We start from the raw sequence: 226808 nt of genomic DNA on the forward strand, positions 1-226808 counted from the left end.
GCGTGGGCCTCGGCGCACCGGTCCGCAGCCGCGCGCACGCCGGACCCCGGTGAGGACGTCGTCGTCCCCGCCGGGGCGCGGTCGCTCGAGGGTCACCTGACGCTGCCCACCGGGTCGACCGCCGTCGTCGTCTTCGCCCACGGGAGCGGGAGCAGCCGCCACAGCCCGCGAAACCAGGACGTCGCTCGCGTGCTCGAGGACGCCGGCCTCGGCACCCTGCTGATGGACCTGCTCACCCCCGAGGAGGAGTTCGACCGCGCCAACGTCTTCGACATCGAGCTGCTCGCGGGGCGCCTCACCGCGGCCACCCGGTGGCTCACCGGGCGGCCCGACACCGCGGAGGCACGCATCGGCTACTTCGGTGCGAGCACCGGCGCCGGAGCGGCCCTGTGGGCGGCCGGAGCGCCCGACTCGCAGGTCGCGGCCGTCGTGTCCCGCGGTGGACGACCGGACCTGGCGGCTCGCCGACTCGGTTCCGTGCGCGCCCCGACCCTGCTCATCGTGGGTGATCGCGACGACGTGGTGGTCGAGCTCAACCGCGAGGCGCAGGCCCTGATGACGCAGTGCGAGAGCCGGCTCGTCCTCGTGCACGGGGCCACGCACCTGTTCGAGGAGTCCGGCACGCTCACCGAGGCCGCGGGCCACGCCAGCGACTGGTTCGTCCGGCACCTGCTCCGACCCGGACCGGCCGCACCGCCGTGAGGACGGGAGGACGGGAGGAGACGGAGGGAACCTCTGGCTGGGAGGAGCTCAGCGGCATACGGGACAAGGGTCGACCCTGACCCGACGTGAGGCACCACCATCAACCCCATGACCGCGGGGAGGCAGCAGCAGATGACGACGTGGACCGTGGGGCAGGTGGCCCAGCTGACCGCTCCCGCGCCTCCACATCCACCGCCGCTTCTACGACCTGACCCACGAGTTCCGCCGACCGCCACGCGGAGTGAACCGCGGTTCGAGGTGGCCCGCGACTCCTGGTCGTCGGGAACCACCTCGAACCACCGGTCACCAGTTGGACGGAGCGCCGTGGCCGCTCGCCCCGGCGCGTAGCCTTGCCCCATGCGAGTGGGTGTCTTCGGAGCAACGGGCCAGGTCGGCGGGGTCATGCGGACCCTCCTCGAGGAGCGTGACTTCCCGGTCGACGACGTGCGGTTCTTCGCGTCGGCCCGGTCAGCCGGCACGACGCTGCCCTTCAAGGGACGCGACGTCGTCGTCGAGGACTCCGCGACGGCCGACTTCGCCGGGATCGACATCGCCCTCTTCTCCAACGGGGGGGCCGCCTCGCGCGAGCTCGCACCGAAGGTGGCGGCCGCGGGCGCGACGGTCATCGACAACTCGAGTGCGTGGCGCAAGGACCCCGAGGTGCCCCTCGTCGTCTCCGAGGTCAACGCGGACGACCTGAGCGACATGCCCAAGGGCATCGTCGCCAACCCGAACTGCACGACGATGGCCGCGATGCCCGTGCTCAAGCCGCTCCACGCGAAGGCCGGTCTCGTCCGGCTCCACGTCTCCAGCTACCAGGCCGTGAGCGGCTCCGGTGGCAAGGGGGTCCAGGAGCTCGACCGACAGCTGCGCGGCGCGTACGCAGCCGGTGACCCCACGGGCCTGGCCCTCGACGGACGGGCGGTCGACGTGCCGGAGGCGTCGATCTATGCCGTGCCGGTCGGCTTCAACGTCGTGCCGCTCGCCGGGTCCCTCGTCGACGACGGGTCGCTCGAGACCGACGAGGAGCAGAAGCTGCGCAACGAGTCGCGCAAGATCCTCCACATCCCCGACCTCCGCGTGAGCGGGACGTGTGTCCGCGTGCCGGTCTTCACCGGCCACAGCCTCGCGATCCACGCCGAGTTCGCCGACGACATCACCCCGGACGAGGCGCTCGACCTGCTCAAGAGCGCTCCCGGCGTCGTCGTCACCGACGTCCCGAACCCGCTCGAGGCCGCGGGCCGCGACGAGGTCTTCGTCGGGCGGGTCCGGGCCGACCAGGCCGCCCCCGAGGGCAAGGGCCTCGTGCTCTTCGTCGTCGGCGACAACCTCCGCAAGGGGGCTGCGCTCAATGCGGTGCAGATCGCCGAGGAGCTCGTCGCACGCCGCTGACTCGCAGCAGGCCGGCGTCCAGAGGGTGGCGTCTCACAGGTTGAGGTCGCGCGGCACCCGGAGCTGGAGGGCCATCGCCTCGAGGGCGAGGAGCGGCGGGACGTTCGCGTTGATCCGCTCGCGCGCCTCGGTGATCGCGTCGAGGCATCGAAGCAGCTGCTCTGCCGAGAACACGGCCCCCAAGCTGCGGACCCGGTCGATGGCGTCCGGGTTGATGAGGTCGACGTTCGAGCCGAGACGCAGGACGAGGGCGTCCCGGTAGACCGACATCAGGTCGACGAGCGACCGGTCGACCATGTCGCGCGCGTGCCGGGTGGCCCGCGTCCTCTGCTCCTTCTCGAGCGCAACCAGCTGGGACCGGATGTGCGGCGGCTGGGTGCGCGCCGTCGGGTCGGCGCCCAGCGTCTCGAGCAGCCGGGACCGCTCGGCCGCGTCGCGCTCAGCCGTGCTCGCGGTGGACTCCTCGTCAGCGATCTGGGCGAGGTCGGCGGCCGCGTCGACCGCATCACCGACGCCGACGATCTTCGTCGCCATCGCGATGACGTCCCGGCGGCGGATCCGCGCACCCTCGTCCCGGGCGAGCCGGCGGGCCAGGCCGATGTGGGACTGCGCGGCGCGGGCGGCGTGGAGGGCCATCGGCGCGTCCACCCCGTCGCGCCGCTCGAGCAGCTCGGCCACGGCGTGGACCGGGGGTGTCCGGAGCCGGACGTGCCGCGAACGGGAGCGGATCGTGATGATGACGTCCTCGAGGCTCGGGGCGCACAGCATCCACACGGTGCGCGGCGTCGGCTCCTCGAGCGCCTTGAGCAGGGCGTCCGCGGCGCGCTCGGTGAGCCGGTCCGCGTCCTCGATGATGATCACCCGCCACCGGCCCACCGACGGGCGCAGCGCCGACTCCTGGACGAGGTCCCGCGTGTCGCGGACCTGGATCGACAGCCCCTCGGTCGCGACGACCTTGACGTCGGCGTGCGACCCGTCGAGGGCGGTCCGGCACTCACGGCACTCCCCGCAGCCGCCCTCGGGACACTGCAGCGCGGCGGCGAAGGCCCGGGCCGCCGTGGAGCGACCCGAGCCGGGCGGGCCGGTGAAGAGCCAGGCATGTGTCATGGACGCCTCGGCCCGGACGGCGCGGGACAGCGTCTCGACGGTGGGCTCCTGGCCGACGAGGTCGCGCCAGACAGTCATGCGGAGGCCCCCAGGATCGGGCCGAGCCGGGCCAGCACCCGGCGGTGGATCTGGTCCGCCGGCAGTCCCGCGTCGACGACGAGGTAGCGGTCCGGCTCCCGCGCCGCGAGGTCGAGGAACCCCTGGCGCACCGCCGCGTGGAAGTCGTCCGCCTCGGACTCGAGGCGGTCGTGGACCTCGCCGCGTCGGCTCCGGCCGACGTCGGGGCTCACGTCGAGCAGCACGGTCAGGTCGGGGAAGAGGCCCCCGACCGCCCAGTGCTGCAGCTGGCGGATCTCGTCGGCTCCGAGGTCGCGCCCCGCCCCCTGGTAGGCGATCGAGCTGTCCGTGTAGCGGTCGGTGATGACGACGCGGCCCCCGGCGAGCGCCGGCCGGATCAGCTCGTCGACGTGGTGCGCCTTGTCGGCGGCGAAGAGGAGGGCCTCGGCCCTCGGCGAGACGTGGTCGCCGTGCAGGACCAGCTCGCGGATCTGCGCGCCGAGCGGCGTGCCGCCGGGTTGGCGCGTGACCAGCACCTGGCGGCCGGCCCGCTCCAGCGCTGCCGCGAGCAGGCGCACCTGCGTCGACTTGCCCGCCCCGTCGCCGCCCTCGAAGCACACGAAGAGCCTTGGCCCGGTGCCGACCTCGCCGGCACTGGGCGGCGGCGGCGCGGGAGGGGTCTCGGTCACGGGGCGAGCCTATGCGACCAGGGCGACACCGGCGGGAGGAGCGGCGCGGAGGCCGTCCCCCGAAGCGAGCCCAGCGGCATCCGGACACGGCGTGCCCCGGCCGGTCAGGTTACGGTTTCGGGCATGACGTCTCGCCCCGCCGCCACCACTCGTGCCCGACGGAGCGGGCTGCGCCTCGCTGCTGCAGCGGCCGCCCTCGCGACCGTGGCGGCGTGCACGACGCCCGACCCCCCCGGCGTCCCCGTCACCGGCCCGGCGGACGGGGCGACGTCAGCCCCCGACCCGGCGCTCGCGAGCTACTACGACCAGGAGCTCGCCTGGGCCACCTGCGACGCGTACCAGTGCGCCGACCTCACCGTGCCCATCGACTACGCCGACCCGACCGGCGGGGAGATCACCATCAAGGTCCTCCGCGTCCCCGCCCGCAGCCAGGGCAAGCGACTCGGCTCACTCGTCGTCAACCCGGGGGGCCCGGGCGCCTCGGGCGTCGACTACGCGACCGCAGCGGACAGCATCGTCGGGCCCTCGGTCCGCTCCTCCTTCGACGTCGTCGGCTTCGACCCGCGTGGCGTGGGTCGGTCCGCGCCGATCGACTGCCTCGACGACACGGCCCTCGACGCGTTCCTCGGGACCGACCCGACCCCCGACGACGCGGCCGAGGAGCGCGGGCTGCTCAAGGCGGCCGAGACCATGGCGGCCGGCTGCCAGAGCCGCAACCGCGACCTCATCGCGCACGTGGGCACCGCCGACGCGGCCAAGGACATGGACGTGCTCCGCGCGGCGCTCGGCGAGGCGCACCTCAACTACCTCGGCAAGTCGTACGGCACCTTCCTCGGGGCGACCTACGCCGACCTCTTCCCGGCCCGGGTGGGTCGATTCGTCCTCGACGGCGTCGTGCCGCCCGACCTGACGAGCGCCCAGCTGGCCGAGGGCCAGGCGCGCGGTTTCGAGCTCGCGACCCGCGCGTACGTCGAGGACTGCGTCACCGAGGGCGACTGCCCCTTGGGGACGTCGGTCGACGAGGGCATGCGCTGGATCCGCGGCTTCCTCGCCGAGCTCGACCGCACCCCGCTGCCGACCGGCGACCCCGCCGTGCCCCGGCTCACCGAGGCCTGGGGCTCCCTCGGGCTCGCCGTCGCGATGTACGACCAGGGCGCCTGGGGCATCCTCACGGACGCGATCCGGGAGGCCGAGACCGGCAGCGGGGCCTCCCTCATGGCGCTGGCCAACGCCTATGCCGACCGCGCGCCGGGCGGCTCCTACAGCGGGAACATGATGGAGGCCATCTGGGCCGTCAACTGCCTCGACCGTCCGGACAGCCCGGAGCTGTCGACCTACGAGGGGTACGAGAACCACTTCACCGAGGTCGCCCCCACGTGGGGGCCCTTCCTCGCGTGGGGCTCGCTCGCGTGCGGCGTCTGGCCGGTGCAGGGCGACAACCCGCCGCACCGGATCTCGGCCGAGGGGAGCAACCCCATCGTCGTCGTCGGGACGACCCGCGACCCGGCCACGATCTACGAGTGGTCGAAGCAGCTGCGTGACCAGCTCGCCAACGCGGTCCTCGTCTCGCTCGACGGCGACGGCCACACCGCGTACACGCGCGGCAGCTCGTGCATCGACGACGCCCTCGACGCGTACTTCGTCAAGGGGACCGTCCCGCAGGACGGGCTCACGTGCTGAACGACGAGTCGCGCCGGCCCGAGGACCTCCCCGAGACCGACGAGACCACCACCCTGCCGTATGCCGCTGGGCTCGCTCCCGACGAGCCGCCCGGACCGGGCGGGGCCGGGCCGGGTCGCTCTGGCCGGGGCCGTGCGATCGTGGCCGCCCTGGTCGTGGTGGTCGTGGTGGTCGCCCTCGCGCTCGTCGCTGCAGTCGGACTCCTCGCGGGGCGCGCGACCCGTCCCGCCCCGCCGGCCGCCGCTCCGGGCACCACGCCGGTCACCACGCCGGTCACCACGCCGGTCACCACGACCGGTCCGGGCGCCACGGCGACGGCCGGGGCCGGCACGGACCACCCAGCAGGGCTGGCCGCCTTCTACACCCAGCAGGTCGACTGGCGGACCTGCCCGGGCAGCCAGGCCCACCAGTGCGCGAGCATCGAGGTCCCGGTGGACTATGCCGAGCCGGAGGGGGACACGTTCGAGCTGGCGCTGCGCAAGGTCCCGGCGCTCGAACCGGAACGCAAGGTCGGCACGCTCCTGATCAACCCCGGGGGGCCGGGTGGCTCCGGGCTCGAGTACGCGCAGTTCTCGAGCTTCGTCTTCAGCAGGCAGCTCCGCGAGTCATACGACATCCTCGGCTTCGACCCGCGCGGGGTGGGGGCCTCCGACCCGGTCGCGTGCCTCTCCGACGAGGACATGGACCTCCTCTTCGCGAACGACCCCACGCCCGACGACGAGGCCGAGCGGGACACGCTGATCCGCGACACCGACGCCATCACCGAGCGGTGCGCGCGCCGGGGCGGGGACCGTGCACTGCACATGAGCACCACCGAGGTCGCGCGTGACCTCGACGTGATGCGGGGGCTCGTCGGCGACGCCCGGCTCAACTACTTCGGCGTGTCGTACGGCACGGTCCTCGGCGCCCTCTACGCGGACCTGTTCCCCGAGTGGGTGGGCCGCTTCGTCCTCGACTCAGCCGTGTCACCGAACCAGACCGACGAGCAGCAGCTCGACCATGACATCCAGGGCTTCGAGGCGTCGATCGACGCCTTCATCAACTGGTGCGTCGACCGCGACGACTGTGCCCTCGGGGCCGAGGCGACCGGCGCGCGGGACCGGATCTCCGACCTGCTCGACGACGTGGAGCGGCGACCCCTCGAGACCTCCCGGGGCGACCTCGACTCGATCGGCGAGGGGTGGGTCGGCTTTGCCATCTTCATGTGCCTCTACTCGGAGCAGTCCTGGCCGATCCTCAACGAGGGTCTCGCCGAGGCGTTCGACGGCCGGGGCGACGTCCTCCTCGACCACGCGATGGGCGTCGTGGGTCGCAGCGCCTCCGGGGAGTACGACGCGGCGTCCTATCTCCACGCGATGATCCCGGTCCGGTGCGCCGACTGGCCCCGGAGTGACGACGCCGCCCTCGCCGCCGCGGAGGAGCGGGCGCGTCGGGAACACCCCTTGTGGTCCCGTCTCGCCGGCGTGCTCCACGACAACTGCGCGGCCTGGCCGGCGCAGCCCCGACAGCCGTCCGGCGCCACCCTCGCTCGGGGCGCTGCCCCGATCCTCGTCATCGGCAACCTGCGCGACCCGGCCACCCCGATCGGCGGCACGAAGCAGCTGGCCGGCGACCTGGCCTCCGCCGTCCTCGTGACCAGTGACCACGACGGGCACGGGACTTACTACGCTGGCAACTCGTGCGTGGACTCCATCGTCGACGGTTACCTCATCAAGGGGACCGTGCCCTCGTCGGACCGGGCCTGTTGAGCGCGCTCCGCAACGGAGCCGTGGCCCTCGGGCTGCTCCTGGTCCTCCTCACCTTCGCGACCATGCAGCCCGCCGACCCGGGTGGGACCTCGGCCGCCCAGCCGGCCCAGCGGCATACGAGCACACCGGCCAAGCCGACCCCAGCGCCCGCAGCGACGACGTCGGGGACGGCGGGAGCAGCCCCCGGCGAGATCCGCTTCACCGGGGCGCCACAGCCGAATCCCGCCGCTCTCCGACGTTTCTACGCGCAACAGGTCGAGTGGACCCGGTGCGCGGACGACCGTGACTTCGACTGCGCCCGGGTGGCGGTCCCCGTCGACCACGAGCGGCCGTCCGGTGCGACGATCGCCATCGCGCTGCGCCGGCTCCCCGCCACCTCGGAGCATCCTCGCGGCACCCTCTTCGTCAACCCGGGCGGACCCGGCGGGTCGGGCACCGACTTCGTCCGCGAGCCGGACCTCTTCGGCGACGACCTCCGGGCGGCCTGGGACATCGTCGGCTTCGACCCGAGAGGCATCGGCGACTCGGCCGGCTTCGACTGCCTCACCGACGAGGAGCTCGACGCGATGTACGCCGCCGACCCGACACCCGCGTCCGCGCAGGGAATGGAGTTCCTCGAGGAGGCCGCCGCGGCCCGCGCAGCGAGCTGCCTGCAGCGGGGCGGTGCCCTCGCGGCGAAGATGGGCAGCGAGGCGGTCGCCGCCGACCTCGACATCCTCCGCGAGGCGGTCGGCGACGAACGGCTCAACTACTACGGCGTCAGCTACGGCACCCTCATCGGCGCCATCTACGCCGACCGCTTCACCTCGCGGGTCGGGCTGATGGTCCTCGACTCGGCCGTGTCACCGGATGGCCTCGACACCGCGTCCGTCACGCAGCGCGACGTGGATGCCAACGCACGCCACTGGGGCACGGAGTTCGACGCACTCTTCGCCGACTTCGTCGAGGAGTGCGGCGACCGCTGCCCCCTTGGCACTGATCCCGGCTCGGCCGGCGCTGCGCTCGTCGCGCTGCTCGACTCCCTCGAAGCCGTGCCCCTGCCGACGGACTTCGACTCGCTGCCCCAGGTCACCGAGGGATGGGCCGTCACCGCCATCGGGGAGGGGCTGCTCGACCCGGCCTCCTGGCCCTACCTCGTCGACGCCCTGGAGGCCGCGATCGAGGGCGACGGCACCGAGCTCGCGTGGTTCGCCATGGTCGCGGTCGGGCGCGACGTCGACGGGAGCTACCCCGGAGCGACCTTCGGCAAGAGCCACCTTCCGGTGACGTGCGCCGACTGGCCGGCCCGGACGTGGGCCGAGCTCACCCCGAGCCGCGCGGTCCTCGAGGAGCACCCCCTCTTCGGCCGGATCCAGCCGCCGCTGCCGTCGGAATGCGCCGGCTGGACCGGCACGATGCGCAGCAACCTGCTCGTCGGCGCCGAGCCGGCCACCCCGATCCTCGTCATCGGCAACGAGGACGACCCCGTGACACCGATCGAGGACACCGAGTACCTCGCCGAGATGCTCGTCGGGTCCCGGCTCGTCACCGTCGACGCTGCACGCCACGGCGCCTACGCGATGGGCAACGCGTGCGTCGACGAGGTGGTCGAGGACTACCTCGCCCGCGGCCTCGCACCCCGCGACGGCCTCGGGTGTCCCGCCGACTGAGCGGCCGGCCACGCTCCCTGGGTTGAGGTCGGATCGGCAACCCCGGGGGTGCCGAACTGGCCTCAACCCACTCGGCCGCGGCTGCACCGGGGCGATTTCGTGAGCGGCAGAGGCCGTGCGTATACTCATCAACCGTGCTCCGGCACGTGCCGCCTTAGCTCAGTCGGCCAGAGCGATTCACTCGTAATGAATAGGTCATCGGTTCGATTCCGATAGGCGGCTCCAGGTGTGACAGCGACGCCCTCGACTCCGGTCGGGGGCGTCGCTGCTGTTGGAGCAGATCCGGCGGCACGCCCATCGGAGCGGCTCGATTCGACGGGACCTCGGACCGTAGGACCGGCGTTCCGGTGGCCGTCCGACGCCCGGCTGTCGCAGCGGGACCCGGGCGGTCGTGCGCTAGGCCGCTGCCGCGAAGAGACGGCCGTACCGGGCCAGGTACAGGGGCCAGCCCTGGTCGTCGCCGATCCCTTCGGCGAGCGAGGGCCAACCGGGGCCGTGCCGGTCGAGGTTGCGGTGCTCGAGCTCGACCCGGGTCCGCTCAGGCGTCTCGGCGATGAACCGGACCTCGACCTCGCTCGCGTTCTCGGGGTCGCTCTCGAGCTGCCAGGTCGGGCCGATGTCCCAGCTGAACACCAGCCGGCGCGGCGGCTCGAAGACGAGGATCCGAGCCCAGCGGCACTCGGTGCCGTCGATGGCCCGGTCGTAGATGTGGCCCCCGACGCGAGGCTCGAGGACGGTCTGCTCGATGGGTGCGCCGAGCAGGTTGTGCTCCGGCGGCTTGATCTCCCCGAACCGTTCGGTGAACACGGCGAACGCCTGCTCCACCGAGGCCGGGACCACGATGTCCCTGCGGACCATCGCGCTCATCGTCTCTGTCATGGTGACTCCTCTGGTTGTCCTTCGGCCGCGAGCTGTCCCACGGCCTCTCCGTAGTTGGTCAGGGCCCGGCTCCAGAAGGTGTCGAGCTGGTCCCGCAGCGCTGCGACGGCAACGGGGTTGAGGCGGTAGATCCGGCGCGTGCCGGCCACCCGTTCGGTGACGAGACCCGCATCCCTGAGCACCTTGAGCGCCTGGCTCACCGCTGGACGGCTCACCGGGAGCTCTGCCGCGAGCTCTCCGACGGCGCGGGGCCGTTCGGCCAGGAACTCGACGATGGCCCGTCGAGTGGGATCGCCCAGTGCCGTCCACCCGTCGCCCCTTTGGTTAGTGTTCACAAACGGTAAGCATTCTCTTACCAAACGGCGGGTGTCAACCCCTGTTCTCGTCGGGCTGGGACGGCGGGAGGGCTGGGACCGCGGCGCGCACGGAACTGGGCCCAGCGGCATACGGGGAGGGTTTGTCCCAATCTTGACGCCTCCTTAACGCCTCCGCTGCTGAGGTGGTGCGGGTGCCGGATAGCGTTCAGGCCATGGCCTCGATGGAGGCGCCGGTCGGCGCGTGGTCCCGAGTGGCGCAAGCCCTCAGCCACCCCATCCGCGTCGTCGTCGTCGCGTTCCTCGCCGCCATCCTCGCCGGCACCGCCCTCCTGATGACCCCGTTGGCCGCTGCGAGCGGCGATGAGACCGGGATCGTGACGGCCCTCTTCACGGCGACCTCGGCGGTCTGCGTCACCGGTCTCGTCCTCGTCGACACCGGGACATACTGGTCCGGGTTCGGGCAGGGCGTCATCCTCCTGCTCATCCAGATCGGCGGGCTCGGCATCATGACCCTCGCCTCGGTCCTCGCCGTGATGATCGGGCGGCGCATCGGGGTCCGCGCCAGCCTGCTCTCCGGCGCCGAGGCGCGACGTGGTCACGGCGCCGGCATGAGCGCTCGTGACATCGTGGTCGGCGTCGTCCGGACCAGCCTGCTCTTCGAGGCGGTCTTGGCCCTGGTCCTCATCCTCCGCTTCAGCCTGAGCTACGACGAACCCCCTGCCCGAGCGGCCTACCTCGGTGTCTTCCACGCCGTCTCCGCGTTCAACAATGCAGGCTTCGCCCTCTGGGCCGATAACCTCGAGAGGTTCGCCCTCGACCCCGTGGTCTCCCTGGTCATCGCCGGTGCAATCATCTGCGGGGGCCTCGGGTTCCCGGTGCTGTGGGAGCTGCGCCGGGAGTGGCGACGTCCCCGCGACTGGTCGCTGCACACCCGGATCACCATGACCGCGACGGTGGCCATTCTCGTCGTCAGCACCGTCGTCATCACGCTCGCCGAATGGGGCAACGACGCGACGATCGGCAGCTTTCCCACGCCGGGGAAGCTCTTGGCGGGCTTCTTCCACGCCGTCAACACCCGGACGGCAGGGTTCAACAGCGTGCCGATCGGGGACCTGCGCTCCGAGAGCCTCCTCGCGAGCGACCTCTTCATGTTCATCGGCGCCGGGAGTGCGGGCACCGCCGGCGGGATCAAGGTCACGACGTTCGTGCTGATGGGCTACATCATGTGGGCCGAGCTCCGCGGGGAGCGCCACGTCATCGCGTCGCGGCGGACCGTCCCCGCCGACGTGCAGCGGCAGGCCCTCACCGTCGCCTTCTTCGCCGTCACCGCGATCATCGTCTCCACCTGGGTGCTGCTGGCCACCTCGGCGTTCTCGCTCGACGTCGTCCTCTTCGAGGTGGTGTCCGCGTTCGGCACCGTCGGACTGTCCACCGGGATCACGGCGAGCCTGCCGACCCACGGACAGCTCCTGCTCACCGTCCTGATGTTCGTCGGCCGGCTGGGGCCGCTGACCGTGGGGGCCTCGCTCGCCCTCCGGACGCGGCCCCGCCGGTTCGAGTACCCAGAGGAGAGGACCATTGTCGGCTGAGAGACCTCGGGTCGTCGTGCTCGGGCTGGGGCGGATGGGCGCCGCGCTGGCCACCGCCCTCGTGCGCCGGGAGGTGGAGGTGCTCGCCATCGATGTCCGTCCCGACGTCGTCCAGACCTACTCCGAGACCATCCCCAACATCGTCGTCGCGGACGCTGCGGACCCCGAGGCCCTGAGCCAGCTCGAGCTGCAGTCGTACGACCGGGCTGTCGTCGCCATCGGCGAGGCCCTCGAGGCCAGCGTGCTCGCCACGTCGCTGCTCTCGGAGCTCGGGGTCCAGGAGATCTGGGCCAAGGCCTCCTCGGAACAGCACGCGCGGATCCTCAAGCGTATGGGCGCCCACCACGTCGTTCTCCCGGAGCACGAGGCCGGGGCACGGCTCGCGCACCTCGTCACCGGGCACATGCTCGACTTCCTCGCCGTCGACGACGACTTCGCCTTCATCAAGACGGCGGTGCCGAAGACGCTGGCCGGACAGGTGCTCGGGGAGTCCGGAGTGCGGTCGCGGTTCGGGGTCACCGTGGTCGCGGTCAAACCCGCCGGCGGGGACTTCTGCTATGCCACCGCCGAGACCCGGCTCGGGCCGGACGACGTCATCGTCGTCTCCGGCGCCTCGAAGGACGTCACCCGGTTCGCGGACCTCGCCTGAGCGCCCGGCCCGGCCACCGTTGACCCGGCGGCCCCGGCGGCCCCGGCGTCCCGGCGTCCCGGCCGAGATTGGTTGGTCACACTGGTTGATGCCCCCGCGCCTCCCATGCAGACTGAGGCTTGGCGACGACCACTCGGACCTCGAGGTGGAGGTCCATGACCTCAGGAGGAGCGACGTGTCCGAACACGGCAGCGAGAGCGAGAACCCGGTCATCGAGGCGCCGACCCCGACGCCGCACCGGCCCCGCACCAACCAGGACTGGTGGCCCAACCAGCTCAACCTCCAGGTGCTCCACCAGCACACGCCGGTGTCGAACCCGATGGGCCCGGAGTACCGCTACCCGGAGGCCTTCCAGCGCCTCGACGTCGAGGCGCTGAAGCGGGACGTCTTCGAGGTCATGACCACCTCGCAGGACTGGTGGCCAGCGGACTACGGGCACTACGGGCCGCTCTTCATCCGGATGAGCTGGCACGCGGCGGGCACCTACCGGATCGAGGACGGGCGCGGCGGCGCGGGAGACGGGTCGCAACGGTTCGCCCCGCTCAACAGCTGGCCGGACAACGCGAACCTCGACAAGGCCCGACGCATCCTCTGGCCCGTGAAGAAGAAGTACGGCAGCGCCCTCTCGTGGGCGGACCTGCTGGTCTTCGCCGGCAACTGTGCCCTGGAGTCGATGGGCTTCACGACGTTCGGCTTCGGCTTCGGTCGCGAGGACATCTGGGAGCCCGAGGAGATCTTCTGGGGTCCGGAGGACACGTGGCTCGGTGACGAGCGCTACGCCGGTGACCGGGAGCTGACCGGGCCCTTCGGGGCCGTGCAGATGGGCCTCATCTACGTCAACCCCGAGGGGCCCAACGGCAACCCCGACCCGCTCGCCTCCGCGCGCGACATCCGCGAGACCTTCCGCCGGATGGCGATGAACGACGAGGAGACGGTCGCGCTGATCGCCGGCGGCCACACGTTCGGCAAGACGCACGGTGCGGCCCCCGCCGACGACAACATCGGGCCGGAGCCCGAGGGCGCCCCCATCGAGGACCTCGGCCTCGGGTGGAAGAACGGCTACGGCACCGGCAAGGGCGCCGACACGATCACCTCCGGCCTCGAGGTCACCTGGACCTACCACCCGATCCGCTGGGACAACGAGTTCTTCCACATCCTCTTCGCCTACGAGTGGGAGCTGATGGAGTCGCCTGCCGGCGCGCACCAGTGGCGACCCACGTCCGGCGCCGGCTCGGACATGGTGCCGCCAGCCGTGGAGGGGGCGCCGCGGCGCGAGCCCCGCATGCTGACCTCCGACCTGGCGCTGCGCGTCGACCCGGCCTACGAGAAGATCTCCCGGCGGTTCCTCGAGCACCCCGAGGAGTTCCAGCTCGCCTTCGCCAAGGCCTGGTACAAGCTGCTGCACCGCGACATGGGGCCCGTGACCCGCTACCTCGGTCCCTGGGTCCCGGAGCCGCAGCTGTGGCAGGACCCCGTGCCCCCGGTGGACCACGAGCTCGTCTCCGCCGACGACATCGCCGGCCTCAAGGCGACGCTCCTCGACGCAGGGCTGTCGATCCCCCAGCTGGTCCTGACGGCCTGGGCGGCCGCGGCGAGCTTCCGCGACACCGACAAGCGCGGCGGGGCGAACGGCGCTCGCATCCGCCTCGAGCCGCAGCGCAGCTGGGAGGCCAACCAGCCCGCCGAGCTCGCCACCGTCCTCCCGGCTCTCGAGCGGATCCAGGGCGAGTTCAACGACGCCCAGTCAGGCGGCAAGCGGGTCTCGCTCGCCGACCTCATCGTCCTCGGTGGTTGTGCGGCGGTGGAGCGGGCGGCCCGGAACGCCGGACATGACATCACCGTCCCGTTCACGCCGGGACGCACCGACGCCTCGCAGGAGCAGACCGACGTCGAGTCGTTCGCCGTTCTCGAGCCGAAGGCCGACGGGTTCCGCAGCTACCTGCGGGCGGGGGAGAAGCTCCCGCCCGAGACCCTCCTGCTCGACCGGGCCAACCTGCTGCGACTCACGGCCCCCGAGATGACGGTCCTCGTCGGCGGCCTGCGGGCTCTCGGAGCGAACGTCGGCGGCACCTCGCACGGCGTCCTCACCGACCGTCCCGGCACGTTGACCAACGACTTCTTCGTCAACCTGCTCGACATGGGCACCGAGTGGCACACGTCCGCGTCGGCCGAGAACGTCTACGACGGACGAGACCGTGCGACTGGCGGGACCCGGTGGACGGCGACGGCCGCGGACCTCGTCTTCGGCTCCCACTCGCAGCTGCGGGCGATCTGCGAGGTCTATGGCGCGGACGACGCCAGCGAGAAGTTCGTGCGTGACTTCGTGGCCGCCTGGGACAAGGTGATGAACCTGGACCGCTTCGACCTGCGCTGAGCGGGCTGAGCCGGCGCCAGTCACCTCGATGCCTTCCCCGGCGTAGGTGCCCAATGGTCGAGTGCCCCTGACTCACCGTGACGTGCCATCAAACGAGTCGTATGCCGCTGGGCTGCCTTGCGCTGCAAGGCAACCCAGCGCGCTTTCGCCGGGCCCCAGCTGCTGTCACCACGGCCGCTGCCCCAGGGTCTCGCGGCCCACACCTTGGCGGGTGAGCGATGGGGTCGCTCCGGTACGAGCACCTCGGACTCGCGGTGACCTCCTGGTCGGCGATGCGGATGCGGCTGCTGCGGACGACCGAGGTCCACGGGTCGGACCGCGCCTGTCCCGCCGATCTGTGGACGTCCTACGATCGACGGGCGTGGTCGTCGTCGACGACGCGCGGGAAGGGGCTGGGGACGATGAGTGAGACCAGGCCGACCGAGCCACGCGGGGTCCGCTACGAGCGGTCCGCCAAGGTGGGGCGGATCGTGCTCGCGCGGCCCGAGGCCTCGAACGCGTTCGACCTGCCCGCCGCTCACGCGCTGGGGGAGGCGATCGGGGCCGCCGAGGCCGACGCCGAACGGTCCGACATCGCGGCCGTCCTCCTCACCGGGGACGGGCCACGCTTCTGCGCGGGTGGCGACGTGCGGTCGTTCGTCGCGGCGGACGACCAGCCCGGCTACCTGCGTGAGCTCGCGACGGTCCTCGAAGCGCAGCTGCGACGCCTGTCCGAGCTCCCGCTCCCCGTCGTCGCCGGCGTGCAGGGGAGCGTGGCGGGCGCGGGCCTGGCGTTCCTGCTCAACTCCGACATCGTGGTGGCGGCCCGGTCGACCCGTCTGACCATGGCCTACGCAGGTATCGGCCTCACCCCTGACTGCGGCGTCTCCTACCTCCTGCCGCGGGCGGTCGGCCAGCAGCGAGCGCTGGAGCTCGCCCTCACCGGGCGGGTCCTCACCGCTGACGAGGCGGCCGAGTGGGGGCTCGTGACCGAGGTCGTCGACGACGAGGCTCTCGCTGACCGGGCCGCCGTGCTGGCCGAAGCGTTGGCCAGCGGCGCCGCCGGCGGGCGGGCTGCCCTGGGACAGGCGAAGCTGCTCCTCCGGGGCGCCTGGGCGGTCACGCGCGCCGACAGCGCCGCCGACGAGGTCGACACCATCGCCGCCGTGGTCGTGTCCCCCGAAGCCCAGGAGCGCATCGCGCGCTTCGTGAACCGCTGACCCACCGAGGCACAAGGAGAAGGCATGTCGCTCATGACGCGCAGCAGCACCGTCGACGGGATGATCCGCCGCAGCGCGCGGACCTTCCGGGACCGACCGGCCACCGTCTTCGCGGACCGCACCCTGAGCTATGCCGAGCTCGACGACGCCGTCTCCCGGGCTGCCGCCCACCTGATCGGGCTCGGGCTGACCAAGGGTGACCGGGTCGCCGCCTACGGCAAGAACTCCGACGCCTATCTCATCGGCTTCCTCGCGTGCGCGCGGGCGGGGCTCGTCCATGTCCCGCTCAACTACAACCTCACCGGTCCGGAGCTGAGCTACCTGATCACCCAGTCGGGCAGTCGCACGATCCTTCACGACCCGGCCCTGGCGGGGCACCTGGACCTGCTCGACCCTGAGGCCCTGGCCCAGCTGGAGCACCGGGTCCCGCTGCGGGACGCAGCCGGCTCTCTCGTTGACGTCGCTCTCACGGGTGCGGTCCCGGAGATCGACGTCGAGGTCGCCGACAGCGATACGGCGCAGTTCCTCTACACGTCCGGGACGACGTCGCGGCCCAAGGCGGCGATCATGAGCCACCGCGCGCTCGTGCACGAGTACGTCTCGTGCCTCGTCGCGCTCGACCTCGCCGCTGACGACAACCCGCTCCACGTCATGCCGCTCTACCACTCCGCCCAGATGCACGTCTTCCTCGTGCCGTGGCTCGCCGTGGGAGCGACGAACACCATCCTCGAGGTCCCCGACGCGGGCGACGTCCTCCGACGCATCGAGCAGGACGACCACCGCGCCTTCTTCGCCGCCCCGACCCTCTGGGTCGCGATGGCCAACCACGCGGACTTCGACGGTCGCGACCTCAGTGGCCTGGGCAAGGCGTACTACGGTGCGTCGATCATGCCGGTGCCGGTCCTCAAGCGGATCCAGGCGAAGGCCCCGTCGCTCGGCTTCTACAACTGCTTCGGCCAGTCCGAGGTCGCGCCGCTCGCGACCGTGCTCCGCCCGGAGGAGCACGCGGACCGTCCCGACTCCGCTGGGCGACCGGTCCTCTTCGTCGAGGCCCGAGTCATCGACCCCGAGGGAAACGACGTCGCGCCCGGCGAGACGGGCGAGGTCGTCTACCGATCCCCGCAGCTCTGCGACGGCTACTGGAACAACCGCGAGGCCACCCAGGAGGCCTTCACGGGCGACTGGTTCCACTCCGGAGACCTCGTCCGCATCGACGCCGAGGGCTACCTCTTCGTCGTCGACCGGATCAAGGACGTCATCAACACCGGAGGAGTGCTCGTGGCGTCGCGTGAGGTCGAGGACGCCCTCTACACCCACCCGGCCGTGGCCGAGGTCGCCGTCGTGGGCGCACCCGACGAGAAGTGGGTGGAGGCCGTGACGGCCTTCGTCGTCCCCAAGGCCGAGGTCACCGAAGCGGACCTCATCGACCACGTGCGGGGCACCCTCGCGTCGTTCAAGATCCCGAAGCGGATCACCTTCGTCGAGTCCCTCCCGCGCAACGCGTCGGGCAAGATCCTCAAGCGCGAGCTTCGGGGGAGCGAGGGCTCAGTCACGCGCGGGTGAACCTCCCGGATGCCGCTGAGCCGGCTCGCGCGTGCCGCGCAGGGCGCGGGCCAGCGTTCCGTGACCGGCCCAGGACAGCAGGACGGCGAGCGCTCCGGCGGCGAGCGTGACGGCGTAGGCGGGGGTGTGGCCGCCCCAGTCCGCGAGACGGCCCGCGACCGCTGCCCCGACCGCGTAGCCGAGCCCGGTCGCGGCGGCCAGCAGCGTCATGGCGGCGCCCGTGCGGGAGGGCGGCGTGATGCGCTCTCCCACGGTGAACGTCGTGATCATGTAGGGCGCGATGGTGAGGCCGAGCACGAGCAGGACGGGGGCGAGGAGCCCGAGGGAGTCGACGAGCAGGAGGGGAAGGCCGAGCAGGAGAAGGGCGACGGCGAACCAGCCCAGTCGGCTGGGCAGCGGCCAGGTGGGCGGTAGGCCGGTCATCCCGAGACCGGCGACGACGCTGCCGACACCGAGGAGCGCGTGGAAATACCCCGTGAGCCCCGGTGCTCCCACATTCGTGGCGAGCACGGTGGTCCCGGTCTGGACGGAGCCGAAGACGGTACCGATGACGAACTGGCTGGCGCACAGCACGAGGAGAGCCCCGGTGAGGAGGTGGCTCGGCCCGACCGTGGCGCGGCGCGTCACGGCATGGGCCAGCGCGGCGGTGCCATGCAGGGCGAACCACGTGCCGAAGATGGCGAGGAGGACAGCAGCAGCGGCGAGCGCCGTCGTCGGGCTGGCGATCGACACGCCCAGCCCGATCAGGGCCGGGCCGAGGACGAAGGACGCCTCGTCGGCCGCACCCTCGTAGGAGAACGCCGTCTCGACGAGCCCCGGCTGGGGGCGGCCGGTCCGTTCGGTGATGGGTCGCCACCGTACCCGGGCCAGCGGGCCGACCTGCGGCAGGAAGAGACCGGCGACGGCGCTCGCGACGGCGGACCAGCCCCAGGGCAGCGACGAGTGGACGACGAGCAGCAGCGCCACGAGGCCACCAGCGCCGGCGAGCGACTGGATGACGACGACGCGGCGCTGGCCGAACCGGTCGGCCCAACCGCCCCAGACCGGCGCCCCCATCGCGTTGGCCACGGCGAGTGCCCCGGCCGACGCTCCTCCGGCGCCGTAGCTGCCCGTGGTGCCGGCGACGAGCAGGAGGGCGCCGAGCTGGCTCATCGCGAGCGGGAGCCGGGCGACGAAGGCGACGACGACGTAGGCGGGACCGGTGAGGCCGAACAGGCGACGATAGGAATGAAGGGGCGACACAGGCAGCTCCTGGGGTACGCGAAAGAGCGCGCACCTTCCCGCCCAACAGGTACGCCAGGGCCCTTTGCTGCGGTCATCCTACGCCGGGGCCGGGTCAGCCCCCGGACGTCTGGGGGGCCGCGACCGACCGGCCCAGCGATGCAGGACCTCGATGAGGACGGCGCCCACGAGTCCGGTCAGCAGGGACTGCCACACCAGGGTCCACGGCGCGTGGAAGCCGAAGAAGCCGTTCGCTGCTGGAAGGGCGAAGGCGAGGACGGCGAGGACGGCCATCGCCGCGATGAGCCCGACCTTCCACCACCGGAACGGGCGGGCGAGGACGACGAGGATCCAGAAGAAGACGACGAGCAGCGTGATCGTCGCCCCGGTGCTCGGCTGGACGCAGGCGAGGTCGAGCGCGGCACCCGGCCGGGCGATCTCGCAGCGCGCGGAGAACTCCCCCGGCGGCACCCCGTGGCCCCGGCCACTCAGGACGTACGAGGCGATGACCGCGAGACCGGCGATGCCGCCGGCCGGCACGGCGAACCGCAGGATGCGTGCGAGGAACCCGGGCAGGTAGCGCTGCCGGTTCGGCCCGAGCGCGAGGAACAGGGCAGGAGTGCCGATGGTGAGCGTGGACACGAGGGTCAGGTGGCGGGGGAGGAACGGGAAGGGAAGCGAGGCCAGCGCGGCGGCGAGGATGGCGACCAGGCTCATCGCGTTCTTCGCGACGAAGAGGTTGGCGACCCGCTCGACGTTGCCGATGACGCGGCGGCCCTCGGCGAGGACCTTCGGGAGGTGGGCGAAGCGGCCGTCGAGCAGGACGAGCTCGGCGACCGCCTTGGTCGCCTGCGCCCCGTTGCCCATCGCGACACCGATGTCGGCGTCCTTGAGCGCGAGGGCGTCGTTGACCCCGTCCCCGGTCATCGCCACGACGTGCCCGTCGGCCTGGAGCGCGTGGACGAAGGCGCGCTTCTGCTCCGGGGTGACCCGTCCGAAGACCACGCTGCGGCGCAGCACCTCACGCAGCTCCTCGGGGTCGTCGGAGAGGCCTCGGGCATCCACCGGCTCACCGGGGTCGAGCCCGACCTCGCGGGCAACCGCGGCCACGGTCTCGGGGTTGTCGCCGGAGATGATCTTGATCTCGACGCCCTCGTCCGCGAAGAAGGCGAGCGTCTCGCGCGCGTCGGGACGGATCTGCTCCGTGAGCGTGACCACGGCGGCCGGGGTGAGGTCGGCGGGAAGCTCGGGGCCGGCGAGCTGCTCGGCGCTGCGGGCGAGCAGGACGACGCGGCGGCCCCGTCGGGCCAGGTCGGCCACCTCCGCGCGCAGGGGGTCTCCGTCGCTGAGGAGGACCTCGGGGGCGCCGAGCACCCACGTCTCGTGGTCGTCGAAGCAGGCCGCGCTCCACTTCCGCTGGGAGTTGAACGGCACCGTGGCGGTCCGGTGCCAGCCCGGCGGGTCCACTGCGTGTCCGACTGCGGCCAGGGTGCCGTTGGCGTTCGGGTCGTCGGCGAGGGCACCGAGGGCGCAGCGGACCTCGTCGACGTCGGCGCCGGCGACCGGTCGGACGTCCTCGAGGGCGATCTCACCCACCGTCAGCGTGCCGGTCTTGTCGAGGCACACGACGTCGACGCGGGCCAGGCCCTCGACGGCAGGGAGCTGCTGGACGAGGACCTGGTCTCGGGTCAGCTGGACCGCGGCGAGGAGGAACGCGACGGACGTCAGCAGGACCAGCCCCTCCGGGACCAGCCCGACCACGCCGGCCGAGGACCGGAGGACGACGGACTGCCAGCCCTGGTCGCCGACGACCGTCCACTGCGACCAGACCTGCAGCGGTAGCGCGACGACGATGACCCACGTGATGTAGCGGAGCAGGGTGTTGATCGAGGCCTGGATCTCCGAGTGGGTCCGGGTGAACCTCCGCGCCTCCTCGGCGATCCGGTTGACGTAGGCGTCGCGCCCGACGGCCTTCGCGTGATAGCGGCCGGACCCTGCGACGACGCTCGTGCCGGAGCGGATCTCGTCACCAGCGGGGTGCTGCACCGGGTCCGACTCGCCGGTCAGGTTGGCCTCGCCGAGCTCCAGTCCCTCCGACGTCAGGAGGACCCCGTCGGCCGGGACCTCGTCACCGGCTCGCAGGTCGATGAGGTCGTCGAGGACCACCTCGCGGGTCGGGACCTCCGTGGTCCGGCGGTCCCGCACCACCCTCGTCGTGGGGGCATGGAGCAGCGCGAGCCGGTCGAGCTTGCGCTTGGCGAGGTACTCCTGGGTGATGCCGATCGCCGAGTTGAGGACGAGGATGATGCCGAAGAGGCCGTCGGCGACGGACCCGGTCGTCATGACCAGGACGAAGAGGGCACCGAGGATCGCGTTGAAGCGGGTCAGCACGTTGGCCCGGACGATCTCGCCGATCGAGCGCGAGGTCCGCTCGCCGACGTCGTTGACCTCGCCGCGCGAGACCCGCTCCGCCACCTGCTCGCGGGTCAGCCCGGTCTGGTGGTCGGTGTGCGCCTGCCCGGTGGTCGTCACCGCCTCATTGTCGTATGCCGCTGGGCTCGCTTCCCCGGAACCCCCGGACCCGGCGTGGCTGGGAGGTCGCCGGACCGCCCCCCGAGCCCAGCGGCATACGGCATCGGGGGGCTGGGGACCCGCCCGACGGGGACGGCCGCTCCTCGGACGGACCGGGGGCGGGCCCTCGCGGACATGGGACGATGAACGAGTGACTGAGTCGATCCAGCGAGCCCGAGCCACCACCGCGTCCTACTCGATCACGATGCGACTCCACACGGGCACCGACCCGGCCGTCATCGGCGAGCTCGCGACGAAGGTCGCCGAGAGCGGCGGGATCACCACGGCCCTGGACGTGGTCGACTCCCACCCTGACTCGCTCGTCATCGACCTCACCGCCTCCGCCTCGGACGGCGACCACGCGAGCGAGCTCGTCGCCGCCGTCGAGACCCTCGACGGCGTCCACGTCCACAAGGTGTCCGACCTCGTGTTCCTCCTCCACCTCGGTGGCAAGATCAGCGTCGAGTCGAAGGTCAACCTGCGCAACCGCCAGGACCTCGCGATGGCCTACACGCCCGGGGTGGGCCGGGTCAGCATGGCCATCGCCGAGCACCCCGAGGACGCGCGACGACTGACGATCAAGGGCAACTCCGTGGCCGTCGTCACCGACGGCACCGCCGTGCTCGGGCTCGGCGACATCGGCCCCATGGCCGCGCTGCCCGTGATGGAGGGCAAGGCGGCCCTGTTCAAGCGGTTCGCCGGCATCGACGCGTGGCCGATCTGCCTCGACACCACCGACGTCGACGAGATCGTCCGGACCGTCGAGCTCATCGCCCCCGGGTTCGGCGGCATCAACCTCGAGGACATCGCCGCCCCGAAGTGCTTCGAGATCGAGGCCAAGCTCCGCGAGCGCCTCGACATCCCGGTCTTCCACGACGACCAGCACGGGACGGCGATCGTCGTGCTCGCCGCGCTGACCAACGCCCTGCGCTGCATCGACAAGAAGCTGCCCGACGCACGGATCCTCGTCTCGGGCGGCGGGGCGGCCGGGTCGGCGATCGTGCAGCTGCTCCTCGCCGCAGGGGCCGTCGACGTCACGGTCTACGACCGGATCGGCCTGCTCCACCGCGACGACGAGCGCCTCACGCCGGCGTGGCGCAGCCTCGCCGAGAAGACGAACCCCCGCGGTCTCACCGGTGACCTGCGCGCCGGCCTCCAGGGCGCCGACGTCTTCATCGGGGTCAGCGCCCCACGGATCCTGGACCCCCTGTGGATCGACGAGATGGCGCCGAAGCGGGTCGTGTTCGCGCTCGCCAACCCCGATCCCGAGGTCGACATCCACGAGGCGACGAAGCACGCCACCGTCGTCGCCTCCGGCCGTAGCGACTACCCGAACCAGATCAACAACGTGCTCGCCTTCCCGGGGGTCTTCCGGGGCCTGCTCGACGCGAGGGCGAGCGACGTGACGACGGAGATGCTCATCAAGGCCGCCGAGGCGATCGCCTCGGTCGTCACCGACGAGCAGCTCAACCCGAACTACATCATCCCGAGCGTGTTCCACCCCGACATGAGCAAGACGGTCGCCAAGGCGATCGTCGACTGCGTGGCGAAGGCACCCGACGCGGAGGGATGAGCCGAGGTGAGACGGTGAGCGGCGCGGGCGCGCCCGGCCCGGCGAAGCCGGCGCTGAACTTCGCCCTCGACGGGCGGCGCGCCTGGGCGGTCTGGCTCGCCGCGATCACGGTGTACGTCCTCGCGGTGTTCCACCGGACCTCGCTCGGCGTCGCCGGACTGCAGGCCGCGGAGCGCTTCGGGATCAGCTCCGCGGAGCTGTCGACGTTCACCATCGTCCAGGTCTTCGTCTATGCGGCGATGCAGCTGCCGGTCGGTGCGCTGCTCGACCGGTTCGGCTCGAAACGGCTCCTCGGGGTCGGGCTCACTCTCGTCACCGTGGCGCAGCTCGCCTTCGCGTTCGTCGACTCGTTCGCCGCGGCGCTGGCCTGCCGGGTCCTGCTCGGCATGGGCGACTCGATGGTCTTCATTGCCGTGCTGCGCCTGGCCGCGCTCTGGTTCTCGCCGCGACGAACCCCGATGGTGACCCAGCTGACCGGGCTGCTCGGGCAGCTGGGGGCGCTCGCCGCGGCCGGTCCGCTCGCAGCCGCACTCGACACCTTCGGCTGGACCCCGTCCTACGCCGTGGCGGCGTCGCTCGGCGTGGTGACCGGTGTCATCCTCGTGGCGATCGTCAAGGACAGCCCGTACGCCGACCACCACCGCGACGAGCTGCGGCTCGCCGCCCTCGCTCGGACCCTGCGACAGGCCTGGCTCGTGCCGGGCACGCGGCTCGGGCTGTGGACCCACTTCACGTCGCAGTTCGCGGCCAACATGTTCACCATGCTGTGGGGCTTCCCGTTCCTCGTGTCCGGGCAGGGCCTCTCGGCGCAGACGGCGAGCATCCTGCTCATGGTCATGACGGCCACGTCGATGGCGACGAGCCCCGTCGTCGGGACCCTCGTCATGCGCTACCCCTTCTCGCGCAGCACGCTCGTCATGTGGATCGTCGTCGCGGGCATGGTGGCGTGGGCGGCCGTCCTCCTCTGGCCGGGTCGTGCGCCGCTCTGGCTGCTCGCCGTCCTCGTCGTCACGATCGCCGTCGGCGGGCCCGGCTCGATGATCGGCTTCGACATGGCCCGGACGTTCAACCCGCCCACCCGGCTCGGCAGCGCCTCGGGCATCGTCAACACGGGCGGGTTCATCGCGACCCTGACGGCGGTGGCCCTCGTCGGCGTCGTCCTCGACCGGGTCGCGCCGGCGGGACCCTCGACGTGGGACACTGATGCCTTCCGGGCCGCCATGGCGATCCAGTTCCCGGTCTGGGGGCTGGGACTGGCCCAGATCTGGCGGTACAGGCGGAAGACCCGCCGGGCCGCGCTGGAGTCGGACCCGGAGGCGTATGCCGCGATGCAGGCCGGCCAGAACGTCACCTTCCACTGACCGGTCGTCCTCCGTCAAAGGTCGGTCCTGGTGGCGGAGACGTCGTCGTCGCCGCCGGGTTGGCGCTCAGAGCTGGGTCTGGACCCGGTGGGCGATCTCCTCGAGGTGATCGAGGTCGGACAGGTCGAGCACCTGCAGGTAGAGGCGCGACGCCCCGACCTCAGCGAACGCGCCGATCCGGTCGACGATCTCGTCGGCCGACCCGGCCAGGCCGTTCGTGCGCAGCTCATCGACCTCACGGCCGATCGCGGCCGAGCGTCGCCGAAGGGTCGCGGCGTCCTCGCCCAGCACGACCACCTGGGCGGCCGAGTACACGGGAGCGTCACCGTCGCGGCCGATCGCGGCGCACGCGGCGCGGACTCGCTCGAAGAGCTCGCCAGAGGCTGAAGCCGACTGGAAAGCGGCATTGAACTCAGCGGCATACCGCGCCGCGAGGGCCGGGGTGCGTCGCTTCCCCGCCCCTCCGACGATGATCGGCACCCCTCCGTCCTGGACCGGCTTGGCCAGCGCCGGCGAGTCGACGACGGGGTAGTGGGATCCCTGGTGCGAGAAGGTCTCGCCGGGCGGGGTGCTCCACAGCCCCGTGATGACGGCGAGCTGCTCCTCGAGCCGGTCGAACCGCTCGCCGAGCGCCGGGAACGGGATGCCGTAGGCGCGGTGCTCCTGCTCGAACCACCCGGCTCCGAGCCCCAGCTCGACGCGACCGCCACTCATCTGGTCCACCCCGGCCACCTGGACGGCCAGGGGGCCGGGCAGGCGGAAGGTCGCCGAGGTGACGAGGGTCCCGAGCCGGATCGTCGAGGTGTCCCGGGCCAGGCCGGCGAGCGTCGTCCAGGCGTCGGTCGGCCCGGAACCGCCGTCCCCGCTCATGTGGAGGTAGTGGTCCGAGCGGAAGAACCCGCCGAACCCGAGATCCTCGGCGGCGCGGGCCACCCGGAGCAGGTCGTCGTAGGTGGCGCCCTGTTGGGGCTCGGTGAAGATGCGCAGGTCGATGGTCACGTCACGGACCAACAACGAGCCGCGGTCGCCCGATTCCCGGACCCTCGCCCGCGGCCCCTGCCTCACCCCCGCGTTCGGAGGCGGACGTTCGGCAGCGCAGGCGCGGGCAACGTGTCCGGCCAGCTGTCCGGGAACGCCCCGAACTGCACCCCGCCGTGGGTCTCCCGTTCGCGGTGCCACCCCTCACGGAAGCGGACCACCTCGTCGTGCGTGCGGCCGATGAAGTTCCACCACATGACGATCTGCTCCCCGAGGGGCTCCCCACCGAGGAGGAGCACGCGGGTCGGCTCCGACGGGTCGCCCTCGATCGCCAGGTGGTCGGTGCCCGTTGGGTGAAAAATGATCTCCCCCGGCTTCGCAACCGCGCCCGCCGAGATGAGCATTCCCGTGTCGCAGAGGAACCCGTGCTCGTGCTCGGCGCTGACGCTCATCTCCAGCTGCTGCCCCGGCCGGAGGTTGATCTCCGCACCCACGAGGTCGGTGTACATCGACACGGGGGACGTCTCACCGAAGAGGGTCCCGAGGAAGACGAGCACCCGCGCGCCCTCGACGTCGGTGGCCGGTGGCGCGTAGTGCTCGAACGCCGGCGACACGAACCGGTGCTCGTCGGGCAGGGCGACCCACAGCTGCGCCCCGTGCAGCACCGTCGTGCTGTCGGTCGAGTACTCCGAGTGAGCGATGCCCGAGCCGGCGGTCATGATGTTGAGCTCGCCCGGACGGACCAGGGCGTGGGCGCCCGTCGTGTCCCGGTGCTCGATCTCACCGGTGAAGAGCCAGGACACCGTCTGCAGGCCGGTGTGTGGGTGGCCCGGAACCTTCATGCCGCCCGTCTCCGAGACGTCGTCCGGTCCGTAGTGGTCGACGAAGCACCAGGCCCCGATCAGCGAGCGCCCGCGTTGCGGCAGGCTGCGGCGCACCGGCATCGCCCGCGGGCCGCCGAGGGGCACGTCTCGGTAGGCCAGGACGACCGGCCTCCCCGCCGGGCCGACCCCGCGACCGTCACACACCAGCTCGGCGGGATCCTTCTCCGGGTTGCTCACCTCGACCACGCTAGCCCGGTCAGGCAGACTCAGGCCATGGCAAGAGACGCACAGGCCACAACAGACATGACCGATCCGAGCCGCCCTGAGGCGGACCCAGCGGTCTCAAAGAGCGGCCGGACCGCCCCGGTGGTCACTCACAACCGCGCGCGGAGCCGCTTCGAGGTCGCGGTGGCAGGTACGCGAGCCGGGGCGGCCGAGTACACGGACGAGGCCGGCCGGCGGATCTTCTTCCACACGGAGGTCGACGACGCCTACGCGGGGCAGGGACTGGCCGGCGTGCTCGTCCGTCAGGCCCTGGACACGACCCGCGCCGACGGGCTGCGCGTGGTTCCGGTCTGTCCGTACGTGGCGCGGTATGTGCAGCGCCACCATGACTGGGCAGACCTCGTGGACCCGGTCGACGCCCGGGCCGTGGACGCGGTCCGGCAGGCGACGCGGTGACGGGGCGGCCGTGAGCGACAGCAACGCACCGGACCGTCGCTGGCCGCGGTCCGTCTACGGGGCGGGCGACGAGCCGGACCCCCGTTTCAGCCTCGCCAACGAGCGGACCTTCCTCGCCTGGATCCGGACCACCCTGGCGCTGCTCGCCGGTGCGGCGGCACTCGATGCACTCGACCTGCCCATGCCTGATCCGCTGCAACGGGTGATCGCGATGCTGCTCGCCCTGGTCGCGCTCCTGGCAGCGGTCCAGGCGTGGCGCGGCTGGGTGCGCACCGAACGCGCCATGCGGACGGGGGCGCCGCTGCCCAGCGCACCCGTCGCGGCCGTCGTCGCCTTCGCCGTGGCCAGCGTCGCCGTCGGACTCGTCGTCGCTGCACTGGTCGTCTGAGTGGTGCCCGACCAGCCGCCCTCGGGCGACCCTCTGCCCCCCGACGGGCCGAGGGATCCGGGACTCGCGACGGAGCGGACTGCGCTCGCCTGGCTGCGGACCGGTCTGGCGATCACCGTCGCCGCCCTTTTCGTCGGACGAATGGCCTTCACCGGAGTGGGCCTCGGCGCGATGTTACCCACGGTCCTCGCGGCCGGCGCCGGGATGTGGGTGGTCCTCCACGCCCTGCGCGAGCGCCACAGCCGCAGACATTCTCGTCCGACCCTGCACGACGGGGTCATCCCGGCTGTCGTCGCCACCGCCGTGATGCTGGTGGCGTTCGTCGAGATCGTGTCCGCCATCGTGACCTGAGTCACCGGTCGCCACGCCGACTCGATGCCCTAGAGTACGCAGCGTCACGTCGGTCAACCGACGACAATCGCGTTCGGCCATGCCGGTCCGCAAGGGTGTCGACCGGTCCCAGAAATATGCAGGCTGCATGGATCAGGAGTTCGATGTCTTCCCTAACAGCGGCGGAGATTGCCGTCACCGGTAGTGACCGAGGAATCGTCATAGCCGTAGCCGTGGTGGCGCTCGTCGCCCTCGTCATCGCCTTCGTGCTGCGGGCCGGTGTGCTCGCCGCCGGCCAGGGCACGCCCAAGATGCAGGAGATCTCGGCAGCGGTGCAGGAGGGGGCGGCGGCCTATCTGGCTCGCCAGTTCCGCACCTTGGGCATCTTCGCCGTCATCGTCTTCTTCCTGCTCTTCCTGCTCCCCGGAGAGTCGGGCGAGCGGATCGGCCGCTCGGTGTTCTTCCTCCTCGGTGCGGCTTTCTCCGCGTCGATCGGCTACTTCGGGATGTGGCTCGCGACGCGCGCCAACGTCCGGGTCGCGGCGGCCGCCAACGGGGACGGCGGACGCGAGAAGGCGATGGAGGTGGCCTTCCGCACCGGTGGCGCTGTGGGCATGGCCACGACGGGCCTGGGTCTCCTCGGCGCGTCGGTCGTCGTCCTCGTCTACGCGGGCGAGGCACCCAAGGTCCTCGAGGGCTTCGGGTTCGGCGCCGCGATGCTCGCGATGTTCATGCGCGTCGGCGGCGGCATCTTCACGAAGGCCGCCGACGTCGGCGCCGACCTCGTCGGCAAGGTCGAGCAGGGCATCCCCGAGGACGACCCGCGCAACGCCGCGACGATCGCGGACAACGTCGGTGACAACGTCGGCGACTGCGCCGGCATGGCCGCCGACCTCTTCGAGTCGTATGCCGTCACGCTGGTGGCGTCGCTCATCCTCGGCAGCTCGGCCTTCGGTACCAAGGGCCTCATCTTCCCCCTGATCGTCCCGGCCATCGGCGTCCTCACCGCCATCATCGGCGTCTACATCACCAAGGCGAAGATCGGCGAGCCCGGTCTGGTCACGATCAACCGGTCCTTCTACATCTCCGCGCTGATCTCGGCGGTCCTCTCCGGTCTCGCCGCGTTCGTCTACCTGCCCACCTCCTTCGCGGACCTGGGTGTCGACGCCGTGGCCGGCCAGGAGGGCAACCCGGCCCTCATCGCGACGGTCGCCGTCATCATCGGCATCGTGCTCGCGGCGATCATCCTGTGGCTCACGGGCTACTTCACCGGCACCGAGACGAAGCCGACGAACGACGTCGCCCGCGCCTCGCTCACGGGGGCGGCCACGGTCATCCTCGGCGGCATGTCGGTCGGCTTCGAGTCCGCCGTCTACACGGCACTCGTCATCGCCGGCGCGGTCTACGGTGCGTTCCTCCTGTCTGGCTCGATCATCGTCTCGCTCTTCATGGTCGCCCTCGCCGGCTGCGGCCTGCTCACCACGGTTGGGGTCATCGTCGCGATGGACACCTTCGGCCCGGTCTCCGACAACGCCCAGGGTGTTGCCGAGATGAGCGGCGAGGTCTCCGCCGAGGGCGCCCAGATCCTCACCGAGCTCGACGCGGTCGGCAACACGACCAAGGCCATCACCAAGGGCATCGCGATCGCGACAGCAGTCCTGGCCGCGACCGCCCTGTTCGGCTCCTACTCCGATGCCATCGGACAGGCGCTGCGCGAGGCCGGCGAGGCGTCTGCCGACTTCTTCGTCGCCAACGTCGTCTCCCCGGGCACGCTCGTGGGCATGCTGATGGGCGCCTCGGTCGTCTTCCTCTTCTCGGGTCTGGCCATCAACGCGGTCGCCCGTGCGGCGGGCGCCGTGGTGATGGAGGTGCGGCGCCAGTTCCGCGACATCCCCGGCATCATGGATGGCACGGGCAAGCCTGAGTACGGCAAGGTCGTCGACATCGTCACGCGTGACTCCCTCCGGGAGCTCGCCACGCCGGGTCTGCTGGCCGTGTTCGCGCCCATCGCCGTCGGCTTCGGCCTCGGCGTGGGGCCGCTGGCCGGCTACCTCGCCGGCACCATCGCCACGGGCACCCTGATGGCTGTCTTCCTGGCCAACTCGGGCGGGTCATGGGACAACGCGAAGAAGATCGTCGAGGACGGCAAGTTCGGCGGCAAGGGCTCCCCGGCGCACGAGGCGACCGTCATCGGCGACACCGTGGGTGACCCGTTCAAGGACACGGCCGGTCCCGCCATCAACCCGCTGCTCAAGGTGATGAACCTCGTCTCGCTGCTCATCGCCCCGGCGGTCGTCACGCTGTCGGTCGGCGACTCGGCGAACGGCCCGATCCGCTATGCCATCGCGCTCGCCGCGGTCGCGGTCATCGTCGTGGCGGTCCTCGTCTCCAAGCGGCGCGAGTCGTCCCTGCACAGCGAGCCGGTCCCGATGGAGAAGCAGCCCGTCTGACCCCTCTCTGCACGGCACACGGGAATGCCGCCCACTCCGACGGAGTGGGCGGCATCTCCTTGGACCGCGGGGCGCCTGCCGGTCAGTGTGAGCTGTGCGGCGCCCACCGGTGGGTCGTGGTGCCCTCGTCTGTCGCCCGCTGGATCGCCTCTCGGACGACCCGCTCGGCGGTGGCCCGGTCGCTCCAGTCGGCCGCTGCGACGTGCTTGCCGGCCTCGAGGTCCTTGTACCGCTCGAAGAAGTGCTTGATCTCGTCGAGCTTGTGCGGCTGCACGTCGCGGACGTCCTGCATGTTGTCCATCCGCGGGTCGACGGGAACGCAGAGGACCTTGTCGTCACCGCCGGCCTCGTCCTCCATGTGGAAGACGCCGATGGGCCGGGCGTGGATGAGGACGCCGGGGAAGGTCGGCTCGGGAAGCAGCACGATCGCGTCGAGCGGGTCGCCGTCCTCGCCGAGGCTCCCCTCGATGTAGCCGTAGTCGCCGGGGTAGGCCATCGACGTGTAGAGGAAGCGGTCGAGCCGGATCCGCCCCGTCTCGTGGTCGACCTCGTACTTGTTGCGTGATCCCTTGGGGATCTCGATGGTGACGTCGAAGTCCACGACTGTGCCCTTTCCTGGCTCACCCCGGGATGGTCCCCGGGGCCCTTCCTGACAGAATTCTGAGGAACAGTGTCGCGTAGGTGGCACCAATCCGGAAAAGCGCAGCCATCCGGCGGACACGAAAGGGGCGTCGTCGTGAGGCGGTTGACCGCGGCACTGACGGCTGGAGCCGTCCTCGCGGTGGGCTACCTCGGCCTCGACACGGCCGATCTCGTGCCGGGCCTGCTGACGACCCGGCCGCTCCCGCCGCCACCTCCGACCGAGACGCCGGGCATCCGGACGCTGCCGGTCGTGCCGCAACCCTCGCCGTCGACATCAGTCCGGATGCCGCTGGGCTCGCTCGCCGGGGAGGGCGCGGCTCCCAGCCCGGCGGGCCTCCGGAAGGCCCTCGCGGGCGTCGTGACGCTGCCCGCCCTCGCCGACGCGTCGCTCGTCGTCCGAGACGGCCAGTCGGGGGGCATCCTCTACGACCGTGGTGGCTCCCAGCGCCGGATTCCCGCCTCGACGACCAAGCTGCTCACCGCGGCCGCGGTCGGGCAGGTGTTCGGCGGCGACGAGACATTGCGGACCGAGGTGCACGAAGGGGCGTCCGCCGACCAGGTCGTCCTCGTCGCCGGCGGGGACAGCCTGCTGGCCCCCGGTGAAGGAGATCCGGGGGCCGTGGCCGGCCGTGCCGGGCTCGCCGACCTCGCCGACCAGGTTGCGCTGGCGTTGACCGACTCTGGCACCGAGCGGGTCGTGCTCCAGGTCGACGAGTCGTACGCCCCCGGCCCGGCGCGTGCTTCGACGTGGGGGGAGGACTTCCACCGTCTCGGCATCGTCGGGTCCGTCGCGATGCTCGGACTGAGCACTCAGCGCGCCGGTCTGAACCGCCCCGGGCCACTGGATCCGGTGGGAGCGACGGCGGCCACCTTCGCGGCCCTGCTCGAGGACCGCGGGGTCCGTGTGAGCCAGGTGGAGCGGCTTCGCCCCGGCATCTCGACAGGCACGGCGACAGGCACGGCGACAGGCACGGCGACAGGCACGGCGACAGGCACGGCGACAGGCACGGCGACAGGCACACCAGGTCCCGGACCCCGCGTGCTCGGCTCCGTGGAGTCGGCACCGGTCCGCGACCAGCTCGCTCTCGCCCTGACGGACTCCGACAACACCCTGACGGAGATCCTCGCCCGGCAGGCGGCTTTCCGCGCCGCACCTCCCGGTTCGGCGAGAACGGACTTCGGCACGGTGGGCGCCTGGGTCGTCGAGCAGGTCGCCGCACTCGGCATCGAGACCACGGGCGTCGCCCTCGCCGACGCCAGCGGGCTGTCCCGCGAGAACCGGGTCACGGCTCGCCTCCTGACCGACGTGCTGGCCCTCGGGTACGACGGCTCGCACCCCGTCCTGCGCACGGCTCTCGAGGGCATGCCGATTGCCGGACTGAGTGGCACGTTGGCCGGTCGGTACATCAAGGACGGAGAGCCGGAGGCGGCGGCGGGACGAGCCCGGGCCAAGACCGGCACCCTCACCGGAGCCAACGCACTCGCTGGTTCCGTGGTCGATGACGACGGCCGACTTCTCGTCTTTGCCGGACTCGTGTCTGGTGCGCCCACCGAAGCAGCCAGGGCCGCGCTCGATGACGTCGTCTCCGCCATCGCCGCGTGCGGCTGCCGGTGACCGGTCCGAGTCAGGCCGCCGTCGGGGTCGCAGGCGCGGTCGCCTGTCGAGGTGGGAGGTCCACGGTGGCGAAGTGCGCGGCCACCCCGGGGACGTCGAAGAAGAAGTCTCTCGTCCGGACCGTCTTCCAGTGGCGTAGCTCCGCGACACTGACGAGACGGACGTCGAGCGTGTGGCCGTCCCTTCCCCTCTCGACTGCGGACCACTCGACGAGGGCCGTGCACGTGCCCGTGGGCGACCACGGGCGTTGCACGGCAACGTGGTGCAAGGTGGCCCGGAGTGACACGTTCTGGGCGAAGAGGGCCCGGAAGAGTGCGGTCACCTCGGCCCGGCCCCGCCACTCACCCGCCATCGGCGTGCCGGGTTGGAACTCGACGACGACGTCGTCGGGCCAGAACTGCACCAGACGATCCGCGTCCAACGCCTCGAAGGCGGCGTGCACCTTCGCGACCTGCCTTCGCCAGACCCAGTCTGCCAACATGGCGAGCTCCTCTCTCGATCACCGGGCGTGGCTCGCACCGGGTCACCCTCGTTCGCGGCACTCCCGACGGTCGCGCCCAGACTGGCCGGGTTCCAGAGTCCGAAGTCCCGAGAACCCGACCAGTCCGGCGGGTACTGGAGGGGGGAACGTTCCGGACAGAGCGGGCGTTGGCTGGGGCAGTGGCCCCGTCCTCGATGAAAGGCCAGGCATGACCGACAGCGCCAAGGACACCACCCGGGACTCCGACCGAGATCCAGCCAGCGACCCAGCCAGCGACCCAGCCAGCGACCCAGCCCGGGACACGGGGCGTGAACCCGTCGCCGACCGCGGGGACGCCCAGCCGCCCACCACAGCGAGCCATCCCCCGGGAGCGAGCTCAGCGGCATACGTCGACTACGACTTCGCCAAGTGGACCGGGCGCACCGTCGTCAAACCCGGCCCCCAGGTGACCAGGGACGAGGCGGACGCCATCGTGGCCGACCTCCGCGCCGCGGCAGCCGAGGCGCGCGAGCCGGTGGCCACGACGAGTCGGCTCCACGCACCCGATGACGCGCCGCCGCCGCTCATCGTCGACCGGGTGGGCTGGATCAGTGCCAACGTCGACTCGTTCAAGGCGATGCTCGACCCGGTCGTCGACAAGCTCGTCGCGACGCGCAAGGGCGCCGACAGCCCGGCCGTCCAGGCGATCGGCGGCAAGGTGACGGGCGCCGAGATGGGCGGCCTGCTCGCCTACCTGTCGAGCAAGATCCTCGGCCAGTACGACCTGGCCCCCGGAGGGACCCCCCGGCTCCTTCTCGTCGCCCCCAACGTCGTCGAGGTCGAACGCAAGCTCGGGGTCAGCCCCCGCGACTTCCGGCGCTGGGTCGCCATGCACGAGGAGACGCACCGCGTGCAGTTCACCGCCGTGCCGTGGCTGCGGGACCACCTCATCGCCAGGTCCCAGTCGCTCGCGGTGGACCTGGCGCCCACAGCCGAGGAGGTCGGACAGCGGCTCGACCAGCTGGCCCGGAACCTGCCGGGGGTGATCTCCTCGGGTGAGGGCCTCGGTCAGCTCTTCGCCACACCGGAGCAGAAGGCCCGGATCGCCGAGCTCACCGCCGTGATGTCCCTCCTCGAGGGGCACGCCGATGTCGTGATGGACGATGTCGGCCCGAGCGTCATCCCCACGGTCGATGACATCCGTCGCAAGTTCAACGCCCGGCGCAGCGGAGCCGTGGGCATCGACCGGTTGCTGCGCAAGCTCCTCGGCATCGAGGCGAAGATGCGCCAGTACCGGGATGGGGCTGTCTTCGTCCGGGCCGTCACTGACGAGGTCGGCCGGGAGGGGTTCAATGCGGTGTGGTCCTCGCCCGATACCCTGCCCAAGGCCACCGAGATCCTCGACCCCGGCGCCTGGGTGCGCCGGGTCCACGGCTGAGCAGGAGGCTCTGACCGACATGACCGGACCCGACCCAGCGGTCGCAGCCACCCGGCTCGCCGTCCGACAGCACTTCGCCGACGTCCCCGAGGGCGGGCTCGTGCTCGTCGCCTGCTCCGGCGGCACCGACTCGCTCGCCCTCGCCGCAGCGCTCGCCTTCGAGGCGCCACGATCTGGCCTGCGGGGTGGCGCGGTGGTCGTCGACCACGGGCTGCAGGAAGGGTCCGGCGCGGTCGCGGAACAGGCGGCGCAGACCTGTCGCGAGCTGGGACTCTCGCCGGTCGAGGTGATGGTGGCTGAGGTGCGGATCACCGGGTCCGGCCTCGAGGCGGATGCCCGCGCAGCACGCTACAAGGCGATCGACGCCGTGGCTGACCGCGTCGGCGCCAGCCAGGTGCTGCTCGGCCACACGCGGGACGACCAGGCCGAGCAGGTGCTGCTGGGGCTGTCGCGGGGCTCCGGTGCGCGCTCGCTGAGCGGCATGCCGCTGCGCCGTGGCCGCTTCGTCCGTCCACTGCTCGCCCTCCCGCGGGCCACGACGACGGCGGCCTGCGAGGCCCTGGGGGTCCAGCCCTGGCACGACCCCCACAACGAGGACCCCTCGTTCCGCCGGGTCCGGGCGCGCCGGCTGCTCGGGGCCCTCGAGGGCGACCTCGGGCCAGGGTTCGCCGCAGCGCTGGCTCGCTCGGCCGACCTCCTTCGTGAGGACGCGGACTACCTCGAGAGCCTCGCCATCCGGGCCAGGGAGGAGCTGCCGGCAACGGCGGGCGACCCGGGCGTGGACCTGCAGGCCCTCGCGGCGCTGCCCCGTGCCATCCGCACTCGGGTGTGGCGCATCCTCGCCGCCGAGGCGGGGGCGCCGATCTCCGATGTCACCGCGGCGCACGTGGAGTCGCTCGATGCACTGCTCACCTCATGGCACGGGCAGGGGCCGCTCCACGTGCCCGGTGGCATCGCCGTGGCTCGGACGGGCGACGCCATCCGCTTCAGCCCGATCCGCGAGACGGCCGACGCCCACTGACCCACACTCACCCGCACTCACCTCACTGACCGGCCCGGCTGCCCTCGCGGGCGCCACCAGGCGTCGCCGACGACGCAGGGGGTTCGACGGTGGGGTTGAATGGGGGCGCACAGCGAACTGCACGTCCCCCTCACGCAGCAAGGAGCCTTCGTGGACCGCGAGCACATGGCAGCTGACCTGGCCAAGGTCCTCCTCACCGAGGAGCAGATCCAGACTCGCCTCGGCGAGCTCGCGGTGGACATCTGGAGGGACTACGAGGGCAAGGACCTGCTCCTCGTCGGCGTCCTCAAGGGCGCCGTCGTCGTCATGGCGGACCTGATGCGGGCGCTGCCCGGCACCGCGCCGATGGACTGGATGGCCGTCTCCTCCTACGGCTCCGGCACCAAGAGCTCCGGCGTCGTGCGGATCCTCAAGGACCTCGACGTGGACATCACCGGCAAGGACGTCCTCATCGTCGAGGACATCATCGACTCCGGCCTGACGCTGTCCTGGATCAAGGCCAACCTCGAGTCGCGCAAGCCGGCCTCGGTCGAGATCTGCACGCTGTTGCGCAAGCCGGACGTCGTCAAGGTGGACATCCCGGTCAAGTACGTCGGCTTCGACATCCCCAACGAGTTCGTCGTGGGCTACGGGCTCGACTACGACGAGCGTTACCGCAACCTGCGCTGCGTGGGGACGCTCGCGCCGCACGTCTACGAGTGACGCGACGACCGCCTGAGGCAGCGGGCCGTATGCCGCTGGGCTGGCTCAGCGGGCCACGCGGCAGGATGTGCCCATGACGTTCTCCATCGTGGCCCGTGAGGGCGAGGCCTACGGCGTCGCCGTGGCGAGCAAGTTCCTCGCCGTCGGCGCCGTCGTCCCGGGCGCCCGGGTCGGTGTCGGCGCGGTGGCCACCCAGTCGTGGGCGCGGGTCGCCTACATCCCGGAGCTGCTCGGACGGCTGGAGGCGGGCGAGCCGGCGGACTCGGCGCTCGACTCGGTGACGGCGATGGACCCGGGCGGCGCGACCAGGCAGGTCGGTGTCGTAGGCCGGGAGTCGGCGGCGACGGTCACGGGCGACGAGTGCACCCCGTGGTGCGGTGGTGTCGCCCGAGTCGGCGACGGGGACTCCGCGTACGCCATCCAGGGCAACATCCTCGTCGGCCCCGAGGTCGTCGCCGCGATGGAGCGCGCGTGGCTCGATTCGGCAGGGGTCACCCTGCCCCAGCGACTGCTCGCAGCCCTGGTCGCCGGTGACGCTGCCGGCGGGGACGCCCGCGGTCGCCAGAGCGCCGCGATCTACGTGGTCGAGCCCGGTGCGGGCTACGACCGGAGCGGCGTCGCCGCCGACCTTCGGGTCGACGACCATGCCGACCCGGTCACCGAGCTGCGGCGGCTGCTGGACGAGTGGGAGATGTACTTCGGGCGGCCTGAGGACGTCCGCCCGCTCGAGGGCGACCTGGCCGCCGAGGTGGGTCACCTGCTCGAACGGGTCGGGCGCAGCCCGGGTGAGCACGGGGTGGAGGCAGCGCTGGTGGCCTGGGCCGGCGAGGTGAACTACGAGTCGCGACTGGCGCCCGGAGGCATCGACCGCCGCGTCCTGGAGGCACTTCGCGCCAGCGCGGCCGCCGGCCCCGCGGCTGACCGATGACGCCGGTCGCCTCCGTCGACCTTCCGTCGGTCCGGGAGAGCCCGTCGGGACGCGCGGCAGGATCGGCGGTGGGCTGGTTGGTCGTGGCGGCCCGGGATGCGGAACACTGGGAGTTCGCCGAACGTTGATCCCGTGCACACCACGGTGCACTCACACTGACGAGCAGGAGGACCGGGGCCTTCGCGCCCCGCACGTACATGGACGCAAAGCGGATTCTGCGCACCCCCTTGGTGTGGATCATGGTCCTCATCAGCGCGCTCGTCTTCGGCATGATGTTCTCGGATGCTGGTGCGCCCCGCATCGACACGTCCGAGGCGATGAAGCAGATCACCTCCGGCAACGTCGAGTCGGCCAAGCTGCTCAACAACGAGCGCATGGAGCTGACCCTCAAGCAGCCCTACACCTCGGCCGACAAGACGGTGAAGGACGCGAAGACGGTCTTCGCCTTCTACGTCGAGGCCCGTGGCGATGATGTCGTGGCCGCGCTCAACGAGCACCTCCCGCCGAAGAACTACACCGACTTCATCGAGGAGCCGAGCTGGATCGGCACGCTCCTCGTCTCGATCCTGCCGATCATCATCATCCTGGGTCTCTTCTGGTTCCTCATGGGGCAGATGCAGGGCGGCGGCAACCGGGTCATGCAGTTCGGCAAGTCGCGCGCCAAGCTGGCCACCAAGGACACCCCGAAGGTGACGTTCGCCGACGTCGCCGGCTGTGACGAGGCGATCGAGGAGCTGCAGGAGATCAAGGAGTTCCTCCAGGAGCCGTCGAAGTTCCTCGCCGTCGGGGCCAAGATCCCCAAGGGCGTGCTGCTCTACGGACAGCCCGGCACGGGCAAGACGCTGCTGGCCCGCGCAGTCGCCGGGGAGGCCGGCGTGCCCTTCTACTCGATCTCCGGCTCGGACTTCGTCGAGATGTTCGTCGGCGTCGGCGCCAGCCGCGTCCGCGACCTCTTCGAGCAGGCCAAGGCCAACGCCCCGGCCATCGTCTTCGTCGACGAGATCGACGCCGTGGGCCGCCACCGTGGCGCCGGCCTCGGCGGCGGGCACGACGAGCGCGAGCAGACCCTGAACCAGCTGCTCGTCGAGATGGACGGCTTCGACGTCAAGACCAACGTCATCCTCATCGCCGCGACGAACCGCCCCGACATCCTCGACCCGGCGCTGCTGCGGCCCGGCCGGTTCGACCGGCAGATCGCGGTCGAGGCGCCGGACATGATCGGTCGGCACCGCATCCTCGAGGTCCACAGCCAGGGCAAGCCGATGGCCGACGACGTCGACCTGCTCGCCGTCGCGCGACGCACCCCCGGGTTCACCGGCGCGGACCTCGCCAACGTCCTCAACGAGGCGGCGCTCCTCACCGCTCGGGGCGACCGCAAGATCATCGACAACCGCGCCCTCGACGAGGCGATCGACCGGGTCATCGCGGGCCCGCAGAAGCGCAGTCGGATCATGTCGGCCAAGGAGCGCAAGATCACCGCCTACCACGAGGGCGGTCACGCCCTCGTCGCGGCAGCGTTGAACCACACGGACCCCGTGACCAAGGTGACGATCCTGCCGCGCGGCCGCGCCCTGGGATACACGATGGTCATGCCGGTTGACGACAAGTACTCCACGACCCGCAACGAGATCCTCGACCAGCTCTCCTACGCCCTGGGTGGCCGTGTCGCGGAGGAGATCGTCTTCCACGAGCCGACGACCGGCGCGTCGAACGACATCGAGAAGGCCACCGGCATGGCCCGCAAGATGGTGACCGAGTTCGGCATGAGCGAGCGGATCGGCGCGATCAAGCTCGGCCAGAGCCAGGGCGAGGTCTTCCTGGGCCGTGACTACGGGCACCAGCGCGACTACTCCGAGGAGATCGCCGGCGTCGTCGACGAGGAGGTCCGCAAGCTCATCGAAGGTGCGCACGACGAGGCCTACGAGGCGATCAACTCCAACCGCGACGTGCTCGACCGCCTCGTCCTCGAGCTGCTCGAGAAGGAGACGCTCAACCAGGCCGAGATCGCCAAGGTGTTCCACGACATCGTCAAGCTCCCGATGCGGCCGACCTGGCTGTCATCCCAGGCGCGCGTCCCCGGCGACCGACCCCCGGTCCTCACGCCTGCGGAGGCCGCGGCGCAGCAGAACGGCCACCTGGCCCCTCCCGTGCCGCCCGACCCCGAGCTCGAGGAGAAGATCGACGAGGCGGCGTCCGTGGGTGCCCACCCGCTCGCGGAGGAGCACCCGCCGGTCGCGGTAGTCGAGGTCCCCGACGACCGTCCGGTGAACCCGGACGAGAAGGCGTGATCGATGGCGATCGACGTGGCGAGGGCTGAGGCCGCCGTCCGAGAGCTCCTCATCGCCATCGGCGAGGACCCCGAGCGGGACGGGCTCGTCGACACCCCGGCCCGCGTCGCCCGCTCCTACGCAGAGATCTTTGCCGGCCTCGACATGGAGGCCGGCGACGTGCTGGACAAGACCTTCGAGATCGAGCACGACGAGCTCATCATCCTGCGCGACATCGAGCTCTACTCGACCTGCGAGCACCATCTGGTGCCCTTCCACGGCGTTGCCCACGTCGGCTACATCCCGGGCCGGGACGGCAGGGTCACCGGCCTCTCCAAGCTGGCTCGGCTCGTCGAGGTCTACGCCCGCCGACCCCAGGTCCAGGAGCGCCTCACCAGCCAGATCGCCGACGCACTCGTCGAGCATCTCGGGGTCCAAGGGGTCATCGTCGTCATCCAGGCGGAACACCTGTGCATGTCGATGCGCGGCATCCGCAAGCCGGGCGCCTCCACCATCACGTCTGCGGTGCGTGGCCAGCTGCGCGACCCGGCCACCCGGGCCGAAGCCATGGCTCTCATGCTCGAGGGCAACAAGTGACCCACCGGGCCGTCCCGACGACGGAATGGCGGCCATGAGCGCCTCAGACGCCGCGGCGCTCGCGGCCGCCGCTCTCGTCGCCGAACGCGACCGCACGCTCGTCATGGGCGTGGTCAACGTGACGCCGGACTCGTTCTCCGACGGTGGCGTCTGGTTCGAGCCCGAGGCGGCGCTCGCGCACGGGCGCGAGGTGCTCGCTGCCGGGGCCGACATCGTCGACGTCGGCGGGGAGTCGACCCGGCCAGGCGCCGACCGGCCCTCGGTGGAGGAGGAGCTGCGCCGCGTGCTGCCCGTCATCCGCGACCTGGCCGAGCGCGGCGCGGTCGTGTCCATCGACACGATGCGGGCCGAGGTGGCCGCCGCGGCGCTCGACGCCGGGGCGGGAATCGTCAACGATGTCTCGGGCGGCCTCGCCGACCCCGAGATGGTTCCCCTCGTCGCTAGGGCCGGCGTCCCCTACATCGCGATGCACTGGCGCGGCCACAGCGCCGACATGCAGGCGCTCGCCGCCTACGACGACGTCGTGGCAGACGTGTGCCGGGAGCTCGGGTCGAGACGCGACGAGCTGCTCGAGGCCGGGGTCAACGAGGACCTGCTGGTGCTCGACCCGGGTCTCGGCTTCTCCAAGACGGCCGAGCACAACTGGGCCCTGATGGCCGCGTTGCCGGAGCTGCACGAGCTCGGGCACCCCGTTCTCCTCGGGGCCTCGCGCAAGACGTTCCTGGGCCGGCTGCGTCAGTCGCCAGGCGAGCCGCCTCGTCCGCCCGCAGACCGCGACCTCGAGACGACCGCGACCTCGGTGATGGCAGCCATGGCCGGCCTGTGGTGCGTCCGGGTCCACGACGTCGCGTCAACGGTGCGCGTGCTCTCGGTCGTCAGCGCCGCGCTGGCCCACCTGCCTTCGACCCCGGGCGGGGCCCAGGGGCAGGAGGGCGGCGACACCCTCGCTGAGGCGTTCCGTGACTGACGAGATCGTCCTCAGGGGGGTGACCGCCCGCGGCCACCACGGGGTCCTGGACGCGGAGAAGCGGGACGGTCAGACCTTCGTCGTCGACGTCCACCTGTCGCTCGACCTGTCCCGGGCCGGGCAGACCGACGACCTGTCCGCCACCGTCAACTATGCCGAGGTGGCGTCGCTCATCGTGGCCCGCATCACGGGGCCCTCGTTCGACCTGGTCGAACGGTTGGCCGAGGTCATCGCCGACGACGTGCTCGACTTCGGGCTCGTCGACTCGGTCGAGGTCGTGGTCCACAAGCCGGAGGCACCCGTGGGTCACCCCTTCACGGACGTCGAGGTGCGGGTTCGCCGCAGCCGAGGCCCACGTGCGGTCATCGCGCTGGGTTCGAACCTCGGCGACCGGGGTCGCACGCTGTCGCTCGCGGTCGACGCACTGCGTTCGCTGCCGGGTTTCACCGTGACCTCCGTGTCGCCCATCGTCGAGTCCGAGCCCGTGGGGGGACCGGACCAGCCGCCCTACCTGAACGCCGTCGTCGTGGGACGGACGACCCTGGTGGCCGCCGACCTGCTCGACGCGCTCCACCGCATCGAGGCCGCCCACGGCCGGACGCGCGACGTGAGATGGGACGCCCGCACCCTGGACCTCGACCTCATCCAGGTCGGCACTCCGGGATCGGCGGAGGAGGTGGTGAGCGACGACGAAACCCTCACCCTCCCGCACCCTCGCGCCGGAGAGCGTGCCTTCGTGCTCGTGCCCTGGGCTGCTGCGGACCCTGATGCGCGTCTCCGGCTCGGCTCCGCGGACCAGGAGATCCGTCCCGTCCGGCAGATCCTCGGCGGTCTGGACCAGTCGGGCGTCCGCCCGGGCCCCGAGTGGGGCCAGTCGTGAAGCGACACCCGGGCATCCGAGTCACCACCCTGGTTCTCACCGGGCTCGCGGTCCTCGTCCTGGCGTGGCTCGTCATGCGCTGGGTCGAGGCGTCGAGGGGCACCATCCCGCATCCGGGCTGGGTGGGCGCCGCCGCGATACTGTTCCTCGGGGGAGGTGTCCTCGTTGCCGGTTGGCAGGTGCGCACCTTTCGTGACGGGGCTCCCTCGCCCTCGATGACTGCCCTCCGCGCCGCGCGCACGCTGGTGCTCGGTCAGGCGGCCGCCCTGACGGGGGCCGCCCTGACGGGCTGGTACGCCGCGATCGTGCTGGTGCTGCTGCCCGACGCCGACGTCGAGTCGCAGCGGGGCCGCATCTGGCCGTTCGCCCTGCATGTCGTGGTGGCCCTGGCCCTGGCGATCGCCGGCATGGTGGTACAGCGGTGGTGCCGGGTGCGCCCGCGGGACGAGGGGGACGACGACGAGCTGCGCCACCTGAACGGCCACGCCGAGGACCGTTGATGCAACGATCGGAGATCTTCGGGGGTCTCCATGTCATGGCGCTCCCGACGCGCGGCCGCGGGCTGCGAACTCTCGTGCTGGTTCTCCTGGTCCCGCTCGGCCTGACACTCGGCGGTTGCGGCGAGGTGGTCCGTCCCCTCCCCGGCTCGACCGGCGCGACGGCTCCCCGATCGGGGGAAGCGTCCGACGGGCGGCAACCGCTGACCGGTGCCCCGAGCGACCTGCCGGCCGGGTCGACCACTGCTCCGTCGGAGCCGGCCCCCGAGTCCTTCGTCGAGAGGGCGAAAGCGGTGGCGGCCGCGGTCCGGAAGGCGGGCCTCCCCGAGCAGCCGGCCGGGCCGACCCTGCTGGGGCCCTGGGCGGTCGACCTGTCCTTCGAGACGGACGCCCAGAAGGTCGCCTGGTCCGCAGGACGGGTCACGCTCGGGGCCCGCATCCCGAAGGACGAGATCGGCGTCTCGTCGATGAGGCTCCCGGACGGCACGGAGCGACCGGTCGACGTGCTCTCGCCGCGGGACGCGATGACCCGCGCGCTCGAGGGCGCCGAAGGTGACTGCAGTGGCATCCCTCCGAGCGAATGTCAGCTCACGCTGACGGGCGCCACCCTGACGACGGCCCGCGTCCCGACCACGGCGGGCGAGGCCACCGTTCCCGCGTGGTCGTTCACGGCCACGGGGCTCGCCCGACCGCTGGTCGTCGTCGCCACCGCACAAGGGGTCCTCGAGCCGCCGCAACCGTCGGCCACCCCGCCCGCGCTGCCCCCGGCGTCGCCGGGGCTGAGCTCCGCCGACGCCCTCGCGGACATCTCCGGCGAGACCATCACCGTCCAGCTCGGCCACGGTGCCTGCGACCGTGACCTCGCCGGCCACGCGGTCGAGTTCCCCGACCTCGTGGTCGTCGGAGGCACGTTCACCCCGCCCGACCCGGGCACCATGTGCACGATGCAGTATCTCCTCACCCCGACCGTCCTGCACCTGGCCAAGCCACTGGGCGACCGGTTGGTCATCGACATCGCGTCCGGGTCGCCGCGATACCTCGGCGTCCCCGCCTCCTGAGCGGCCCGCCTGCTCACCGACCCCGGGGTCGGAAGCGCGCGGCTACTGCGTCGTCACCGCACCTTGGGCCGTGGTCGGGGCCCCGGTCGTCCGCGCGGTCGGGCGGGTCGTCGTCTCCGTCGTCCCGCTCCTGACGTCGGCCGTCCTCGAGACCGGGGCCGACGACAGGGTGGACGTCGCCGGTGACGCCCCGGGCGGGCCCGTGACGACCGAGGTGGTCCGGTTCGGTCGCGGCGGGGGGATCGTGTCGACGAGGTCCTCGTCCGAGCACGCCGAGGTGCTCCACACCAGAGCCACGACGATCCCCACGGTGCCGGCGCGGACCGCTCGGACGCGCCCGAGCCAGCCCAGCGGCATACGGAGAATCACTTGTCGACGTCGCCGACCACGAAGAACATCGAGCCGAGGATCGAGACCATGTCCGAGATGAGCTGGCCGGGGAGCATCTCGGTGAGCACGGCGACGTTGTTGAAGGACGCGGAGCGCAGCTTGAGCCGCCACGGAGTCTTGTCGCCGCGGGAGACGAGGAAGTACCCGTTGAACCCGAGCGGGTTCTCGGTCGCGCAGTAGATCTCGCCCTCCGGAACCTTGAGGACCTTGGGCAGCTTCACATTGATGGGGCCAGGCTGCAGCTGGATGAGCCGGTCGAGGCAGGCCTCGGCGATGTCGAGGCTGACCCGGGTCTGCTCGAGGAGCACCTCGAGGCGGGCCAGCGAGTCACCGGACTCACGGGTGACGACGCGACCCGGTCCGTTGGGCCCGAACAGCTCGCCGTAGGCGAGGTACGGAGTGTCGCGGCGCAGGTCCACGTCGATCCCGCTGGCGCGGGCGATCGGGCCGGACACCCCGTACGCGAGGGCGGTCTCTCGCGGCAGGACACCCACTCCCTTGGTCCGGGCCTCGAGGATCTCGTTGCCCACCAGGAGGTGCTCGAGCGAGGGGAGGCGCTTGCGGACGTTGACGATCGCCTTGTCGACCCGACCGAGCCACCCGGCCGGAAGATCCTCCTTGAGCCCGCCCACCCGGTTGAACATGTAGTGCATCCGACCGCCGGAGATCTCCTCGAGGACGGACTGGAGCTCCTCGCGTTCCCGGAAGGCGTAGAAGACCGGGGTGATGGCTCCGAGCTCGAGGGGATAGCTGCCGAGGAACATCAGGTGGCTGAGGACCCGGTTCAGCTCCGCGAGGGCGGTGCGCACCCACACGGCCCGCTCAGGGACCTCCATGCCGAGCATCTGCTCGACGCCGAGCACCACCCCGAGCTCGTTGGAGAAGGCGCTCAGCCAGTCGTGCCGGTTGGCCAGGACGACGATCTGGCGGTAGTCGCGCACCTCGAAGAGCTTCTCGGCACCCCGGTGCATGTAGCCGATGATCGGCTCCGCCGTGACGATCCGCTCACCGTCGACGACGATCCGCAGCCGGAGGACGCCGTGGGTGGCGGGGTGCTGCGGTCCGATGTTGAGGACCATGTCCGCCGTCGCCAGACCTCCGGCACCCACCCCGACGGTGAGGGCGCGTGGACGCGAGGAACGGTGCGACACGGTCGTCTCGGTCATGGGTCGAGTATGCCGTGTCCCCACTCGGTCGGTGCGACCGGTGTTGGCCGAGTCTCAGTGATCCTCGTCGCCCGTTCCACCGAGCTCGTCAGACGGCCTGCGTCGGAGCCTGACCGTCATGAAGGCGATGAGGCCGAGCGCGACGACGGTGCCGGCAGCGGTGAGGAGCACCGGCACGAGCTGTGAGTCCTTGGCGGCCTCGTCGTCGGGTTCGGCTGGGGCGGCGACGAGGGCCGTGGGGCCAGCGGTCGCCGTCGACCCGTCGAGCCCCTTCAGGGCGAAGAACTGGTAGGACCCGGTGAGGGGATGTCCGTCCTCCGAGGTCACCCGGTAGGCCACGGTGTACCCGCCCGCGGCCGCCGCGGACGAGAGCGCCTGACGAACCTCGCGTCCCTCGACCACGGCTGCTCCCTCCGCCACGTTGCCGGACGGACCCGTGACGATCACCTGGAGGCCGATCTCGAGGGGCTCCTGGCTGAACACCAGCACCACCTCGGCCGGGAGCTGCTCCACGGAGGTTCCGTCCGCCGGCGTCGTCTTCTCGAGGACGTCGTGGGCGCTCGCCGTCCTCGGAGTCATCACGACGATGGCTCCGATGCTCCCGAGGACGGAGCCGAGAGCAAGGAGCAGGAGGACGAGCCGACGCATGGGGTCAGGGTACGTCGGGGGTGCCCACGCGCTTCATCGCCCACCAGAAGTCACCGAACCCCCCGACCCGGATGAGCTCTGCCTCGGCCGACGCCCGTTCGAGGGCGCGAAGGTAGGCCATCGGGTCCCGCTGGGCCAAGGCGTGCTCCGGCGTGGCTCCGCGCACGCCGAGCGACCGCAGCACGTCCCGTTGGGTGGCTAGCAGGTCGGCAGCCAGGCTGTCCATGGCGACGTGGGCCGTGATGTCGCAGCTCCCGTCCGGGACCGGCTCCGTCTGGGTGCCGGACCGGTAGGCCGTGAGGGTTCCCTGCGATGGCCGGCCGCCGACGAGGTGCCCGTAGTCGATGGCAACGACGAGGCCGCGCTCGACGCGGCGGACCAGGTCGGCCCACGCCGTGTCCCGTGCCCTGCCGACCTCCACGCGGTCACCCGGACTCGCGTCCGGCCAGTGCGCCTCCACCCACGCCGCGTCCAGCGGCTCCAGTGGGCCGCCCAGCCGCTCGGCGCCCGTGTCCGGGGCGACGAGGACCTCACGCAGGTGACCTTCCTGGTCCATCTCGGCGATGACGCACGGGACGACGTCGAGCCACTCGTGCCCGATCACGAGAGCATCGTCGAGTCGGTCCAGGTCCTCCGGAAGCGCTGCGCCCCCGGGCGACTCGACCCAGCTGATCCGCGCGTCCAGGCCCTCGGGCCGCGGGACCACGTCGACGGCGACGACGCTCGTCCGCGGGTCCACGGCGCCGACCAGGTGCGACGCGAGCTCACCGCGGCCGGCCCCGACGTCGACGACCACAGCCGGCGGCGACTCACCCCGTTCCCGGTGCCACAGGCGCAGCAGCGCTCGCGCGAGGACGGCGCCCGGCACGCCGTGGGTCGCCGTGGTGAAGTGGGCTGACGGCCCGCCGCGCGTGACATAGAACCCCAGGTCGGGGGCGTACAGCGCTGCCTGCCACGCCTGGTGCCAGGGAACGGGATCCACGCTCAGGGACTCTAGGCGATACCGTGCCGTGGGTGAGCACTCCCCAGGACCGTCCGGCGCGATTCGACGTCGGGATCGTGGGCGCCGGTCGAGTCGGCGCCGTTCTCGGAGCGGCTCTGGCGCGAGCGGGACACCACGTCACCGGGGTCTCCGCGGTGAGCGAGGCGAGTCGTGCGCGCGCCGCCGCCCTCCTCCCCGGGGTGCCGGTCAAGCCCATCCCGGACGTCGTCGCCGATGCGCATCTCGTCGTCCTCGCCATCCCGGACGACGCGCTCGCCGACCTCGTCGCCGGCCTCGCCGCGACGGCGACCTTCACTCCCGGCCAGCTCGTCCTGCACACCTCGGGGGCCCACGGGATCGCCGTCTTCGAGGCGGCAGCCGGGCGGGACATCGTGCCGCTGGCGCTGCACCCGGCGATGACGTTCACCGGGACCTCGGTCGACCTCGACCGCCTCCACGACTGCTGCTTCGGGGTCACCACGGTGGACCTGGCACGTCCGCTCGCGGAGGCCCTCGCCATCGAGATGGGCGGCGACCCCGTGTGGGTGCCCGAGGCGGAACGGCTCGCCTACCACACGGCGCTCGCCCACGGCGCGAACCACCTGGTGACCCTCGTCAACCAAGCCATGGACCTGCTGCGGTCCACCGGCATCGAGCAACCGGCGCGCGTCCTCGAGCCCCTGCTGTCCGCGGCGCTGTCCAACACCCTGCAGCAGGGTGACGCGGCCCTCACCGGCCCGGTCGCGCGGGGAGATGCCGGTACCGTTGCCGCCCACGTGGCCCTCCTCGCGGAGGTCGCGCCGGACATCCGGCCGACCTACGTGGCGCTCGCGCGCGCCACCGCACAGCGGGCCCTGCTCAGCGGGCGGCTCAAACCGGCCGCCGCCGACCCGCTGCTCGAACTGCTCGCCGACGAGGAGGACCACTCATGACCACGGAGCGAACGGATGTGACCGGCACCGGCGCAGGTGCCGAACCTGCCGTCGCAGGTCCTGGCTCGCCGATGGTTGCCCGCACCCGCGCGGAGCTGCGAACGGCTCGGGCCGCCCTGGACGACGGCGACGTCGCCGTCGTCATGACCATGGGGGCACTCCATGACGGCCACGCGACGCTCATCCGACGGGCCCGGGAGACCCACGCCCACGTCGTCGTGACGATCTTCCTCAACCCGCTCCAGTTCGGGCCGAAGGAGGACCTCTCGCGCTACCCGCGCACCTTCGACGCCGACCTCGAGATCTGCTCCGCCGCGGGTGTCGACCTCGTCTTCGCGCCCACCCCCGATGTCATCTACCCCGACGGCGACCCGGGTGTCCGGCTCTCGGCCGGGCCGCTGGGCGACGTCCTCGAGGGGCAGTCGAGACCGGGCCACTTCGACGGCATGCTGACCGTCGTCGCCAAGCTCATGCACCTGACGCGCTGCACCTCGGCCTACTTCGGCCAGAAGGACGCCCAACAGCTCCTGCTCATCCGCCGGATGGTCCGGGACCTCGACTTCCCCGTTCGGGTCGTCTCCGTGCCGACGGTGCGGGAGCCCGACGGCCTGGCCATGTCGAGCCGCAACACCTACCTCACGGCGTCCGACCGTGAGACCGCCCTGTGCCTCTCCTCGGCGCTGCGGGCCGGAGCGGCGGCGGCCGTCGAGGGACCGTCGGCGATCCGGCGAGCCGCTCGCGAGGTCCTCGTCCACGAGCCGCTGGCCCTGATCGACTACCTCGTGCTCGTCCACCCCGAGACGCTCCAGGACGTGCCCGAGTGGTATCGGGGGGAGGCGCTCCTCGCGGTGGCGGGCCGGGTCGGCACCACCCGGCTCATCGACAACCTCCCCGTCATGGTCGGACCCGGTGGCGGGCCCCTCGACGTCTTCACCCACGACTGACCACGACTCATCCCGCCGGTGTCCCCCCGGCACGAACCAAGGACTGGTCCCACCGTGCAGCGATTCATGCTCCACTCCAAGATCCACCGGGCGACCGTGACGCAGGCCGACCTGCACTACGTCGGCTCACTCACCGTGGACCGCGACCTCATGGACGCGGCCGACCTGTGGCCCGGTCAGCAGGTCGACGTCGTCGACGTCGACAACGGCAGCCGGCTCACGACGTATGCAATCGAGGGGGAGCGCGGCTCGGGCATCGTCTGCATCAACGGCGCCGCCGCCCGGCTCATCTCGCCCGGCGACACGGTGATCATCATCGCCTACGCCTGCATGGACGACGAGGAGGCGCGGTCGCACGAGGCGCAGGTCGTCTTCGTCGACCGGCAGAACCGGATCGTCGAGGTGGGCCATGACGCCGGTGACGTGCCGGACGGGTTCGGGCTGAAGACGTCGGCGGTGACTGAGCGACACCACGACTACCAGGAGTAGCGCGACGACCAGCACTCGCGCGAGACGCGCTGGTCAGGTGTCGGTGGGGCACCACGGGCGCTCCCAGCGATGGGCGAACGCTGACTCGTACAGGGGCAGGTAGGCCTTCCGGTACGAGCTGTCACCGGCCCAGGCCCGCGCCTGCCTCGACAGCAGGCACCGGTGCGCGACCGCGTCCGGTGTGCTGCTGCCCGAGATCAACTGCGCCTGGGCGCTCTCCCAGATCACGTAGTCCACGGACCCGCGTTGGGTCTCGATCGCCGCGACCGTGTACGGCCAGACGATCGCCCCGGCCACGAGGGCTCCCGCCACGGGCACGATGACGAGGGCTCGGCCGCGAGCGCGGCCATCCCGTCCCAGCCCGAGAAGCACCACGACGACGATCCCGGCGAGGCACACCCAGATCCACGGCGTGCCGCGGTACGTGTCGCCCGGGTGCGTGACGATCTGGTGGGACTGCGCGGACACGGAGAGGACGACGGCGGCACTGAGCGCACTGACGGCGAGCGCCCCGCCGAGCGCCCGCAGCGTCGCCCGGTCCGCTGTGGCGGCAGCGGGTTCCGGCAGCCCGTCCCGGCGAAGGAGCAGGACGAGCAGGCCGAGGGCGAGCGTGAGGCCCCAGAACCACCCGAAGCCTCCGAAGGGACGGGGCGTGGGTTGGGCGGTGGTGAGGTCGTACAGCGTCCTGGGGATACCGGTGCCGGGGAGAGCATTGACCAGCTGCAGGGCCGTCGTCCGCAGGACTGGCAGGGCGTCGAGGTCGAGCTCGACCCCGGTGTAGCGGTCCCGCACGTTGGCGCTGATGACCGCGCGGGTCCACAGCGTCGCGACGACGAATCCGGTGAGGAGGCTGCTGACTGCGGCCCACCGCGCCGCATCGCCGGGCTGTCGACGCACGGACCGGAATGACGCTCGGCCCGAGAGCACCAGCAGGCAGCCAGCGAAGACGACCGCGGCCCAGTGCAGCTCATAGCTCAGCACGAGGGCGGCGCCGGTCACCGAAAGTCCGAGGAGCCCGAGTGCTCGGCCGAGCCAGCCCCAGCGAGCCCACCTGTTCAGCACCCACAGTGACAGCGCCCCGGTGAGGAACATCAACACGACGCCCCCGATGCAGAGCACCACGAAGGTGGTCCACCCGTTGCGCGACGGGGACGCAGTCGTCACGCCGATCACGGTGGCCGCGCCGAGGAGCAGCACCGCGGTCCGGATGGTCCCGGGGTCGAGCCGACCGCCGTCGGACCTCCGCAGCTGACGGAGCAGCAGCCAGAAGGCGACGACCACCGCGGCGAGGAGCAACGACTTGACGAGGCCGTGCACGACGTAGAGCGGCACCCCCGTCGCGTGCGCGAGCTGCATGCCCAGGAGGTAGACCACCTGCTGCATGAAGACACCGATCGGGGCGATGCGACCGCCCCGCAAGCGCCAGGCCATGTCGTCCCTGGTCCACGGCAGCACGTTGAGGACGTTGTCATCCATTCGCTCAGGCGCGGCCACGTAGTGGTAGCGCTCGTCGGAGGCGACCGGGGAGAGCAGCCACGGCAACAGCAGGCCGACCGCGCCGACGGCGATGAGCACCCACGGCAGCGACCGCGCGACCGAACCGCCGGCACCGTCAGTCGAGTGCCTGCTCCACGCGACCCCTTGGTGCGTCACCCCGGGAGCGTATCCTCCGGGCCGAGCCAGTCCCAGCCCCGCTCTGGAGGTCGTGGCGCGAGACGGACGGTGCAGGCGCGAGCGAGCCCAGCGGCATACGGTATGGGTCGTGACTTCCCACCCGAGGGGCCCGCGATGAACGCGAGCGACATCACGATCCCGCGGCTCCTGCGCGCCGCCGCGCCCGGTTGGACCGCCACGGCGGACGTCATCGTCGTCGGTTCGGGAATCGCCGGCCTGACCACCGCCCTGCGCCTGCGGCGGCGCGTCGACCGCGTCCTCCTCGTCACGAAGACCGTCCTCGACGAGGGCTCGACGGCGTGGGCCCAGGGCGGCATCGCCGCTGTCATGTCCCCCGACGACAGCCCGGAGGAGCACATCCATGACACGTTGCTCGCGGGCGTCGGCCTCTGCGACGTCGACGCCGTCCGCGCTCTCGTCAACGAGGGGACCGACGCCGTCTGGGACCTCATCGCCATCGGGGCGGACTTCGACCGGGGCGAGACCGGCGCGATCTCCCTCACCCGTGAGGGCGGTCACCACCGGGACCGGATCCTCCACGCCGGCGGGGACGCCACGGGCCGCGAGATCAGCCGGGCCCTCATCGCGGCCCTCGACCGGGTGCGGGACGACCCGGGCATCGAGGTGATCGAGCACGCCCTCGTCGTCGACCTGCTCTCCGACGAGGGCGGTCGGGTCTCTGGCGTGACGCTCCACGTCATCGGGGAGGGCCAGGTCGACGGGGTCGGCGCCGCCCACGCCCGCGCGGTGGTCCTCGCGACGGGCGGGCTCGGTCAGATCTACGCGTCGACGACGAACCCCGCGGTCGCCACGGGGGACGGGATGGCCGCCGCCCTGCGCGCCGGCGCCGAGCTCGCCGACCTCGAGTTCGTCCAGTTCCACCCGACCGTCCTCTACCTCGGCGAGGGCTCGACCGGACAGCAGCCGCTCATCTCCGAGGCGGTGCGCGGGGAGGGTGCCTTCCTCGTCGACGCGGAAGGGAAGCGCTTCATGCAGGGCCTGCATCCCCTCGCTGATCTCGCGCCACGTGACGTGGTCGCGCGGGCAATCATCGCGAAGATGCGGGCCACCGGCACCGACCACGTCCACCTCGACTGCCGGCACCTGGGCGCCGCCTTCCTCGAGCAGCGCTTCCCGTCGATCGTCGAGCGATGCCGCGAGCTGGGTTTCGACCCGGCCACCCAGCTGCTGCCGGTCGCGCCGGCCCAGCACTACGCCAGTGGTGGCGTCCGCACCGACCTCGTCGGCCGCAGCAGCCTCGAGGGGCTGTACGCCTGTGGCGAGACCTCGTGCACGGGGGTTCACGGCGCCAACCGCCTGGCGAGCAACTCCCTCCTCGAGGGCCTGGTCTTCGGGCGTCGGATCGCGGACGACCTGACCCGGCGCCTCGCGGCGGGCGAGCTGCCCCAGCCGACATCCGTGGGGCAGGTCCCCTCGACCGCGGACCGGCCGGCTCTGGTCCGGGGCAAGCGGCGCCTGGCGGTCCAGCGCGCCATGACCGCCGGAGCCGGCTCCGTGCGGTCGAGGACCTCGCTCGCGGCGACCCAGCGCCGGCTGGCTGAGGTCGCGGCTGCCGACGATGGCAAGAAGGGCAGCCCCAAGAGCTGGGAGACGACGAACCTCGTCCACCTCGGTCAGGCTCTGGCCCTGGCTGCGTCGCTGCGCGAGGAGACTCGCGGCGGCCATGTGCGGGAGGACTTTCCGGAGCGTGATGATGCCCATTTCCTGCACCACACGGTGATTCGTCGCGGACCTGACGGGGAGCTCACGGTCACGGTGGAGCCCGTGCCGCCCGAGAACCTCACGGGCCTCGACCTCGACCAGACCCCTCCCGAGGAGCAGCATGAACGACTTCCCTGAGGCCGCGGCCCGCGCTCTCGTCGCGACGGCGCTGCGTGAGGACCTCGGTCCCGAGGGGCTCGACGTGACGACGCTGGCGACGATCCCGGCGGGCCAGGTCCGGGTCGGCCGGGTCGTGGCGCGTGAGCCGGGGGTCACCGCCGGCGGCCCGGTCATCGAGATCGTGCTGCAGGCGGTCGCCGAGCTCTTCGGGACCGAGGTGCCCCGGGTCGAGGTGGTCACACCGGACGGCACCCGCATCGAGCCCGGAGACGTCATTGCCCGCCTCGAGGGCTCGACGCGGGTCATCCTCACCGCGGAGCGGACCATCCTCAACATCATGAGCCGGCTCACCGGCGTCGCCACGCACACGCGCCGCTGGGCGGACGCGCTCGAGGGCACCAGCACGAGGGTGCTCGACACGCGCAAGACCACACCCGGCCTGCGACTGCTCGAGAAGTACGCCGTCCGCGCCGGCGGTGGCACCAACAAGCGGATGGGCCTCTACGACGTCGCCATGGTCAAGGACAACCACAAGCTTGCGGCCGGCTCAGTGGCAGCGGCCTACCGGTTGGTCCGCGAGACGTTCCCACAGGTACGGATCGAGGTGGAGGTGGAGACTCCGGCGGAGGCGCAGGAGTCCTATGACGCCGGTGCCCGCTTCATCATGTGCGACAACATGGCGGTGCCGGTGCTGCGCGAGACGGTCGAGCTTCTCCGGGCGGCAGGCGAACCCGTCGAGATCGAGGCAACGGGCGGGTTGACGCTGGAGAGCGTCGCGGAGTGTGCGGCGACGGGTGTCGACTTCGTCTCGGTGGGTGCCCTGACGCACAGCTCGCCGATCGTCGACCTCGCGCTCGACCTCGACGAGTGACCAGCCCCCCCGACGATGCCGTATGCCGCTGGGCTGGGTCGCGCGGTCACGCTGCGAGAGCGACCGCGCGGGGCGCACGGAGGGCACGGAGGGCACGGAGGGCGAGGTGCGCGAGGTCGTCAGTAGCGGCGCCACCAGAGGTTGACTGCGTAGTCGACGCCCGTGGCGTCCGGCTGCTCCGCGAGGATGAGGTCGGCGTGGTCGGGAGCGAACTCGATGCGGAGGACCGCCTCGAACTCGTCCCGCGTGTCGAACTCCCAGCGGATGTCGAGCCGCTCGCGGGACCAGCCCTGACGCGACCAGAACCGCTCGACGGCTCGCGGGTCGTACGCCGGAAGCGCGCGTCGGAACCAGCTGCCGAACGTCGAGCGAGACGCGTCGTTGTCGATGACGAACGCGGCGCCGCCGGGGCGCATGACGCGGTCCAGCTCGGCCAGCCCGGGCTCGCAGCCAGGACCGAAGAAGTAGGCCCAGCGTGCGTGGGCGACGTCGAACGAGGCATCCGCGACGCCGATGGCCGCCGCTCCCTCCTCGCGGACGGAGCAGTGCGGGATCGCGGAAACCCGTTGTGCGGCAAGGGCGGCCAGCGGAGGATGCGGCTCGACGCCCAGCACCGAGCGAGCGGTCTGGGCGAACATCGGCAGGTGGTAGCCCGTGCCGCAGCCGATGTCGACGACGTCGCGCCCGGCCCAGTCCTGGACGGCGCGCATCGCGGTCTCGATGACGCCGGCACGGTCGACGCCTCGGTTCTCGGTCTCGTAGACGTCCGGCGTGTCCCAGATGTTCGGCGAGGGGATGATGTCGCTCATGCCGTGGACCTCCTGCCGCGGGGGGCCTCGATCGTGGCGGGGTGAACGATGAGCGGGAGCAGCTGGTGGGCTCCGCGCGCCCGGACGGCGCGGACCTGGGTGAGGTGCCCCTCGGCGCGGATCGCGAGCTCCTCGTAGGCAGGCCTGCCCATCAGCTCGATCAGCTCCGGGGCGTTCGAGCGGTAGACCGGCTCCCGGCCCACGTGGGCCTCGGGGTTGCCGGAGCAGTACCAGTCGAGGTCGTGACCGCCGGGGCCCCAGCCGCGCCGGTCGTACTCCGTGATGGTGACCTCGAGGTAGCTCGTGTCGTCGGGCAGCTCGACCGTGCGGTAGGAGCGGCGGATCGGCAGCTGCCAGCAGACGTCGGGCTTCGCGGTGTGGGGTTGGACCCCGGTCAGCACGGCGTGCTGGTGCAGGGCGCAGCCGGCGCCGGCCGGGAAGCCGGGGCGGTTGAGGAAGATGCACGCCCCGTCGACCACCCGGGTCTTGCGGGCGCCGTCCTCCTTCTCGACCCAGTCCGCCCGGCGTCCGGTCGCGGTGCCGACGTCCCGGAACTGCCACTCGTCGTCGCCGAGCTCGGCCGCGACGGCAGCCACCCGGTCGAGGTCGTCCTTGTCGGTGAAGTGGGCCCCGAGCGTGCAGCACCCGTCATCTGGGCGGTCGGCATAGATCCCGTGGCAGCCGTTGCCGAAGATGCACGTCCACGAGCTCGTCAGCCAGGTGAGGTCGCAGCGAAACCGTTGGTTCGCATCGGCGGGGTCGGTGAACTCGACCCAGACGCGGGGGAGATCGAGGGGTGCTTCGGCCACCGCCTCACCCTACGTGGTGGACCCGACCAGGGGCCGGACGAGTCCGGGTGGTCGCGGGTGGCGAGGTGGGGCCCGCGGCGGACCTGCGCCGCGGGCCCCGTTGTCGGTCTGCTGGCCGTCAGTGCTGCGCGGCCATCGTGTCGCGGTGGTGGACCCTGGTCAGCTGGACGTCGGCCGCTCCGACGAGGAACGTCACGGCGCCGATGATCCAGGCGGTCCAGGCCATCGGGGCGGTTGCGCTGAAGCCCATGACCCACGGCGAGACGAAGAACGCCACGCCGAGCAGGACCAGAAGGCCTTCGAGCGGAATGGCATCAGGCCGCACGAGCTCCGCGATGGCGGCGAGTGCGGTGATGATGCCGAGGACGACCATGGTCATGGTCGCTCGGTCGGTCGTCGTCGTCCAGATCGGCGACAGGAAGGCGTAGACGCCAGCGACGAGCGGCAGCAGATCCTGGAGCTGCATCCCTCGCTTCATGGTGGGATCGACCCTCTTTCAGATGCGGGTCCGTCGATCCGAGGCGGACCGGACACTTCGATTGTCGATCCGCACGGGGGGCCCGTCAACGGATCCGCGCGGACGCTAGATTCGGGGGCATGACCAAGACCGAGGGAGGGCCGGCGGTCGTCATCCGTGGGCTCAACGTCGTCCGCGGGAAGCGGCGCGTCCTGCCGGACCTCTCCCTCGTGGTGCCACCCGGGCAGGTGGTGGGCCTGCTGGGTCCGTCCGGCTCGGGGAAGACGACGTTGATGCGGGCCATCGTCGGGGTCCAGATCATCGAGTCGGGCACGGTCACGGTGCTCGGGCACGCGGCCGGGTCGCCAGCGGTCCGGGACCGGGTCGGCTACGTCACGCAGGACCCCAGCGTCTACCTCGACCTGACCATCCGCGAGAACATCGCCTACTTCGGCCGGGCTGTCGGGCTCCGCGGGGGGGACCTGCGGTCGGCCGTGGACCGGACGCTGGTCGAGGTCGACCTGGTCTCCCACGCCGACGACCTGGTCCGCGACCTGTCGGGTGGCCAGGAGTCCCGCGTGTCCCTGGCCTGCGCCCTCGTCGCCAGACCGACCCTGCTCGTCCTCGACGAGCCGACGGTCGGGCTCGACCCCGTGCTGCGCCGAGACCTCTGGAACCTCTTCGGCGACCTCGCCACGCAGGGCTACTCGCTCATCGTCTCCAGCCACGTGATGGACGAGGCGACCCGCTGCGACCGGCTGGTGTTGCTGCGAGAGGGGCGGGTCCTGGCCGATGTGACACCGGCCGAGCTGCTTGCCATGACCGGCACGACGGATGCGGACACCGCCTTTCTGGCCCTGGTCGAGGCCACCGACGAAAGGGACGTGCGGTGAACCCCGGGCTGACTCTCGCCACCACCGCGCGCGTCCTCCGACAGGTCCGCACCGACCATCGCACCATCGCCCTGATCATGGTGGTCCCGATGGTCCTCATCGGCCTGCTGGCCTGGATCTACGACAACACGCCCGTCTTCGACCAGGTCGGCCCCGCCCTGCTCGGCGTCTTTCCCATGGTGGTCATGTTCGTCGTCACGTCCGTCGCAACCCTGCGCGAGCGGCAGTCGGGCACCCTCGAGCGACTGCTGACGACCCCGATGGGCAAGGCGGACTTCATGCTGGGGTATGCCCTCGGCTTCGGCGCCCTGGCCACGGTCCAGGCGCTCCTCGTCACGGCCTTCGCCACCTGGGTCTGTGACCTCGACGTCGCAGGCCCGGTCTGGCTCCTCGTCCTCGTCGCCGTCCTCGATGCCGTCCTGGGGACCTCGCTCGGGCTGCTGGCGAGCGGCTTCGCCCGCACCGAGTTCCAAGCCGTCCAGTTCATGCCCGCCTTCCTCCTTCCCCAGTTCCTGCTGTGCGGCCTCCTCGTCCCGCGTGACCAGCTGCCGGACCTGCTGCGCTGGGTCTCTGACCTCCTGCCCCTGTCCTACGCCGTGGACGCGATGAAGGGCATCACCGCCCTCACGGACCCGGTGGCCGAAGTCGCCTCCGACCTCGGAGTCGTGGCGGGCTTCATCGCGCTGGCCCTGGCCCTGGCCTCGCTGACCCTGAGCCGCCGCACTCCCTGAGCCCTCGACTCCTGGAAGCCGTGGGTGGCCGGTCCTCCCGGGTAGGGTCGGGCCATGCGCCTTGGCGTCATCGACATCGGGTCCAACACCGTCCACCTGCTCGTCGTGGACGCACACCCGGGCGCCCATCCGCTGCCGGCGTTCTCCCACAAGATCGACCTGCGCCTCTCGGAGCACATCACTCCGGAGGGGCTCATCAGCGAGACCACCGTGGAGCGGCTGGTCGAGTTCATGCGTGAGTGCCTGGGCATCGCCGAGGACCACGGCGTCCAGGACCTCTTCGCCTTCGCGACCTCGGCGCTGCGGGAGGCCCCCAACGGCGAGGCCGTGATCGCCCGGGTCCGCGAGCAGACCGGTGTCGCCCTCGAGGTGCTCAGTGGCGTCGACGAGTCACGGGTGACCTTCCTGGCGGTGCGCCGCTGGTTCGGCTGGTCGAGTGGTCGGCTGCTCGTCATCGACATCGGTGGGGGGTCTCTCGAGCTCGCGACCGGGATCGACGAGGAGCCCGACGCCGCGATCAGCCTGCCGCTCGGCGCTGGCCGCCTGACGCGCGAACGGCTGCCCGGGGACCCCCCGAGCCCGGTCGAGACGAGGGCCGTCCGCGCCTACATCCGCACCTCGCTGGCCCAACAGGTCCGACCGCTGCTGACCGCAGGCCACCCAGACCGCGCGGTGGGCACCTCCAAGACGATGCGCTCGCTGGCCCGGATCGCGGGGGCCGCGCCCCGGGACGACGGACCCTTCGTCCCACGGGCGCTGCGCCGGGCCGACCTCGCGACGATCGTGGACCGGCTCAAGGGCCTTGACGCGGCGGAGCGGGCCGCGCTTCCGGGGGTCTCGGCAGCGCGGGCCCAGCAGCTGCTCGCCGGTGCGCTCGTCGCCGAGGCGGCCATGGACCTCCTGGGTGTCGACCGGCTCGACATCTGCCCCTGGGCCCTTCGGGAGGGGCTCATCCTGCGCCGCCTGGACCCCCTCAGCGCCGGGTAGGACGCCCACCCCTGCCCTCGTCCCGTGGGCCTGCGGGTCGTGCCGCAGAATGGTCCCCATGACCATCCGCATCGGGCTCTCCACGGCCGCGATGTACCCCGACAACGCGGCGACAGCCTTCGCGATGGCCGCGCGGCTCGGTTACGAGGCCGTCGAGGTGATGGTGTGGACCGACCCGGTGACGCAGGAGCCGGGCGCCTTGCGGGCGCTGAGCGAGCACCACGGCGTGCCGATCGCCTCGGTGCATGCACCGACGCTCCTGCTCACCCAACGAGTCTGGGGCACCGACCCGTGGGACAAGGTCGACCGCTCCATCGACCTCGCGCTCGAGGTGGGCGCCCCGACGGTCGTGCTGCACCCGCCGTTCCGGTGGCAGCGGGAGTACGCCGCGGGCTTCGTCGACGGCATCGCCCTTCGAGAGCACGACACCGGTGTCCGGCTGGCGGTGGAGAACATGTTCCCGTGGCGGACGGCTCGACGGGAGATGCTCGCCTACCTCCCGCACTGGGACCCCGTCGACCAGCCCTACGACAACGTGACGATCGACCTGTCGCACACGGCGACAGCAGGTTCGGATGCGCTGCACATGGTCCGTGAGCTCGGCGCCAGGCTGGCGCACGTGCACCTGGCCGACGGGCTCGGCTCCTTCAAGGACGAGCACCTCGTCCCGGGCCGCGGCACGCAGCCGTGCGGGGAGGTGCTCGAGCACCTCACGGCGACGGGCTGGTCGGGCGACGTCATCGTCGAGGTGGGCACGCGCAAGATGGCTCCGGACCAACGCGAGGCGGCGTTGGTCGAGGCGCTCGCGTTCGCCCAGTTCGCCATCGTCCCGACCCGCGGGGCCAGCCGCATCTGAAGCACCGCAGCGACCGTTGTGGTCGTGATGGTCAGCCGCGGAACCCGCGCGGTCGGACGCTCACCATGTCGATGGAGGCCTCGGGTGTCGCGTCCACGGCGAGCCGGACCGCACGGACGACCGAGTCGACGCGGAGGTACACCTCCGGCCGATACGGTCCACCCTCGAAGTCGATCATCTCGTGCTGCATGTCGGTGTCGACGCGCCCCGGGTAGATGGAGGTGACGCGCACGCCGTTGTCCCGTTCCTCCTCGCGCAACGCATCGGTGAAGGCGCGGAGCGCGAACTTCGATGCGGAGTACGGCCCCATCGTCGGCCCGGACGTGAGCCCGGCTCCCGAGTTGATGGCCACGACCAGCCCGTGCGCCGCGCGCAGGCCGGGCAGCAGGGCGCGGGTGATGCCTGCTGCCGCAACGAGGTTCACGCGCATCGCAGCGTCCCAGTCCGCGAGGGACAGGTCGGCGATCCGCCCCCGGTGGAGCACCCCGGCGGAGTGGACGAGCACGTCGACCCTCGGGAGGCGCGGCACCAGGGCGGCGAGAGCCGCCTCCAGCGCCCCACCGGGCGCACAGTCGAGCAGGTCCACGACGAAACCCTCCGCAGAGGGGAGCGACGTGACGACGTCGCGGACCGACTCCTCGCTGCGCCCACCGACCACGACGTGGTGGTCAACCGCGAGGTCCTCGGCGATGGCCCGTCCGATCCCCCGGGTCGCGCCGGTCACCACCGCCACCGGTCGTTCCGCAGTCGTCATGCGCACAGGCTACGACTCAGCCCCGCACGAACGGTCCCGTATGCCGCTGAGCCGGCTCAGCGGCATACGGAACCATTCGACGGGGTTGGCGCTCAAGCGAGCCCGAGCTCTGCCGCTTCCTCCCAGAGCTCGTCCCGAACGCGTGGGTGGGCGCACTCCTCGATGAGGTCACGGCACTGCTCCCGCTCGTCGTGCCCCCACAGTCGGGCGACGCCGTTCTCGGTGACGATCGCGCTCTGCTGGAAGCTCGTGACCGGCTCGTCGACGAGCGGCACGATCGTCGAGACGTCCGCCTTCGGGTGCCAGGAGCGAAGGGCGATGAACGACTGGCCACCGGGGGAGTGGAGGGCGCCCACGATGAAGTCGGTCTGGCCCCCGAAGCCAGAGTGGATCCGCGCGTTGATGCGGGAGGCGTTGGCCTGGCCGAAGAGGTCCACCTCGAGGGCGGTGTTGACCGAGGTCATCCGCCGCTGCTGGGCGATGAGGCCGGGGTCGTTCGTCTTCTCGGTGCGCAGCATCCGCACCCACGGGTTGCCGTCGACCCAGTCGTACAGCTCCTGGCTGCCGAAGACGAACGACGTGACGAGGGGGTGGTCCCGGTCCAGCGCCCCGGCCGCGTCGAGGGCCAGGACCCCGTCGGAGAACATCTCGGTCCAGACGCGGAGCTCCTTGCGGCCGATGATCGCGTTGAGGGTCGCGTCCGGCACGGCGCCGATGCCGAGCTGCATGGTCGCGCCGTCGAGGACCATCGAGGCCACCCGCTCGCCGATCGCGGCGCTCTCGTCGTCGGGGGTGCCCGGGGTGTGGGCCGCCAGCGGGGTGTCGATCTCGAGCGCCACGTCGACGTGGTCCACCGGCACCTGGGCGTCGCCGAAGGTATAGGGCATCCGCTCGTTGACGACCGCGATGACGAGGCCGCCGCGGGCCCGGCACGCCTCGATGGCGGCGGGCAGGACGTTGACCTCGACACCGAGGCTGAGCTGTCCGTCGCGGGGTGGAGCGCAGTGGATGAGCACGGCGTCGGGCAGCAGGGTCCGGGTGAAGAGGAGCGGGACCAGCGAGAGTCGGGACGGGACGTAACGCAGGCCCGGGTGGCGGCGCATGCCCGCCCCGACGAAACAGGTCTCGACGGTGACGCCGTCGCGCTCAGGCAGGCCGGGTGGCGCATTGAGGGCGTTCAGGACGTACGACGGCAGCGCCTGGTCGACGACGCTGACGCCCTCCCACGGGATGGCCATGTTGCCGCTGCAGACGATGCGCGGGTTGGGCGGCAGTGACTGGAGTCTCGAGCTCAGTTCCTCGACGGAGACGGTCTGCATGGGCCCATCCTTGCCGACCGTCGTCGGGCGGTGGCGGGGGACCCCCGAGCCCCGCCCCGGTCGGTCGGGTGCGCGTCAGGGGCAGGTCTGGGGCAGGTCTGGGGCGGGTCTGGCGGGTCAGGTGGTGGTCGGTCAGCTGGCCTTGCGTTTCGTGGCGGCCTTCTTCGTGGCGGCCTTCTTCGTGGCGGCCTTCTTCGTGGTCGACTTCTTGGCCGGGGTCTGCTTCGCCGTGGTCTGCGTGGAGGCGGCCTTCTTGGGCGCGCCCGTTGAGCTCCCCTTCTGTGCGGCGGCCTGCCGGGCAGCCGGCTGGGCCGGCTGCTCCTCAGCCTCGTCCTGCCGGATCTCGCTCGTCGAGGCGCCGCCGGACTTCGCCGCCTTGGCCTTGTCGACGCTGCGCTGCAGGGCCGCGAGGAGGTCGACGACCTCGGTCTCCTCGGGGCGGGCAGCGGGGGTCTCCTTGACCTCGCCACCCTCGATCTTGCTCGACACGAGCGCCTCGACCGCCTCGGAGTAGTCGTCCTCGAACTCGTCCGGCTCGTAGTCGCCGGCGAGCGAGTCGACGAGGGACGAGGCCATCGCCAGCTCCTTGTCGGTGGCGTGCGTGTCCTCGGAGAGGTAGTCGAACTCCGGCCTGCGGATCTCGTCCGACCAGAGGAGGGTCTGCAGGACGATGACCCCCTCTCGGACCCGGAGCACCGCGAGCGTCATGCGGGTCCTGATGGAGACGGTGACCAAGGCCATGCGGTCTGCCTTCGCCAGGGCATCGCGGAGCAGCACGTAGGGCTTGAGACCGGTCTTGTCCGGCTCCAGGTAGTACGAGCGGTCGAAGAGGAGGGGGTCGATCTGGTCCGACGGAACGAACTTCTCGATGGAGATCTCCTTGGACGACCGTGATGGCAGGGACTTCATCTCCTCGTCGGTGAGGACGACCATCTGGCCGTCGGCCGTCTCGTAACCCTTGGCGATGTCGGAATAGGGCACCTCCTCGCCGTCGATCGAGCACACCCGTTGATACTTGATGCGACCTCCGTCCTTCACGTGGACCTGCCTGAACTGCACGTCGTGATTCTCGGTCGCGGAGAAGAGGCGGACCGGGACGTTGACGAGTCCGAAGGAGACTGCGCCTTTCCAGATGGCTCGCATGAGAACAAGAATGCACCCATGCGCCCCATGCTCGCGACGCCAGCGCCGACGATTCCTGCCGGCCACGCGTGGATTCACGAGGTGAAATGGGACGGCATGCGCATCCTTGCGGATGTCAGCGAGGGGAGCGTGCGCCTCACGTCACGAACCGAGCGCGACGTCACGGTGGCCTTTCCGGAGATGTCGGGGCTCGCCGGTGAGTATGCCGACATGCTGCTCGACGGGGAGATCGTCTGTTTCGATGCGGGGAAGCCGTCCTTCGGCCTCCTCGCCGAGCGGTTCCATGTGACGAACGCGAGGCGAGCGATGCTCCTGGCGGAACGCAGCCCGGTGACGCTGATGACGTTCGACCTGCTCCGGCTCTACGGCGTCGAGCTCCTCGGCCGCGCCTGGTCCGACCGACGCGCCACCCTGGAGCGCCTCGAGCTGGATGGGGCGCGCTGGCAGACGCCGCCGATCTTCGAGGACGGACACCTCCTGCACGCCGCCACCCGGGAGCAGGGCCTGGAGGGGATCGTCAGCAAGCGCACCAGCTCCGTCTACCGGCCGGGTGTCCGATCGCCCGACTGGCTCAAGTCGCCGCACCGGGGAAGCGCGTCCGTCGTGATCGGCGGGTGGCGGCCCGAGTCCACCGGAACGGTCCCGGACCGCCTCGGCGCCGTCCTCGTCGGCACGCCCGGCCCGGACGGCCTGCGCTTCGTCGGCCGGGTCGGGGCCGGCCTCGCCGGGCGAGCGGGGGACGCACTGCGTCAGGCCCTGGCCCCGCTGGAGCGTGCGGCCTCGCCCTTCGCCGCCGCGCTCCCCGCCGAGGACTCGGTCGGGGCGCACTGGGTGCACCCCGTCCTCATCGCGGACGTCGAGTCGCTCGGCCTCGGGCACCAGGGACGCCTTCGGCAGCCCGCCTTCAAGCGGCTGCGGGAGGACCTCACGCCCGAGGACGTCGAGGACCTCCTCGACGGAGGTGTCTGATGCCGGGCCGGCAGCGGAACGAGAACGGCGAGAAGGTGGCCGTCGAGGTCGAGGGCCGGCGGATGCGGCTGAGCAGCCTGGAAAAGGTGATGTTTCCAGCGACCGGGACGACAAAGGCGCAGGTCATCGACTATTACGCGCGGATCGCCCCGGTGCTGTTGCCCCACTTGGCCGACCGGCCGGTGACCCGAATTCGGTATCCGCACGGGGTCGGCGACCTCCAGTTCTTCGAGAAGAACGTGCCGGCAGGGGTCCCCGAGTGGATTCGGCGGGCCGGGCGAGACCCGGTGTTCCCCTTCATCGACGACCTGGCGGGGCTCACCTTCTTCGCGAATCTCAACTCGCTCGAGCTCCACGTGCCGCAATGGCGTTTCGAAGGTGAAGGCCCTGACGCCGTTCCCCGCAACCCCGACCGGCTCGTGATCGACCTGGATCCGGGGCCCGGGACCGGGCTGCGGGAGGTCTCGGGGGTCGCTGTGATCGTCCGGGACCGGCTGGCGGACATCGGTCTGGCGACCGTGCCCGTGACGAGCGGGAGCAAGGGCATGCAACTGTACGCACGGCTGCCCGGGGGCGCCCACTCGAGCGACCAGATCCGGGACACCGTGCAGCAGCTGGCTCAGGAGCTGACCAAGCGGCATCCGGACCGCATCGTCTGGAAGATGGCCAAGGACCTGCGGCCCGGCAAGATCTTCCTCGACTGGAGCCAGAACGTGGCGGCGAAGACGACGGTCTGCCCGTACTCGCTCCGAGGGCGCGAGGCCCCCACGGTCGCCGCCCCGCGGACCTGGGCGGAGGTCGAGGCGGGCGCCGCGGGTGAGGAGCTGCGACAGCTGTGGTTCAACGAGGTGCTCGACCGGGTCGCGGCGCACGGGGACCTGGCGGTGGAGATCGCCGCGCCGGCCACCTGACGGCTGGCCTCCGAGCCTCCGCCCGCCGGTCACCGAACTGCCTTGGACGAGCTCGAGGGGCCACCATCCTCGGAAGGTGGCCCCTCGAACGGCGCGCCGTCAGTGCGCCTTGTCGTAGGCCGCCTGGATCTCGGCGGAGATCCGGCCGCGGTCAGAGACCTGGTGCCCGTTGGCCCGGGCCCACTCGCGGACCGACGCGAGGTCGTTCCGCTTTGCCCCGCCCCCGGCGGAGCCACGGCGGCGTCCGCCGCGCGAGCCGCCGCTGCGGCGCGCGTGGCCGGTCCAGGACGCCAGCTCGTCACGCAGCCTCGCCGCGTTCTTGTCACTGAGGTCGATCTCGTACGAGACCCCGTCGATCGCAAAGCTGACGGTTTCGTCGGCGGGACCGCCGTCAACATCGTCGATGAGGACGACTTCGACTCGCTGAGCCATGTTTCTCCATCTGGTGTCGTGATGGTAATTGACGTGGCGTGAATGCGGCGCATTCGCGTCGCGAGCCAATTTACACGTAATTGGCATTGTCGTCGAAGTCGGGATGGCAATTGTGGATGAAGCGGCCGGGGCGGCAAATGCGGTACGCTGCTACGTTTTGGCGCCGCTATTGCGATCATTATCCGCCGCGCGCTCGGCCTCCCACTTGGCCACGGCAATTCTCTCTCGTCGGTCACCTTCGAGAATGTTGCGGATGATGATGAAGAAGAGCCAGGTGACGCCCACCGTCGGAAGGAGCGCGAGCACGTAGGGCAGGAGCGATTCCATGCCTGCATGATCCCACGGTCGGCGTTGCTCTCCGACGCTGTCGTCGGGCACCTCTACGGTTGCGGCCATGGCCACCAAGTCGACGAGCCGTCAGTCACCTCGCTTCCGATGCGCGGAATGCGGCTGGACGACCGCCAAGTGGGTCGGTCGGTGCGGCGAGTGCCAGGCGTGGGGGACGGTGGCCGAGACGGCAGGCGGGACGGCGCCGCGCACCGTCCCGGCTCAGGTGCTGCGACCGGCCACGCCCATCGCGGAGGTGGACCTGACGAGCGCGGCCGCCCGCCCGACCGGCGTTGCGGAGTTCGACCGGGTTCTCGGCGGCGGCCTCGTCCCCGGCGCGGTCGTCCTCGTGGCTGGGGAGCCCGGCATCGGCAAGTCCACCCTCCTGCTCGACGTGGCGGCGCGCGCGGCGCGGCAGGGTGCTCAGACGCTCTACGTCAGCGGTGAGGAGAGCGCCGCGCAGGTCCGAGCCCGAGCCGACCGGATCGACGCCCTTGCCGACCGGCTCTACCTCGCCGCCGAGACCGACCTCGCGACCGTCCTCGGCCACGTCGAGGCGAGCTCACCCCAGCTGCTCGTCGTGGACTCGGTCCAGACGATCGCCAGCGCGGACGTCGAGGGGCAGGCCGGCAACGTCTCCCAGGTCCGTGAGGTGGCCGCGAGCCTCATCCGGATGGCCAAGGACCGCGGGATGTCGGTGCTGCTCGTCGGGCACGTCACGAAGGACGGATCGATCGCGGGCCCGAGGGTGCTGGAGCACCTCGTCGACGTCGTCGTGCAGTTCGAGGGCGACCGCCATTCGCGGCTGCGGCTCGTGCGCGCGGTGAAGAACCGCTACGGGCCCACGGACGAGGTCGGGTGCTTCGACCTCTCCGAGACGGGGATCATCGGTCTGCCCGACCCGAGCGGGCTCTTCCTGTCCCACCGCCTCACCGCGGTCGCCGGCACGTGCGTCACCGTCACGCTCGAGGGTCGTCGTCCGCTCGTCACCGAGGTCCAGGCCCTCGTCGCTCCCTCGACCCTCCCCTCGCCGCGGCGGACGTCGAGCGGTCTGGATGCCTCCCGGCTGGCCATGGTGATCGCCGTCCTCGACAAGCGAGCCGGTGCACCCGTCGGCGCGCAGGACATCTTCGCCGCCACGGTCGGTGGGGTGCGCGTGACGGAGCCGGCAGCCGACTTGGCGCTGGTCTGCGCCCTCGCCTCGTCGGTGCTCGACCGGCCACTGCCCGTCGACGCGATCGCCATCGGTGAGGTCGGGCTCGCCGGGGAGGTCCGCAGGGCAACGGGAATCGGTCGCCGGCTCACTGAAGCGGCTCGGCTGGGATTTCGGCACGCCGTCGTCCCACGAGGGAGCCGGGACGACTCACCGATGCCTGATGGGATCAACGTCATCGAGGTGAGCAACGTCGCCGAGGCGATCGAGACCATGCGCCGCCTCGCCGTCGCGCAGCCGACGCCCGCATTGGCGCGCGACACCGCCTAGACTGCGGACCACCGACCTCTACACCCCTGGACACACCGGCGCGGACTCAGCTCCCACCGACGTCGACAGGGACCGGCCCACGCGCCGCACGAGGCGCCCACCAGCTGAACGGGATGTGATGGACAGGAACGACGACGAGCTGCTGCTCCGCGCGGCCCTCGCCGCGGTCGCTCCCGGCACGGAGCTGCGCGACGGGTTGGAGCGGATCCTCCGCGGCCGGACCGGCGCCCTCATCGTGCTCGGCTTCGACCGGGTCGTCGACGCGATCTGCACCGGAGGGTTCCAGCTCGACGTGGAGTTCTCCGCGACCCGGGTGCGCGAGCTGTGCAAGATGGACGGCGCGGTCGTGCTCGACCGCGAGGGCACCCGCATCCTGCGCGCGGCGACCCAGCTCGTGCCCGACTCGAGCATCGAGACCTCCGAGTCGGGAACGCGGCACCGGACCGCCGAGCGCGTGGCGAAGCAGACCGGCTTCCCCGTCATCTCGGTGAGCCAGTCGATGGGCGTCGTGGCGCTCTACGTGCGCAACAAACGCCACGTCGTCGAGGGCTCTCCGACGACCTTGTCGCGTGCGGACCAGGCCCTGCAGACCCTCGAGCGCTACAAGTCCAGACTGGACGAGGTGACCGGCACCCTGTCCGCGCTCGAGATCGAGGACCTCGTCACGATCCGCGACGTGACGTCGGTGCTCCAGCGGCTGGAGATGGTCCGGCGCATCTCAGCCGAGATCCAGGACTACGTCGTCGAGCTCGGGACTGACGGTCGGCTGCTCAGCCTCCAGCTCGAGGAGCTCATCGGGGGACTGGGCAATGACCGCGAGCTGGTCATCCGCGACTACCTCCCCTCGACGAAGTCCGACCTCACCGCCGAGGACGCTCTCGCCAACCTCGAGGCCCTCAACTCCGTCGAGCTGCTCGACCTCTCCGCGGGAGCCCGGGCGGTCGGCTTCTCCATCGTCGGCGACAGCCTCGACGCACCGGTCAGCCCGCAGGGCTACCGCCTGCTCACCAAGGTGCCGCGCCTGCCCACCGCGATCGTCGAGCGCCTCGTCAACCACTTCGAGTCGCTCCAGCGGCTCCTCGCCGCCGGGATCGAGGACCTCATGCTCGTCGACGGCGTCGGTGAGGGCCGGGCTCGCGCCGTCCGCGAGGGTCTCTCCCGCCTCGCGGAGTCGTCGATCCTCGAGCGGTACGTCTGACCCTGCGCATGGTGTCCGAGCCGGCGGGAGGTGCCCAGGGGGCCGCCCACGGCGGGGTGCCTGACCCAGTGACGATGGAGCGGCTACGCCGGCGCGTCAACGGCTGGTACGCCCAAGCGGGCCGGGCGCTGCCATGGCGTGAGCAGGACTGCAGCCCGTGGGGCGTGCTTCTCTCGGAGGTCATGGCGCAGCAGACCCCGCTCTCGCGCGTCGAGCCCGTCTGGCGCGACTGGATGGAGCACTGGCCCACGCCCAGCTCCCTGGCCGCAGCCGCCCCGGGAGAGGCCGTGCGTGCCTGGGGGCGGCTCGGCTACCCACGCCGAGCGCTCCGCCTGCACGAGGCAGCGACCGTGATGGTCGAGCGTCATCGCGGTGAGGTGCCGAACACCCCAGCTGAGCTGCTCGCGCTTCCGGGCGTCGGGGCCTACACGGCCGCAGCGGTCGCCTCCTTCGCCTTCCGGATCCCCGAGGTCGTCGTCGACACGAACGTCCGGCGCGTCCTCGCTCGAACCGTGGAAGGCAAGGCACTCCCGCACGTGACCCTCACCCGCGCGGAGTCCGACCTCGCCCTGCGCGCGATGCCGGCCCAGCGGCATACGGCACCGTCAGCGCGAGCGGAGGCCAACGTCTGGAACGTCGCCGTCATGGAGCTCGGCGCCCTGGTCTGCGTCGCTCGCGGACCGCGCTGTGCGGACTGTCCCGTCGCCGACCTCTGCGCCTGGAACACTGCGGGCCGCCCGGCCTACGACGGTCCACCGCGCCGCGGGCAGGCCTGGCACGGCACGGATCGTCAAGTCCGCGGCGAGATTCTCCGTCGTCTCCGCGAGCAGCACCGACCCGTTCACCGATCGCACCTGGACGGAGCCGGGCCCGACCCCGTCCAGGTGCTGCGGTGCCTCGACTCGCTCGTCGCGGACGGCTTGGTGGAGCCGTTGTCCCACAACCGGTTTCGCCTGCCCGCCTGAGCCTTCGGTGGTGCTGGCGCGGAGCTAGCTGCGATCGTCTGCGTACAGCTCGAGGTGGTTGCAGTGGGTGCACCGGATCGCGTCGACGATCCAACGGGGCGCGCCGAACCGGAACGCTCCGCCGAAGGGGCCGCGCTGCAGCGGTCCCGAGATCCACCTGGCGTACCCCTGTGAGCCCTGACCGTTGTCCTCGATGAAACCGTCCTCGAACTCCACACCACCGCACTGAGAGCAGTTGGCTTCGATCCTCGCCATCGGCACGCCTCCTCGGGCTCTGAGCGACACGGCGACCGTCCGCCTCCGCTGGTCCTGTGACGCAGGGGTCTCGCGGACGGCTCCGTTGTCCGCTCCGGTGTCGGTCGACATCATGCACGTGGGCGCCCGTCAGGTCTACGTACCCCCTCCCCCAGATGGCGCTGCGACGGGTTGAGAAGGGAGTATGCCGCTGAGCTGGCTTGCGCTGGAAGCGAGCTCAGCGGCATACGGGCTATTCGAGCGTTCGCAGCATCCGGGTGTTGCCCAGGGTGTTCGGCTTGACCCGCTCGAGGTCGAGGAACTCGGCCACTCCCTCGTCGTAGGAGCGCAGCAGCTCGGCGTAGACCTCCGCGGACACGGCCTGCCCCTCGATCGGGGCGAAGCCGTGTCGGGTGAAGAACGGCACCTCGAAGGTGAGGCAGAAGAGGCGCCGCACGCCCAGCTCACGAGCGTCGTCCGTGAGCACCTCGAGGAGGCCGGCACCCAACCCGGTGCCCAGCATGCTGTCCGCGACGGCGAGCGTGCGGATCTCGGCGAGGTCCTCCCACATGACGTGGAGGGCGCCGCATCCGACGAGCACGCCATCAAGCTCGGCCACCCGGAACTCCTGCACCGCCTCGTAGTAGGTCACCGCCTCCTTGCTGACGAGGACGCGACGCTCGGCGAGGGGGGCGACCAGCGCACGGATGCCGCGGATGTCGGAGGTCCGCGCCCGGCGGATCACGAGATCCGGGGAAGAGGGCATCATGAGAGGTTGCCGTCGTCGAAGGACGCGAAGAGCCGCCGGGCCTGGTCGCCGAGCACGACGATGGACTGCGAGCCGGCCCAGCCGAACGGGCCGCCCGCGACGTCGCGGCCGACCTTCGTCGGGTTGACCCGGTGGAGCGCGGCCGCGAAGGTCAGCATCTCCTCGGCCGACAGGTCGCTGGCGCCGACCTTGGAGAAGCTGGTCAGGGCAGCCGGGATCGCGCCCGGGCCGGCGAGCTTGGCCTGCACGGCGGCGGCGAGGAGCACCTCTCCCTGGTGCCGCGACCGGCCGAGGTCGCCGTCCGGGAGTGTCTTGCGCTCGCGAGCATAGGCGAGGGCCTCCTTGCCGCTGAGGGTCTGGGCACCCTTCTGGATCACCAGGTGAGCGTGTGACGCGTCCACCGTCTGGGGGACGACGATCTTGAGGCCGCCCTGGTCGTCGACGAGCTGGATGAACCCGGCGAAACCGATGACGGCGTAGCCCTCGATGGGCAGTCCGGTCGCGGCGCGGACCGTCGCCAGCTGTCCCTCGGGTCCGCCGACGGGCATGGCCGAGTTGATCTTGCCCTTCCCGCCGGTGCTCAGCGGCACCCACAGGTCCCGGGCGATGCCCATGACGCCACCGCCGCCCTTGCCGTCCACTCCGATGACCTGCAGGGTGTCGGCTCGCGACCGCTCGAGCGGCTGACCGCGGCGGGCGTCCGACCCGACGGCCAGCACCCACCTCGGGCCGCCCCCCGTGACCGCGGCAGCGACGCCGAGCGAGGGCCACCACCCGCCGACGAGCCGCCAGGCCGGACCCACCGCCAGGGTGACGTCCTCGCCCGCCGTGACGACGGCGACCGGTGTCCCGAACCAGGAGCCGACCTTCGCCTCGGCGCCGGTGGGGATCGCTGCGCCACCGGGTCGGCGCCCCTCGAGTGCCTTCCTCGTCGCGGCGGTGGCGGACCTGCCCAGCTCCGCGCCGGAGTAGAGGCGCTCGACGAGGGCGGTCAGCGCAGCTGGAGCACCCGCGACGGCAGGCGCCGGAGTCGGCGCCGACGGGACCCTGGGTGCCGCGCCGGACGATGGAGGGGCGCCCGCTGTCGAGGGCTGCCGAGCCGCGGGGTCGCCACCCGTACAGGCGGCGAGGGCAACTGCGACGGCGAGCGAAGCCGCCGCGGCGTTGACGGCGAGCGGCCGGGGGCGGGCACGTCCGAGGATCACAGGGCCACCGTAGACGACCACTTCAGGGGGCGGACCACGGTGGCCCCGACGCCGCGCCGGTGTTGCGGAGCGGTCCGACCCGGGTAAGGCAGGCGTGGAGGAGTGGTCAGGGGAGGCACCAGGGGAGGCAGCAGGGGAGGCACCAGGGGAGGCACCAGGGGAAACGAAGGGGCCGAGGAGTTTCCTCGGCCCCTTCGTCCATGGGTGGTCCGGCTGTCCGGTCGCGGACTCAGGCCGTCTCAGTGCCGGACGCCGCGGACGGTCCCGCGCTGCCGGTGACGTCCCGAGTGGGGTCGGGGACGGCCACGAACTCGGCCCCCAGTGCCTCGTCCAGCGCCGGTCCCTCGGGCAGCTCCGGCAGGTCGTCGGCCGGACGGTGCCCGGGGTGGGCCATGTCGGAGAAGGTGAACTTCTCGTCCTTGCCCTCGCCCTCGGTGTCGACCTTGATGTACTGCCCCGACGTGAACTCCGCGTAGAGGATCTTCTCCGAGAGGGCGTCCTCGATCTCGCGCTGGATGGTGCGACGCAGCGGTCGCGCACCGAGCACGTGGTCGTAACCCTTCTTGGCGAGCAGGTCCTTCGCCGCCTGCGTGAGGTCGATCCCCATGTCCTTGTCCTTGAGTCGCTTGTCGAGCTTGGCGATCTCGAGGTCGACGATCTGGATGATCTCGTCCCTGGACAGGTGCGGGAAGACGATGGTGTCGTCGACCCGGTTGAGGAACTCCGGCCGGAAGTGCTGCTTCAGCTCGTCGATGACCTTCGCCTTCATCCGCTCGTAGTCCGAGCGGGTGTCAGGTCCGGCGCTGAAGCCCATGGAGGCCTTCGAGATGTCCCTGGTGCCGAGGTTGGTCGTCATGATGATGACGGTGTTCTTGAAGTCGACCATCCGGCCCTGGGAGTCGGTGAGTCGGCCGTCCTCGAGGACCTGGAGGAGTGAGTTGAAGATCTCCGGGTGGGCCTTCTCGACCTCGTCGAAGAGCACGACCGAGAACGGCTTGCGGCGGACCTTCTCGGTCAGCTGGCCGCCCTCCTCGTAGCCGACGTAGCCGGGAGGGGACCCGAAGAGTCGGCTGACCGTGTGCTTCTCGGAGAACTCCGACATGTCCAGCTGGATCAAGGCGTCCTCGCTGCCGAAGAGGAACTCGGCGAGCGTCTTGGCCAGCTCGGTCTTACCGACACCGGTCGGCCCGGCGAAGATGAACGAACCTCCGGGGCGGCGGGGGTCCTTGAGGCCGGCCCTGGTGCGCCGGATGGCCTGGGACAGCGCCTTGACGGCGTCGTTCATGCCGACGATCCGCTTGTGCAGCTCGTCCTCCATGTGGAGCAGGCGGCTCGACTCCTCCTCGGTCAGCTTGAAGACCGGGATGCCGGTGCTGGCGGCCAGGACCTCGGCGATGAGCTCCTCATCGACCTCGGCCACGACGTCCATGTCGCCCGACTTCCACTGGGCCTCGCGCTCGGCCTTCTCGGCGCGCAGCTTCTTCTCCTCGTCCCGCACACGGGCGGCCCGTTCGAAGTCCTGGCCGTCTATGGCCGACTCCTTCTCACGGACGAGGTGCGCGATCTTCTCGTCGAACTCGCGCAGGTCCGGCGGGGCCGTCATGCGGCGGATCCGCAGTCGCGCGCCCGCCTCGTCGATGAGGTCGATCGCCTTGTCGGGCAGGAAGCGGTCGTTGACGTAGCGGTCCGCCATGTTGGCGGCTGCGACGAGCGCGCCGTCGGTGATCGTCACACGGTGGTGCGCCTCGTACCGGTCCCGCAGGCCCTTGAGGATCTCGATCGTGTGCGGGAGCGTCGGCTCCTGAACCTGGATCGGCTGGAAGCGGCGCTCGAGGGCCGAGTCCTTCTCGATGTGCTTGCGGTACTCGTCGAGGGTGGTCGCGCCGATGGTCTGCAGCTCACCACGGGCCAGCATCGGCTTGAGGATGCTCGCGGCGTCGATGGCACCCTCGGCGGCACCCGCACCGACGAGGGTGTGGATCTCGTCGATGAAGATGATGATGTCGCCGCGGGTGCGGATCTCCTTGAGGACCTTCTTGAGGCGCTCCTCGAAGTCACCGCGGTAGCGGCTGCCCGCCACGAGCGACCCGAGGTCGAGGGTGTAGAGCTGCTTGTCCTTGAGGGTCTCGGGCACCTCGCCCTTGACGATGTCCTGGGCGAGACCCTCGACAACGGCGGTCTTGCCGACGCCGGGCTCGCCGATGAGGACGGGGTTGTTCTTCGTGCGGCGGGACAGCACCTGCATGACCCGCTCGATCTCCTTCTCGCGCCCGATGACCGGGTCGAGCTTGCCCTCACGGGCGGCCTGCGTCAGGTTGCGGCCGAACTGGTCGAGGACGAGGGAGCCCGCCGGGGTCCCCTCGCCGGTCGCCTGGCCCACACCAGCGCCGGTCTTCTCCCCTTGGCCGCCCTGGCCCTGGTAGCCGGAGAGCAGCTGGATGACCTGCTGGCGCACCTTGTTCAGCTCCGCGCCGAGCTTGACGAGGACCTGGGCGGCGACGCCCTCGCCCTCGCGGATCAGGCCGAGGAGGATGTGCTCGGTGCCGATGTAGCTGTGGCCGAGCTGGAGCGCCTCGCGGAGCGAGTACTCGAGGACCTTCTTCGCGCGCGGCGTGAAGGGGATGTGGCCAGTCGGGGCCTGCTGCCCCTGGCCGATGATCTCCTGGACCTGGGCGCGGACCGCTTCGAGCGAGATGTCGAGGCTCTCGAGAGCCTTGGCGGCCACGCCTTCGCCTTCGTGGATCAGACCCAGGAGGATGTGCTCGGTGCCGATGTAGTTGTGGTTGAGCAGGCGCGCTTCCTCCTGCGCCAGGACCACCACCCGTCGGGCCCGATCGGTGAACCGTTCAAACATGTCTTCTCCTGCCTGATCGAGATACCTCGATGTTATCCGCGCCCGCTGTCAGCAGGCACCTCGCACAACGCGAGCCTGTGCGTGGGTGTTCCCATCCTGTGCCTGCCCGGCGCAGGTTCCCGCTCCTGTTCGCCCTGAGCGGAACGCCCCCTCGCGCGCCGTCCCCGCCAGGACCCCACCGCTGCCGTATGCCGCTGAGCTCCGTCCCCGGGTCATCCAGCCTGCCGCTCCTCCCGCCCTCGCCACCGCCGGCGAGCAACTGCGCCGGGGCGAAGTTGCGGCGGCCGGCCGACTGGGGGACCCGCCCCACATTCGCCGGGGCGAAGTTGCGGCGGCGGAACGGGCGCCGGACCCGCCCCACATTCGCCGGGGCGAAGTTGCGGCGGCTGGCCGACTGGGCGGTCAGGCCGGCACGTCAACGTCCCACGGGCGGCTGGGAAAGTGCCGACGCCACTCGTCCGATAGCGGGGGAACGGTCATCCCGCGCTCTCGCATCGCCTTGGTGATCCGCGCGAGCGTCTTGCCCGGGGTGTTGAAGATGCCGCTCGACACCACCACGAGACGCCGGATGTGCCAGTCGTCGAGCTGCTCGTCGCGGTCCAGGTCGCCGTGCCACTGTTCCGTCGACTCGGCATGCTGCCTGCCGTCGTACTCGATGATCAGGCCGTACTTCAGGTAGCTCAGGTCGAACCGGTACCGCAGGTCACCATCAGCGTCGTGGATCCGGTGGTCGACCGTTGGCTCCGGCAGGCCGGCGAAGACGATGAGGAGCCTGAGGCGTGTTTCCATCGGAGAGTCGACCCCTCGACGAACCAGCCCGGCAGCCCGCTTGGCCTTGCGATGATGCGGGCCGGTGGCCTCCATCACGAATGCCACCAGCTCCCGTGGCGTGAAGCGCTTCTTCTTCACCAAGGAGTCGCCCAGCACGACGAGGTCGACGAGCGACAGGACTTGCGCCATGTCGAGGAAGGTCTGGAGTGAGCTCGTCGTCCGGATCCCGCGCCAGGTTGCGACGCGCTGGTTCTTCTTCGGGCGGTGAGCGGCAATCCCGAAGCAACGCGCACGGGGACCGCGATACGTCACATGGACGTCGGGGTCATCAGGAACGACCCCACCCCACAGGAGCGCAGCCGTGTGGTGCGAGACGTAACAGCCCTGACCAGCAAGCAGTAGCGCAGCCTCAGCCATGAGGTTCGATGTCACCTCGATGTCCTTGGGCAGGTAGACACCGCGAAACAGACGTCGGTACTGGGATCTCAGCGTCCAAGAAGTCTGTGCTGTCGCGTCGAAATCCACCCGAACGAAGGGACGCCCTTGCTCAATCGGGACGGCGACTCGGGCTGGTCTCCATCGTTTGCGAGCCTGCTCTGGGTCCGCCTCGCTATCTGCCATGCATCAGAGGTGGCGTCCTGCCGCCTTGCGCGGGCGACGTCATCCACAGGCTCCGCGTCAGGTTCGCCGGGGCGAAGTTGTGGCGGTCGGGCGGGAGTCAGGCTCCGCGTCAGGTTCGCCGGGGCGAAGTTGTGGCGGTCGGGCGGGAGTCGGGCCCGCGTCAGGTTCGCCGGGGCGAAGTTGTGGCGGTCGCGCGGGGGAGGGGCCAGGGCCGCGCGGGCTGGGGCGGGTCAGCGGCGACGGGCGAAGGCTTCGTGCAGCGCCCGCACCTCGTCCTCGAGCTCAGGCGCGGGCCCGTCCACGACTGCACCGGGCACCACTTCGCGGATGGGCAGGGCCCGAACCGGCCCGTCCGGCAGGCCCCAAGCTGCACGCCAGGCACCGAGCTGGGCCGAGCTGGCGGCATAGGCGATCCGCCCCAGACCGACCCAGCCGTGGGCGGCCGAGCACATCGGGCAGTGTTCGCCGGAGGTGTAGACGGTGGCGACAGCGCGTTCGGAAGGCGACAGGTGCGACCCGGCCCAGCGAGCGATGGCGAACTCCGGGTGCTGGGTCCCATCGATGGCAACCACGCGGTTGTGGTCCTCGAAGAGCACGTCCCCCTCGCTCGAGACGAGCACCGACCCGAACGGCTCGTCCCCACGCGCGAGCGCGAGCCGAGCCAGACCCACCGCTCGCCGCAGGAACGCCAGGTCCCGCGCGTCGAGGCTCACGCAACTCGCCCGGTGACGATCGCGAACGTCACGAAGGCGCCGCCGTCGGCCTCGAGCATCTGTTGCACGGGTGAGCTCATCCGGCCCTTGAGCTCCATCACGGCCCGCTCCCACAGGAGCCAGTTGGCGCAGGCGTCGACCTGCTCGCGCGCGGTGACCGAGGCGAAGGCCCGGGAGAACTCCCACTGGCTGCGAAGCCACTCGGCCGTGTGCCACGCGGCGGTCTCGGCGCCGACGACCTTGTCGATGTGCTCGGGGATCTCGCCGAGCTCGCGCACCTCGGTCGTCAGTGCCGGTGTGGCGACACCGAGCTGCCCGCCGGGCTTGAGGAATCGGGCCAGATAGGGCGGGTAGTGGTCCCCGGTCCCGAAGTACTCCCAGGCGTCGATGCTGATGATCGCGTCGAACGACCGGGCGCCGAAGGGCAGCTGGCCGGCGTCGACGCGCATGGCGAGCACGCGGTCGTCGACCCCTTCCTTGCGGAACACCTCACCGGCCTCAGTGGGGTCGACCCACAGGTCGGCCGCGATGACGCGCACGCCGTACTCCTTGGCGAGGAAGACGGAGGTTGCCCCGAGACCGGACCCGAGGTCGAGGACGCGCATCCCGGGCCTTAGGTCGAGGTCGCCGGCGAGGTCCTCGAGCAGCCAGAGCGGGTGTGGTCCCATGTCGAGGTCGACGAGCCAGGTGGCGTCGTACTTCGTCGAGCGCGGGTAGGCGTCCTTGACGAGGTGGTCCAGGGCTGGCATGGCAGCTCACTTCCAGGTGATGGTGACCAGGTCGTGCCACCACGGGTCCAGGTCGGCGCTCCGGTTCCACAGCTGGAGGTAGAGGTCGACGGGGTGCCCGGTCAGGGCGCGGTCGACGGGGCCGTATGCCGCTGGGCTCGCTCCGTCCACGACGGTCACGTCGACGGGGTGGTCGGGTCCCATGGCGAGCAGCCAGGCGATCGGGGAGTCGTCGGGCCGCACGAGGACGACCGTCTCGTCCGGCGGGTGGATGCCCTGGCTCCGACGTGGGACGAAGCCGGCGAGCAGCTCGTCGATGCCGTCGAGCGCGAGGGGTGGGCGGATCCAGGTCTCGGACCGGCGTGGTGGGCGGCCGAGGCGGGCCGCGAGGGCGTCGACGGCGTGGATGGTGGTCTCGTGGCACTGCCGGCGAGTCCAGAACACCTTCGCGGGCGGCGCGTTCTTGAGGAAGACGAAGGCAGTGAGGTCGTCGGGCGCGTCCACGATGGCCTGCAGCAGGGCGGTGGCCCCGTCGTCGAACCAGCCGAGCAGGTCCGGCTCCGAGAGCGCCGCCCGCTCCATGCCCTCGGGGTCGTCGGCGGGGGAGCCGTTGACATGGCTGGCAGCCCACCGGTGGGCCATGCCCACGTGGGCGACGAGCCGCGAGACGCTCCAGCCCGGGCACGTGGGCACCGGGGCGTCGAGCCCCGCTGCCATGGCGTTCGCTCGCAGGACCGTCGCAGCCTCGCCGAGGCCGGCGCCGAGGTCGTCAAGGGGAAGCCGTACGTCCATGCGGTGAGTCTGCCGCACGGCGGTAGATTTGCGGCAGCCACCATCGTGACGACGACCGGGAGGTCCCTGTGGACGCCAGCGACCTGCTGCGCAACTCACTTCTTCAGCTGTCCAAGCAGGAGGCGGTTCGTGACGTCATCCAGAAGGCGCCGGTCTCCCGATCGGTGGTCAAACGTTTCGTCCCGGGTGCTGCACATGCCGATGCGGTGCGGGCGGCGGCCGAGATGGCGGCGACGGGCCGGATGGCCACCATCGACTACCTCGGCGAGGACACGACCGACGTCGCTCGGGCCAAGCAGACCAAGGACGCCTACCTCCAGCTGCTGACCGCCCTGCGTGACGAGGGCCTCACCGAGACCGGCACCGCGGAGGTGTCCCTCAAGCTGAGCGCCCTCGGTCAGGCTTTGCCCGGCGACGGAAACAGCATCGCGCTCGAGCATGCGCGCGAGATCTGCACCCTGGCGGACCTCGCCGGCACGACGGTGACGCTTGACATGGAGGACCACACGACGACGGACCTCACGCTCGAGGCCTTGCGCGAGCTCCGCTCGGACTTCCCGAGTGTCGGCGCGGTGCTCCAGTCCTACCTCCGTCGCACCGAGGCGGACTGCCGCGACCTGGCCACGGCCGGTTCCCGGGTGCGTCTCTGCAAGGGTGCCTACAAGGAGCCGGAGTCGGTCGCGTTCCAGTCCGGCGCCGACGTCGACAAGTCCTATGTCCGCTGTCTCAAGATCCTCATGCAGGGTGAGGGCTACCCGATGGTGGCCACCCACGACCCTCGGCTCGTCGAGATCGCCGGGGCGCTGGCGGCCCAGGCGGGGCGGGCGGCGACCTCGTTCGAGTACCAGATGCTCTACGGCATCCGGCCTGACGAGCAGCGCCGGATCTCGGACCGGGGCGACCGGATGCGGGTCTACATCCCGTACGGCCAGGAGTGGTACGGCTACCTCATGCGCCGGATGGCGGAGAAGCCGGCCAACGTCATGTTCTTCGTCCGCGGTCTGGCGACGAGAGGCTGAGCCATGGGAACCACTGCGATCTTCGGTGCCGGCGTGATGGGGGAGACGCTGCTCTCCGGACTGCTGCGGTCCGGCCGGGCGGCTGCCGACCTCATCATCACCGAGCGCAACGCCGAGCGCGCCGCCCAGCTGGCGGAGAAGTACGACGTCCGCGTGCTCCCGAACACCGAGGCCGCGGACCTCGCGGACACCCTGGTCCTCGTCGTCAAGCCGCAGGACATGGAGGGGCTCCTCGCCGAGATCCGGGACCACGTGCGTGACGGCAACACCGTGGTCTCGTTGGCGGCCGGCATCACGACGGAGTTCCTCGAGTCGCACCTGCCGGAGGGCTCCTCGGTGGTCCGGGTCATGCCGAACACCCCGGCCCTCGTCGACCAGGGCATGGCTGGGGTCTCACCGGGACGGCACTGCACCGAGGACCACCTCCTCGAGGCGGAGGCCCTGCTCTCGTCCTGCGGCAAGGTCGTGCGTCTCGAGGAGAAGCACCTCGACGCCGTCACGGCCATCTCCGGCAGCGGACCGGCGTACATCTTCTACGTCGTCGAGGCGATGATCGAGGCGGGCGTGGTGCTGGGCCTGCCCCGGGCGACGGCGACCGAGCTCGTCGTCCAGACGCTCTACGGCGCAGCCACGATGCTCAAGGAGACCCACGAGCACCCGACGGTGCTGCGCGAGCAGGTCAGCTCCCCCGGAGGCACCACGGTCGCCGCGCTGCGCCAGCTCGACGACCACAAGGTCCGGGCGGCGTTCGTCAACGCGATGGAGGCGGCCGCAGCCCGCTCGAAGCAGCTGGCCTCCGGTCACGCCTGAAACCTCGAGTGTGCAGTTCCTGCCGCACTCGAGCGAGGGGGTGGGCTACGGGACGGGTATGGGAGCTTCGGACTCGCCGGTGCATGAGGCGACCGGTCAGGGCGACCCGACCGCGAACCTAGTGGCCCCTTGTGACCTCCGCCACTCGCAACGAGCGTGGCAGGCTGGACCCCATGACTGAGCCGCCACGAATGCACCTGCACGTCGTCGCCCCGGACGACTGGGAGAGCCACCGTGGCGTCCGGCTCGAGATGCTCCAGGATGCACCCGACGCGTTCTGGTTCACCTACGCGGACGAAGCGGTCTACGAGGAAGCCGACTGGCGGCAGCGGATCGAGGGGGCCTGGCTCGTGCAGGCCCGTGATGCAGAGGGCGTCATCGGCAGCGCGGGGCTCGGGTCCCACTGGGAGCCGGACCGGGCGGCGGAGGCCACGCTCTTCGGTCTCTACGTCGCACCCCGCGCTCGCGGCCGGGGTGTCGGGGCGGCCTTGGTCGGTGCGGTGCTGGGTGAGGCGAGGCGCCTCGGCAAGAGCCAGGTCGTCCTCGAGGTCGGCAGTCACAACGACTCCGCCCTGGCGCTCTACGAGCGATGCGGCTTCGTGCGGACCGGTGTCACGCATCCCCATCCTCGTCGCGACGAGCTCCATGAGATCGAGATGGTGCGTCCTCTCTGATCCGGCCACTGGGACCGTCCGGGAGCGGCCGGGGCGGCCCGTGGAGGGGCACCGTGATGTCGACGTGACTTCCCCGACCCTCGGGTGCAGCGGGAGGTGCAGCATGCAAAGGTGGTCGCCATGAGCGAGATCACCGTGCGCCCGCTGGGCGAGGACGAGTGGCAGGACTACCGGGCAGTTCGGCTTGAGGCCCTGCGCGAATCTCCTGAGGCCTTCGCGGCGACCGTCGACGAGGAGGAGGCCTTCGACGAGGCGTCCTGGCGCGAGCGGATGAAGCGCTCGGCGCGGCTCATCGCGGAGCAGGACGGGCAGGCCGTCGGGGTCGTCAGTGTCGGAACGGCGGCGACGGACGACGGGGCCGACGCGGGCGAGCTCTTCGGGCTGTGGGTCAAGCCGGATCTGCGCGGCACCGATGTCGCGACCAAGCTCGTCACGAGCGGTGCTGTCGTGGCCCGCCGTCGCGGCGAGAGCCACCTCTACTACTGGGTCGGCACCGACAACGGTCGAGCGGTCGCGTTCGCGAGCGGGATGGGGTTCCGGCCGACCGATGAGCGACGGCCGATGGGGGTCGCCTCGGAGGATGACGGCGATGAGGAGATCGCGATGGTTCTGCCACTCGGGCACGACCCGGGCGTCATCGGGGGTTGAGCCGGACCGAGCCGCCTCTCCTGGACCGAGCCCCGATATCGGGGCGGCGACCTGCTCAGGGCCGGGCGGCGAACCGCTCGATCAGCTCGGTCGGGCCGCTGACGATGAGCATGTGGTGCGCGGAGACCTTCGTCTGTGGGACGGCGTAGGTGAAGTCCTCGCCGGGAGCCTTGACCCCCACCACGGTCACGCCGTACTTGCGGCGGATCTGGCTCTGCTCGAGTGTGAAACCGATGGTCTCCGACGGCGGCTTGATCTTGACGATCGCGAAGCCGTCGTCGAACTCGATGTAGTCGAGCAGTCGCCCGTTGACGAGGTGGGCCACCCTGCGGCCCGCGTCCGACTCCGGGGAGATGACGTGGTGCACCCCGATCCGGTCGAGGATCCGCTTGTGCTCCTGCGAGAGGGCCTTGGCCCAGATGGACGGCACCCCCGCGTCGACGAGGTTGGCGGAGGCGAGGACGGACGACTCGACCGACGAGCCGATGCCCACGACGGCGATCTTCGGTTCGGCGGCGCGGATCATGTCGATGGCCGAGGCCTGGGCCATGTCGGCGTGCACGACCTTGGCGAACTTGTTGACGTAGGACTCAGCCAGCGCGTTGTTCCGCTCGACGGCGATGACCCGGTGGCCGAGCTTCGTCAGCTCCATGGCGACGGCGGAGCCGAAACGTCCGAGGCCGATGACGAGCACGTCGTCCTCGAACAGCTTGTTCCGCGCCATGGGATTCCCTTCGTCAGGAGTTCACGTCCAGCATGGACGCGATAGCGTCCAATCATGCCAAGCCAGGCCCGTGTCGTTTGGGACCCCTCGTTCACGAAGTACAACTTCGGTCCGACTCACCCCATGGCTCCCATCCGCCTGGACCTGACGGCCCGCCTCTGCGAGGCCATGGGCGTGTTCGACGCCCCGGGCGTCGACGTCTGTGGCGCCGAGCCCGCCAGCGACGAGCTCCTCGAGACCATCCATGAGCCCGAGTATGTCGCCGCGGTCAAGGCAGCCTCGGCGGACCCCTACGACGCCGACCCCAGCCGTGGCATCGGCACCGACGACGACCCCGCCTTCGAGGGGATGCACGAGTCGAGTGCGCGGATCGTGACCGGCACCGTCGACTCGGTCCGGGCCGTGTGGGAGGGGGAGGCGAGCCACGCCGTCAACTTCACCGGAGGTCTGCACCACGCCATGCCCGACCGCGCCAGCGGTTTCTGCATCTACAACGACATCGCGGTCGGCATCCGGTGGCTCCTGGACCACGGCGCGGAGCGGGTCGCTTACGTCGACGTCGACGTCCACCACGGGGACGGCGTCGAGCGGATCTTCTGGGATGACCCGAGGGTCCTGACGATCTCGCTGCACGAGAGCGGGCGGGCGCTGTTCCCGGGCACGGGCTGGCCGACGGACATCGGCGGCCCGAACGCCGAGGGTTCGGCCGTGAACGTCTCACTGCCTCCGGGTCTCTCCGACGCGGGCTGGCTCCGGGCCATCCACGCCACCGCGATGCCCATCGTCCGCTCCTTCCGGCCCGAGATGCTCATCACGCAGCACGGCTGTGACACGCATGCCGAGGACCCGTTGGCGCACTTCGCGATGACGGTTGACGCCCAGCGGTCGGCGGCCGACTCGCTCCACCGGCTGTCACACGAGGTGTGCGGCGGAAAGTGGGTCGCCCTGGGCGGGGGTGGCTACGAGGTCGTCGGCGTCGTCCCACGCGCATGGACCCACCTCACGGCGATCGCTGCGCACCAGCCGATCCCGGCGAGCACCCCGGTTCCAGAGGTGTGGCGTGAGCACGTCGAACGGGTGACGGGTCGGCCGGCCCCCCGGCGCATGGGTGACCTGACGACGCAGGACGGCCCGCTGTGGTGGCGGTCGTGGGATCTCGGGTACGACCCGGGGAGCGACGTGGACCGGGCCATCATGGCGACGCGGTCGGCGGTATTCCCGCACCACGGGCTCGACGTCCACTTCGACTGACGGGCCTCGACCGGCCCTCCACCTCCGCGTGCGACGAGTCCTGCCGCACGGTCTCCTCGGCGACGAGGAGGACGAGGAGGACGAGGAGGACGAGGAGGAAGGCGGGGAGGAAAAGGAGGAGCCGCTGCTCTGTCGATCTGGCAGCATGGCGGCACGGCGTCGACGGGCCTGACGATCCTGAGCCGAGCGTGACCAGAGGCCGACCGCAAGCTCGCGGCGGCGAAGGTGTGGTGGCACAGCGACTCTCCCCATCGCCCGCACCTCCGGGGCACCATCCCAGGAGGTGAAGGAATGTCGACCACACCACACCCATCCACCGGCGCCGTTTCACGGGTGCTCGCCCGTGACCTCGCGGCGCTTCCGGACGGCTCGCCGGCCGTGCTGGCCGGCTGGGTCCACCGGCGTCGCTCGCTGGCCAGCGTCACCTTCGTCATCGTCAGGGACCGGTCCGGGCTGGCCCAGGTCGTCGTCAAGGACTCCGACGTCCTGGTGGGGCTCGCGAACGTTCCGGAGGAGACCGTCGTCGAGGTGAGCGGCCGGGTGGTGCACAACCCGGCCGCGCCGGGCGGGGCCGAGCTGGTCGACCCGACCATCGTGCCGCTCACCGAGCCTGCGGCCCCTCCGCCGGTGGAGCTGTGGCGGCCGACCTTCGGCGCTGGACTGCCGACGCATCTGGACCATGCGGCAGTGACCCTCCGGCACCCCCGACATCGGGCGGCGTGGGAGGTCGCGAGCGCGTCGATGCGCGGGTTCCGGTCCGCCCTCACCGGGCTGGACTTCACCGAGATCGCCACTCCGAAGCTCGTGGGCACGGCGACCGAGTCAGGTGCGAACGTCTTCGAGGTCGACTACTTCGGGCGTCCCGCGTATCTCGCGCAGTCACCGCAGCTGTACAAGCAGATGCTGGTCGGGGTGTTCGAGCGGGTCTTCGAGGTGGGGCCGGTCTTTCGTGCGGAGCCGCACGACACGGTTCGTCACCTGGCGCAGTACACGTCCCTGGACGCGGAGCTCGGGTTCATCCGCGACCACCGCGACGTGCTGGCCGTGCTGCGGGCTGCCCTCGCCGGGATGGTGGAGGCAGTCGGGACGTATGCCGCTGAGGCCGCTTCGCTCCTTTCGCTCCACCTCCCCCAGGTGCCGGCGAAGCTCCCCGTGATCCACTTCAGGGACGCACTCGCCCTGGTGGGTGCGGACCCTGCAGAACCAGACCTCAGCCCGGCGCACGAGCGGGCGCTGAGTGCGTGGGCCTGCACTGTCCACGACTCGGAGTTTCTTGCAGTGGAGGGGTTTCCGATGGCGAAGCGTCCGTTCTACACAGCCCCGGAGGGGTACGGGCGGGCTGGAGGCGCCGGGTCCGAACCGGCGCCAGGTCAGGCGTCGAACAGCTTCGACGTGCTCTTCCGGGGCCTCGAGCTGACGACCGGCGGTCAGCGGCTCCACCGTCCGAGCGACTACCGGGCTGCGCTCGAGCGGGCGGGACAGGACCCGGCTCCGCTGGCCGGGTACCTCGCCGCCTTCGACCATGGCATGCCGCCGCACGGCGGGTTCGCGATCGGCCTGGAGCGGTGGGTGGCTCGGCTCAACGGTGCCGAGAACGTCCGTGAGGTCGCCCTCTTTCCCCGGGACCTGCACCGGCTGCTGCCCTGATGCCTGGTGCGGCCCTCGGGGAGCCAGCCCAGCGGCATACGACCGCATTTCCTCCGGGCTGGGACGGCGTGTCGCCTTGCGCTCACAGGGATTCGTGCTTCGCGCCCTTCCCCTCCAGTCACATCAGCCCCTAAGGTTGCCTTCTGCACCCGTGTGACGTTTCGCCGGAGGGGAAGCCGGCGACGCGCGGGAACTGGAGAGATCGAGGTTCACATGTCGAATGAGCGCCAGCTCGCCGAGGTCCGGTTCCTGACCGTGGCCGAGGTCGCCTCGATCATGCGTGTGTCGAAGATGACGGTGTATCGACTGGTCCATGGCGGCGAGCTGCCGGCTGTCCGGGTCGGGCGCTCCTTCCGGGTTCCGGAGGACGCCGTGCACAAGTACCTGCAGACGTCATACATCGACACCGCGTGACAGATCGAAGGAGCAGCTTCTCCCCGGCAGGCTCGAGGTGACTCGGGCTCGAAGGGGGAGAAACTGCTCCTTCGATCACCGGGCTCCTTTTGGGGTCCGACGCGCGGACACGGTACGCTTGCCACTCGGCTCGGCTCGAAGAGTCGACTCTCCCGATTGACGGGCGGTCGGCGCAGGTCGGCACACAGCACCGTCAACGGATCAAGGACAACCATGGGCTCTGTCATCAAGAAGCGCCGGAAGCGGATGGCGAAGAAGAAGCACCGCAAGCTTCTGCGCAAGACGCGTCACCAGCGTCGTAACAAGAAGTGATCTGACACGCACGGGTGGCGGGCTCTGCTCCCACCTCTCGACCCTCGCCTTCCGGGCGGGGGTCGACTGCTGTCCGGGCCTGGTCGGGCCGGCCTCCGTCGACGTGGTGAGTGCGACGTCGAGAACATCACCTCCGCACCTCGCGCAGTGGTACCCCGGCCTCGCTAGGGTGGTGGGCAAGCCCACGCAACGACCGCCGGGGGGCTGGTCGCCCCTTCCGCCGGGACGTGCCGAGTCAGGAGGAGCCGATGGCAAAGGTCGCGCTCGTCACCGGGGTGTCCCGGTACCTCGGGGGGCTGTACGCGCGCCGACTCAGCGCCGAGCCCGGGATCGAGCGGATTCTCGGCGTCGACGTCGTCCCCCCCAGGCACTCGATCGGTCGAGCCGAGTTCGTCCGCGCTGACATCCGCAACCCGATGATCGGGCGGATCATGAACCAGGCGCAGGTCGACACGGTCGTCCACATGAACGTCATCGCCACCCCGAAGGACACGGGCGGCCGGGTGGCCCAGAAGGAGATCAACGTCATCGGGACGATGCAGCTGCTCGCTGCGTGTCAGAAGGCGTCGACCGTCGAGCGCCTCGTCGTCAAGTCGTCCGCCGCCGTCTACGGCTCCTCCCCCCGCGATCCGGCCATGTTCGCCGAGGACATGAACGCCAAGTCGACGCCGCGGACTGGCTTCGGGAAGGACTCGATCGAGGTGGAGGGATACGTCCGCGGGTTCTCCAGGCGGCGTCCTGACGTCGAGATCACGATGCTCCGCCTGGCCAACGTGGTCGGACCGCAGATCCGTACGGCCGTCACCGACTACTTCGGTCTCGCGTTGATCCCGGTGCCCCTGGGCTACGACGCCCGGATGCAGTTCCTCCACGAGGACGACGCGGTGGCGGCCCTCGTCACGGCGACGACGGGACCGTCCGTGGGCATCGTCAACGTCGCCGGGGAGGGGTTCCTGACCCTGCTGCAGTGCCTGGCCATCGTGCGGAGGCCGGTCCTGCCGGTCCCCCTGATGACGGCCGGGGTCATCGGCAACATCGTCAAACGCAGCGGGCTGGCGGACTTCTCGCCCGACCAGGTGGCCTTCCTCGCCTTCGGTCGGGGGCTGGACACGACTCGCATGCACAAGGTCCTGTCCTTCGAGCCGCGCTACACGACTCGAGCGGCGTTCGAGAGTTTCGCCCGCGGCCTCCGTCCCGTCGTCCCGGGCGTCGAAGAGGTCGGGGACGCGGTCAGCGGGGCGGTCAGTGGCGCGGTGAGTGGTGCCGAGAGCGGCGCCGCGGCGGTGGCTCGGGTCTTCGAGAGGCTCTACCCGTGACAGCGCACGACGACGAGGCCACGCCCCGCCGAAGGCGCGCCGGCTCGGACCCGACGGACGCCCGCGCCGCCCGGAGCGCTGCAGGGCCGTCTGCCCGGCGAGCCGAGACCAACCGAGCCGCGCAGCGGGCCGACGCCAAGAAGCCGAGCACCACGAAGCCGAGCACCACGAAGCCGAGCACCACGGCGACCGGACCGGGCCCCGATGTCGTGCGGCCGGTCCCGGCGGCCCGGACCGCCTTCGCCGCCGGCGCCGCGCGGGCGTCCGGCGAGCGTCGCCGCCGCTCCGGCACCCCGTTGCTCCCCGGTGCGGAACCGGTCGAGGTGACGGTTGCACGACGGGACGCGACCGCGGCTCGCCCGGAGGCCGCGGGTGGCGGCGCCGCGGCCCCCACCTCCTCGGCGGCGGACGCGACGACTGGTGGGCCGGCGCGGAAGCGCCCGCCACGCCAGGCGATCCGCGAGCGGCGAGAGCAGCGGGCCCGCGAGCGCGCGCTGCGCCCGGTCCCGTCGTTGCCGACACCCGACGAGGACCTCGCGCTGCCCGCGGAGCCGGCCCAGCGGCATACGGAGGAATCGGCGAAGCCGGCCACGGAGACCGCTGGGGTGGTCGGGGGACTCCAGGCCACGGCTGAGCGGATCGTCGGGGCGGTCCTCGAGGCGGCGGAGTTCTCGTCCGAGGCGCGGCCCGGCCCGGCAGAGCTCGTCGAGCTGGCCGTCAACCTCCTGCGCTCGGCAGCCGCCGCCGCGGGTGTGCCCGCGGAGGAGGTCGAGCGGCACGTGGCTGAGACGCTCGCCTACGTGCGCCGGCGGCTCACGGGTGACTACGAGGTCGACGAGTTCGGCTTCGACGAGGACTACACGACGCACATCCACCTGCCCCTGCTCCGCCCGCTGTACAAGTCGTGGTTCCGGGTCGAGGTGAAGGGCATCGAGAACATCCCCGCCACAGGGGGAGCGCTCGTCGTGGCGAACCATTCCGGCACGGTGGCGATGGACTCGCTGATGACGCAGGTCGCGGTCTACGACGAGCACCCGAACCGCCGTCACCTTCGGATGCTCGGGGCCGACCTGGTCTTCCAGACGCCGTTCGTCGGGCCGATGGCGCGCCGCTCCGGCTCGACGCTGGCGGCCAACACCGACGCAGAGCGACTCCTCTCGAGCGGCCACCTCGTCGGGGTGTGGCCGGAGGGCTTCAAGGGGGTGGGCAAGCCGTTCAGCGAGAGGTACAAGCTCCAGCGGTTCGGCCGAGGGGGCTTCGTCGCCGCAGCCCTGCGTGCGGGTGTGCCGATCGTGCCGTGCTCGATCATCGGAGCGGAGGAGATCTACCCGATGATCGGCAACATGCCGACGGTCGCCCGGCTCCTCGGCCTCCCCTACGTGCCGATCACCCCGACCTTCCCGTGGCTCGGACCGCTGGGGGCGATCCCGCTCCCGAGCAAGTGGCTCATCGAGTTCGGCCCACCGATCGAGACGACGACTCTCGGGCCGGACGCCGCGGACGACCCGATGCTCGTCTTCGACCTCACCGACCAGGTCCGCGAGACGATCCAGCAGACGCTGTACAGCCTGCTCATGCAGCGGCGGTCGGTCTTCACCTGACGCAGCTCGGGATACGAGCTGCCCGAGCAGCCAGCTCGACACGCCGCTGAGCGGCGGAGCGTCGGGCCTGATCGCGTCAGGGCATCATCAGGGCATCAGGGCAGCGTCGGCGCGAGGGTGACCGAGAGCGTCGGCCCGGTCACCGTCACGCCCGGCAGCGTCGCCCCGCCACCGCCGACGACCACGGTCGAGGACACCACGAGGGTCGGCAGGCTGACGGTCGCGCTCGGCAGCGTCACCCCGCCGCCACCGACGCTCCCGCTGCTGGTGGTGACGCCGGCTCCGGGCAGGCCGACGGTCGCTGAGGCGATCGTGGCGGGGGGCGGCGCAACCGTGATGCCGGGCAGGCCCTCGCCCACGGTCGGGAGGGACGGAGCCACGCCTGCACCGGACGTCGTGCCGACCGGGCTGCCGAGCAGCAGCTCGAGCCGGGCCAGGTTGGCGGCCGACGATTCGCCGCACGCCGAGCAGGAGGCCAGCTCGCGCAGCGCCTCCTGACCGCCGTGCGTGAGCAGGCTTCGCAGCCGCTCCCAGGCGGGCATCGCCCCGGGCGGGACGTCGACCCGCATCGCCTCGACCTGGGGGAGCGCCCGCGCGACGAAGTCGGCGAACTCCGTCAGCGCCTCCGGCCGACCCTCGCCGCGGTAGACCTCCAGCAGCACCGACTGCGCCGAAGCCGTCGACTCCGCCGCCGCGTCGAACGCCACAGTGAGGTCCTCCGCCGCCGGGTCACCGCGGTCGATCAGCTCGCGGGCCTCGCTGACGTGCTGCTCCGCCTGCGCCACGTGGGTCAGGCCGACGTCCAGCCGCCCTGCGGCGAGCTGCACGGCAGCGCGGTCCAGGACCTGCTTGATCGGGTAGAGCAGGTCGCCGGGCGCGGCCTGCCGGGAGACGACCCCCAGCCCACCGGCGAGGAGGACGACGGCGGCCGCTGCGGCCGCGAGCCGGCGGACCGGTCGGGACACGTGCAGGACCGAGACAGGACGCGAGTCACCATCCTCGGTCGACCCGGTGTCGCTCTCCACCGACGCGGCGGCGGCGGAGTCGGCGATGGGGTGTGCCTCCGAGAGGAGGCGGGTCCTGAGGTCAGCGACGAACTCGTCGCGCGGCGCGAGCCGCGCCTGGTCGAGCGCGGCGACCGCGTGGAGGACGGTGACCAGCTCGATCACGCCCGGCCGGTCGACCGCTTCGCCGTCGAGGGCGCGCTGGAGGAGGTCGGCGTCCGTGCCGGGGCCGAGGTCCATTCGCTGCTCCAGGTCTCGTGGTCAGGGGGTCAGGGGGTCAGGGGGTCAGGGGGTGGTCAGGGGCGAGGGGGTGGGGGGTCAGACGTGAGCAGGGCCCGGTGGCTCGGGTCGCTCGTCGCCGGTGGGTCCGGCGCTCGGGAAACGAGGCGGGGTGGGTGGGGGTTACGGCCGCGGCTCTTGCTCACAGCTCGACTCCCTCCAGGGACGCGCGCAGGGCTCTCGTGGCCCGCAGCTGCAGCTGCTTGATGGCTCCCTCGGACTTGCCGAGCACCGCCGCGGTCTCGGCGAGGCTGAGGCCCTGGAGGAACCGCAGGGTGATGCACTCGGCCTGCTCGGGACTCAGCTGTCGGATGGCGGTGACGAGCCGCTCGTCGCGCAGCCGGGCCAGCACCTCGGCCTCCGGTGCGTCGACCTGCTCGTCCGCGTCGCGCATGTCCGCCGTGGTCACCTCGAAGCGGAACCGGGCGGACTTGACGTGGTCGGCGATGAGGTTGCGGGCGATCGTGACGAACCAGGCGGCGATGTCGCGCCCCTGCCAGGTGAAGCTGTCGATCCGTCGCATCGCCCGGATGAAGGTCTCGGACGTGAGGTCCTCCGCAAGGGGGCGGTTGCCGACGCGGACGAGGACGTAACGGAAGACGGTGTCGACGTAGGCGTCGTAGAGCTGGGCGAAGGCCTCCCGGTCGCCGTCCTGTGCGAGGCGGACGAGCGCCTCGATCCGGGCCTGGGCCGCCTCGTCGCGGGCGGTGCGCCCCTGGCTGCCGACGCCCCGCTGACCCGGGACCGAACTGGACCCGGCGACCGGCGCGGCCCGGGGGGCACCGCTCCATCCGGCGCCGAGCGGCGCACCCCCCGACCCGCTGCCGTCGACGGCAGCCCAGAGGGCGTCGAGGGCGCCGCGCCACGACGGCACCGCCATCGCGGCAAGCACGGGGCCGTGGGCGGGCATGGGTCCGGGCGCAGCGAGCAGCGCCGCCGGACGCCCGGCGGCCGCTGCGCTCGGACGGCGTGGCTGCGCCGTCAAGGGGCCGTGCATCCCGACAGTGTCGCTGACGTGTCAACCCCGGGGGGTGTTCGTGGCGCCTCGGACCGTGCTGCGGCGCCGGTGCGGCGGCAGGAGCAGCCCGAGGGCGGTCAGGCCGACACCGAGGGCCAGGTGGAGCCAGTCGTCGGCGGCGTTGAGCGGGACGAAGTTCGCCGCGGAGTCCCGGTCGACGAGCCAGCCGTACACGGTCAGGACGAGGTAGACGATGCCGCCGCCGACGAGGAAGGCTCGGGCACCCGGCGCCGTCCGGGACAGGGCCCAGCCGACGACGCCGAAGAGGAGATGGACGACGTTGTGCAGGATGGACACCTGGAAGAGGCCGAGCAGCAGGGCCTCGGACTCGGGCCCGGCCAGGGCAAGGGCGTCGTAGCTGGTCGTGAGGCCGGGGACGAAGCCGAGCACCCCCACGACGACGAAGACGACGGCCACGGCCAGCGCGACCCTCTGCACGGGCGTCCGGGCCTCGACCGCCCGATGGGCTCCGACGGGGCGCCGCCGCCCCTCGCCTGACGTGCTGGTCATGGTTCCTCCCTGGAGCGAGCTGTCATGACGCACCTGCCCGCGCGTGAGCCACTCAAAACACGAGGTGTATGCCGGTGAGCCGGCTCTCCGTCGTCGGTTCGGACGGTGGTCGGCTGGGCCCATGGCGGGCCGGCGGGCGGGCCGGCCGGTGGGCCGGCCGGGCGCGGCGCCGGCCTGTCGGGGGACGGGCAGGAGGGGTAGCGTTTCGAGGAGACCCACCGAGACCACTCTTGACGACTTGTGACCACTCGTGGAGGCACCGATGCAGCTCGACTGGCTCAAACCGCTGGCGGACCTCGAGGGGCCGTTCGCCTGCGCGACCCTCGACGCGAGCAACCTCGACCCGACGAGCCGGAGTCATCGGCTCGCCTCGTGGGGCTCGGCTCGCCGAGAGCTCGAACGGGCGGGTGCGGACGAGGCCACCCTGGCGGTCCTCGAGGACGCGTTGACCGGCGACGCGAACGGCGTGGGTGAGCGGACCCACGTCGTCTGCGCCAGCAACGGCGACCTCGTCCTCGACATCGGCCTCGAGGGACGACCGCGACGGGAGGGGGCGTCGTTCGGTCCCGTGCCGAGGCTCATGGACGTCGTCCGGGGCCTCGACGGGAGGGAGACGTACGCCGTGGTGAAGCTGGACCGCGAAGGCGCGGACATCGAGGTGATCGACCCGACGGGCGCGCTGGTCGCGGCGACCGACGTGACGGGCGAGCACGACGAGCTCCGCAAGGTGGCGGCCGGCGGCGCGTCACAGCGCCGGTTCCAGGCTCGGGCCGAGGACTCGTGGAGACACAACGCGACACAGGTCGCGGCGGAGCTGGACCGGCTGGTCCGGAGGGTCCGGCCCGGGGTGGTCTTCCTCGAGGGCGAGGAGCACACGACCTCCTACCTCGTGGAACAGGCCCCCGGGGACCTCGCCGACCGCATCGTCCGGCTCGAGACCGGCGGCCGGGCCGCAGGCACGTCGGCGGCCGCCGAGGCCACGGCGCGGGACCGTGAGCTGGCCCGGCTCCGCGCCGGACGGGACGCGCTGCTCGTCGAGCGGTTCGGCGACGCCACCGGCGCCGGGGCTGCTGTCGAGGGCTGGGACGCCGTGCAGGCGGCGCTGGGGAAGGCCCAGATCGCCCAGGTGCTGCTCCACCCGGACGTCTGGGACCGTGACCGCCCCGAGGCGGGTGCGGGCGCGGACCACGACCTGGACGCGCTGCTCTGGTCCCTCGCCGCGGTCGGTGCGGAGCTCAGCCTGGTCGCGCAGCCCTTCGAGGCCACGGACGGGATCGGGGGCATCCTGCGCTGGAGCGACCCGTCGACGACGTCGGCCTAGCATGGTCGACATGCCTGCACCCGAGCCCCGCGTCACCCTGGTCGGCCGAGCCGGCTGCCACCTGTGCGACGAGGCCAAGCTCGTCATCGAGCGGGTGACGGCCGAGCTCGGGGTCGCGTGGGCGGAGCGCTCTATCGACGACGACGCCGACCTGCGCGCCAGATACGCCGACCAGATCCCGGTGACCCTCGTCGACGGCCGGCGCCACGACTTCTGGCGGGTTGACGAGGACCGGCTGCGGGCCGCCCTCGGGGCCCCGCCCCGCTGAGCCGAGCGGACGGCGGCCCGCGCCGAGGGGCCTCGTGACGAGGCACCATCGGGGCGTTCTGTCCATGTGGCGGAGGTAATGGTCCTTCACTTTGTGCATGGGTTCACAAACGTCTAGCCTGAATGGGTACCCACGTGCTCCGCGTTCGTGGCCTTCCGGGCAGTACCGCGAGGTCCGACCGCCTCAGTGAGAGGAGCCGGTGACCAAGCGTGTCGGCCGACCCAGCAGTGCGTCGCGAGATCCCCGACGCGACCGTCGCACGGCTTCCTGAGTACCTCCGTTCCCTCTCTCGGCTCGCAGAGCAGGGTGTCCTGTCGGTCTCCTCCGAGGAGCTGGCGGCGGCGGTGGGGGTGCGTTCGGCCCAGCTGCGCAAGGACCTCAGCCACCTCGGGTCGTACGGCGTGCGGGGCGTCGGCTACGAGGTGGACACGCTCGCTCTCGAGATCTCCCGGGCCCTGGGGCTCACCCAGGACTGGCCCGTCGCGATCGTCGGGATGGGCAACCTCGGCCACGCGCTCGCGTCCTACTCCGGCTTCGTGACCAAGGGGTTCCGCATCGTGGCGCTCTTCGACGACGAGCCCGGTCTGCGGGGCGAGGTGGTCCAGGGCGTGGCCATCCAGCCCTTCCGCGAGCTGCCCGCGCGCCATGCCCTCGACCCGATCTCGATCGGGGTCATCGCCACCCCCGCCGTCGCGGCTCAGACGGTCTGTGACCGTCTGGTCGAGGTGGGCGTGCGCTCCATCCTCAACTTCGCACCCGCCGTGCTGTCGGTGCCCGACGACGTCGACGTCCGTCGCGTCGACCTGTCCACCGAGCTGCAGATCCTCGCCTTCCACGCCCAGCAGAAGGCGCTCGGTGCGCTGGAGCCGGTCGCGGCGGCGCGAGGGATCGACGGTCGGACTCCTTCGGAAGCGGTGGCGACATGAGCCTCCTGGTCATCGGGCTGTCCCACCACACGGCACCCCTGTCCGTGCTCGAGGGGCTGGCCGAGTCCCCCGACCGGGCGGCCCGGATCGCCACTGCGGTGCTCTCCTCGGCCACGGCCTCCGAGGTCGTCGTCGTCTCGACGTGCAACCGGCTCGAGGTCTACGCCGAGGTGCCCGCCTTCCACCCCGCGGTCGCGGCCATCGGTGAGGCCCTGGCCACCGCGGCCGGGACCCGGCCCGAGGGCCTGCCCTGTGGCCGGGTCGTGCATCCGACGGACCCGGCCGACGAGCTGGCCGTGCGGGCCGAGGGCATCGCCGAGCACCTCTACGTCCGTTACGACGACGGAGCGGTCGCGCACACCTTCACCGTCGCGTGCGGGCTCGACTCCATGGCCGTCGGCGAGGCGCAGATCCTCGGCCAGATGCGCGACGCCCTGGCCGCGGCCCAGCAGACCGGGCGGGCCGGTGAGTCGCTCAACGCGCTCTTCCAGCACGCGCTGCGGGTCGGCAAGCGGGCGCACTCCGAGACGGACATCGACCAGCACTCGCTGTCCCTGGTGCAGATGGGCCTCGAGGAGGCCGCGAAGGTCCTCGGCGACCTGTCGGGCATCCGCGCCGCCATCGTCGGCGCCGGCGCGATGAGCGGTCTCGCGGTCGCCACCGCCTCGCGGTCCGGCATCAGCGACCTCACCGTCGTCAACCGGACCCCCTCACGCGCAGAGCGCCTCGCCGACTCGGTCGGCGGGACCGCTCGCCCCTGGGCCGAGCTCGAGGACGTCGTCGCGGCGAGCGACCTCGTGATCACCTGCACCGGCGCGGTGGGACACGTGGTCAGCGAGGACCTGTTGGCGCGGTGCGTCACGGCTCGTGGGGGCCGTCCCCAGGTCCTCATCGACCTGGCCCTCCCGCGGGACGTCGCGCCGACGGGCACCTGGGCCGACCCGCTCCCGAGCGTCCGGGTCATCGACCTCGAGGAGCTCGGCGTCCTCCTCTCCGGCCGCGCCGACCTCCAGCAGGTCGACCGCGTCGGCGCGCTCGTCACCGCCGAGGTCGCCGACTACCTGACCCGCCGGCTGGAGAAGAAGGTCGCGCCGACCGTCGCCGCCCTCCGCTCCCGGGCTGCGTCCGTCGTCACGAGCGAGCTCGACCGGCTCCACCAGCGCGTGCCCGACCTCGACGAGGCGACCCGGGCCGAGGTCGGACGGGCGGTGCACCGCATCGTCGAGAAGCTGCTCCACACGCCGACCGCCCGGATCAAGGAGTTCGCCGTGGACGCCAACGGCCCCGACTACGCAGCGGCGCTGCGTGAGCTGTTCGATCTCGAGCCCAAGGATGTGGCCAACGTGTCCTCCCCACCCATGCGAGGAGTCTCATGACGGCCCTGCGTCTCGGCACCCGGCGCTCCGCGCTCGCCACCACCCAGTCCGGCTGGGTCGCCGACCAGCTGCGTGCCGCCGGCCACGACGTCGAGCTCGTCGAGATCACGACCGAGGGCGATGTCTCCGGAGGCCTGCTCACCGCCATCGGCGGCACCGGGGTCTTCGCGGCGGCGATCCGCAAGGCACTCACCGATGGCCGAGTCGACGTCGCCGTCCACTCGCTCAAGGACCTGCCCACGGCGCCTGAGCCCGGGCTCGTCGTGGCCGCGGTCCCAGCTCGGGAGGACAGCCGCGACGTCCTCGTCGCGCGGGACGGGCTCACCCTCGGCGAGCTGCCGATCGGCTCGGTCGTCGGCACCGGGTCCCCCCGCCGCACCGCCCAGCTGGCCGCCCTCGGCCTGGGCCTCGAGATCCGCCCGATCCGTGGCAACGTCGACACGCGCCTGCGCCTCGTCAGCTCCGGTGAGGTCGATGCGGTCATCCTCGCGCGGGCCGGTCTGGCCCGCCTCGGCAGGCTCGACGTCGTGACAGAGGTGCTCGACCCGATCCAGGTCCTGCCCGCCCCCGGCCAGGGTGCGCTCGCCGTCGAGTGCCGTGCCGATCGGCCCGACGTCCTCGAGGCCGTCAGCGTCCTCGAGGACGCCGACACCCGCGCGAGCATCACGGCCGAGCGCGCTCTGCTCGCCGCGCTCGAGGCCGGCTGCACGGCGCCCGTCGGGGCGCTCGCCGAGGTCGTCGACGGCGAGGAGGGGCTCGAGCTGTCGCTCCGCGCCTTCGCCGGCACCGAGGACGGCCGAATCGACTTGCGTCGGTCCCTCACGGGTCGGTATGACGATCCTGAGTCGCTCGGCCGACGGCTCGCGCAGATCCTGCTCGAGGACGGCGCTGCCGACCTCGACCGTCCCTCCACCATCGCATCCCGACCCCCGGAGCCAGTTTCGTGACTCGCACACGCCAGCCGTCAGAGCAGACGGCGACGATCCCCACGGTCCCGACCATGCCGGCGCGCGTCGCCTTCGTCGGGTCCGGGCCAGGCGACCCAGGGCTGCTGACGGTCCGCGCCCGCGACCTCCTCGCCGCGGCCGACGTCGTCGTGCTCGACGGCCTGATGCGCGAGGAGGCGGTCCTCGGGCACGCCCGCGAGGACGTGCAGATCATCGACGCCGCACACGGCGAGAACGGTCAGGAGCTGACGCACGCGGTCCGGGCCAAGCTCGTCGTCAAGGCCGCCAAGTCGGTCTCCAACGGCGGCCTCGTGGTGCGCCTCATGGACGGTGACCCGGCGACGTTCAACGGCCTCGTCGAGGAGGCGCGCGCCTGTCGCAAGGCCGGCATCACGTTCGACGTCGTCCCCGGTGTCTCGGCCGCGACCGCCGTGGCGACCTACGCCGGGGTGCCGCTCACCTCCAAGGGCACCTCGTCGGTCCACGTCCTCAACGCGGACCAGTCCGGGCACGACCTGACCCGCTACTGCACCGACGACGACACCCTCGTCATCCTCGGCTCGCCGCGGTCGATCGGCCTGGCCCTGACCGGCCTGCTCGAGTGTGGTCGCCCCGCAGAGGCGCAGGTGGCGCTCGTCGAGCAGGGCACCACCGTTCGCCAGACCTCCTTCACCACCACGCTCGGCGCCGCCGAGGCGGCGCTCGACCGCTTGACCGGTCAGATCTCGGCCGCCGTCGTGTCCCCGAACGTCGCGATGCGTGACGAGTTCTCCTGGTTCGAGACGAAGCCGCTCTTCGGGTGGAAGGTCCTGGTTCCCCGCACCCAGGCCCAGGCCGGGTCGATGATCGACCGGCTCGCCGCCTACGGCGCGGTCGCGGACGTCGTGCCGACGATCTCGGTCGAGCCGCCCCGGACGCCTCAGCAGATGGAGAAGGCCGTCCGCGGCCTCGTCACCGGACGTTACGAGTGGATCGGCTTCACCTCGACGAACGCCGTTCGTGCCGTGCGTGAGCGGTTCGAGGAGCTCGGGCTCGACGCCCGTGCCTTCGCCGGGCTCAAGGTCGCCGCCGTCGGTGGCGTCACCGCCGACGCCCTGCGCGAGTGGGGCATCAACCCCGACCTCGTGCCGAGCGGCGAGCAGTCGGCTGCCGGCCTCCTCGAGGTGTGGCCGGAGTTCGACGAGGTGCTCGACCCGATCAACCGGGTGCTCCTGCCGCGGGCCGACATCGCCACCGAGACGCTCGTCGCCGGCCTGCGGGACATCGGCTGGGAGGTCGACGACGTCACCGCCTACCGGACCGTCCGTGCGGCGCCGCCCGCCCAGCACGTGCGCGACGCGATCAAGGGCGGCGACTACGACGCGGTGCTCTTCACCTCGAGCTCCACGGTCCGCAACCTCGTCGGCATCGCCGGCAAGCCGCACCCCGCCACCGTCGTCGCGTGCATCGGCCCGGCCACGGCCAAGACCGCGGAGGAGCACGGCCTGCGGGTCGACGTCCTCGCCCCCGAGGCATCGGCCCTCAGCCTCGTCGACGCCCTCGCCGGGCACGGGGTGGGTCTGGCGGTGGCCGCTGCGGAGACCGGCCAGGCGCTGCAGCGCCCCAGTGACAAGCGGCCCGCGTCCCGACGCCGGGCCCGCTGAGGAGGAGCGCGTCCAGTGATCGAGCGACCGCGCCGCCTCCGGCAGAACCCCGCACTCCGGGCCCTCGTCGCCGAGACCCGCCTGCACCCCAAGGACCTCGTGCTGCCGGCCTTCGTGGCCGAGGGCGCCGACTCGGTCCGGCCCATCCCGAGCATGCCCGGCGTCGTCCAGCACACGCTCGACACGCTGGTGGCGGAGGCGCGCCGGGCGGTCGACCTCGGCATCGGCGGCATCATGCTCTTCGGCGTCCCGACCACGAAGGATGCCCGCGGCTCGGGCGGGACCGAGCCCAGCGGCATCCTCAATGTCGCCCTGGAGCGGGTCCGCGCGGAGGTCGGCGACGAGCTCGTCGTCATGGCCGACACGTGCCTCGACGAGTTCACCGACCACGGGCACTGCGGCGTGCTCGACGACCGGGGCCGGGTCGACAACGACGCGACGCTCGAGATCTACGGCGAGATGGCGGTGGCCCAGGCCCGCGCCGGTGCCCACGTCGTCGGTCCCTCAGGGATGATGGACGGCCAGGTCGCCGCCATCCGCGAGGCGCTCGACGCGGCGGGGTTCACGGACACGGTCGTCCTCGCCTACGCGGCCAAGTATGCATCCGCCTTCTACGGCCCGTTCCGCGACGCGGTGCAGTCGAGCCTGGAGGGAGACCGGCGCACCTACCAGCAGGACCCCGCCAACGTCGTCGAGTCGCTCCGCGAGATCGACCTCGACCTCGCGGAGGGGGCCGACCTCGTCATGGTCAAGCCGGCGATGTCCTACCTCGACGTCGTCTCCGCGGCCGCCGAGCGGTCCTCCGTGCCGGTCGCCGCCTACCAGGTGTCGGGGGAGTACTCCATGGTCTGTGCCGCCGCCGCCAACGGCTGGATCGACCGGCGAGCGGCGGCGCTCGAGTCGCTGCTGTCCATCCGGCGGGCCGGTGCCCAGGTCGTCCTCACCTACTTCGCGCTGGAAGCGGCGGACTGGCTCGGCTGAGCCGTACGCCACCATGCTCCACCGGCGAGACGACGACCCGGTAACGTCCCTACCGCACGTCATGACCGGCGCGGTGGGCCGGGCCGACTAGGATCTGCTCAGCCGCGCGGGTGCACCGTGCTCCTGCAGGGTCGAAGGGGGTGATCGAGGCGATGTCCGTGAGTGACGACGTGAAGTGGCTCAGCGAGTCCGAGCAGCGGTCCTGGCGGGCCATCCTGCGCGGGACGCGGCTGCTCGAGACCGCTCTCGACAACGCCCTCGGCGACTCCGGGATCCAGCTGAGCGAGTACGAGATCATCTCGATGCTCTCCGAGAACCCGTCCCGGCGGCTCCGGATGTCCGAGCTGGCCGCCATGGTGGTCCAGTCACGCAGCCGGCTCACGCACACGGCCAAGCGGCTCGAGGCCCGCGGCTGGGTCGCTCGCGAGCAGTGCCTCGGCGACCGCCGTGGCGTCGAGCTGGTCCTCACCCCGTCCGGGCTGGCGGCGGTCGACGAGATCGCCAGGGTCCACGTCCAGAGCGTCCGCGACAACCTCGTCGACATCATGACCCCCGAGCAGTTCAAGGCCATCGGCGACGCGATGGGCATCGTCCGCGACCACCTGGACCCGCAGGGTCTGACCGACGCCTGACGAGGACGGCGGGCCCCCGCCCACCCGGCGGTGGACCCGCCGAGGCGCGCTGGGACAATGACGCCATGACTTCAGGTGAGCGGTCCGGTCCCGGTTCGAACGCAGGGTCCGGCATCGCCGGGTCCGAGGCCCTCCTGGCCCGGGCGAGCGCCGTGATTCCTGCCGGCGTCAACTCTCCGGTGCGTGCCTTCCGGGCGGTGGGCGGGACGCCCCGCTTCATGGCGTCCGGCCAGGGGGCCTGGCTCACCGACGTCGACGGGAACCGCTATGTCGACCTGATCTGTTCGTGGGGACCGATGATCCTCGGGCACGCCCACCCGGACGTCCTCCGGGCGGTCGAGCAGACCGCCGCCCGGGGGTTCTCCTTCGGCACCCCGTCCGAGAACGAGGTGGCCCTGGCCGAGGAGATCGTCGCCCGCATCGACCCGGTGGAGCAGGTCCGGCTGGTGAACAGCGGCACCGAGGCGACGATGTCGGCGATCCGGCTGGCCCGCGGCTACACGCAGCGCGACGTCATCGTGAAGTTCTCCGGTTGCTACCACGGTCACGTCGACGCCCTGCTCGCCTCGGCCGGCTCGGGAGTGGCGACGTTCGCGCTGCCCGACTCGGCGGGCGTCCCGCGGTCGAGCGCGGCGGAGACGATCGTGCTTCCCTACAACGACCTCGCTGCCGTCGAGGCGGCGTTCGCCGAGCGCGGCCACGAGATCGCGGCCGTCATCACGGAGGCAGCCCCGGGCAACATGGGCGTCGTCCCGCCGGCGCCGGGCTTCACCGAGGGGCTGCGACGCATCACGCGGGAGCACGGGGCGTTGTTGATCAGCGACGAGGTGATGACGGGGTTCCGGTGCTCCCGGTCGGGCTTCTACGGGGTCGAGGGGCCGTATGCTGCTGGGCCGGCTGACCTCTTCACCTTCGGCAAGGTGATGGGCGGGGGCTTCCCGACCGCCGCCTTCGGGGGCCGGGCCGAGGTGATGGCGCTGCTGGCGCCTGCCGGTCCCGTCTACCAGGCCGGCACCCTGTCGGGGAACCCGGTGGCGTCGGCCGCCGGCCTCGCCACCCTCCGGGGCTGCACCGCTGACGTCTACGCGCGGCTCGACTCAGCCGCCCGGGCGATCGCGGGTGCGGCTTCCGACGCGCTCACCACGGCGTCAGTGCCGCACACCATCCAGTGGGCCGGCTCGATGTTCTCGATCTTCTTCCGTGAGGGGCCGGTGCGGAACTACGACGAGGCGAAGGGGCAGGACGTCGACGCGTTCCGCCGCTTCTTCCACGCGATGCTCGAGCAGGGCGTGCACCTGCCCCCGAGCTCGTTCGAGGCGTGGTTCGTCTCGGCCGCCCACGATGACGACGCGGTGGCCCATGTCGTCGACGCCCTCCCGGCCGCGGCCCGTGCCGCGGCCGGAGGAGCCTGACCGCCCGCGTCGCGGCAGGCGGACGCCGATTCGGACGTTGGGACTGCGTTTGAGACACTGGGCGCCATGACCGCCCGGCCCGAAGACTCCACACCGCACGTGCCGGTGCGCACGGTCGTGCACCTGATGCGCCACGGCGAGGTGCACAACCCGACCGGCGTCCTCTACGGCCGACTCGAGGGCTACCACCTCTCGGACCTGGGACGCGAGATGGCCGAGCTCGTCGCGCGCCAGCTCGCGCCCAACGACATCACCGTCGTCATCGCCTCACCGCTCGAGAGGGCCCAGGAGACCGCGACCCCGATCGCCGCCTCGCACGGTCTCACCACCCGCACCGACCCGCGGGTGCTCGAGTCGACGAACTACTTCGAGGGCAAGCAGGTCCGCGCCAAGGACCTGCTCCACCCGACCCACTGGGCCAAGCTGCTCAACCCCCGCAAGCCCTCCTGGGGCGAGGCCTACGAGGCCATCGCCACGCGGATGCTCGCGGCGATCGACGACGCCCGACGTGCCGCCGCGGGGCACGAGGCGGTCATCGTCTCGCACCAGCTGCCGGTCTGGACGGTGCGCAACCAGCTCGAGGGGCGACGCCTCTGGCACGACCCGCGCCGGCGCGAGTGCACCCTGGCCTCGCTCACCTCCCTGACCTACGAGGACGACGAGCTCGAGTCGATCAGCTACTCGGAGCCGGCCGCCGCCCTGCTCCACCGGGCCAGCAGGAGCGTGGGCGCCTGATGGGGGACCTCGACCGACGCTCCGCCCTGCGATGGGGGTCCGCGGCGCTCGCGGGCGGGCTCGTCGCGAGCCTGGCCGCCTGCTCGGAGGACCCGAACTCCGTGGCGGGCCAGGCCAGGGCCGGTGACCGCAAGAACTACGTGTCCGGCGACGGCACCATCGAGCGACTCGCGCCGGGCAACCGGGGCCCCGCCGTGCGGCTCGCGGGCACGACGCTCGAAGGTGAGCCGTGGTCGATCGAGGGCACGGCGGGCGCCGTGCTCGTCGTCAACGTGTGGGGCTCGTGGTGCCCCCCGTGCATCGAGGAGACGCCGGACCTCCAGAAGGCCTGGGAGCAGGTCCAGGCTGACGGTCTCGAGGTCGAGTTCATCGGGCTCGACAAGATGGAGAGCCCCGAGACCGGTCTCGCGTTCCAGAAGGCCAACCGGGTGACCTACCCATCGCTCGCCTACGACGGCGGCCTGCCCATCCTCGCGCTCCAGGGCAAGGCCACCGCCACGCCGAGCACCCTCGTGCTCGACCGGGTCGGGCGGATCGCCGCCCGGGTGTCCGGTCCGGTCACCACGAGCACGCTGCGCGCCCTCGTCGACGACGTGCTCGCCGAGGCCTGACGTGAGCAGCCACCACCCGTGAACGTCGACCTCGCGACCAGCTCGCTCGTCCTCGCCTCCATCGTCGCGCTCGTGGCGGGCCTGGTCTCCTTCGCCTCCCCGTGCGTGCTGCCGCTCGTCCCCGGGTTCCTCGGCTACGTCACGGGGCTGTCGGACGAGTCGCTCGAACGCCGGTCGAGGGGGCGGCTCGTCCTGGGAGCGCTGCTGTTCGTCAGCGGCTTCACCGTCGTGTTCCTCGTCGCCGCGGCCGCCCTGTCGGCGATCGGCGTCGCCTTCCGCGAGCATCAGAGCACGCTGCTCCGGGTCGGCGGGGCCGTCGTCATCGTCATGGGCGTCCTCTTCCTCGGAGCCGGCAAGTCGTATGCCGCTTCGCTCGGTTGGCGTCCCCGTGCCGGCCTGCTCGGTGCGCCGTTGCTCGGCGCGGCCTTCGCGGTGGGATGGTCCCCCTGCTGGGGTCCGACCCTCGGGGCGATCCAGGCGATGGCCGCTCCGATCTCGGCGGAGTCCGGCTCGATCGGCCGCGGCCTCGCGCTCGCCGGCATCTACTCGGTCGGCCTCGGGCTGCCCTTCATCCTCATGGCTGCCCTGTGGGAGCGAGCCGGTCGGGCCAGCGCGTGGCTGCGCCGGCACCGCGGATCGATCCAGGCCTTCGGTGGGATCATGCTCCTCGCCGTCGGCCTGCTCATGGTGACCGGCCTGTGGGAGTCGGTCATCGTCTGGCTCCAGATCAACCTCATCGCGACGTTCCAGGTGGCCATCTGATGACCGAGCCGACGACCCGGGCCACCGCCGAGGAGGAGCGAGCCCAGCGGCATACGGGATCCGCGTCGCTCTCCACCGCTCCGCGCGAGCCGCAGCTACCCCAGCTCGGGGCGCTGGGGATGGCCCGGTGGGCCTGGCGGCAGCTGACGAGCATGCGCACGGCGCTCTTTCTCCTGCTCCTGCTCTCCGTCGCCGCCGTGCCCGGATCGGTCTTCCCCCAGCGCAACATCGACGCCGGACGGGTCGCCGACTACCTCGCGCAGAATCCCGCCACGGGGCGCTGGCTCGACCGGTTCGGCTTCTTCGACGTCTACGCGTCGCCGTGGTTCTCGGCGATCTACCTGCTCCTGTTCGTGTCGCTGATCGGCTGCATCCTCCCGCGGAGCCGGCAGCACCTCAGGTCGCTGCGGTCGACGCCGCCCCGAGCCCCCGCCCGGCTGGCTCGCCTGGACGAGCACGTCGAGGTCACCACGTCGCTGTCACCCCCCGACGCCCTCGAAGCCGCCCGGACCGCGCTGCGGGCCAAGCGCTTCCGGGTGCACAGCCATGACGCCGGCACCCTCAGCGCCGAGTCCGGCTACCTCCGCGAGAGCGGCAACCTGCTCTTCCACCTCGCCCTCACCGGCATCATCGTCGGCATGGCCGTCGGCCACCTCTTCGGCTGGCGAGGGGACCTCATCCTCGCGCAGGGGGACGAGTTCGCCTCGAGTGCGACGACCTACAACACGTTCTCGCCCGGCCCTCTCGTCGGTGACGACGCGGTGCCCGGCTTCGTCATGCAGCTCGACGACCTCGACGTGCAGTTCATCGAGACGCCCGGCCGGTCGTTCGGCACCCCGCGGGAGTTCACCGCGCACGTCACCGTGGCCGACACGCCGGGTGCACCTCCGCGCGAGGCCGACATCGCCGTCAACCACCCGCTCGTCATCCAGGGCTCCGATGTCTTCCTGCTCGGCAACGGCTACACGCCGGTGATCACGGTGCGGGACGCCGCCGGCCAGGTGCTGTACCGCGAGGCCACCCCCTTCCTCGCCCAGGACGGCAACTACCGGTCCGTCGGCGTCGTCAAGGTGCCGTCGGCAAGCCCTAAGCAGCTCGGTTTCACCGGCTTCTTCCTCCCGACGGCCGAGCCGACCTTCGCCAACGGGCCGGTGTCGATCTTCCCGGACGCCCAGAACCCCGAGCTGGCCCTGTCCGTCTGGGAGGGAACCCTCTTCCCGGGCGGTGCGCCGCAGTCCGTGTACACGCTCAACACCGAGCAGATGACCCAGGTGGCGCGCGACGACGGACAGCCGGCCCTCGTGCGGCTCAAGCCCGGGCAGACCTACGAGCTGCCCGGGGGCCGCGGCTCCATCACGTTCGAGGAGGTAAAGCGCTTCGCCGGGCTGTCGATCCGCACCGACCCCGGTGCGCCGGTCAGCCTCGTCAGCGCGCTCCTGGCGACGCTCGGCCTCATCCTCGGGCTCACCATCAAGCGCCGTCGGGTCTTCGTCCGGGTCCGGTCCGCGCAGGACGAGGGCGCGACCGGCCCACGCGCTACCGTGGTCACCGTCGGTGGCCTCTCCAAGGACTCCGATCCCGGGCTCGCCGCCATCGTCCACGCGATCGGCGCAGCCGTGCACGACCCCGATGCAGAACGGACCGACCGCTCGTGACCCCAGCAGGACACCCCGCCATGAACCCGGCCGGCGCGGACCTCACGCTCGCCGGCAACGCCAACATGGCGCTCTACGCGTCGATGATCGTCTACACGCTCGCCATGCTCGTGTTCGCCTGGCACCTCGCGGCCCGGGCCGGCCAGCTGCAGGCCCCGAGGGCCGTGGACCGCGACGAGGTGCTGGTCGGCTCGACCGTGACCGCAGCGGGCGCGACCACCGGGTCCCTTCCGTCGGCGGGCGTGCGCCGTTCGACGCCCGCCGAGCCTGCCTTCGAGGAGAGCCCGGTGTCGGCCCAACGGGGCAACATCGCCCTGATGCTCACCTACCTGGCCACAGCTCTCCTCGTCGGGTCCGTGATCCTCCGTGGCTTCGCCGTCGCCCGGCCACCGTGGGGCAACATGTTCGAGTTCGCGACGGCGGCCGCTGCCGCGGTCGGGCTGACCTACTCGGTGCTGGCCAAGCGCAACCGCTGGCAGTGGCTGGGCGTCTTCATCGTGACCCCGGTGCTGCTCGTCCTCGGGCTCGCCCTCGCGGTGCTCTACACCGAGGCCGGCGAGCTGATGCCCGCCCTCAAGTCGTACTGGCTCGCGATCCACGTGGGTGTCGCCTTCCTCGCCGTCGCGTTCTTCACGATCGCGGCCGCCATCGGTGTCGTCTACCTGGTCCGACTGCGTCGTGAGGAGAAGCCGCCGGCCAGGCGCGGCTTCATCGAGTCGTTGCCGTCCTCCGCCGCGCTCGAGCGGACGGCCTACAGCCTCAACATGGTCGCCTTCATCCTGTGGACGTTCACACTGATCGCAGGCGCCATCTGGGCGAAACAGGCGTGGGGAGCCTACTGGCAGTGGGACCCGAAGGAGGTCTGGACCTTCGTCATCTGGACCGTCTACGCGGCGTACATGCACGGGCGGGCGACCGCGGGCCTCGACCTGCGCCGGTCGATGTCCATCGCCCTCGCCGGCTACGCCTGCGTCATCATCAACTTCACCCTCGTCAACCTCGTGTCGACGTTCGTCGGCATGCACAACTACTCGGGGATGTGACCCGTGGTCCGCTACACCCTGCTCCGGCTGCTCATCTTCTTCGGGGTCCTGATGACCCTCTGGCTCGTCGGCATCCGCAACAATCCCGTCCTGCTCGTCGGTCTCGCGGCCATCCTCTCGGCCGTCCTCTCCTACCTGCTGCTCCGGGGGATGCGCGACGAGATGACCGCGAAGCTGATGGAGCGACACGAGGCCAAGCTGCGGGCCAAGGAGCAGGGCCGGGCCGGGGCAAGTGCCTTCGCGGAGGACGAGGCGGCCGAGGACGCCGAGGCCGACCGGGCAGAGCGGATCGACGGGGCCGACCCGTCGCGCTGACGCCGACCGCCTCAGGTGTGTTGGCCGAGGGCCAGACCGACGGCGAGCAGCGCGGCCCACGCCAGCTCGAACACGCCGGTTCCGGCCAGGGCGGGGATGAGTGCGCGACCGGTCGCTCCGCCGACGACCGCCCGGACGGGACGGACGGCCACGGGCGCCGCGAGGAGGGCCAGCAGTGCGAAGGGTGAGGTCAGCGCGGCCATTCCCGTCATGACGAAGCTCAGCGCGATCAGCGAGACGTACACGGTCCGGGTTCCCCGGTCACCCAACCGCACGGCGAGCGTCCGCTTGCCCGTGACGGAGTCGGTCGGGATGTCGCGCAGGTTGTTGGCGACGAGGATGGCAGCGGCCACCGCCCCGACCCCGATCGCTCCCCACCAGCCGGCCGCGGTCAGGGAGGTCATCGTCGCCATGGTGCCGAGCGTGGCGACCAGACCGAAGAAGACGAAGACGAAGAGCTCGCCGAGGCCGAGGTACCCGTAGGGGTTGGTGCCGCCCGTGTAGTACCACGCCGCGAGGATGGCGACGGCGCCGACGGGGATCATCACCCACAGCCGGGAGAGACCCACGAGGGTCAGCCCGAGCACTCCCGCGCAGGCGAAGGCCGTGAACGCCGCCGTCTTGACCGACCGCGGTGCGGCGAGCCGCTGACCGACGAGGCGGACCGGCCCCACCCTCACCTCATCCGTCCCGCGCACACCGTCGCTGTAGTCGTTGGCGTAGTTGACCCCGACCTGGAGCGCCAGTGCGACGAGGGCGGCGAGGACGACGAAGCCCCAGACGATGTCGCCGGTCTGGTAGGCGGCACCCGAGCCGACGAGGATGGGCGAGATGGCGGCGGGAAGCGTGCGTGGGCGCGCACCTTCGATCCACTGGGCGAGCGTGGCCATGGGTCCTTGTGGGTCGTGGGGTGCGGTCAGGGCTTGGGCTTGCGCAGCCGGCGCAGGAAGTCCGGGTCGTCGTCCGGGCCGCGGGGACCGGGCGCCGGCCGCTGCGGGGGACGCTGCGGCGGACGCTGCGGACCACCTCGCGGGCCGAGCCCGAAGGCGCGCGAGCCGGGCGCGTCAGACCGGCCGGCCGCGAGCCACATGAGCGGTCCGAGAACGGGGACCAGGCACACGAGGAGCCACACGGCCTTCGGCATGATCCGCATCAGCCTGCCGTCGGTCTGGATGCAGTCGACGAGGGCGTAGATCGTCGCGAAAACCACCAGGGCGACGAGAATCACGCGTGGCACGGGGGAGCTCCTTCTGCGGTAACCCCTCCATAGTGCCACCCCGTGGTCCGGAAACGATCATGCGTGCGCTTCGGCGACGAGACGGATCGCCGCACGGTCCGGTTTGCCCGGGCCACGGAGCGGGATCGTCGGCAGGACGACGACCCGCCTCGGCAGCGCGGCGTCGGGCAGGATGCCGCTGAGCCGGCTCCGCAGGTCGGCCGCGGTCAGGTGGGCGGTCGGGTCGAGCAGCGTCACCGCCGCGCACACCGTCTCGCCCCACTCGGGGTCGGGGACGCCCAGGACGACGACCTCGGCGACCTCGGGCACGTGGCGGGCGACTGCGTCCTCGACGACGCCGGGAGTGACCTTCATGCCGCCGGTGATGATGACGTCATCGGCCCGACCGTCGACGACGAGCCGACCGTCGTCCTCGATGTGGCCGAGGTCGTCCGTGCGGAACCACCGCACGTCCTCGACGTCGGTCGAGAACGCGTCGGCGGTGAGCTCCGGCTCGCCGAGGTAGCCGTGTGCGACGGTGTCGCCGCCGAGGATGATGTGCCGGTCGTTGTCGATGTGCATCCGGGTCACGGGAAGAGGGACCCCGTCGTAGACACACCCCCCGGCGGTCTCGCTCATGCCAAAGGTGAGGTGGAGCGCCACGCCGGCCTTCCGGGCCCGCTCTTCGAGCGCCGTGGGTGTCGCGGCCCCGCCGACGAGGACCGCGTCGAAGGTCTGCAGCGCCTCGACGCCGGCCGGGTCGTCGAGGAGGCGGCCGAGCTGGGTGGGCACGAGCGAGGTGTAGCGGCGGGGTGCGCCGGGTGACATCGTGACCGAGCCGGCTGCCCGCGCGAAGGCGGCCGCGGTGAACCCGCCCCGCAGGTCCAGCACGGTCGGGGTCGTCCCCGCGGTGAGCGACCGCGTCAGCACCTGGAGGCCGGCGATGTGGTGGGCGGGCAGGGCCAGCAGCCAGGAGCCGCTGCCGCCGAGCACGTGGTGCGTCGCCGTTGCCGACGCGGTGACCGCCGCCGCGGTGAGCAGGGCGCGCTTCGGCCGCCCGGTCGATCCTGACGTGCCCACGGCGAGGGCGAACCCGTCAGGAAGGCCGGCCGGATCGTGCGGCGCGATGACCGGGGGAGCCAGCTCAGCGGCATACGGGATGACGGGGGAGCGGCCGGTCAGCGCGGCTTCGAGGTCGGGCAGGATCGTGAGGGCGTCCGGACCTGCGGGGACGGGCAGGAGTCGCGGCGCTGTCATGGGCACATTGTGCCGGTCGGCGCTGTACCCGGCGTCAGCGACCGGCGCGCTGCGCTCGCGCCCGGACGAGGTGCCGGGCGTGGACGGCGACGGCGGCCACGTCGGTGACGAGCCACAGGGCTGCCACCACGGCCATCTGCGTCGCCGGAGGCGCCGGGTTGTACGGCGACCGGGGCTCGTTGATGCTCGCGATGAGCAGGAGGATCAGGAAGGCACCCTGCAGGACGACGAAGCTGCGGAGGAAGCCGTTGGGCGGCTGGTCGTGTGCGGTTCCCATCGGGGGTCCCCCTTGCTCGGTCGCTGGGGGGACGGTCGCACGGACTCGGCTGGTGCGCCAGGGTCGAAGGTCCCGGCTGGCGACCCGGCACGCCACATCGGTCGCGCCGGCCAGCCACCGGTTCAGCGGGCGGGCCGCGTCCTGCTCACCGAGGGCCGGCCCGCGCGACCGACGCCACGCGCCCGGCCCGCACCGGTGGTCCGCTGTCGGGCCGCCATCAGCACGGTCCAGACGAGCATCGCCGCGCAGACCGGGAACCCGACGTAGGGGTTGAGCGGCAGGAGGATGCCGAGGCCGCTGCCGAGAACCCACAGCATCTGCAGCATCGTCTCGGACCAAGCGAAGACCGAGGCCCGGACGTTCTCGGCGACCTCACGCTGGACGAGCGCGTCGAAGCAGAGCTTGGCGAGCTGCGCCGTCAGTCCCTGGACCAGCCCGAGGGCGACGAGGGTCCACACGCCGTACCAGACGGCCGTCGCGATGCAGACGAGGGTCGCGGCGAGGACCGAGACCATGGCCACCCGCTCCGGACGGTGATCGCGCAGGGAGTTGCCGAGCAGGCTGCCGAGCGCGTTGCCGACTCCGATCGCGCCGACGGTGAGCCCGAGCACGAGCTCGCCCCGCATCCCGCTGATCGGGTGCTCCTTGGCGAGGAACGCCATGAACATGATGAGGAAGCCGGTGAGCAATCGCGTCCCGCCCGTGGACCACATCGCGTGCCGCACCGGCCAGGGGATGGCGTGCAGCCGCCGGAGGAACCGCCCGAGGACGCCGGCTGAGTCGACCTCGAGCGCCGAGTCCTCTGGCCCGGGCGGGGAGCCGGCCGGATGCCGCTGGGCTCGCTCCCGCTGCGCCCCCGGGTGGTCCACCGGCTGGGTGTTGCCGACGGAGACCTCGCCCACGGCGCTGTCCACGTCGTCGGGCAGCCGGATCGACTGGACCGTCCCGATGACGAAGAGGACGAAGCCGACCCGCAGTGCCCACTCAGGTCCGAACCACAGGGCCGCTGCGGCCAGCCCGCCCCCGACCAGGGCACCGATGACACCGGCGATGGCGACCCGGGAGTTCGCCTTGACGAGCGAGATCCCGGCGGGCAGCAGCCGGGGCACCGCAGCGGAGCGGCTGATGTTGTAGGCCTTCGACGCGACGAGGAACCCGAGCGCCGCGGGGTAGAGCCAGCTGGAGTCGTTGGAGATCGCCTCGGCCAGGACCCAGCAGAGGAACGCCCGGCTCGCCATCGTCGTGCCGATGGCCCAGCGTCTGCCGTGGCTGAACCGGTCGAGAAGCGGTCCGATCAGCGGGGCGACCAGGGTGTACGGGACCATCGCCAGGACGAGGAAGAGGGCGACCTGGCTGCGGACCTCGGCGGTCTGCGGGTTGAAGAACAGCGTCCCTGCCAACGCCAGCATCATCGCCGCGTCGCCGGCCGTGTGGCTCGCGTGGAGCTCCGTCACCCGAGCCAGGCCGGTCTCGCCCGCCCCGCCGGAATGCGTGAACGCGTGGAACCTCGCCGTGGCATAGCGCGAGGTGGCAGCCGTCGCGCGGGCACTGGCGACGGCCGCCCTGCCGACCCCTCGCCCGGCTGCTCTCGTCGCGTTGAGCGCCGTCGTGCGGGCGCGCTGGCGGTGGTCCGCGGCGTGTCCCCCCGCTGGCACGTCACGGCGTCCGTGCTGCCGGCCGTCGCTGGGGGTGGTCACCCTGCCATCTTGCCCGCTCGGGGCGGCTCCTCGTGCGACACACTCGTGTCCTCGGGCGACATGAGGAGTCATGAGCATTCACGAGATGGGACCGCCGGGACGCGAGCAACGGTTTGCGCGGCTGTTCGACCATGCCTACGCCCCGGTGTTGCGCTTCGTCGAACGTCGCGTCCACCCCAGCCACGCCGAGGACCTCGTCGCCGACGTCTTCCTCGTCGCGTGGCGCCGCCTCGACGAGCTGCCGGCTGACCTGGACGACGCCCGGGCCTGGCTCTTCGGCGTCGCTCGGCGAACCCTGATGGCCGGGGCCCGGGGACAACAACGACAGCAGGCGCTCGCCGTCCGGATCGCCGAGAACTCGTTCGGGCAGCACGTCGCCGAGCTCGACGTGGACTTCGTGGCCCGGCGGCTGGACGTCGCACAGGCGTGGAAGCGGCTCTCCGCCCTGCACCAGGAGGCCCTCGCGCTGACGGTGTGGGACGGGCTCGATGCGCCACGGGCCGCACAGGTCCTCGGCATCTCCCCGGTGGCGTACCGGCTGCGCCTCAGCCGGGCCCGCAGGGCCCTCCGGGCCCATCTCCAGTCCCTGCCTCACCCCACCGCAGCACCTGCGGCCGAGGCCGCCACCCCGAGGAGCACCTCATGAAGAGCACGAACACGCATGACCTGATCGACCGGGTGCTGCGCGACCTGGACGCAGCCGGACCTGCCGTTGACGACGTCCGGGCGGACGAGCGCGCCCGGTCCCTGTTCGCGAGGGTCGTCGCCAGCCCGCCGGATGCCGGGGCACCGGGTGGCCGGGGGGCGCCGGGAGCGGCCGGAGCATCCGGTGCGGCGGAAGGGGAAGGGCTCCGGCGAGGACTCACGCCGCTGGGGGTGCGTCGCTCCGCCGGTGCGAGACGTCTCGTCGCGGTCGGCGTGGTCGCGGGCGTCCTCGGAGCCGGATCGGTGCTCGCGCCTCAGCTCTTCGGGGCGAGCGAGGCGCTGGCCTGGTCCGCGAAGCCGCAGCGTCTCACGGCCGAGGCGGCCGCGGCAGCCGAGGCGGCCTGCGACGAGTGGGTCCGCGACGACATCCGCGGTCTGGACGGGGTTGACCTGTCCGGCGTGCGTCCGGTCGTCACCGAGGCCAGGGGCTCCCTCATCCTCGTCTACGAGACCGACGCACGCCCGGCGCCGAGCGACATCACGTGCTACGTCAAAGGCGATCGGGTCATCGCCTCCGGGGGGAGCGTGGCGACCACGACGTCACCGCCGCTGCCGCCCGTCCCCGCGGACTCCCTGCAGGGGAACCTCGGGGCGGTCTTCAGCACGTCCGGTGGAAGCATCCGTGGCGTCACCGGCCGAGTCGGCTCCGACGTCGTCGGCGTCGTCCTCGACTCGGTGGCCAAGGGCCCGGTGACGGCCACGGTGCGGGACGGGCACTTCGGCGCCTGGTGGCCGGACGCGCCCACGACGGAGCAGAAGGAGAACGCCGCCGGCCCCGAGATCACCGGGGCGACGGTCACCCTGCGGGACGGGAGCACCCGCCCGGTCTCGGTCGAGGAGCTGAGCGGTCGGACCACCGAGGAGCTGCGCACCGCAGACACGGGGGGCTCCGCCGCCTCCGGCTGACGTGACCCCGATCTGGGTGCCCTCGGTCCTGGCGGCCCGGGGGCACCCAGCGCTCACCGGTGCACCGGGGTCAGAAGTACCAGGGGAACGGGGCCCAGTCGGGGTCCCGCTTCTCGAGGAACTGGTCGCGGCCTTCGACGGCCTCGTCCGTCATGTAGGCCAACCGCGTCGCCTCACCCGCGAAGACCTGCTGGCCCATCAACCCGTCGTCGGTGAGGTTGAACGCGAACTTCAGCATGCGTTGGGCCTGGGGGCTCTTGCCCATGATCTCGGAGGCGGCCTGCAGGGCCTCCTTCTCGAGGTCCATGTGGTCGGCGACGATGTTGACCGCGCCCATGCGGTGCATGTCCTCGGCGGTGTAGGTCCGGCCGAGGTGGAAGATCTCCCGGGCGAACTTCTGGCCCACCGACTTGGCGAGGTAGGCCGAGCCGTAGCCACCGTCGAACGAGCCGACGTCGGCGTCGGTCTGCTTGAACCTCGCGTGCTCGCGCGACGCGATCGTCAGGTCGCAGATGACGTGGAGCGAGTGGCCGCCGCCGGCGGCCCACCCGTTCACGACGGCGATGACGATCTTCGGCATGGTCCGGATGAGGCGCTGGACCTCGAGGATGTGCAGCCGCCCACCCTGCGCCTTGACCCGCGCGTCGTCGACGGTGTCCGCGGTCTCGCCCGCGGCGTACTGGTAGCCCGAACGGCCCCGGATCCGCTGGTCACCGCCGGAGCAGAAGGCCCACTTGCCGTCCTTGGGCGAGGGCCCGTTGCCGGTGATGAGGACGACGCCGACGTCGGGTGTCATCCGGGCGTGGTCGAGAGCCCGGTAGAGCTCGTCGACGGTGTGCGGGCGGAAGGCGTTGAGCACCTCCGGCCGGTCGAAGGCGACCCGCACGACACCTGACTCGGGGCGGGGTCGCCCCTCGACGTGGCGACGCCGGTGGTAGGTGATGTCGGTGAAGTCGAAGCCGGGCACGACGTCCCACTCGCCCGGGTCGAAGATCTCGCTGCTCACGGGCCCGACCCTAGCGGGCGGCTAGGGTCGGCCCATGCCCATCCCGCCCTACGTCGCCCACCTGCGCACCATGGTCGGACAGGACCTGCTCTGGCTGCCCGGTGCCACCGCCGTGGTGCTCCGTGCGGCGATGGATGACGGCGCTGACGAGGTGCTCCTCGTCCGGCGGACGGACAACGGGGAGTGGACTCCGGTCACCGGCATCGTCGACCCGGGGGAGGACCCGCATGTGACGGCGGCGCGTGAAGCCCTCGAGGAGGCGTCCGTCGTGGTCGAGGTGGAGCGACTCGTCTGGGTGTCGGCCGGCCCTCCCGTCGTCCATCACAACGGCGACGTGGCGCAGTACCTCGACCACACGTTCCGGTGCCACTGGGTCTCCGGAGAGCCCCGCCCGGGCGACGACGAGGCGAGCGAGGCTCGGTGGCACCGGCTCGACGCCCTGCCGTCGATGCGCCGACACTTTCTCGACCGGATCGCCTGCGCGGTCGAGAACCCGCGTGACGTGCGGCTCGGGGGCTGGGTCGACGCGTCACGAGACGTGCCGTAGGTCGAGCTCGAGGTCCCGCACCCGAGCCGCCTCGCGCGCGACGGTCTGCGCCTCGGCGGCCGTGGCAGCGTCTCGGAGAGAGCAGATCTCGCGCCTCGTGCGCGAGGTGAGCAGGTCCGCGCGCGCGAGCACCTCGAGATCCATGGCGCCGAGGGGTCGCCGCACCCACGGTGGCTGCGGGATGCCGAGCATCCGACTGACGGCGTGAGCTCGCGACGCGGGGAACGAGGAGAGGCCGAGGCGGGAGGTGAGCTCCTTCTGGGTGAGCGGGCCGACCGGTGGCTTGAGCCCGTTGGCCCGGATCAGGGTCCAGCCGATGGCTGCCGCGGTGTGGGCCGGGTCGACCGAGGGGCCGTTCCGGAACAGCTGCGGTCCCACCGCGGTGAGGGCGCGACGGAAGGCGGTGCGCAGCTCCGCGTCGAAGAACGCGTCGGCGATCCCGTCCAGGTGTGCGACGGCCCTGCGGAACCGGGCGACCACGTCTCCGTCGCCGACCGCGAGCTCCGGCAGCTCGAACTCCTCATCAGGCAGCGGTTCGGTCGTCAGGGCGGTGAGAACGTCCGACCCCCCGACGACGTGCTCCAGCCAACGGACCGTGTCGACCCAGGGTCGAGGCTCCGGAGCCGGCTGCGGCTCCTCTCGCCACGCTCGCCGCGACCGGTCCACCCTGGGGTCGTTCCGCCACGGCGAGTCCTGCAGCGGCTCCTGCCAGGTGTCGACGACGCGCCCGTCCACGAGGACCACGTAGGCGACGGTCCGCTCGGGGCCCGCCCCGTACTCCATCAGCCAGTGGGCCGGTACCGGCTCGTGCTCCTCGTAGGGCTCAGACCGCCAGGGGTCGTCCATCCAGCTCGAGCTCTCCATGGGGTGTCCTTCTCGTCGTGTCGGGTGGTGCCACGACGGTCCCGCTGCGCGCCCCCGCCCGGCCAGGGGCGTCGACCGGCCTGTGGAGGACGGGGGCGTGACGCAGGGGGTGTGGACAACGTGTCGGCGGGCGACGACGCATCGGCCAAGATGAGACGACCCATGACAGCGAGCAACGGAGGCTCCATGCCCACGCAGACGTCCACCATCACCCCGCCGGACGAGCAGGTCCGCGCGGTGGCCCTCGAGCGGCTCGACGGCCTGGCCAAGCCACTCGGGGCGCTCGGACGGCTGGAGGAGGTCGGGGCCTGGCTCGCGGCCTGCCAGGGCGTGTGCCCGCCGGAGCCGGTCGAGCGGGTCCGGGCGGTCGTCCTCGCGGGCGACCACGGTGTCACCCGAGCCGGGGTCTCTGCCTCCCCCAGCGAGGTGACCGCCGCGATGGTCCACGCCTTCGTGGCGGGCGTCGCCGGCGTCAGTGTCCTGGCCCGACAGCACGGCGCCACGGTCCGCGTCCTCGACATCGGCGTGGACGCCGACCTCTCCAGCGCGCCGGCCGACGTCACGGCGCACAAGCTGACCCGCTCGTCCGGGTCGATCGATGTGACGGACGCGATCAGCCGGGACCTGGCCGTGCGGGCCATCGCGGTGGGCGCCGAGATCGCCGACGCCGAGGTCGACGCCGGCGCGCAGCTGCTCGTCCTCGGCGACATGGGCATCGGCAACACCACCCCCTCCGCCGCGCTCATCGCCGCGAGCCTCGGGCTCGACGCAGCGGCGGTCATCGGCCGAGGGACCGGCATCGACGAGGCGGCGCACGACCGCAAGCTCGACGTCCTGGCCCGCGCCCTCGCCCGCGCCTGCGACGACGACCGTCGCATCGAGGACCCCGTGCAGCGCCTTGCCGCGCTCGGCTCGGCCGACCTCGCGGTGGGGACCGGCTTCCTCGTCCAGGCGGCCCGGCGCGGCGTGCCCGTCCTGCTCGACGGCGTCATCGCCTGCGCGGAGGCGCTCGTCGCAGCGGGCCTCGCCCCCGGCGCGGAGGCCTGGTTCCTCGCGGGGCACCGATCCACCGAGCCGGCCCAGGCGCACGCGCTCGCGGCGCTGGGCCTGGAGCCGCTGATCGACCTCGGGATGCGTCTGGGAGAGGGGTCAGGAGCGATGACCGCCGTCCCGCTCGTGCAGTCCGCGGCTCTCCTGGTCCGGGAGATGGCGCTGCTCAGCGACCTCGTCGGGCCCTGAGCACAGCAGGGCGCCAGGGCGCCACGCCCACCGTCGTCCCGTCCGGTCGCCCCCTCGGTCATGATGAGGGGGTGACCGACCTCCCCCCTGCCGCCGCCCTGCTCGAGGGCGCGCACGTCGTCTCGATCCCCATGCGCGTGCGCTTCCGTGGTGTCGAGGTGCGGGAGGCGCTGCTCTTCGAAGGGCCTTCCGGCTGGGGCGAGTTCTCGCCCTTCCCTGAGTACGCCGACGAGGAGTCGGCCCGTTGGCTCGCAGCCGGGATCGAGGAGGCGTATGCCGCTCGCCCGACTCCCGTGCGCGAGGTCGTCCCGGTCAACGCGACGGTGCCGGCCGTGCCGCCGGACCGGGTGCCGGAGGTCCTCGCCAGGTTCGACGGGTGCACCACCGCCAAGGTCAAGGTCGCCGAGGCGGGCCAGTCCGTCGACGACGACCTGGACCGCATCGCCGCCGTCCGGGAGATCATGGGGCGACGGGCGCAGATCCGGATCGACGCCAACGGAGGGTGGGACGTCGAGACGGCCACGGAGGCACTGAGGAGGTCAGCGGCATACGACATCGAGTACGCCGAGCAGCCCTGTGCCACCGTCGACGAGCTCGCCGCACTGCGAAAGCAGCTGGCCCGCAACGGGATCGACGTCCTCGTGGCGGCGGACGAGTCGATCCGGAAGGCGGCGGACCCGCTGCTCGTCGCCCGCAAGAAGGCCGCTGACCTCATCGTCGTCAAGGTCGCTCCGCTCGGCGGCGTCGCGGCTGCGCTCGACATCGTGGACGCGTGCGGGCTCCCAGCCGTCGTCTCCTCCGCCCTCGACACGAGCGTCGGCATCTCGGCCGGGGTGGCCCTGGCGGCGGCGCTCCCGCACCTTGACCACGCCTGCGGGTTGGGGACCGTCGGCCTCTTCACCACCGATGTGGCGGCGGAGCCGATGCGCCCTCGGCAGGGGACGCTCGCGCCGCGGCGGGTGACGCCCGACCCCGACCTGCTCGCCGTCCTCGCCGCGCCGCCGGATCGCCAGAAGTGGTGGCTGGACCGGCTCGCCCGCTGCCACCCTCTCCTCCAGCGCGCCGGGGGGCCGCGGTGATCGCCGCCTGCCTCAACGGGGACCGGCCACCGCGCGCCCACCCACGGCTCCCGGTCACTCCGGAGGCCGTGGCCCGGGCGGCCCGCGACGTCGTCGACGCGGGCGCCTTCATGGTCCACGTCCATCCGCGAGACGAGCACGGACGCGAGTCCCTCGACGCTGCGGACGTCGCCGCGACGGTGGGAGCCATCCGCGACCTCGTCCCCGATGTGCGCGTCAGCGTCACGACCCGGGACGGCATCGCGGCGGACGACCGCGACAAGCTCGCCCGGGTCGTCGCCTGGCCGGAGTCCGACGAGGGCGGCCCGGACTGCGCCACGGTCAACTGGCACGAGCCCGGCGCGGTCCGTCTCGCGGGGGTGCTGCGGGCCAAGGGAATCGGTGTCGAGGCCGGCATCTGGACGCCGCACGCGGCGACTGCTTTCGTCTCGACGAACTGGCCCTGGCAGGTCGAGCGCGTCCTCGTCGAGGTGATCCCGGGCCACACGCGCGGCAGCGACGGCCGGTGGGCCGCGGAGCGCGTCCTCGCCGCTCTCGGGATGTCCGCGGCGCCGCTGCTCGTCCACGGCGAGCGGGCCTGGGCCTGGCCGGTGCTGCGCTGGGCGCAGCGGTCCGGCCACGACGTGCGGATCGGCCTGGAGGACACGCTGGTCCTGCCGGACGGCCGCGAGGCACGCGACAACACCGAGCTCGTCGTCGCAGCGCTCGCCTCGGACGGCGGCGCGCCCACCCAGTGGCCGGTCCCCGACCCGCTCTAGGGCCCGTCAGGAAAGCCGTCGTAGCCCGTTATCGAGTATCGCGACGCACACAGGTCTTGCCACCCGCTACGACAAACGCTCCGTCCGGTTGGCTGCCACTGTCGATGTCGCGATGCTCGATGCCTGGCTACGACGCTTCTGTAACAGGCCCTATTCAGGCCGGGCGAGCTCGCGCAGGCGCTCGGCTTCCGCTCGGCGGTCGGCCCGCGAGACCGGCACCTCGATGAGGCGTATGCCGCTGGGCTCGCTGCGCAGGGCCGTGGCCAGCCGCTCCGGCTCGGTGATCGTCTCGTGCTCGATGCCGTGCGCCCGGCACAGAGCGGCGAGGTCGGTGCCGTGCGGCGTGCCGAAGACCCGCTCGAAGGCCGACTCGTAGGGCGTGCCGCCCTGCTCGAGGCCGGCGAAGATCGCCCCGCCGTCGTCGTTGAGGACCACGAAGGTGATGTCGGGGCGAGGCTCGTCCGGCCCGATGAGCAGGCCGTTGGTGTCGTGCAGGAAGGTCAGATCGCCCAGGTAGGCGATGGTGCGGGATGCACCCGGACGGCCGAGGGCGATGCCGACCGCGGTCGAGACCGTGCCGTCGATGCCCGCCAGTCCGCGGTTGCCGACGACGAACCGGTGCTCGTGGGGTGTCCACGGCGTGGCCATCACGTCGAGGTCTCGGATGACGTTCGACGAGCCGAGGACGAGCGAGGTGTGGGGGGTGACCGCGTCGGCGACGACGGCGGCGAGGGCCAACGGGCTGCCGGGTCGCTGCGCGATGTAGGCGTCGATCCGGGCGGACAGAGCGTCGTCGGCCGCCCGCCATCGGTCGAACCAGTCCGACCCGTTCTGGACACTCGACGGGGTGGGGGAGTCCGCGAGCGTGGGGACCGCGTCGAGGACGCGGGCCACCCGTCCGGGATCCGTCGCCGTCCCCGACCGGTCGCGGACGGCCAGGACCTCAAGTGTCGGGTCGCTGATGAGGCTCGTGACGGGGCGCGAGAGGGTCGGGTGGCCGATGACGATGACGCGGTCGATCTCTGCGCGCAGGGGCCCGCCGAGCAGGAGGCGGTAGGCGCGGATCGCCTGCCGACCGACGCGAGCCCCGGACGTCGGCTCGGCGAGGAGCGGCCAGTTCCCGGCCTCCGCGAGGAGGCACGCCGCGGGGCCGGCGTCGTCACCCGCGACCACGACGGTCCGAGGCCCGGTCGTGAGCTCGACCGGCTGGGAGGGGATGCGGGCCGGCAGGTTCTGCACACTCGACGCGGGGTGTGGTGCGGGGGCGGCTGCGGGGCGGGACCACCAGGTCGCCGGGTCGGCTTCGGAAGGCATGAGGTCACCGTCGAGCTGGAGGTTCAGCTGGGTGGGGCCGGCCGCAACGCAGGCCGAACCGGCCGCTGCCGCAAGGGCTTCCGGTGAGTCGCTCGACCTCAGGTCGTGGCAGGCCGCGAAGGGCCCGAAGATGCCCGCCTGGAGCGTGGTCTGGTTCGCCCCCGTCCCGCGCAGCCGCTCGGGCCGGTCCGCGGAGACGACGACGAGGGGAACCCCCGTGTGGTGCGCCTCCATCACGGCCGGCAGCAGGTTGCCCACGGCCGTGCCGGAGGTGGTGACGACCGCGACCGGGCGCCGGGACCCCTTGGCCAGGCCGAGGGCGAGGAAGCCGGCCGAGCGCTCGTCGACGCGGACGTGCAGGCGCACGTCACCGACCGCGTCGGCCCGGTGGAGGGCGAGCGCGAGGGGCGCGGAGCGAGACCCGGGAGCGAGCACGAACTCACGCACTCCGCCGGACCACAGCGCCTGCAGGAGAGCGAGCGACAGGCCGTGGGCACCTGGGGCTGGGAGCGAGCTCAGCGGCATACGGCCACGTCAGCTGCTCGTCAGCGCGTCACGCATCGGGATGAGCTTGGCGTTCGACTCGGCGACCTCGGACTCGGGGTCGGAGCCGGCGACGATCCCGCACCCCGCGTAGAGCCGGATCGTCGTGGGGTCGTCGGGGAGGATCGCGCCGCTGCGCAGGGCGATGCCCCAGGCGCCGTCACCGTGGGCGTCCATCCACCCCACCGGCCCGGCGTAGCGGCCCCGGTCCATGTTCTCGAGCTCGCCGATGAGCGCCACCGCCTCCGCCGTCGGGGTGCCGCCCACTGCCGCCGACGGGTGCAGCGAGGCGGCGAGGGTCAGCGACGACGCGTCGTCCGCGCTGACCGCGGCGACGTCGGTCGCGAGGTGCATGACGTTGGGCAGATGGAGGACGAACGGCGCCTCCGGCACGTTCATCGAGGAGGAGTGGGGGGCGAGGGCGTCGGCGACCGAGCGGACGGCGTACTCGTGCTCCTCGAGGTCCTTGGACGACCGGGCCAGGGAGGCGGCGAGCGCGAGGTCGGCCTCGTCGTCGCCGGTCCGGCGGATCGTGCCCGCGAGGACGCGTGAGGTGATCAGCCCCTGGTCGCGGCGGACGAGCAGCTCCGGGGTGGCGCCGAGCAGGCCCGACACCGCGAAGACCCAGGTGTTCTCGTAGCGCTCGGCGAGGCGCCGCAGGACGAACCTGGGGTCGATCGGCTCGCGGGCGGTGGCGATGAGGTCGCGCGCGAGGACGACCTTGTCGAGCGCGCCGGAGCTGATCCGTCGCACCGCCTCGGCCACGGCGTGGGCGTAGTCGCTCGGCGAGACGGAGCCGTCGGCGAAGGTCACCCCGACCGGCGGCGCCGGTTCGGCTGCCGGAGAAGGCGGCTCGATGGGGTGCAGGTGCGCCGCGAGGGACACCGTGGTCAACCAGGTCTGACCGTCGCGACGGCCGACGATCGTCGTCGGGACGACGAGACGGGCCGCGTCGGCGGAGTCGTCGGCGAAGGGGAAGGAGCCGAAGCAGACGAGCCCCGTGCCCGGCACCCCGACCTCGTCGCGGACGACCGCCCTGGACGCGACGGCGCGCCACCAGGCCTCCGCCTCGCGGAACCGGCCCGCCCCGGCTGCGGAGAAGTCGAGCGCGGTGCCCCAGCCGACGAGGCCGTCGCCGCGACGGACCCAGGAGACGACCGACTCCGGCTCACCGTCCGCTGCCACTGCGGGCAGGTAGGCGAGCAGCGACTCCTCGGAGTCGAACAGCACGGTCCGCACGATGACCGCGGGGGCGGTCGCTGCGGCCGGTGCCTCGGGGGCGGGAAGTGATGACATCGCCCGCAACTCTACGACCGTGCGAGCGCCGCCGCCGCCATCGTCGCGGGCCGGTGCGACCAGCGCCACACCGGTTCCCGGAGAGGATGGGAGGATGGGACCATGACTCGCGCCCAGCTCGACAAGAAGCCGGTCGACGTCGCGTCGATGTTCGACACCGTCGCCGAGAAGTACGACGTCACCAACGACGTCATGACCGCGGGGGTCGACCGGCTGTGGCGGCGCGCGGTCGTCAAGGCCGTCGGGGCGAAGCGGGGGGAGCGCATCCTCGACATCGCCGCCGGCACCGGCACGTCGAGCGAGCCGTGGGCCGACCGGGAGATCGAGGTCGTGCCGGCCGACTTCAGCCTCGGCATGCTGCGCGTGGGGCGGCGGCGCAGGCCCGACATGGCGTTCACGGCGGCCGACGCGATGAGCCTGCCGTTCGCCGATGCGAGCTTCGACGTCGTGACGATGAGCTACGGGCTGCGCAACGTCTCGGACACCGACGCGGCGCTCCGGGAGTTCCTCCGGGTCGCGAAGCCGGGCGGCCGCCTCGTCGTCTGCGAGTTCAGCCAGCCGGTCAACCGGGTGGTCCGGGGCGCCTACGGCAACGTCGTCCTGCGGCTGCTGCCGGCGATCGCCCGTCGCACCGGGAGCAATGCCGAGTCCTACGTCTACCTCGCCGAGTCGATCCGGGACTGGCCGCCGCAGGGCGAGCTCGCCCGCCGCATCGAGCAGGCCGGGTGGTCGAGTGTCGGCTGGCAGAACCTCACCGGTGGCATCGTCGCCCTCCACACCGCGGTGAAGCGTTAGTTAGGGATGCCTTATCTGACAACGTCGAGCGGTCCGGAGTAGGGTGATCCGGAGTTCGTGAACTGATTCACAAGCAGCGCGCGCAAGCATTCGGAACCTGCAGGGAGCCATGAGCACTACGAATGTCGACACGGCTGACGTCATCGTCGTCGGAGCCGGTCCCGGAGGATCTGCCACCGCCGCCTACCTCGCGATGGCGGGCATCGACGTGCTCCTCCTCGAGAAGACGTACTTCCCCCGCGAGAAGGTCTGCGGCGACGGACTGACCCCCCGGGCGGTCCGTGAGCTGGTCAACCTGGGCATCCCGACCCCCGAGTCGGACGGCTGGATCCGCAACAAGGGGCTGCGCATCATCGGTGCCGGCATGCGACTCCAGCTCGACTGGCCGGAGAGCTCCGCGTTCCCGCCCTATGGTCTCGTCCGCACCCGGATGGACTTCGACGACATCCTCGCCCAGCACGCCGTCAAGAACGGCGCCCGCCTGGTCCAGGGCTGCAACGTCTCCGCCCCGATCACCGACGCCCGCGGCGCGATCGTCGGCGTCACCGCGAAGTCCGTCGACGAGAGCGGGCGCGCGACGGGGGAGACCCACGAGTACCGCGCGCCGCTCGTCATCGCCGCAGACGGCAACTCCAGCCGCCTCTCCCTCGCGATGGGCCGCGAGAAGCGCGACGACCGCCCGATGGGCGTGGCCGTCCGCACCTACTACACGAGCCCGCGCACCAACGACGACTACCTCGAGTCCTGGCTCGAGCTGTGGGCCAAGGACCCGTCCGGCAAGGACGTCCTGCTGCCCGGCTATGGCTGGATCTTCGGCGTCGGCGACGGCACGAGCAACGTCGGCCTCGGCATCCTCAACACGTCCAAGGCCTTCGGCAACGTCGACTACAAGGACGTCATGCGTCGCTGGGTGGCGACGATGCCCGAGGAGTGGACCTACAACGACGAGACGATGACGCAGCCGATCCGTGGGGCCGCGCTGCCGATGGGCTTCAACCGGCAGCCGCACTACGCCGACGGGCTGCTGCTCGTCGGCGACTCCGGCGGGATGGTCAACCCGTTCAACGGCGAGGGCATCGCCTAAGCCATGGAGTCCGGGCGGACCGCGGCCGAGGTGGCCGCGCACGCCTTCGCCCGCGCCGACGCCGCGAGCCGGGAGCGCGTGCTCCAGTCGTACAACACGCGGATGAAGCAGGACCTCGGCGGCTACTACACCCTCGGCCGGCACTTCGCGACGATCATCGGCAACCCCGAGGTGATGCGGCTCGCGACGAAGTACGGCCTGCCGCGCACGACGCTGATGAAGTTCCTCCTGAAGATCATGGCCAACCTGGCCGAACCCGGTGGCAAGGGTGCGAGCGACCGCATCATCAACGCCCTGTCGAAGATCGCGCCGGACGCATGACCCGAGCCCCGTCGTATGCCGCTGGGCCGGCTTCCCGGGCCGCCGCTCGCCCCCGGGTGGGGTGGACCTTGTGACCCCGGGCACAATCGACTCGGACCCCCCTAGGATGGGTGCGCCGAGCACTGTCAGGCACGGTGGCCGCGACCGCCACCGCTGCCACGATCGAAAGGCATGTGACCGAGGATGAACCCGTACGTCCCGATCCTGTTCATGCTGGGGCTCGGCTTCGCCTTCGCTGCGTTGTCCGTGGGCGCCTCGCTCGTCGTCGGGCCGAAACGCTACAACCGGGCCAAGCTCGAGGCGTACGAGTGCGGGATCCAGCCGTCACCCCACCCCGCCGGCGGCGGGCGCGTGCCGATCAAGTACTACCTGACGGCGATGCTCTTCATCATCTTCGACATCGAGTCGGTCTTCCTCTATCCCTTCGCCGTCGCGTTCAACCGGCTCGGCCTGTTCGCCCTGGTCGAGATGGTCCTGTTCATCCTCACCGTGTTCGTCGCGTACGCGTACGTGTGGCGCCGCGGTGGCCTCGAGTGGGACTGAGCGAGTCGGTGGGCCGCAGAGTGGAGCACCAAGTGGAGCACCGAGTGGACCTGGCCGCGCCAGAGCGAGCACGAAGGACTTAGGAGAAACCATGGGAATCGAAGAGAAGCTGCCAGCCGGATTCCTGCTCTCGACCGTCGAAGGGCTCGCCGGCTACATGCGCAAGGCGTCGATGTGGCCGGTGACCTTCGGCCTCGCCTGCTGCGCGATCGAGATGATGGCCGTCGGCACACCGGACTATGACATCGCCCGGTTCGGCATGGAGCGGTTCTCGGCCACCCCGCGGCAGGCCGACCTGATGATCGTCGCCGGTCGCGTCAGCCAGAAGATGGCGCCCGTCGTGCGCCAGGTCTACGACCAGATGCCCAACCCGAAGTGGGTCATCTCGATGGGCGTCTGCGCGAGCTCCGGTGGGATGTTCAACAACTACGCCATCGTCCAGGGCGTCGACCACATCATCCCGGTCGACATCTACCTGCCCGGCTGCCCGCCCCGCCCGCAGATGCTGCTCAACGCGATCATCGAGCTGCACAAGCAGGTCCAGAGCACGCCGCTCGGCGTCAACCGCGTGGCCGCTGCCCGCGCCGCTGAGGAGGCCGCCCTGCAGGCGACGCCCACCCACCAGATGAAGGGGCTGCTCGCATGAGCGACGACGTGGTGAAGAACGACGCACCGACGAGCGACGCGGGCAAGCCCGATGTGGCGAAGGGCCTCGAGAAGACGCAGGAGAGTGGCCTGACCCCCGGCGAGATCGAGCTGGTGCAGGGCGCCGGCGCCGATGTCGAGCCGGGCGAGACGACGCCGAAGGTCGTCGGCTACCGGCAGGGCATGTTCGGGGCGAAGCAGGGCGGGGACACCTCCGGCTACGGCCTGCTCCGTCGACCCGTGCTCGTCGCGGGGGAGACGTCGCGTCCCTACGGCAGCTTCTTCGACGAGGTCGCCGACGCGCTCGAGCGGGCCCTCGTCGGTGGGAGCGCCTCGTTCGGCGAAGCGGTCGCGGCGGTCGTCATCGACCGCGGCGAGATGACGATCAACGTCCACCGCGAGCACCTGGTGGCCGTGGCGCGGGCGCTGCGCGACGACCCCGCCCTCCGGTTCGAGATCTGCACCGGGGTGTCCGGCGTCCACTACCCGGACCGGGTCGGCGAGGAGCTCCACGCCGTCTACCACTTCCTGTCGATCACGCACGGGAGCCGGCGCATCCGCGTCGAGGTGTCCTGCCCCGAGGAGGACCGCCACATCCCCTCGATCGTCGAGGTCTACCCGGCCAACGACTGGCACGAGCGCGAGACGTGGGACATGTTCGGGATCGAGTTCGACGGTCACCCGGCCCTGACGCGGGTCCTCATGCCCGACGACTGGCCGGGCCACCCCCAGCGCAAGGACTATCCCCTCGGCGGCATCCCCGTCGAGTACAAGGGCGCGACGGTCCCCCCGCCGGACCAGCGGAGGTCGTACAACTGATGAGCACCCACACCCACACCCACACCGGGGACGACGAGACGGTCCACGGCACGAGCCCGGGGCTCGACCCCCGACTCGGGGGCGACCCCTACGCCACGACGTCGGCCGACGAGGCCGCCGCCGGCGACGCCCCGGTCTTCAACGCCGGGGGCGGTGACTGGGACGACCTCGTCGACGAGGCCACCGCCCTCCACGAGGAGCGGATCGTCGTCAACATGGGTCCGCAGCACCCCTCGACCCACGGGGTTCTCCGGCTCATCCTCGAGCTCGACGGCGAGACCGTCACCGAGGCCCGGGCCGGGGTCGGCTACCTCCACACCGGCATCGAGAAGAACATGGAGTACCGCACCTGGGTGCAGGGCGTCACGTTCTGCACGCGGATGGACTACCTGACGCCGATGTTCCAGGAGACGGCCTACTGCCTCGCCATCGAGAAGCTCCTCGGGATCACCGACGACATCCCCGAGCGGGCCAGCGTGCTGCGGGTCCTGATGATGGAGCTGACCCGCATCAGCTCTCACCTGGTCTGCATCGGCACCGGCGGCATGGAGATGGGTGCGACGACGGTCATGACCGTCGGCTTCCGGGAGCGCGAGCGGATCCTGCGCATCTTCGAGATGGTCACCGGTCTGCGGATGAACAACGCGTACATCCGTCCCGGCGGCGTCGCTCAGGACCTGCCCCCGGGCGCCATCGACGCACTGCGCGAGATGGTGCCGGAGCTGCGCCGCGGCATCGGCGAGCTCGAGGCGCTCGTCAACGAGAACCCGATCGTCAAGGGCCGCATGGTCGACGTCGGCGTCCTCAGCCTGGCCGCGTGCATGGCGCTCGGCGTCACCGGGCCCATGCTCCGGTCGACCGGCCTGCCGCACGACCTGCGCAAGTCCGCGCCCTACTGCGGCTACGAGACCTACGACTTCGACGTCATCACCAGGACCAGCTCGGACTCCTACGGGCGCATGCGCATCCGTCTGGACGAGATGTACGAGTCGCTCCGGATCGTCGAGCAGTGCACCGACCGGCTCCAGGCGACCGAGGGCAGCCAGGGCGCCGTCATGGTCGCGGACAAGAAGATCGCCTGGCCGGCGCAGCTGGCCCTCGGCGGCGACGGCCTCGGCAACAGCCTCGACCACATCCGCGAGATCATGGGCACCTCGATGGAGTCGCTGATCCACCACTTCAAGCTGGTGACCGAGGGCTTCCGGGTTCCGCCGGGCCAGGCCTACGTCGCGGTCGAGTCCGCCAAGGGCGAGCTGGGGTGCCACCTCGTCTCCGACGGCGGCACCCGCCCCTACCGGGCCCACTTCCGGGACCCGAGCTTCAACAACCTGCAGGCGGTCGCGGCGCTGTGCGAGGGCGGCCAGCTCGGCGACGTCATCGTCGCCGTGGCCTCGATCGACCCCGTGATGGGGGGAGTGGACCGATGAGCACGGCAGGCTGTGAGGCTCGCAGCGAGCGCCAGAGCGCGCGGACCGGGACGCTCGCCATCGCGCGAAAGGACAACGCATGAGCGGCAACGACACCTCCCACGCCTCGGGGCACCTGCACCTGCGGCCGGAGTCCAAGGAGCCCTACGCCCCGGAGGTGCTCGAGCAGCTGCGGGTCGACGCGGCCGAGGTCATCGCCCGCTACCCGCAGAAGCGCTCCGCGCTCCTGCCGCTGCTGCACCTCGTCCAGTCGGTCGACGGCTACGTCACCGGCCGGGGGGTCTCGCTCTGTGCGGAGCTGCTCGACCTCACCGAGGCCGAGGTCAGCGGCGTCGCCACGTTCTACACGCAGTTCAAGCGCCACCCCAACGGCGAGTACACCGTCGGCGTGTGCACGAACACCCTCTGCGCCGTCATGGGCGGCGACCAGATCTTCGACACCGTCGCCGAGCACCTCGGGATCGGGCACGACGAGACGACCGCGGACGGCAAGATCACGCTCGAGCGGATCGAGTGCAACGCGGCGTGCGACTACGCCCCGGTCGTCATGACCAACTGGGAGTTCTTCGACAACCAGACCCCGGACAGCACGGTCCAGCTCGTCGACGACCTCCGCGAGGGCAAGGACGTTCGCCCGACCCGCGGGCCCGACCGGGTCTGCACCTTCAAGCAGGTCTCCCGCGTCCTCGCCGGCTTCCACGACGGTCTCGCCGACCAGGGGCCCGGCGCCGGACCGGCCTCCCTGCTCGGTCTGCGCATCGCCAAGGAGCACGGCTGGACGGCCCCCGGCGACGAGAGCGACTCGTCCGGCGACACTCCGACGGATGGCAAGGACGGCTCGAAGTGACTGACACGCTGACTCCGATCCTCACGAAGTTCTGGGACGCGCCCGAGTCCTGGACCCTCGCCACCTACGAGCGCAACGACGGCTACCGCGCGCTGCGCAAGGCCCTCGACATGGCGCCCGCCGACGTCCTCGGAGCGGTCAAGGACTCGAGCATCCGGGGGCGCGGCGGGGCCGGGTTCCCGACGGGTCTGAAGTGGTCGTTCATGAGCCCGCCCGACGGCGGGCCCCGCTACCTCGTCGTCAACGCCGACGAGTCCGAGCCGGGCACCTGCAAGGACATCCCGCTCATGATGGCCAACCCGCACGCGCTGATCGAGGGGGCCATCATCAGCTCCTACGCGATCGGGTGCGAGCACGCCTTCATCTACCTGCGCGGCGAGGTCGTCCACGTCTACCGTCGCCTGCTGCGAGCCGTCGAGGAGGCCCGCGCGGCCGGCTACCTCGGTGACGACGTCGGAGGCAAGGGCGTCAAGGTGAACATCACCGTCCACGCCGGCGCGGGCGCCTACATCTGTGGTGAGGAGACGGCCCTGCTCGACTCCCTCGAGGGCCGACGGGGCCAGCCGCGGCTCAAGCCGCCGTTCCCCGGGGCCGCCGGCCTCTACGCCCGGCCGACCTCCGTCAACAACGTCGAGTCCATCGCCTCCGTGCCGGGGATCATCCTGCGCGGTCCGGACTGGTTCAAGGGCATGGGCACCGAGAAGTCCACCGGCTTCGGCATCTTCAGCCTCTCCGGCCACGTTACCCACCCCGGTCAGTTCGAGGCGCCGCTCGGCATCACGATGCGCGAGCTGATCGAGCTGGCCGGTGGGATGCGCCAGGGGCACCGGCTGAAGTTCTGGACGCCGGGTGGCTCGTCGACGCCGATCTTCACCGAGGAGCACCTCGACGTGCCGCTCGACTTCGACTCGGTCGCCGCAGCCGGTTCGATGCTCGGCACCCGGGCCCTGCAGGTCTTCGACGAGACCGTGTCCGTCGTCCGCGCGGTGTCGCGCTGGACCGACTTCTACGCCCACGAGTCCTGCGGGAAGTGCACGCCGTGCCGTGAGGGCACGTGGTGGCTGCGCCAGATCATGAACCGCATCGAGAACGGCAAGGGGACGCAGGACGACATCGACAAGCTCGTCGACATCTGCGACAACATCCTCGGCCGCAGCTTCTGCGCCCTCGGTGACGCGGCGACGAGCCCGATCACCTCGGCCGTCAAGTACTTCCGCGAGGAGTTCGAGGCAGGCATGCACACGCCGGCCCACGAGCTCTTCCCGCCGGGGAGGTCGGTCCTCTTCGACGTCCAGACCAAGGAGTCCAGCGGGATGGTGACCGCATGACCGCCACCTCGACCAGTGCCGCCTCGTCCGCTGCTTCCTCGTCGGGGGCGGCCGCGGGAGGTCCGGCCAACCCCGACCTCGTGGGCCTGACGATCGACGGAGTCGACGTCAGCGTCCCCAAGGGAACCCTCGTCATCCGGGCCGCCGAGACGATCGGCATCGAGATCCCGCGCTTCTGCGACCACCCGCTCCTCGAGCCGGTCGGCGCCTGCCGGCAGTGCCTCGTCGACGTCGCCCTTCCCGACAAGGAGGGGGTGCCGCGGGCCATGCCGAAGCCGCAGGCCTCGTGCACCATGACGGTCTCCCCGGGGATGGTCGTCAACACCCAGCACAGCTCGCCCGTGGCCGACAAGGCGCAGCAGGGCGTCATGGAGCTGCTCCTCATCAACCACCCGCTCGACTGCCCGGTCTGCGACAAGGGCGGCGAGTGCCCCCTGCAGAACCAGGCGATGAGCAACGGCCGGGCGGTGTCCCGCTTCGAGGACGTCAAGCGGACCTACCCGAAGCCCATCAACATCTCGTCGCAGGTCCTCCTCGACCGCGAGCGGTGCGTCCTCTGCGCCCGCTGCACCCGCTTCTCCGACCAGATCGCCGGCGACCCGTTCATCGCCCTGGTCGAGCGCGGCGCCCTCCAGCAGGTCGGCATCTACGAGGAGCAGCCGTTCGAGAGCTACTTCTCCGGCAACACGGTCCAGATCTGCCCGGTCGGAGCGCTGACCGGCGCCGCCTACCGGTTCCGGAGCCGGCCGTTTGACCTCGTGTCGACGCCGTCCGTCTGCGAGCACTGCGCGAGCGGGTGCGCGATCCGCACCGACCATCGACGGGGCGTCGTCCTGCGCCGGATGGCGCTGCGCGACCCCGAGGTCAACGAGGAGTGGAACTGCGACAAGGGCCGCTGGGCCTTCACCTACGCCACGCAGCCCGACCGCATCGAGTTCCCGATGGTGCGCCAGCCGAACGGTGAGCTCAAGGCGGTCGGTTGGCCGGAGGCCCTCGCTGCGGCTGCCGCCGGTCTCGCCGGAGCCAGGGCCGGTGTGCTCGTGGGCGGTCGGGTGTCGACCGAGGACGCCTACGCCTACGGCAAGTTCGCCCGGGTCGCCCTCGGCACCAACGACATCGACTTCCGCTCGCGGCCGCACTCGGCCGAGGAGGTCGCGTTCCTCGCGGAGCACGTCGCCGCGACGGGGCCGGACGGCGGCTCGGTGACCTACGCCGACCTCGAGAAGGCCGGCACGGTCCTCCTCGTCGGGTTCGAGCCCGAGGACGAGAGCCCGATCGTCTTCCTGCGGCTGCGCAAGGCGTTCCGCCGCAACAAGACCAAGGTGTATGCCGCTGGGCCCGTTCCCACCCGCGGGCTCGCCAAGGTGGGTGGCACCCTCATCCCGACGGTGCCCGGCCAGGAGGCCGCGACCCTGCGCGACCTGCGCGCCGGTGACGTCGGCAGCGCCGCCCGGGACGGGCTCGCTCAGGGCGGGATCATCCTCGTCGGCGAGCGGGCGGCGACCTCGCCCGGCGCCCTCGCCGCGGTGGCCCAGCTCGCGGCCGAGACCGGCGCCCGGCTCGCCTGGGTCCCGCGGCGCGCCGGTGAGCGCGGAGCCCTGGAGGCCGGTGCGCTCGGCGCGCTCCTCCCGGGGGGCCGCCCGACGACCGACGCTGCCGCCCGGCGCGAGGTGGCCGCGGCCTGGGACGTCGGCTCGCTGCCGGACGCTCCGGCCCGCGACACCGCCGGCATCATCGCCGCCGCCGCGTCCGGGGACCTGGACGCCCTGGTCCTCGGCGGCGTCGACCCGGCCGACCTCGGCCTCGCGGATACCCGCAACGCCCTCGAGAAGGCCTTCGTCATCTCCTTGGAGATCCGCGAGTCGGCCGTCACCCAGCTCGCCGACGTCGTCCTCCCCGTGGCCGCCCAGGCCGAGAAGGAGGGTTCCTACGTCAACTGGGAAGGCCGGGTCCGCTCCTTCGAGAAGGCCCTGACCACCAACCACGTCAGCGACCACCGCGCCCTCGACATGCTGGCCGGAGAGCTCGGCCACTTCCTGGCAACCCGCACCAAGGACCAGGTCCACGCGCAGTTCGAGGCGCTCGGGCCCTGGTCCGGGGCACGGGGCGTGTCCGCCTCCGGGCAGGCCGCCACGGCACCCGTGGTCGGTGACGGGCTGGGCGACTACGTCCTGGCCACCTGGCCGACCCTGCTCGACCGCGGCCGGATGCAGGACGGCGAGCCCTTCCTCGCCGGGACGGCGCCGGCTCCGGCCGCCCGACTGTCGCCCGGATCGGCCGAGCGGCTCGGCGTGCCGGACGGCGGCAGCGTCACCGTGACCGGCCCCCGCGGCAGTGTGACCGTGCCGGCGCTCGTCACCGCAGGCATGGTCGACGGCGTCGTGTGGCTTCCCACGAGCTCCCTGGGTGTCTCGGTCCGTGCCGGGCTCGGCTCCGACTCCGGCCGTCGGGTCTCCGTGACCGCGGGCGACGCAGCCACTGACTCCGCCAACCTCGCAAAGGACGGTGTCGCATGACACTCAGCCCAGCGGCATACGGCCTCGTCTCGGCGCCGCCGGCGACGGAGAACCCGTTGGCCGACTTCAGCGACACCCCGCTCTGGTTGTCGCTGATCAAGGCGGTGCTGATCTTCGTCTACCTGCTGATCTCCACGCTGATCGTCATCTGGTTCGAGCGGCGCATCATCGGCCGGATGCAGCAGCGGCCGGGCCCCAACCGCAACGGCCCCTTCGGTCTGCTCCAGACGCTCGCCGACGGCCTGAAGTCGATGCTCAAGGAGGACATCGCGCCGGCCAACGCCGAGAAGGTGATCTACCGGGCTGCCGCCCTGATCACGGCGACGATGGCCTTCGTGTCGTTCTCGATCATCCCGCTCGGCGGCGTCGTCTCGCTCTTCGGCCACGAGACCCCACTGCAGCTGACCGACGTGCCGGTGGCGGTGCTGCTCGTGCTCGCCGTCGCCTCCGTCGGCGTCTACGGCATCGTCCTCGCGGGGTGGAGCTCCGGCTCGACCTACCCGCTCCTCGGCGGCCTGCGCTCCACCGCCCAGGTCATCTCGTACGAGATCGCCATGGGGCTCTCGCTCGTCGCGGTCTTCCTCTACAGCGGCTCGATGTCGACCTCGCAGATCGTCGCCTCCCAGAGCTCGCTCTGGTACGTCCTGCCGGCTTTCTTCAGCTTCGTCGTCTACGTCATCACCATGGTCGGTGAGACCAATCGCCTCCCCTTCGACCTGGCCGAGGGCGAAGGCGAGATCGTCGGCGGCTTCCACACCGAGTACTCCGCGATGACCTTCGCGATGTTCTACCTCGGTGAGTACATCAACATGTTCACCGTCTCCGCGCTGGCCACGACGATGTTCCTCGGTGGTCCCGCGGCGCCGCCGCTCATCTCGATGATCGGCGACGGGATGTTCGCCGGCGGCTGGTGGGGCCTGCTGTGGTTCACGGTGAAGATGTGGCTCTTCATGTGGTTCTTCGTCTGGCTGCGCGGCACGCTGCCCCGTGTCCGGTACGACCAGTTCATGCGCTTCGGCTGGAAGTTCCTCATCCCGATCACCCTGGCCTGGGTCGTCGCCGTCGCGTTCATCCGCGGCGCACAGCTCGGCTTCCTCGGGGACGACAGCGTCACGATCGCCGGTCTCGTGTTCAACCGGGCGACGCTCATCCTGATCAGCGTCGTCGCCGTCCTCGCCCTCGTCGTCACGTGGGTCTGGGGCGACCGGGCCGATGCGAAGCGGGCTGCCCTCGACACGGCGCCGCCCGAGGAGATCGACCCCTTCGCTGACGGCTACCCCGTGCCGCCGCTGCCGGGTCAGCGCCTGCGCGAGCCAGCCCGAGCCGACCGCGTGCTCGCCGGCCCAGCCGGCGGCACGGGCGCCACGGTGCAGGGCAGCGCCACCGACCCCACCGCTCCCAGCACCACCGACGGCATCGCCGGCAAGGAGGACACCCATGGCTGACGAGAGCGTCAGCAAGGACCACGGCAGGAAGCGCAAGAGCGCCCTCGCCGAGATGTTCGCGCCCGTCGCGGGGTTCGGCGTGTCCTTCTCGACGATGTTCCGGAAGGTGGCGACGGAGGAGTACCCCGAGAAGCCCCGTCCGACCCAGCCACGGTTCCACGGCCGCCACCAGCTCAACCGTCACGCGGACGGACTCGAGAAGTGCGTCGGGTGCGAGCTGTGCGCCTGGGCCTGCCCGGCCGACGCGATCCTGGTCGAAGGTGCCGACAACGACGACACCCCCCTCGAGCAGGGCGGCAAGGGCCGGTTCAGCCCGGGCGAGCGCTACGGCCGCGTCTACCAGATCAACTACCTGCGGTGCATCTTCTGCGGGCTCTGCATCGAGGCCTGCCCGACGCGGGCCCTGACGATGACCAACTTCTACGAGCTCGCCGACAACGACCGCGGCAAGCTGATCTTCACCAAGGACCAGCTGCTCGCGCCGCTCCACGAGGGCATGCTCCCGCCGCCCTTCCCGATGGCCGACGGCATGGAGGAGCGCGACTACTACCAGGGCAAGGTCACCGGCCCGACCGCCGCCCAGCGCGACCACGTCGCCGCTCGCGACGAACGGGTCGTCGTGGACGAGAGCCCGCTGGCCCACGACGAGCCGGGCAACATCGCCGCGAGCGTGCCGGGCGAGCACGACGTGGTCCACACCACTGCGCCGACCGCTGCGCAGACCCGGGAAGGGGCGAACCCGTGACCTCCGGCACTGAATCCGCATTCTTCTGGGTGCTGGCACCCCTCGCCGTGGCCGCAGCGCTCGCGCTCGTGTTCGCACGCAAGGCGGTCCACGCGGCCATCGGCATGGCCATCACCATGACGATCCTCGGTGTCTTCTACCTGATGCAGAAGGCCGACTTCCTCGGCGTCGTCCAGGTGTTCGTCTACACGGGCGCCGTGATGATGCTCTTCCTCTTCGTGATCATGCTCGTCGGGGTCGACTCGTCCGACTCGCTCGTCGAGACGATCAAGGGGCACCGGTGGCTCTCCATCATCCTCGCGGTCGGCCTGATCGGCCTCCTCTCGTCGACGATCGGATCGGCCTCCTTCGACGAGGCGACGGTGCAGTCCGGGATCGACAAGCTCGAGGCGAGCAATGCCCAGACCGGCAACATCACCGGGATGGCCGAGCTCATCTTCGGCCAGTACGTCTGGATCTTCGAGGTGACCTCGGCCCTGCTCATCACCGCGGCTCTGGCCGCGATGGTTCTCGCGCACCGCGAGCGCATCGCCCCCAAGCTCACCCAGGCCGAGTGGGCGGCCAGACGGGTCCGCGACAACGAGTTCGTCGCCGGGCTCCCGGCGCCGGGCGTCTACGCCCGCCACAACGCGGTCGACACGCCGGCGCTGCTGCCCGACGGGACGCCCAGCGAGAAGTCGGTGTCCCGGGTGCTCGTGGCCCGTGAGCAGGTCGCCCGGCCCGACGAGTTCCTCGACGTCGAGCGCCACCTCCGTCGCTCGATCCGCGGCGAGGAGTCCACGGCGCGGGGCACCACGACCGGGGCCACCACCTCCGGGACCAGTGCGGGGACCAGTGCGGGGACCAGTGCGGGGACCAGCACGGAGCAGTCCACGGACACCGCGATCGCTGAGAAGGACGTGGACCAGTGAGCCCGTTGAACTACATCTACCTCTCGATCGTGCTCTTCTCCATCGGCACGGCCACCGTGCTGATGCGGCGCAACGCGATCATCGTGTTCATGGGCGTCGAGCTGATGCTCAACGCGACCAACCTTGCCCTGGTGACGTTCTCGCGGATCCACGGCGGCCTCGACGGGCAGGTCATGGCCCTCTTCGTCATGGTCGTCGCCGCGGCTGAGGTCGTCGTCGGGCTGGCCATCATCATGGCGATCTTCCGCGCCCGCCGGTCGGCTTCCGTCGACGACGCCAACCTGCTGAAGCTGTAAGGGAGCCTCACTCGATGTCACTTGGCATGGGAAACCTTCTCGCCGCCCCGGGCAGCTACGCCGCTGGACTGGCGGCGCAATCCGGCGAGGCGCACGCGGCCAGCGGGATCACCTCGGTGGCGTGGCTGCTCATCGCGCTGCCGCTCCTGGGCGCAGCGGTGCTCCTGCTCGGCGGGCGCCGCACCAACAGCTTCGGTCCGCTCCTCGCGACGGCCCTGTCGTGGGGCTCGTTCCTCGTCGGGGCGCTCGTCCTCATCCAGATGCTCGGGCAGGACGCGGAGGAACGGCACGCGTCGGTGCCGCTCTTCGACTTCGTCACGGCAGGGTCGTTCTCCGTCGACGCGTCGCTGCTCGTGGACCAGCTGTCCATCGCGTTCGTGCTGCTCATCACCTTCGTCGGCTCGCTCATCCACGTGTACTCCCTGGGCTACATGGAGCACGACCCCGACAAGCGGCGCTTCTTCGCCTACCTCAACCTCTTCGTCGCGGCGATGCTCCTGCTCGTCCTCGCCGACAACTACCTCCTCCTCTACGTCGGCTGGGAGGGCGTCGGGCTCGCGTCCTACCTGCTGATCGGTTTCTGGAACTGGAACCCTGCCTACGCGACCGCGGCCAACAAGGCCTTCGTCGCGAACCGGGTCGGTGACTTCGGGCTCTCCGTCGCCGTGATGATCATGTTCTTCCAGTTCGGGGCGGTCGACTTCAGCACCGTCCTCGGGGCGGCCGGGAACGAGGCCAACCAAGGCTTCATGACGGCCCTCGGGCTCATGCTCCTGCTCGGGGCGACGGGCAAGTCGGCACAGTTCCCACTGCAGAGCTGGCTCGGCGACGCCATGGCCGGCCCGACTCCGGTGTCCGCCCTGATCCACGCGGCGACCATGGTCACCGCGGGCGTCTACCTGGTCGTCCGGTCCGGGCCGATCTTCGAGGCGTCGCCCAATGCGCAGCTCGCCGTCGTCGTCGTGGGTGCGATCACCCTCCTCTTCGGAGCGATCGTCGGTACGGCCAAGGACGACATCAAGAAGGCGCTGGCCGCCTCGACCATGTCGCAGATCGGCTACATGATGCTCGCTGCGGGGCTGGGACCGGTCGGCTACGCCTTCGCGATCTTCCACCTGCTGACGCACGGCTTCTTCAAGGCCGGGATGTTCCTCGGTGCCGGCTCGGTCATGCACGGCATGAACGACCAGGTCAACATGCGGCGCTTCGGCGGGTTGTCGGGCCTCATGAAGGTCACCTGGGCGACCTTCGCCCTCGGGTGGCTCGCCATCATCGGGGTGCCGCCGTTCTCCGGCTTCTGGTCGAAGGACAAGATCATCGAGGCCGCCTTCATCGGTGAGGGCTGGCGACCGTGGGTCTTCGGTGGCGCGGCGCTCATCGGGGCCGGCATCACGGCCTTCTACATGTCCCGCCTCTTCTTCCTGACCTTCCACGGCAAGAAGCGCTGGACCGACGACGTGCATCCACACGAGTCCGGCCTGCTCATGACCGTTCCGATGATGGTGCTCGCGGTCGGCTCGGCCTTCCTCGGCCTGATCATCGGCCCGACCGGGATGTTCAGCACCTGGCTCGAGCCGGTGACCGGTGCGCACGGTGAGGAGCACCCGGTGCTCGCGGTGCCCGTCATCATGGTCCTCACCCTGCTCCTCGTCGCGGGCGGTGTCGCCCTGGCCTGGATGCAGTACTGGCGTGACGACGTCCCGGTCATCGCCCCAGCCGGCAACCTGCTGACGCAGGCCGCTCGGAACGACCTCTACCAGGACCAGGTCAACGAGGCCCTCCTCATGCGGCCCGGTATCCACCTGACCCGCTCGCTCGTCTTCGTGGACGGCAAGGGCGTCGACGGGGGTGCCGGAGGACTCGCCGCGCTGGTCGGCGGCACGTCGTCGCGCCTGCGCAGGATCCAGAACGGCTTCGCGCGCTCCTATGCCCTGACGATGCTCACCGGTGTCGTCGCCATCCTCGGTGCACTGTGGGTGATCTCCTGATGAACGAAACCACTGCGATGTCCAGCATCCCGTGGCTGACCATCCTCGTCCTCCTGCCCCTCATCGGGTCGCTGGTCGTGGCCTTCGCGCCGGGGACCGTCGAGACTGCGAAGCGCATCGCGCTCGGCACCTCGCTGCTCACGCTCGTCGTCGGGATCGCGGCCGCACTCCAGTACGACAGTGCGTCGCCGAAGCAGTTCCAGCTCGGTGAGCAGGTCGCGTGGATCCCACAGTTCGGCGTCAGCTACGCCCTGGGGGTCGACGGCATCGCGCTCGTCCTCATCCTCATGGCGCTCGTCCTCACCCCGATCTGTCTCCTCGCGGCCTGGCACGACGTGCCGGAGGAGTCGGACGCCGGGGGAGCTCGGCGGGTCAAGGCCTACTTCGCGCTGATCCTCTCCCTCGAGACGTTCATGGTCGGGGTGTTCGCCGCGACGGACGTGTTCCTCTTCTACGTCTTCTTCGAGGCGATGCTCATCCCCGTGTACTTCCTCATCGGCCGTTTCGGTGGCCAGCGGCGGCAGTACGCAGCGATGAAGTTCCTGCTCTTCTCCCTGGCGGGCGGGCTCATCATGCTCGTCGCCGTGATCGCCGTGTACCTGCAGGGTCCCGGCGGGGCGGACGGGTTCCTCATCTCGAACCTCACCGGGCTCGAGCTCGACCCGACGACGGAGCGGCTGCTGTTCGTCGGCTTCTTCATCGCCTTCGCCGTGAAGGCACCCATGGTGCCGGTTCACACGTGGCTGCCCGACGCGGCGACCGAGGCGACACCGGCCACCGCGACCCTTCTCGTCGGGGTCCTCGACAAGGTCGGCACCTACGGCATGATCCGCTTCTGCCTCCAGCTCTTCCCGGGGGCGAGCGAGTGGGCGACTCCCGTCGTCATCGTGCTGGCCGTGGTCTCCGTGCTCTACGGAGCGTTGCTCGCCATCGGTCAGACCGACATGATGCGCCTGATCTCGTACACCTCGGTCAGCCACTTCGGCTTCATCGTGCTCGGGATCTTCGCCTTCACGAACGTCGGTGGCGCAGGGTCTTCGCTCTACATGCTCAACCACGGCTTCTCGACCGCGGCGCTGTTCCTCTTCGCCGCGATGCTGATCCGGCGCGGTGGGAGCAAGCGGATCGCCGACTACGGCGGGTGGCAGCGCGTCACGCCTGGCTTGGCGGGGATCTTCCTCGTCGCCAGCCTCTCCGGCCTGGCACTGCCCGGGCTGGCGAGCTTCGTCTCGGAGTTCCTCGTCTACGTCGGCACCTTCCCGACGCAACCGGTGGCGGCCGTGCTCGCCACGGCCGGGATCATCCTCGCGGCCCTCTACATGCTGCTGATGTACAAGCGGGTCATGACCGGTCCGAAGCCGGAGTCGCTGGCGGTCGACCCTGCTGCGGTCGACGAGCGCTGGCGGCGGTCCTCGGGCGGCACGGTCATCGCCGACCTGACCCTGCGCGAGAAGCTCGTGGCTGCCCCGCTCATCGCCGCCTTCCTCGTCCTCGGTTTCTACCCGAACCTCGCCCTGGACGTCATCAACCCGGCCGTCGACACGTCGCTGTCGCACGTCTCGACCGCCGATACGTCACCCCCCGCGGCAGGCACCGCGGCTGAAGGGAGCTCGAAGTGACCGCCGTCGCTGCGCTCACGGCGCCGTCCGCGTCTTTCCCCATGGTGTCCACGGCGTTCGAGCCGGCCCAGGTGGACTATCTCGCCATCCTGCCGCTGCTCATCGTCTTCGGTGCGGCCATCATCGGAGTGCTCATCGAGGCGTTCGCCCCGCGTGAGCGCCGGCACGTCGTGCAGACCACCCTGGCCGTCGTCGCTCTGCTCGCTGCGTTCGCCGCCGTGGTCGTGGCCGTCGACCACCAGGGCTACACGATGGGCCTCGCCGGCGATGGCGGCCGGCACCTCTTCGCCCTGACGGTCGACGGGCCGGCGCTCTTCATGCAGGGTGCCCTCGTCCTCATGGGTGTCCTGGGCGTGCTGACGATGTCGGAGAGACTGGGGGGCGTCGGCCCCGACGCGTTCACCCCGAGCGGCGCCTCGACCCCCGGTTCGACCGTGGAGAGCGCGGCCACCCGGGCGGGAGCTGTGACGACCGAGGTGTTCCCGCTGACGCTGTTCGCGGTCGCCGGGATGATGCTCTTCCCGACCGCCAACGACCTCATCGGGATGTTCGTCGCCCTCGAAGTCCTCTCCCTCCCGCTCTACATCCTCACCGGGCTGGCCCGCCGGCGTCGGCTGCTCTCCCAGGAGGCCTCGCTCAAGTACTTCCTCCTCGGGGCGTTCAGCTCGGCCTTCTTCCTCTTCGGCACAGCCCTGCTCTACGGCTACGCGGGGTCGGTGTACTTCGCCGACATCAGTGCAGCGATCGCCTCAGGTCCTCTGGCGCTCAACGGGCTTCTCGTACCCGGTGCGTTCCTCGTCCTCGTCGGGCTCTTGTTCAAGGTCGGCGCGGTCCCGTTCCACGCGTGGACGCCGGACGTCTACCAAGGTGCCCCGACGCCGGTCACCGGCTTCATGGCGGCAGCCACCAAGGCTGCCGCGTTCGGTGCGATCCTCCGGCTGGCATACGTCGGTCTCGACACGGCCCGCTGGGAGTGGACCAACGCCGTGGTGATCATCGCCTTTCTCACCATGGTCGTCGGCGCCGTCCTGTCGGTCACCCAGACCGACATCAAGCGGCTGCTTGCCTACTCCTCGATCGCGCACGCCGGGTTCATCCTCGTCGGCGTCCTCGCCTTCGACCGCAAGGGCATCAGCGCGGTGCTCTTCTACCTGGTCGCCTATGGTTTCGCGACGATCGCAGCGTTCGGGATCGTCAACCTGGTGCGGCAGAACGGCACCGAGGCCACGCACCTCTCCCAGTGGGCGGGACTGGGCAAGCGACACCCGGTCGTCGCGGCGGCGTTCGCCTTCCTCATGCTGGCGTTCGCCGGTATCCCGCTGACGTCGGGCTTCGTGTCGAAGTTCGCGGTGTTCTCGGCCGCGATCGGGACGGGCGGGGCGACGGGTACCGTGCTCGCCGTCGTCGGTGTCGTGTGCTCGGCGATCACCGTGTTCGTCTACGCGCGCGTCATCGTCCTCATGTTCTTCAGCGACCCGCCCAGCGACTCCACCGCCACCGGAACCCCGGGAGCCGTGGGCTCCGGCCCGGTCGCCGTGGTGACCCCCTCGGTCGGTACGACGTTCGCCATTGCGGTCGGCACGATGATCACGTTGGCGCTCGGCGTCCTTCCCTCGGCACTGCTCGACCTCGCCGACCGGGCCTCCCAGTTCGTCCGCTGACCGACCGCGGTCACCGAACCCCCACATCCAGGAAGCCCATGACGACGCATTCCACGCCGCCGGTCCTCAGCCTCCCCGGCGCCACGCCGGAGCTGATGGCCCACCTGCAGGACGGGCTCGCCCGGGTCGACGCCCTCCTGCGGACGGTCGTCGACCACGAGGACCCGTTCATCGCGGCGGCCTCGTCCCACCTCGCCCAGGCGGGGGGCAAGCGGTTCCGGCCGCTGCTGACGCTCCTCTCGGCCGAGCTCGGGGAGGGCGTGACCGACGACGTGGTGCGGGCCGCCGCCGGGGTGGAGCTGACCCATCTCGCGTCGCTCTACCACGACGACGTCATGGACGAGGCGGAGGTGCGGCGGGGGGTCCCGTCCGCCAATGCCGTCTACGACAACTCGACCGCGATCCTCGTCGGTGACCTCCTGTTCGGGAAGGCCTCTGAGCTCATCGCCGGTCTCGGTGCCGAGGCGGTGCTGATCCAGGCCCAGACGTTCGTCCGGCTCTGTTCCGGCCAGATCCGGGACGACCGTCCGTGTCCTCCGGACGTCGACCCCATCGACTACTACCTCGGGGTGCTCGCCGACAAGACCGGATCCCTGACAGCCACGGCCTGCCGCTACGGCGCGATGTTCTCAGGTGGCTCGCCGGAGCTCGTCGAGACGATGCGGTCCTACGGGGAGAAGGTGGGCATGACCTTCCAGCTCGCCGACGACCTCATCGACATCGCCTCGGACTCGGAGGCAAGCGGAAAGACACCCGGCACCGATCTGCGTGAAGGCGTGGACACGCTCGCCGTGCTGCGCGCCAAGGCGTCGACCGACCCCGCGGACGAGCGCCTGCTCGAGCTGCTGCACTCAGACCTGTCCGGCGACGAGGCAGCCGTGTCGGAGGCTCTCACGCTGCTCCGGCAGCACCCGGCCCTCGAGGCGGCCCGGGCGGAGACCTACGGGGTGGCCAGGGAGGCCCAGGCGCTGCTCGACCCGCTGCCGGAAACTCCGGCAAAGACTGCTCTCCAGACTCTGGCTCTCTCCGTCGTGGAGCGCGTGGGCTGAGCCTCGGTTAGGGTGCGGACATGAGCCGTCGCCCTGCGCAGGCACCGGTCGCCCAGCGGCTGTCCCGTGCGACGCGCCGCCTGCCGGCCCCATTGGCAGTGGTCGACCTGAGGGCCTTCGACCGGAACGCCGAGGCGCTCGTAGCCCGGGCGAACGGCAAGCCGATCCGCGTGGCGACGAAGTCTCTACGCAGTCGGCCGCTCATCGAGCGGGCCCTGGGCGTGCCGGGTTTCGAGGGGCTCATGTGCTACTCCCTCCGCGAGGCCCTGTGGTGGGCCCGTGAAGGCTTAACCAACCTGCTGGTCGCCTATCCGAGCGTGGACCTCCTCGCCCTCGGGGAGCTCGCCTCGGAGCCCGGACTGCGGGGCGCCGTGTGCGTCATGGTGGACAGCGTCGAAGGCGTCGACCTGATTGCCAAGGGAGTCGGGGACCCCCGCGGGCTGCGGGTGGCGGTCGATGTCGACGCCTCGCTCCGGGTCGGTCCCGCACACCTCGGGGTTCGTCGCTCGCCGCTGCGCGCGCCGGAGCAGGTCGAGGCGGTCGTCCGCCGCGCGCAGGAGCACGGTCTCGCCGTGGTCGGCCTGATGTTCTACGACGCGCAGATTGCCGGGCTGCCCGACTCCTCGCCGGTCGTGCGTCGGGTGAAGTCCCGCTCCGACGCGCAGCTGAGTCCACGCCGCGCGGAGATCACGGATCTGGTCCGGCAGCTCGCCGACGTCGAGTTCGTCAACGGCGGCGGCACGGGGAGCCTTCACGTCACCGGTCTCGACCCCGCGCTGACGGAGCTGGCGGCCGGCTCCGGCCTCTATGCCCCGACGCTCTTCGACGGCTACGACGGCCTGGGCCTCGAGCCCGCAGCCTTCTTCGCATGCCCCGTGGTGCGGCGACCGGCCGACGACGTCGTCACGGTGTACTCCGGTGGCTACGTGGCCTCGGGACCGGTCGGTGGCTCCCGCCTGCCCCAACCGCTTCCGGAGCAGGGGCTGCAGCTGCTGCGCGCCGAGGGCGCCGGCGAGGTCCAGACGCCGCTCCGTGGACGGGCCGCGGCCCGGGTCGAGCTCGGGGATCGGATCTGGTTCCGCCACGCCAAAGCGGGCGAGCTCGCTGAGCGGTTCACCCACCTGGCGCTCGTCGACGGCGACGAGGTCGTCGGCCACGCCGCGACCTACCGTGGGGAAGGACAGAGCTTTGGCTGACACAGAGAAGGAGATCGTCCGCGGCATCGAGTGGTCCAACTGGGCCGGGACCGAGTCGACCCTGCTGAGCCGGATCGCGACCCCACGCTCGGAGGAGGAGGTGGCGGAGGAGGTGGTCCGCGCCGCCCACCGAGGTCTGCGCGTCAAGGCGATCGGTGCCGGCCACTCGTTCACCGGCGTGGCCGTCACCGACGGCGTTCAGCTGAGGCTCGGTGGACTCACCGGAGTCACGACGATCGACGCGACCCGGGGCGAGGCCACCGTCCGCGCAGGCACCCCGTTGCGCGTCCTCAATGCCGAGCTCGCCCAGCTCGGCCTCGCCCTGCCCAACCTCGGCGACGTCGACCGCCAGACGATCTCCGGCGCGCTCGGCACGGGGACGCACGGCACCGGCCTACGCCTCACGGGACTCTCCGCCGGGGTCCGGGGCCTGCGTATCGTCCTCGCCGACGGGTCCGTCGTCGACTGCGGACCCCACCGGGAGCCGGACCTCTTCCAGGCGGCCCGCCTCGGCCTCGGGGCACTGGGGGTCATCACCGAGGTGACCCTCGCCGTCGTCCCTGCCTTTCTGCTGCACGCAGTCGAACGGCCGGAACCGCTCGCCGGCGTGCTCGAGGCGTTCGACGAGGAGGTCGAGGCCAACGACCATTTCGAGTTCTACTGGTATCCCCACACGGACCGGGCCCTCACGAAGCGGAACAACCGGGTCGGTTCCGGAGCCACTGCTCAGCCGCTGTCCCGCTGGCGGGCCTACGTCGACGACGAGCTGCTGAGCAACCGCGCCTACGAGCTGCTCAACCGATTCGTCACCAAGGTGCCGCGTACCACCAAGCCGGTGAACGCCGTGGCGGCGCGGGCCCTGACGGCGCGTGAGTACGTCGACGCCTCGCACCGGGTCTTCATCAGCGACCGCGACGTGCGCTTCATGGAGGCGGAGTGGGCCTTCCCCCGGCACGTGCTCGGTGACGTCCTGCGTGAGCTCCGGTCCTGGGTCGAGACCCACGACGACCTGATCTCCTTCCCGGTCGAGTGTCGGGTGGCGGCGGCGGATGACGTCTGGCTCTCCACCGCCTACGAGCGTGAGAGCTGCTACGTGGCCGTCCACCGATACCACCGGCAGGCCGAGGGCGCCTATTTCAGGGCGTTCGAGGCGATCGCGATGGACCACGGCGGCCGCCCGCACTGGGGCAAGCTGCACTCGCGCGGCGCCGACTTCTTCCGTGCCGCCCTGCCCCGCTTCGAGGAGTTCCGCACCGTCCGTGACCGGGTCGACCCCGACCGGCGGTTCGCCAACCCGTACCTCGACCGGGTCCTCGGCCCCTGATCGAAAGAGCAGTTCGTCCCTCACTCTCGGCACGTCCCGAGCGGAGGAGAGGGGAACAAACTGCTCTTTCGATCAAGGGATGACGTGCTCGTCGATGAGGGGTACGAAGTGCTCTTTCGATGAGGTACGAAGTGCTCTTTCGATGGGTGTGGTCAGGAGGTCGGAGGCCGCGTCATCGCGAGGACGTCGAGGGCCTCGTCGAGCTGGGCCTCGGACAAGCGACCCTCCCGGACGTGCCCGTCCTCGATCACGACCTCACGAATCGTCTTGCGCTCCTTGACCGCCCGCTTCACCACGGCGGCTGCGGCCTCGTAGCCGATGAAGCGGTTGAGCGGCGTCACGATCGACGGTGAGCTCTCCGCGAGGGTCCGCGCGTGCTCCACGTCGGCGGTGATCCCGTCGACGCAGCGGTCGGCCAGCAGCCGGCTCGTCGCCGCGAGCAGGCGGATCGACTCGAGGACGTTCTTGGCCAGCACCGGGAGCATGACGTTGAGCTCGAAGTTGCCGGCCGCGCCGGCCGTCGTGATCGTCACGTCGTTGCCGATGACCTGGGCGCAGGCCATCAGGGTGGCCTCGGGGATGACCGGGTTGACCTTGCCGGGCATGATGCTCGACCCGGGCTGGAGGTCGGGGAGGTGGATCTCGCCGAGGCCGGTGCGCGGACCCGAGGACATCCACCGCAGGTCGTTGCAGATCTTGGTCAGGCTGACCGCCACCACCTTGAGTGCGCCGGACAGCTCGACGACGGCGTCCTGGGCGGACTGCGCCTCGAAGTGGTTCTCCGCCTCGCGGAACGAGTGTCCGGTGGCCGTCGACAGCCGGTCGATGACCGCCGCAGCGAAGCCGGGCGCAGCGTTGAGGCCCGTGCCGGCCGCGGTGCCGCCGAGGGGCAGCTCCGCGGTGGCCTCGGCCGCATGGCTGACGCGCTCGGTTCCGAGCTCGACCTGGCGCCGGTAGCCGCCGAACTCCTGTCCCAGGGTCACGGGCACGGCGTCCATGAGGTGCGTGCGGCCGGCCTTGACGACGTCGGCGAACTCCGCCTCCTTGCGGCCGAGGGCGGCCGCGAGGTGGGTCAGGGCAGGGACGAGGTCGTCCCGGGCCGCGAGGGTGGCGGCGATCCGCAGGGCGGAGGGGAAGGCGTCATTGCTCGACTGTCCGTAGTTGACGTGGTCGTTGGGGTGGACCGCCAGCGCGCCCTCACCACCCGCGGTGCTCGCCAGCCGCGCGACGACCTCGTTGACGTTCATGTTGGTCGACGTCCCCGAACCGGTCTGGAAGACGTCGATGGGGAAGTGGTCGTCGTGCCGTCCCGCGGCGACCGCCTCGGCGGCAGCTGCGATCGCGCGAGCGCGCTCGGCGTCGAGGACGCCAAGCTCGGCGTTCACCTCGGCGGCCGCAGCCTTGAGCCGGGCGAGGGCGTGGACCACACCCGCCGGCACCGGCTGACCGCTGATCGGGAAGTTCTCGACAGCGCGTGCCGTCTGCGCGCCGTAGAGAGCGGCTGCGGGGACCTGCACCTCGCCCATCGAGTCGTGCTCGGTCCGGTACTCCGTGCCGTGCTGGTCGCTCATGCCCCCATCATGCTCCAGTGGCGACCCCCGCAGCCTCGCGAGCGATCTCGAGCTCCTCCTGCGTCGGGAGGACGAGCACGGCGACCCGGCTCGACGCGGTGGAGATGCGGTGCTCACCGGACGTCGCGGCGTCGTTGGCGGCCGCGTCGACCTCGATGCCGAGCAGGTCGCCGAGGCCGTCGAGTGCGGCCGCCCGGAGCATCGGGCTGTGCTCACCCACGCCCGCGGTGAAGGCCACGGCATCGACGCGACCGAGCACAGCGGCATACGCCCCGATGTACTTGCGCAGGCGGTGGGCCACGACGTCGAACGCGAGGCGCGCGTCGGCGTCGCCAGCGGCCACCCGGTCCTCGAGCTCGCGGAAGTCGTTGCTCCCGGTCAGCCCCTTGAGACCGCTCTCCTTGTTGAGCGCGCGGTCGTACTCCTCCAACGAGACGCCGGCTCGCGCCAGGTGCGCCGGCAGCGACGGGTCGAGGTCGCCCGGCCGGGTCCCCATCACCAGGCCCTCGAGCGGCGACAGGCCCATCGACGTGTCGACGCTGCGCCCGCCTGCCACCGCGGTCGCGCTGGCGCCGTTGCCGAGATGGAGCACGATGACGTTGGCGGCCTCCACCGGCAGGCCGAGCAGCTCGGCCGCCCGCCGGGAGACGTAGGCGTGGGAGGTGCCGTGGAAGCCGTAGCGGCGCACCCGGTGCTCGTCCCGCCAGGCGCGGCTGACGGCATAAGTGTACGCGTGCGGCGGAAGCGTCTGGTGGAAGGCCGTGTCGAAGACGGCGACCTGCGGCACGTCGGGGAAGTGGGCGCGGGCGACCCGGATGCCTTCGAGGTTGGCCGGGTTGTGGAGGGGGGCGAGCGGGATGAGCCGCTCGATCGTCGCCTCGACCTCGTCGTCGATCCGCGTCGGCGCGCTGAACTGGGCGCCACCGTGGACGACGCGGTGCCCCACCGCCGCCAGCTCCAGGCCGCCGAGATCGGGCCCGTGCTCCCGGAAGGCGGCGAGGAGCAGCTCGAAGGCTGCGCCGTGGTCGGCGCACCGACCCTCGGTGCGGTGGTCGGTGCCGTCGACCGAGTGCTTGGCCCGTGAGGTCGGCTCGCCGATCCGTTCGACGAGACCACTCGCCCGGGACTCGGCCGCGTCGACGTCGATGAGGTCGTACTTGAGCGAGGAGGACCCGGCGTTGACGACGAGGACGAGCCGGCTCACGAGAGGGCCTCGGCCTGGATGGCCGTGATGGCGATGGTGTTGACGATGTCCCGCACGAGGGCTCCTCGGGAGAGGTCGTTGACCGGCTTGTTGAGGCCCTGGAGCACGGGGCCGATGGCGACCGCTCCCGAGGTCCGCTGGACGGCCTTGTAGGTGTTGTTGCCGGTGTTGAGGTCGGGGAAGACGAAGACCGTGGCCCGGCCAGCCACCGGGCTGTCCTTGAGCTTGGCGGCGGCCACCGCGGCGTCGACGGCGGCGTCGTACTGGATCGGCCCCTCGACCGAGAGCTGCGGCGCGCGTGACCGGACGAGCTCGGTGGCGGTGCGCACCTTGTCGACGTCCGCGCCGGTCCCGGAACCGCCTGTCGAGTAGGACAGCATGGCCACCCGGGGCTCGATGCCGAACTGGACGGCGGTCGCGGCCGAGGAGATCGCGATGTCCGCGAGCTGCTCCGCCGTCGGGTCCGGGATGACGGCGCAGTCGCCATAGACGAGGACCCGGTCCGCGAGCGACATGAGGAACACGGACGAGACGGTCTTGATGTCGGGCGTCGTCTTGACCACCTCGAGCGCCGGCCGGATCGTGTGGGCCGTCGTGTGGATCGCCCCGGAGACCATGCCGTCGGCGAGTCCGTCGCGGACCATCATCGTCCCGAAGTAGCTCGGGTCCACGACGATGTCGCGCGCCTGGTCGATGGTGACGCCCTTGTGGGCGCGCAGCGTGGCGTACTCCTCGGCGAAGCGGCCACGGAGCTCGTCGTCGTGGGGGTCGAGCAGGGTGGCGCCCTCGAGGTCGAGCCCCAGCTGCGCGGCGCGTCGGCGGATCGCTCCGGGGTCGCCGAGCAGGGTGAGGCGGACGACGCGGCGGCGGAGCAGCTGGTCGGCGGCGCGGAGGATCCGGTCCTCCTCGCCCTCCGGCAGGACGATGTGCTTGTCGGCGGCCCGGGCCCGGTCGAGGAGCTGGTGCTCGAACATGAGGGGCGTCACGACATGGCTGGGGACGACCTTGAGCCGGTCGAGCAGCTCGGCGCCGTCGACGTGCTCGTCGAAGAGGCTGAGCGCCGTCTCGATCTTGCGGGTTGCCGAGCGGGTCATCCGCGGCACGACGGCGGAGAGCGTGGCCGCGGTCTGCATCGTGCCCGTGGCGCAGCTGATCACCGGCACGTGGACCTCGAGGCCCTCCACGAGGGTCGTGATGGGGGCGGGCAGGTCGAAGCCGCCGTTGAGGACGATCCCGGACGGGGTGGGGAGGGTCTGGGACCGGTGGGCGAGCAGGAGGCCGAGCAGCACGTCGCCGCGGTCGGCGGGGGCGACGGCGACGCAGCCCTCGAAGATCCGGTCGAGCACGTTGGGCAGGGTCATGGCCGCCACCACGAGGCCGAGGGACTCGCGGTCGAGCAGCTCGTCGTCGCCGTAGAGGTGGGTGCCGTTGACAGCCGTGAGCAGGTCACGCACCGTCGGCGACTCGAGCACCGGCGCACTCGGGATGACGTATGCCACTGTGTCGGCGAACGCTTCGGCCAGCGCTGCGCGGGTGGCCGGGACCGCGTCGGGCACGGCTCGGTTGGCCACGATGGCGAGGACGTGTGCGTGGTGGGCCCGGGCCTCGTCGGCGGCGATCTCGGCTGCGACGCGGACCTGTTCGGGTGTCCGGCCCTTGCTCGAGATGACGAGGACCATCGCCGCGTCGAGGTTGGCGGCGATCCGCGCGTTGTAGGAGAACTCGGTCGGTGAGGTGACGTCGGTGTAGTCGGAGCCGATGACGAGCATCGCGTCGAACTGCTCGGCCACGGCGTGGAAACGGTCCACGATGGTGGACATCGCCCCGTCGGGATCGGTGTGGACGTCCTCGTAGCCCACGCCGGAGGCCACCTCGGCGGTGAGGCCGGTGTCGAGGCGCGAGAGGAGCAGGTCGAGCACGTGGTCGCTGGCTGCGCTCTCCGAGCGGACGATGGGCCGGAAGATCCCGACGCGCTCGACGCGTCGGCTCAGCTGGTCGAGGATGCCGAGGGCGACGGCCGACTTGCCCGACAGCCCTTCCGATGAGGCGAGGTACACGCTGGTGGACACGTAGGCAGGTTATCGGTCGCGGGACTCGGGCCCTGACCAGCCGGGAGCGGCGGGGTGGCCAACATCACTCGCCTCCGCTCGCCCCGGGCAGCCCTCCGCGCCCGCGCACGACCACCCCACGAGTGTCGTATGCCGCTGGGCTGGCTTCGTGGCGCCGCTGACCTCCGTGGGTGGTCCGGGCCCGCCGGCCGTGGACGAGGCGGGCGGGCGGATCCTCTCGGGGCTGCGGATGAGCGCCCACGAGACGATTCCGCCACCGGCGAGGAGGACGCTGCAGATCCACATCGCGCGGCCGTACCCGGTGTCGAAGTCCTCGGGGCGCTGGTAGTCGGCGCCGCTCAGGCCGACGACAGCAGGGAGGGCGGCGACGGCGAGCAGGCTGCCGGCCCGGGCCACGGCGTTGTTGACCCCGCTGGCGATCCCGGCCGACCGGTCCGGTGCCGCGGCCAGCACGGTTGCCGTCAGCGGTGCGACGAGGAGACAGAGACCCAGACCGAAGAGGCTGATCCCGGGAAGGACGGCGGTCCAGTAGGAGTCGCCGGCACCGACCCCGGCCAGGAGGCCGGCTCCCACGGCGCACACGGCGGGTCCGACGGCCATGGGTAGGCGCGGACCGATGCGGGCGCCGAGCTCGCCGCCCTTCGCGGCGAGCAGGAGCATCAGCACCGTGACGGGCAGGGTGGCCAGCCCGGCGAGCAGTGGACCGTAGCCGAGGACGGTCTGGAGCTGGAGGGTGAGGAAGAAGAAGACCGCCCCGAGCGCCGCGTAGACGAGCATCGTCATGAGGTTCGCCGCGGTGAACTGGCGTGAGGTGAAGAGCGATGGCTGGACCATCGGGTGCCGGCTGCGGGCCTCGACGGAGGCAAAGGCGCCGGCCACGGCGAGGGCGAGGAGCATGAGGGTGAGCGCCAGGCCGGCACCGAGGGTCTCGAGCTGGATCAGGGCGTAGGTGAGCAGGGCCAGGGAACCGCTGGCGAGGAGCGCCCCCGCGACGTCGAACTGGCGCGGGGCCGACTCGTCGCGGGTCTCGGGGACCGAGGTGCGGGCGACCCACACGGTCGCTGCGGCGAGCGGCAGGTTGAGCAGGAAGGCCCAGCGCCACGAGGCGTACTCGACGAGCCACCCGCCGACGAAGGGGCCGGTCGCGGCAGCGATCCCGCCGAGCCCGGACCACGTGCCGATGGCCTTGGCGCGGTCCTCGGGCCGGAACACGGACTGGATGATCGAGAGGCTGCCCGGAGTGAGCAAGGCCCCGCCGACGCCCTGGAGGACCCGGGCGATGATGAGCTGCCCGGAGCTCTGGGCGATGCCGCAGGCGAGAGAGGCGAGGGCGAACCAGATGACCCCGACGACGAAGACCCGTCGCCGGCCGAAGCGGTCCCCGAGGGACCCGCCGAGGAGGATCAGGGAGGCCAGGGCGAGGAGGTAGCCGTTGGTGATCCACTGGAGGTCCGCCAGGTCCGCGTCGAGGTCCGCGCCGATCCGGACCAGAGCGACGTTGACGACGGTGCCGTCGAGCAGGGCCATCCCCGACCCGAGCACCGCCGCGGCGATGACGAGCCGTCCGGTGGGTGTCCCCAGCTCGATGCCGGTCACGGTGACACTGTGCCACGCCCCATCGAAAGAGCAGTTCGTACCCCGCCCATCGAAAGAGCAGTTCGTACCCCGCCCATCGAAAGAGCAGTTCGTCCGGCTTTGTGGACCTTACGCGCGGAACTCAGCGCCGAGAGGGAGGGACGAACTGCTCTTTCGATGGTCAGCGGGGGTAGTCGTCCGTGGGGATCGCGGCGGCGGCTCGCCGACCGCGACGCAGCGCGAGCACCGAGTCGACGCTCAGGACGGCGAGCGCCACCCACACGATGCCGAAGCCGATCCAACGCTCGCGCGACATCACCTCGCCGAGCAGCAGGACGGCGACGAGGAGCTGCATGAGCGGCGTGATGAACTGGATGAGACCGATGCTGACGAGCGGGATGCGCCGAGCCGCGGCGGCGAAGAAGAGCAGGGGCACGGCGGTCGCGACACCGGAGCCGACGAGCAGCCACGTGTGCACCGGGCCGTGGTTGCCGAACTCGAGGCCGGTGCGGCTCGACACGAGCACGAGGATGGCGACCGCGGCCGGCGCGAGGATGAGCGTCTCGAGGGTCAGGCCGTGGACGGCCTGCAGCGACGCTCCGACCTTCTTCTTCGTCAGGCTGTAGAGGCCGAACGACATGGCCAGGGCGATCGCGGCGTAGGGCACCCGGCCGCTCGCGAGGGCGAGGTAGACGCCGGCCGCGAGGCCGATCGCCACGGCGGTCCACTGCAGGACGCGGAGCCGCTCGCCGAGGACGACGACGCCGAGGGCGACGGTGACGAGGGGGTTGAGGAAGTAGCCGAGCGCTGCCTCGCTCGTGTGCCCGGCGGTGACGACGGACACGTAGATCACCCAGTTGGCGGCGATGAGCACCGCCGCGACCGTGATCCCCGCGAGGAGTCTGGGACGGCGCAGCACGGGCCTGACCCAGTGGACGTCTCGCGTGACGGCGATGAGCAGGATGCAGAAGAGGAGGGTCCACAGGATGCGGTGCGCGAGGATCTCCCAGGCGCTGGCCGGCTTCAGGGCGTCGAAGTAGAGGGGGAACAGGCCCCAGATGCCGTAGGCGGCAAAGGCCAGCGCGGTTCCTAAACCCACCTCCCCCAGGGGTGCACCGACGAGGTGGGCACCCGACCGTCTCTGTCGGGTGCCCACCTCGGGGTGATCGTCAGGCACGGGTCATACCGACCCGCTGACCGTCCACGTGTCCTTGCCACCGAGCAGGGCGTCGATGTCGGCGTCGGTGATCTCGCCGGTGCGGGCGGCGGCCACCTGCTCCCGGAGCAGGTCGTCGTAGCTGGGTCGGCTGACGTTGCGGAAGATCCCCATCGGCACGGTGGAGAGCTCGGGGGAGTCGAGCCGGGAGAGCGCGAACGCGCCGGCTGGGCTCTCCGCCGACTCGTCGTGCACGACGATCCTGGTCGGATCGGCCGCGGTGCGGGGCACGACCGTCATGACGCCCTGGTCGTCGCGGACGACGACCCGCTGGTCGTCCTCGGGCCCGGCCACGACCTCCTGGCCGTCGTTGAGGTAGAAGATGCGACCCTCGGCCTCGGTGCGGTCCTTGAGGACGTCGAAGGCGCCGTCGTTGAAGATCGGGCAGTTCTGGTAGATCTCCACGAAGGCGGACCCGCGGTGCTCGGCAGCGGCCCGCAGCACCGAGCTGAGGTGCTGGCGGTCGGAGTCGAGCGTCCGCGCCACGAAGGTGGCCTCCGCGCCGAGGGCGAGTGACACCGGGTTGAACGGCGTGTCGAGCGAGCCGAACGGTGACGACTTGGTGACCTGTCCCTTCCGCGACGTGGGGGAGTACTGCCCCTTGGTCAGGCCGTAGATCTCGTTGTTGAACAGCAGGATCTTGAGGTTGATGTTGCGGCGCAGGGCGTGGATCAGGTGGTTGCCGCCGATCGACAGGGCGTCGCCGTCACCGGTCACCACCCAGACCGAGAGGTCGTCGCGAGTGGACGCGATCCCCGTGGCGATGGCCGGGGCGCGGCCGTGGATCGAGTGCATCCCGTAGGTGTCGAGGTAGTACGGGAAGCGGGAGGAGCAGCCGATGCCCGAGACGAAGACCATGTTCTCGCGCTTGATGCCGAGCTCGGGGAGGAACCCCTGGACCGCCGCGAGGATGGCGTAGTCCCCACAACCCGGGCACCAGCGGACCTCCTGGTCCGAGGTGAAGTCCTTCTTGGACAGCTTCTCACCCTCGCTGAGTGGGGGCACGTGCCCCACACCGCTCAGCGGGTGACCGATCACGGGGCTTCCGTTGGTCGGGATGCCGAGGTCCGTGATGCTCACTTGGCCATCTCCTTCATGCTCTCGGCGACGGACGGGCGGACCGCCTGCGCGATGACGTCGGCGATCTCACTCGCCTGGAACGGCAGACCCCGAACCGCCGTGTGCGACTGGATGTCGACGAGGAACTCGGCGCGGAGCAGCATCGCGAGCTGGCCGAGGTTCATCTCGGGCACGATGACGCGGCGGTAGCGGCGCAGCACCTCGCCCGTGTTGGAGGGGAAGGGGTTGAGGTGACGCAGGTGGGCGTGCGCCACCGACGTGCCGAGGGCCCGGGCGAGCCGGACACCCGCAGCGGTCGGGCCGTAGGTCGAGCCCCAGCCGAGGACGAGCAGCTCGGCGTCGCCGGTCGGGTCGTCGACCGCCAACGGCGGGATCGTGTCGGCGATGCCGCTGATCTTCGCCTGACGCAGGCGCGTCATCTTGTCGTGGTTGTCCGGGTCGTACGAGATGTTGCCGGTGATGTCGGCCTTCTCGATGCCACCGATGCGGTGCTCCAGACCCGGCGTGCCGGGGATCGCCCACGGTCGCGCCAAGGTCTGCGGGTCACGCTTGAACGGGTGGAAGACCGGCTCACCGTCGGCCGTGACGTCGTTCGGCTCCGTCGCGAACTCGACCGTGAGGTCGGGGAGCTCGCTCGTCCTCGGCAGTCGCCAGGGCTCGGACCCGTTCGCGAGGTAGCCGTCGGACAGGATGAGGACCGGCGTGCGATAGACGGTCGCGATGCGCACCGCCTCGACCGCCATGTCGAAGCAGTCGGCGGGCGTGGCCGGCGCGACGACCGCGACGGGGGACTCGCCGTTGCGGCCGAAGAGCGCCTGGAGGAGGTCGGCCTGCTCGGTCTTCGTCGGCAGCCCGGTCGAGGGCCCGCCGCGCTGGATGTCGATGACGATGAGGGGCAGCTCGAGCGAGACGGCCAGCCCGATCGTCTCGGCCTTGAGCGCGAGCCCGGGGCCGGACGTCGAGGTCACGCCGAGAGCGCCGGCGAAGGAGGCGCCCAGGGCGGAGCCCACACCGGCGATCTCGTCCTCGGCCTGGAACGTCACCACGCCGTAGCGCTTGAGGCCCGCGAGGGTGTGCAGGATGTCGGTGGCCGGCGTGATCGGGTAGGTCCCGAGGAAGAGCGGCAGCTTGGCGCGGTGGGCGGCCGCGACGAGGCCGAGCGACAGGGAGACGTTGCCCGTGATGTTGCGGTAGGTGCCCGCCTCCATCGGTGCGGGAGCCACCTCGTAGGACACGGAGAAGTCCTCTGTGGTCTCCCCGTAGTGGAACCCGGCGTGCAGCGCGGCGAGGTTCGCATCGAGGATCGCCGGGCGGGACGCGAACTTGGCCTTGAGGAAGCCTTCGGTGCCCTCGAGGGGGCGGGTGTAGAGCCAGGACAGGAGGCCGAGGGCGAACATGTTCTTCGCCCGCTCCTTCTCCTTGCGGGTCAGGTCCGTGTAGGCGGCCAACGCGTCGACCGTGATCGACGTCAGGGCAACCGGGTGCACGTGGTAGCTCTCCAGCGAGCCGTCCTCGAGCGGGTTCGCCGCGTAGCCGACCTTCGCGAGGTTTCGCTTGGTGAACTCGTCCGTGTTGATGATCACCGTGGCGCCGCGCGGCAGGTCCCGGAGGTTCGCCTTGAGGGCGGCCGGGTTCATCGCCACGAGGACGTCGGGTCGATCGCCCGGTGTCAGGACATGGTGGTCGGCGAAGTGCAGCTGGAAGCTCGACACACCGGGCAAGGTGCCCTGAGGTGCGCGGATCTCCGCCGGGAAGTTCGGGAGGGTCGACAGGTCGTTGCCGAGCAACGCTGTCTGAGAGGTGAACCGATCGCCGGTCAACTGCATGCCGTCGCCGGAGTCCCCGGCGAAACGAATGACCACGCGATCGAGCTTCTGGACCAATTTGGTGCTCATGCTCTGCGACGTCCTAAGCGCTCCTAGACACTGGCCGGGGGGCTTCCCATCAGGCCATCACCCATGCTAGGCCGCGAAACGTCCATGTTCGTGCAGGTTGTCATTTCACCTACAGATTGATGCGCCGAGCCGGGGTGGACCGCTAACATCGCCCGCTCCGCCATCTGTCGTGCGAAAAGCGCAAACCTGCTGGTCCCGAGGGTGCCTCGCGGTCCGGGCCGAGCTGCTGGTCCGACGGCGCCAGGCCGCCTCGGGTCGAACGTGATCTAGCCGACACCCCGGTGCCGGGTGACCACCCCTTCCCTTCGGTGCGCGCGTCGCTAGGCTGACGGCCATGTCCGGTTATGTCGTCGTCGCTGCTGTCATCGGAGCTGGGCTACTGCTCGTGACGGCCGCGATGATCGCCCGACGCCTGTTCGCACCCCACGTGCCCCACCTGGCCAAGCTCACGACCTACGAGTCAGGTGTGGACCCGGTGGGCGAGGGGTGGGCGCAGACGAAGGTGCGCTACTTCGTCTTCTCCTTCCTCTACGTCGTCTTCGCGGTGGACGCCATATACCTGTTCCCCTGGGCCCATGTGCTGCGGTCGCCGGATCTCGGCGTCGCCAGCCTCGTCGAGATGACGATCTTCATCGCCGTGATCGTCCTCGGCCTGGCCCATGCGGCCCGCCGCGGTCTGCTGAGGTGGGTGTGATGTCGGAGCCGGTCGCGCTGCCGATGCCGATGATCCGGCCCGTCGAAGGCCGGATGGGAGTTCTCGGCGAGCACGCCCCCAAGCCGATCAAGGTTCTCCTCAACTGGGGTCGGCGCTACTCGCTCTGGGTCTTCAACTTCGGCCTGGCCTGCTGCGCCATCGAGTTCATCGCCACCTCGATGGCTCGGCACGACTTCATGCGACTCGGGGTCATCCCCTTCGCACCCGGACCCCGCCAGGCCGACCTGATGATCGTCTCGGGCACGGTCACCGACAAGATGGCCCCGGCGATCCGCCGCCTCTACGACCAGATGCCGGAGCCGAAGTACGTCATCTCGTTCGGTGCCTGCGCCAACTCGGGCGGCCCCTACTGGGACTCGTACTCCGTGACGAAGGGAGTCGACACGGTGATCCCGGTCGACGTCTACGTGCCCGGCTGCCCCCCGCGGCCGGAGGCACTGCTGCACGGCATCATCCGCCTCCAGGAGCAGATCGCGCAGGAGCGGCTGTCAGCAGCGAAGGTTCGCGGCCGGTACGCCGGCACCCGACTCGCGACAGCGGGCGACGTGAACCGTCCGCTGGTGGGCAAGCCTGCGGCTGCTCCGGAGGCGTCCGTTGCTCCTGGACCGCGAGCCGCCGGCGAAGCGACCGGTGACCGCTCGTGAAGGTCACCGCCGTCCGCGACGTCCCCTTCGGTGAGTGGTCCTCGACGGTCCTCGTGCTGCGTGACGAGGGCTACTCGTTCTTCGACTGGCTGACGGCCGTCGACCAGACCGACGCCACGGCGGAGACGCAGGGTGAGGACGCCGTCGCCGGTTTCGACATCTACTGCCACCTGGCGAGGGTCGCTGCGCCGGGGTCGCTCGAGTCCGTGCTCCTGCGCACCCGTGCACCCGAGGGGCTGCCCGTCCCCTCGATCACCGGAGCGTTCCCCGGGGCTGCCTGGCACGAGCGCGAGACCTTCGAGATGTTCGGGATCGAGTTCGACGGTTTCACCGACCGGAGCGGCGAGGGCCTTCGGCCGCTGCTCCTGCCCGACGGTTTCGAGGGCTACCCGCTTCGCAAGTCCTTCGTCCTCACGTCGCGCGCCTCGAAGCCGTGGCCCGGGGCGAAGGAGCCGGGCGAGGGTCATGGCGGTGGGGCCCCGAGCCGCCGCCGCGTCCAAGCACCCGGCGTGCCCGGGCCGGAGTGGGGGCCCCGATGACCGCGGGCTGGACCGTCCTCGAAGTCGTGCTGCGGGCCGTCGCCGTGCTCGCCGCGTTCCTCGTCCTTCCGCTGCTCGTGGGGCAGACCGAGCACAAGGTCATGGCGCACATGCAGGGTCGGCTGGGGCCGATGTACGCCGGCGGGTACCACGGCTGGGCCCAGCTGGTCGCCGACGCGGTGAAGTTCATCCAGAAGGAGGACATCACCCCGGCGCGAGCGGACCGCGGCGTGTTCCGGCTGGCCCCCTTCGTGGCCCTGATCCCCTACCTCGTCGCGATGGCGGTCATCCCGCTCACGCCGACGATCGTGGGAGCAGATGTCCCCGGCAGTGCGCTCCTCGTGCTCGCGGCCACGGGCGTCGGCATCATCGGCACCCTGATGGGCGGCTGGGCCTCGGCGAGCAAGTACTCCATGCTCGGCGCGATGCGGGCCGCCGCCCAGCTCGTCAGCTACGAGCTGCCGATGGTCCTCGCCGTGGCCTCCGTCGCGCTGGCGGCGGGCACCCTGTCCCTCGTCGGCATCGCCGAGGCGTGGACGCCGTGGTGGCTGCTGTGGCAGGCGCCGGGCGCCTTCGTGTTCCTCGTCGCAGCGATCGCGGAGCTCCAGCGCCCTCCCTTCGACATGCCGATCGCTGACTCTGAGCTCGTCTTCGGCATCTTCACCGAGTACACCGGGCTGCGGTTCGCCTTCTTCCTGCTCGCCGAGTACGCCGGCATCGTCCTGTTCTCCCTCATGTTCGCGGTCCTCTGGCTCGGCGGCTGGGCCGGCCCCTTCGAGGGCGCTCTCGGCTGGCTCTGGACCGTGCTCAAGGCCTATGCGATCGCCGTGATCGTCATCTGGTTGCGGGTCTCCTGGCCTCGGCTCCGTGAGGACCAGCTCCAGCGTCTCGCGTGGGTGTGGCTCGTCCCGATCGCGTTGCTCCAGCTCGCGATCACGGCAGTGGGTGTGGTGATGATGCAGTGACCGAGCAGACGAACGCCGAGCAGACCGGCACGGAGGCGGTGGACGCCGACCCCGCCGACCGTGGCACAGCCGACCCCGGGCTGCCGCAACCCGAGTCGGGTCCCGAGCCCACCGGACGGCAACCGAGCGTCCCGGAGGCGGGAAAACACCGCTCCCACCGGACCGAGCCTTCGGCTGGGAGCAAGCCCAGCGGCATACTCCCCGGTCTGGTCAAGGGGCTCGCGGCGACGGCGCGCACGCTGACCCGCCACGCGCACACGGCGGAGTACCCCGACGTCATGCCCAAGCTGCCGCCCCGCACGCGCGGCGTCATCGCGCTCACCGAGGAGAACTGCACGTCGTGCATGCTGTGCGCGCGCGAGTGCCCCGACTGGTGCATCTACATCGACTCGCACAAGGAGGAGATCCCCGCGACGACCGAGGGCGGACGGGCGCGCCAGCGCAACGTGCTCGACCGGTTCGCGATCGACTTCTCGCTGTGCATGTACTGCGGGATCTGCGTGGAGGTCTGCCCGTTCGACGCGCTCTGGTGGAGCCCCGAGTTCGAGTACGCCGAGCTCGACATCCGCGAGCTGGTCCACGAGAAGGACCGGCTCGGCGCCTGGATGGCAACCGTGCCCCCGCCCGCGGCGCTCGACCCGGCCAGCGCCGACCCGGCCGAGCTCGTGGCCGCCTCCAAGCCGCCACGCCCGGCCCGACCGGCAGCCGGCGAGGGCGACCCCGCACCGGCGCGGGTGCGGCCGGCTCGGCCCGTTCCCGCGGACGGTGCTGCGGCAGCGCGCCCGCGCCGCGAGCCACGGCCGGCACCCGGCGCGGCCGCTTCGGCGCCGGCTCCCGACCCGTCCCCCACGGCGAGCCCGCCCGCGGAACCGCCGCCGCCCGCGGAACCGCCGCCCCCCGCGGCCGCCGAAGCAGCACCACCAGCACCACCAGCACCACCGGCGCCGCCGACTGCGGCCCCGTCGGACGAGGACGGTGGGGCATGACCTCCCGTGAGATCGCCTTTCTCATCGTCGGCACCATCACCGCCCTGTGCGCCATCCTCGCGGTGACGACCAAGCAGGTGGTGCATGCCGCCCTGTGGCTGCTCGTGTCGCTCGGCGCGCTCGCCGGCGCCTACGTCGTGCTCGGCCAGGAGCTGGTCGGCATCGTGCAGCTGCTCGTGTACGTCGGGGCCATCGTCGTCCTGGTCCTCTTCGCCCTGATGCTCACCCGGGCGCCGATCGGTCGCCACTCCGAGATCGACACGCCGCGCTGGGAGCGCGTCCTCGCCAGCGCGCTGGGCGGGGCCACGACGGCGTTGCTCGCCGCGGTCCTCCTGCCGATGTTCGCGTCGGCCCGGCTGGCTGAGGACGCCCCGGCCACCCCGGCGATCGGCGAGGCCATCTTCGGCACGTGGGTCTGGCCGTTCGAGCTGCTGTCCGTGCTCCTGCTCGTCGCTCTCGTCACGGCGTTCGCCGTGTCGCGCATCGTGCTCCACCACGAGGGGGAGGCGTCGTGAGCCTCGTCTACCCGGCCGCGCTCGCCGCCCTGCTCGCCGGGACCGGGGTGTACGGCGTCCTCGCCCGGCGCAACGCGGTGCTCATGCTCATCGGGGTCGAGCTGATCCTCAACGCCGCCAACCTCCTCTTCGTCACGGCGGGGTCCAGGTCGGGCATCCCCTTCGCCGCCGGGCCGGTCCTCGCGCTCTTCGTCATCACGATCGCCGCTGCGGAAGTCGTCGTGGCGCTGGCCATCATCATGGTGATGTTCCGTCGCTTCGGCCACATCGACCTGACGGCCACGCCGGACCTGACGGAGGACCCGGACGACCCCATGGGGGAGTCGTCAGGTGAGTGGATCGGTGAGCCGATCGAGGAGTCAACGGGCGAGGAACCGGCAGCCTCGCCGGACCGCCCTGTCGCGGAGGAGGTCTCATGACCTGGGTCGTGCGGCTGATCGTCCTGCTTCCCGCGCTGGCCGGCCTCGCGGGCCTGCTCGCGCGGCGGCAGCGGGTCGTCGCGGCCGGGATCGCCGTCGGCGCCTCCTTCGCCGTCACGCTCCTGGCGCTCGCCCAGTGGGTCTCGCCCTTGCGCACGGCCGACATCGACTCCCTCGGTGGTCTGCCGCTTCTCGACCTCAGCGTCCCGCTGCACCTCCTCTCCGACCGTCTCTCGGGCTTGGTCAGCTTCGTCGTCGCCCTCGTCGTCCTCGCGATCCAGGTCTTCACCGTCTGGTACCTCCGCGAGGACCGGCGCTACGGCCAGTTCTCCGCGACGGTGTCCCTCTTCGCTGCCGGGATGCTCCTCGTCGTCCAGTCGGCCGACCTGGCGCTGACCCTCGTCGGCTGGGAGATCATGGGCTGGTGCTCGTGGCTGCTCATCGGCCACGACACGGAGCGCTACGCCGCCAGGCGTGCCGCCTACAAGGCGTTCATCGTCACCCGCGTGGCGGACATCGGCATGGTCGTCGGCCTCGTGGCGCTGGCTGTGCGAGCCGGCAGCACCGACCTGCTCGACGTCCTGACGATGACGGACAGCGACGGCCTGCTCACCGTGGGCCTCATCGGCGTCCTCATCGGCGTCGCGGGCAAGTCGGGCCTGTTCCCGTTCCACGACTGGCTCCCGGATGCCATGGAGGGCCCGACCCCCGCGTCGGCCCTCATCCACGCGGCGACGATGGTCGCCGCCGGCTCGTACGTCATCGGGCGCTTCTTCTCCCTCTATGCGATCGATGACGCCGCCCGGCTGCTCCTCGCGGTCCTCGCGGCCGTCACGATGGTGTATGCCGCTGTGCTCGCTTTCGCACAGAGCGACGTCAAGCGGTTGCTGGCCTACTCGACGCTGAGCCAGATCGCCATCATGCTCGGGGCGCTCGCGGCGGCTCCGGCCGAGGTCGGCGCGACCCCGGCGATCTCGCACCTCGTCGGCCACGCCTTCTTCAAGGCCCTCCTCTTCCTCGGGGTCGGCTGGCTCGCCGTCCTCGCGGGCGGAACCGCCGTGGCGCGGATGCGCGGCGGGCTCCGCCGGCGCGGTGCCCTCCGCTGGTCCATCGCCCTCGGCCTCGCCGCGCTCGCCGGCGTCCCACCGCTCATCGGCTTCTTCACGAAGGAGACCGTCATCGACACCGCCTTCGAGGGCGTCGCGAAGGGGGTCGGGCTCGGCGCCTGGCTCGTTCTCGTGGCCCTCCTGGTCACCGTGGTTCTCACCGCCGCCTACTGCATGCGGGCCTGGCTGCTGCTCGACGGGCCGCTGGCGGACCCGGGTCCTGACGAGTCGGCGGTGGACGTCGCCGACGCCCTCGACCCGGCCCACCCGGCGACCCACGCTGCAGCGCACGCCGACCATGCGCCGATCACCATGTCGGCGGCCCTGGCCGTCGTAGCGCTCGCCGTCCTCACCGTGGTCGGCACGCTCTTCCTCACCGGGATCAGCGGGGCGATCCACGTCGGGATCACCACAGCGGTCCTGTCCGTCCTCCTCATCGCGGGAGCTGCCCTCGCCGTCTGGGTCGCCAGCCGACACGGCCGCGAAGATGCCGCCGACCGACTGCCGGCTGCAGTTCGGGTCGGCGCCGCGCGCGGCTTCGGAGCGGACGCGGCCTACGCCCGCTTCGGGACCGGCGTGGTCCGGATCGCCCGGGTCGTCGTCATGCTCGACCGCGACGTGGTCGACGCCTACCCTCGCGCGACCGCCGTGACGGCGCGGAGCCTCGGGCGATTCGGGGAGCGAGCCCATCGGGCCATCCCGTCCCTGGCCCTCGTCGGCCTCGTCGTCGGTGTCGGCCTCGTCGTCGGCCTGGGGGTGGCGACATGGCTCTGACGCTCCTCCTGCTGGTCCCGCTCGTCGCTGCCATCGTCCTGCTCGCGATGCCGGCCGCAGCATCCTCCGACCGCCTCATCGCCCTCGGCGCGGCGTGCGTCACCGCCGTCCTCGGGGTGGTCGTCGTCTGGGGTGCCCACAGCGTTGATGTGCCCTGGATCCGCAGCCTCGGGATCCGGTGGCACTTCTCCGTCGACGGGCTCTCGGCGGCCCTGGTCCTGCTGACCTCCCTCCTCGTGGTCGGGGTCGTCCTCCACGCCCTCGCGGGCCCGACGCCCTCCGGGGGCTCCCGGTCGACGTACCTCGGCGCGATCATGCTCGTCGAGACCGGTGCGCTCGCCACCTTCCTCGCCCGCGACGCGATCCTCTTCTTCATCGCCTTCGAGGTCGTCCTCATCCCGATGTGGCTGCTCATCCGGAGGTTCGGCGACGACCACGTCCCCGATGAGACCCGAGCCGACGCGGCCGGCCGGTTCGTCCTCTTCACGGTGTTCGGCTCGACCCTGATGCTCATCGGCATCCTGCTGCTCGTGGCCCACCAGGGCACCTCGGACCTGGAGGCACTGGCCCGGATGCACGGCGCCGGCCTGGCGCACAGCCTCCAGGTTGCGATCGCCGCCATCCTCCTGACCGGCCTGGCCGTCAAGGTGCCGCTGTGGCCCCTGCACACGTGGCTGCCGTCGGCCCACACGATCGCCCCGACCGCGGGCTCGGTCCTCCTGGCCGCCGTGCTCCTCAAGATGGGGACCTACGGCATCGTCCGGGTCGCTGTTGCCGCGGTCCCCGACGGCGTCATCGCGCTGAGCCCGGTCCTCGCCGCCCTCGGTGCGGTCGGCACCATCTGGGGAGGCCTCGCCTGCCTGGTGGAGCGGGACCTCAAACGGCTCATCGCCTACAGCTCCGTGGCTCACATGGGGTTCATCGGCATCGCGTTGGCCTCGGGGAGCCACACCGGACTCCAGGCGGCCCTGTTCGCGAACATCGCGCACGGCATCGTCGCCGCGCTCCTCTTCTTCCTCGTCGGTGACCTCAAGGAGCAGTGGGGTTCGGCGGACCTGTCCACGCCTCGCGTGGCGCTCCGTGACCGGGCCCCCCGCTTCGGCGTCGCCTTCCTCTTCGGACTCGCTGCGGCCCTCGGCCTCCCCGGCCTCATCAGCTTCTGGGGCGAGTTCCTCTCGCTCTACGCCGCCTGGTCGCCGGCCGAGGGGGTCAACGTCGGTGTGCTGCGCGGCACGGTCGTCGTCGGGGCCGTGGGCCTGGCCCTCGCCGCTGCCTACGCCCTGCGGGTCGCCCGGATCCTCTGGGCCGGTGAGGGAGCGCCGGAGATGCCCGTCGGAGCGACCACGGCCAGCGACGTCGTCGTGGACGAGGCCGGGGTCCGGTGGGGCGTCATCCTCACCCTCGTCATCGTGATGGTCGTCCTGGGCGTCGCGCCCCACCTGCTGCTCACCATCTCCGAGATGGATGCCGCTGCTCTCCTCACGGGGGTGACTCGATGAACGGCCTCGAGATCGACTACCTGGCCCTCCTGCCTGCGTTGATCCCGGTCGCCGGGATGGTCCTCATCCTCGTCGTCGACCTGGTCAACCCCCGCCTGCGCCAGTTCCCGTTCGCCGTGGCCGGGCTCGCTGCCATCGCGGCCTCGGTCGCCACCTACCCCGGTCTGGGCCTCGCCCGAGGAGATGCGCAGTCGACGCTCTGTGTGGCGCTCCGTGGGGGGGTGGTCCCGGCGGGGACCCCGGTCCCCGGCGTGGAGGGCCTGCCGCAGACCTGCTTCTGGCAGGCCGACTCGCTCACCAGCTCGCTGCAGCTGGCCGCCGGCATCGCCACCCTCGTCGTCGTCCTGCTCGCGTGGCCCCGCACACGGGCAAGGGCGGTGACCGAGGGCACGCGCGAGCCGATCATGGCGATCCTGCTCCTCACGGCCTTCGCCGGGACCATGGTCGTCGCCGCCAGCCGGGACCTCGGGACGTGGCTCATCGCCCTGGAGCTCGCCACCCTGCCCGTCATCGGTCTGATCGCCCTCTCCGGCCGTCGAGGTGCGATCGCGGGTGCGGTTCAGCTCCTCGTCACCTCCCTCGTCTCGTTCGCGCTGCTCGTCCTCGGCGCGGCCCTCTGGCTCGTCGCCACGGGCAGCCCGATGCTCGACGCCGGGGCAGCCCTCGCCGGGGAGGGGTACCAGACAGAAGCGCCCGGTGCCGCCCTGGTGGCCTGGCCGGACGCCTCCACGGCGATCCTGGCGCTCTCGGTCGTCCTCCTCATCGCCGGCCTCGGCTTCAAGCTCTCGCTGGTGCCGTTCCACGCCTGGACTCCCACCGCCTACTCCGGTGCCACCGTGCCGGTGGCGACCTTCCTCGCCACCGTCTCGAAGATCGCGGCGCTCGCGGCGCTCCTCGTCGTCCTGCGCGCCATCAGCGTCCTGGGCGCCTCCGGGCTCGCCGCGATCGCGCTCCTGGCGGTTCTCAGCATGACGGTGGGCAACCTGATGGCTCTGCGACAGAACGACGTGGTCCGACTGTTGGCGTGGTCGACCGTCGCGCAGGCCGGCTGGGTCGTCCTGCCGCTCGTCAGCGTCTCCTCGCTCGGCAACCGGTCGGCCGGCACCTACCTGCTGACCTACGTCATCGCGACGACCGTCGCCTTCGCCGTCGTGGCGCTCATGCTCCGCGAGCGGCCTGGGTCGGGCCGGACCCTCGACGCCTACGAGGGTCTCTGGCATCGCAGCCCGTGGCGTGCCGGGGCCCTCGCCCTGGCGCTCACGTCGCTGGCAGGGCTGCCACCGGGCATCATCGGGCTCGTCGGCAAGGTCGTCGCGCTTCGGCCGGTGGTGGTCGAGGGCTGGATCTGGCTCGCCGTCATCGCCGCTGCCAACGCGGTCCTCGGCGTGGCGGTCTACCTGCGCTGGCTCCGGCCGGTCATCTCCACGTCGGCGGCCGCAGAGACCGTGCTGGCGACGACGCGCGGCCCGGGCAGCCGGCGCGTCATCCTGGTCGGCCTGGCGCTCAGCTCCGCGGTGCTCGTCGTGGTCAGCGTCCAGCCGGACGTCGTGCTCCGCCTCCTGGGCTGAGGTCCGCGTCGGCGCAATCGGCGGTCACGAGGGGTAGGTGGGCGCGATCCGGTGTGCGAGCCAGGCGAGCGCGAGGGGGTAGCGGTACTCGATCGCGCCGTGGCCGGCCTCGAACGTCTCGAAGTGGATCCGGTCGGCGGGCAGCCCGATCCGGCGCAGCTCCGCGTCGAAGGCCTGGGCGCCGAGGTCGAGGTACCACTCGTCCCGCGTGCCTGCGTCGATCCAGACGGCCCGCCAGGACCGGACGGCGTCGACATGGTTCTCGACCATCCGCACCGGGTCCCAGTCGAGCCAGCGTTGCCAGCGCTCGGGCACGAGTCGGCCGCTCCGCGGGTCGAAGGGCAGCAGCGGAGCTCCTCCGTGTTCGGCCGAGAAGCACGCGGACACGCCGAGGATCATCAGCAGCGTCTGGTCGGCTTCCTTGGTGAAGGCCGTCCGGCTTCGGAAGTCGTCCCACCACGCGGTGATGTCTCCGTCGTAGTCGCGCAGGAGTCGCACCGCCTTGGCGAAGTCAGGTAGGTAGCAGTACTCGTACAGGGCGTCGCCGGCGTGTGTGGCCAGGGCCCCGAAGAGGTCCGGTCGGAGCATCGGCGTGATCATCGCTCCGAAGCCTCCGCTCGACTTGCCGCTGATCGCCCGGTGCTCGGGGGCGGCCGCGGTTCGGTAGTGCTGGTCGACGTAGGGAACCACCTCGTCGCAGAGGTAGGAGTGGTAGGCACCGGTCCCCGGGGAGTCGACGAACTGGCTGCCTCCGTAGGCGGTCCAGGCGTCGACGTAGACGACGATGGTCGGGGGTGCCTGCCCGTCGGCGAAGACGGCGTCAGCTGTCTCGAGGAAGGGCTGCCGGAAGGGAGTCCGGTTGCGCCACATGGTGATCTGTCCGGTGTAACCCTGGATGACGTAGACGCTGGCGTAGCGACGGGCGGCCTCCGCGTCGTAGCCGGGTGGTACGTAGACCCACAGCGGACGGACGTGGGGGTCCCCCAGCGGGTTCCCGCGCAGCAGGGTGCTCTCGATGACGTGCTCGTCCACACGTCCGGCCAGTTCCGAGGACCAGGGCAGCATGGGCCCACGGTATGCCTCCCGGAGGTCGGCAGCGGAGCGCAGGTCGGGGATGACAGGAGCCAGCCCCGCGGGTGGCGACCGCGGGGCTGGCTCTGCTGTTGTTGGTACTGCTCGTGTTGGTGGCTGCCGGGGTGTGCCCTCGGCTACCGTGCGGAGCGGGTCAGACGCGAGCCGGCTCGCGCACCCCACCTGTGGGGTGGGTCTCCTGGACCGTCTTCGCGTGGCGGAAGCCGAGGAGCGCGAGAACCAGGAGGAGGGCCGCCCCGATGAAGGCGCCGATGCCCGCGATGCCGGCGATCGTTGCCATGGTGCCGAAGGCGTAGGCGTTGAGCAGCATGCCGCGGAGGGTGTTGCCCATGAAGAGCGTCTGGCGCAGGTTGCCGAGGGCCGCGACCTCATCCTTGTTGGCGTTGGGGTCCTTCGACAGCTTCATGTACTCGCCCGAGACCTCCTCGTAGGTGCGGTTCTCGGAGCTCGTGTTCATGTGGACGAGGATGTAGTGGTCGGCGAAGGCCTTGGCCTGGTCGCCGGTCGTCATCTGGGTCTTGCCGTCGGCCCAGGGCTTGAGCGCCGCCTGGTCCTCGGCCGACATCTTGGAGATCGCAGCCTCGGCAGGCATCGTGATGCGCTGCTGGCTGAGCTGCTCCTCGACGTTGTTGTTGACGAAGCCACTGGCGTAGGTCAGCAGCCCGCCTGCGACGAGGAGGACGACGGCCAGGACAAGGCCGGTCCATGAGATGAGGTGGTCAAGCGTCTTGCGCATCGCTAGCTCCTTGTAATGGGAGGGACTCCCGGTCCCAGGTTCCCTGGTTTCCCCTGGCGAGAGCAACACTACTACTACATGTAGTAGTTGAGAAATCAGCCAGGCGGTTTGTGACCAGGACCACGACCGCCAGCCCGGTGGCGACCGCTGCAGAATGACGTTCCATCAACCCAAAGCCGTTCTCCCACAGCGGATTCCAGTCGTCAATGCGGCCCAGCGCGCCACGGCGTTCCCGCGGCCGGCCAGCCGGGTGCTGCACGGGTCAGCGGGAGCGAGCCCAGCGGCATCCGGCAACGCCTTCCCAGCGGGCTGTCAGGAACACGCGAGAGCCACCGCTCGTTCCACCGACATGCACAGGCACTTCAACGGGCTCAAGACGGCCGCCCTCTTCGGGGCCATCTGGGCGCTCCTCCTCGGGATCGGCGCCCTCGTCGGCAACGGTCGCTACATCTGGCTCTTCGCCCTCCTCGGGGTCGCCACGACCGCCTACGGCTACTGGAACTCCGACAAGCTGGCGATCCGTGCCATGCACGCCTACCCGGTCTCGGAGGCCCAGGCGCCCGTGCTGTACCGCATCGTCCGTGAGCTCTCGACCGCCGCCGGGAAGCCCATGCCGAGGCTCTACGTCTCGCCGACGCAGGCGCCCAACGCCTTCGCCACCGGCCGCAACCCGCAGAACGCCGCCGTCTGCTGCACCGAGGGCATCCTCGGGCTGCTCGACGAGCGCGAGCTGCGCGGGGTGCTCGGGCACGAGCTGATGCACGTCTACAACCGCGACATCCTCACCAGTTCGGTGGCCGCGGCGATCGCCGGTGTCATCACCTCGATCGGCCAGATGCTCATGTTCACGAGCATGTTCGGCGGCGGCGACGAGGACCGGCCCAACCCGCTGGCGTTGCTGGCGATGTCGTTCCTCGCCCCGATGGCCGCGATGATGATCCAGCTCGCGATCAGCCGGACGCGGGAGTACGACGCGGACGAGGACGGCTCCCGCCTGACCGGTGACCCCCTGGCGCTGGCGTCGGCGCTGCGCAAGCTGGAGGCCGGCGTGGCGAGGGCCCCGCTGTCCCCGCAGCCGCAGATCGTCAACGCCAGCCACATGATGATCGCCAACCCGTTCCGGGCGCAGGACGTGTCCCGCTTCTTCGCGACGCACCCGCCGATGGCCGACCGGATCGCGCGCCTCGAGGGCCTCGCGGGCCGACCGCAGTGAGGAAACGAGCGAGGAACGAGCGAGGCCCCGAGCGGAGGGAAGAGGCCCGCAGTTGAGCATCGCGGGAGGGCCGCGGCGGTACTGATCCACAGGTTGCCCTCGGTCGAGCACGTCCCCCGGCCCTCGATCTGGCAGGCTCGCCCTCATGCGTAGTCTCACCCTGGCCGAGGCCCGCGAGCGGGCCGAGCTCATCGCCGTGACGTCGTATGCCGTCGAGCTCGACCTCGACCGAGGCGACCAGGTCTTCGGCTCGGTCTCGAGCATCACGTTCACGTGCGGCTCGCCGGGTGCCGACAGCTGGGTCGACGTCAAGGCCCGGTCCGTGGAGGGGGCGACCCTGAACGGGGTGCGGCTCGACCCCGCGGGGATCCGCGACGGCCGGTTGCCGCTTCCGGGGCTCGCGGCGGACAACCACCTCGTGGTGCGCTCGACGATGGGCTACAGCCACGACGGCCAGGGGCTGCACCGGGCGACCGACCCCGCGGACCGGCGCGACTACGTCTACGGCCACCTGTTCCTCGACGCCGCGCCGACGGTCTACGCCTGCTTCGACCAGCCGGACCTCAAGGCCCCCTACGACGTCACGGTGCGAGCACCGCAGGACTGGGTCGTCCTCGGCAACGGCGCGGCGAGTCAGGTCGCCCCGGGGCGGTGGGAGCTGGCGACGACGAAGCCGCTGGCGACCTATTTCGTCACCGTCTGCGCCGGGCCGTACGTCTCCGTGCTGGCCGAGCACGATGGCATCCCCCTCGGCCTCCACGCCAGGGCGTCCCTCCGGGAGCCGCTCGAGCGCCACGCCGGGCAGCTGTTCGAGGTGACGCGGCAGTCGTTCGACTACTTCCACGGACTCTTCGGCATCCGCTACCCGTTCGGCGAGTACCACCAGGTCTTCGTCCCCGAGTTCAACGCCGGCGCGATGGAGAACCCGGGCTGCGTCACCCTGCGCGACCAGTACCTCTTCCGCGGTGCCGCCACGAGGGACGAGCTGCTGAGCCGGGCCAACACCGTGAGCCACGAGATGTCCCACATGTGGTTCGGCGACCTCGTGACGATGCGGTGGTGGGACGACCTGTGGCTCAACGAGTCCTTCGCCGAGTACATGTCGCACCGGTGTCTCGTCGACGCGACCGAGTATTCCGACGCCTGGGTCGACTCGTCGATCGTGCGCAAGGTGTGGGGCTACGGCGCGGAGCGGTCCCCGTCCACGCACCCGGTCGCCGGTGTGGCGGCGCTCGACGCCCAGAGCGCCCTGCAGAACTTCGACGGCATCTCCTACGCGAAGGGCGCGGCGGTGCTGCGCCAGCTCATCTCGTTCGTCGGTGACGACGCCTTCCTCGACGGCGTGCGGGCCTACCTGAGGGACACGTCCCACGGCAACGGCACACTCGCCGACTTCCTCGGCGCGATCGAGCGGGCGAGCGGGCGCGACCTCGGGCCGTGGTCCGACGGCTGGCTCCTGACCGCGGGCCGAGACAGCGTCTCAGTCGAGCTCGTGACAGGCCCCTCCGGGGGGTCCGCGGGCGACCCCTTGACCGGGGAGAGCGCCGCCCCGGCGGTGGTGACCTCCGCACGGCTGCTCCGCGTGCCGCCTGCGGACCACCCGGCAGACCGGCCGCACGCCCTCGATGTCGCGGGGTGGCGGGACGGCGTCGAGGTGGTGCGGGTGACGGTGACGGTGACCGACGACCGCACGCCGCTCGGCGACCTCCTGGGGGCCACCGCACCGGCCGTCCTCGTGCCCAACGCCGGAGACCTCACGTGGGCCCGGGTGCGGCTCGACGACGCGACGCTCGACGGGTTGCCGGCCCAGCTGGGCCGGGTCCCCGATGCCCAGGCCCGCGCAGTGGTCTGGTCGGCTCTCATCGACGGCGTGCACGGGGCGGAGGTGTCGCCGTCGACCTTCCTCGACGTCTTCGCGGCCACGTGGACCACCGAGGCCAACGCGTCGATCCTGGCCCGGATGGCCCTGTATGCCGAGCACCGGATCGTTCCGCACTTCGTCCCGCGCGTCGCGCAGGCCGCCGCGCTCGCCCGGCTGGCCGACAGCGCCCGCGAGCTGCTCGGCCGCGCCGAGGAGGGGACGACCCGCTCGCTCGCCGCGGCGCGGCTCCTCGCGGGGACCAGCGACGACGAGACCCTGCTGCGCGCCTGGGCCGGGGGGTCGGGCCTGCCCCACGGTCTCGAGGACGACGGTGACTTCCGCTGGATCGTCGTGCGCAACCTCGCGGCCCGCGGCCTCATCGGCGCCTCGGCGGTCGACGCGTACCGGGCGAAGGACGACACCCTGCAGGGTGGGCTCAACGCCCTGATGTGCCGGGCTGCGCTCCCCGCGCCGGCGGCGAAGGCCTGGGCGTGGGAGCAGCTGACCGGCCGGCACGGACGCTCGAACTACGAGATGGTCCACCTCGCCCGCGGGCTGTGGATGTCGCCCGACGACGCACTCGTGGCCGGCTACGTCGACCGGTTCTTCCGCGACGTCCCGGCGATGTCCGGGTGGGTCGGCGAGGACGCACTCTCCCGCGTCGTGCTCGCGGCCTTCCCCAAGATCTTCACTGCTGAGACCGGGGTCCGCAGCTCCGCCGCGCTCCGCCGCGAGGACCTCACCCCAGGGGTGCGCCGGTCGCTCGTCGACGCCGACGCCGAGCTGCGCGAGGCCCTGGCGTCACGCGCGGCCTTCGCCACCGACTTCCGGACGCCCGTCTCCTGAGCGGCGCGCTCACGAGCCGCCTGCCACGCCCGCGCCGACTCAGTCCTCCAGCGAGTACGCGACCGCGTGCTGCGGCTGGTAGAGCATGATGTCGTCGGCCCCCGGGACGCTCATGAAGACGATGCGCCCGAACCTCGCGTCCACCGGGTCCGTCGCGAACTGCGCGCCGCGCGAAGCGAGCTCGGCCATCGTCGAGTCAAGGTCGTCGCACATCAGCGAGATCGAGTGGTGGCGCGACGTGTGCGTGGCCGGATCGGAGCCTCCCGTGGGATGCACCCCCACCTCGCTCGGGCCGGTCCGGAAGATGAGCCACTCCGGCTCGCCCTCGGGGACCGCGTCGCTGACGTAGCGCCATTGGAGCACGTCCCGCAGGAACGCCCGGGTGGCGGGAGCGTCGTCCGAGTAGATGAGCGTGTGCACCGCGGTGATCATGCTCCGACGGTAACCCTGCCATGCGCCGGGGGACAGGGCCTCGGAGAGCGAGCCCAGCGGCATCCGGATTCTTTCGTATGCCGCTGGGCTCGGTCCGCGCGTCGCGCGCCCTCCGGTGGGTGGCTCGCCCCGTGGGCCGACCGGCGACGTCACCAGGCGCTGGGCTCGTAGTCCTTGACGAAGCAGCCGTAGAGGTCCTCGCCGGACTCTCCGCGGACGATCGGGTCGTAGACGCGGGCCGCGCCGTCGACGAGGTCGAGCGGGGCGTGCCAGCCCTCCGCGGCGATCCGCAGCTTGTCGTCGTGCGGTCGTTCGTCGGTGATCCAGCCGGTGTCGACGGCCGTCATGAGGATCCGGTCGGTCTCGAACATCTCCCCGGCGCTGGTGCGCGTGAGCATGTTGAGCGCGGCCTTGGCCATGTTCGTGTGCGGGTGCCCCGGGCCCTTGTACCGGCGGCCGCCGAACTGCCCCTCCATCGCGGACACGTTGACGACGTAGGCCCGCCTCGCCCCGGCCCGGACCGCGGCGCGCATGGCGGGGCGCAGCCTGCTGACGAGGATGAACGGCGCGGTCGAGTTGCACAGCTGCACCTCGAGCAGCTCGAGCGGGTCGACCTCCTCGACCTTCTGCGTCCAGGAGTTGGTGCGCTGCAGGTCGGGGAGCAGCCCGCCCGCGTCGACGGCCGTTCCGGCGAGGTGCGCCTCGAGGCTGGCGTGCCCCGCCGACATGGCCTTGCCGCTGAGCGCCAGCGCGGTGAGCGACGCGGCCGTCTGCGCAGCGACCGCGTCAGCGACGGGCTCGCCCTCGTGGTGCGCCACCGCGTGCTGCTCCAGAGCGCCCGCGATGGCAGCCGGATGCGCTTCGCTGACCCGGTCGAACGTGACCATCTCCGGCAGCGCGACGTCCTCCGGGAGTGGGGCGGACTCGGCGTCGACGAGTTGGCGGTAGGCCCCGGGCGAACGACGGACGGTCTGGGCTGCGTTGTTGATGAGGATGTCGAGGGGCCCCGCGGCCGCCACCTCGTCCGCGAGGGCGACGACCTGGGTGGGGTCGCGCAGGTCGATGCCGACCACCTTGAGCCGGTGGATCCAGTCGGCGCTGTCCTCGAGCGAGGAGAACCGGCGCACCGCGTCCCTGGGGAACCGGGTCGTGATCGTCGTGTGGGCGCCATCGCGCAGGAGGCGCAGGGCGATGTACATGCCGATCTTGGCGCGGCCTCCGGTGAGCAGGGCGCGGCGCCCGCTGAGGTCGGTGCGCTGGTCGCGCTTGGCGTGGCTCGTGCGGGCGCACTCCGGGCAGAGCCAGTGGTAGAACGCGTCGACGAGCGTGTAGTCGCGCTTGCAGATGTAGCAGCCACGGGGGGTGACCAGCTCACCCGCATACGCGCCCTCCGCGCTCGACACGAGCGGGATTCCCTTGGTCTCGTCGTCGATCCGCAGCGGTGAACCCGTGGCGGTCGACTCGATGACCTGGCGGTCCGCCTTGCGCTCGGCCCAGGTCTTGGCGTTGCGCCGGTCCTTCTTGAGCCGTTTGTACATCAGCGAGGCGGCCCGCTTGAGCGCCTCGAAGTCCGGGTCGTCGACGTCGAGCGACGGGACGACGGCGAGGACGCGCAGGGCGGTCTGCACGTCCTCCGGCTCCAGACGGGCGGGCTCCGGAGGGTCGACGGGGGCGGGCTCGGTCACCGGAGCAGGGTACGGCCAGCCGGGGCGCCGCCCCGAATCGTCCGAGCGGTCGACCGGGTCGCCCCGCTCCGGACGGCGGTGGGCAGGACGCCTGACGACGTCCTGCCCACCTGGGGGCCGCTGACCAAGGGAGGAGCCCAGCGGCATACCTCGTGGAGGGAGGGGAGCCCTCCAGAGGTCAGCTCGTCGGCTTGGCCGCCAACGTCACGGAGACGTCCTGGCGCTTGCCGTCGCGGATGATCGTCAACGTCACCTTCTCGCCGGCGGTGCGCTCGCGGATCTGCGCGACGAGCGCGGTCGACGAGTCCACCGTCTGGCCGTCGAGGGCCACGACGACGTCACCCTTGCGGATCCCGGCGTCCCTTGCCGGCGCGCCGTCGGTCAGCTCGGCGATCAGGGCACCGGCCCGTTTGGCCGCACCGTCCTGGGTGACGGTGTCCCGGGCGCTGACGCCGAGGAAGGCGTGCTCCGCCGTGCCGTCGGCGATGAGCTGCCCGGCGATGGACTTCACCTCGCCCACCGGGATCGCGAAGCCGATGCCGATGTTGCCGCTCTGGCCGCCCTGGCTCGCGCCCAGCTGGGCGATCGAGCTGTTGATCCCGATGAGCTTGCCCTCCGCGTCGACGAGGGCGCCGCCCGAGTTGCCCGGGTTGATGGCGGCCGACGTCTGGATCGCGTTCGTGACGACCGGTTCGGCCGAGCCCGGGTTGCCGAACGGTGACGTGGCGGACGACCCGGTGGTGACCGGACGGTCGAGGGCGCTGATGATGCCGGTGGTGACCGTCCCGGACAGGCCGAGCGGGTTTCCGATCGCCATCACCGGGTTGCCCACCGCGAGCGTGTCGGAGTCGCCCAGCGTGATCGGGGTGAGGTCGTCGGGCGCCGAGTCGAGCTTGATGACGGCCAAGTCGGTCGACGGGTCGGTCCCGACGACGGACGCACCGTACGTGCGGCCGTCCGAGAGGGTCACCTGGATGGCCCCGCCACCCTGGGCGCCCTCGACGACGTGGTTGTTCGTCACGATGTGGCCCTGCTTGTCGTAGACGACTCCGGACCCTGCACCGTTCGCCAGCTCGATGCTGACGACGCTGGGGGCGACGGCCTTGGCGACGGCCGACCAGTCCGGAGCGGCGGCATCGCGCTGGATGACGGTGGGGGAGGACCCCTGCTGGCTCGATGCGGAGGTGGTGGCCGGTGGGGTCTGGGGCTCGTCCGTCTGGGTCAGGGCGTAGGTGCCGCCGCTCGCGAGCACCGCAGCCAGCAGGGCGACCGCGGCGGTCTGGCCGAGACCCCGGCCGCTGCGCGGCTGTTGGCCGGTCGGGCCCTCGACCGGGTGGGACGGGGCCGTGGGGGGACCCCACGCGGGTGTCGTGCCGGGTGTCGTCCCCGGTGTCGTCCCCGGTGTCGTCCCCGGTGTCGTCCCCAGTGTCGTCCCCGGTGTCCTCCCCGCGGTCGGACCGGTCGTCGGGCTCGTGACGCCTGCGGTCAGGGTGTTCCCGAACGCTCCGCTGCTGCCGGCGGGGGTCGCTGACGGCGAGTCCGTGCGCGGCTGAGCAGACGTGGCAAGGATCTCCTGGGTCCGGCCCACCTCGGGCAGGTGCTGCGTGTCGCGCGGTGAGAGCGTCATGGCTTCTCCTCAGGTTGGGTGCTTCATTGATCACACCCCGTGAGGTTGGGTGGCGCGTGTGACTTTTCTATGAGCTTGCTGTGACCGTTGCCCGGATCCGTCCGAGGAGCCTGCAGCGCCTCCGGGGGCCGCGCCGCCAAGGGTCCTCGGCGCGGTCGTGGAGGAGGCGCGCTCGTCAGTGGGTCGGCAGCTCGACGACGAAGGTCGCGCCGCCGCCCGGCGTCTCCTCGACCCGGACGGTCCCGCGGTGGGCCGCGACGATGGCGCCGACGATGGCGAGCCCGAGTCCGCTGCCCGCCCCGCCGCCCCGGCTCCGGGCGCGGTCGGCGCGGTAGAAGCGCTCGAAGACCCGGTCGCGGTCCGCCATGGGGATCCCCTGGCCGTGGTCGCGCACCCGGAGCGTCACCCCGCCCGGCCCGCCGGCCCCGACCTGGATCTCGATGGGCGTCGAGGGCGTGGTGTGGATCCGCGCGTTGGTGACGAGGTTGGTCACGACCTGGCGCAGCTGGCGGTCGTCGGCGACGAGCTCGGTCGGCCGCAGTGGTCCGTCGATGCCACCGACGGTCACGAGCCGGTCGGGGGCGATCGTCTGGGCGTCCTGAGCGGCCTCTGCCGCGAGGACGGCGAGGTCGACGGTCTGCAGCTCGAGGGGCCGGTCGCCGTCGAGCCGCGCCAACGTCAGGAGGTCCTCGACGAGCCCACGCATCCGGTGGCTCTCGTTCTCGATCCGCGCCATGGCGCCGGTCACCGCCTCCTCCGTCGGAAGGCCGCCGTGTCGGTAGAGCTCGGCGTAGCCGGAGACCGCCGCGAGGGGGGTGCGCAGCTCGTGCGAGGCGTCGGCGATGAACCGGCGCATCTCCTCCTCGTTGGCCTCCCGCGCCGCGAAGCTCTGCTCGATCCGCGTGAGCATCGCGTTGAGCGACCGCGACAGGGAGGCGACCTCGTCGTCGGTGTCGGGGACGTCGACGCGCCGCGTGAGGTCACCCGCGGCGATCGCCGCCGCGGTGTCCTCGATGCGCGTCAGGGGCCGGAAGGTCTGCCGGATCAGGAACCACCCGAGGCCAGCGCAGCTGAGCAGCACGAGCACGCCGATGGCACTCGCGAAGACGACCACCTGGTTGACCGTTGCGTGCAGCTGGCGCAGGGGCAGGGCGACGACCAGGGTCGCCTCGCGCTGCACGTCGGTCATGGGAAGAGCGAGCCACTCGATCGTCCCGTCGGTCGAGTCGAGCACGAGGGTCTTCCCGATCCGTGGGTCGTCCGGGTGGATGACGGGGATGTTGGGCTTCGTCGGCTCCCGGAACGCCTCGCCGAGTGAGACCTGCTCGTCGGTGCCCTCGAGGATCAGCCGCAGCGTGAAGCCGCTCGGGAGCGGTGAGCTCGCCGCCCGGTACTCCTTGAGCTGCAGCTGGGCGACACTCGTGCCGTAGAACTCGAGCTCCTGCCGGGCCTGCTGCATGAGGTAGCGGTCGAGCAGGACCCCGAGGATGACGATCGTCGAGGCCAACGCCACGAGGATGAGACCGAGGGCAACACCGAGGAGCCGCCAGCGCAGCGTGAGGGCTCGCATCGGTGCTCCCGCTCGTCAGGTCGTCGGCGACTCGGGTGGGACCCGCAGAACGTACCCCACGCCTCGCTTGGTGTGGATGAGTGGCGGGCCGTCCGCGTCGATCTTGCGGCGCAGGTAGGAGATGTACGACTCGACGATCCCGGACTCACCGCGGAAGTCGTAGTCCCACACATGGTCGAGGATCTGCAGCTTGGACACGACGCGGTTGGGATTGAGGAGCAGGTAGCGGAGCAGCTTGAACTCGGTGGGCGACAGCTCGACGACCCGGCCGGCTCGCCGCACCTCGTGCGAGTCCTCGTTGAGCTCGAGGTCGTGGAAGCGGAGCGTGGCCGACTCGTCCACCGTGCTGCCCGTTCGCCGCAGCACGGCTCGGATCCGCGCGACGACCTCCTCGAGGCTGAAGGGCTTCGTGACGTAGTCGTCGCCACCGACGGTGAGGCCGTGGACCTTGTCCCGGACCTCGTCCCGCGCGGTGAGGAACAGCACCGCCTGCTCCCGACCGCGCTCGCGGAGCCGTCGAGTCACCTCGAACCCGTCGACGTCGGGCAGCATGACGTCGAGGACGACGAGGTCCGGGTGGTACTCCTCGGCGAGCCGCAGGGCGGTCTCGCCGTCGTCCGCCGTGCGGACGTCGAAACCGGCGAACCGCAGCGAGGTCGAGAGCAGCTCACGGATGTTGGGCTCGTCCTCGACGACGAGCAGTCGGGCCTCGGGCGCGGGCGTGGGGGAGGAGGTCACCCCTCAAGTTTCGGGGAGTTCGCTGGGAGTTGGCTGGGAAGGTCTCGAAGTTGGCGCGAGATCACGGATGGGCAACGAGCTCGCAAGGCTCCGGTATGGAGTAGGTCAAGGATTGGCAAGTGAGTGCCCAGCCGGCGCCTGTCTCAGCGTTCGCCGTGCCCGGGCAGTTCGTCGAAACCTCCCGACTGCGAGGTCAATTCGCGCCGCAAACCGAAGTGAATGCGCGTCGTGACGGCGCCATCTTGTGGCGTCCAACAGCTTTGACAATCGGTCGCCTTCCCAGAAGGCTGTGCTGGCCCGCCCCGTCCGGGGGGGGGTGAGTCGGGGGCGATCGCCATGTGCGCTGCCCTGCGGCTGCTCATCTGCACAAGGGGATTCAATGAGGATCAAGCGCGGTCTGGCGGCCTTCGCCGTCTTCGTGACCTGCGCCGTCGCCGGCGCATCGGCTGCTCAGGCGTGGACGTGGGCGTCATCGTCCAGCCCGATCATCATGAGCGGCGGGGGTGGCTATGGCAATGCCGTCCAGCTCGACTACAACGACGGTCGACTCGAGAGCTGGCTCAAGGACACGGTTCTTGACGGCGAGCGCACCTACGTCCACATGTACGCCGACTACGGCAGCGCCGACTTCAAGCGTGAGTCCGGCAGGCGCACCGATGGAGGCAGTTCCTACGCCCGGATGGAAGACAAGCTCTTCACCACGCCCTACCCATACGGGATCGCGCAGTACCTGTACACGGTGCGAATCTGCCGCGACAAGCCGTGGACCGATCCGTGCTCGGACGCGTACCGCCAGAGTCGCGGTCTCTGACCTCGCAGGGCCGAGCCTGAGCCGCTGACGCCGACAAGGAGGTTGCGCATGAGTGTGACGAACGCACAGAACATCACGGTGCAGACGATCGGAGTAGGTCATTCCTACTCAGGCAGGGTCGCCCTGACGGGGATCGACCTCTCGTTGACCTCAGGCACAACCGCCTTGGTCGGCGTCAACGGCGCAGGCAAGTCGACTCTCCTCAGGACGCTCGCCGGTGCTCAGCAGCCGGACATGGGTTCGGTTCGGGTCGCGGGCCTCGACCCCTACCACCGACGAGATCGGCGCGCCGCCCTGATCCGTGTGGCCCTCATGCCACAGACGGCTACGTTCCCGGGGAACATGACGGTGCACGAGGTTGTCTCATTCGTGGGATGGATGCGCGGACTCGCCTCCCGGACCGCGGGTCGGCGAGCGGCGGACGTCATCGAGCGCGTGGGTCTGGCCACCCGCTCCGCAGATCGGATGAAGAGCCTGTCCGGCGGCATGGCCCGGCGTGTCGCTCTGGCGCAGGCCCTCGTGAGCGCGCCCGATGTGCTGCTCCTCGACGAGCCGAGCACCGGCCTCGATCCGGAGCAGCGCCGAGCGATGGTGCTCCTGATCAGGGACTTGGATGCGACGGTGCTCTTCAGCAGCCACATCATCGAGGATGTCCTGGACGTCGCGGAACGCGTCGTCGTCCTCGAGTCTGGCCGCGTGATCTTCGATGACGCCCTGACCGCGCTCGCTGCAGCGGGGGCGGCAGCCGGTCGGTGCGGGTCCGGGGCGAGCGACCTGGAGGCGGGCTTCCTTCGATTGGTTTCGCGGAGTCGAGGGAGGGAGTCGTGAGGCCGCTGCTGTTCTGGTTGCGACGTGGCATTGTGTCTCTGATGGTCCCGGCGACCGTCGCCTTTCTGGCAGTGACCGCCGTCGGAAACTCGTCGTGGCGACTTGACGCCGACTGGGGGATGCGCTTCACCGCCGGAGCGATCATGGCGCTGACCCCCCTGCTCGCGGCGCTGGTGGCCTATGACCTGGCCAAGCGGGTCCACCCGACGTTGGCGGAGATCGGGCGTGGGAGTGCTCGCGGGGCGAGCGCACAACTGCTGCCCATCGTGGGTGGCTGGTTGTGCGCCGTCCTCGCGACGCTGGCGGTCTGGATCACCATGGCGGTTGTCGTCCAGCGCGGTGGTGGGTTGCCTGCAGCCGACCTGTGGGTGCATCTGGAGATGATGGCGGCCTTCGCGGCTGCCGCGGCCGCCGGTGGACTCGTGGGCTCCGTGATGCCTGGGCTCGGAGCTCCGGCGGTCGCGGCGGGTTCGGTTCTCACCCTCGGCACCTTCCTGGGAGGGCAGGGCGTCAAGGTGTTTCACGTGGCCAGCAGCAGCGGCACGATGATGGGTATCGAGCGCACCCCGCTCAGGGCGGGATTCGCCGTCGGCGTGAACGTTGCTGTGGTTCTGCTGTGCCTGGGGGCGCTGCTCGTCAAGCGCGGTGGGCGATCCCGGGGTCGAGCCAAGCTGGCCGTCCTGTCCGTTCCTCTCATCGCCAGCATCATGGCCCTGTTCATCGTGCCGATGCCGGACAGCGAGTACCGCCCCAGCCGCGAGGATCACGTCTGTGTCGGTTCGGCTCCGCGCGTGTGTGGTCCTGATCGCGCCGCCCCACTGCTGGGTCGAGCTCAGGACGACCTGGCGCGTGCGACCCGACAGCTGGCGGGCGCAGGGCTGGCACTCCCGGGGCACTTCGTGGTGGCGCGCGGGGAGGCTGTCCGCAGCCTTGGACCCGACCGTGCCCTGCTCGACTATGATCCATCGGCGCTCGTCGACGGTCACTTGACCACGCAGGCGGTCGTTGGGGCACTCTCCGCGCCGCGGGTGTGCGAAGCGCTGTTCCATGATGGCACCGCTGCCGACTACCTCGAACGGATCGGCGTTGTCGCACGGTGGTTGGAAGCAGCCCTGGGATCGGCATCCGCGGTCGATGGTGTGGCTCCGGCTGACGTGAGGGAGGCCTACGGCGTTCTCAGCTCCTGCACCACCCCGGTCCGAGTGGGTTCATGATGACGGCGACAGCCCGGACGTGCCGCCTGCCGGCCGCCGTCCTGACTACGGCGGTCCTGGTCGTCGCGCTGGCCCTGACCACCGGGCGATCCCTTGACGTGGGCTCGGAGATACCCGTTCGGGCGCACTGGTTCCTGCTCCTCGGCATGGCTGTGGTGATCGGCCTGCCGCTCTATCCATCGTTCGGGTCTCTCGACCGCACCTTGGCCCGGGCGCGCACCCTTCGACTCGTGCGGTGGGTGTGCCACGCCGTACTCGTCGCTGGGGCGTCCGCGATCGCGTTGACTGCGGCAGCGACGGGCGCAGTGACATGGTTCCTGCTGCTCGCGACAGTTGGAGTCCTCTGCGCTGTGGTGACGACTGACAAGGCTTGGCTCGTCGTGATCCTCGTGGGTGGCGCCACCGTCCTCTGGGAACATCTGGCCTTGAGCTCGCCCGTCTCCTCCGTCGCGCGCGACATCGGTTTGACCGGTGCCGGAGCCGCGTTCCTCGGCAGCGGGGTGCTCTTCGTCCTCATCCCGGGCAGGCACGATCCCGAGGTCTGAAGCCGAGGCGCCGGAAGCTTGGCGGTGGGACTGCCGGACCCGGCCGCTCAGAGGTCGGTGGCGTCGACGATCCGGTAGGAATAGCCCTGCTCGGCGAGGAACCGCTGGCGGTGGGCCGCGAAGTCCGCGTCGACGGTGTCCCGGGCGACCACGGTGTAGAAGTGCGCCGTCCGCCCGTCGCCCTTGGGGCGCAACACGCGCCCGAGCCGTTGCGCCTCCTCCTGGCGGGAGCCGAACGTCCCGCTGACCTGGATCGCCACGCTCGCCTCGGGCAGGTCGATCGAGAAGTTGGCCACCTTCGAGACGACGAGGCGGGTGATCTCGCCCCGGCGGAACGCGTCGTAGAGCCGCTGGCGTTCCCGGACCGTCGTCTCGCCGGTGATGACGTCGGCGTCGAGCCGCTCGGCGATCTCGTGGAGCTGGTCGAGGTACTGGCCGATGATGAGGGTTGGCTCCGCCGTATGCCGCTGGGCCAGCTGCTCGACGACCGCGAGCTTCGCGTCGGCGCAGCTCGCCAGCCGGTAGCGGTCCTCCGGTTCGGCGGTCGCGTAGGCGAGTCGGAGCGAGTCAGGCAGGGTGACCCGGACCTCGACGCAGTCGGCCGGCGCGATGTAGCCCTGCGCCTCGATGTCCTTCCACGGTGCGTCGAAGCGCTTGGGCCCGATGAGGCTGAAGACGTCTGACTCGCGGCCGTCCTCCCGGACGAGCGTGGCGGTGAGGCCGAGCCGTCGACGGGCCTGGAGGTCCGCGGTCATCCGGAAGATCGGCGCCGGGAGCAGGTGCACCTCGTCATAGACGACAAGGCCCCAGTCTCGGGCATCGAGCAGGTCGAGGTGCGTGTAGGCGCCCTTCCGCCGAGTCGTCAGCACCTGGTAGGTCGCGATGGTGACCGGGCGGATCTCCTTGCGGGCGCCGGAGTACTCGCCGATCTCCTCCTCGGTCAGTGAGGTGCGGCGGATCAGCTCGTCCTTCCACTGCCGGGCGCTGACGGTGTTGGTGACGAGGATGAGGGTGGTGGCCTTCGCCGCGGCCATCGCGCCGGCGCCCACGAGCGTCTTGCCGGCGCCGCAGGGGAGGACGACCACGCCCGATCCGCCGTGCCAGAAGCCGTCGACCGCCTGCTGCTGGTAGGGCCGGAGGTGCCAGTCGTCCTGCCTCAGGTCGATGGGGTGCGCCTCGCCGTCGACGTAGCCGGCGAGGTCCTCGGCCGGCCAGCCGACCTTGAGCAGCTCCTGCTTGAGGTGGCCGCGCTCGCTCGGGTGGACGACGACCGCGAGGTCGTCGATGCGCTCACCGAGCAGCGGCTGGATCTTCTTGTGGCGCAGGACCTCCTCGAGGACGGGACGGTCCGTGGTGCGCAGCACCAGACGGGTGCCCTCCGCACTGTCGGCGAAACCCTCCTTCTCGAGGGTGAGGCGGCCGTAGCGATCCATGGTGTCGGCGATGTCGACGAGGAGTGCGTGCGGGACGGCGTAGCGGCTGAAGGTGATGAGCGCGTCGACGACCTGCTCCGCGTCGTGGCCGGCTGCGCGGGCGTTCCACAGGCCGAGCGGCGTGACCCGGTAGGTGTGGACGTGCTCCGGGGCGCGCTCGAGCTCGGCGAAGGGCGCGATGGCCCGGCGCGCCTCCTCGGCGCGCGGGTGGTCGACCTCGAGGAGCAGGGTCTTGTCGCTCTGGACGATCAGGGGTCCGTCATTCATCGTCGGTCGCAACGCCGACCCCTCGGTTCTTGTTCCGCAACACACCCGCCTACCGACTGCCCGCCCCGGTTGGAGGCGGCACCAGCATCCGGTGAGCGGGTGTGTTGGCGGTCACGCCGGGGGCTGGGGCACGCCTGACAGTATGGGCGCATGCGAACCCCACAGGTGGAGGCAGCAACGGGGCTGCCGGCGTCGGTGACGATCTACGAGGTCGGGCCGCGCGACGGCCTGCAGAACGAGAAGACGGTGGTTCCGGCCGCGACCAAGGTGGAGTTCATCCGCCGGTTGGAGGCGGCCGGGCTGCAGACCATCGAGACGACGTCCTTCGTCCCGGCGAAGTGGGTGCCGCAGATGGGCGACGCGGAGGAGGTCCTCGCCGGTCTCGCCGCGTCCGGCGGTGACGCGACCGGCCGCCGCCGGCCCGCCCTCGTCCCCAACGAGCGCGGTCTGGACCGCGCCGAGGAGCTCGGCCTGGAAGCCATCGCGATCTTCGGGTCGGCCACCGAGACGTTCGCGCGCAAGAACCTCAACCGTTCGGTCACCGAGCAGTACGCCATGTTCGAGCCCGTCGTGAAGCGGGCGCTCGCCGACGGCATGTGGGTGCGCGCCTACGTGTCGATGTGCTTCGGCGACCCCTGGGAGGGTCCGGTGCCGGTCGACCAGGTCGTCGAGGTCGCCCAGCGCCTGATGGACCTCGGCTGCGCCGAGCTCAGCCTCGGCGACACGATCGGAGTCGGTACCACCGGGCACGTCCACCGCCTGCTGGAGGCGTTGGGGCACAAGGGAATCGGACCCGACCGGATTGCCGTGCACTTCCACGACACCTACGGCCAGGCGCTCGCCAACACGCTCGCCGCCCTGCGCGACGGGGTGTCGGTCGTCGACGCCTCGACGGGCGGGTTGGGCGGGTGCCCCTATGCCAAGTCCGCGACGGGAAACCTCGCCACCGAGGACCTGGTCTGGGCGCTCACCGGTGCGGGCGTCGAGACGGGCGTCGACCTCGAGCAGCTCGTCGAGACGTCGGTCTGGATGGCGGCGCAGCTGGGCAGGCCGAGCCCCTCCAACGTGGTCCGCGCCCTCGCCGGCTGATCGACAGAGCCAGCTGATCGAAAGAGCAGTTCGTCCCCTTGGGGCACGCCGCTTCCACGCCCGCCGGCTGATCGAAAGAGCAGTTCGTCCCCTTGGGGCACGCGGCCCACGGCGCACTGAGGGGGACGAACTGCTCTTTCGATTGGGGGACGAACTGCTCTTTCGATTGGGGGACGAACTGCTCTTTCGATTGGTCAGGGGGTGTCGAGCGTGGCGCCGGTGATCCGGTGCGCCGTCCACGTCCGTTCGCGCCCGGCCTCGTCGGTGGCGTAGACCCGCCCGCCCTCGACCCGGCGCGGATGGATCAGGTGCCGCGTCGTCGCCCCGAGCTGGTCGGTGACGCCGATCCACACACCGTGGCCGTCCGCCATCGCCTCTCGGAGCAGCGCCAGGGTCACGACGGGGTCGGTCGTCGGGATCGAGGGCCCCGGCCGGGCTCGTTCCTCGGCACGCCGTTCGTCGGCGCTGGCCTCGGCCGCCCGCAGCCCGGCGACGAGGTTGGCGGTGAACGCCTCGTCCACGGGAGTCGCCGTCGGTGCGGCCGTCCTTCGCCTCGCTCGCGCGCGCCGCTGTTCGGCGCCGGTCAGGACGACGCCGCCGTCCCGCCCCTCGACGACGGGGGAGAACCCGCCGTCGCGGAGCAGGTCTACGAGCAGTCGCGGATCGGTGTCGGAGACGAGCACCGTCGGCGCGAGCCGCCGCAGCCGGAGCGGCGCGAGGTCCCGAGTGGCGAGCATCGCGTCCAGCACGGCCTCGTCGTCAGAACGGACGTATGCCGCTGAGCTCCCTACCCGGGTCACGCCATGCTTCCGCGCGACGTCCGTCACGAGGTACTCGAGCGGTTGGGGGAGCGGGGTCCGGCTCGCCCGGCGGATCGTGTCGAGCACGTCGGCGGCGGTCCAGCCCGCGTCGAGCGTCCGGCGGACCGAGTCGGGGGTGAACCGGTGCACCGTGGCCCCGCCGCGCGACTCGACGTCCGAGGCGAGACGCATGAACGCCGCGAGGGAGCCTTCGAGCGGCCCGGGAGCCACGGCCGTGAGGTCGGCCTGGACGAGGATGTGGTCGACGGGGGCGGGCAGGTGCGGCGACATGGCGGCTGCCACCTCGTCGAGAGGCGGCTGGGTCAGGGTGCTCGGCGGCGGGATGCTGGAGTCCGTGGCCGTCGCCCTGCCGAGGAGCGTGCGCGCCGGGGACGAGAGAGCGCCCCGTCCCGTGAGCCCGAGCCACTCGGCCTCCCGGAGGACCCCGTCGATGGCGCCGTCGAGCAGGGTGGCCGAACGGAGGGGCCGGCGCCAGTGGAGGCGCTCCCGGATCGAGGCGCCGTCGGCAGCCATCCCCGGCTCCAGGGAGGCCAGCTCGACGAGCACCTCCCTGCGGATCCCCCGGATCGCCGGCCACTGGACGCCCGGACCGAGGGCGTTCGCCGGTGTCTCGCCGACGCGGCTGCCCACCAGGTGGGGTGCTCGGGTCGAGGCCAGCCACGCCTTGGCCAGCACCGCCCAGCGGTGGCCGGCTGCGCTGGCCGACCACTCGTCCAGCTCGGGCGTGGGAGCCCAGACGGGCACGATCTCGCCGTCGTCGCCGACGAGCCCAGCGGCATACGACACCTCGACGACGAAGGCAGCCCGCTCGGGCTCCACGTCGAGCACCCGCCCAGCCACCTTGAGGTCGCGCACGGACAGGCCGCCGGCGCGGAGCACCCGCGGAGGCTCCGCCCCCCATGCTGCGCACAGCTCGTCGACCCGCGACAGGAGGTCGCTCGCCGCACCCCCGGCGACGGCGTCGACGACCCGCGCGGAGACGTCGCGCGCGGTGATCTCGGGCGCCCGGAGCCGGACGCTGCGGTGCAGGCGGCCGCCTCGGAGGACGAGACCGGTCTCGCGGGGTAGGGCCACCCGGTCACTGCCGACGGAGACGAGCAGGTTCCGCTCGAGGAGCCAGCGCACCGCGGTCGTCCCGGCCGGTCCGGTCGGCAGGACACCGGTCGCCGGGCCCCACGTGAGCCGGTCGAGAACCGTCCGGGCACCCTCGGGGGCCACGTCGAGGGCGCCGCGGACCTGTGCCTCGGTGGGGACGGGAGCGCCCGGACGCAGGTCGCGGTACGACGGCCCCAGCCCCGCGACCGACGGACCCAGCACCTCGGGAACCGTGCGCACGACGTGGGTGCCGTCGCTGCCCCGCCACAGGAGGGCGCGGGCCCACAGGTCGTCGACGAGGGAACGGACGGTCGGCGCCTCCGCCTCGCTCACCCCGAGCAGCCCGAGCACCGGGTGCAGGTCCTCCGATCGGGTCGGCTCGGCAGCGACGACGAGCGCCTCGAGCACCCGGAGATGGCCTTCGTCCAATGCGTCGATCGCCCGCTGGACACTGGCTCGCGTCGAGGCCCGCGCGGCGAGGCTGGTCAGGTCGGCGGGGGCTGGCCTCGCGAGGTCCGGGCGCGACAGCACCAGCGTGGCGAGCTCCCGGTCGTCGCGGCCCCGGATGTCGTCGGCCAGGCTCCGGCCCGTCGCGGGTTCCCGCCTGTTGATGGCCACCCACCCAACCTAGACGCAGCAGCTAGCGTGGACGTCATGAGCGCCGTCTCCCCAGAGCCCGCGCGGCCGTCGTTCGCCGCCGCATCCGCCGCGCCGACCGGCCAGCAGTGGACGATCGGACGCGGCCCGTTCGAGGCAACCGTGGTCGAGGTGGGCGGGGGCCTGCGCAGCCTCACGCTCGCCGGGGCACCGCTCGTCGCCGGCTACGGCCCGGACGAGCGCTGCCAGTCCGGCCGAGGGCAGCAGCTGATGCCCTGGCCCAACCGGATCCGCGACGGGCGCTACACGTGGGAGGGCAAGGCGCACCAGCTGCCGCTCACCGAGGTCGCCAAGGCCAACGCCAGCCACGGACTGGTCCGCTGGGCGATCTGGGAGCTGATCGAGCTCGAGCCCGACTTCGTCACGGTGGGATACCGGCTCTATCCCCAGCCGGGCTGGGACCACCCGCTCGACCTCCGCACGACCTATGTGCTCGACGAGAGCGGGCTCGTGGTCACGGCCGCCGCGCGCAACGTCGGCAGCTCGCCCGCGCCCTTCGGCTACGGCGCCCACCCCTACCTCGCCATCGGCTCCACGCCCCTGCACGACGTGTGGGTCAAGGTGCCCGCTGCCACCTGGTTGCGGACCGACGAGCGCGGCCTGCCGGTCGGACCGGAGAGTGTCGAGGGGGCTGCGCTCGACCTCCGCCAGGGGCGGGCGCTGGGCGGCACGACCCTCGACACCCCCTTCACCGACGTCCAGCGCGACGACGACGGGATGTGGCGCTGCGAGGTTGCCACCGACACCGTGGGCCGGCTCGTCCTCTGGGCCGACGCCGCGTTCCCGTGGCTGCAGGTCTTCACCGGGGTGGTGGAGAAGGGGCTGGGTGAGCCCGGCATCGCCGTCGAGCCGATGACCTGTCCCCCTGAGGCGTTCAACTCGGGCGAGTCCCTCGTCACCCTCGGACCCGGTGAGGAGTGGACCGGGACGTGGGGAATCTCACCCGTCCGTGACGACCCCGGCGCGTCCAGGCCCCTGATCGGCTGAGCACGCGCCGTCAGGGTTTGCAGCCAGCAGATAGGCTTGGCGGCATCGCTCGACCACGTGGTCGGCGCGCGCATCAGACGAGCAACGAGGTGGACTGTGCCGACTGGCAAGGTCAGGTTTTTCGACGCCGACAAGGGCTTCGGCTTCATCGCCGAGGACGACGGCGCGGACGTGTTCCTGCACGCCAACGCCCTGCCCGAGGGCGTGACGACCCTGAAGAAGGGGACCCGCGTCGAGTTCGGCATCGTCGAGGGGCGCAAGGGCGCCCAGGCCCTGCAGGTCCGGGTGCTCGATCCCGCCCCCTCCCTCGTGGCCAAGCGCCGTGAGCGCGACCGCAAGCCCGCCGAGGAGATGGTCGTCATCATCGAGGACGTCATGCAGGTCCTGGACGAAGTGAGCAACGGCCTGCGCAAGGGCCGCTACCCCGACCGCGAGTTCGGCACGAAGGTCGCCCAGGCGCTCCGCAAGGTTGCCGACCAGCTCGAGGGCTGACCCGATGACCCCCACGATCACCCCGAAGCGGGACACGGCCAAGTCGGACGCCGTGCTCCTCGCCGCCCTCGACCTCGCCCGCGACGCGGCCGTCTCGATCGCCGAGCCCGGCACCGTCGGCGCCCACGCCGGCATGGAGATGCTCGGTGAGCGGCTCGCGATGCACTGGTTCGAGTGCACCTCGCCCGGCTACCACGGCTGGCGCTGGGGCGTCAGCGTGGCCCGCGTGCCCCGGGCCAAGGTGGCCACGATCTGCGAGACCAACCTGCTCCCCGGCCCCGACGCGATCCTCGCGCCCGAGTGGCTGCCCTACTCCGAGCGGCTCGCTCCCGGCGACCTCGGCCCCGGGGACGTGCTGCCCAAGCGGGCCGACGACCCCTACCTCGTGGCCGGGTTCGAAGCGACCGGCGACGAGGACGTCGACCAGATGGCCTTCTTCGAGCTCGGCCTCGGCCGGCCGCGCGTCCTCTCCGCCGAAGGGCGCGAGGCCGCCGCGACGCGCTGGTACGCCGGCGCGAGCGGCCCGACCGCAGAGGTCGCGGTCAAGGCCAGCGCCCCGTGTTCGACGTGCGGGTACTTCGTGCCGATGGCCGGTGCCCTGCGGGCCGTCTTCGGAGTCTGCGCCAACGAGTGGAGCCCGTCGGACAGCAGGGTCGTCTCCCTGGACCACGGGTGTGGCGCCCACTCGGAGACCGATGTCGAAGCCCCGGAGCCCACGCCCATGGGTGAGCCGATCGTCGACGAGCTCGCCGTCGACCTCGAGGTGCTCGAGCGGGAGCCCGAGGAGGACCAGGCCACCGAAGGTCCGTACCCCGAGGGTCAGACCCCCGAGCTGGAGCCCACTGAGCTGGAGCCCACTGAGCTGAAGCCCACTGAACCGGATGCTGACGGGACCGACGAACGGGACTGAGCCCAGCGGCATACGGCCTCGCCGGTTGCGGTCAGACGGCGTCCTCGGCGTTGCCCCGCCCGCGGCGCACGTAGAGCCAGCCGATCCCGCCGAGGACGATCCCGGCCACGCACGCCCACGGCCACCAGTCCCGGTCACCCGCGTGCAGCGCCGGCACGGCGAGGGTGGCGACGAGGGCCACCGCCCACCCGACGACGCCCCACTCGATGATCCTCAGCATCGGCACGTGGACCGGCTGGAGCGGCTCTCCGGGGCCGCGCGGAGGGGTCTGGTCGGTCACGGGGCCAGCCTAGGTGATTCGGCGTCGACGACCTGCGCGGGTCGAAGCGCGCGAGCCGCGGCCCCGCCGCTAGAGTGCGCGCCATGTCGACCCAAACCACCAGGCGTCCGGCGCCCACCGGACTCGACGGCTTCTTCAAGATCTCGGAGCGCGGCTCGACCGTCGCGCGCGAGGTCCGAGGCGGCTTCGTCACCTTCTTCACGATGGTCTACATCGTGGTCCTCAACCCGATCATCCTCTCCGGCGCGACCGACGGCTCAGGCCTGATGATCGGCGGCGTCGCCGACCTCGAGCAGAGCAAGCTGCTCGTCGCCGTCGGCACCGCCGTCATCGCCGGGGTCATGTCGATCCTCATGGGGCTCGTCGCGAACTTCCCGATCGCGCTCGCCGCCGGCCTCGGCATCAACGGCCTCATCGCCGGAATGGTCTTCACCCATGCCGCCGAGGGCATCACCTTCGCCGACCTCATGGGCCTCGTCGTCCTCGAGGGCATCATCATCCTCGTCCTGGTCCTGACCGGGTTCCGCAAGGCGGTCTTCCGGGCGATCCCGGCACCGCTCAAGGTCGCCATCTCGGTCGGCATCGGCCTGTTCATCGCCTTCATCGGTGTCATCGACGCCGGCTTCGCGCGTCGCCCGACGTCGCCCGGGTCGGTCCCGAGCGAGCTCGGCATCGGGGGCAGCCTCAACGGCTGGCCGACGCTCGTCTTCGTGTTCGGCGTCTTCCTCATCGCGGTGCTGCTCATCCGCAAGGTCAAGGGGGCGATCCTGCTCGGCATCGCGTCCGCCACGGTCGTCGCCATCCTCATCGAGGCGATCTTCAAGATCGGGCCGCGCATCTACACCGACCAGGGCCTGCAGAACCCCGAGGCCTGGCAGCTGACCGTCCCCGCCCTGCCCGAGTCGATCACCAACACCCCCGACCTCGGCATCCTCGGCCAGTTCAGCCTGCTCGGCTCGTTCGAGAAGCTCGGAATGGTCACGGCGGTCATGTTCGTCTTCTCCCTGCTGCTCGCCGACTTCTTCGACACGATGGGCACGGTCGTCGCCATCGGCACCGAGGCCGAGCTGCTCGACGAGGAGGGCAACCCGCCGCACACCGACCGGATCCTCGTCGTCGACTCGATCGCCGCGATCGCCGGTGGTGCCGGCGGGGTCAGCTCGAACACGAGCTACATCGAGTCCGCCGCCGGTGTCGAGGAGGGCGCCCGGACCGGCCTCGCGTCCGTCGTCACGGGTGTGCTCTTCCTGCTCGCGACGTTCCTCGCGCCGCTCTTCGCGATCGTCCCGTCCGAGGCGGCGGCTCCGGCTCTGGTCATCGTCGGCTTCCTCATGATGATGCAGGTCAAGAACATCGACTGGGACGACATGGAGGTCGCCCTGCCGGCCTTCCTGACGATCGTGCTCATGCCGTTCACCTACAACATCACCGTCGGCATCGGGGCGGGGTTCATCGCCTGGGTGCTCGTCAAGATCGCTCGGGGACATGCCCGCCAGGTGCACCCGCTCCTGTGGATCGTGTCGGCGTTCTTCGTCATCTACTTCGTCAAGACGCCGCTGGAGGGCGTGCTCACCTGAGACAACCCCTTCCCGTATGCCGCTGGGCCCGCTTCCGCACGGAGGCGGGCCCTCGTGCGTGGCCGGCCCCGCTCAGACCCCGCAACACACCCGCTTGTCGACTGCACCCCCCGTCTGCAGCAGGCGCGAGCAGTCGATGAGCGGGTGTGTTGCCAAGCGAGGGAATGATTAGCACAACTAATAAGTTAGGGTCATTAGTAGAGCACTCGACCCGACCCAGGACCGCGCATGACCTCCCCGCCTTCCCAGCCCGTCTCCCACCCAGAGCTCGTCACCATGGCCAACGACATCCGGCTCGCCTGCATGCGGATCTCACGGCGGGTGCGTTTCGAGTCGGACCAGGAGCTCGCCCCGCACCACTTCTCCGTCCTCGCCCGCCTCGAGGACGCACCGCGCACCAACAGCGAGCTGGCCGAGATCGAGCGGATCTCCGCCCCGAGCATGAAGCGCACGACGACGCACCTCGTCGAGGCGGGCTACGTCTCCCGCGCTGACGACCCCCTGGACGGGCGCCAGGTCATCCTCTCCCTGACGGAGGAGGGCCGCGCCGCCGTCGAGCGCGTCCGTCGGCACCGTGACGAGTGGATGCTCGACCGTTTCGCCACCCTCACCGAGGCCGAGCTCGACCTGCTGCAGCGGGCCAGTGCGGTCTTGGGCAAGGTGGCGAGCAAGTGAGTCCGACCTTCCACTCCCTCGGGGTGCCGAACTACCGCAAGTATGCCGCCGGGGCCCTCGTGTCGAACATCGGCACGTGGATGGGGCGGGTCGCCCAGGACTGGCTCGTCCTGACCGTCCTCACCGACCACTCGGCCTCGGCGCTCGGCATCGTCACCGGCCTCCAGTTCCTCCCCTTCCTGCTCCTCGCGCCGTGGGGTGGGATGATCGCCGACCGCTTCCCCAAGCGTCAGATCATGCTTGTCACCCAGAGCGCCCTGCTCGTCACCGCGTTGGCGCTGGCCCTCCTGACCGGCGCCGGGATCGTCGAGCTCTGGCACGTCTATGCGCTCGCGCTCGCCCAAGGAGTCGCAACGGCGATCGACAACCCATCGCGCCAGGCCTTCGTCTCCGAGATGGTCGACCACGACCACCTCGCCAACGCGGTCGCACTCAACAGCGCCTCGTTCAACCTCGGTCGGCTCATCGGCCCCGGCGTGGCCGGCCTCATCATCGCCTGGTTCGGCATCGCACCGGCCTTCTACGTCAACGCCTTCACGTTCGTCTTCGTACTCGTGGCCCTGCTCAGCATGGACGAGAAGACCCTGACCCCGGCGCCGCGGGCCCGCGGGAAGGGGCAGATCCGTGAAGGGCTGCGCTACGTGCGGCGCCGCCCCGACCTCATGCTCATCATGAGCCTCGTCTTCGTGCTGGGGACGTTCGGGATGAACTTCCAGCTGACGACGGCCCTGATGTCGACCCAGGTGTTCCACAAGGGTCCGGGTGAGTACGGCCTGCTCGGCTCGATCATGGCGATCGGCTCGCTCGCCGCAGCGCTCCTGTCGGCCCGGCGCCATCCGCGGATGCGGGTGCTCGTCATCGCCCTCGTCGGCTTCACCCTCTCGACGGCGCTGCTCGCCACCGCCCCGAGCTACGAGCTGTTCGCGGTCTACCTCGTGCCGACCGGACTGTCCGCCCTCACCGCACTCACCACAGCGAACGCCATGGTCCAGATCAGCGTCTCCCCGGAGATGCGGGGCCGTGTCATGGCGCTCTACATGGCGATCTTCATGGGGGGAACCCCGTTCGGGGCCCCGATGCTCGGCTGGATCGGTGACGTCTGGGGTGCCCGCTGGACCATCGCCATCGGCACGATCTCCGTCGGGCTGAGCGTGGGTGCTGTGGTCCTCTGGGTGGCACGGAGGCAGAATGTTGCGGTGACCTTCCAGACGCAGGGTCGGCCGCGCGTCCGGATCCGGCTCGACCGCCCGACCACCCCCGAGGTGGCGAAGTGAACTTCCGCACCCGGCACCGGGTGACCATGGCCGCGCTCGCGCTCTTCATCGCCATCGCCGTCGTGGCGGCGGTGGTCAACGCGCTGGGCGGCTGACCGGTCAGAGCAGAGGTATGCCGCTCAGCTCGGCCCGCGTCGCCCTTCCCAGGGGCGCGGGGCTGAGCGGAGCGGCACACGTCCCTCAGCAGCGGTGAGCGGTCAGGCGGGCTGGCCGCTGGCCACGCGCCGCCGGTGCGCGACGCTGTAGGTCAGGCCGGTCAGCGCGACCGCGACGAGCGCGATGGTGACGATGGCGACCCAGCTGGGGCCCGGGTCTGGCGTCGGCGGCGGAACCGGGGATCTCCCGGAGCCCTCGCCCAGACCTGGGTCGACGTAGGCGAGCGCGCGAGTGGTGTTCCAGACGACCCACGCGGTGAGCGCTGCCATGGTGGCAGTGATGCGAACTGCGATGTGCTTTGACATCTCGGGACCCTCCCTGTCAGTGGTGCTTACCCGTGCACCGAGGCTGCGCCCAGCCGGTATCAGTGGGGTATTGGGCGACCAGCTGATGACGAACCGATACCGTGCGACCGCTCGGCGACCGCTCGGCCACCGCTCGGCGACCGCTCGGCCACCGCTCGGCGACCGCTCGGCGACCGCTCGGCGACCCCTCAGGGGCAGGTGACGATGGCCTCGTCGAGGATGCAGACCACCTCTCCGCTCGAGGGGTCGACGACGCGCACGAGGCCGGAAGGGTCGCCGAGCAGCGTCGGGAGGTGTGGCAGTGCGAGCAGGTCGCCGATGCTGAGCGAGGCCGTCGAGGGCAGCGGCGTGTCCACCGGCAGGGTGGGCAGGGGCACCCGCACCGTCGTGGGGAGCTGCGCCGTCGGGATCGGCAGGCGCGGGGCAGGCGTGCTCGGTCGCGGAGCGGGGGCCGGGTCCGCGGTGGGGGACGAGGATGTGGGGCTGGGCGTGCGCGTCGGCTCGGAGGACCCCGATGCTGTGGCCGTCGGGCTCGGCCGAGTCGATGAGGGGTCGGACGACGGTGCGGCACCGCCACCCCAGGCGAAGCCCGAGCCCGGGGGCGTCTGCGTGCCTGAGCCTTCGGCGGGGCGCGCCGCCGAGATGGCGCTCATCGGCACGACGGTCACGCCGGAGCGGTACGCCTCCGCGATGGCGAGGACGCTCCGGGCGTAGTCGTCGGAGTGGTTGTAGCGCAGGACGGCGTCCCGGGCCTGGGCCGGGTCCCGCAGGTCGCCGATGCCCGAGCAGAGATAGACCCCTGCGGCCGCGGCCGAGTCGGCCATGCTCTGCGGGTTCGTGGCGCCGTCGCCGTCGCCGTCGCGGCCGGCGGTCCGCCAGGTTCCGGGGATGAACTGCATCGGCCCGACCGCGCGGTCGTAGACCCCGTCCCGGTCCCAGCGTCCGTCGTCGGTGTCGGTGATGCGTGCCGTGCCGCTGCGGCCGTCGAGGGGGATGCCGATGATGCCGGGCCGGGCGACTCCCGCCGGGTCGAGCGCGTTGCCGCCGAACCGTGCGTGGTTGCTCTCGACCCGGCCGATGGCCCCGAGCAGCGCCCAGTCGAGGCCACACGCGGGGTCGAGCGAGCCGAGCAGCTCCGCCGCCCGTCGATAGGCCGCCAATGCCGGAGCGGGGATGCCGTTCCCGTCGATCCGGACCGGGGCGAGACCGCCGACGAGCCGGGCGGCCGCAGCGGCAACGGAGGGGACGGGCACGCTGGGGAACGGGTCCGTGAAGGTGCGGTAGACCGGGGGCAGCTGCATCGGGGCGGGCGGTGGTCCCGCGCTCGGGTAGCGCGGGCTCGCCCCACCCCTGAGGGCCTCGTCCGGCACCCCTCCCGACGAGACGCCCGCCCCGGCGGCGAGCGCCACACCGGTCGTCGCCAGGGCGATGGCGGGCAGGACGGCCACGGCGCGCCGGGCGACCTCCTTGACGCGGACGATCCGGACCACGGTGACTCCTCCACTTCCTCGCCGACGGTTGCTGAGCCACCGTCGCCGGTGACCCACCCTGGTCAACGAGCGAGCGGCGCAGAGGTCACGGCCGAGGCGCTGCCACGGCAGGAAATGCACACTCGACTCGACGGGTGGAGCCCCACCCCCTCGAGTGTGCAGTTCGTGCCGCGCCGCACCCCCCTCGTGGACCCCGGGAGGACGCTGAGGCGAGTCGCGAGCGGGAGGAGCTCAGCGGCATACGCCCCGGTGTGGCTCAGCCGAGCTGGGAGACCACGTGCGCGATCGCCTGCGTCAGCCGGCTGACGTCGTCGGGCTCGACAGCGGGGAACATCGCGACCCGCAGCTGGTTGCGCCCGAGCTTGCGGTAGGGCTCGACGTCGACGACGCCGTGCGCGCGGAGCACCTTGGCCACCGCCGCCGCGTCGATCGCGTCGTCGAAGTCGATCGTCCCGACGACCTGCGAGCGCGCTGCCGGGTCCGCGACGTAGGGCGTCGTGTAGGACGTGGCCTCGGCCCACTCGTAGAGGCGGCTCGACGAGTCCTTGGTGCGGGCGGTCGCCCAGTCGAGGCCGCCGTTGCCGTTGAGCCACTGGAGCTGCGCGTCGAGCATCGCCAGCGTCGCCACGGCGGGCGTGTTGTAGGTCTGGTTCTTCAGCGAGTTGTCGATCGCCGTCGGCAGGCTGAAGAAGTCGGGCACCCAGCGGCCCGTCGCTGCGATCTCCTCCACGCGGGCCAGCGCCGCCGGGGAGAAGAGCGCGAGCCAGAGCCCGCCGTCGGAGGCGAAGCACTTCTGCGGGGCGAAGTAGTAGACGTCGGTCTGCGTGATGTCGACGGGGAGCCCGCCGGCGCCCGACGTCGCGTCGATGAGCACGAGCGCGTCCTCGTCGGCGCCCTCGACCCGCTGCACCGGGGCCATGACGCCGGTCGAGGTCTCGTTGTGCGGCCACGCGTAGACGTCGACGCCGGCCTCGGCGCGTGCGGTCGGCAGGGAGCCCGGGTCGGCCTTGATGATCGTGGAGTCCCCGAGGAAGGGGGCGTTCTGGGTGACGTTGCCGAACTTGCTCGAGAACTCGCCGAACGCCAGGTGCTGGGCCCGCTCGCGGACGAGACCGAAGGCGGCGATGTCCCAGAACGCCGTCGAGCCGCCGTTGCCGAGGATGACCTCGTAGCCGTCCGGGAGGCTGAAGAGGTCACGCAGGCCGGAGCGGACGGAGCCGACGAGGTTCTTGACCGGGGCCTGGCGGTGCGACGTGCCGAGGACGGTGCGGCCGAGGCTGGCCAGGTGCTCGAGCTGCTCGGGGCGCACCTTCGAGGGGCCGGAGCCGAACCGCCCGTCGGACGGGAGCAGCTCGCTCGGGATCGTGATGGGCGGCGTGGTCGCGGGGTTCGCGGGGGCGGGGGCGTCGGTCACGGTTTCACCTTGGGCTGGGGCCACACGATGTGGCAGTGGCGGGCGTGGAGCTGACGGGTGACGCCGTTGTCACCGGCCCATTGAACCGTAGGTGCCCACCTGCTGGACACGCCCGACCGCTGTGTGGACGCCCACAGCGCCGATGCCGTATGCCGCTGGGCCCGTCCCCGGGACCACGCCGGCTCAACGGTCGGCTGGGCCGGCGTCGACGTGAGCGGCGGAGGGGTTCTGCGGTCGGAAAGACCTCGATGCGTCGCCTTGAGCCGACGCATCCAGGTCAATGGGTGACCTCGGGTCGTCCCGTCGGATTCCTCAGTGCGGCAGCGCCGTGCCTGTCCACATCCACGGCCGGTGGGAGGGGTTGTCCACAGTCCGGGAGATGGAGTCGCGCCTGACCCGGCGCAATCGGGGACCGTGACCGCCATGGACCTTTCACACGTCGCCCGGCGCGAGGTCTTCTCGGCCGCGTGGGCACGGGCGGCCGGACTCGACTCGGATGCTGTGGCGCGGGCCGTGGTCGACGGCCGGGCGCACCCGCTCCTTCGCGGGTGGTACGCGACGCGCGCACCGCTCGACGACACCGACTGGAACCGACTCGCGTCGCGCGCGGCGTTCCTCCACTTCGGCGGCCGGGCAATGGTGAGTCACCAGTCCGCACTGGTCTGGGCCAGCCTGCCCGTCATGTATGCCGGCCTGCGCACCGTCCATCTCACCCGGACCGTCCCCGGGTCCTCGCGCCGTCGCCGGGGTCTGATGCTGCACCGTTCGGTGGCCGGAGTGCCGAAGGGCGACCGGGTGCCGCTGGCGGTCGCGATCGTCCAGTCCGGTCTGGTGGCCGAGCCGCTCACCGCCCTGATCGCAGCAGATGCCGCGCTGCATGCCGAGAAGGTGGACGGGGCCGACCTCGAGGAGGCTCTCGACCTGCTCGGCGGGTCGCGCCACATCACTCCGGTGCGGGCGATGCTGGACCACGCCGATGGGCGGATCCAGTCTCCGGGGGAGAGTATCGCCGGCCATCGGCTGCGCCAGCTCGGATGGCAGGTGGAGCCACAGTTCACCGTGGAGACGGACGAGGGCGCGGTGTTCGCCGACTTCAGGATCGTCGGGACCAGAGTGCTGGTGGAGGTCGACGGCAAGGTCAAGTACCGCGGCGATGACGGCCCCGACGCCCTCTTCCGTGAGAAGCGCCGGGAGGATGCCATCCGCCGCAAGGACTGGCGGCTGGTCCGGCTCGTCATGGCCGAGCTCGACGACCTGCCACTCATCGAGGGCCGGGTCAACGAGCAGGTCGCGGGCGCAGCGGCCTGACTCGCCGCTGGCCGGGTGGGCGAGCCGAGCACTCGCGCGCTCCACGGTGCGGCGCCTCGACCTGGCTGCGTGGCGTCCACCCGGCTGCGTGGCGTCCACCCGGCTGCGTGGCGTCCACCCGGCTGCGTCCTTGCCATGCGTCGCCCTGACCTCGTTGCGTCGCCTTGAGGCGACGCATCCAGGTTCTTCCGACGCTCGAGGTAGTGCACCGGGGCCGGAGGTGGTGCGCGCGAGGTCCGGAGGTAGTGCACCGGGGCCGGAGGTGGTGCGCGCGAGGTCCGGAGGTGGTGCGCCGGGGCCGGAGGTGGGCGCGGTCAGTGGGCGAGGTCCGCGGTCCAGCCCTCGACGTCCTCGGGCCGGCGCGGACCCTCCCCGATGTAGCGCGACGACGGCCGGATGAGGCGCCCGGTGAGCTTCTGCTCGAGGATGTGGGCCGACCACCCGGCCGTGCGCGCGCACGTGAACATCGGGGTGAACATCGACGCCGGTACCTGCGCGAAGTCGAGGATGACGGCGGCCCAGAACTCGACGTTCGTGGCGAGGACGCGGTCGGGCCTGCGGGCCTGCAGCTCCTCGAGCGCAGCCTTCTCCAGGGCGGCCGCGGCCTCGAAGCGGGGCGCGCCGAGCCGCTCGCAGGTCGCCCGCAGGACCCGGGCGCGAGGGTCCTCGGCCCGGTAGACCCGGTGGCCGAACCCCATCAGCCGCTCGCCGCGGTCGAGCACCCCCTTGACGTAGGCCGTCGCGCCGCCCTCGCGCTCGACACCGTCCAGCATGTGCAGCACCCGCGACGGCGCGCCTCCGTGCAGCGGTCCGGACATCGCACCGACGGCCCCGGAGAGGGCGGCCGCCACGTCGGCTCCGGTGGAGGTGATGACCCGGGCGGTGAAGGTCGATGCGTTCATCCCGTGCTCGGCTGCGGAGACCCAGTAGGCGTCGACGGCCTCGACGTGCTTCGGGTCGGGCTCACCGCGCCAGCGGATCATGAAGCGTTCGGTGATCGTGGTGGCCTTGTCGACCTCGGCCTGGGGCACCATCGGCTTGTCGAGCCCGCGGGCGGACTGGCCGACGAAGGACAGCGCCATCACCGCGGCCCGTGCGAGGTTCGCCCGGACCTCCTCCGGCTCGATGTCGAGGGTCGGCCGGAAACCCCACCCTGGGGCGAGCATCGCCAGCGCGGACTGGACGTCGACCCGGACGTCCCCGGTGTGCACGGGCAGCGGGTAGGGCTCGGCGGGCGGCAGGCCGGGATTGAACTTGTTGTCGACGAGCAGCCCCCAGACGTTGCCGAACGAGACGTGCCCGACGAGGTCCTCGATGTCGACGCCGCGATACCGCAGGGCGCCGCCCTCCCTGTCCGGCTCTGCGATCGTCGACTCGAAGGCGATGACACCCTCGAGGCCTGGCTTGAAGTCCGGGTCCGGCGCGTGGTCTGCCATGACGTTCCTTGTCGGGTCGTTGGCGCCGGGCGGTCTGCCACCCCGGCGTGGGCCACCAGCCATTCTGCACATCGCAGCCGTCCCTGTCCGACGGGGCTGAGACACTCACCGTATGCCGTCACCCGGGGAGCGATCCGCCTTCGCCCACGCCGTTCTCTCCGGACGGGACGGCGTGGACTTCGACCTCGTCCACTTCAGGGGCACCGACCTGAGTCGGGCTCAGCTCGAGGGCGGCAGCTTCCTCGAATGCACGCTGGAGGGCTGCATCCTCGATGACGTCCACCTCGAGTCGTCGCGGTGGTCCGAGTGCCGTTGGGAGCGCGTCGTCGGCGCGGGCGTCCTCATGCAGCGGGCGAGCCTGGTCGATGTCACCATCGACGGGTCACGGTTGGCGGCTGTCTCGGCCTGTGGGTCGACGTGGCGGGACGTCACTGTGACGGGCGGCAAGGTCGACTTCCTGAACCTGCGCGGGGCCCGGCTCAGGAACGTCCGCTTCATCGACTGCATCGTCACCGAGCTCGACCTCGCGGAGGCCACGGTTGACGGGCTCAGCTTCGAGGGGTGCACTCTCGTCGAGCCGGAGTTCGGCAGGGGGCTGTATGCCGCTCTCGACCTCTCCGGGGAAACGCTGCGGTCCCCCTGTGGGCTGGCCTCGCTCAAGGGCGCGACGGTGAGCCGCCTGCAGCTGATCGAGCTGGCGGACGTGCTCGCGGCCGAGCTGGGGCTGCACGTCACCGACCTGATCCATCCTCCGGGCCGCAACGGGTGAGGCTCCCGCAACCGCAGCCTGCCGCCTGGCGCCTTATCGGTCGCGGCGCCCACCCGCTGGGCGAGTCCCTGCGGCCCTGCGGCCAGGACGCCAACGGCCGCCGCGGCCGCCGTCGAACACTTCCGCGGCTACCTCGCCGGCAACCCGGCACTGGTGCAACTGGCGCGGACAGAGCTGACTGGGCTGAACCTCGCCTGTTGGTGTGCACCCCATCAGCCGTGCCACGCGGACGTCTGGCTGGCACTCGTCAACCGCGATCGCGAAGAACCGGGACGGAGTTCATCGGGATTGGCCGCGCGGTGAGTCCGACCCTTCCCTACACTCGCGGAATGCCTTCCCCACGGGCCGCCGCGGCTCTCGTCCTCCTCGGCGTCGTCGGGCTCGCCGGCTGCGACACGCCCAGCAGCCCTCACGCGCTGAGGGTGGCCACGACGACCGGCGTGGCGCTGTCGTCCGAGGGCGCCACGCCAGCTGCCGCACCGACCGTGGCCTCGTGCCCCACCCCTGACGCGAACACCACGCCCGCCGAGGCCTGGGCCGCCGCCGTGAGCGCCCTCGAGGGAGCGGACACGAGCACGTACCGGGTGAGGTCGGAGACCGCCCTGCCCGTAGGCACGCTCACCCGCTCCATCACGGTCCGAGTCGATGAGTCGACGCAACGGGCTGAGTTCGCGGGCTCGTTCAGCGCCCACAAGAAGGACGGCGAGCCCGTCCAGACGTCGGTCACCCTCGTCATGGACGGTGATGAGGGCTACGTCCACTCGCCGGCCTGGACCGGCCGTCAACGCGGCAAGTGGCTCCGCGTGAACCAGGCCCTCCTCGCCGAGGCGGAGATCCCGTTGGAGCTGCAGGCCGTGAGCTCCCTGCCGCCCCAGCTCGCGAGCTTAGAGCCGCACGGCGTGAGGGAGTTGCACGGTCTGCGTGTCATCGATGGCCGGATCTCCGCGGAGGACGGCCTCTCCCTGCTCGGCCTCTCCCACGTCGCCGCCATGGACCCACAGCTGGCGGAATCGCTCACCGGGATGCTCGGCGTATCGGCCAGGCTGAACAACGCCGGGTGTCTGGACACGGTCGAGCTGAGCGGCGAGAACAGCCAAGTCACCGGATCCTCGGAGGCAGTTCCGGCGGCTGTCCTGGACGCGCTCATCCGAGCGAGCACCACAGTCCTCTACATCTCGTCCGTCGGTGCGCCCCAGAGCATCGCCGTACCGCCGCCCGACGCCATCGTCGACGGCGGGCGCATCTAAGCCAGGTCGTACGCCACGCTCAGGGCGTCCGGGGATCGCGGTCTCAGGGCCAGACGGTGCATCTGAGTCCCGGGGGTGGCCGGGTCAGTTGATGGCGCCTGGCCGACCGCGCCGGAGGGCCGAGGTGGCGGCGTCCTTGGCCCGGTCCGTCGCCGTCAGCTTGTCGGTCGGGCTGATCCGCTTGGTCAGGTCCGCGCCCTGGAGCAGCCGGGGGAGCGGTGTCACCGACACGGGGTAGACCGTGATCGCCGTGTCGCCGCTGAAGACGATCCACAGCGACTGGTCGCCTTCGTAGACCTTGAGGATGCTGCCGTCCGAGAGTGACTTCGCATGGTCGAAGGCCTTCTTCCGAGCCTTCTCGCTCGCGATCACCTTCTGGGCGGCTTCCTTCGCCGGCTCCCGCAGAGCCTTGCTCGCCACCCAGATCTGCGGGCCGTACTTGGCTCCGACCTTGACGATCTTCGAGACCGCCTTGCCCTTGCCTGCCATTGCTGACTCCTCGTCGGTCGTCGGTCTGGGTTCTGAGGGAAACCCTAGTCTGGCTCCATGTCGACACCCGATCCGAAGGACCCCGGCCACGTCGCCCATGGGGGCGGACTGCTCGAGTCCGACGTGCCGGCCTCCCCTTACCCCCTGCTGCGGGCCTGGGTCGATGCAGCCCTGGCAGCCGCGGCAGCCCGCGAGGACGTCCCGGAGCCGTCGGCCATGGCCGTGGCGACGGTGGACCCCGACGGTGCTCCGAACGTCCGCACGGTGCTCATGCGGTTCCTCGACGAGCGTGGCCCCGGTTTCGTCACCAACCTCCGATCGACCAAGGCCGACGAGCTCGCCGCGAACCCGCGCATCGCCGCGACCCTGACCTGGCCCTCACTCTTCCGAGCGGTCCGCTTCCGGGGTGTGGCCGAGCTGGTCGACCGCAGAGAGGTCGAGGCATACTTCAGCTCCCGGCCCTACGGCTCCAGGCTGTCCGCGTGGGCCTCGGAGCAGTCGCGGCCGGCGCGGGATCGGGAGGAGCTCAAGGAGCGGTGGGTCGCGGCGCTGGCGCGCTTCCCGGACCGGGGCCGCGTCGATGACGTGCCCGTTCCCGACTTCTGGGGCGGCTATCGCGTCCGATGCGACGAGGTGGAGTTCTGGGCCGGGCGGCGGGACCGCCTCCACGACCGCATCGTCTTCGCTCGGACCGGCCACGGCACCCTCTCCGATGCCGGCTCCTGGGCGCGATCGCGACGACAGCCCTGACGAGTCCGCCCGGCCATGAGATGCACCAGTGGCGGGGGACGAGGCACGGCGCAGCGCACGAACCGGACAAGGAGACAGGGCAGCCCGACCAAGTCGGACTGCCCTGCACTCATCCTGCGTGCGGGTGGGGACGCGACTATCGCGTGGCCACCTCGCACGTTCCGGAAGAAGTCACTTCTCGGATCACCTCCTTCCTTGTTGCTTCCCCCGACCGTACGACGGAGCAGCGGCCGCCGCCAAGGGGTTATCCCGAACCGGTTCGCTCCGCCCCACCCGGCGCCCGTGGGGCGACGCGGACTCGGCCACGGTCCGTGGACCCCGACCGAGGAGGGCGAGCAGGAGGGGGATCTCGACGTAGGCGTGCGGGCTGGTCAGGGCGTCCTGCACCCCGACGCCCAGCGAGTAGTTGCTGACGAGCAGCACCGCGAACACCGCGGCCGCGAGGAAGCCGATGGCCCAGACCCGTGCTCCCGTCAGCCAGGGGAGGCGCTCCTCGAGGTCCGCCGCCGCGTCCGGCGCGTGTCGCGGGAAGAAGACGACCCAGGTGAGCAGGTGCATGGTCTCCAGGAAGGCGAAGACGGCGAGCAGGCGGTTGCCCACCATGGCGCCCTCGCCGCCCGTCTGCTGGACCCCGGCGATCACGCCGTGCCCGTCCCCGACGAGGCTGCGGACGAAGGTGGTGTCCGTCCCGATCCACGCGTCCGCGGCTCCGACGAGGATGAGGACGGGGATGACCAGGGCCCAGCCGACCTGCAGGGCGCGGAACACCCTCCGGGACCGGACCGACGGCAGCCGGCGCGACCAATCCCAGACGAAGGCGACGACTGCGACGAGGTGCAGGTGCACCACGGCGAGGAAGTGCTGCTCGGGCCAGCGCAGCGACGCGACGGCCGCGACGCCGGTCAGCACCCACGCCGACGACCACTGGCCCCGTCCGAGCACCCGGGGTACCGACACGGCGACGATGGCGTACCCGAGGACGATCTCGACGACGTTGCCGGGGCGACCGACCAGCCCGCCGAGGAGTCGGGCGGCGACGATCCCGACGACGAGCAGGGCCACCAGGCGGAGGAACGGTCGACCCAGGCCGAGCGCGAGGCCCGAGAATCGCCCCGCGACGTAGCGCAGTTCGAGCACGGCGTGGAGGACGCCGAGGAGGAGGACGCCGAGGACCACGGTGCTGACCGCCGACATCAGCGAGACCACGAGCGCACCCGTCACGACGGCGAGGAACGAAGCGAAGAGGACGCCCACCCGGGGAGCCGGCCCTGCCGGGCCTGGAACGCTCACGACGCCGAGCCCGCGGCCGTTCGGGCAGCGAGCCCAGCGGCATACGGCCGGCCGGTGGGGTGGCGCTGACGGCGGAGGGACACGTCGTCATCGTTTCCGGCCCGTCCGGTGCCGAGCGAGCGCAGTTGCGCAATCGTTAGGGCGTCGTGCCACGTCCGAGACCGCTGAGCACGAGCGGTCCTCGGCCGGGTGACCACGTCGTGGCCACATGGTGAGACGGTGCCCGCGGAGCCGTAGGGTGCGAAGGATGACCGTGCCCAGCCCGCACGAGCCGGGCCCCAGGGGGACGCTCCGGGCCATCGCGCTGTCGGCGTACGGTCCGACCCTCCTGGCCTCGACCGGTACCGGGGCCATCGCCCCGATCATCGCCGTCTCGGGGCGGGAGCTGGGGGCCTCGGTCGGCGTGGCAGCACTCCTCGTCGCGGCACTCGGACTGGGCACCCTGCTCGGCGACCTGCCCTCAGGTGCGCTCGCCGCACGCATCGGGGAGCGTCCGGCGCTGCTCGTCGCGGCACTCGTCGAGGCGGGTGGCATGCTCGTGTCGGCGACGGCTCGGTCGCTCGCGATGCTCTTCGTCGGGGTCGTCGTCATCGGGCTCGCCGCGTCCCTCTTCGGGCTCGCCCGGCAGGCGTACCTCACCGAAGCCGTCCCCGTCGCCATGCGGGCGCGCGCACTCTCGACGCTGGGAGGAGTGCACCGCATCGGCTACTTCGTCGGGCCGTTCGCCGGGTCGCTCGTCGTCGCTCGGTGGGACGTGGCCGCCGCCTACGTCGTCGGGGTCGTCGCGAGCCTGGCCGCGTTCGTCCTCGTCCTCGTCGCCCCGGACATCACCCGCCGCCAGGGTCTCGGCCCGCGGCCTGCTCGCCAGCGTTCGGTCGCCTCCGTCCTCCTCGAGCACCGGAGGGTGCTGCTGACGCTGGGCGTCGGCGCCATGTGGGTCTCCGGCGCCCGCACCGTCCGGGAGGCCCTCGTGCCGCTGTGGGCAGAGTCGGTGGGTCTGTCGCCCAGCCAGACCGCACTCGTCTTCGGGATCTCCGGAGCCGTCGACATGCTGCTCTTCTATCCCTCGGGCTGGCTGATGGACCGCCACGGCCGGGTCGCCGCAGCCGTGCCCAGCATGCTCGTCCTCGGCCTCGGTATGGCTCTGCTGCCCCTCAGCACGACGCTCGTGGCGGTCACCGCCGCGGCCACGGTCCTCGGGCTCGGCAATGGCCTCGGCGCCGGCCTCATCATGACGCTCGGTGCGGACGCCTCCCCCGTGGAGGGGCGCTCCCAGTTCCTCGGAGGATGGCGCCTGTGCGCGGATGTGGGAAGAGCCGCCGGTCCGCTGGCGTTGTCCGGGTTGAGCGCCGTCATGACGCTCGGGGCGTCGGCCGTCGTCCTCGGGGTCGGTGCGGTGGCTGGTGCGGTGTGGTTGCGCATCTGGGTGCCCCGGCACGACCCGACCCGAGCGTCGCGAGCCATGAAGGATTCTTTGAGAGAGTAGGACCGTGACCGACCTCATCGACACCACCGAGATGTACCTCCGGACGATCTTCGAGCTGGAGGAGGAGGGGATCATCCCGCTCCGGGCACGGATCGCCGAGCGGCTGGGGCACTCCGGGCCCACGGTGTCGCAGACCATCGCGCGCATGGAGCGCGACGGCCTCGTCAGCGTGACGGGGGACCGGCACCTGGACCTCTCGGACGAGGGGCGGCTCATCGCGACGCGGGTCATGCGCAAGCACCGCCTCGCCGAGCGACTCCTCGTCGACGTCATCGGGCTCGAGTGGGAGTACGCCCATGACGAGGCGTGCCGGTGGGAGCACGTCATGTCCGAGAAGGTCGAGCGCAAGATCCTCAGCCTGCTCGGGGACGGGTTGGAGTCGCCCTACGGCAACCCCATCCCCGGCCTGGAGGAGCTGGGCCTCGAGGTCGCCGGTGACTTCCTCAGCGGCCTCGTCGCCTTGACGGAGGCGGCCGGCGAGGAGCCCGTGGCCCTGACGATCCGGCGGATCGGCGAGCCGGTCCAGGTTGATCCCGAGGCGCTGGCCCTGCTGACGTCGGCCGGGCTGATGCCCGGAGAGCGCGTCACGGTCCAGCGCGAGGACGGCCGGATCCTCGCCTGTCGGGAAGGGACGGACCGGTCGACCGGGGTCTCGCTCCCCGAGGACGTCGCGGTCCACGTCTTCGGTCAGCGTGAGAGCGTGCCGACCGCCGGGACGGACCACGCCTGATACCCACTCGGAGAAAGTTGTCCCCAACTCGTGATCAGGACGTGACAACCGCTGGGTGTTTGGATAGTTTGATCGGGCTCGCTCCGCACGGGGAGAGCGCCCTGGGCCGGATCGCCAAGTCCTGCCACCGGACCGGGGGTCGTCTGACACCGCATGGCAGGAGCGGGGGAACCATTCTCCGGGCGTCGAGAGACGCCCTTGGGGTCAAGTCCTCCCGAGGACCTTCGGGTCCGAGCGAGGGCCGGGTAGTACCTCCCACCCGAACCCGACAGCTCACCTCGCAGGCGTCGAGAGGTAGCACGTGGCTCTTAACGTTGCCGGGCGTCACCGCGCCCCGGGTCGCTACAACCCGTTGTCAGAGCTCAAGCTCATCGCCAAGGAGTCCGCGCAGCCGGCCGTGAAGGGTGCCGCGATCGTGGCGGCCTCCGGTGGTCTCGTCGCGACGTTCGCGCAGCCGGCTGCCGCCGATGGCCAGGCCGCCGCACCGGTCAACGCCGCGCCGAGCAGCGCGGCCGTCGTCGGGCCCCAGGCGGCCACGATCAAGGCGGCCAGTGCGCTCAACGCCATCGGCTTCGCCGAGAAGGCCACGACGAAGGCGCAGACCGTCAAGCCGATCGTCATCAAGGACGTCGTCGTCGAGAAGGAACGCGCCGCGCGGGAGGCTGCGCAGGCGGCCGAGCGCGCCGCAGCGGCGCGTAGCGACGCGCAGGACCGGGCCTCCCGCACGACCACCGAGCGAACCCCGATCGCCGACCCGGCGCCGTCCGCCTCAGGAATCGTCGGCATCGCCCAGTCCATGATCGGCGTGCCGTACGTCTACGGCGGCAGCACCCCGAGCGGTTTCGACTGCTCCGGGTTCACCTCCTGGGTCTACCGTCAGGCCGGCATCTCGATCCCGCGCACGGCCTCGCAGCAGCAGGCCTCGGCGACCCGGGTGAGCACGCCGCAGCCCGGTGACCTCGTCTTCTTCGGCTACCCGGCCTACCACGTCGGCATCTACGTCAGCCCCGGTCGGATGATCGACGCGCAGCGTCCCGGGACGGTCGTCGGCTACCACTCGATCTGGACCACCCCGTGGGGCTACGGCCGCTACTGAGCCCCCAGCCCCAAGGGCACCCCGGCACGTCCCGAGCCCCCCACCGTCGCGGTGGGGGGCTCGTCACGTCCGCCCGTCCCCCGCCGAACCGGCTGACGAACCGGCTGACGAACCGCCCGACGTGGGAGACTGAACTGATGACCGACCAGTCCGCTGCCGAGTCCACGACCCCCGTCATCCTCGAGCTCTGGTCGGATCTGGTCTGCCCGTGGTGCTGGATCTCCAAGCGGCGCGTCGAGGCGGCGGTCGCTGCGTTCGAGCGGCCGCATGACGTCACCTTGCGCATGCGTTCCTACGAGCTCGACCCCCTCCTGCCGGTCGGCGAGAGGATGGGCGTCGCCGAGCACCTGGGGCGGAAGTACGGCGGAGGTGTCGAGGGTGGCCGGTTGATGAATGCCCACGTCAGCGACGTCGCCCTCGATGACGGGCTGAGCTTCGACTGGCATCGGGCCGTGCGCGCCAACACGTTCGACGGGCACCGCCTGTGTGCGCTGGCCCTCGAGCTGGGCGGGCCGGCATTGCAGTCCGCTGCCTACGAGCGCTTCCACTCCGCGCACTTCCGCGAGGGACTGCCCATCGACGACCACGGGGTCCTCCAGCGGCTCGCCGCCGAGGCGGGACTCGACGAACGCCGGGTCGCCGCGGTCCTGGCGGGTGACGACTACGCGGCCCGGGTCCGCGAGGACGAGGAGCTCGCCCGCTCCATGGGTGTGACGAGTGTGCCGTTCCTCCTCGCGAACGGCCACGCGGCGACCTCGGGGGCGCGCTCCGTGGAGGACTACCTCGCGTTGCTTCGCGGGGTCGTGACCGAGGGCGTCTGACTCCGCCCGATGGTCGGTCGGCCAACAGCGAGCCACGGGCGGAGGTCGACGAGGGCGCCGCACCAGGCACATCTGCCCTGCGCCGGCCGCGACGGCCACTCCTCGAGGCTCGCCAGCAGGCGCGCCGCGGTCCCCGTGGTGAAGACGTGGGGGCACGCCTCCGTCGGATGCGGGGCCTCGACCATGTCGTGACCGTAGGGCGCGCTGGTGACAGGTCCGTATCCCGCAGGTCCGTATCCCGCAGGTCCGTATGCCGCTGGGCTCGGTTCCCGGGTCAGGGCCCTCCGCGCCGGCTGGGTTCGCCGGACGCGGCGTCGAGGGTGTCGTGGAGCGGGATCACCGTCTGGATGCTGGTCAGCTCGAGCACGGCGCGGATCGGAGCGTCGCGGGGAACGACGAGGGCCAGGTCCTGGCGTCGGTGCCCGAGCCGCTGGGCGAGGCGGAAGAGCATCGCGATGGCGGCGCTGTCGAGATACGTCGTGCCGCGCAGGTCGAGGATCACTCGGGCCGGGTCGTCCGCGAGTTCCGTGGTGATGGCCTGCCTCACCTCGTCGACGTTGGCGAGGTCGATCTCGCCACTGACCTGGACGTGGCGCACGCGGCCGGAGTGTTCGTGTGAGGTGATGTGGGCCACGCGGGTCACCCGCTCTTCCTCGGGCCGATGGTGACGCGGCGGCGCAGGTGCACCACGGTCCCGTCGCCGGTGCGGTCGACGTCGACGGCGTCGGTCAGCGCCTGCATCAGCTGGAGTCCCCACCCGCCACCGCGATCTGAGGGCGCTCGCCACTGGCCGCGGTCACGCACCCACATCTCCAGCAGGTCCTCGTCGAGCCGAGCCTCGAGCTCGAGGTCGCCGGGAGCCGCGGCGTAGGCGTGCTGGACGACGTTGGCGCACGCCTCGCCGCAGGCCACCAGGATGTCGTTCTCGTCGTCCTTGGTCACCCCGGCGTCGCGCAGCCACTGCCGGAGCGAGCCGCGCGCCAGGGACAGCATCCGGGCTTCGGCGGGGACGGTGAGACGCCACGGTCCGGCGACGACTGGCAGGGGCCGTACGGCGATCAGGGCCACGTCGTCGGCGAGGTGGTGCGGCTCGATCATCGTGGTCAGCAGGTGGTCGCAGAGGCGCTCCAGGTCCTCGCCCGCCATCGCTGCGGCGGCGGTGCACAGCCGGTCGAGACCCTCGGTGATCGAGGCGCCGCGCCGCTCCACGAGACCGTCCGTGTACAACAGGAGCGTCGCGCCGGGCTCGAGCCGGTGGACCGACTCCTCGTAGATGGCTTCGGCCGTGACACCGACCGGCGGTGCGAGTCCGACCTTGAGGTAGCTCGCGCCGGTCGCGGAGAAGGCGAGCACGGGCGGGTGGCCGGCGCTCGCGACGCGCAGCCGGCGGGTGCGCGGGTCGAGCACGGCGTAGAGGAGCGTGACCATCTCCGGCATCGGCAGCTGTGACACGAGGCGGTGGACGCTGCGGAGCACGGACGCGGGTGAGGTGTCCTGGAGGGCGTAGACGCGCAGCGCCATCCGCACCTGGGCCATGGTCGCGGCGGCTGAGACGCCGTGACCGGCCACGTCGCCGATCGCGAGCCCGACCTGGCCATCCGGGAGCTGCAGCACGTCGTACCAGTCGCCGCCGATCTGCACGTCGCTCGTCGCCGGCACGTAGCGGGCGGCAACCGCCACACCTGGGACGTCCGGGAGTCGGGCCGGGAGCAGGCTGCGCTGCAGGGTCTCGGCGATGTCGTGCTCCCGTTGGGCCCGGGCCTCCTCGTGGCTCAGCTGTTCCTGCGCCTCGAACCGTTCGCGGATCTCGGTCTCGAGCTGGTCGTTGAGCGCCGAGAGCTCAGCCGTGCGCACCGCCACCCGCGCCTCGAGGTCGGCGGCCGCCGCCTCGAGCGCCCGGGTCGCGGAGTTGCGTTCGCTGACCACGGCCGCCAGGACGAACGAGGCGAGGGCGATCGAGGCGTTGAACGCCTGGAGGGCGAGCATCTGGTCGATCAGCGGCCTGCCTCGGAAGGTGCCGAGGCCGCGGGCGGCCGACCACGTCGTGATGGCTGAGGCGATGAGGGCGGCAGGTGCTGCGGCGCGCAGCTGGTAGCGCCACGCGGCCCAGCCGACGACGGGGAGGGCGAGGAAGAGGACCTGCAAGGTCCGGGCGGCCCACGCCGTGGCGACGACGACGGTGACGAGGATCGCCACCATCTCGGCTGACTGCCGCAGCGGCCAGGACGGCAGGTCCCGCAGGAGGGGCAGGCTCAGCAGGAAGGGCGTCACGATGAGCACGCCCATGGCGTCGCCGGTCCACCAGACCGCCCAGGTCGCGGGCAGCTCTGCGTAGGAGATGGCGTCGGACCACGCGAGGGCGAGGGAGCCGATCAGCGCGCTGATGAGGGTGCTGGCGAGAGCCGCGAGGACGATGCCGAGGGCGTCCCGCTGCCGGTCGAGCTGTCGGCGAAAGCCGATGGCCTCGAGGACGAGGACCGCCACGAGCGGTGCGAGCGTGTTGCCGGCGGCGGTGGCCACGGCGGCGAGCGGTCCGGCGCTGAGCGGGAGGTTGACGGCGAGTGCCGCGGCAGCGACCGCCGGCCAGAGCCAGCGACCGACGACGACGAAGGCGGCCACGGCGATGCCCGTCGGCGGCCACAGGGGCGTGACGTTCTCGCCGACGAGCGAGAGGCTGAGACCCAGGTGCGCCCCGAGGTAGTAGGTCACCGCGGCGGCGACGGACCAGCGGGCGCGCTCGCCCGTCAGCGCGCGCCACCACCCCGCGGGCCCAGAGGTAACCGTCACACGCCGAGCCTAGGGATCCGGGGGCGACTGCACCCGGGTTTGGGGCCAGACGCACTGCGGTCAGCTCGCGCAGCGCCGAGGACCGGCGTCTCTTCGTAGTTCAGCGGGTGCGCGCCGGCGGACTCGACGGCCAGCGCCAGGCGCTCGGGGAAGCGGTCGATGACGATGACCTCGGCCGCTCCGAGCAAGGTCGCGCTGAGCGCCGCGAACTGACCGACCGGCCCGGCTCCCCACACGGCGACCACGTCGCCCGGCTGGATGTCACATTGCTCGGCACACGCTTCCGTTCACGCTCCCGTCGTCGGGAACCGGCTGCGCACGACGCTGGAAGACGGTGCTGCGCGCCTCGAGCCCGTCGGGCAGCGCGTCCGCTGCGCACCACGTCGCCGGTCTCGAGCACCTGCTTGAACCGGCGCAGGTCGTGTCGCACCTGCTGCTCCGGCTCCTCACCGAACAGGGTGGCGACGGCTTGCCCGAGCTTGCCGCCCGGCAGGTCGTAGTGCAGCGCGACGCTCACCTCGGTCCCCCGGTCGCCGGGGGCGGGGGCGAAGTGCACTGTGCCGGAGTTGTCGATGTCGGCGCCGGGGAGGCTGCGCCAGGAGATCCTCGGCAGGTTGGTGAAGTCGCGCCAGAAGGCGTAGACCTCGTCGGGCGGGCGGTTGACGGTGACGGAGGCTCGCAGGGCCAGCGGCCCGGGTCTGCCGCGGCCGTGCTGTCCCGTGCGGGTGCGTGCCCGCTGCACCGCCGCGCCCACTCCCAGTGCTGTGACGGCGAGGGCCGCCGCGCGGCGGCCCCGCGAAGTTGTGCTGCGTCGACGTGTGTGGAGTGCCCATGACTCACCTCTTCCCGGCCCCTGACGCGCCGTGCTCGTCAGCGTTGCGGTCCCTTGGGGTCCTACCCGTTCGGCCGGTCACTGCCACACCGTCGAGCCGGCTGGTCGGGGAGCTCTCTCCGGCCGTATGCCGCTGGGCTCGTCCCGAACGTGTCTGCAGTGGCCGACGGGGCTGGGGAGCGGTCTGCCGTCCATCCGGTGCGAGAGGACGTCAGTGGGGCAGCCGGGTGAAGGTCGGCAGGGTGAGGGTGAAGGTGGACCCGCGGCCGGGCCCGGGGCTGTCGGCCTCGAGGCTGCCCTGGTGGGCGTCGGCGATGGCGCGGCTGATCGTGAGGCCGAGGCCGGATCCGGCGCGGTCGCGGTCCCGTGCGGTGTCGCCGCGGTAGAAGCGCTCGAAGACGTGCGGCAGCTGGTCGGCGCTCATGCCGTCGCCGGTGTCGGCGACGGAGATCTCGACCGTGCCGTCCGAGCTTCGGGCCGAGAGACGGACCGTGCCGCCCGCATGGGAGTGTCGCAGGGCGTTGGCCAGCAGGTTGTCGAGCACCTGCCCGAGCCGTCGGGGGTCGACGTCCACGTCCACGTCGGGTGCGTCGTCGACGTCGGCGAGGAGCTCGACGCCGCGCCGGGCGAAGGCCTCCCGCTTGGCCTGGAACGCGGACCAGAGGAGGTCGCGGACGGGCCGCACCGAGCGCTCGAGGCCGAGCCGGCCCTCCTCGGCCCGGGACACGTCGTCGAGGTCGGCGGCCAAGCGGGCCAGGCGCTCGGTCTGCTCCGTCATGACCCGCTCGGTGTCGGAGCTCCACGTCGTGACGCCGTCACGAAGGCCCTCGCAGTAGACGGTGAGCGTGGCGATCGGGGTCCGGAGCTCGTGCGCGAGGTCGGAGAGGAGTCTGCGCCGGGTGTCCTCGGTCTGCTCGAGCTGGCTCGCCATGAGGTTGAACGCCCGGCCCAGCTCGTCGAACTCGACGCCGGAGCCGAAGTCGCCGACCCGGGCGCCCAGGTGGCCCCGGGACACCTCGCGCGCGGCCTTGGCGAGCGCCCCGAGGGGGGCCTGGAGCCGCCGGGTCACGTACCACGTCACCGCGGCCGCACAGACGAGGGCGAAGGCGAGGGCGACGCCGAGGGACACGAACGCCGAGTCCCGGTAGGCCTCCTCGATGTGGGCGAGCTCGGGGGAGTTGGGGACGTGGCCGGCCTCGAGCATGTGCTGGTGGAACAGTGGCGGTCCGACGAACGCGGCGACGAGGCTGGCTGTGAGGACGCTGGCGCCGAGAACGAGGACCTGGGCGAGCATGAGGCGCGGCGCGAGGCCACGCCCCAACGAAGTCTGGCGGTCGGTGCTCACGTCGCCGCGCCCTGACCCATCCGGTATCCCACACCGCGAACCGTGTCGATGTACCGGGGCGTGGTGGGGTCGTCGCCGAGCTTGCGCCGGATGTGGCCGACGTGGACGTCGACGATGTGCTCGTCACCGACCCACGCGATGTCCCAGACCTCGTCGATGAGCTGCCGCCGGGAGAAGGCGTACTTCGGGCGGGCGGAGAGGACGTCGAGGATGTCGAACTCGGTCCGCGTCAGCAGGACGGCGCTTCCGGCCACCGAGACGCTGCGTCCCGCTGGGTCGATCGTCAGGTCCCCGAAGAGGCGGGCCGGCTCCTCGCGATGGGCCTGGTCGCGCGACGACCCGGCGCCGCGTTGGCGCGGCCTGCGCAGGACGGCCTGGACCCGCGCGACGAGCTCGCGGGCGCTGAAGGGCTTCGTGATGTAGTCGTCGGCCCCGACCGAGAGGCCGATGATCCGGTCCATCTCGTCGCCCCGTGCCGTCAGCATGAGCACGTAGCAGTCGGAGAAGGTGCGGATCTGGCGGCACACCTCGACCCCGTCGAGGCCGGGGAGTCCCAGGTCGAGGACGATGACGTCGGGGTCCAGCGCGCGTGCCATGGACAGGGCGTCGGGCCCGGTGTAGGCCTCGGACACCGAGTAGCCGGCGCGCGCGAGATAGGTGCTGACCATCTGGGCCAGCGCGCGCTCGTCATCGACGACGAGAACGCGACGGGCGGGGGCGGCGGCGTCGGCCGGAGGGGACTGCATGGCGTCAGTCTGCCGCGCCGGAGCGGCCGGCGTCCGCAACTGCCCCGGCTGCGTGGAACTTCGTCAAACCTTCATGGAATCGTCGCGGGGCACAGACAAGCCGGGGCGAGGATGTGACTCAGGAGACATTCCCTCATCGAGAGGAGGCAACCCCATGTGGGGACACGGATGGGACTACGGCGCCGAGTGGTGGATGTGGGGCCTCATGCTCGTGGGCACCATCGGCTTCTGGCTGCTCGTGGCCTACGTCGTGCGCGCCGTGATCCTGGGTCGACGGCCCGAGGGTGACACCTCGGCACCGCGAAACGTCGAGCCGCTCCGGCTGCTCGACGAGCGACTCGCGCGCGGCGAGATCGACATCGAGGAGTACCAGCGCACGAGGAACGTCCTCCGCAACGCCCACTGAGCGTCGTCCGCCGCCTCCCGGGAATGGGTGGGCGGCCCCTGGCTGTTGCCATGAATACCCCCCCAGGGTACCTTGGAGCGAACTGGCGCCAAGGATGGACCGACCCTCAGGAGACGTCATGACGACGCAGACCGTGCTGCACGTCGGTGGGCTGCACTGGGCCACCTCGGAGCCCGCGATCGAGAAGGCGCTGCGGCAGCGACCCGGCGTCACGGCCGTACGGGCGAACGCCCTCTCCCAGACAGCGTCCGTCGAGTTCGACCCCAGCAGAACGAGCGTCGAGCAGCTCGCCGGTTGGGTGCGTGAGTGCGGTTACCACTGCTCAGGGGAGTCGGTCCCGTCGCACGTGTGCCCGGCCCCCGACGCGACCCGGGCTCCCGGACGCGAGCCAGCCCAGCGGCATACGGCAGCCGGGCCCGCCGGCCACGAGGGCCACGATGCCCACGAGGGCCACGAGAGTGGCGGGTCCGCGCTGGCCTCGCCGCACGAGATGATGGGTCACGGTGGCCACGCCGGAATGTCGATGGACGACATGGTCCGCGACATGCGCAACCGCTTCGTCGTCGCTGCCGTGCTGTCCGTGGGCATCATGCTGTGGTCGCCGATGGGGCGGGACATGCTCGGGTTCGGCGTGCCCGCACCGGTCGGCCTGCGCGACGACGTGTGGGCCCTCGTCCTCAGTCTGCCCGTCGTCTTCTACTCCGGCTGGATCTTCTTCGACGGCGCCGTGAGGGCCCTGCGCAACCGCACGCTCGACATGATGGTCCTCGTCGCGGTCGCGATCGCCGCCGGCTGGCTCTACAGCCTCTACGTCACCGTGACCGGCGGGGGAGAGGTGTTCTACGAGGCGGCCGCGATGCTGACCACGTTCGTCCTGCTCGGCCACTGGTTCGAGATGCGGGCCCGCGGCGGCGCGAATGACGCGATCCGCACCCTCATCGACCTCGCCCCGCCGATGGCGACGGTGTTGCGCGACGGCGGGCCGGTCGACGTCCCGACCGCCGAGGTCGTCGTCGGCGACCTCGTCCTCGTTCGCCCCGGCAGCAAGGTGCCGGTCGACGGTGTCGTCGAGGACGGGCAGTCCGACGTGGACGAGTCGATGGTCACGGGCGAGAGCCTTCCGGTGGCGAAGTCCGTCGGGTCCCAGGTGATCGGCGCCTCGATGAACACGACGGGGACGCTTCGGGTGCGCGCGACGAAGGTCGGCTCGGAGACGGCTCTCGCCCAGATCGTCGCCCTCGTCCAGGAGGCGCAGAACTCCAAGGCTCCCGGCCAGCGACTCGCGGACAAGGCGGCCTTCTGGCTCGTCCTCGTCGCCCTGGTCGGTGGACTCGTCACCTTCCTCGCCTGGCTGGGGATCGGCGCCGACGTGCAGGTGGCGTTGCTCTTCGCGATCACCGTCGTCGTGATCACCTGCCCCGACGCCCTGGGCCTCGCGACGCCGACCGCGATCATGGTCGGGACCGGCCTCGGCGCGAAGCGGGGAGTCCTCTTCAAGAACGCCACGGCGCTCGAGAGCTCGGCGCGCATCGACACCGTCGTCATGGACAAGACCGGAACCCTCACCAAGGGTGAGCCCGAGGTGACCGGAGTGGTGACGGAGGGCATCTCAGAGGCCGAGGTGCTGCCGCTCGTGGCCGCCGTGGAGAAGGAGTCCGAGCACCCGCTCGCTGCGGCCGTCGTGTCGTATGCCGCTGAGCGCGGTCTCGCAGACCAGGTCGCCTCACGCTTCCGCAACGTCCCCGGCCACGGTGCCGTCGCGGACGTCGACGGGCGTCGCGTCGTGATCGGCAACCGAAAGCTGATGGCGACCGAGGGTGTGGAGCTCGGCGGGCTGCTGGCTCAGAGTGACGAGCTCGCCTCCGCCGGGCACACGGCGGTGCTCGTGGGCGTGGACGGCGTCGGGGTCGCGGTGATCGGCCTCGCGGACGCCGCGCGGGAGACCTCGGCCGAGGCGGTCCGCTCCCTGCACGAGCTGGGCGTGCGCGTCGTGATGCTCTCGGGGGACAACCGGGCCACCGCTGAGCGCATCGCCGGGCAGCTCGGCATCGACACCGTCATCGCGGAGGTGCTCCCGGGTGACAAGGCGGCCAGGATCGCCGAGCTCCAGCAGGAGGGCCGGTCCGTGGCCATGGTCGGTGACGGCGTCAACGACGCGCCGGCCCTGGCGCAGGCGGATGTCGGCATCGCGATCGGAGCCGGCACCGACGTCGCCATCGAGACGGCTGACGTGGTGCTGATGCGCTCGGATCCCCTGGACGTGCCGACCGCGCTCCGGGTCGGACGCGGGACGCTGCGCAAGATGCGGCAGAACCTCGGCTGGGCGGTCGGCTACAACACGATCGCCCTCCCGATTGCGGCGGGAGTCTTCGCAGGGTGGGGGCTGACGTTGCGTCCTGAGGTCGCGGCCCTGTCGATGTCGGGGTCGAGCCTCATCGTCGCGGTGAACGCCCTGCTGCTCCGGCGGCTGCCACTGCCCACGCCGGCGGCTTCACCAGACCTTCATGGACCCTTCGTCGAACGGTGAACCTCGTCGGCGAGAGTGGTGCCGTGAACCAGCAGCAGCTCTCAGCCCACCGTCCGACCCGATCCCGTCGCCGCCTCGCCTGGGTCGCCGCAGGAATGGCCTCGCTCGTGCTCGTCGCCGGCTGTGCCAGCGGCGCGGACGACCCGGGCACCGCGGCTCCGGGCGCACCCGCTGCAGCAGCGGTTGCCGGCTCCGAAGCCGAGGCGATCCTCGCCAAGCTCGGGATGTCCGGGCGCAGCGCCACGGACGTCGTGACCGGCCTCGACCAGGCGACCGACCGCAACAAGGACATCTTCGCGTCGGTCCGCTACGACAAGCTCGTCCTCAAGGACGGTGGGACCGAGACCGAGGTCGCCCTTCCCGGCGACAAGTTCTACCTCTCCGTCGCGCCCTACGTGAACCAGACGCACGACTGCTTCTACCACAGCCTGACCACCTGCACCGGCGAGCTCGCTGGACAGGACGTCGACGTCAAGATCGTCGACTCGGCCGGTAAGACCTTGGTGGAGGGTCCGCAGAAGATCTACGCCAACGGCTTCGTCGGCTTCTGGCTGCCGCGCGACATCAAGGGCACCATCACCGTGACGCAGGCGGGACGGACGGCCACGTCGGCGATCTCCACCGACAAGGAAGCGGCGACCTGCCTCGCCACGCTCAAGCTCATCTGAGCCACGTCGCTCTCCCAGACCGGGAACACGCCCAGTACGGTTCGGTAATCCACCGGGCGAGTCCCGTTGAGGGCCATACTGAGTCGCATCAGCTGAACCCCAGAGAGGAACTCGCATGGCAAGCCGTACCGCAAGGACCCTCGGCATGATCGTCGCCATCGTCGGCATCCTGATGATCGTCGCCGGCGGCGTCACGTACTACATGGTTCACAACGAACTCAAGGCTGCGAAGATCACCGTCGCGGAGGATTCCTCGATGCTCGCCGGCGACAAGGTGGATGGCCCCTTCTCGGCCTATGCCCAGGCCCAGGTCATCGACAAGCACGCGCTCGAGGCCACCGGTGGCAAGACCTACGCGCAGCTGGACCGTGAGGACCCGCTGCGTCAGACGGCGATGTCGGCGTCGTTCCTGCGAGCCTCCCTCTTCACCTCGGTCGTCGCCTTCGGTGTCGCCGCGATGGCCATGGGGATCGGACTGGTGCTGCTCCTCATCGGTTGGGCGCTGATGAGCCTCAGCCGACGGGACGTCGTCCACGACCGGGCTCCGGCCGCGACGGTCTGATCCGGGAATGAGCGCCCACCCGCCGGCCGCGGGTGAGCAGGAGGGCGGTGCCAGCTCCGGCTGGCACCGCCCTTCGCGGTGCTGGCCCCGCGTCAGTCAGTGGCGAACACCTGCGGCGAGCTGGTCTTGAGGTGGGTGCGGAGCCACTTGGCGGTGCCCTCCGCCTCCTCACGGTAGGACGTGGCGACCTGCTCCAGGTTCGCCTGCCGGGCGGCCTTCGCGGCCTGCAGCAGGATCACCCAGCTGATCTCGGCACGCTGGGCCATGAGGTAGGCGTCCCGGAGGTCGATGACGAGCATCATCCCGGTGGCCTCCGAGCGCCCGAGGACCGTGCTGGCCATGCGGCGGAGCGTGTCCGCCGCTCCTCCGGGCGACGTTCCCGCCTCTGAGTCGGGAAGGGAGGCGCCCAGGTCCTCGGCAAAGGGCGTGAGCTTCGCGAGGTGCTCCCGGCAGCGCTCCGCCAGGGCGTGTGACATGTGATAGACGTCGTGCTCGGTCGCATGACGTCCGCCCAACGTCGCCAGTGTCTTTGCGAGGCCCTCCTCGGCCTCCCGGACGAGGCCCACTGCCTTGTCGAGCTTCATGACGTCATCTTCTTGACACTGACGGCGGCGAGCTTGACCTGCGGCTGCTTGGAGACCGGGTCCCAGGCGGTCAAGGTCAGCTCGTTCGCCGCGGTCGGGTGGGCCTGCTCGGGGGCGTCGCTTGACGACGTGTCGCCGAGTCGGTCCCGGTAGCCGTAGTGGAAGGGCGCGAACACCACCCCTTCGCGGGAGCCGGTGAGCCGGGCCGGAGCCTCGAGGTGCCCGCGAGCCGACTCGACGCGGACCAGGTCGCCCTCGACGATGCCGAGCGCCTCCGCGTCAGCGGCGGCCAGCTCGACCCACGGACGCGGTGCCGCATCCTGGAGCTGCCGGGCCCGGCCCGTCTTCGTGCGGGTGTGGAAGTGGTACGTCGTTCGGCCGCTCGTGAAGAGGAACGGGCGCTCCTCGCTCGGCGGTTCGTGCGGCGGGTGGTGGTGGGCCGCCTTGAGGATCGCGCGGCCCGCCGCGCCGAGGTCGGCGTGGTCCTTGCGCTCGAAGGCCGCCCCCGTCGTCAAGTCATGGCCGTAGTCCTCGCAGTACGCGGTGTCGGTGTTGAACCGATGGTCGGTGTAGAGCCGCTCCGTCCCCTCGGGTGCCGACTCGGTGCAGGGCCACTGGATCCCCGAGCCGCCGCGCAGCTTGGCGTAGCTCAGCCCGCTGTAGTCGCAGGGGCGTCCCCGCGTGACCTCCTTGAAGGCCTCGAAGCACTCCTCCGGTGTACTCCACTTGACCAACGGCTGACCGTCCTTGTCCTGCAGACCCAGCCCAGCGGCATACGACAGGAAGATCTCGAGGTCGGGCTTGGCCTCTCCCGGCGGCTGGACCGCACGCTCGGAGAGGTGCACGGTCCGATCGTGGTTCGTGTACGTGCCCACCTTCTCGCCCCACAGGGCGGCCGGCAGCACGACGTCCGCCAAGGCTGCGGTCTCGGTCAGGAACGCGTCACTCACCACGAGGAAGAGCCTGTCCTGCTTGAGGATCGAGCGGATCCGGTGCAGCTCCGGGAGCGAGACCGCGGGGTTCGTGCCCGACACCCAGAGGAATCGGATCGACCCCTCTTCGGCGTAGCGCATGATCTGCATGATGTGCGTCGGCGGAGCCCAGGAGGGGATCTGGGCGGGCTCGACGTTCCACAGCCGAGCCAGGTCGGCCACATGCTGGGGGTTCTGCCAGTTCCGCATGCCGACGAGGTCGCCGTCCGCGCCGGTCTCCCGGGTGTTCTGCGCGGTCGGCTGTCCGTTCAGCTGGAAGACCGAGCACCCCGGCTTGCCGATCATGCCGCGGAGCAGGGTGATGTTGTTGACCTGGCAGGCGGAGGCCGTCGCCTCGTGGGACTGGTAGACGCCCTGGAGGCAGGTGGACACGAGGCGCTGCGCTTCGCCGATGACCCGGGCCGCGCGCTCGATGTCCGCTGCCGCCACCCCGCAGATCCCCGCCACCGTGTCGGGGTCGTAGGCCGCGACGACCTCCGCGAGACGGTCGAAGCCGATCGTGTGCTGGTCCACGAAGTCGGTGTCGACCATGCCGTTGCGGATGAGCGCGGCCTGGATGCCGTTCAGCAGCGCGAGGTTGGTGCCGGGCCTGACGGCCAGGTGGACCTCGGCTCGTTCGGCCACCGCCGTGCGGCGCGGGTCGACGACGACGAGCCGCGGTGGCTCCGGTCCCTCGAGCCGGTCGAGCACCCGCGCCCAGAGCACGGTGTGCGTCTCGGCCATGTTGTGGCCCACGAGGAAGAGGGTGTCGCAGAGATCGAAGTCGGCGAGGCTGCCCGGGTCCCCATCGGTGCCGAAGGACTCCTTGAGGGCGAAGTCCGACGTCGCGGTGCAGAGCCGGGTGTTCGCGTCGAGGTGTGGTGTGCCGATGCCGCCGCGGACGATGAGGCCCAAGGTGTAGTAGTCCTCCAGGAAGAGCTGCCCGCTCGTGAAGAAGCCCATCCCGAGTGGCCCGTGACGTCTGAGGACCTCGCGGCTGCGCTCGACCACGAGGTTCATCGCTTCGTCCCACGAGGCCGCCCGCAGCTCGCCACCGTCCCGGACCAGAGGAGTGGTGAGGCGGTCCGGCGACCGGTTCGCCTGCCACCCGAAGAGGCCCTTGGGGCCGAGTCTCCCGTGGTTGACCCGGTCCTGCTCACGGCCCCGGACCCCGACCATCCGGCCACCCTGGACCGCGATGTCGATGCCGCAGCCGTTCGAACACAGGACACAGGCGGACTGATGCCATTCGACGTCCGACTCCCGGACGCCCTCGTCCAGGTACATGTCGACCCGGGCGGGCCACGGGTCCCCCGGCAGGTGTGGGGTCCGCGGCCCCCAGACGTCCTCGATGCGGTTGATGCTCATCGAACGAACCTCCTCCTGCTCCTGTTGCTGCTCCTGCGGCTGGGCCGCGTCAGACTCGTGCGCTCACCCGGCCTCGGCGGACGTGGATGCGGCGGTGACGCCCGTCTGCCGTCATGCCGGGGACTTACCCGCGCGGCTCAAGACACGAACGCGGGTGGAACGCCCGTTCGGCGCACTGCCGATTGGGCGGCGGCGCTGAGGGAACATGAGGAGTATGGGCGGTTCGCAGCACGACGAGATCGAGCGGAAGTACGACGTGGAAGCGGGGACCGTCTTCCCCAACCTGGCCGAGGTTGAGGGCGTGGCACACGTGGGTCAGCCCGAGGAGCTCGATCTCGAGGCGGTGTACTTCGACACGGCCGATCTCGACCTGGCTCGCCACGGGGTCACGCTGCGGCGTCGCACCGGCGGGCACGATGCAGGCTGGCACCTCAAGCTGCCCAGAGTGAGTGACACCCGAACGGAGGTGCACGAACCGCTCGGGGACGCCGGGGAGCAGGTGCCGGACGCGCTCGTCGCCCCCATTCGCGCCATGGTGCGGGACCGGCCACTCCAACCGGTGGTCCGCCTCGCCACGGCGCGCCGCGAGTACGCCCTCCACGACGCCGCGGGAGGTGTCATCGCCACCGTCTGCGACGACCAGGTGCGCGCCGAACGGCTCGACGGGACAGGGGGACCCGGCTCGCGCGACAGCCTCGTCCAATCCTGGCGGGAGTGGGAGCTGGAGCTCGACCAGGGGGTGGAGGCGCTGCTCGACGTCGTCGAGGAGCAGCTGCTTGCGGCAGGCGCCGCACCAGCTGCCTCGGGGTCGAAGCTGCTCCGCGCGCTCGGTGATCTGCCGCCCGCCGAGCCGCCCGGCTCGGAGCACGCACCGACGGGATCGGCGCGCGCACTCTTCTCTGCCCACCTCGCCGAGCACACCGCCAAGCTGCACAGGCAGGATTCCGCGGTGCGGGCGGGCCGTCCTGAGGGCATCCACAAGCTTCGGATCGCCGGGCGGCGACTCCGCTCGGCCCTCGCGACGTGGCGTCCACAGCTCGACGGAGCGGCCACCGAGCCGGTGCGGGACGAGCTGCGCTGGCTCGGCGAGCAGCTGGCCCCGGCTCGCGACGCGCAGGTCCTCCGCGAGCACCTCGCCGAGGTCCTGTCCGACCAGCCGGCGGAGCTGGTCGTCGGCTCGGTGGCCGCCCGCATCGACGACGAGCTGGGAGCGGCCTACCTCGCCGGTCGCGATCGTGCGGTGGAGGCGCTGGACGGCGACCGCTACCTCCGGCTGCTCGACGCCCTCGACCGGCTCATCGAGTCCCCGCCTCTGACATCCGGGAGTGAGGAGGCGGCCGAGCAGGTCGTGAAGGGACTGCTGCGCCGGGACGCCAAGCGGCTGCGGCGGGCGGTCCGTGACATCGATGCGGCAGGGGAACCCGGCGAGCGCGACGTCGCCTTCCACGAGGCCCGCAAGAAGGCCAAGCGCCTCCGGTATGCGGGTGAGATGGCCCGGCCGGTCCTCGGGAAGAAGGCCCGCTCCCTGGCAGCCTCCGCCAAGAAGGTGCAGGAGGCCCTGGGTGTCCACCAGGACTCCGTCGTCGCTCGCGAACGGCTGCGAGAGCTCGGGATGCAGGCGCACCTCGGCGGTGAGAACGCCTTCACGTTCGGGCGGCTGCACGGTGTGGAGGAGGCGCGCGCCGTCAGGGCCGAGGCCGACTTCGACCGGGCCTGGAAGCGGCTCCGGCGCAAGCACCTGAACCACTGGCTGGGCTAGGTCGCAGTTGCGGCCCATCCTGCCGTCGACCCCGCCGGGGGAGCTGCAGGGCCCCGCACTACCGTGGTGAGCAACGAGAGGAGTTCGCAATGATCGTCATGACAACGCTCGGGCCCGGCGACACCGTGGGGGGCGGCCTGGGGCGCGCGGCCCGCGTTGCAGTGGCCGACGTGACCGACGGGCAGATCACATCGTGGACCGAGGTGCCGGTCGGGTGGGACTCCCTGCACGGCGAGGGGACCGAGGGCTCGCACCACGCGCGGATCGCCACCTTCCTCAAGGAGCAGGGCATCGAGGTCGTCGTGACCGAGCACGTCGGGCTCGGGATGCAGCGGATGCTCGGCACGATGGGCCTGCGCCTCGTCCAAGGCGCCCACGGGGACGCCCGGCAGGCCGTGGTCACGGCCGCCGGGACCGCTTCTGGCTGACTTCCTGGGTGACCTCCTGGCCGCCCAGACCCTGGGCCGGTGCGGCACGGCGGAAACGCCCGAGGGCGCCGGGGTCGTCTGTCTCAGACGGCGGCCGGCTCAGGGACGAACCGCGGCGTCCAGACCCTGCCCTCGGCGGTGACCCGGGTCCCGCTGGCCCCGATGATGAGCAGGCACTTCATGTCGATCGTCTCCGGGGAGAGGGCGCCGAGCGTCGTCACCGTCAGCGACTCCTCCGCGCGCCCGACGTCCCGGCCCACGACGACGACCGTGTCCGGCCCGCGGACCTCGAGCAGCACGTCCTGGGCGAGCGCGACCTGCTCGGTCCGGGTGCGCGACGCCGGGTTGTAGATCGCGAGGACGAGGTCCGCGTCGGCGGCCGCGCGGAGGCGGCGCTCGATCACGGACCACGGCTTGAGCCGGTCGGACAGGGACATGACCGCGAAGTCGCCGCCGAGCGGGGCCCCCGCGCGGGCCGCCACGGCCTGCGCCGCGGTGACTCCCGGGACGACCCGCACCGGCACCTCGGCGAAGGCAGGGTCCTCCGCGGCCTCGAACACCGCTGCTGCCATCCCGAAGACGCCGGCGTCGCCGCCGGACACGACCGCGACCCGGTCGCCGGACCTGGCCAGCTCGAGCGCGTGGCGGGCACGATCCACCTCGACCGTGTTGCCCGATGGGTGCCTCGTGAGCCCGGGCCGCTGTGGCACCCGGTCGACGTAGGGCGCGTAGCCCACCACGTGGTCGACCTCCGCGAGCACGGCGCTCGCCTCGGGCGTCAGCCACCGGTCGGGTCCCGGGCCGAGTCCCACGACGACGACCTCACCCAGCCCCCCACCCGACGATTCCGTATGCCGCTGAGCCGGCTCAGCGGCATACGGAATCGTCGCGCGCCCGGCTGAGTCGTTGCGGAGGTCCCGGCCAGGCACGACGACCATCGACATGTACGGGACGCTGGCGGGGTCGACCTCCGTCACGGGGAGGACCCGCTCGACCGACGAGGTCGCGCGCTCGACGTAGCGCGCGTCCTCGAGCCGGCCCGCCTGGCGGAGCGCCTCGACGACGGCGGGGAAGGTGCGGCCGAGCTTCATGACGACCGCGGCCTCGGTGTCGGCGAGGCGGCGAGCCAGCTCGGGGACCGGCAGCGTGCCGGGAAGGATGGTGAGGACGTCCTCGTGCCGGCACAGCCCGGTCGCGACGGCGGCCGCGGAACCGCTCACCGAGGTGACTCCCGGGACGACCTCGGAGTCATAGCGGTCCGCGAGGCGGTCGTGGAGGTACATGTAGGTGCCGTAGAAGAGCGGGTCGCCCTCGGCGATCACCGCGACGTTGCGGCCCGCGTCGAGGTGCGCCGCGAGACGCGCGGCCGACTCATCGTAGAAGTCCGCCATCAACCCGTGGTAGCCGAGCGGATGGTCGGTCGCTCCCGTCGTGACGGGGTAGGCGAGCAACTCCTCGACGGCATCGTGGCGGAAGTACCGGGCTGCGATCCGGCGAGCGATCGAGTCACCCTTCGGGCCGCTGTGGAACGCGACGACGTCCGCGGCCCGGATGATCCGAGCGGCCTTGATGGTGACGAGTTCCGGGTCGCCGGGGCCGACCCCGACACCTCGGAGCCACCCGGCGGTGCGCTTCACAGCTCCTCCTCGCGGGCCAGGGCGTTGAGGGCGGACGCGGCCAGCGCCGATCCGCCGCGGCGCCCGTGGACGACGAGCCACGGGACGCCGAACGGGTTGTCGGCGAGCGCCACCTTGGACTCCGCCGAGCCGATGAAGCCCACGGGCGCACCGATGATCGCCGCCGGGCGGGGGCCGCCGTCCGCGATGAGCTCGAGGAGGTGGAAGAGGGCCGTCGGTGCGTTGCCGATGGCGACGACGGCCCCCTCGAGGCGATCCCCCCACAGGGACACGGCTGCCGCGGACCGCGTGGTGCCCCAGGCGCGGGCCAGGTCGGGGACCCGGTCGTCCCTCAGGGTGCACACGACCTCGTTGTCGCGGGGCAGGCGGGCCCGCGTGATGCCCGAGGCGATCATCCGGGCATCCGTGAAGATCGGCGCTCCCTCGTCGAGGGCCATCCGCGCGGCGGCGACGACGCGGGGGTGGACGGCGATGTGCTCGGTGAGGGCGACGTCGCCGCTCGCGTGGACCATCCGGACGGCCACGACCCGGGCGTCCTCGGGCAGGTGGTCGAGCCGCGCCTCGGCGCGGATCGTGGCGAACGACCGGCGGTAGATCTCCTGGCCGTCCGTCTCGTAGGCGTAGCGACGGGTCGGTGGAGACGCGGTGGGGGGTGAGGAGTGCGCAGACATTGGCCGCCATCGTAGGGCGCCCCGTCGGCCGTCGTTGCGGCGCCTACTGCGAAGTCAATCCAGAGGACCGCAGGAACCGGTCGACCTGGATCCGCAACGCCACCCGTGACGGATTGGGCCTTGGTGTCCGGTACCGCACGGCGTATCGCTCCTCCGCGCGTCGAATCGAGGCAGGATCCGACCTCACCTCGACCGTCCCCTCGATGGTCGACCACCGGCGCCCGGCCACCTGGCAGGCCGCGACCCTGGGGTCGGCCGAGGCGTGGACCGCCTTGAGCGAGCTCCGGGACGTGATGACCCAGGCACACTGCCACTCGACATCGAGAGCCACGCCGACCGGGGTCACGTGTGGCCTACCGTCGATGCGCAACGTTGTCAGGGTGCACAGGTGACGTTCGCTCCAGAACTCCAAGAGCGATTCCGGGAAGTCGTCCCAGTCGGGTACCCACGCAGTCACGCAACCATCTTCCCATCGGCACGAGCACCACTTTGCGGCGCTCTGCCCCATTTCCGCACAACGACTCTCCGGCAGATCCGAGACCCGCGCGCCCCGGAGCCCGCGGATGGACGCGCAATCACGCGGGATGCCCTCAGTCCGAGCACTCGCCGTGCGCTGCGTCGACCAACAGGTCGATGTGAACACCGAGGAGATGAAGTCTGAGTCGAATGTTCCGACGACCGGATGGAACCCGTACAGCATCCGCATCAACCAGCAGTGGCGGATCTGCTTCACCTGGACACCCGCGGAAGACGTCGAGATCGGCGACCATCACTGATCGAAGGAGGAACAAAGACGGCGACCACCCCCGATCCACCCGGGGAGGTCCTCCCATCCTGACCCCGCTGGAGGTCAAACCCGCTAGCGGCATCGAGGTCAGAGGGATCACCTCGGCGCCCTCCTCGACCAGATCCATCCCCTGCAGAGCGCCCGACTCACCCGAGTGCTACGCGGCGAAGTGGGGCAGGTCCGACTCCCTTGACCCCGTGTCCGCGAGATTGCTGTGGCCCGACTTCTTCACTCGCCAAACGGCAGGATACAAACTTGGCTACCGCATGTCGGCACCGGCCGAAGAACGTCGGCTACAGGTCCCTCGATGGACGGTGGCTCGACGCCGAAGAATGCAGGCAACCAGCCAGCTGTCTGAAGTCAGACCATGGCGACGTCGTCCTAGCCGAAGACCCCCGTTGCTCCCGTCGTCTAGTGCGCTAGCCTCCCCGTTTCACGCGACGTGGCCGGAGCGTTCCTGACGGCCGGGAGATTCGCGCGCGTCCTGCGCCATCGGACGACAAGCCGGTGGAGGAGATCGACACGGTCCAGACGATTCGTTCCCTCGCCGCCTGGTCTCGGTGAAGAGATTCTCGGTCGGTCAGCGTCAGCCGAGCCGAGACCGGATGGCCGACACCGCCTGCTCGAAGGTGGCGGTCTCCGCCCAGAACACATCCCCAGGCTTGCCGTCGGTCCACGGGAGGACCAGCTCGTCGAAGCCGGCATCGCGGGCACGCTCGGCGGCGTCCACGTATCCCTGGACGTCGTCACCGGGACGGACCGCGCCGAAGCCGAGGAGCAGCGACCTGCGCATCTGCGCCACGTCCCTCCCGTGGCGCTCGCACGCCGCCTCGACACCGGCGGCCTGCTGCCGCAACGTCGACCAGTACTCCGCGGCGCTCTGTCCCCCGATCTCCGGTCCACCGAAGGTGCTCCACCCGTCGCCGTAGCGTGCCGCGAGATCGAAGCCGCGCGGGCCGTGCGCGGCGACCAGCAGGAAGGGCCGCTCCGTCCCCGGTGGCAACGGCAGCGTCTGCAGCCCGCTGAAGCCCACCTCCGAGCCGTGCCACTCCGGCGCGCCCTCCCAGAGCGCTGCCAGTGCCTCCGCCGTCTCTGCGAAGCGGGCGCTCAACCGGCCGAACGGAACCGCCTTCCCCCGGTCGGCCGCGGCGTCGTGCAATGTGCCGGCACCGAGGCCGAGGACGACCCGCCCGCCGCTGATGTCGTTCACCGTTGCGGCCGCGCGCGCCAGCGGCACCGGGGTCCTGAAGGCAGCGGAGGACACCAGCGGTCCGAGCTCCAGCCGATCGGTGATCGTCGCCGCCGCCGCCAAGATGGTCCACCCGTCGGCGAGCCAACGTCCGGGCACGCTCGGGTGGGTCAGGTGGTCGGCGACGTAGAGCACGTCGAAGCCGAAGGCCTCGATCTGCCGGCTCACCTTCGAGAAGTCCTGCCAGGGTCGTGTCTGCAGCACCAGTGCGCCCAGCCTCATCAGAGCCTCCTCGGTCGATACCTCGATTGTGGACGCTCACCCGGCTGCGCGGGGCCTGAATGGCCACGTCGGTTCGGGGACGGGCCGCTAGCGCGCGCCCATCCTCCTTCGTGTGGCTCGTGCGGTCCTGTTCAGGGCCGCTGCCGGATGCCTACCCCCTTGTGGGTCGCGGCGTCTACATTCGAGGCATGATCGCCGACCACGAGACCGGGCTCGCCATCCGCGCCCTTGTCGAGCAGACGTACGCGGCCATGTCCACTCCCGGATCCGAGGTCAGCGAGCTCTTCAGTGCCGAAGACATCGCCATCGCGGGCTCAGGCCAGGGCGAGCTCTGGACCGGCCCGGAGGAGGCGGTGGCCGCCGCGAGCGCGGTCTCGTCGTGGGGCCTGCGCTGGACGCCGGAGACCGTCACGGTCTGGCGACGAGGTGAGGTCGCCTGGGCGCAGATCCTCGGATCGGTGCATGTCGTTCGGGACGGGATCGACGAGGTCGTCCCGTACTGGACGACGGGCGTCTTCCAGCGCGACGGCGACCGCTGGACATGGGCCTACTGGGGCGGGTCGGAGCCACAGGCATCGGCAAAGGTGTGACCACCCTCGGGTCACGCGATGCCGGTGATGACGTTGTAGCCGGTCTCGGAGGGCCTCACGGTCACGGTGCCGAAGCCACCTCGAGACAGCGCGTCGACGACCCAGTCAGGCCCATCTGCACCGTGTCCCGCGCCGCCCGCAGCCAAGTTCTCCTGGAGGCACCAGAGCAGCATTGACGCGTAGATGACGACGGAGAAGGGTTCGCGCGCGTCCACCGCGAGATCACCAGTCATCGTCGGCTCGACGACCATGAACGCACCGCCCGGGCGGAGCACGGCATGCACCTCGAAGGCGACCTTGACGGGATCTCCGAGGTGGTGGAAGGCATCGAGGCACATGACGAGGTCATAGGTGCGGTCGCGCGGCAGCTGCTCCGCGTCGGCGACCCGCAGCTCGGCGTTTCCCGGGAGCTCGGCTTGCTGCTCACCCTGAGCGACGACGACGTCGAAGCCCACCACGTGGGCACGAGGGAACGCCCGCGCGGCCAGGCCCACGGCATCGCCGTTCCCGCACGCGATGTCGGCGATCGCGCCTCCCTCACGGAGCGCGTCGCCGACTCCGTCCACGCCGGCGATCCACTCGTCGACCAAGGCGGCCGAGTACGTGGGGGTGTTGATACGGCCGACCGCCGGCCCGAAGGCGTGGTCGTAGACGCCCGGCCCCACCCCCCGCCCCGACACCACGGCGGCGGCCACGTCATCCATGACCTCGGACATGCCGTCCACGAACGCGAGCACGCCGCGAACATCACTGGGGAATCCCGGGCCCATCACTGCCCGGGTCTGCTCCGTGGCGTGGAAGCGGTCGCCCTCGACCTCGACATGGCCGGCGGCCGTGAGGGCACGCAGCCACTCCAACGTGTTGCGTAGATCGGTGCCCGCCTGCTGGCTGATCTCGTCCACGGTGCCGCCGCCGGAGAGCAGTGCCTCGAGCAGACCGGTTCGAGCGCCGAGGGCCAGCATCGTGATCGAGTACCAGCCGAACAGGTCCTGCGCGAACTTCCCGAAACCCTGCTGTTCGTCGGTCATCGCCGTCTCCCTCCCTCGGAGAGCTGCCACGAGGCCTTCCAGCAGGTGCCGGCCGGCAGAGCGTGGCCTTCCCTCGATTGAAGCACCACCGGCTAATCTCCACCGGCGATCATCGAGTCTGTCCTGTCAGCGCTCGCTGCCCCGTGGCTGGGGCAGCGTGGACGTCGTACCGATGACCGAGGGGCACGCCGAGGCCGTCCTGCGGATCTACCAGCTCGGCATCGACAGGGGAGGCGACGCTCGAGACCCGAGTGCCCCGACTGGGCCAACTTTGACTCGGCCGTCTTCCCCACGAATGTCGCAAGCCTCGCCCTGCACCGCAGCAAAGGCCTCCGCGATGTCGGCACGCGAAAACGGATAGCCGGCACCGTGACATGTGACGCGACATCGTGCTGATCGAGCGACGCAGCCCGCTGGTTGACTTGAACGGTGAGCAACGTGCCGAGGCGCTCGGGTGAGATCAGCGCCGAGGAGCTGGCCTCGCGGAGGATCACGGGCCCTTCGAGCCGCTGACGGTCCCGGAGGCCGCTGGATCCGTGGTCGGAGTGGAAGATCGCACCGGTCAGGCTGCCGCGCGTCACCGCGGCCGCTTTGAGCGCCTCGAGGAGGAGCTCGGTGCGCATGGCAGTCGATCACGGTGGCCAGAGAGAGGTTCGTGCCGCCGGCGATCGGCAGATAGGGGATGTCCCCGACGTAGCACGATCCGTCCGCAACTGTTCCGGTCGTCACCGCCGTCAAGGACCAGCACCACGGTCTCCAGCAGGCGGGCTCCGGTGTCGAAGCCCAGGCGCAACTCTCGCTCGGGCCGCGCGGTCATCAAGAGGCTCGATCCACAGCGACCATTCTGCGGCTTGGATCGCATCCTCGCAGGAGACTCCGTGCTTGAGCGCTCTCGGGTGGACCTTCACGCGGCTGAAGTGACGCACCGGGTGTTCCCCGTGGCAGGCGTGGACGCGAGAAGGCGTGAGGGCGGTTCACGGGACTTGCTAGGCGTTCGGTCGCCGCCCGACACCGCGTTACGTTGACCCTTTTTGGGCGATCGTCGGTATATGGAGCGGCGATACAGGACAGGCTGTCCTGAAGGGTGATCGTCATCATGATGAGGAAGAAGATGATCAAGAAGGAGAGGGACAGGGAGGTGGAGGTCATTGCGGCTCAGCCGTTGAGCCTCGCCGCGCGCTCGAGTCGCTCGAGGGCCTCGGCGGCATTCTCTGCGGCCATCGCGGAGTCGTCTTTTCGGCAGCTGATGAGCATTTTCCGCAGTCGTGTGCGGTCCTTATTCACCAGTTCAGTCTCTCGGAAGTCGCGAGCCGATATGAGGCTGGCCAGCACGACGAAGTCGGCGCAGTGACGCGCGTTGGCCCTGTCCGAGGGAATCTCGGTCCGGGCAGCGGCCTTTGCCACGAGGGCTCCGACGATGTTGGGGCGCAGCACCGTGCCGGTTCGGCCCTCAACCAGTACGAGGACGGGCTCGCTGCGGCTGAGGGCCTGAGTGGTGCCGGCCGACGGGATGGTCGGGGCGCCCGCGGCGCCGGTGCTCGCGGCGGCACGTTCGCCGACGCCTTCGGGGATCAGGACGTCGATCTGGGCAAGCTCGCGACGCCAGCGGTGCTGGGTGCCGTCGCCGGAGATGTCGGCGGTGAAGCCCAGGTCCTTCAGCGCGCCGGTGAAGGTCGCGAGGATCGTTGGGGAGGCGTGGATGTTGACGACCGTGTCGACGTCGTTGGTCGGACGGGTGGGGGACACGCCCGCTCGGCGCAGTGCAGGTGCACGAGCTGACCGCCAATGAGGGTCCAGTTGGAGTTCACCTGCTCATAGAGGTCCATCAGGGCGTGCCAGGACTGCTTCTGGGCCTCACTCAGGGCGGGTAGTTGCACGGCTTCAGTCACGGCTCGCTCCGACGACTCCTGCTGCGCGGGCGACGAGTCGGA

The 226808-nt window shown here is 71.3% G+C and carries 214 protein-coding genes, 1 tRNA gene, 1 pseudogene and 1 riboswitch (2 of these 217 cut by a window edge); of the genes and pseudogenes, 134 read left to right on the forward strand and 82 right to left on the reverse strand.

Annotation, left to right across the window (positions count from 1 at the left end; translation table 11 throughout):
- A protein-coding gene (locus INTCA_RS02875; RefSeq protein WP_013491435.1) for a phosphoribosyltransferase family protein crosses the window boundary here: on the forward strand, positions 1-702 show its 3' portion. The gene continues 633 nt to the left of window position 1, outside the view; only the last 702 of its 1335 coding nucleotides appear in the window; its start codon lies off the left edge, out of view; it ends in the stop codon at positions 700-702.
- A gap of 357 nt (positions 703-1059) precedes the next feature.
- Complete coding sequence (locus tag INTCA_RS02880) at positions 1060-2094, forward strand: aspartate-semialdehyde dehydrogenase (protein WP_013491436.1); 1035 nt, start codon at positions 1060-1062, stop codon at positions 2092-2094.
- A gap of 33 nt (positions 2095-2127) precedes the next feature.
- On the opposite strand, the gene INTCA_RS02885 is transcribed toward INTCA_RS02880, so the two are convergent.
- Both INTCA_RS02885 and tmk read right to left on the reverse strand, forming a co-directional pair.
- Positions 2128-3279: a DNA polymerase III subunit delta' gene (locus INTCA_RS02885; protein WP_013491437.1), complete on the reverse strand. Its 1152-nt coding sequence runs from the start codon at positions 3277-3279 to the stop codon at positions 2128-2130.
- Positions 3276-3947 carry a dTMP kinase gene (gene tmk, locus INTCA_RS02890; RefSeq protein WP_013491438.1) on the reverse strand — a complete coding sequence of 224 codons (672 nt, stop codon included), beginning with the start codon at positions 3945-3947 and terminating at the stop codon, positions 3276-3278. Before tmk ends, INTCA_RS02885 begins: the two co-directional genes overlap by 4 nt.
- A 123-nt stretch (positions 3948-4070) precedes the next feature.
- Here tmk and INTCA_RS02895 point away from each other — a divergent pair, with 123 nt between their 5' ends.
- From INTCA_RS02895 to INTCA_RS02910, 4 genes are all read left to right on the forward strand, one after another.
- Positions 4071-5627: an alpha/beta hydrolase gene (locus INTCA_RS02895; protein WP_041307201.1), complete on the forward strand. Its 1557-nt coding sequence runs from the start codon at positions 4071-4073 to the stop codon at positions 5625-5627.
- Positions 5621-7375, forward strand: coding sequence for an alpha/beta hydrolase (locus INTCA_RS02900; protein ID WP_013491440.1), 1755 nt, complete (start codon positions 5621-5623; stop codon positions 7373-7375). Before INTCA_RS02895 ends, INTCA_RS02900 begins: the two co-directional genes overlap by 7 nt.
- Positions 7372-9024: an alpha/beta hydrolase gene (locus INTCA_RS02905; RefSeq protein WP_013491441.1), complete on the forward strand. Its 1653-nt coding sequence runs from the start codon at positions 7372-7374 to the stop codon at positions 9022-9024. Before INTCA_RS02900 ends, INTCA_RS02905 begins: the two co-directional genes overlap by 4 nt.
- Before the next feature lie 148 nt (positions 9025-9172).
- Positions 9173-9249, forward strand: a tRNA-Thr gene (locus INTCA_RS02910).
- A 171-nt stretch (positions 9250-9420) separates the two neighbouring features.
- On the opposite strand, the gene INTCA_RS02915 is transcribed toward INTCA_RS02910, so the two are convergent.
- Both INTCA_RS02915 and INTCA_RS02920 read right to left on the reverse strand, forming a co-directional pair.
- Positions 9421-9903, reverse strand: coding sequence for an SRPBCC family protein (locus INTCA_RS02915; RefSeq protein WP_013491442.1), 483 nt, complete (start codon positions 9901-9903; stop codon positions 9421-9423).
- Positions 9900-10238 (reverse strand): ArsR/SmtB family transcription factor, encoded by a 339-nt coding sequence (locus tag INTCA_RS02920; protein WP_013491443.1) that lies wholly within the window; start codon positions 10236-10238, stop codon positions 9900-9902. Before INTCA_RS02920 ends, INTCA_RS02915 begins: the two co-directional genes overlap by 4 nt.
- Positions 10239-10432: 194 nt before the next feature.
- Between INTCA_RS02920 and INTCA_RS02925 the strand changes: the two genes are divergently transcribed.
- The 5 genes from INTCA_RS02925 to INTCA_RS02945 all read left to right on the forward strand — a co-directional run bounded on the left by INTCA_RS02925 (position 10433) and on the right by INTCA_RS02945 (position 17594).
- Positions 10433-11809 (forward strand): TrkH family potassium uptake protein, encoded by a 1377-nt coding sequence (locus INTCA_RS02925; protein WP_244859865.1) that lies wholly within the window; start codon positions 10433-10435, stop codon positions 11807-11809.
- Positions 11799-12458 (forward strand): potassium channel family protein, encoded by a 660-nt coding sequence (locus tag INTCA_RS02930; protein ID WP_013491445.1) that lies wholly within the window; start codon positions 11799-11801, stop codon positions 12456-12458. Before INTCA_RS02925 ends, INTCA_RS02930 begins: the two co-directional genes overlap by 11 nt.
- 88 nt (positions 12459-12546) lie before the next feature.
- Positions 12547-14832: a catalase/peroxidase HPI gene (gene katG / locus INTCA_RS02935; RefSeq protein WP_083807846.1), complete on the forward strand. Its 2286-nt coding sequence runs from the start codon at positions 12547-12549 to the stop codon at positions 14830-14832.
- Between the two features lie 218 nt (positions 14833-15050).
- Positions 15051-16031: an enoyl-CoA hydratase/isomerase family protein gene (locus INTCA_RS02940; protein ID WP_013491447.1), complete on the forward strand. Its 981-nt coding sequence runs from the start codon at positions 15051-15053 to the stop codon at positions 16029-16031.
- Positions 16032-16055: 24 nt separating this feature from the next.
- Positions 16056-17594 (forward strand): fatty acyl-CoA synthetase, encoded by a 1539-nt coding sequence (locus tag INTCA_RS02945; protein ID WP_013491448.1) that lies wholly within the window; start codon positions 16056-16058, stop codon positions 17592-17594.
- On the opposite strand, the gene INTCA_RS02950 is transcribed toward INTCA_RS02945, so the two are convergent.
- Both INTCA_RS02950 and INTCA_RS02955 read right to left on the reverse strand, forming a co-directional pair.
- Positions 17577-18836: an MFS transporter gene (locus INTCA_RS02950; RefSeq protein ID WP_013491449.1), complete on the reverse strand. Its 1260-nt coding sequence runs from the start codon at positions 18834-18836 to the stop codon at positions 17577-17579. The genes INTCA_RS02945 and INTCA_RS02950 overlap by 18 nt on opposite strands.
- A 78-nt stretch (positions 18837-18914) precedes the next feature.
- Positions 18915-21347 carry an HAD-IC family P-type ATPase gene (locus INTCA_RS02955; RefSeq protein ID WP_013491450.1) on the reverse strand — a complete coding sequence of 811 codons (2433 nt, stop codon included), beginning with the start codon at positions 21345-21347 and terminating at the stop codon, positions 18915-18917.
- Positions 21348-21537: 190 nt separating this feature from the next.
- Between INTCA_RS02955 and INTCA_RS02960 the strand changes: the two genes are divergently transcribed.
- Positions 21538-22959 carry an NAD-dependent malic enzyme gene (locus INTCA_RS02960; RefSeq protein WP_013491451.1) on the forward strand — a complete coding sequence of 474 codons (1422 nt, stop codon included), beginning with the start codon at positions 21538-21540 and terminating at the stop codon, positions 22957-22959.
- Positions 22956-24320, forward strand: coding sequence for an MFS transporter (locus INTCA_RS02965; protein ID WP_013491452.1), 1365 nt, complete (start codon positions 22956-22958; stop codon positions 24318-24320). The genes INTCA_RS02960 and INTCA_RS02965 overlap by 4 nt, the downstream gene beginning before the upstream one ends.
- Before the next feature lie 66 nt (positions 24321-24386).
- Here INTCA_RS02965 and INTCA_RS02970 read toward each other — a convergent pair whose 3' ends face one another.
- Both INTCA_RS02970 and INTCA_RS02975 read right to left on the reverse strand, forming a co-directional pair.
- Complete coding sequence (locus INTCA_RS02970; protein WP_041308324.1) at positions 24387-25313, reverse strand: LLM class F420-dependent oxidoreductase; 927 nt, start codon at positions 25311-25313, stop codon at positions 24387-24389.
- A 68-nt stretch (positions 25314-25381) separates the two neighbouring features.
- Positions 25382-26359, reverse strand: a complete 978-nt coding sequence (locus tag INTCA_RS02975; protein ID WP_041308326.1) for a pirin family protein — start codon at positions 26357-26359, stop codon at positions 25382-25384.
- Positions 26360-26395: 36 nt separating this feature from the next.
- Between INTCA_RS02975 and INTCA_RS02980 the strand changes: the two genes are divergently transcribed.
- The 4 genes from INTCA_RS02980 to INTCA_RS02995 all read left to right on the forward strand — a co-directional run bounded on the left by INTCA_RS02980 (position 26396) and on the right by INTCA_RS02995 (position 29971).
- Positions 26396-26803 carry a GNAT family N-acetyltransferase gene (locus tag INTCA_RS02980; RefSeq protein ID WP_234423910.1) on the forward strand — a complete coding sequence of 136 codons (408 nt, stop codon included), beginning with the start codon at positions 26396-26398 and terminating at the stop codon, positions 26801-26803.
- Positions 26804-26813: 10 nt separating this feature from the next.
- On the forward strand, positions 26814-27191 hold the full coding sequence (locus INTCA_RS02985) for a YidH family protein (protein WP_013491456.1): 378 nt from the start codon (positions 26814-26816) through the stop codon (positions 27189-27191).
- Between the two features lie 3 nt (positions 27192-27194).
- Positions 27195-27542 (forward strand): DUF202 domain-containing protein, encoded by a 348-nt coding sequence (locus INTCA_RS02990; protein WP_013491457.1) that lies wholly within the window; start codon positions 27195-27197, stop codon positions 27540-27542.
- Positions 27543-27685: 143 nt separating this feature from the next.
- Positions 27686-29971 (forward strand): sodium-translocating pyrophosphatase, encoded by a 2286-nt coding sequence (locus INTCA_RS02995; protein ID WP_013491458.1) that lies wholly within the window; start codon positions 27686-27688, stop codon positions 29969-29971.
- A gap of 82 nt (positions 29972-30053) precedes the next feature.
- Here INTCA_RS02995 and INTCA_RS03000 read toward each other — a convergent pair whose 3' ends face one another.
- Positions 30054-30572, reverse strand: a complete 519-nt coding sequence (locus INTCA_RS03000) for an inorganic diphosphatase (RefSeq protein ID WP_013491459.1) — start codon at positions 30570-30572, stop codon at positions 30054-30056.
- A 135-nt stretch (positions 30573-30707) separates the two neighbouring features.
- On the opposite strand from INTCA_RS03000, the gene INTCA_RS03005 reads away from it, so the two are divergent.
- Positions 30708-32228, forward strand: coding sequence for a D-alanyl-D-alanine carboxypeptidase/D-alanyl-D-alanine-endopeptidase (locus INTCA_RS03005; RefSeq protein ID WP_013491460.1), 1521 nt, complete (start codon positions 30708-30710; stop codon positions 32226-32228).
- A gap of 10 nt (positions 32229-32238) precedes the next feature.
- Here INTCA_RS03005 and INTCA_RS03010 read toward each other — a convergent pair whose 3' ends face one another.
- The gene (locus tag INTCA_RS03010) at positions 32239-32709 is read right to left on the reverse strand and encodes a nuclear transport factor 2 family protein (protein WP_013491461.1); all 471 of its coding nucleotides are present in this window, start codon (positions 32707-32709) and stop codon (positions 32239-32241) included.
- Between the two features lie 208 nt (positions 32710-32917).
- On the opposite strand from INTCA_RS03010, the gene INTCA_RS03015 reads away from it, so the two are divergent.
- The 10 genes from INTCA_RS03015 (at position 32918) to INTCA_RS19755 (ending at position 43043) form a co-directional block, all read left to right on the forward strand.
- Positions 32918-34126 carry a zinc-dependent metalloprotease gene (locus INTCA_RS03015; RefSeq protein ID WP_013491462.1) on the forward strand — a complete coding sequence of 403 codons (1209 nt, stop codon included), beginning with the start codon at positions 32918-32920 and terminating at the stop codon, positions 34124-34126.
- Positions 34127-34145: 19 nt separating this feature from the next.
- Positions 34146-35147 carry a tRNA lysidine(34) synthetase TilS gene (gene tilS / locus INTCA_RS03020; RefSeq protein WP_013491463.1) on the forward strand — a complete coding sequence of 334 codons (1002 nt, stop codon included), beginning with the start codon at positions 34146-34148 and terminating at the stop codon, positions 35145-35147.
- 150 nt (positions 35148-35297) lie between these two features.
- Positions 35298-35849 carry a hypoxanthine phosphoribosyltransferase gene (gene hpt / locus INTCA_RS03025; RefSeq protein ID WP_013491464.1) on the forward strand — a complete coding sequence of 184 codons (552 nt, stop codon included), beginning with the start codon at positions 35298-35300 and terminating at the stop codon, positions 35847-35849.
- Positions 35850-35922: 73 nt separating this feature from the next.
- Complete coding sequence (locus tag INTCA_RS03030; RefSeq protein WP_013491465.1) at positions 35923-36777, forward strand: DUF1028 domain-containing protein; 855 nt, start codon at positions 35923-35925, stop codon at positions 36775-36777.
- A 197-nt stretch (positions 36778-36974) separates the two neighbouring features.
- Positions 36975-39065 (forward strand): ATP-dependent zinc metalloprotease FtsH, encoded by a 2091-nt coding sequence (gene ftsH, locus INTCA_RS03035; RefSeq protein ID WP_013491466.1) that lies wholly within the window; start codon positions 36975-36977, stop codon positions 39063-39065.
- 3 nt (positions 39066-39068) lie between these two features.
- Complete coding sequence (folE, locus tag INTCA_RS03040) at positions 39069-39641, forward strand: GTP cyclohydrolase I FolE (RefSeq protein ID WP_013491467.1); 573 nt, start codon at positions 39069-39071, stop codon at positions 39639-39641.
- 34 nt (positions 39642-39675) lie between these two features.
- Positions 39676-40608 carry a dihydropteroate synthase gene (gene folP, locus INTCA_RS03045; protein WP_013491468.1) on the forward strand — a complete coding sequence of 311 codons (933 nt, stop codon included), beginning with the start codon at positions 39676-39678 and terminating at the stop codon, positions 40606-40608.
- Positions 40601-41488 carry a 2-amino-4-hydroxy-6-hydroxymethyldihydropteridine diphosphokinase gene (folK, locus tag INTCA_RS03050; RefSeq protein WP_013491469.1) on the forward strand — a complete coding sequence of 296 codons (888 nt, stop codon included), beginning with the start codon at positions 40601-40603 and terminating at the stop codon, positions 41486-41488. The genes folP and folK overlap by 8 nt, the downstream gene beginning before the upstream one ends.
- The gene (locus INTCA_RS03055) at positions 41485-41988 is read left to right on the forward strand and encodes a DUF3180 domain-containing protein (RefSeq protein ID WP_013491470.1); all 504 of its coding nucleotides are present in this window, start codon (positions 41485-41487) and stop codon (positions 41986-41988) included. The genes folK and INTCA_RS03055 overlap by 4 nt, the downstream gene beginning before the upstream one ends.
- Positions 41988-43043 carry a hypothetical protein gene (locus INTCA_RS19755; protein WP_013491471.1) on the forward strand — a complete coding sequence of 352 codons (1056 nt, stop codon included), beginning with the start codon at positions 41988-41990 and terminating at the stop codon, positions 43041-43043. Before INTCA_RS03055 ends, INTCA_RS19755 begins: the two co-directional genes overlap by 1 nt.
- A gap of 42 nt (positions 43044-43085) precedes the next feature.
- Here the strand turns inward: INTCA_RS19755 and INTCA_RS03065 are convergent, their stop codons facing one another.
- From INTCA_RS03065 to INTCA_RS03080, 4 genes are read right to left on the reverse strand one after another with little or no spacing between them, the layout of a single operon-like run.
- Positions 43086-43400 carry a hypothetical protein gene (locus tag INTCA_RS03065; RefSeq protein ID WP_013491472.1) on the reverse strand — a complete coding sequence of 105 codons (315 nt, stop codon included), beginning with the start codon at positions 43398-43400 and terminating at the stop codon, positions 43086-43088.
- Between the two features lie 8 nt (positions 43401-43408).
- Complete coding sequence (locus INTCA_RS03070) at positions 43409-44599, reverse strand: NADH-quinone oxidoreductase subunit D (protein WP_013491473.1); 1191 nt, start codon at positions 44597-44599, stop codon at positions 43409-43411.
- A 54-nt stretch (positions 44600-44653) separates the two neighbouring features.
- Complete coding sequence (locus tag INTCA_RS03075; RefSeq protein ID WP_013491474.1) at positions 44654-45247, reverse strand: copper resistance CopC family protein; 594 nt, start codon at positions 45245-45247, stop codon at positions 44654-44656.
- Between the two features lie 4 nt (positions 45248-45251).
- A complete protein-coding gene (locus INTCA_RS03080; protein WP_013491475.1) occupies positions 45252-46229 on the reverse strand; it encodes an SAM-dependent methyltransferase in 978 nt (325 codons plus the stop codon).
- A 23-nt stretch (positions 46230-46252) separates the two neighbouring features.
- Here INTCA_RS03080 and INTCA_RS03085 point away from each other — a divergent pair, with 23 nt between their 5' ends.
- Genes INTCA_RS03085 through panD form a run of 3 tightly spaced genes read left to right on the forward strand, consistent with a single transcriptional unit; the run spans position 46253 to position 48594 of the window.
- The gene (locus INTCA_RS03085) at positions 46253-47161 is read left to right on the forward strand and encodes a Rossmann-like and DUF2520 domain-containing protein (RefSeq protein ID WP_013491476.1); all 909 of its coding nucleotides are present in this window, start codon (positions 46253-46255) and stop codon (positions 47159-47161) included.
- Positions 47158-48105 (forward strand): pantoate--beta-alanine ligase, encoded by a 948-nt coding sequence (panC, locus tag INTCA_RS03090; protein ID WP_013491477.1) that lies wholly within the window; start codon positions 47158-47160, stop codon positions 48103-48105. Before INTCA_RS03085 ends, panC begins: the two co-directional genes overlap by 4 nt.
- A gap of 54 nt (positions 48106-48159) precedes the next feature.
- Positions 48160-48594, forward strand: coding sequence for an aspartate 1-decarboxylase (gene panD / locus INTCA_RS03095; RefSeq protein ID WP_041307215.1), 435 nt, complete (start codon positions 48160-48162; stop codon positions 48592-48594).
- Positions 48595-48627: 33 nt separating this feature from the next.
- Here the strand turns inward: panD and INTCA_RS03100 are convergent, their stop codons facing one another.
- Positions 48628-50247 carry a hypothetical protein gene (locus INTCA_RS03100; RefSeq protein ID WP_013491479.1) on the reverse strand — a complete coding sequence of 540 codons (1620 nt, stop codon included), beginning with the start codon at positions 50245-50247 and terminating at the stop codon, positions 48628-48630.
- Between the two features lie 135 nt (positions 50248-50382).
- On the opposite strand from INTCA_RS03100, the gene INTCA_RS03105 reads away from it, so the two are divergent.
- Both INTCA_RS03105 and nadC read left to right on the forward strand, forming a co-directional pair.
- A complete protein-coding gene (locus INTCA_RS03105) occupies positions 50383-52128 on the forward strand; it encodes an L-aspartate oxidase (protein WP_013491480.1) in 1746 nt (581 codons plus the stop codon).
- The gene (gene nadC, locus INTCA_RS03110) at positions 52112-52981 is read left to right on the forward strand and encodes a carboxylating nicotinate-nucleotide diphosphorylase (RefSeq protein WP_013491481.1); all 870 of its coding nucleotides are present in this window, start codon (positions 52112-52114) and stop codon (positions 52979-52981) included. Before INTCA_RS03105 ends, nadC begins: the two co-directional genes overlap by 17 nt.
- Positions 52982-53100: 119 nt before the next feature.
- Here nadC and INTCA_RS03115 read toward each other — a convergent pair whose 3' ends face one another.
- The 3 genes from INTCA_RS03115 to INTCA_RS03125 form a co-directional block, all read right to left on the reverse strand.
- Complete coding sequence (locus INTCA_RS03115; RefSeq protein ID WP_013491482.1) at positions 53101-53790, reverse strand: class I SAM-dependent methyltransferase; 690 nt, start codon at positions 53788-53790, stop codon at positions 53101-53103.
- Positions 53787-54599, reverse strand: coding sequence for a DUF3109 family protein (locus INTCA_RS03120; protein WP_013491483.1), 813 nt, complete (start codon positions 54597-54599; stop codon positions 53787-53789). Before INTCA_RS03120 ends, INTCA_RS03115 begins: the two co-directional genes overlap by 4 nt.
- Positions 54600-54717: 118 nt before the next feature.
- On the reverse strand, positions 54718-55077 hold the full coding sequence (locus INTCA_RS03125; RefSeq protein WP_013491484.1) for an SPW repeat protein: 360 nt from the start codon (positions 55075-55077) through the stop codon (positions 54718-54720).
- A gap of 119 nt (positions 55078-55196) precedes the next feature.
- Here INTCA_RS03125 and INTCA_RS03130 point away from each other — a divergent pair, with 119 nt between their 5' ends.
- From INTCA_RS03130 to INTCA_RS03145, 4 genes are read left to right on the forward strand one after another with little or no spacing between them, the layout of a single operon-like run.
- Positions 55197-55949, forward strand: a complete 753-nt coding sequence (locus tag INTCA_RS03130) for an ABC transporter ATP-binding protein (protein WP_013491485.1) — start codon at positions 55197-55199, stop codon at positions 55947-55949.
- Positions 55946-56680, forward strand: coding sequence for an ABC transporter permease (locus INTCA_RS03135; protein ID WP_013491486.1), 735 nt, complete (start codon positions 55946-55948; stop codon positions 56678-56680). Before INTCA_RS03130 ends, INTCA_RS03135 begins: the two co-directional genes overlap by 4 nt.
- Before the next feature lie 54 nt (positions 56681-56734).
- On the forward strand, positions 56735-57667 hold the full coding sequence (locus INTCA_RS03140; RefSeq protein ID WP_013491487.1) for a Ppx/GppA phosphatase family protein: 933 nt from the start codon (positions 56735-56737) through the stop codon (positions 57665-57667).
- 58 nt (positions 57668-57725) lie between these two features.
- Positions 57726-58523 carry a sugar phosphate isomerase/epimerase family protein gene (locus INTCA_RS03145; protein ID WP_114609326.1) on the forward strand — a complete coding sequence of 266 codons (798 nt, stop codon included), beginning with the start codon at positions 57726-57728 and terminating at the stop codon, positions 58521-58523.
- A 31-nt stretch (positions 58524-58554) separates the two neighbouring features.
- Here the strand turns inward: INTCA_RS03145 and INTCA_RS03150 are convergent, their stop codons facing one another.
- The 3 genes from INTCA_RS03150 to ku form a co-directional block, all read right to left on the reverse strand.
- Positions 58555-59277: an SDR family oxidoreductase gene (locus tag INTCA_RS03150; protein WP_041307216.1), complete on the reverse strand. Its 723-nt coding sequence runs from the start codon at positions 59275-59277 to the stop codon at positions 58555-58557.
- 92 nt (positions 59278-59369) lie between these two features.
- Positions 59370-60596: an acetyl-CoA hydrolase/transferase family protein gene (locus INTCA_RS03155; protein ID WP_013491490.1), complete on the reverse strand. Its 1227-nt coding sequence runs from the start codon at positions 60594-60596 to the stop codon at positions 59370-59372.
- A gap of 132 nt (positions 60597-60728) precedes the next feature.
- On the reverse strand, positions 60729-61739 hold the full coding sequence (ku, locus tag INTCA_RS03160; RefSeq protein ID WP_013491491.1) for a non-homologous end joining protein Ku: 1011 nt from the start codon (positions 61737-61739) through the stop codon (positions 60729-60731).
- A gap of 18 nt (positions 61740-61757) precedes the next feature.
- Between ku and ligD (INTCA_RS03165) the strand changes: the two genes are divergently transcribed.
- Together ligD (INTCA_RS03165) and ligD (INTCA_RS03170) are read left to right on the forward strand one after the other, a co-directional pair.
- A complete protein-coding gene (gene ligD / locus INTCA_RS03165) occupies positions 61758-62708 on the forward strand; it encodes a non-homologous end-joining DNA ligase (RefSeq protein ID WP_013491492.1) in 951 nt (316 codons plus the stop codon).
- Positions 62708-63619, forward strand: coding sequence for a non-homologous end-joining DNA ligase (gene ligD / locus INTCA_RS03170; protein WP_013491493.1), 912 nt, complete (start codon positions 62708-62710; stop codon positions 63617-63619). The genes ligD (INTCA_RS03165) and ligD (INTCA_RS03170) overlap by 1 nt, the downstream gene beginning before the upstream one ends.
- Positions 63620-63718: 99 nt before the next feature.
- Here ligD (INTCA_RS03170) and INTCA_RS03175 read toward each other — a convergent pair whose 3' ends face one another.
- Positions 63719-64051, reverse strand: coding sequence for a histone-like nucleoid-structuring protein Lsr2 (locus INTCA_RS03175; RefSeq protein ID WP_013491494.1), 333 nt, complete (start codon positions 64049-64051; stop codon positions 63719-63721).
- A 150-nt stretch (positions 64052-64201) separates the two neighbouring features.
- The gene (locus tag INTCA_RS19760) at positions 64202-64378 is read right to left on the reverse strand and encodes a hypothetical protein (RefSeq protein WP_013491495.1); all 177 of its coding nucleotides are present in this window, start codon (positions 64376-64378) and stop codon (positions 64202-64204) included.
- Between the two features lie 67 nt (positions 64379-64445).
- On the opposite strand from INTCA_RS19760, the gene radA reads away from it, so the two are divergent.
- The 3 genes from radA to INTCA_RS03190 all read left to right on the forward strand — a co-directional run bounded on the left by radA (position 64446) and on the right by INTCA_RS03190 (position 68024).
- Positions 64446-65861: a DNA repair protein RadA gene (gene radA, locus INTCA_RS03180; protein ID WP_013491496.1), complete on the forward strand. Its 1416-nt coding sequence runs from the start codon at positions 64446-64448 to the stop codon at positions 65859-65861.
- Between the two features lie 118 nt (positions 65862-65979).
- The gene (gene disA, locus INTCA_RS03185) at positions 65980-67059 is read left to right on the forward strand and encodes a DNA integrity scanning diadenylate cyclase DisA (protein WP_013491497.1); all 1080 of its coding nucleotides are present in this window, start codon (positions 65980-65982) and stop codon (positions 67057-67059) included.
- Between the two features lie 8 nt (positions 67060-67067).
- A complete protein-coding gene (locus INTCA_RS03190; RefSeq protein WP_013491498.1) occupies positions 67068-68024 on the forward strand; it encodes an HhH-GPD family protein in 957 nt (318 codons plus the stop codon).
- A 24-nt stretch (positions 68025-68048) separates the two neighbouring features.
- Here INTCA_RS03190 and INTCA_RS03195 read toward each other — a convergent pair whose 3' ends face one another.
- From INTCA_RS03195 to INTCA_RS03230, 8 genes are all read right to left on the reverse strand, one after another.
- A complete protein-coding gene (locus INTCA_RS03195; protein ID WP_013491499.1) occupies positions 68049-68279 on the reverse strand; it encodes a hypothetical protein in 231 nt (76 codons plus the stop codon).
- Positions 68280-68511: 232 nt separating this feature from the next.
- Complete coding sequence (locus tag INTCA_RS03200; protein ID WP_013491500.1) at positions 68512-69027, reverse strand: amino-acid N-acetyltransferase; 516 nt, start codon at positions 69025-69027, stop codon at positions 68512-68514.
- On the reverse strand, positions 69024-70232 hold the full coding sequence (locus tag INTCA_RS18550) for an LCP family protein (protein ID WP_013491501.1): 1209 nt from the start codon (positions 70230-70232) through the stop codon (positions 69024-69026). The genes INTCA_RS03200 and INTCA_RS18550 overlap by 4 nt, the downstream gene beginning before the upstream one ends.
- A gap of 229 nt (positions 70233-70461) precedes the next feature.
- A complete protein-coding gene (locus INTCA_RS03210) occupies positions 70462-73086 on the reverse strand; it encodes an ATP-dependent Clp protease ATP-binding subunit (protein WP_013491502.1) in 2625 nt (874 codons plus the stop codon).
- 402 nt (positions 73087-73488) lie between these two features.
- Positions 73489-74289, reverse strand: coding sequence for a hypothetical protein (locus INTCA_RS03215; protein ID WP_013491503.1), 801 nt, complete (start codon positions 74287-74289; stop codon positions 73489-73491).
- 419 nt (positions 74290-74708) lie between these two features.
- Entirely contained in the window at positions 74709-75191 is a 483-nt protein-coding gene (locus INTCA_RS03220) for a nucleoside deaminase (RefSeq protein ID WP_013491504.1), read from the reverse strand.
- Positions 75188-75940 carry an SAM-dependent methyltransferase gene (locus INTCA_RS03225; RefSeq protein WP_013491505.1) on the reverse strand — a complete coding sequence of 251 codons (753 nt, stop codon included), beginning with the start codon at positions 75938-75940 and terminating at the stop codon, positions 75188-75190. Before INTCA_RS03225 ends, INTCA_RS03220 begins: the two co-directional genes overlap by 4 nt.
- Before the next feature lie 6 nt (positions 75941-75946).
- Complete coding sequence (locus tag INTCA_RS03230; RefSeq protein WP_013491506.1) at positions 75947-76711, reverse strand: maleylpyruvate isomerase N-terminal domain-containing protein; 765 nt, start codon at positions 76709-76711, stop codon at positions 75947-75949.
- Positions 76712-76779: 68 nt separating this feature from the next.
- On the opposite strand from INTCA_RS03230, the gene INTCA_RS03235 reads away from it, so the two are divergent.
- The 4 genes from INTCA_RS03235 to INTCA_RS03250 all read left to right on the forward strand — a co-directional run bounded on the left by INTCA_RS03235 (position 76780) and on the right by INTCA_RS03250 (position 79862).
- Positions 76780-77730 (forward strand): proline dehydrogenase family protein, encoded by a 951-nt coding sequence (locus INTCA_RS03235; protein ID WP_013491507.1) that lies wholly within the window; start codon positions 76780-76782, stop codon positions 77728-77730.
- Positions 77731-77733: 3 nt separating this feature from the next.
- Complete coding sequence (gene proC / locus INTCA_RS03240) at positions 77734-78540, forward strand: pyrroline-5-carboxylate reductase (protein WP_013491508.1); 807 nt, start codon at positions 77734-77736, stop codon at positions 78538-78540.
- A gap of 173 nt (positions 78541-78713) precedes the next feature.
- On the forward strand, positions 78714-79214 hold the full coding sequence (locus INTCA_RS03245; RefSeq protein WP_148236463.1) for a GNAT family N-acetyltransferase: 501 nt from the start codon (positions 78714-78716) through the stop codon (positions 79212-79214).
- Between the two features lie 120 nt (positions 79215-79334).
- Positions 79335-79862: a GNAT family N-acetyltransferase gene (locus INTCA_RS03250; RefSeq protein WP_013491510.1), complete on the forward strand. Its 528-nt coding sequence runs from the start codon at positions 79335-79337 to the stop codon at positions 79860-79862.
- Between the two features lie 55 nt (positions 79863-79917).
- Here the strand turns inward: INTCA_RS03250 and INTCA_RS03255 are convergent, their stop codons facing one another.
- Complete coding sequence (locus INTCA_RS03255) at positions 79918-80586, reverse strand: potassium channel family protein (protein WP_013491511.1); 669 nt, start codon at positions 80584-80586, stop codon at positions 79918-79920.
- A gap of 54 nt (positions 80587-80640) precedes the next feature.
- Between INTCA_RS03255 and INTCA_RS03260 the strand changes: the two genes are divergently transcribed.
- The 7 genes from INTCA_RS03260 (at position 80641) to INTCA_RS19965 (ending at position 87127) form a co-directional block, all read left to right on the forward strand.
- A complete protein-coding gene (locus INTCA_RS03260) occupies positions 80641-81837 on the forward strand; it encodes an acetoin utilization protein AcuC (protein WP_013491512.1) in 1197 nt (398 codons plus the stop codon).
- 28 nt (positions 81838-81865) lie between these two features.
- Positions 81866-82009, forward strand: a complete 144-nt coding sequence (locus tag INTCA_RS19765; RefSeq protein ID WP_169312901.1) for a hypothetical protein — start codon at positions 81866-81868, stop codon at positions 82007-82009.
- Positions 82010-82128: 119 nt separating this feature from the next.
- Positions 82129-83484 carry an aspartate--tRNA(Asn) ligase gene (gene aspS / locus INTCA_RS03265; RefSeq protein ID WP_013491513.1) on the forward strand — a complete coding sequence of 452 codons (1356 nt, stop codon included), beginning with the start codon at positions 82129-82131 and terminating at the stop codon, positions 83482-83484.
- Positions 83485-83697: 213 nt separating this feature from the next.
- Positions 83698-83898 carry a helix-turn-helix domain-containing protein gene (locus INTCA_RS03270; RefSeq protein ID WP_013491514.1) on the forward strand — a complete coding sequence of 67 codons (201 nt, stop codon included), beginning with the start codon at positions 83698-83700 and terminating at the stop codon, positions 83896-83898.
- Positions 83899-84111: 213 nt separating this feature from the next.
- Positions 84112-84210 carry a 30S ribosomal protein bS22 gene (locus INTCA_RS18965; RefSeq protein WP_003792170.1) on the forward strand — a complete coding sequence of 33 codons (99 nt, stop codon included), beginning with the start codon at positions 84112-84114 and terminating at the stop codon, positions 84208-84210.
- A gap of 248 nt (positions 84211-84458) precedes the next feature.
- Complete coding sequence (locus INTCA_RS03275) at positions 84459-85526, forward strand: NAD-dependent epimerase/dehydratase family protein (protein WP_013491515.1); 1068 nt, start codon at positions 84459-84461, stop codon at positions 85524-85526.
- Positions 85523-87127, forward strand: coding sequence for a 1-acyl-sn-glycerol-3-phosphate acyltransferase (locus tag INTCA_RS19965; protein ID WP_013491516.1), 1605 nt, complete (start codon positions 85523-85525; stop codon positions 87125-87127). The genes INTCA_RS03275 and INTCA_RS19965 overlap by 4 nt, the downstream gene beginning before the upstream one ends.
- Positions 87128-87222: 95 nt before the next feature.
- Here the strand turns inward: INTCA_RS19965 and INTCA_RS03285 are convergent, their stop codons facing one another.
- From INTCA_RS03285 to INTCA_RS03295, 3 genes are all read right to left on the reverse strand, one after another.
- On the reverse strand, positions 87223-88371 hold the full coding sequence (locus INTCA_RS03285) for a hypothetical protein (protein ID WP_013491517.1): 1149 nt from the start codon (positions 88369-88371) through the stop codon (positions 87223-87225).
- Positions 88372-88552: 181 nt separating this feature from the next.
- Positions 88553-89407 carry an RNA polymerase sigma factor gene (locus INTCA_RS03290; protein ID WP_148236464.1) on the reverse strand — a complete coding sequence of 285 codons (855 nt, stop codon included), beginning with the start codon at positions 89405-89407 and terminating at the stop codon, positions 88553-88555.
- Between the two features lie 21 nt (positions 89408-89428).
- On the reverse strand, positions 89429-89938 hold the full coding sequence (locus INTCA_RS03295; protein WP_013491519.1) for a DUF4383 domain-containing protein: 510 nt from the start codon (positions 89936-89938) through the stop codon (positions 89429-89431).
- A 262-nt stretch (positions 89939-90200) separates the two neighbouring features.
- Between INTCA_RS03295 and INTCA_RS03300 the strand changes: the two genes are divergently transcribed.
- From INTCA_RS03300 to INTCA_RS03370, 15 genes are all read left to right on the forward strand, one after another.
- Positions 90201-91259, forward strand: a complete 1059-nt coding sequence (locus tag INTCA_RS03300; RefSeq protein ID WP_013491520.1) for a baeRF2 domain-containing protein — start codon at positions 90201-90203, stop codon at positions 91257-91259.
- A 1-nt stretch (position 91260) separates the two neighbouring features.
- Positions 91261-91527: a glutaredoxin family protein gene (locus INTCA_RS03305; RefSeq protein ID WP_013491521.1), complete on the forward strand. Its 267-nt coding sequence runs from the start codon at positions 91261-91263 to the stop codon at positions 91525-91527.
- A gap of 209 nt (positions 91528-91736) precedes the next feature.
- A complete protein-coding gene (locus INTCA_RS03310; protein ID WP_013491522.1) occupies positions 91737-92453 on the forward strand; it encodes a redox-sensing transcriptional repressor Rex in 717 nt (238 codons plus the stop codon).
- The gene (locus tag INTCA_RS03315) at positions 92450-93829 is read left to right on the forward strand and encodes a glutamyl-tRNA reductase (protein ID WP_013491523.1); all 1380 of its coding nucleotides are present in this window, start codon (positions 92450-92452) and stop codon (positions 93827-93829) included. Before INTCA_RS03310 ends, INTCA_RS03315 begins: the two co-directional genes overlap by 4 nt.
- Complete coding sequence (hemC, locus tag INTCA_RS03320) at positions 93826-94776, forward strand: hydroxymethylbilane synthase (RefSeq protein WP_013491524.1); 951 nt, start codon at positions 93826-93828, stop codon at positions 94774-94776. The genes INTCA_RS03315 and hemC overlap by 4 nt, the downstream gene beginning before the upstream one ends.
- A gap of 53 nt (positions 94777-94829) precedes the next feature.
- Positions 94830-96419, forward strand: a complete 1590-nt coding sequence (locus tag INTCA_RS03325) for a bifunctional uroporphyrinogen-III C-methyltransferase/uroporphyrinogen-III synthase (RefSeq protein WP_052338074.1) — start codon at positions 94830-94832, stop codon at positions 96417-96419.
- A gap of 15 nt (positions 96420-96434) precedes the next feature.
- Positions 96435-97400, forward strand: coding sequence for a porphobilinogen synthase (gene hemB, locus INTCA_RS03330; RefSeq protein WP_013491526.1), 966 nt, complete (start codon positions 96435-96437; stop codon positions 97398-97400).
- A gap of 152 nt (positions 97401-97552) precedes the next feature.
- Positions 97553-98032: a MarR family winged helix-turn-helix transcriptional regulator gene (locus tag INTCA_RS03335; RefSeq protein ID WP_013491527.1), complete on the forward strand. Its 480-nt coding sequence runs from the start codon at positions 97553-97555 to the stop codon at positions 98030-98032.
- Between the two features lie 65 nt (positions 98033-98097).
- Positions 98098-99444, forward strand: coding sequence for a glutamate-1-semialdehyde 2,1-aminomutase (gene hemL, locus INTCA_RS03340; RefSeq protein WP_013491528.1), 1347 nt, complete (start codon positions 98098-98100; stop codon positions 99442-99444).
- 66 nt (positions 99445-99510) lie between these two features.
- Positions 99511-100179 (forward strand): histidine phosphatase family protein, encoded by a 669-nt coding sequence (locus INTCA_RS03345; protein ID WP_013491529.1) that lies wholly within the window; start codon positions 99511-99513, stop codon positions 100177-100179.
- Complete coding sequence (locus tag INTCA_RS03350; protein ID WP_013491530.1) at positions 100179-100790, forward strand: TlpA family protein disulfide reductase; 612 nt, start codon at positions 100179-100181, stop codon at positions 100788-100790. The genes INTCA_RS03345 and INTCA_RS03350 overlap by 1 nt, the downstream gene beginning before the upstream one ends.
- Before the next feature lie 18 nt (positions 100791-100808).
- On the forward strand, positions 100809-101552 hold the full coding sequence (locus INTCA_RS03355; protein ID WP_013491531.1) for a cytochrome c biogenesis CcdA family protein: 744 nt from the start codon (positions 100809-100811) through the stop codon (positions 101550-101552).
- Positions 101552-103207 (forward strand): cytochrome c biogenesis protein ResB, encoded by a 1656-nt coding sequence (resB, locus tag INTCA_RS03360; RefSeq protein ID WP_013491532.1) that lies wholly within the window; start codon positions 101552-101554, stop codon positions 103205-103207. The genes INTCA_RS03355 and resB overlap by 1 nt, the downstream gene beginning before the upstream one ends.
- Positions 103208-103227: 20 nt before the next feature.
- Entirely contained in the window at positions 103228-104250 is a 1023-nt protein-coding gene (gene ccsB, locus INTCA_RS03365) for a c-type cytochrome biogenesis protein CcsB (RefSeq protein ID WP_013491533.1), read from the forward strand.
- Between the two features lie 3 nt (positions 104251-104253).
- Positions 104254-104565: a DUF4229 domain-containing protein gene (locus INTCA_RS03370; protein ID WP_013491534.1), complete on the forward strand. Its 312-nt coding sequence runs from the start codon at positions 104254-104256 to the stop codon at positions 104563-104565.
- An 11-nt stretch (positions 104566-104576) separates the two neighbouring features.
- On the opposite strand, the gene INTCA_RS03375 is transcribed toward INTCA_RS03370, so the two are convergent.
- From INTCA_RS03375 to INTCA_RS03395, 5 genes are all read right to left on the reverse strand, one after another.
- Entirely contained in the window at positions 104577-105455 is an 879-nt protein-coding gene (locus tag INTCA_RS03375) for a 1,4-dihydroxy-2-naphthoate polyprenyltransferase (RefSeq protein WP_013491535.1), read from the reverse strand.
- A gap of 26 nt (positions 105456-105481) precedes the next feature.
- Positions 105482-105802 (reverse strand): PLD nuclease N-terminal domain-containing protein, encoded by a 321-nt coding sequence (locus tag INTCA_RS03380; RefSeq protein WP_013491536.1) that lies wholly within the window; start codon positions 105800-105802, stop codon positions 105482-105484.
- Positions 105803-105859: 57 nt separating this feature from the next.
- On the reverse strand, positions 105860-107038 hold the full coding sequence (menE, locus tag INTCA_RS03385) for an o-succinylbenzoate--CoA ligase (RefSeq protein ID WP_013491537.1): 1179 nt from the start codon (positions 107036-107038) through the stop codon (positions 105860-105862).
- Between the two features lie 34 nt (positions 107039-107072).
- Positions 107073-107315 carry a hypothetical protein gene (locus tag INTCA_RS03390; protein ID WP_041307220.1) on the reverse strand — a complete coding sequence of 81 codons (243 nt, stop codon included), beginning with the start codon at positions 107313-107315 and terminating at the stop codon, positions 107073-107075.
- Between the two features lie 122 nt (positions 107316-107437).
- On the reverse strand, positions 107438-109012 hold the full coding sequence (locus tag INTCA_RS03395) for an MFS transporter (RefSeq protein ID WP_244859867.1): 1575 nt from the start codon (positions 109010-109012) through the stop codon (positions 107438-107440).
- A gap of 70 nt (positions 109013-109082) precedes the next feature.
- On the opposite strand from INTCA_RS03395, the gene INTCA_RS03400 reads away from it, so the two are divergent.
- The gene (locus INTCA_RS03400; RefSeq protein ID WP_013491539.1) at positions 109083-109658 is read left to right on the forward strand and encodes an RNA polymerase sigma factor; all 576 of its coding nucleotides are present in this window, start codon (positions 109083-109085) and stop codon (positions 109656-109658) included.
- Positions 109655-110623: a hypothetical protein gene (locus INTCA_RS03410; RefSeq protein ID WP_013491540.1), complete on the forward strand. Its 969-nt coding sequence runs from the start codon at positions 109655-109657 to the stop codon at positions 110621-110623. The genes INTCA_RS03400 and INTCA_RS03410 overlap by 4 nt, the downstream gene beginning before the upstream one ends.
- A gap of 70 nt (positions 110624-110693) precedes the next feature.
- Here the strand turns inward: INTCA_RS03410 and INTCA_RS03415 are convergent, their stop codons facing one another.
- Positions 110694-111629, reverse strand: coding sequence for a 1,4-dihydroxy-2-naphthoyl-CoA synthase (locus INTCA_RS03415; protein WP_013491541.1), 936 nt, complete (start codon positions 111627-111629; stop codon positions 110694-110696).
- A 34-nt stretch (positions 111630-111663) separates the two neighbouring features.
- Here INTCA_RS03415 and INTCA_RS03420 point away from each other — a divergent pair, with 34 nt between their 5' ends.
- Complete coding sequence (locus INTCA_RS03420; protein WP_013491542.1) at positions 111664-112176, forward strand: NUDIX hydrolase; 513 nt, start codon at positions 111664-111666, stop codon at positions 112174-112176.
- Here INTCA_RS03420 and INTCA_RS03425 read toward each other — a convergent pair.
- Positions 112159-113040 (reverse strand): hypothetical protein, encoded by an 882-nt coding sequence (locus INTCA_RS03425; protein WP_013491543.1) that lies wholly within the window; start codon positions 113038-113040, stop codon positions 112159-112161. The genes INTCA_RS03420 and INTCA_RS03425 overlap by 18 nt on opposite strands.
- Before the next feature lie 186 nt (positions 113041-113226).
- Here INTCA_RS03425 and cobT point away from each other — a divergent pair, with 186 nt between their 5' ends.
- From cobT to INTCA_RS03440, 3 genes are all read left to right on the forward strand, one after another.
- Entirely contained in the window at positions 113227-114279 is a 1053-nt protein-coding gene (gene cobT, locus INTCA_RS03430; protein WP_013491544.1) for a nicotinate-nucleotide--dimethylbenzimidazole phosphoribosyltransferase, read from the forward strand.
- 71 nt (positions 114280-114350) lie between these two features.
- A complete protein-coding gene (locus INTCA_RS03435) occupies positions 114351-115358 on the forward strand; it encodes an o-succinylbenzoate synthase (RefSeq protein ID WP_013491545.1) in 1008 nt (335 codons plus the stop codon).
- Positions 115355-116116: a 3-keto-5-aminohexanoate cleavage protein gene (locus tag INTCA_RS03440; RefSeq protein WP_013491546.1), complete on the forward strand. Its 762-nt coding sequence runs from the start codon at positions 115355-115357 to the stop codon at positions 116114-116116. Before INTCA_RS03435 ends, INTCA_RS03440 begins: the two co-directional genes overlap by 4 nt.
- A 150-nt stretch (positions 116117-116266) precedes the next feature.
- Here the strand turns inward: INTCA_RS03440 and menD are convergent, their stop codons facing one another.
- Together menD and INTCA_RS03450 are read right to left on the reverse strand one after the other, a co-directional pair.
- The gene (gene menD / locus INTCA_RS03445) at positions 116267-117955 is read right to left on the reverse strand and encodes a 2-succinyl-5-enolpyruvyl-6-hydroxy-3-cyclohexene-1-carboxylic-acid synthase (protein WP_013491547.1); all 1689 of its coding nucleotides are present in this window, start codon (positions 117953-117955) and stop codon (positions 116267-116269) included.
- Between the two features lie 9 nt (positions 117956-117964).
- On the reverse strand, positions 117965-119269 hold the full coding sequence (locus INTCA_RS03450) for an isochorismate synthase (protein WP_013491548.1): 1305 nt from the start codon (positions 119267-119269) through the stop codon (positions 117965-117967).
- A gap of 102 nt (positions 119270-119371) precedes the next feature.
- On the opposite strand from INTCA_RS03450, the gene INTCA_RS03455 reads away from it, so the two are divergent.
- The 20 genes from INTCA_RS03455 to INTCA_RS03545 all read left to right on the forward strand — a co-directional run bounded on the left by INTCA_RS03455 (position 119372) and on the right by INTCA_RS03545 (position 141828).
- Positions 119372-120064, forward strand: coding sequence for a demethylmenaquinone methyltransferase (locus tag INTCA_RS03455; protein ID WP_013491549.1), 693 nt, complete (start codon positions 119372-119374; stop codon positions 120062-120064).
- A gap of 109 nt (positions 120065-120173) precedes the next feature.
- Complete coding sequence (locus INTCA_RS03460) at positions 120174-121148, forward strand: geranylgeranyl reductase family protein (protein WP_342341438.1); 975 nt, start codon at positions 120174-120176, stop codon at positions 121146-121148.
- A gap of 3 nt (positions 121149-121151) precedes the next feature.
- Positions 121152-121469, forward strand: coding sequence for a hypothetical protein (locus tag INTCA_RS20520; RefSeq protein WP_342341439.1), 318 nt, complete (start codon positions 121152-121154; stop codon positions 121467-121469).
- A 183-nt stretch (positions 121470-121652) separates the two neighbouring features.
- The gene (locus INTCA_RS03465) at positions 121653-122012 is read left to right on the forward strand and encodes an NADH-quinone oxidoreductase subunit A (RefSeq protein WP_013491550.1); all 360 of its coding nucleotides are present in this window, start codon (positions 121653-121655) and stop codon (positions 122010-122012) included.
- Between the two features lie 91 nt (positions 122013-122103).
- Positions 122104-122658, forward strand: a complete 555-nt coding sequence (locus tag INTCA_RS03470) for a NuoB/complex I 20 kDa subunit family protein (protein ID WP_013491551.1) — start codon at positions 122104-122106, stop codon at positions 122656-122658.
- Positions 122655-123476 (forward strand): NADH-quinone oxidoreductase subunit C, encoded by an 822-nt coding sequence (locus INTCA_RS03475; protein WP_013491552.1) that lies wholly within the window; start codon positions 122655-122657, stop codon positions 123474-123476. The genes INTCA_RS03470 and INTCA_RS03475 overlap by 4 nt, the downstream gene beginning before the upstream one ends.
- Positions 123476-124903, forward strand: coding sequence for an NADH-quinone oxidoreductase subunit D (locus INTCA_RS03480; RefSeq protein WP_013491553.1), 1428 nt, complete (start codon positions 123476-123478; stop codon positions 124901-124903). Before INTCA_RS03475 ends, INTCA_RS03480 begins: the two co-directional genes overlap by 1 nt.
- 79 nt (positions 124904-124982) lie before the next feature.
- The gene (nuoE, locus tag INTCA_RS03485) at positions 124983-125750 is read left to right on the forward strand and encodes an NADH-quinone oxidoreductase subunit NuoE (protein WP_013491554.1); all 768 of its coding nucleotides are present in this window, start codon (positions 124983-124985) and stop codon (positions 125748-125750) included.
- Positions 125747-127078 carry an NADH-quinone oxidoreductase subunit NuoF gene (nuoF, locus tag INTCA_RS03490; RefSeq protein ID WP_013491555.1) on the forward strand — a complete coding sequence of 444 codons (1332 nt, stop codon included), beginning with the start codon at positions 125747-125749 and terminating at the stop codon, positions 127076-127078. Before nuoE ends, nuoF begins: the two co-directional genes overlap by 4 nt.
- A complete protein-coding gene (locus INTCA_RS03495; RefSeq protein WP_013491556.1) occupies positions 127075-129594 on the forward strand; it encodes an NADH-quinone oxidoreductase subunit G in 2520 nt (839 codons plus the stop codon). Before nuoF ends, INTCA_RS03495 begins: the two co-directional genes overlap by 4 nt.
- Positions 129591-131039, forward strand: a complete 1449-nt coding sequence (gene nuoH, locus INTCA_RS03500) for an NADH-quinone oxidoreductase subunit NuoH (RefSeq protein WP_013491557.1) — start codon at positions 129591-129593, stop codon at positions 131037-131039. The genes INTCA_RS03495 and nuoH overlap by 4 nt, the downstream gene beginning before the upstream one ends.
- Positions 131032-131784, forward strand: a complete 753-nt coding sequence (gene nuoI / locus INTCA_RS03505; RefSeq protein WP_013491558.1) for an NADH-quinone oxidoreductase subunit NuoI — start codon at positions 131032-131034, stop codon at positions 131782-131784. Before nuoH ends, nuoI begins: the two co-directional genes overlap by 8 nt.
- On the forward strand, positions 131781-132695 hold the full coding sequence (locus INTCA_RS03510; protein WP_013491559.1) for an NADH-quinone oxidoreductase subunit J: 915 nt from the start codon (positions 131781-131783) through the stop codon (positions 132693-132695). Before nuoI ends, INTCA_RS03510 begins: the two co-directional genes overlap by 4 nt.
- Positions 132692-132991, forward strand: a complete 300-nt coding sequence (gene nuoK / locus INTCA_RS03515; protein WP_013491560.1) for an NADH-quinone oxidoreductase subunit NuoK — start codon at positions 132692-132694, stop codon at positions 132989-132991. The genes INTCA_RS03510 and nuoK (INTCA_RS03515) overlap by 4 nt, the downstream gene beginning before the upstream one ends.
- A 14-nt stretch (positions 132992-133005) precedes the next feature.
- Positions 133006-134979, forward strand: a complete 1974-nt coding sequence (nuoL, locus tag INTCA_RS03520) for an NADH-quinone oxidoreductase subunit L (RefSeq protein WP_013491561.1) — start codon at positions 133006-133008, stop codon at positions 134977-134979.
- Positions 134979-136598 carry an NADH-quinone oxidoreductase subunit M gene (locus tag INTCA_RS03525; RefSeq protein WP_013491562.1) on the forward strand — a complete coding sequence of 540 codons (1620 nt, stop codon included), beginning with the start codon at positions 134979-134981 and terminating at the stop codon, positions 136596-136598. The genes nuoL and INTCA_RS03525 overlap by 1 nt, the downstream gene beginning before the upstream one ends.
- 41 nt (positions 136599-136639) lie before the next feature.
- Positions 136640-138259, forward strand: coding sequence for an NADH-quinone oxidoreductase subunit NuoN (nuoN, locus tag INTCA_RS03530; RefSeq protein ID WP_041308357.1), 1620 nt, complete (start codon positions 136640-136642; stop codon positions 138257-138259).
- Between the two features lie 38 nt (positions 138260-138297).
- Positions 138298-139308, forward strand: coding sequence for a polyprenyl synthetase family protein (locus INTCA_RS03535; protein WP_013491564.1), 1011 nt, complete (start codon positions 138298-138300; stop codon positions 139306-139308).
- 20 nt (positions 139309-139328) lie between these two features.
- On the forward strand, positions 139329-140504 hold the full coding sequence (locus INTCA_RS20065) for an alanine racemase (RefSeq protein ID WP_013491565.1): 1176 nt from the start codon (positions 139329-139331) through the stop codon (positions 140502-140504).
- The gene (locus INTCA_RS03545; RefSeq protein WP_013491566.1) at positions 140497-141828 is read left to right on the forward strand and encodes a D-arabinono-1,4-lactone oxidase; all 1332 of its coding nucleotides are present in this window, start codon (positions 140497-140499) and stop codon (positions 141826-141828) included. The genes INTCA_RS20065 and INTCA_RS03545 overlap by 8 nt, the downstream gene beginning before the upstream one ends.
- A gap of 152 nt (positions 141829-141980) precedes the next feature.
- Here INTCA_RS03545 and INTCA_RS03550 read toward each other — a convergent pair whose 3' ends face one another.
- The 7 genes from INTCA_RS03550 to INTCA_RS03580 form a co-directional block, all read right to left on the reverse strand.
- Positions 141981-143399, reverse strand: coding sequence for a class II fumarate hydratase (locus INTCA_RS03550; RefSeq protein WP_013491567.1), 1419 nt, complete (start codon positions 143397-143399; stop codon positions 141981-141983).
- 7 nt (positions 143400-143406) lie between these two features.
- Positions 143407-144603 (reverse strand): acetate/propionate family kinase, encoded by a 1197-nt coding sequence (locus tag INTCA_RS03555; RefSeq protein WP_013491568.1) that lies wholly within the window; start codon positions 144601-144603, stop codon positions 143407-143409.
- Entirely contained in the window at positions 144600-146672 is a 2073-nt protein-coding gene (gene pta / locus INTCA_RS03560) for a phosphate acetyltransferase (RefSeq protein WP_013491569.1), read from the reverse strand. The genes INTCA_RS03555 and pta overlap by 4 nt, the downstream gene beginning before the upstream one ends.
- Before the next feature lie 9 nt (positions 146673-146681).
- Complete coding sequence (locus INTCA_RS03565; protein ID WP_013491570.1) at positions 146682-148268, reverse strand: MFS transporter; 1587 nt, start codon at positions 148266-148268, stop codon at positions 146682-146684.
- 160 nt (positions 148269-148428) lie between these two features.
- Positions 148429-149346 (reverse strand): EamA family transporter RarD, encoded by a 918-nt coding sequence (gene rarD / locus INTCA_RS03570; protein ID WP_041308360.1) that lies wholly within the window; start codon positions 149344-149346, stop codon positions 148429-148431.
- Positions 149347-149427: 81 nt separating this feature from the next.
- The gene (locus tag INTCA_RS03575) at positions 149428-150543 is read right to left on the reverse strand and encodes a 2-oxoacid:ferredoxin oxidoreductase subunit beta (RefSeq protein ID WP_013491572.1); all 1116 of its coding nucleotides are present in this window, start codon (positions 150541-150543) and stop codon (positions 149428-149430) included.
- Positions 150540-152438 (reverse strand): 2-oxoacid:acceptor oxidoreductase subunit alpha, encoded by a 1899-nt coding sequence (locus INTCA_RS03580; protein ID WP_013491573.1) that lies wholly within the window; start codon positions 152436-152438, stop codon positions 150540-150542. Before INTCA_RS03580 ends, INTCA_RS03575 begins: the two co-directional genes overlap by 4 nt.
- Before the next feature lie 334 nt (positions 152439-152772).
- On the opposite strand from INTCA_RS03580, the gene INTCA_RS03585 reads away from it, so the two are divergent.
- The 10 genes from INTCA_RS03585 to INTCA_RS03630 are packed head-to-tail and all read left to right on the forward strand — an operon-like array spanning position 152773 to position 162168.
- Positions 152773-153132: an NADH-quinone oxidoreductase subunit A gene (locus INTCA_RS03585; protein WP_013491574.1), complete on the forward strand. Its 360-nt coding sequence runs from the start codon at positions 152773-152775 to the stop codon at positions 153130-153132.
- Positions 153132-153797, forward strand: coding sequence for an NADH-quinone oxidoreductase subunit B (locus INTCA_RS03590; RefSeq protein ID WP_013491575.1), 666 nt, complete (start codon positions 153132-153134; stop codon positions 153795-153797). Before INTCA_RS03585 ends, INTCA_RS03590 begins: the two co-directional genes overlap by 1 nt.
- Entirely contained in the window at positions 153794-154336 is a 543-nt protein-coding gene (locus tag INTCA_RS03595) for an NADH-quinone oxidoreductase subunit C (protein WP_013491576.1), read from the forward strand. The genes INTCA_RS03590 and INTCA_RS03595 overlap by 4 nt, the downstream gene beginning before the upstream one ends.
- A complete protein-coding gene (locus INTCA_RS03600; RefSeq protein ID WP_013491577.1) occupies positions 154333-155301 on the forward strand; it encodes a complex I subunit 1/NuoH family protein in 969 nt (322 codons plus the stop codon). Before INTCA_RS03595 ends, INTCA_RS03600 begins: the two co-directional genes overlap by 4 nt.
- Positions 155298-156287: a NuoI/complex I 23 kDa subunit family protein gene (locus INTCA_RS20430; RefSeq protein WP_013491578.1), complete on the forward strand. Its 990-nt coding sequence runs from the start codon at positions 155298-155300 to the stop codon at positions 156285-156287. The genes INTCA_RS03600 and INTCA_RS20430 overlap by 4 nt, the downstream gene beginning before the upstream one ends.
- The gene (locus INTCA_RS03610; protein WP_013491579.1) at positions 156284-156802 is read left to right on the forward strand and encodes an NADH-quinone oxidoreductase subunit J family protein; all 519 of its coding nucleotides are present in this window, start codon (positions 156284-156286) and stop codon (positions 156800-156802) included. Before INTCA_RS20430 ends, INTCA_RS03610 begins: the two co-directional genes overlap by 4 nt.
- Positions 156799-157221, forward strand: a complete 423-nt coding sequence (nuoK, locus tag INTCA_RS03615; protein ID WP_013491580.1) for an NADH-quinone oxidoreductase subunit NuoK — start codon at positions 156799-156801, stop codon at positions 157219-157221. The genes INTCA_RS03610 and nuoK (INTCA_RS03615) overlap by 4 nt, the downstream gene beginning before the upstream one ends.
- Entirely contained in the window at positions 157218-159101 is a 1884-nt protein-coding gene (locus INTCA_RS03620) for an NADH-quinone oxidoreductase subunit 5 family protein (protein WP_013491581.1), read from the forward strand. The genes nuoK (INTCA_RS03615) and INTCA_RS03620 overlap by 4 nt, the downstream gene beginning before the upstream one ends.
- Entirely contained in the window at positions 159092-160600 is a 1509-nt protein-coding gene (locus INTCA_RS03625) for a complex I subunit 4 family protein (protein WP_013491582.1), read from the forward strand. Before INTCA_RS03620 ends, INTCA_RS03625 begins: the two co-directional genes overlap by 10 nt.
- Complete coding sequence (locus tag INTCA_RS03630; RefSeq protein ID WP_013491583.1) at positions 160597-162168, forward strand: NADH-quinone oxidoreductase subunit N; 1572 nt, start codon at positions 160597-160599, stop codon at positions 162166-162168. The genes INTCA_RS03625 and INTCA_RS03630 overlap by 4 nt, the downstream gene beginning before the upstream one ends.
- Positions 162169-162192: 24 nt before the next feature.
- Here the strand turns inward: INTCA_RS03630 and INTCA_RS03635 are convergent, their stop codons facing one another.
- Both INTCA_RS03635 and INTCA_RS03640 read right to left on the reverse strand, forming a co-directional pair.
- Positions 162193-163233, reverse strand: a complete 1041-nt coding sequence (locus INTCA_RS03635) for an alpha/beta hydrolase-fold protein (protein ID WP_013491584.1) — start codon at positions 163231-163233, stop codon at positions 162193-162195.
- 160 nt (positions 163234-163393) lie between these two features.
- Entirely contained in the window at positions 163394-163996 is a 603-nt protein-coding gene (locus tag INTCA_RS03640; protein WP_013491585.1) for a hypothetical protein, read from the reverse strand.
- Positions 163997-164345: 349 nt separating this feature from the next.
- On the opposite strand from INTCA_RS03640, the gene htpX reads away from it, so the two are divergent.
- Together htpX and pepN are read left to right on the forward strand one after the other, a co-directional pair.
- Positions 164346-165209 (forward strand): zinc metalloprotease HtpX, encoded by an 864-nt coding sequence (gene htpX, locus INTCA_RS03645; RefSeq protein WP_013491586.1) that lies wholly within the window; start codon positions 164346-164348, stop codon positions 165207-165209.
- A 145-nt stretch (positions 165210-165354) separates the two neighbouring features.
- Positions 165355-167916, forward strand: coding sequence for an aminopeptidase N (gene pepN, locus INTCA_RS03650; protein WP_013491587.1), 2562 nt, complete (start codon positions 165355-165357; stop codon positions 167914-167916).
- A gap of 39 nt (positions 167917-167955) precedes the next feature.
- Here pepN and INTCA_RS03655 read toward each other — a convergent pair whose 3' ends face one another.
- The 5 genes from INTCA_RS03655 to INTCA_RS03675 all read right to left on the reverse strand — a co-directional run bounded on the left by INTCA_RS03655 (position 167956) and on the right by INTCA_RS03675 (position 173968).
- Positions 167956-168348: a VOC family protein gene (locus INTCA_RS03655; protein WP_041308363.1), complete on the reverse strand. Its 393-nt coding sequence runs from the start codon at positions 168346-168348 to the stop codon at positions 167956-167958.
- Between the two features lie 149 nt (positions 168349-168497).
- Complete coding sequence (locus INTCA_RS03660) at positions 168498-170033, reverse strand: SDR family NAD(P)-dependent oxidoreductase (protein WP_013491589.1); 1536 nt, start codon at positions 170031-170033, stop codon at positions 168498-168500.
- A gap of 178 nt (positions 170034-170211) precedes the next feature.
- Positions 170212-171660, reverse strand: coding sequence for a S1C family serine protease (locus INTCA_RS03665; RefSeq protein WP_013491590.1), 1449 nt, complete (start codon positions 171658-171660; stop codon positions 170212-170214).
- A 175-nt stretch (positions 171661-171835) separates the two neighbouring features.
- A complete protein-coding gene (locus INTCA_RS03670; protein WP_013491591.1) occupies positions 171836-173230 on the reverse strand; it encodes a sensor histidine kinase in 1395 nt (464 codons plus the stop codon).
- A gap of 15 nt (positions 173231-173245) precedes the next feature.
- Entirely contained in the window at positions 173246-173968 is a 723-nt protein-coding gene (locus tag INTCA_RS03675) for a response regulator transcription factor (RefSeq protein ID WP_013491592.1), read from the reverse strand.
- Between the two features lie 379 nt (positions 173969-174347).
- Here INTCA_RS03675 and INTCA_RS03680 point away from each other — a divergent pair, with 379 nt between their 5' ends.
- The 4 genes from INTCA_RS03680 to INTCA_RS03695 are packed head-to-tail and all read left to right on the forward strand — an operon-like array spanning position 174348 to position 177366.
- Positions 174348-174779 carry a hypothetical protein gene (locus tag INTCA_RS03680; protein WP_013491593.1) on the forward strand — a complete coding sequence of 144 codons (432 nt, stop codon included), beginning with the start codon at positions 174348-174350 and terminating at the stop codon, positions 174777-174779.
- Positions 174780-174827: 48 nt separating this feature from the next.
- On the forward strand, positions 174828-175607 hold the full coding sequence (locus INTCA_RS03685) for an ABC transporter ATP-binding protein (protein WP_013491594.1): 780 nt from the start codon (positions 174828-174830) through the stop codon (positions 175605-175607).
- Positions 175604-176821: a hypothetical protein gene (locus tag INTCA_RS03690; RefSeq protein WP_013491595.1), complete on the forward strand. Its 1218-nt coding sequence runs from the start codon at positions 175604-175606 to the stop codon at positions 176819-176821. Before INTCA_RS03685 ends, INTCA_RS03690 begins: the two co-directional genes overlap by 4 nt.
- Positions 176818-177366, forward strand: a complete 549-nt coding sequence (locus tag INTCA_RS03695) for a hypothetical protein (RefSeq protein WP_013491596.1) — start codon at positions 176818-176820, stop codon at positions 177364-177366. The genes INTCA_RS03690 and INTCA_RS03695 overlap by 4 nt, the downstream gene beginning before the upstream one ends.
- A gap of 47 nt (positions 177367-177413) precedes the next feature.
- Here INTCA_RS03695 and INTCA_RS03700 read toward each other — a convergent pair whose 3' ends face one another.
- Positions 177414-179066 (reverse strand): DNA repair helicase XPB, encoded by a 1653-nt coding sequence (locus INTCA_RS03700; protein ID WP_013491597.1) that lies wholly within the window; start codon positions 179064-179066, stop codon positions 177414-177416.
- 150 nt (positions 179067-179216) lie between these two features.
- Between INTCA_RS03700 and INTCA_RS03705 the strand changes: the two genes are divergently transcribed.
- A complete protein-coding gene (locus tag INTCA_RS03705) occupies positions 179217-180155 on the forward strand; it encodes a hydroxymethylglutaryl-CoA lyase (protein WP_013491598.1) in 939 nt (312 codons plus the stop codon).
- Between the two features lie 194 nt (positions 180156-180349).
- On the opposite strand, the gene INTCA_RS03710 is transcribed toward INTCA_RS03705, so the two are convergent.
- Positions 180350-182689, reverse strand: a complete 2340-nt coding sequence (locus tag INTCA_RS03710) for a helicase-associated domain-containing protein (protein WP_013491599.1) — start codon at positions 182687-182689, stop codon at positions 180350-180352.
- A 36-nt stretch (positions 182690-182725) separates the two neighbouring features.
- Here INTCA_RS03710 and INTCA_RS03715 point away from each other — a divergent pair, with 36 nt between their 5' ends.
- The 3 genes from INTCA_RS03715 to INTCA_RS03725 all read left to right on the forward strand — a co-directional run bounded on the left by INTCA_RS03715 (position 182726) and on the right by INTCA_RS03725 (position 185117).
- Positions 182726-183715, forward strand: a complete 990-nt coding sequence (locus tag INTCA_RS03715; protein ID WP_013491600.1) for an aldose 1-epimerase family protein — start codon at positions 182726-182728, stop codon at positions 183713-183715.
- 96 nt (positions 183716-183811) lie between these two features.
- Positions 183812-184207, forward strand: coding sequence for a cold-shock protein (locus tag INTCA_RS03720; RefSeq protein WP_013491601.1), 396 nt, complete (start codon positions 183812-183814; stop codon positions 184205-184207).
- A gap of 4 nt (positions 184208-184211) precedes the next feature.
- Positions 184212-185117: a DUF3027 domain-containing protein gene (locus INTCA_RS03725; protein WP_013491602.1), complete on the forward strand. Its 906-nt coding sequence runs from the start codon at positions 184212-184214 to the stop codon at positions 185115-185117.
- 31 nt (positions 185118-185148) lie between these two features.
- Here the strand turns inward: INTCA_RS03725 and INTCA_RS03730 are convergent, their stop codons facing one another.
- A complete protein-coding gene (locus tag INTCA_RS03730; RefSeq protein ID WP_013491603.1) occupies positions 185149-185397 on the reverse strand; it encodes a DUF2530 domain-containing protein in 249 nt (82 codons plus the stop codon).
- Between the two features lie 83 nt (positions 185398-185480).
- Here INTCA_RS03730 and INTCA_RS03735 point away from each other — a divergent pair, with 83 nt between their 5' ends.
- The 3 genes from INTCA_RS03735 to INTCA_RS03745 all read left to right on the forward strand — a co-directional run bounded on the left by INTCA_RS03735 (position 185481) and on the right by INTCA_RS03745 (position 188923).
- Positions 185481-186974 (forward strand): NCS2 family permease, encoded by a 1494-nt coding sequence (locus INTCA_RS03735; protein ID WP_013491604.1) that lies wholly within the window; start codon positions 185481-185483, stop codon positions 186972-186974.
- Between the two features lie 228 nt (positions 186975-187202).
- Entirely contained in the window at positions 187203-187649 is a 447-nt protein-coding gene (locus tag INTCA_RS03740) for a MarR family winged helix-turn-helix transcriptional regulator (protein ID WP_013491605.1), read from the forward strand.
- Complete coding sequence (locus INTCA_RS03745; protein ID WP_013491606.1) at positions 187646-188923, forward strand: MFS transporter; 1278 nt, start codon at positions 187646-187648, stop codon at positions 188921-188923. The genes INTCA_RS03740 and INTCA_RS03745 overlap by 4 nt, the downstream gene beginning before the upstream one ends.
- A gap of 197 nt (positions 188924-189120) precedes the next feature.
- Here INTCA_RS03745 and INTCA_RS03750 read toward each other — a convergent pair whose 3' ends face one another.
- The 3 genes from INTCA_RS03750 to serC all read right to left on the reverse strand — a co-directional run bounded on the left by INTCA_RS03750 (position 189121) and on the right by serC (position 192288).
- The gene (locus tag INTCA_RS03750) at positions 189121-189384 is read right to left on the reverse strand and encodes a hypothetical protein (RefSeq protein WP_013491608.1); all 264 of its coding nucleotides are present in this window, start codon (positions 189382-189384) and stop codon (positions 189121-189123) included.
- A gap of 188 nt (positions 189385-189572) precedes the next feature.
- Complete coding sequence (locus INTCA_RS18555; RefSeq protein WP_013491609.1) at positions 189573-190874, reverse strand: lytic transglycosylase domain-containing protein; 1302 nt, start codon at positions 190872-190874, stop codon at positions 189573-189575.
- A 256-nt stretch (positions 190875-191130) separates the two neighbouring features.
- The gene (gene serC, locus INTCA_RS03760; RefSeq protein ID WP_013491610.1) at positions 191131-192288 is read right to left on the reverse strand and encodes a phosphoserine transaminase; all 1158 of its coding nucleotides are present in this window, start codon (positions 192286-192288) and stop codon (positions 191131-191133) included.
- A 423-nt stretch (positions 192289-192711) separates the two neighbouring features.
- Here serC and INTCA_RS03765 point away from each other — a divergent pair, with 423 nt between their 5' ends.
- Positions 192712-193596 carry a hypothetical protein gene (locus INTCA_RS03765; protein ID WP_013491611.1) on the forward strand — a complete coding sequence of 295 codons (885 nt, stop codon included), beginning with the start codon at positions 192712-192714 and terminating at the stop codon, positions 193594-193596.
- A 314-nt stretch (positions 193597-193910) separates the two neighbouring features.
- Here INTCA_RS03765 and INTCA_RS03770 read toward each other — a convergent pair whose 3' ends face one another.
- Complete coding sequence (locus INTCA_RS03770) at positions 193911-195032, reverse strand: citrate synthase 2 (RefSeq protein WP_013491612.1); 1122 nt, start codon at positions 195030-195032, stop codon at positions 193911-193913.
- A gap of 112 nt (positions 195033-195144) precedes the next feature.
- On the opposite strand from INTCA_RS03770, the gene INTCA_RS03775 reads away from it, so the two are divergent.
- The 3 genes from INTCA_RS03775 to INTCA_RS03785 are packed head-to-tail and all read left to right on the forward strand — an operon-like array spanning position 195145 to position 197048.
- On the forward strand, positions 195145-195801 hold the full coding sequence (locus INTCA_RS03775) for a pentapeptide repeat-containing protein (RefSeq protein ID WP_013491613.1): 657 nt from the start codon (positions 195145-195147) through the stop codon (positions 195799-195801).
- A gap of 18 nt (positions 195802-195819) precedes the next feature.
- The gene (locus INTCA_RS20625; RefSeq protein ID WP_041307234.1) at positions 195820-196104 is read left to right on the forward strand and encodes a DUF4326 domain-containing protein; all 285 of its coding nucleotides are present in this window, start codon (positions 195820-195822) and stop codon (positions 196102-196104) included.
- Between the two features lie 26 nt (positions 196105-196130).
- The gene (locus INTCA_RS03785; protein WP_013491614.1) at positions 196131-197048 is read left to right on the forward strand and encodes a hypothetical protein; all 918 of its coding nucleotides are present in this window, start codon (positions 196131-196133) and stop codon (positions 197046-197048) included.
- Between the two features lie 84 nt (positions 197049-197132).
- Here INTCA_RS03785 and INTCA_RS03790 read toward each other — a convergent pair whose 3' ends face one another.
- Entirely contained in the window at positions 197133-197537 is a 405-nt protein-coding gene (locus INTCA_RS03790; RefSeq protein WP_013491615.1) for a hypothetical protein, read from the reverse strand.
- 57 nt (positions 197538-197594) lie between these two features.
- Here INTCA_RS03790 and pdxH point away from each other — a divergent pair, with 57 nt between their 5' ends.
- Positions 197595-198287 (forward strand): pyridoxamine 5'-phosphate oxidase, encoded by a 693-nt coding sequence (gene pdxH / locus INTCA_RS03795; protein WP_013491616.1) that lies wholly within the window; start codon positions 197595-197597, stop codon positions 198285-198287.
- 183 nt (positions 198288-198470) lie between these two features.
- On the opposite strand, the gene INTCA_RS03800 is transcribed toward pdxH, so the two are convergent.
- Complete coding sequence (locus tag INTCA_RS03800) at positions 198471-199577, reverse strand: hypothetical protein (RefSeq protein ID WP_148236465.1); 1107 nt, start codon at positions 199575-199577, stop codon at positions 198471-198473.
- A gap of 247 nt (positions 199578-199824) precedes the next feature.
- Between INTCA_RS03800 and INTCA_RS03805 the strand changes: the two genes are divergently transcribed.
- The 4 genes from INTCA_RS03805 to INTCA_RS03820 all read left to right on the forward strand — a co-directional run bounded on the left by INTCA_RS03805 (position 199825) and on the right by INTCA_RS03820 (position 203710).
- Positions 199825-201063, forward strand: coding sequence for an MFS transporter (locus tag INTCA_RS03805; RefSeq protein WP_041307235.1), 1239 nt, complete (start codon positions 199825-199827; stop codon positions 201061-201063).
- Positions 201064-201067: 4 nt separating this feature from the next.
- Positions 201068-201793, forward strand: a complete 726-nt coding sequence (locus INTCA_RS03810; RefSeq protein ID WP_013491619.1) for an iron-dependent transcriptional repressor DtxR — start codon at positions 201068-201070, stop codon at positions 201791-201793.
- A gap of 137 nt (positions 201794-201930) precedes the next feature.
- A riboswitch (cyclic di-AMP (ydaO/yuaA leader) is annotated at positions 201931-202096 on the forward strand.
- Positions 202095-202889, forward strand: coding sequence for a C40 family peptidase (locus tag INTCA_RS20435; protein ID WP_013491620.1), 795 nt, complete (start codon positions 202095-202097; stop codon positions 202887-202889). (Overlaps the previous riboswitch by 2 nt.)
- Before the next feature lie 137 nt (positions 202890-203026).
- Positions 203027-203710 (forward strand): DsbA family oxidoreductase, encoded by a 684-nt coding sequence (locus INTCA_RS03820; RefSeq protein ID WP_013491621.1) that lies wholly within the window; start codon positions 203027-203029, stop codon positions 203708-203710.
- Between the two features lie 274 nt (positions 203711-203984).
- Here the strand turns inward: INTCA_RS03820 and INTCA_RS03825 are convergent, their stop codons facing one another.
- From INTCA_RS03825 to INTCA_RS03845, 5 genes are all read right to left on the reverse strand, one after another.
- Complete coding sequence (locus tag INTCA_RS03825; protein WP_013491622.1) at positions 203985-204353, reverse strand: STAS domain-containing protein; 369 nt, start codon at positions 204351-204353, stop codon at positions 203985-203987.
- A complete protein-coding gene (locus INTCA_RS03830) occupies positions 204350-206497 on the reverse strand; it encodes an ATP-binding SpoIIE family protein phosphatase (protein ID WP_013491623.1) in 2148 nt (715 codons plus the stop codon). Before INTCA_RS03830 ends, INTCA_RS03825 begins: the two co-directional genes overlap by 4 nt.
- 100 nt (positions 206498-206597) lie before the next feature.
- The gene (locus tag INTCA_RS20525) at positions 206598-207239 is read right to left on the reverse strand and encodes an SRPBCC family protein (protein ID WP_052337965.1); all 642 of its coding nucleotides are present in this window, start codon (positions 207237-207239) and stop codon (positions 206598-206600) included.
- 301 nt (positions 207240-207540) lie between these two features.
- Positions 207541-208674: a sensor histidine kinase gene (locus tag INTCA_RS03840; protein WP_013491624.1), complete on the reverse strand. Its 1134-nt coding sequence runs from the start codon at positions 208672-208674 to the stop codon at positions 207541-207543.
- Positions 208671-209420, reverse strand: coding sequence for a response regulator transcription factor (locus INTCA_RS03845; RefSeq protein ID WP_013491625.1), 750 nt, complete (start codon positions 209418-209420; stop codon positions 208671-208673). The genes INTCA_RS03840 and INTCA_RS03845 overlap by 4 nt, the downstream gene beginning before the upstream one ends.
- A gap of 154 nt (positions 209421-209574) precedes the next feature.
- On the opposite strand from INTCA_RS03845, the gene INTCA_RS03850 reads away from it, so the two are divergent.
- From INTCA_RS03850 to INTCA_RS03865, 4 genes are all read left to right on the forward strand, one after another.
- A complete protein-coding gene (locus INTCA_RS03850; RefSeq protein WP_013491626.1) occupies positions 209575-209826 on the forward strand; it encodes an SHOCT domain-containing protein in 252 nt (83 codons plus the stop codon).
- 118 nt (positions 209827-209944) lie between these two features.
- Positions 209945-212353, forward strand: coding sequence for a heavy metal translocating P-type ATPase (locus INTCA_RS03855; protein WP_013491627.1), 2409 nt, complete (start codon positions 209945-209947; stop codon positions 212351-212353).
- 23 nt (positions 212354-212376) lie between these two features.
- Positions 212377-213021: a CueP family metal-binding protein gene (locus tag INTCA_RS03860; RefSeq protein ID WP_234423920.1), complete on the forward strand. Its 645-nt coding sequence runs from the start codon at positions 212377-212379 to the stop codon at positions 213019-213021.
- A 115-nt stretch (positions 213022-213136) separates the two neighbouring features.
- Positions 213137-213583 carry a hypothetical protein gene (locus tag INTCA_RS03865; protein WP_013491629.1) on the forward strand — a complete coding sequence of 149 codons (447 nt, stop codon included), beginning with the start codon at positions 213137-213139 and terminating at the stop codon, positions 213581-213583.
- A gap of 92 nt (positions 213584-213675) precedes the next feature.
- On the opposite strand, the gene INTCA_RS03870 is transcribed toward INTCA_RS03865, so the two are convergent.
- Positions 213676-214167, reverse strand: a complete 492-nt coding sequence (locus INTCA_RS03870; protein WP_013491630.1) for a hypothetical protein — start codon at positions 214165-214167, stop codon at positions 213676-213678.
- A complete protein-coding gene (locus tag INTCA_RS03875) occupies positions 214164-216506 on the reverse strand; it encodes a molybdopterin oxidoreductase family protein (protein WP_013491631.1) in 2343 nt (780 codons plus the stop codon). The genes INTCA_RS03870 and INTCA_RS03875 overlap by 4 nt, the downstream gene beginning before the upstream one ends.
- A gap of 214 nt (positions 216507-216720) precedes the next feature.
- On the opposite strand from INTCA_RS03875, the gene INTCA_RS03880 reads away from it, so the two are divergent.
- Both INTCA_RS03880 and INTCA_RS03885 read left to right on the forward strand, forming a co-directional pair.
- Positions 216721-218265, forward strand: coding sequence for a CYTH and CHAD domain-containing protein (locus tag INTCA_RS03880; protein ID WP_041307237.1), 1545 nt, complete (start codon positions 216721-216723; stop codon positions 218263-218265).
- 89 nt (positions 218266-218354) lie between these two features.
- Positions 218355-218693: a NifB/NifX family molybdenum-iron cluster-binding protein gene (locus tag INTCA_RS03885; RefSeq protein WP_013491633.1), complete on the forward strand. Its 339-nt coding sequence runs from the start codon at positions 218355-218357 to the stop codon at positions 218691-218693.
- Positions 218694-218776: 83 nt separating this feature from the next.
- Here INTCA_RS03885 and INTCA_RS03890 read toward each other — a convergent pair whose 3' ends face one another.
- The 3 genes from INTCA_RS03890 to INTCA_RS03900 are packed head-to-tail and all read right to left on the reverse strand — an operon-like array spanning position 218777 to position 221509.
- Positions 218777-220330 (reverse strand): precorrin-2 C(20)-methyltransferase, encoded by a 1554-nt coding sequence (locus tag INTCA_RS03890; RefSeq protein WP_013491634.1) that lies wholly within the window; start codon positions 220328-220330, stop codon positions 218777-218779.
- Complete coding sequence (locus tag INTCA_RS03895) at positions 220327-221001, reverse strand: precorrin-8X methylmutase (RefSeq protein WP_013491635.1); 675 nt, start codon at positions 220999-221001, stop codon at positions 220327-220329. Before INTCA_RS03895 ends, INTCA_RS03890 begins: the two co-directional genes overlap by 4 nt.
- Positions 221002-221044: 43 nt before the next feature.
- Positions 221045-221509 (reverse strand): pyridoxamine 5'-phosphate oxidase family protein, encoded by a 465-nt coding sequence (locus tag INTCA_RS03900; protein WP_083807850.1) that lies wholly within the window; start codon positions 221507-221509, stop codon positions 221045-221047.
- Between the two features lie 76 nt (positions 221510-221585).
- On the opposite strand from INTCA_RS03900, the gene INTCA_RS20200 reads away from it, so the two are divergent.
- Positions 221586-221777, forward strand: coding sequence for a hypothetical protein (locus INTCA_RS20200; protein ID WP_041307240.1), 192 nt, complete (start codon positions 221586-221588; stop codon positions 221775-221777).
- 597 nt (positions 221778-222374) lie between these two features.
- On the opposite strand, the gene INTCA_RS03910 is transcribed toward INTCA_RS20200, so the two are convergent.
- On the reverse strand, positions 222375-223259 hold the full coding sequence (locus tag INTCA_RS03910; RefSeq protein ID WP_013491638.1) for an LLM class flavin-dependent oxidoreductase: 885 nt from the start codon (positions 223257-223259) through the stop codon (positions 222375-222377).
- A gap of 188 nt (positions 223260-223447) precedes the next feature.
- Between INTCA_RS03910 and INTCA_RS03915 the strand changes: the two genes are divergently transcribed.
- The gene (locus INTCA_RS03915; protein ID WP_013491639.1) at positions 223448-223849 is read left to right on the forward strand and encodes a nuclear transport factor 2 family protein; all 402 of its coding nucleotides are present in this window, start codon (positions 223448-223450) and stop codon (positions 223847-223849) included.
- An 11-nt stretch (positions 223850-223860) separates the two neighbouring features.
- Here the strand turns inward: INTCA_RS03915 and INTCA_RS03920 are convergent, their stop codons facing one another.
- The 4 genes and pseudogenes from INTCA_RS03920 to INTCA_RS03930 form a co-directional block, all read right to left on the reverse strand.
- Entirely contained in the window at positions 223861-224877 is a 1017-nt protein-coding gene (locus INTCA_RS03920) for a class I SAM-dependent methyltransferase (protein WP_013491640.1), read from the reverse strand.
- Between the two features lie 530 nt (positions 224878-225407).
- A pseudogene (locus INTCA_RS19420) lies at positions 225408-225573 on the reverse strand (IS3-like element ISTesp3 family transposase); the annotation flags it as partial.
- A gap of 459 nt (positions 225574-226032) precedes the next feature.
- Positions 226033-226623 (reverse strand): hypothetical protein, encoded by a 591-nt coding sequence (locus INTCA_RS03925; protein ID WP_041307243.1) that lies wholly within the window; start codon positions 226621-226623, stop codon positions 226033-226035.
- Between the two features lie 135 nt (positions 226624-226758).
- A protein-coding gene (locus INTCA_RS03930) for a helix-turn-helix domain-containing protein (protein ID WP_342341440.1) crosses the window boundary here: on the reverse strand, positions 226759-226808 show its end. Its footprint extends 733 nt past the window's final position; only the last 50 of its 783 coding nucleotides appear in the window; its start codon lies off the right edge, out of view; the stop codon is at positions 226759-226761.

It is taken from the genome of Intrasporangium calvum DSM 43043, assembly GCF_000184685.1.
Classification (GTDB): Bacteria; Actinomycetota; Actinomycetes; order Actinomycetales; family Dermatophilaceae; genus Intrasporangium; species Intrasporangium calvum.

Bases quoted from the DNA above. Each gene is read 5' to 3' on its own strand.
- INTCA_RS03200 (WP_013491500.1), bottom strand. From the start codon at position 69,027: ATGATGCCCTCTTCCCCGGATCTCGTGATCCGCCGGGCGCGGACCTCC.
- INTCA_RS03325 (WP_052338074.1), top strand. From the start codon at position 94,830: ATGCCGGCGCGCGTCGCCTTCGTCGGGTCCGGGCCAGGCGACCCAGGG.
- INTCA_RS02965 (WP_013491452.1), top strand. From the start codon at position 22,956: ATGAGCCGAGGTGAGACGGTGAGCGGCGCGGGCGCGCCCGGCCCGGCG.
- INTCA_RS03625 (WP_013491582.1), top strand. From the start codon at position 159,092: ATGGCTCTGACGCTCCTCCTGCTGGTCCCGCTCGTCGCTGCCATCGTC.
- INTCA_RS03845 (WP_013491625.1), bottom strand. From the start codon at position 209,420: ATGCAGTCCCCTCCGGCCGACGCCGCCGCCCCCGCCCGTCGCGTTCTC.
- INTCA_RS03855 (WP_013491627.1), top strand. From the start codon at position 209,945: ATGACGACGCAGACCGTGCTGCACGTCGGTGGGCTGCACTGGGCCACC.
- INTCA_RS03295 (WP_013491519.1), bottom strand. From the start codon at position 89,938: ATGACCAGCACGTCAGGCGAGGGGCGGCGGCGCCCCGTCGGAGCCCAT.
- INTCA_RS02980 (WP_234423910.1), top strand. From the start codon at position 26,396: ATGGCAAGAGACGCACAGGCCACAACAGACATGACCGATCCGAGCCGC.
- INTCA_RS03750 (WP_013491608.1), bottom strand. From the start codon at position 189,384: ATGTCAAAGCACATCGCAGTTCGCATCACTGCCACCATGGCAGCGCTC.
- INTCA_RS03140 (WP_013491487.1), top strand. From the start codon at position 56,735: ATGCGCCTTGGCGTCATCGACATCGGGTCCAACACCGTCCACCTGCTC.
- INTCA_RS03635 (WP_013491584.1), bottom strand. From the start codon at position 163,233: ATGCTGCCCTGGTCCTCGGAACTGGCCGGACGTGTGGACGAGCACGTC.
- INTCA_RS03865 (WP_013491629.1), top strand. From the start codon at position 213,137: ATGGCAAGCCGTACCGCAAGGACCCTCGGCATGATCGTCGCCATCGTC.
- INTCA_RS20065 (WP_013491565.1), top strand. From the start codon at position 139,329: ATGAGCCGTCGCCCTGCGCAGGCACCGGTCGCCCAGCGGCTGTCCCGT.
- INTCA_RS03115 (WP_013491482.1), bottom strand. From the start codon at position 53,790: ATGAGCGACATCATCCCCTCGCCGAACATCTGGGACACGCCGGACGTC.
- INTCA_RS19760 (WP_013491495.1), bottom strand. From the start codon at position 64,378: ATGGAATCGCTCCTGCCCTACGTGCTCGCGCTCCTTCCGACGGTGGGC.
- pepN (WP_013491587.1), top strand. From the start codon at position 165,355: ATGCGTAGTCTCACCCTGGCCGAGGCCCGCGAGCGGGCCGAGCTCATC.
- INTCA_RS03270 (WP_013491514.1), top strand. From the start codon at position 83,698: ATGTCGAATGAGCGCCAGCTCGCCGAGGTCCGGTTCCTGACCGTGGCC.
- INTCA_RS03875 (WP_013491631.1), bottom strand. From the start codon at position 216,506: ATGAGCATCAACCGCATCGAGGACGTCTGGGGGCCGCGGACCCCACAC.
- INTCA_RS03225 (WP_013491505.1), bottom strand. From the start codon at position 75,940: ATGCCAGCCCTGGACCACCTCGTCAAGGACGCCTACCCGCGCTCGACG.
- htpX (WP_013491586.1), top strand. From the start codon at position 164,346: ATGCACAGGCACTTCAACGGGCTCAAGACGGCCGCCCTCTTCGGGGCC.
- INTCA_RS03790 (WP_013491615.1), bottom strand. From the start codon at position 197,537: ATGGCAGGCAAGGGCAAGGCGGTCTCGAAGATCGTCAAGGTCGGAGCC.
- INTCA_RS03740 (WP_013491605.1), top strand. From the start codon at position 187,203: ATGACCTCCCCGCCTTCCCAGCCCGTCTCCCACCCAGAGCTCGTCACC.
- INTCA_RS03255 (WP_013491511.1), bottom strand. From the start codon at position 80,586: ATGGCGCGGAACAAGCTGTTCGAGGACGACGTGCTCGTCATCGGCCTC.
- INTCA_RS03300 (WP_013491520.1), top strand. From the start codon at position 90,201: ATGCAGCTCGACTGGCTCAAACCGCTGGCGGACCTCGAGGGGCCGTTC.
- INTCA_RS03670 (WP_013491591.1), bottom strand. From the start codon at position 173,230: ATGCGAGCCCTCACGCTGCGCTGGCGGCTCCTCGGTGTTGCCCTCGGT.
- menD (WP_013491547.1), bottom strand. From the start codon at position 117,955: ATGCCGCTGAGCTCGCTCCCAGCCCCAGGTGCCCACGGCCTGTCGCTC.
- INTCA_RS03315 (WP_013491523.1), top strand. From the start codon at position 92,450: ATGAGCCTCCTGGTCATCGGGCTGTCCCACCACACGGCACCCCTGTCC.
- INTCA_RS03695 (WP_013491596.1), top strand. From the start codon at position 176,818: ATGATGACGGCGACAGCCCGGACGTGCCGCCTGCCGGCCGCCGTCCTG.
- aspS (WP_013491513.1), top strand. From the start codon at position 82,129: ATGTCGACCACACCACACCCATCCACCGGCGCCGTTTCACGGGTGCTC.
- INTCA_RS03685 (WP_013491594.1), top strand. From the start codon at position 174,828: ATGAGTGTGACGAACGCACAGAACATCACGGTGCAGACGATCGGAGTA.
- nuoL (WP_013491561.1), top strand. From the start codon at position 133,006: ATGTCACTTGGCATGGGAAACCTTCTCGCCGCCCCGGGCAGCTACGCC.
- INTCA_RS03190 (WP_013491498.1), top strand. From the start codon at position 67,068: ATGGTGTCCGAGCCGGCGGGAGGTGCCCAGGGGGCCGCCCACGGCGGG.
- INTCA_RS03145 (WP_114609326.1), top strand. From the start codon at position 57,726: ATGACCATCCGCATCGGGCTCTCCACGGCCGCGATGTACCCCGACAAC.
- INTCA_RS03590 (WP_013491575.1), top strand. From the start codon at position 153,132: ATGTCGGAGCCGGTCGCGCTGCCGATGCCGATGATCCGGCCCGTCGAA.
- INTCA_RS03805 (WP_041307235.1), top strand. From the start codon at position 199,825: ATGACCGTGCCCAGCCCGCACGAGCCGGGCCCCAGGGGGACGCTCCGG.
- INTCA_RS02895 (WP_041307201.1), top strand. From the start codon at position 4,071: ATGACGTCTCGCCCCGCCGCCACCACTCGTGCCCGACGGAGCGGGCTG.
- disA (WP_013491497.1), top strand. From the start codon at position 65,980: ATGGACAGGAACGACGACGAGCTGCTGCTCCGCGCGGCCCTCGCCGCG.
- INTCA_RS02940 (WP_013491447.1), top strand. From the start codon at position 15,051: ATGGGGTCGCTCCGGTACGAGCACCTCGGACTCGCGGTGACCTCCTGG.
- INTCA_RS03885 (WP_013491633.1), top strand. From the start codon at position 218,355: ATGATCGTCATGACAACGCTCGGGCCCGGCGACACCGTGGGGGGCGGC.
- INTCA_RS03390 (WP_041307220.1), bottom strand. From the start codon at position 107,315: ATGGGAACCGCACACGACCAGCCGCCCAACGGCTTCCTCCGCAGCTTC.
- INTCA_RS03195 (WP_013491499.1), bottom strand. From the start codon at position 68,279: ATGGCGAGGATCGAAGCCAACTGCTCTCAGTGCGGTGGTGTGGAGTTC.
- cobT (WP_013491544.1), top strand. From the start codon at position 113,227: ATGCCCACGCAGACGTCCACCATCACCCCGCCGGACGAGCAGGTCCGC.
- INTCA_RS03410 (WP_013491540.1), top strand. From the start codon at position 109,655: ATGAAGAGCACGAACACGCATGACCTGATCGACCGGGTGCTGCGCGAC.
- INTCA_RS03775 (WP_013491613.1), top strand. From the start codon at position 195,145: ATGCCGTCACCCGGGGAGCGATCCGCCTTCGCCCACGCCGTTCTCTCC.
- INTCA_RS03105 (WP_013491480.1), top strand. From the start codon at position 50,383: ATGAACGCGAGCGACATCACGATCCCGCGGCTCCTGCGCGCCGCCGCG.
- INTCA_RS03535 (WP_013491564.1), top strand. From the start codon at position 138,298: ATGACGACGCATTCCACGCCGCCGGTCCTCAGCCTCCCCGGCGCCACG.
- INTCA_RS02915 (WP_013491442.1), bottom strand. From the start codon at position 9,903: ATGACAGAGACGATGAGCGCGATGGTCCGCAGGGACATCGTGGTCCCG.
- INTCA_RS03900 (WP_083807850.1), bottom strand. From the start codon at position 221,509: ATGGGGCAGAGCGCCGCAAAGTGGTGCTCGTGCCGATGGGAAGATGGT.
- katG (WP_083807846.1), top strand. From the start codon at position 12,547: ATGCCCCCGCGCCTCCCATGCAGACTGAGGCTTGGCGACGACCACTCG.
- INTCA_RS03915 (WP_013491639.1), top strand. From the start codon at position 223,448: ATGATCGCCGACCACGAGACCGGGCTCGCCATCCGCGCCCTTGTCGAG.
- INTCA_RS03335 (WP_013491527.1), top strand. From the start codon at position 97,553: ATGTCCGTGAGTGACGACGTGAAGTGGCTCAGCGAGTCCGAGCAGCGG.
- INTCA_RS03400 (WP_013491539.1), top strand. From the start codon at position 109,083: ATGAGCATTCACGAGATGGGACCGCCGGGACGCGAGCAACGGTTTGCG.
- INTCA_RS03920 (WP_013491640.1), bottom strand. From the start codon at position 224,877: ATGACCGACGAACAGCAGGGTTTCGGGAAGTTCGCGCAGGACCTGTTC.
- INTCA_RS03420 (WP_013491542.1), top strand. From the start codon at position 111,664: ATGCCCATCCCGCCCTACGTCGCCCACCTGCGCACCATGGTCGGACAG.
- INTCA_RS03705 (WP_013491598.1), top strand. From the start codon at position 179,217: ATGCGAACCCCACAGGTGGAGGCAGCAACGGGGCTGCCGGCGTCGGTG.
- nuoE (WP_013491554.1), top strand. From the start codon at position 124,983: ATGAGCGGCAACGACACCTCCCACGCCTCGGGGCACCTGCACCTGCGG.
- INTCA_RS02995 (WP_013491458.1), top strand. From the start codon at position 27,686: ATGTCTTCCCTAACAGCGGCGGAGATTGCCGTCACCGGTAGTGACCGA.
- INTCA_RS03820 (WP_013491621.1), top strand. From the start codon at position 203,027: ATGACCGACCAGTCCGCTGCCGAGTCCACGACCCCCGTCATCCTCGAG.
- INTCA_RS03015 (WP_013491462.1), top strand. From the start codon at position 32,918: ATGACCGACAGCGCCAAGGACACCACCCGGGACTCCGACCGAGATCCA.
- INTCA_RS03480 (WP_013491553.1), top strand. From the start codon at position 123,476: ATGAGCACCCACACCCACACCCACACCGGGGACGACGAGACGGTCCAC.
- INTCA_RS03305 (WP_013491521.1), top strand. From the start codon at position 91,261: ATGGTCGACATGCCTGCACCCGAGCCCCGCGTCACCCTGGTCGGCCGA.
- INTCA_RS03470 (WP_013491551.1), top strand. From the start codon at position 122,104: ATGGGAATCGAAGAGAAGCTGCCAGCCGGATTCCTGCTCTCGACCGTC.
- ligD (WP_013491492.1), top strand. From the start codon at position 61,758: ATGCGCCCCATGCTCGCGACGCCAGCGCCGACGATTCCTGCCGGCCAC.
- INTCA_RS03450 (WP_013491548.1), bottom strand. From the start codon at position 119,269: ATGTCATCACTTCCCGCCCCCGAGGCACCGGCCGCAGCGACCGCCCCC.
- INTCA_RS03765 (WP_013491611.1), top strand. From the start codon at position 192,712: ATGGACCTTTCACACGTCGCCCGGCGCGAGGTCTTCTCGGCCGCGTGG.
- radA (WP_013491496.1), top strand. From the start codon at position 64,446: ATGGCCACCAAGTCGACGAGCCGTCAGTCACCTCGCTTCCGATGCGCG.
- INTCA_RS03460 (WP_342341438.1), top strand. From the start codon at position 120,174: ATGAGCACTACGAATGTCGACACGGCTGACGTCATCGTCGTCGGAGCC.
- INTCA_RS03275 (WP_013491515.1), top strand. From the start codon at position 84,459: ATGGCAAAGGTCGCGCTCGTCACCGGGGTGTCCCGGTACCTCGGGGGG.
- INTCA_RS20200 (WP_041307240.1), top strand. From the start codon at position 221,586: ATGCCCTCAGTCCGAGCACTCGCCGTGCGCTGCGTCGACCAACAGGTC.
- tilS (WP_013491463.1), top strand. From the start codon at position 34,146: ATGACCGGACCCGACCCAGCGGTCGCAGCCACCCGGCTCGCCGTCCGA.
- INTCA_RS03125 (WP_013491484.1), bottom strand. From the start codon at position 55,077: ATGAAGCGAGGGATGCAGCTCCAGGATCTGCTGCCGCTCGTCGCTGGC.
- INTCA_RS03465 (WP_013491550.1), top strand. From the start codon at position 121,653: ATGAACCCGTACGTCCCGATCCTGTTCATGCTGGGGCTCGGCTTCGCC.
- INTCA_RS03130 (WP_013491485.1), top strand. From the start codon at position 55,197: ATGACCAAGACCGAGGGAGGGCCGGCGGTCGTCATCCGTGGGCTCAAC.
- INTCA_RS03350 (WP_013491530.1), top strand. From the start codon at position 100,179: ATGGGGGACCTCGACCGACGCTCCGCCCTGCGATGGGGGTCCGCGGCG.
- INTCA_RS03075 (WP_013491474.1), bottom strand. From the start codon at position 45,247: ATGCGTCGGCTCGTCCTCCTGCTCCTTGCTCTCGGCTCCGTCCTCGGG.
- INTCA_RS19755 (WP_013491471.1), top strand. From the start codon at position 41,988: ATGCAACGATCGGAGATCTTCGGGGGTCTCCATGTCATGGCGCTCCCG.
- INTCA_RS03030 (WP_013491465.1), top strand. From the start codon at position 35,923: ATGACGTTCTCCATCGTGGCCCGTGAGGGCGAGGCCTACGGCGTCGCC.
- INTCA_RS03655 (WP_041308363.1), bottom strand. From the start codon at position 168,348: ATGATCACCGCGGTGCACACGCTCATCTACTCGGACGACGCTCCCGCC.
- INTCA_RS03580 (WP_013491573.1), bottom strand. From the start codon at position 152,438: ATGAGCACCAAATTGGTCCAGAAGCTCGATCGCGTGGTCATTCGTTTC.
- ku (WP_013491491.1), bottom strand. From the start codon at position 61,739: ATGCGAGCCATCTGGAAAGGCGCAGTCTCCTTCGGACTCGTCAACGTC.
- resB (WP_013491532.1), top strand. From the start codon at position 101,552: ATGACCGAGCCGACGACCCGGGCCACCGCCGAGGAGGAGCGAGCCCAG.
- INTCA_RS03550 (WP_013491567.1), bottom strand. From the start codon at position 143,399: ATGAGCGACCAGCACGGCACGGAGTACCGGACCGAGCACGACTCGATG.
- ccsB (WP_013491533.1), top strand. From the start codon at position 103,228: ATGAACCCGGCCGGCGCGGACCTCACGCTCGCCGGCAACGCCAACATG.
- INTCA_RS03585 (WP_013491574.1), top strand. From the start codon at position 152,773: ATGTCCGGTTATGTCGTCGTCGCTGCTGTCATCGGAGCTGGGCTACTG.
- INTCA_RS03870 (WP_013491630.1), bottom strand. From the start codon at position 214,167: ATGAAGCTCGACAAGGCAGTGGGCCTCGTCCGGGAGGCCGAGGAGGGC.
- INTCA_RS02945 (WP_013491448.1), top strand. From the start codon at position 16,056: ATGTCGCTCATGACGCGCAGCAGCACCGTCGACGGGATGATCCGCCGC.
- folP (WP_013491468.1), top strand. From the start codon at position 39,676: ATGAGCGCCTCAGACGCCGCGGCGCTCGCGGCCGCCGCTCTCGTCGCC.
- INTCA_RS03610 (WP_013491579.1), top strand. From the start codon at position 156,284: ATGACCTCCCGTGAGATCGCCTTTCTCATCGTCGGCACCATCACCGCC.
- INTCA_RS03155 (WP_013491490.1), bottom strand. From the start codon at position 60,596: ATGCAGACCGTCTCCGTCGAGGAACTGAGCTCGAGACTCCAGTCACTG.
- INTCA_RS03150 (WP_041307216.1), bottom strand. From the start codon at position 59,277: ATGACGACTGCGGAACGACCGGTGGCGGTGGTGACCGGCGCGACCCGG.
- INTCA_RS03475 (WP_013491552.1), top strand. From the start codon at position 122,655: ATGAGCGACGACGTGGTGAAGAACGACGCACCGACGAGCGACGCGGGC.
- INTCA_RS03495 (WP_013491556.1), top strand. From the start codon at position 127,075: ATGACCGCCACCTCGACCAGTGCCGCCTCGTCCGCTGCTTCCTCGTCG.
- INTCA_RS03175 (WP_013491494.1), bottom strand. From the start codon at position 64,051: ATGGCTCAGCGAGTCGAAGTCGTCCTCATCGACGATGTTGACGGCGGT.
- hemL (WP_013491528.1), top strand. From the start codon at position 98,098: ATGACTTCAGGTGAGCGGTCCGGTCCCGGTTCGAACGCAGGGTCCGGC.
- INTCA_RS03345 (WP_013491529.1), top strand. From the start codon at position 99,511: ATGACCGCCCGGCCCGAAGACTCCACACCGCACGTGCCGGTGCGCACG.
- INTCA_RS03250 (WP_013491510.1), top strand. From the start codon at position 79,335: ATGAGCGAGATCACCGTGCGCCCGCTGGGCGAGGACGAGTGGCAGGAC.
- INTCA_RS03910 (WP_013491638.1), bottom strand. From the start codon at position 223,259: ATGAGGCTGGGCGCACTGGTGCTGCAGACACGACCCTGGCAGGACTTC.
- hemC (WP_013491524.1), top strand. From the start codon at position 93,826: ATGACGGCCCTGCGTCTCGGCACCCGGCGCTCCGCGCTCGCCACCACC.
- INTCA_RS03715 (WP_013491600.1), top strand. From the start codon at position 182,726: ATGAGCGCCGTCTCCCCAGAGCCCGCGCGGCCGTCGTTCGCCGCCGCA.
- INTCA_RS03850 (WP_013491626.1), top strand. From the start codon at position 209,575: ATGTGGGGACACGGATGGGACTACGGCGCCGAGTGGTGGATGTGGGGC.
- INTCA_RS03455 (WP_013491549.1), top strand. From the start codon at position 119,372: ATGACTCGCGCCCAGCTCGACAAGAAGCCGGTCGACGTCGCGTCGATG.
- INTCA_RS03210 (WP_013491502.1), bottom strand. From the start codon at position 73,086: ATGTTTGAACGGTTCACCGATCGGGCCCGACGGGTGGTGGTCCTGGCG.
- INTCA_RS03620 (WP_013491581.1), top strand. From the start codon at position 157,218: ATGACCTGGGTCGTGCGGCTGATCGTCCTGCTTCCCGCGCTGGCCGGC.
- proC (WP_013491508.1), top strand. From the start codon at position 77,734: ATGGGAACCACTGCGATCTTCGGTGCCGGCGTGATGGGGGAGACGCTG.
- INTCA_RS03725 (WP_013491602.1), top strand. From the start codon at position 184,212: ATGACCCCCACGATCACCCCGAAGCGGGACACGGCCAAGTCGGACGCC.
- ftsH (WP_013491466.1), top strand. From the start codon at position 36,975: ATGGACGCAAAGCGGATTCTGCGCACCCCCTTGGTGTGGATCATGGTC.
- INTCA_RS02880 (WP_013491436.1), top strand. From the start codon at position 1,060: ATGCGAGTGGGTGTCTTCGGAGCAACGGGCCAGGTCGGCGGGGTCATG.
- INTCA_RS03010 (WP_013491461.1), bottom strand. From the start codon at position 32,709: ATGTTGGCAGACTGGGTCTGGCGAAGGCAGGTCGCGAAGGTGCACGCC.
- nuoN (WP_041308357.1), top strand. From the start codon at position 136,640: ATGGTGTCCACGGCGTTCGAGCCGGCCCAGGTGGACTATCTCGCCATC.
- panC (WP_013491477.1), top strand. From the start codon at position 47,158: ATGACCACGGAGCGAACGGATGTGACCGGCACCGGCGCAGGTGCCGAA.
- INTCA_RS03785 (WP_013491614.1), top strand. From the start codon at position 196,131: ATGCCTTCCCCACGGGCCGCCGCGGCTCTCGTCCTCCTCGGCGTCGTC.
- INTCA_RS03260 (WP_013491512.1), top strand. From the start codon at position 80,641: ATGCCAAGCCAGGCCCGTGTCGTTTGGGACCCCTCGTTCACGAAGTAC.
- INTCA_RS03525 (WP_013491562.1), top strand. From the start codon at position 134,979: ATGAACGAAACCACTGCGATGTCCAGCATCCCGTGGCTGACCATCCTC.
- pdxH (WP_013491616.1), top strand. From the start codon at position 197,595: ATGTCGACACCCGATCCGAAGGACCCCGGCCACGTCGCCCATGGGGGC.
- INTCA_RS03880 (WP_041307237.1), top strand. From the start codon at position 216,721: ATGGGCGGTTCGCAGCACGACGAGATCGAGCGGAAGTACGACGTGGAA.
- INTCA_RS03770 (WP_013491612.1), bottom strand. From the start codon at position 195,032: ATGGCAGACCACGCGCCGGACCCGGACTTCAAGCCAGGCCTCGAGGGT.
- INTCA_RS03375 (WP_013491535.1), bottom strand. From the start codon at position 105,455: ATGGCCACGCTCGCCCAGTGGATCGAAGGTGCGCGCCCACGCACGCTT.
- nuoH (WP_013491557.1), top strand. From the start codon at position 129,591: ATGACACTCAGCCCAGCGGCATACGGCCTCGTCTCGGCGCCGCCGGCG.
- menE (WP_013491537.1), bottom strand. From the start codon at position 107,038: ATGACAGCGCCGCGACTCCTGCCCGTCCCCGCAGGTCCGGACGCCCTC.
- INTCA_RS03630 (WP_013491583.1), top strand. From the start codon at position 160,597: ATGAACGGCCTCGAGATCGACTACCTGGCCCTCCTGCCTGCGTTGATC.
- INTCA_RS03665 (WP_013491590.1), bottom strand. From the start codon at position 171,660: ATGACGCTCTCACCGCGCGACACGCAGCACCTGCCCGAGGTGGGCCGG.
- INTCA_RS03290 (WP_148236464.1), bottom strand. From the start codon at position 89,407: ATGCACGGCCCCTTGACGGCGCAGCCACGCCGTCCGAGCGCAGCGGCC.
- INTCA_RS18965 (WP_003792170.1), top strand. From the start codon at position 84,112: ATGGGCTCTGTCATCAAGAAGCGCCGGAAGCGGATGGCGAAGAAGAAG.
- INTCA_RS03895 (WP_013491635.1), bottom strand. From the start codon at position 221,001: ATGTCTGCGCACTCCTCACCCCCCACCGCGTCTCCACCGACCCGTCGC.
- INTCA_RS03600 (WP_013491577.1), top strand. From the start codon at position 154,333: ATGACCGCGGGCTGGACCGTCCTCGAAGTCGTGCTGCGGGCCGTCGCC.
- nuoI (WP_013491558.1), top strand. From the start codon at position 131,032: ATGGCTGACGAGAGCGTCAGCAAGGACCACGGCAGGAAGCGCAAGAGC.
- INTCA_RS03680 (WP_013491593.1), top strand. From the start codon at position 174,348: ATGAGGATCAAGCGCGGTCTGGCGGCCTTCGCCGTCTTCGTGACCTGC.
- INTCA_RS03425 (WP_013491543.1), bottom strand. From the start codon at position 113,040: ATGGAGAGCTCGAGCTGGATGGACGACCCCTGGCGGTCTGAGCCCTAC.
- INTCA_RS03640 (WP_013491585.1), bottom strand. From the start codon at position 163,996: ATGCGCAAGACGCTTGACCACCTCATCTCATGGACCGGCCTTGTCCTG.
- INTCA_RS02885 (WP_013491437.1), bottom strand. From the start codon at position 3,279: ATGACTGTCTGGCGCGACCTCGTCGGCCAGGAGCCCACCGTCGAGACG.
- INTCA_RS03700 (WP_013491597.1), bottom strand. From the start codon at position 179,066: ATGAATGACGGACCCCTGATCGTCCAGAGCGACAAGACCCTGCTCCTC.
- INTCA_RS03070 (WP_013491473.1), bottom strand. From the start codon at position 44,599: ATGACCGAGACGACCGTGTCGCACCGTTCCTCGCGTCCACGCGCCCTC.
- INTCA_RS03735 (WP_013491604.1), top strand. From the start codon at position 185,481: ATGTCGACCCAAACCACCAGGCGTCCGGCGCCCACCGGACTCGACGGC.
- INTCA_RS20520 (WP_342341439.1), top strand. From the start codon at position 121,152: ATGGAGTCCGGGCGGACCGCGGCCGAGGTGGCCGCGCACGCCTTCGCC.
- INTCA_RS03230 (WP_013491506.1), bottom strand. From the start codon at position 76,711: ATGGACGTACGGCTTCCCCTTGACGACCTCGGCGCCGGCCTCGGCGAG.
- INTCA_RS03245 (WP_148236463.1), top strand. From the start codon at position 78,714: ATGACTGAGCCGCCACGAATGCACCTGCACGTCGTCGCCCCGGACGAC.
- ligD (WP_013491493.1), top strand. From the start codon at position 62,708: ATGCCGGGCCGGCAGCGGAACGAGAACGGCGAGAAGGTGGCCGTCGAG.
- folE (WP_013491467.1), top strand. From the start codon at position 39,069: ATGGCGATCGACGTGGCGAGGGCTGAGGCCGCCGTCCGAGAGCTCCTC.
- INTCA_RS03065 (WP_013491472.1), bottom strand. From the start codon at position 43,400: ATGCCGCTGGGCTGGCTCGGGCGCGTCCGAGCGGTCCGCGCCGGCACC.
- INTCA_RS02925 (WP_244859865.1), top strand. From the start codon at position 10,433: ATGGCCTCGATGGAGGCGCCGGTCGGCGCGTGGTCCCGAGTGGCGCAA.
- nadC (WP_013491481.1), top strand. From the start codon at position 52,112: ATGAACGACTTCCCTGAGGCCGCGGCCCGCGCTCTCGTCGCGACGGCG.
- INTCA_RS03285 (WP_013491517.1), bottom strand. From the start codon at position 88,371: ATGGACCTCGGCCCCGGCACGGACGCCGACCTCCTCCAGCGCGCCCTC.